The organism is Pseudomonas sp. NPDC086566 (assembly GCF_050280885.1).
Taxonomy (GTDB): Bacteria; Pseudomonadota; Gammaproteobacteria; order Pseudomonadales; family Pseudomonadaceae; genus Aquipseudomonas; species Aquipseudomonas vlassakiae.
The window spans coordinates 338,903-557,769 of record NZ_JBNNWD010000001.1; the positions used below are offsets into that span (position 1 = coordinate 338,903).

Consider the following 218,867-nt stretch of genomic DNA (forward strand, 5'->3'; position numbering starts at 1 on the left):
GCAGGTGCGGCTGGGTGAAGAACGCGGTAGGGCGGTGGTGCGCCAGCAGTTGTTCGAGGTGATTGAGGTCGTAACCGTTGGGCGTGCGTGGCACGCCGATCAAGGTCGCGCCCTGGGTGCGCAGGATACTCATCAGGTTGGGGTAGCCGGGGTCGTCCACCAGCACCACGTCACCGGGGCGCACCAGGGTGCGCACGGCAAGGTCCAGCGCCTGGCTGGCACCGTGGGTCAGCATCAGCTGCGCCGGGTTGCAGACGATAGACAGCTCCTGTTGCAGGTTCTGCGCGGTCAGCGCACGCAGCTCCGGCAAGCCCATCGGGTCGCCGTAGCCGGACAATTCCAGCGGGCTGCCTGCGACCTGGCGCAGGCCGCGGCGCAGGCCTTCTTCGTACATCCAGTCATTGGGCAGCCAGCCGCAGCCGGGTTTGAACGGCAGTTGGCGAATCTCGAAGATCTGCTGCAGGTACCACTCGGAATTGAACGTCGGGCGGCCGGTTTCGGCCTCACTGTTGTGGCTTTCCAGCAGCTCGTTCGCCGCACGATTGACGAAGAACCCCGCATTGCCCTTGCTCACCAGCAGCCCCTGGGCAACCAGGCGGTCGTAGGCCTCGACGACGGTGAAGGTGCTCACCGAATAGCTCGCGGCAAAGGCGCGGATCGACGGGACCTTGGTGCCGGGCTTGAGGGTCTGGTTATCGATCAGCTCGCGCAGGCCGTCGATGATCTGGTTGACCAGCGGCGTGGAAGAGTCTGGGTGTAATTCGAACATTCGGGGCCTTCAGGGGTGCGTAACGCCAGGCGCCAGCGGGTGTATTGCATTGGCGGCCTGTACAGTGCAGTGCGAGATTCATGCCACTGTGCATGGCTCTCTACGTCGGACATTTTTACATTAGGTGTCAGATATCGCCACATAAAGCATGTTCAGTTCGCCTCAGGTGCCAACCCTGGGGCGCGTCAGCAGGCCGCCACGGAAGGCCTGCGTGTGTTAGCGCACACCATCCTGCCCGCATTAGCACTGATGTACAGGTGAAACCGAGAGCCATCGGGGTTTCACAGTTTTCCTTGGATAAAAAGAAGCACGGGGTACACAACTGATGGACGCAACATCCACAACCACCACCGCGAAAAGCGGGCACGAGAGCAAGCTCAGTGCCTCGCTCAAGTCGCGCCACCTGACGATGATGTCGATCGCCGGGGTTATCGGCGGCGCCTTGTTCGTCGGCTCCGGCAGCGTGATCCACAGCGCCGGCCCGGCCGCAGTGCTGGCCTATCTGGCCGGCGGCATCCTGGTGGTACTGATCATGCGCATGCTCGGTGAGATGGCGACTTCCTCGCCGGACACCGGCTCGTTCTCCACCTACGCCGACCGCGCGATCGGCCGCTGGGCCGGTTTCACCATCGGCTGGCTGTACTGGTGGTACTGGGTCATCCTGATGGCCTGGGAAGCCTATGTGGCGGGCAAGATCCTGCACGGTTTCTTCCCCGACGTCAGCGTCAACGTGTTCGTGCTGGCCACGACCCTGCTGCTGATCACCGTCAACTTCTTCAACGTCAAGCACTACGGTGAGTTCGAATTCTGGTTCGCGCTGATCAAGGTGGTGGCGATCGTCTGCTTCCTGGTGGTGTGCACCGCCGCGGTGATGAACATCTGGCAGTTCGGTGAAGTGCGTGGCATGACCCACCTGACCGCCGAAGGCTTCATGCCCAACGGCATCACCACGGTCATTGGTGCCTTGCTCGGGGTGATGTTCGCCTTCCTGGGCGCGGAAATCGTCACCATCGCCGCTTCCGAAGCCAAGGACCCGGCTACCCAGATCGTCAAGGCCACCAACTCGGTGGTATGGCGTGTGTGCCTGTTCTACGTCGGCTCGATCTTCCTGATCGTCTGCCTGGTGCCGTGGAACGACCCGCAACTGGGCGTTTCCGGCTATGGCGCCTACCGCCGGACCCTGGAACTGCTGGGCGTGCCGCACGCCGAACTGCTGATGAACTTCGTGGTGCTGACCTCGGTGAGCAGCTGCCTGATCTCTGGCCACTACACCGCTTCGCGCATGCTGTTCTCCCTGGCCCAGCGTGGCGACGCGCCGTCATTCTTCAAGATCACCCGTGCCGGCACCGGCGTACCGGTGTACGCGATCATCGGCTCCTGCGCCGTGGCCGTGGTCTGCGCGCTGATCAACTTCAGCGAGACCCTGCGCCCGAAAGACGTGCTGGAAACCCTGATGAACACCACCGGCATGATTGCCCTGCTGGTGTACCTGGTGATCGCCTTCTCGCAGCTGCGCATGCGCCGCAAGCTGATCGCCGAAGGCAAGGAAGTGCGCCTGCAGATGTGGCTGTTCCCTTGGCTGACCTACCTGGTGATCGGCTTCATCATCGCCGCACTGGTGACCATGGCCTTCATGCCTGACTACCAGATCCTGGTGATCTCCACCGGCATCGCCGCGGCTGTCGTGGTGGCCATGGGCGTGGTGCACCAGATCCGTACTGGCAAGCAGCACTAAGCGTCACTTGCTGTTGGAAACGGCCGGCTCCCTTGGGGACCCGGCCGTTTCGCGTTGTTGGGCCGGGTGTTTGCCCTCGGGCATGTGAAAGCGCTGGTTCATCCAGGGCGAACCGAGCAGGGCGGCGGCGGCGATCAGCGCCAGAATGGCCAAGGCCAGGGATAGCTTCATGGGCATGCGCATAAAGGGACTGACTTCAAGCATGGGCCGACAGTTCAGGCGCATGCGCTTCGGTACATGGCGTATGCTCAGTGCATCGTCCGCCAAAAGGAGCCGCCCATGGCCTGGTCCGCCACCCAGTATTCCCTCTTCGAAGACGAACGCACCCGCGCCGTGCGTGACCTGCTGGCCGCCGTGCCGCCGCGGCCGGTCCGCCATGCCACCGACCTGGGCTGTGGCCCCGGCAACTCCACCGAGGTGCTGCTGCAGCGTTGCCCGGACGCCCAGGTAACGGCGCTGGACAGCGACAAGGACATGATCGACAAGGCCCGCGAGCGCAAGCGCCTGCACATTCCACGGGTACGCTGCGAAATTGCCGATATCAGCGACTGGTCTGCCCCCGAGCCGCAAGACCTGATCCTGGCCAATGCCTCGCTGCAATGGGTGCCTGACCATGGCTCGCTGTACCCGCACCTGGTGCGCCAGCTGAGCGAGGGTGGCACCCTTGCCGTGCAGACCCCGGACAACCTCGACGAGCCCGCTCACCGGCAACTGCGCAAGATTGCCAGCGAGGGGCCGTGGGCGGAAAAATTCGCTGAGTTCCAGTTGCCACCGCGGCACAACGCGGCGTTCTACTACGACCTGCTCAGCCCTCTGTGCTCGCGGGTGGACGTGTGGCGCACCACCTATCACCACCCGTTGACGGGCGGCGCCGAAGCGGTAGTGGAATGGTTCAAGGGCTCGGCGCTGCGGCCTTATCTGGCCAGGCTGGACGAACAGGAACAGGCGAGCTTCCTGCAGATGTACCTGCAGGCCATGCAGCATGACTACCCGCCCGCCACCGACGGCAAGGTGCTGCTGCCGTTCCCGCGGCTGTTTGTCGTCGCCACCCGTTAAGGCCGCCGCCAGCGCCTGTGTTGCCTGTGCTGGCCCTTTCGCGGCTGTAGCAGCGGCTTTAGCCGCGAAGAGGCCGGCACAAACGCTACAACGCTTCCTGAACCATCTGCAGGAAGGTCGCCACCACGCGGCGGCTTCTTTGCTCGCTCAGGCACACCAGCGTCTCGGTCAAGTGCCGCTGGCAGTCAACAATGGGTAGCGCACACACCCGCGCATCCGCGCCGAACTCGGCCGCCGACACCACCCCTACGCCAATCCCCACCACTACCGCTTCCCGCGCCGCTTCGCGGCCTTCCACCTGGATCGCCGGGCGAATCCGCAAGCCTGCACGCTGCATCTCCTCCTCCAGCGTCTGCCGAGTCACCGACCCTGGCTCGCGCAGCACCAGTGGCGTGTCGTCCAGGTCGGCCAGGTTGATCGAGCCGCGGCTGGCCCACGGGTGGTTGTGCGAGACGAACGCCACCATCGGGTCGCGGCGCAGCGGCACGCAGTAAAGCCGCTCGTCATCGACATCGCGCCCGAGCAACGCCAGGTCGGCCTGGTAGCTGAACAGCCTGGCCAGCGACGCATCGGTGTTGCCGGTCTCGACCTTGACCTGGATGCCCGGGTAGCGCTGGCAAAAACGTGCGATCTGCGGCAGCACATGCACGGGCGCATCCACAGCCAGCACCAGGCTGCCGGTGTGCAAGGCGCGGGAGTCCTGCAGCAGGTCGTGCGCCTCGGCCTCGCAGGCGAACAGGCGCTGGCTGATGCCCAGCAGGCGCTCGCCCAGGTCGGTCAGCTGCACCGAGCGCTTGTTGCGGTGGAACAGCAGCACGCCGAATCGCTCTTCGAGCTTGCGCACCTGGTCGGACACCGCCGGCTGGGTCAGAAAAAGCTTCTGCCCGGCGCGAGTAAAGCTGCCGTGCACGGCCACTGCATGGAAGGCCTTGAGTTGCGCGTGAGATACCGACATGCCGTCTCCAGTAACAAGCTGGGCTTATGTGTGAAATACGATAAATCGATTTTCTTTATCAGTCAGCAACTGTTTCCATACGTTTCAACCCGAGGCCAACGCCACAAGCAGTGGCCGGGCCATGGCCCGCAACCCGGTGCCATCTGACCAGATGACGAGCCCACGTCATGCAGTGCGCAACACAACAACAAGACAGGCGTTTTTTAACAATCTGCCGGCACACTTGAGCAAGAGGTCAGAATCAATGAATCAAGCACTCGCTGCGTTGAAACGCTGGCGCATCCAGATTTTCGCGATCACCTGGCTGGCCTACGCCGCCTTCTACTTCACCCGCAAGGCCTTCTCGGTGGCCAAGCTCGGCATCGCTGAAGACCCGACATTCATGCTCGACAAGGCCGCCATGGCCAACCTCGACGCGATCTACCTGGCCGCGTATGCCGTGGGCCAGTTCACCTGGGGCATGCTCGCCGACCGCTTCGGGCCGCGCGTGGTGGTGCTCGGTGGCCTGCTGATCTCGGCGGCGGCGGCCGTGGTGATGGGCAGCTTCGCGACTTTCCCAATCTTCGCCACGTGCATGCTTATCCAGGGGCTGGCGCAATCCACCGGCTGGGCCGGGCTGTGCAAGAACATCGGCAGTTTCTTCCCGGCTTCGCAGCGCGGCCGGGTGCTAGGGCTGTGGAGTTCGTGCTACGCCTTCGGCGGCCTGGTCGCTTCGCCGTTCGCCGGCTGGTGGGCCTATACCCTGGTCGGCACCTGGCATGCGGCGTTCTTCTCCAGCGCCGCGGTGGTGGCCGGGGTGGCCGTGCTGTTCTTCTTCCTGCAGCGCAACAAGCCGGAGGACGTCGGCCTTGCTCCCGTCGAACCCGAGCCGCAGAGCATGGCCCCGGCCGGTAACCTGTGCAGCGTGTGGGCGCCGCTGCGCGAAATCCTGCGCAACCGCACGGTGCTGACCCTGGGCCTGGCGTACTTCCTGCTCAAGCCAGCGCGCTACGCCATCCTGCTGTGGGGGCCGGTGATCGTCTTCGAGCAGATGCCTTCGGTAGGCAAGGTGGGCGCGGCGATCATCCCCACTGCCTTCGAACTGGCAGGGCTGTTGGGCCCGATCATCATCGGCCTGGCTTCGGACAAGCTGTTCGGCGCCCGGCGCATGCCGGCCTGCGTGATCAGCCTGGTGCTGCTGACGGTGACCCTGGCAGCGTTCATGGCGGCCATGCACAGCGGCAGTATCGTGATGGTGGTGGCCTTGCTGTTCGTCATGGGCCTGACCCTGTACGGCCCGGACTCGATGATCAGCGGCGCGGCGGCCATCGACTTCGGCACGGCCAAGGCCGGCGCCACGGCGGCAGGTTTCGTCAACGGTTGCGGCTCGGTGGGCGCGGTGCTCGGTGGCCTGCTGCCGGGCTACTTCGACAGCGTCACGGTGTTCATCGTGTTTGCCGGCTGCGCGTTGTTCTCGGCCCTGGTGCTGCTGCCACACTGGAACAGCCGCCCGGCCGGCACCGCCGCGGCCAACGACGTGGCACCCAACACCAGCATGGCGATCAAGCCACTGCGTACCTGAAGGGCAGCGAGCAAGGCCGACGAAGCGTGAGATTACTTGTCGATCCACTGCCCGAGGGCGTATAAACTGCACCCACTTTTGGCCGGTCGCTTCCTGAACCGGCCGCTGGAACAAAGAGAGTCGACATGGGCGCACAGTGGAAAGCCAAACATAGAGAAACAGCTGCCAATGCCAAGGGCAAGATCATGGGCAAGCTGGCCAAGGAAATCCAGATCGCGGCCAAGTCCGGCGCCGACCCGGACATGAACCCGCGCCTGCGCCTGGCCATCGCCCAGGCCAAGAAGGCCTCGATGACCCGTGAGACCCTGGAGCGTGCCATCAACAAAGGCGCTGGGCTGGACAGCGATGCCGTGCAGTACCATGCCGTCAGCTATGAAGGCTTCGCCCCGCACCAGGTGCCACTGATCGTCGAGTGCCTGACCGACAACGTCAACCGCACCGTGGCGCAGATCCGCGTGCTGTTCCGCAAGGGCCAGCTCGGCGCCAGCGGCTCGGTGACCTGGGACTTCAACCACGTCGGCCTGATCGAAGCCACCCCGGAAGGCGATGCCGACCCGGAAATGGCCGCCATCGAAGCCGGTGCCCAGGATTTCGAGGACGGTGAAGAAGAAGGTTCGACCTTGTTCATCACTGACACCACTGACCTGGATGCGGTACAGAAAGCCCTGCCTGAGCATGGTTTCACCGTCACTTCGGCGAAGATCGGTTATACCCCGAAGAACCCGGTGAGCGCGGCCAGCCTGAGTGCCGAAGCGCTTGCTGAAGTGGAAGCGTTCCTCGAGGCGATCGATGAGAACGATGACGTGCAGAACGTCTACGTGGGCCTGACCGCCTGATCGCTGGGGCCGCTTTGCGGCCATTCGCGGGTAAACCCGCTCCCACAGGGATATCACAATCCTCGGTTTTGTGAAGTCCCTGTGGGAGCGGGTTTACCCGCGAATGGGCCGGTGATGTTCATAGAGGGGAGCCTGCATGAACCCGACTTTCGCCTCCCTCAGCCTCGCCCACCTGCGCACCCTCGACTGCCTCCTGCAACTGAAGAACCTCAGCCACGCCGCCGACCGCCTGGGCGTCAGCCAACCGGCCCTGAGCCGCCAGCTGGCCCACTTGCGCGAAGCCTTCGACGACCCGCTGCTGGTGCGTCAAGGCCGCGGTTATGTGCTTAGCGAACACGCCGAAGCCCTGGTGGAACCCCTGCGCCAGGTGCTCGAAGAACTCCAGGCCCTGCGCCAACCCGCCGCTTTCGACCCGGCCCGCTGTGAGCGCCGGTTCTGCCTGGCCGCCTCCGATTACGTGGCCGAACACATGCTGCCGTTGCTGGTGGCTGCCCTGGAGCAGGAGGCGCCGGGTGTGTCCATCGACTACCGCACCTGGCAGGCCGGGCAATACGCCTTGCTTGCCAGCGGCGAGATCGACCTGGCCACCACCTTGTTCGACGAGTCGCCGCCCAACCTGCATGGTCGCTTGCTCGGCGAGGATCGCGCGGTATGCCTGATGCGCCAGGACCACCCGCTGGCCGCGCTGGACGTGCTTGGCCAGGACGATTACCTGGCCTGCAAGCACGTGCGCATTTCCGGTGGCGGCGACAAGGACAGCTTCATCGACCGCCACTTGCGTGCCCAGGGTTTGCAGCGGCGCATCAGCCTGGAAGTACCGTTCTTCTCGGCGACCGTGCAGGTGATCGGCAACAGCCAGGCGCTGGCCACCGTGCCCGAGCACATCGCCCGGCAGTTGTGCCGCCTGCATGGGCTGGCGTGGCGGCCGTTAGGGTTTGTCGAGCATACCCAGCGCTATTGGGTGGTGTGGCACCAGCGCTTGCAGGCCTCGGCCGAACACCGCTGGTTGCGCAACCGGGTGTTCGAGCTGTGGCGCCAGTCTCAGTTCGGCGTGCAGGGCGGGGATGCAGGTTTGCCATAGCAGGTATGCGCGAAGCGGGGTTATTCGCGCAGGAATAGGCGCCTAGACTGGGGGCATTGTGTTGCCTGCCCTGGCCTCTTCGCGGGTGAACCCGCTCCCACAGGTGCTTCATTGTCCTTGAGACCTGTGGTGATGCTGTGGGAGCGGGTTTACCCGCGAAGGGGCCGGAACAGGCGGCAGACAACCCACAGGAGAGCGCGTGTGACCCCAGAACAATTCCGCCAGTACGGCCACCAGCTGATCGACCTGATCGCCGACTACCGCCAATCCGTCGGCGAGCGCCCGGTCATGGCCCAGGTCGAGCCCGGCTACCTCAAGGCGCAGCTGCCGCAAGGCGCGCCACAGCGAGGCGAATCGTTCGAGGCGATCCTCGACGACGTCAACCAACTGGTCATGCCTGGCCTGTCGCACTGGCAGCACCCCGACTTCTACGGCTACTTCCCCTCCAACGGCACCCTGTCGTCGGTGCTTGGCGACTTCCTCAGTACCGGCCTTGGTGTGCTCGGCCTGTCGTGGCAATCCAGCCCGGCGTTGAGCGAGCTGGAGGAAACCACCCTCGACTGGCTGCGTCAGTTGCTCGGCCTGTCGGCCCAGTGGAGCGGGGTGATCCAGGACACTGCGTCCACCAGTACCCTGGTGGCGCTGATCAGCGCCCGTGAGCGCGCCACCGACTATGCGCTGGTACGCGGCGGCCTGCAGGCCGAGGCCAACCCGTTGATCGTGTATGTCAGTGCCCATGCTCACAGCTCGGTGGACAAGGCTGCACTGCTGGCCGGCTTTGGCCGCGCCAACATCCGCATGATCGCGACCGACGAGCAGTTCGCCATGCGCCCAGAGGCGTTGCTGGCTGCCATCGAGCAGGACCTGGCCGCTGGCAACCAGCCCTGTGCGGTGGTCGCCACCACCGGCACCACCACCACCACCGCCCTCGACCCGCTGCGCCCGATCGGCGAAATCGCCCAGGCCAACGGGCTGTGGCTGCATGTCGACTCGGCCATGGCCGGATCGGCAATGATCCTCCCGGAATGTCGCTGGATGTGGGATGGCATCGAACTGGCCGACTCGGTGGTGGTCAACGCGCACAAATGGCTGGGTGTGGCATTCGATTGCTCGATCTACTACGTGCGCGATCCACAGCACCTGATCCGGGTGATGAGCACCAACCCGAGCTACCTGCAGTCGGCGGTGGATGGCGAGGTGAAGAACCTGCGTGACTGGGGGATCCCGCTGGGCCGTCGGTTCCGTGCCTTGAAACTGTGGTTCATGTTGCGCAGCGAAGGCGTGGAGGCGTTGCAGCAGCGCTTGCGTCGTGACCTGGAGAATGCCCGCTGGCTGGCGGAGCAGATCGAAGCGGCGGCGGAGTGGGAAGTACTGGCACCGGTGCAACTGCAGACCTTGTGCATTCGCCACCGGCCGGCGGGGCTGGAGGGGGAGGCGCTGGATACCCATACCAGGGCCTGGGCTGAGCGGCTGAACGCGTCCGGGGTGGCGTATGTGACGCCGGCGACGCTGGAAGGGCGGTGGATGGTACGGGTTTCGGTGGGGGCACTGCCGACCGAGCGGGAGCATGTGGCAAAGCTTTGGCACAACCTGCAGGAAGTGGTCAAAGGCTGAGGTGCCGGGGCCGCTGAGCGGCCCCAGCTATCCATCAGTGGCTCACAGCCTGAAAGCTGCCTTTGCGGCTGGCTTCGAAGGCGCCCTTGTCCATCGGCTTGGCATCCGGATTACCCAGGTCTTCCATCGCCAAGCGGTGAGTCTCCGGCGCAATGTAGGCCGCCAGTGCACAGACGCAGGTGATGAAGAAGGCCAGGCCGCCGATCACCAGCGGGATGTTGTCCGAACCCGGTGGCGCCACCAGGGCGAACAGGGCTGGCAGCATGGCGGTGAGCATGGTGCCGATGTTCTGCGCGATGGCCATGGCCGAAACGCGGTAGCGGGTGTGGAACAGCTCCGGGTAGAAGCTTGGGAACACCGCGTTGTAGCCCTGGTAGACCATGCCCCACATCACGATCGAGGTGGCAAAGGCCAGTGGCACGTTCTGGATGCTGATCGCATACAGGTAGACGAAGGCCAGCAGGCCAGAGCCCAGGCAGCCCGCGATCATCGTCGGGCGGCGGCCGATCTTGTCGGACAGGTTGCCCACGAACGGAATCACCAGCACCGCGACGATGTTGCCCACCACCGGGATCCACAGGTACACGCTTTTGTCGAAGCCGATGCCGTAGGCGGGCTGCACCGCATAGGCTGCGCCGAAGATGGTGGCAACCACCGGGATCACATTCATCAGGGCCATGAACATCACTAGTACCATGTGCTTCCAGCTGTGCCGGAAGGCTTCGCTGATCGGCGATTTGGCGACCTTGTCCTGCTTCTCTTCCTTCACGAACGCCGGGGTTTCGTGCACTTCCCGGCGGATGATGAAGCCCGCGATCAGGACCACGGCGCTCAACAGGAACGGAATGCGCCAGCCCCAGTCGTTGAAGGCTTCACTCGGCATGAAGTAGGCCAGCGGCAGGAACACCGCCGCCGCCAAGACCTGGCCGGCCTGCACGCCCTGCAAGGTGAAGCTGGCGTAGTAGCCGCGTCGGCCGAACGGCGCGTGCTCCATGATCATCGAGCTGGCCCCGGAGATTTCACCGGCCACGGCAAAGCCCTGGACCAGGCGCAGCAGCACCAGCAAGGCCGGGGCCAGCAGGCCGATGTCGTGGTAGGTCGGCAGCAGGCCGACAGCCATGGTCGACAGGCCCATCAGGAACATGCACAGCAGCAGTACGTTCTTGCGCCCGCGGGTGTCACCCCAGTGGCCGAGCACGAAGGCACCGACCGGGCGCGCCAGGTAGCCCACACCGTAGGTGGCCAACGAGGCGATGATGGCCATTTTCGGGTCGGTGTTGGGGAAGAAGATCTGCGGGAAGATCAGCGCCGCTGCCTGGGCATAGATGAAGAAATCGTAGTATTCGAGTGCCGAGCCAATCCATCCACTGGCGGTCGCTTTCTTGGCTTGAGAGCTTGAGTGAGCCATCGTTGTCTCCGTTGTTCTTGTAGGTCGCCGCACGGCTGGCGTCGCCCAGGGGCGGCCAGAGGGTGCGATCGCTTTTCGGGAGTAGGGCGGTTATAGCGCGATAGACCGCAGGCGGTGTCTGCAGAGGGATGACGAACGAGCAGGTGCGGATCGCAAGGCGATGGAGGTGTGCATAGGTCGGTACCCGGTTTATTGAACTTATTATGTTGTGACGTTGGGCTTGTCTGCGCAGGTTCTGCGAACGGCCTTCAAGGCAGAAGAGGGCGGTCGGTGTGCCTGCGTCTGGGTCCATGTTTGCTTAGGGTTGGCAGTGAATCAATTCGCCGAAATCGGTTTTGTGCGGTAATCGAACGCAAAACTAACCATTTCGTACAAACAGATTGCCCGCCCGACTTTACCTGCGAATAATCAACAGTGCCAGAAACCCCAACGGGTTCTCGGCGCGTCGTCCGTCCAATAACAAGGAACTTCCCCATGCAGCGTTCGATAGCCACCGTGTCCTTGAGCGGCACTCTGCCGGAAAAGCTCGAAGCCATCGCCGCCGCCGGTTTCGACGGCGTCGAGATCTTCGAGAACGACCTGTTGTACTACGCCGGCAGCCCGCGCGAAGTACGCCAGATATGCGCTGACCTTGGCATTGCCATCACCCTGTTCCAGCCATTTCGCGACTTCGAAGGCTGCCGCCGCGACCGCCTGCAGAAAAACATCGACCGCGCTGAGCGCAAGTTCGACCTGATGCAAGAGCTGGGCACCGACCTGGTGCTGGTGTGCAGCAACGTCCAGGCCGACGCCCTGGGCGATGAACAGATCCTGGTGGACGACCTGCGCCTGCTCGCCGAGCACGCCGGCAAACGCGGCCTGCGTATCGGCTACGAAGCACTGGCCTGGGGCCGCCACGTCAATACCTACCAGCAAGTGTGGAACCTGGTGCGCCAGGCCGACCACCCGGCACTGGGGGTGATCCTGGACAGCTTCCACACCCTGTCGCTCAAAGGTGACCCGGCGGCGATCCGCGACATCCCGGGCGACAAGATCTTCTTCGTGCAGATGGCCGACGCGCCGATCCTGAACATGGACGTGCTGGAGTGGAGCCGCCACTTCCGCAATTTCCCCGGCCAGGGCGAAATGGACCTGGCCGGCTTCCTCGCGCCGATCCTGGCCACCGGCTACCGCGGCCCGCTGTCGCTGGAAATCTTCAACGATGGCTTCCGTGCCGCGCCGACTCGGCAGAACGCCGCCGACGGCCTGCGCTCGCTGCTGTACCTCGAAGAGCAGACCCGCCTGCGCCTGGAGCAGGAAGGCACTGCCATCGAACCGGGTGTGTTGTTCACCCCGCCGGCCGCCAGTGTCTACGACGGCGTGGAGTTCCTCGAATTTGCCGTCGACGAAGCAGTCGGCGCGCGCCTGGGCGGTTGGCTCAAGCGCCTGGGCTTTGCCGAAGCCGGCAAGCACCGCAGCAAGGAGGTGCGCCTGCTGCGGCAGAATGACATCAACATCGTGCTCAATGCCGAGCCATACTCCTTCGGCCACAACTTCTTCGAAGCCCACGGCCCGTCGCTGTGTGCCACAGCCTTGCGGGTGAAGGACGAGCACGCCGCGCTGCAACGCGCCACCGACTTCCGCGGCCAGCCATTCCGCGGCCTAGTCGGCCCCAACGAATGCGAAGTGCCAGCCGTGCGTGCGCCGGACGGTAGCCTGATTTACCTGGTGGAGCAGGGCAAGGAAGGGCCGTCGCTCTACGACACCGACTTCCGCCTGGACCCGGCGGCCAATGCCACCGGCGGTTTGCAGCGCATCGACCACATGGCCCTGGCGCTGCCGGCCGAGTCGCTGGACAGCTGGGTGCTGTTCTACAAGAGCCTGTTCGACTTCGCTGCCGACGACGAAGTGGTGCTGCCCGACCCATATGGCCTGGTCAAGAGCCGCGCCTTGCGCAGCCAGTGCGGCAGCCTGCGTCTGCCGCTGAACATCTCGGAAAACCGCAACACTGCCATTGCCCATGCGCTGTCCAGTTACCGCGGTTCGGGTGTGCACCATATCGCCTTCGATTGTGCGGATATCTTCGCCGAAGTGGCGCGGGCCAAGGAGTCGGGTGTGCCGTTGCTGGAAATCCCGCTGAACTATTACGACGACCTCGCGGCGCGGTTCGATTTCAATGACGAGTTCCTCAGCGAACTGGCGTACTACAACGTGCTGTACGACCGTGATGCCCAAGGCGGCGAACTGTTCCATGTGTACACCGAGCCGTTCGAGGAGCGTTTCTTCTTCGAGATCATCCAGCGCAAGGGGGGCTATGCCGGGTATGGCGCAGCGAACGTTGCGGTGCGCCTGGCGGCGATGGCCAAGCGGCGTAGCGGGGCGGCGCGCAAGCCGGTGTTGTGATCATCGGTACTCAAACCATGTCCATCGTCCAGCGCCGGCATCGACCGGCAAGTACTCCGTGACACGCGGATATGCGAAAGCCGTTGCCGAGCAAGGTCTGCCCCGTCTGTGGCCTGCCGTTCAGCTGGCGCAAGCGTTGGGCGCGATGCTGGGACCAGGTGCGCTACTGTTCCGAACGCTGCCGCCGATCAGCGAAACGGCAACCCGGCAGCGCTTGCCAATGCCCATGAGCCCGAGCCGCCGGACGGTGCTCGGTCTCATGGGCGCTGCAAGCCTCGCTATAACTGATGGGTGAACGCTTTGCGCGGCAAATCAGCGCCGCAGCAGTCGACTGACAACCAGCGCAAGCCCTGCTGCCACAGCCAGCGCTGTCAGCGGCTTCTCCCTTACAAATGTGGAAACGTTATCCAGTGCATCACCATAGCTTTTGGTGAGCTGGCCCGATGCCTGGCGCGCATCTCCCTCCGCTTCCAGGGCCGGATCTTCCAGCCACTTGCCGGCTGCGCTCTGCGCCTTGCCGGCTACCTTTTCCGCAACACCTTCGATCTGTTCACTTTTCATTGATCAAACCTTCCTGTGAATGACATTGGGCTTATCGCACAGGGTTAGGGGGCAGCCACTGTGGCTTAGTTCCAACGTCGCAATCGACAAGGCATTGCATAACCCAGACGCCACACACCCTGCGAGCCTTCGACCAACAGCCCGCTTCCCTGCATCCCCCCACTCACGGATAATCCCTCTCCAATTCCAATAATCACCCCCGTGAGCCCCCATGACCGACCCCGTAGCCCCCCTCAGCCCGCCTGAACCCTCGGCTACGCGCCAACCGCGCAAGAACAACCCCGAGAAAACCCGCGAGGACATCCTCCAGGCTGCCATCAACGAGTTCGTCCAGCAGGGCCTGGCCGGCGCACGGGTGGACGCCATCGCCGAGCGTACGGCAACCTCCAAGCGCATGATCTACTACTACTTCGGCAGCAAGGAGCAGCTGTACGTCGAGTGCCTGGTCAAGCTTTATGGCGATATTCGCCAGACCGAGCAGAGCCTGGACCTTGAGTCGCTGCCGGCCGAACAGGCGATTTGCCGGCTAGCCGAGTTCACCTTCGACCACCATGACCGCAACGTCGATTTCGTGCGCATGGTGTGCACCGAAAACATCCATTACGGCGAGTACATCAAGAAATCGCCGGCCATTCGCGAGATGAGCAGCCTGGTTCTGCAGGCGTTGGGCAGCACGCTGGAACGTGGCGTCAGAGAGGGCGTGTTCCGCCCGGGCATCGAGGTCATCGACCTGCACATGCTGATGAGTTCGTTCTGCTTCTATCGGGTGTCCAACCGCCATACCTTCGGCGACATCTTCCAGATCGACCTGGCCGACGAGCAGGTCAAGCTGCGTCATCGGCAGATGATCTGCGACGTGGTGCTCAGCTACATCCGCGCCTGAACCCGCTTACTCGCCCAGCCGTTGCTCGCGTGACGGCGGGTAGCCGAAGTAGGCGGCGTAGCATTTGCTGAAGTGCGATACCGAGACGAAGCCGCTGGCCACTGCCACCTCCATCACCGACAGGTCGGAGTACTGCAGCAGGCGGCGGCTCTTGGTGATGCGCAGCTCCATGTAATAGCGCCGCGGCGAGGTGCCGAGCTGGGCCTGGAACAGGCGGTCGATCTGACGACGCGAGCGACCGCTGTAGGCTGCCAGCTGGTCCAGGCTCAGGGTCTCCTCGAGGTTGTTCTCCATCAACTCGACGATGGTGCGCAGGTGCAAGCTCATCGACTTCTTCGCCCCTGGGCCGACCTGGCGGTAGCGGGCGCCGGAGAACGAGAGGATTTCTTCCACGCCTTCGGCCAAACCGTCGCCGTACAGGCGGCGCACCAGGCCAAGCATCAGCTCCATGGCGCCGTTGGGGCTGGCGGCGCTGAGGCGGTCGCGGTCGAGGGTGAAACTGGCCGGGGTGATGCGGGTCTGCGGGCTGCGCTCGGACAGGCTGGCGCGTTGTTCGGGGTGGATGCTACAGCCGTAATCGTCGAGCACACCGGCGCGGCCGAGGAACCAGGCGCCGTTCCACAGCCCGCCCAGGGCCATGCCGTGGGCGGCACATTCCCCCAGCAGTCGGTCGAGTTCAGGGTATTTCAGCGGCGTGCGCAGGCCGCCGCAGACGATCAGCAGGTCGAGTGCCTTGAGTTCGTTGGCGGACAGTTCGCTGGCAACCAGTTCCAGGCCCAGGTCGCTGAGCACCCGGTCACCCTTGAGTGACAGCGGGGTGAAGCGAAAGCTGTCGGCACGCAGCAGGTTGGCGGTGACCAGCACGTCCATCGCCACGGTGAAGCTGGCCATCGAGAAGTGCTCGAGCAGGATGAAGTCGACGCGGTAGGGCGCCTCGGGGCTACCGGCGCTGGCCTTGAGCCGCAGCATGTTACTGGTGCTGGTCTTCTTGCTGAACTGACGTGGGGTGGGCACTCTGGACTCCGCTTCCTGGCTGGCCAGCAGAGTGTGGCGGCAGCGTGCGGGAAAGACAATCGCCGGCGCGCGCGTGTCGTGGTGCAGGTCGTGTTGAGGCAAGTGGGCTATGCTGGCGCCTCTGTTCAGGAGAGCCCCGATGAAATACGCCATCGCATTACTGTTCGGTCTGCTGCCGTTGCTGGCCCACGCCCTGGAGCCAGGCGAGCGGTTGGCACCCTGGACGCTGCTTGACCAGTACGATCAGCCTTACAGCCTGAAAACCGACACTCACATACTGCTGGTGGCCCGCGACATGGAGGGTGCCAAGTTGGTCAAGGCCGCCCTGGCCGACGCGCCCAAGGGCTACCTGGAGGCGCGCGATGCGGTGTTCGTCGCCGATATCCACCGCATGCCGGCGCTGATCAGCAAGCTGTTCGCCATTCCGGCGATGCGTGATTACAGCTACCGGGTGCTGCTCGACCGCGAAGGCCGTATTGCCAGTCGCTATCCGGGGCAGGCGGGGCAGGTTTCATGGCTGCGCTTGAAGGATGGGGTGCTGGTGAGCGAGCAGGCCTTTGCCGATGCCGTGGCGCTCAAGGCGGCCCTGGACGGGGTGCCTGCGCACTGATGGCGCACAGACATTCCATCGTGACATTGGCCTGGTGCTCCACGCCAATGTGCTTTTAGCGAGCAGGTGACGCAATGATCGCCATCATCATCCAGGCCGCTCGGCACCGGTGACACAAGCGCTGCTTGTCACCGGGCGTTCGCAGCAAATCCGACTGAACCCTGAGCGCTGGCAGCAACCCAACCCAGTACATGCCAAACGGGAGAGTGCTCATGGAAATCGGAACGATCTGGATCATTGTCGCGGCCTTGGTCATCCTGCTCGAGATCTTTGCCATCTGGCACATCATCGGCAGCGATCGGCGCGCAGAGCGTAAAATGCTGTGGGTTGTGTTCGTGGTTTATGCACCGTTCCCGGGTCTGCTGTTCTGGGCCTGGCGTGGACCGCGGGCAGTGAAGGGCAGGGCCGTGCTGGAGGAGAAATGACGGCGGCGGTATCAGGCGCGTGGCGCCTGATACCGGTGGCTTCAATCGGGCGTGATGCCGATTTTGATGGCCGGGTCCAGGCCGCTGACCATCAGGCTGCCGGCGAAGCTGATCGTGTCCTCTACCTCCAGTGCCTTGAACGCGTCACGGATGCGGGTACGAATCGCCTTGCTGGCTTCCTTGCGCTTTTCGTCAGGTGTACCTGGTGACAGGACAACCTCACCGTGCAGCGTCGTTTCGACTTTGCCGGAGGTCTTCCAGCCCATTTCCTCGCGCAGGTGGGTTCGCGCTATCGCGGCGTCACCTTCATGATCATTGTTCACCGGGCTGATGGTGTAGGCGAGTTGGAACGCATAGGGCTTGCTCATGGCTTTTCCTTCAGTGAAGCGGCGCTATGCCGCAGTGCTGGCCTCCGTGCCGGGAGCTGCAATCTAGCGAACTGTGCGGCGCAATCCTACATACACGTGGTTGAGGTTCTGCACGGCAACAAAGAAAATTCCTACAACAGCTTGACCTCTACCTAACTCGAGCCCACAGACTCGGACGCTCATTCATACGAAGGAGCGTCCCATGACCCGCGCATTCCAATTGTCCAACCCGCAAGGCCTGTACGACCCCAGCGCCAATGCCTATTCCCACGTCGCCGTGGTCGGCAGCGGCAGCCGCCTGCTGTTTATCGCCGGGCAGGGCGGGGAGGATGCCCATGGGGAGCTGTCGCCCGATTTTGCTGGCCAGGCCCGCCAGGCGCTGGCCAACCTGCAGACGGCGCTGGCTTCGCAAGGGGCGGAGCTGGCCCAGGTGTTCAAGCTGACCTTGCTGATTGTTGATCACAGTGAACAACGCCTGGCGCAGTGGGTGGCTGAGGCGGATCGCGCCTGGGGAGGGCACATGAAGCCGACCTGTACGCTGATACCGGTGCCGCGCCTGGCGCTGGACGGGATGCTGGTGGAGATCGAGGCGGTGGCGGCTGTAGCATAAGCCTGTGACGGCCCGCGAACAGGCCATCACAGGTAACACAAAAACCTTAGAATGACCTTTTTCCGAGCCATCCCAGCCATGCTGCCCATCGAACTGCTGCCCACCACAGCCGACCAGGCCGAACTGATCCGTAACCTCTACCAGTTCTATGCCTATGAGTCCTCCGACTGGGAGCAGGAAGATGTCGAGGTGGATGGCCGTTTCTACATCCACGAAGAGCACCTGCAGCGCTACTGGCAGACCCCAGGCTGGAGCGCCAGCCTGGTGCTGGTGGACGGTTTCATCGCCGGCTTCGTGCTGGTCGAACGTAGCGAATTGCCCGGCATCGAGGCACTGGAACTGGCCGACCTGTTCATCCTCAAGCGCTATCGGCGCCAGGGCATCGGCCGCGCCGTGGCCAGTCAGTTCCTCGCCAGCCCGGGTGACTGGCTGCTGCGCTGCTACGCCCTCGACCCGATTGCGGTGGCATTCTGCAAAGCCGTGGTGGCCGACTTGCAACGGCCAGTGCAACAGATTTTCCCCGACGATGAGCCGGACATGCTGACTTATCAGGTGACGTCGGTCTTTCACTGACTGCCGGGTGTGTGCCTTGAGGTCGATGTTGGGGCATAGATCGAGCGCCGCCCGCGCGGCGCATCGCGGATAAATCCGCTCCTACATTTGTTGCAACGTGCCGAACCTGTTACGCCATGCAGCAACATTCTGTGACCCACTTCACAAAATCTACTCGCAAGGCATAATGCCAGCACTAGCCCTGGCTCCTCTGGCCAGGGTTCCTTTCGCACACGTCGCAGGTTCAGGTAATTTTCATGTCGTTAGTCGCAAGCCCCGACATCATGTACCGGCTGTTGATCCAGAGCGTGGTGGACTATGCCATCTGTCTGCTCACGCCCGACGGTATTGTCGCCAACTGGAACCCCGGCGCCCAGCGCGCCAAGGGCTATCGCGCCGAGGAGATCGTCGGCCAGCATTACTCGTTGTTCTACAGCGAAGACGAGCGCGCTGCCGGCCTGCCCGAACAGAACCTGGAACAGGCGCGCAGCACCGGTCGTTTCGAAGAAATCGGTGCGCGCCTGCGCAAGGACGGCAGTGCCTTCCACGCCCATGTGGTGATCGAGGCAGTACGTGACGACCATGGCCAGCTGGTCGGCTTCGCCAAGGTCACCCGCGACATTTCCGAGCGCCGCCAGCAGGAGCTGGAGCTGCTGCAAGCCAAGGAGCTGGCCGAGCAGTACAGCCAGGAAATGGCCAACCTGTCGCAGTTCCTGGATTCGGTCATCGCCAACATCCCCGCCAGCGTCATCGTCCAGGACCTGGAAAGCCAGCGCATCCTGCTCGCCAACCAGCAGGCCGAGCGCCTGTTCGGTGGGGGCGCCAAGCCAATGATCGGCCACACGCCCGGCGAGTGCCTGGCACCGGCCGCGGCGGATTACCTGGAGACCCAGCTCAGCCGTGGGGCGCGCAGCAGCAAGGGCTTTGCCGCCGAAACCCGGGTCGACACCGCCTGTGGCCCGCGCACCCTGCGCAGCCGTGCGCTGCTCAGCCAGAAGTGTGAGGGCCAGGCAGAGTACGTGCTGTTCGTGGCCGAAGATGCCACCGAAGAGCTGGCCGCCCACGCGCAGATCCACCATATGGCGCATCACGACGCCCTCACCGGGCTGCCCAACCGCACCTTGTTCAACGAGCGCCTCAAGCAGGCCCTGGTGCGCGGTCACGACAACGAAAAGCTCACTGCCGCACTGTGCCTGGACCTGGACAACTTCAAGAACATCAATGACTCCCTCGGCCATGCCTTCGGTGACAAGCTGCTGCGCGCACTCGGCAAGCGCCTGCGCCGCGAGCTGCGCGAGCATGACACCCTGGCCCGCTTGGGCGGTGACGAGTTCGCCGTGGTGCTGACCCATCTGGACAGCCGCGAAGCCGCCTGCAACACCGCCAGGCGCCTGATCGAGGCGATCTGCCCGCCATTCCAGATCGAGGGTCATCAGTTCGCGGTGGGGGTCAGCATCGGTATCGCCATTGCCCCTGACGACAACGACGAGGCCGAACAACTGCTCGGCTACGCCGACATGGCGCTGTATGAGGCCAAACGCAACGGCCGTAACCGTTACGAGTGTTTCCACCTCGAACTGGATGTCGCTGCCCGTCAGCGCCGCCTGGTGGAAACCGACCTGCGCACTGCGCTGCACCTTGGGCAGCTGCACCTGCATTACCAGCCGGTGGTGGACCAGCATACCAATAGCGTGACCGGCTACGAGGCGCTGTTGCGCTGGGAGCACCCGACCCGGGGCATGGTCATGCCGATGGACTTCATCCCCATCGCCGAGGAAACCGGGTTGATCCACGAGCTCGGCACCCGGGCGCTGAACCTGGCGTGCCAGGAGGCGGCCAGCTGGGGAACCGAGCAGACCGTGTCGGTGAACCTGTCACCGGTACAGTTCAAGAACGCCAACCTGGTCCACACCGTGGCCCTGGCCCTGGCCGACTCGGGCCTGGCACCGCAGCGCCTGGAGCTGGAAATCACCGAATCGGTGCTGCTGGGCAACAGTGAAGAGAACGTGCGCACACTGCGGGCGCTGAAGGACCTGGGTGTGTCGATTTCGCTGGACGACTTCGGCACCGGCTACTCGTCGCTGGGCTACCTGCGTTCGTTCCCGTTCGACCGGATCAAGATCGACAAGTCGTTCGTCCATGACATGTGCGACAGCCGCGAGGCGATGTCGATCATCCGTGCGATCACCGAACTGTCCAACAGCCTGATGATCAAGACCACGGCCGAAGGGGTGGAGTCGGAGGAGCAGATGCAACGGCTGCGGGCGGAAGGGTGCTCGCATTTCCAGGGCTACCTGTACGGGCGGCCGGCGCCGGCTAGTGAGCGCTTGAAGCAGGTTTGTGTGTAACCGTTTCAGGGCCTCTTCGCGGGTAAGCCCGCGAAGAGGCCCTGACAGGACTCAGCTGTTCCAGTCGGGTGCAAACTCCGGGCTGACCACCCGCTGCCCCTTCGGCAACCCGGCAATCAGCGCCCGGTCGGCATCATCCAGCCGCACCTCCAGCGCTGCCAGGTTGGCCAGCTGGTTGTCCCGGCTGCCGGCCTTGGGAATCACCGCCACGCCATCCTGATCCAGCAACCACTTCAACGCCACCTGGCTCGGCAGTACGCCATGCTTGCGTGCAATCTCGCGGATCACCGCCTGCTCCGCCGCGCGGCCACGGGCCAGCGGGGTGTAGGCGGTCAGCACCAGGTCATGCTGGCGGGCGTAGTCGAGCAGCGGTTGCTGGTCGAGCAATACGTGGTACTCGACCTGGATTGCCGACAGGGGCGCGCCCAGTTCCTCGACCACACGGCGCAGCAGGCCGAGGGGGAAGTTGGCCACGCCGATGCTGCGCGCCTTGCCCTCGTCGCGCAATGCCACCAGGGTTTCGATGCTACGGGCCAGGTCCCAGTCCTTGGCGGGCCAGTGGATGTGGAACAGGTCGACCTGCTCGGTGCCCAGCGCCCGCAGGCTGTCTTCCAGCGATTGGCGCATGGCCTTGGGCCCAAGGCGGTCCCACCAGACCTTGGTGGTCAGGTGAATCTGCTCACGGGGCACGCTGCTGTCACGCAGGGCCTGGCCGACAGCGGCTTCGTTGGCGTAGGCGGTGGCGGTGTCGATGTGCCGGTAGCCCAGCTCCAGGGCCTGGTGCACGGCGCGGGTGCATTCGTCGCCGGTCATCGGCCAGGTGCCCAGGCCGATACAGGGCAGGTCGAGGCCATTGCGGGTGGTGAGCCGTTGCATGAAAACTCCTTGTTCGAAGGCGAAGGTCCGCAAGCGATAGTGCTCGTTTTGCCGGGCACGGGCCATGCAGCGGCGGCGGAAAGTGGTCGATCAGCGAACGGAATGGCAAGCGTCCCAGGGAAAGCGTGGAATTGAACTTCCTTAAGTTGTCGTATCTCTTCTAGAATCCGTGCTGTCGCACCTGCCCCCTGGCGCAGCACTGAGCCGCGCCGCCGACGAGAACGCCATGAGTTCCAGTACACCGTTGTCCGGAGTCAACCAACCCCTGCGTGGCATCGCCCTGGTCGTGGTGGCGACCTTCCTGTTCGCCAGTCACGATGCCTTGTCCAAGTTCCTCGGTGGGCTGTACCCGGTCGTCATGGTGGTGTGGGCACGTTATGTGGTGCATACGCTGTTGATGGCCGGGATCTTCCTGCCCAAGTCCGGGCTCAATGTCTTGCGCACCCGTCGCCCGGTGCTGCAGACCTTGCGTGCACTGAGCCTGTTGAGTACCAGCCTGCTGTTCACCACCGGCCTGCAATACCTGCCCCTGGCGGAGGCCACCTCGGTCAACTTTCTCGCCCCGGTGCTGGTCACTGCACTGTCGGCGCCCTTGCTCAAGGAGCGGGTGACGGCAGGGCAGTGGGTGGCGGTGGTGTTGGGCTTCATCGGTGTGCTGGTGGTAGTGCACCCCGGGGGCGCGATGTTCACCCCGGCGATCCTGTATCCGTTCGGTTCGGCACTGGGCTTCTGCTTCTATCAGTTGCTCACGCGCATCCTGGCGGCTTACGACAGCCCGACCACCAGCAACTTCTACGCCGGGCTGTGCAACACCCTGGTGATGAGTGCGCTGGTGCCGTTCTTCTGGGAGGTGCCGCGTTGGGACCATGCGTTGTTGATGCTGGCCCTGGGCGGTTTCGGCATGAGTGCGCACCTGCTGCTGACCCAGGCCTTCCGCCATGCCGCGCCAGCGCTGCTGGCACCGTTCAGCTACTGCCAGATCGTGTTTGCCGGGTTGCTGGGGCTGCTGATCTATGGCCAGGTGCCTGACAGCGCGAGCCTGCTGGGTATTGCCATCATCTGCCTGAGTGGCCTGGGCGCTGCCTGGATGCAGCGCAAGAAGTGACAAGGCACTCATGCCCTCATTGCTGCGAGGGCATGACCGATACAGTGCTATGGCTTGGCAACAACCACCGTCATTGATCTTGTCACTCGCGAATCGGCAAGCTTCAAGCGGACCTCCAGGCTTTGCTTACCGTCGCGCAGGTAGCTTGTATTGAGGTGATCATTGATGAACCTGCCATCGAGGCCTACCGACTGAATGCCGACCCATTCCTGTGCGCTGTTTAGCGCCTCGACCACTGCGCCCGGCGGCGCCGCCTTGCCCCTGACAATCAGAACGTCATTCTCGGTGAGCTCCCCGGATAGCGCGAGCATCTGCGCGACCTTGGCGCTATAGCGTTCCTTGAAATAGCGATCGGCATAGAACATGCGCACTGTGAACGTCTCTTTGCCATCGACAAGATGGTTGTCGCCCAGGTGGTCGTTTTCAAAGTCACCGTTGGCGCTGACACTGGCAACGCCTGGCCAGGAGCCGTCCTGGTTGCTGGCTTCGATGACGGCTGACGGGGGTACTGCACGCCCCTTGATCCAGATCTTGTTCTCAGGTGTACGTAGCGCCGACAGCTCGGTGACTGCTGGCCGGTCCACGACCTCGAACTTTAGCGTTTCGCTACTGCCTTGTACGCGTGCTTCTAGCTGTTGTTTGCCATCCACCAGATACTGGGCGTCCAGTTGGTCGTTGTCGAAGAACAAGTGTTGATCGATGTCGGCAATGTCGGGCCAGGTGCCGTCCTGGCGGTGAACTTGAATGCGAGCATTTGCAGGTGCGGCGTAGCCATCGACCTGTAATTTCCCGTTGGCTCGCCAAAACCCCCACAAGCGCAGCATCCGATCCTCGTTACTACCCTTGAATACTGGGACTGTAGAGGGGTCGTCCACGGGTTTGTCCAAGCCCAGCGCCTTGATTGCCGCCAGTGTCTGCGCGTCGGGGCGCAGGCCCCATCGGATGAAATAATCAGAGAGGTCGGCGTTTGCTGCCTTGCTTGCCTCAACCTGGAACAACTGCTTGCGTTTGGCGGAAGTGCCCGGGTCATCAAGGCGGCGAACGGCCTGCTCCAGCTTGTGATAGAAAGGATCGCCGAATGCTCGGCGCAGTTGCTCGAACATTACAAAAATGATCGCGTTTTCGACTTTCTCCAGGTTTTCGAAATCGCGGTCCTCGTCTGGTGCCGCCAGGTAGATCATTGCCTTGTCCCAATGCGCTGGGCTTGGTCCTCCCGTGGGAGGGAGGAAGTCGTCACCAAACCAATGGCGCAGAGCCGCAAGGGTATAGATATTGACGGTCACTTCTCCCAAGGAACCGCGGTTCCAGGTCCACAGGGGAGACTGGCGATGATGCCCGAGCTCGTGCCATAGCCCCCAGTTGGCTTTGGCACCGTCGGCGCTCAGGATACCGGTAGCAGGAAACGGCAGCATGGCGCGGTAGTCGCTGGCAGTGGGGTTGACGGATTGCCGGGTCTCGACGATCAACGGTCGCAAGTGGCTCGGTTCATTCTGCTGTGAGCTGGCATCGAGGCCAGCAATGGCGTTTTGCGCATCGATACCTTGTTGATAGACATCGAGCAGTGCCTTGGCATCGGGCTCTGCGGCTTGCTGCATGCTTTGCAGGGTACTGGTCAAAATTGCTTTGTCGCTCACCAGCTGTGCGAGTGGGATAGTCGACTCTTTCAGCATGTGCTGCCACTGTTCGTTGGTCGTTTTGCCCATGCTGAAGAACGGCACTGGTTCAGCTTGCGGACCCAGTTGAAGGTCGATGCTCGAAGGCGGTGATACCTCTTTGACAAAGCGTACCGAAAGCAAGCCACTGCGAGGCGCATAAACCGTGTTCTCCCCTGTTACGAGTGGCACACTGACTGGCAGGGGTTCGCGCTCGTTGAGGTCCCAGGGTACTACCAGGCCGGGTGTGCCGATCAGCATCTCCAGCGTCGCCCCCTCAAGGTCTCCGGCCACGGTGACGGTCAGTGGCGTGTAGGCATTGAGGTAGAATCCTACGGGTTGCCAATCTGCCCACAGCATCGATTGCTTGACACGGTCACGCTCGGCAATGGACGAAGGCAGCGACGTCACTTTCAAGGCTCTTGGCTGAGGAAAGGCGTCGGGATTGGTTTGCTTGTATTCGGGGTCTCGGGGCATGCCATCGGTTGACCACTGCGCAGAGGGCTGCGCTTGCGCTGTACAGGTGACGAGCGTTACGGAGCCTTTGTCGCTATCCAGGCATCGTTGTTCGGTAGAGTAGGCATTCTGCAGGCGACCGTATCCGGGCACCATGTCCCTCAGCAACCAATGCGACTCGGAACGCTCGGTGTCACAGCTGCCCATCCTCGCTTGCCACTGGTAATTGATCAGGCAGCGCTGCGGTTCACCCGCTACCTGGTACTGGTTGACCAGCATGAGCCCAGCGGGACCCTCGCGCACCGTCCACCGGGCGAGGGCATCATCAACCTTGTCGCCAGGGCAGGGACCGAGCGTGAGGATGTCGTTAGCGTCCGACGCGCGCAAACATGCATTGACCTCTCCCTGCTCTGTTGCTGCGTGGTTTCTCATCGGTGTGAACGTTTCGGCGCTGGCTGGGAGGCGGGTTCGGTAGCCAATCGTCAGCAGCAGTGCGGCCAGCAAGGGCAGCGTGATCAGTAAGAGGGTGCGCCACCCCGGCATGCTCGCAATACTTCTCATGAGTCGTTTCCTCGTTGAGCACAAGCTCGTCGAGGTGATTTAGCGACAGTGGAAAAGTGCGGACAACTGGCAGAAGTATCAGGTCCCGGCTCGCCCGCGCCCGGCAGGTGCACGGCGGTAGAGTGGCCGCGGGGTGCTGGGATCAATCTCTGTCACCTTACTGCCGGCCGCGACGAACCCGGCACGTTCGGCCAGGCGCTGGCTGGCATGGTTATCGATATCAGTGGTCAGCCACACCGGGGCATCGACGGCGTCCAGCAGGCAGGTCAGCGCCTCACGCATCAGGCCCTGGCCGCTGCTGGCCTGGCTTGCCCAATAGCCCACTTCGTACTGGCCATCGCCAGGGCACAGGCCGATGCAGCCGATCACTTCACCGCTCTCCGGAGCGAGGATGAAATAGCGCTTTTCCTTGGCCGGGTCGAGGAACTCCTCGGCGCTCAGTTGCAGCGTTTCCTGTACTTCCTTCAAGGTCCAGTCGGGCTTGGCCCAGGCCAGGAACGGTTGGTGCAGGCTGTAGCTGTCGAGCAGCGCCTGCAGCAGTTGCTGGGCGAACGCCGGCGCCGGGCGAACCAGCAGAGTGCGCGGCGTGGACAGGGTACGAGGCAGATCGGGGTAGGGCATTGCAGGCCTTCCTGGCGGGTTGATCGGGAAGTTTAAGCCTATTTTTGTGTAATCTGTGCGAGCGCGTTTACGGATATGCCGTGAATGCCCAAATCGATCATTCAAAGGAAACTGAAGGTCCACCCATGCCCGACTATACGCTGCATTGCTTCGCCGAATCCGGCAACGCCTACAAGGCTGCGCTGATGCTCGAACTCACTGGCCAGGACTGGCAACCGGTGTTCGTCGACTTCTTCAACGGCCAGACCCGCGACCCGCAATGGCGTGACGAGGTCAACGAGCAGGGCGAGGTGCCGGTGCTGGAGCACGCCGGGCAGCGGCTAACCCAGTCGGCGCTGATTCTCGAATACCTCGCCGAGCGCACCGGCCAGTTCGGCCCTCGTGACGACATTGAGAAGCGCGAGATCTGGCGCTGGATGCTGTTCGACAACCACAAGTTCACCAGCTACTACGCGGCGCTGCGTTTCCTGCTGTGCCTGAAGAAGACCGGCGAAACAGAGGTGACAGGCTTCTTGCGTGAGCGGGCCACGGCGGCGTACCGGATTGTCGATGCGCACCTGGCGAAGGCGCCGTTCATGGTTGGCGGGCGGCTGACCATCGCTGACCTGTCGCTGGCGGGGTATGTGTTCATGCCGGAGGACACCGGGATCGTGCTGACCGATTTCAGCCACATCGAGGCGTGGAAGCAGCGGATTCAGGCGGTGCCGGGGTGGAAGCATCCCTACGAGCTGATGCCGCGGACGGCGTAAGCCAGTACGGCCTCTTCGCAGCTAAATCCGCTCCGTGCAGGGGCGGATTTAACCGCGACAGGCCGCCACAGGAAAAATCAGTACCGAACTTCAACCCCTACATAAGCCCCGATCCCATCCCCCGGCCAGAACGACGCGGTATCCAGCCCGCGCGCGTTGTACACCGGCGTCACCGCCGTCACGTACGCCTTGTTCGCCAGGTTCTTCAGGTCCAGCGACACCTTCCAGTTGCCCTTCGGCGCCTCATACCCCAGGTTCGCCCCCCAGATCGTATACGACGGCGCATACAGGCTGTTGGCATAGTCCACCGCCGTGCGCGATGCCGATTGCACGTTCACCCCGGTGTACCAGCCGCTGTGGTCCTGGTACTGCAACTCACCTTGGTAGATATGTTTGGGCACGCCCGGCAGCTGGTTGTCGCCGAAGGTGTCGTCATGCCGGTAGTAGAAATCGTTGTAGGTGTACGACTGGCGCCAGCGCACCAGGTCGCCCTGGGGGTTGTCCCACAGGCGCGTGTTGAGCCCGGCCTCGACGCCCTGGTGGATGGTCGGCGAGGCGTTGAACGCGCCAGTGACCGCCGCGGCCGTAGACGTGGCAGGGATGATCTGCACGTTCAGCAACTCGTCGTGGATCCACGAACGGTACAACGCCAGGCTGCCGTCGAAGATGCCGTGGGAGCCCTTGATACCGACCTCGAAGGTGTTGGCCTTCTGCTCCACCAGCGGGCGAATGTACGGCAGTGTCGGGCCGGAGCCGGAGTATTCCCATGAGGCGGGCGGGTCGATGCTGCGGCTGAAGTTGGTGAACACCTGCAGTTCGGGGTTGATCTCGTAGCGCAGGCCGATGCGCGGGGCGACGCTCCAGTTGTCGTAGTCGACATGCTGCGGGAAGGTGGTGGTGTTGGGGTTCACCGCGTAGTCGATGTTGACCTTTCGCCGCACGTTGATGAACGACACACCGCTGGTAAGCCACAGGTTGTCTACCAGGTTGATGTCGTTGCCCAGGGCAATCACCCGGTCGAACGAGTCCTTGTAGTTGACCTGCTTGAGCGACACCTTGTTGCCGTTGGCCGAATCCACCCCACCGCGCAGGTGCTGGGTCGAAGTAAAGGCGATATTGCTGCGGCTCTCGTGGCCGAACAGGTAGTCGACGCGGTCATAGCCCAGCAGCACGCCGAGGTCGTGCCAGTCCCAGTAGCTGGGGTTGCTCGGGCTGCGCGGGCTGTTGGTGTGGCGGTAGTCGTGGTACGACAGGCCGAAGGTCAGCCGCGCATCGTCGTCGAAGGTGTAGGTGGTCTTGCTGCCGACCCAGATACTGCCCGGGCGGCGTGCACCGGCGCCGCTGCTTTCGGCGGTAGCGCTGGCCCGACGCGGGTGGTGCAGGGCATTGTCGAGGGTGGTGGCGCTGGGGTCGTTGTGGGTCTCGTCGCGGTAGCGCAGCAGCAAGCGGGTTTCCAGCTTCGGGTTGAAGCGGTAGCCGGCGTTGGCGACGATGCCCGAGCTTTTCGACAGGCTGTAGTCGCGGTAGCCGTCGTTGCGGTAGTTGTCGGCCTGCAGGTAGTAGTCCAGGTCGCCTTCGACACCGCCGTAGCTGATGCTCTGCTTCTGGTAGTGGTAGCTGCCGGCTTCGGCACGCACGCGCAGGCCGGGGGCGCTATAGCCGCTGTGGTTGACGAAGTTGACCGCGCCGCCGAGGGTCAGCGCGCCATACTGGAAGGCGTTGGCGCCGCGCAGGATCTCGGTGTAGTTGACGCCGCTGGCATTGAGGAATTCGTAAGGGGTACCGCCAGGGCCAGTCAGTGGCAGGCCGTCGAAGAGGAACTTGATGCCTTCGCGGAAGTAGCCGGGCGAGGTGTTGGCGCCGGAACCACGGATCGAGATCTTCGCCGCGTCGTTGCCGCCGGTGGACTGTACGAATACGCCGGGCTGGTAGGCCAGGGTGTCCTGCAAGGTGGCGGTACGGCCTTTGGCGACTTCTTCGCTGTCGACCACACTGGTGCCACCGGGCACCTCGGCGAGGGCGCTGGCGGCCTGTTGCACTTCAGTCTGCTTGGCGGCCTGCACGGTCACCGTGCCGAGGGTCGGGTCAGCGGCCAGTACCGTGGCCGGGGCCAGCAGGGTGGCCAGGGCGGCGTGGCGGATGGCCAGGCGCAGTGGGTGGGGGTGAATCGCACGCATCGTCGTATTCCTTGAAAGTCATCGTAGGTCCTCGGCGTTCTATGGGAATAGTCAGGCCTGTCGAAAGCGGTAAGAGCAGATTCTGTGCCAGCTGGTAAAAGGCCGGAAGTTGCGGCCTTGACAAGTTGTTGAGCGTGCGGCGATGAACGAAACGGCAAATTTTGTTGTGATTGTGTTGAATCCGAAACAGTGCCGGTTATATACAAATATCCAAATCAAACAGCGAACCCTGTAGTAGCGGGTTTACTCGCGAATGCTCTGGAATGGCCACTGCCGCATTCGCGGGTAAACCCGGTCCCACAGGGCCCCGCATTGCCTGGGTGTCTGCATTCCAACAGTAGGTGAGCAGTTTGTTTGGTTGGCGTGTTCGGAAAGTTGCTGAAGTCCAGTAAACGCACAGAAAGAGGCTGGCACGACAACTGCAATACCCCTTTATGTAGCCGTCTATATAAAGGCCCTGTTGTGCAGCCAAATGACCGTTTATTCAATGTATGCCTGTTGGCCAGTGCGCTGTTAGTTGCCGCCTGTTCACCCGCCACGCCCCCGCAGACCCAGTCCACCCTCAAGGGCGAAGCGGTCAGCGAGGTGAACGGCGTGATGCGCTACCCGGCCAGCGACTTCGTCGAGCAGCAGCGCGGCCAGCGCGGCGGCACCTTGCGCGTATCGGCAGCGACCGACGCCGGCAGCTTCGACATCCACGCGCTGTCCCACGGCAACATGCAATGGATGGGCCGCACCCTGTTCGACTGCCTGGTCTACCAGGCCGAGGATGGCACCCTCACGCCGTGGCTGGCGAAAAGCTGGGAGATCAGCGCCGACGGCCTGACCTACACCTTCCACCTGCGCGACGACGTCACCTTCAGCGACGGCGAGCGCTTCGACGCCGAAGCGGTGCGGGTCAACCTCGAACACATGCGCGACCCGAAGACCAAGTCGCCTCTGGCGGCCGCCTACATCGCGCCTTACCTGAACGGCCGGGTGGTCGATGCGTTCACCTTCGAAGCCACCTTGCGCGCACCTTACGCGCCATTTCTCGATGTCCTGTCGCAAGCCTGGCTGGGGATGATCTCGCCACGGCAGATCCTCGAGGCGCCCGCGACCATCGCCAGCCAGCCGATCGGCACCGGGCCGTTCGTATTGACTGGCTGGGTGCGTGACCAGCGCGCCAGCTTCACGCGCCGCCCGGGCTACCACTGGGCGCCACCTGCGATCCATCACCAGGGCGAGGCCTACCTGGACGGCATCGAACTGAGCTACGTGCCTGAAGCGATGATCCGCTACACCTCGCTGGAAGCTGGCGACAGCGACATGGCCCTGGACGCCCCGGCGCAGAATGCGGCGGCGATCCGCGCCAACCCGCAGTTGACCCTGCGCAACCGCATTCGCAAAGGCAACCCGGCGCGCAGCATTACCTTCAACGTCGAGCGCGTACCGTTCGATGATGTGCGGGTGCGCCAGGCCGTGGCCAAGGCCATCGACCGCGACGGCCTGGCGTGGATCTCCGGTTTCGGCGAGTACCTGGCCAAGGGTGACTTTCTGGCGGTGAACACCCCCGGCTACGACCCGGTGGCACGCGATGCCCTGGCGTTCGACCCCGTCGAAGCGGGCCGCCTGCTGGATGCTGCCGGCTGGACCGGGCGTGATGCCGAGGGCTACCGCACCCGCGACGGCCAGCGCCTCGGGGCGACGCTGCTGACCTACGACAACCCGGCATTCCCGGCCAATGTCTCGGTGGCGGCCCAGGCCGACCTGCGCAAAGTGGGCTTCGACCTGCGCATCGAGCTGCTGCCGATCAGCAAGGTCATGGAACTGCGCTACCGAGGCAACTTCGATGCCCTGGGCGGCGGCTACTGGCACACCAACACGGCCGACGGCCTGTACATCCTCTACCACAGCCAGTCGATCCCCAGCGCCCGAATGATCGGCCAGAACGTCGGCCACTTCCGCGACGCCAGCCTCGACCAGCTGCTCGGTGACGCCCGGCGCAGCACCCAGCCGGCGCAGCGCCGCGCACTGTATCGCCAGGCCCAGCAGCGCCTGGGCGAGACCGTGCCGGCCGTGCCCTCAGTGGAAAGCCAGATGCTGCTGGCCTACCGCAACGTGGTTGGTGGCGTGCTGTTCGACGGCTCGCACAACGTGCCCTTGTTCACCAGCGTGTGGCTGGCGAAGGAGCAACCATGAACGTTTTGGCAACCTTGCTGCGCCGCCTGCGCGACGGTGTGATCGTGCTGTGGGCGGCGGCGAGCCTGACCTTCCTCGGCATGCAGCACAGTGGTGGCGACACCGCCCTGGCGATTCTCGGCGGCCCGGATGCGATGCCGAGCGAAGCCATGCTGGCCCAGGTGCGTGCCGAGTACGGCCTCGATCAACCCCTGTGGGTGCAGTACGGCCATTACCTGCTGCGGCTGGCCAAGGGCGAGCTGGGCGAATCGTACCGTTTGCGCATTCCGGTCGGCCAGGCGATTGCCGAGCAGGCCGGCGCGACCCTGGCCCTGGCGACCAGCGCGGCGGTGCTGGCGGTGCTGCTGGCACTGGCCTCGGCGCTGCTCACCGCCAACCGCGGACGACGCTTGCGGGCGCTGGTATCGGGCATCGAACTGGTGCTGTCCTCGGCGCCCAATTTCGTGATCGGCACCGTGCTGCTGCTGGCCTTCGCCTTTTACTTCCATGTGCTGCCGCCGTCTGGCTCAAGCGGATGGCGCTCGCTGGTGCTGCCGAGTCTGGCCCTGGCATTGCCGATTGCGGCGGTGCTGGCCCAAGTGCTGCGCCAGTCGCTGGAGCAGGTACTGGAACAACCCTTCATCACCCAGGCCCGCGCCCGCGGCATGGGCGATACCGCTGTGCGCCTGCGCCATGCCTTGCGCCACGCCCTGGTGCCGCTGGTGACCCTGGCCGGCTACGTGTTCGCCAGCCTGCTCGGGGGTGCCGTGGTGCTCGAACTGCTGTTCGGCCGCCAGGGCATCGGCCGGCTGATGCTCGACGCCACCGCCACCAAGGACGTGCCGCTGGTGCTCGGCGTGACCCTGCTGGCAGCGGCCCTCTACGTGCTGGTCAACCTGTTGGTGGACCTGGCGACCCAGGCCATCGACCCGCGCACCGCACGCCCCTGAATTCACGAGAAAGGAACTGCCATGAGTCAAACCTCGATTACCGATGCTGATCTGGATGAGCGTTTTGCGCCGATCTACGCACGCATTGCCGAAGGCGCAGTGGCCCGCGAGCAGCAACGCACCCTGGCCCATGAACCGGTGGCCTGGCTGCGCGAAGCTGGCCTCGGCGCCCTGCGCGTGCCCCGCAGCCACGGCGGCCTCGGCGCCACCTTGCCACAGCTGCTGCGCCAGTTGGTGCGCCTGGGCCAGGCCGATTCCAACCTGCCGCAGATCTTCCGCGCTCACTTCGGCTTTGTCGAAGGGCGGCTGTCCTCCAACGACGCCGCTTCCCAGGACTACTGGTTCGCCCGCGTGGTGGCCGGTGAACTGTGGGGCGCGGCCATGGCCGAGCGCACCGACAGCACCGGCAATACTGTGCAGCTCAGCGAAGGCGAGGGCGGTTACCACCTGGACGGTGAAAAGTACTACTGCACCGGCACCCTCTACGCCGACTGGGTCGCGGCGGTGGCCAACCACGGCGACGACTTCGTCAGCCTGGCGGTACCGACCCGTGCGCCTGGCGTGGAGCGGGTCGATGACTGGGATGGCTTCGGCCAGCGCCTGACCGGCAGTGGTACCACGCGGTTCACGCAGGTGAAGGTACAGCCTGAGCATCTGTTGCGCCGCTTCGCCAAAGGGGAGTTGCGCGCTGAGTCGTATCTCACCGCGTTCTACCAAGCCGTGCACCTGGCCACGCTGGCTGGCATCAGCCGAGCGGTGCTGGCCGATGCAGTGACCTTCGTCAAAGGCCGCACCCGCGCCATTGGTGTGCCCGGGCACTCGCAACCGGCCGCCGACCCGCTGGTGCAGGCGGTGATCGGCCGGTTGTCGAGCCTCGCTTTCGCCGCCGAGGCCCAGGTGGCTGCGGTGGGCCAGAGCCTGCAGGCGGTGTTCGAAGCGGTGCAGCGAGGCGAGGTGCCCGAGCAGCTCTACACCGACGCCGAAATCCGCGCCTTCCAGGCCCAGCAGATCGTCCTGCCGCAAGTGCTGCAGGCCAGCACCTTGCTGTTCGAGGTCGGCGGCGCCTCGGCGACCAGCAACACCCGGCGCCTCGACCGCCACTGGCGCAACGCGCGCACCCTGGCCTCGCACAACCCGGCGATCTACCGCGAGCAGGCGCTGGGCGACTACTACCTCAACGGCATCAGCCCGGCCCAGGCCTGGCGTGCCCGCCAGGCTGCCGCCAGTGAAGGGCAGGGCAGCGGCGACGAAGCCAGCGCAGTCTGATCAGGAGAACCGCATGAGCAGCAAACAGATGAGCCTGGGCATGAACATCCTCGGCTTCGGCTCGCATTCCGGCGCCTGGCGCCAGGGCGAGGCGGCACTCGACGCCTATATCGACGTCAATTACTACCGCGACATCGCGCGCATTTCCGAGCGCGGCTGCCTGGACGCGATCTTCCTCGCCGACGGCCCGGCACTGCCGCCGGATGTGTCTGCGCAACCCGGCGGGCGCCTGGAACCGACTGTACTGCTTACCGCCGTGGCCGCCGCCACGGAGCGCATCGGCGTGATCGCCACCTGCTCCAGCACCTACAACGAACCGTTCAACCTGGCCCGGCGTATCGCCTCGCTGGACCATATCAGCGGCGGCCGTGCGGCCTGGAACGTGGTTACCAATGCCGGTGATGCGGCAGCGCAGAACTTTGGCCTGGCTGGCGCGCCGTTGCATGTCGACCGCTACGGGCGAGCCGAAGAGTTCGTCGAGGTGACCCTGAAGCTGTGGGACAGTTGGGAAGAGGACGCCATCATCGGCGACCGCGCTGGTGGCCGCTTCGCTGACCCGCGCAAGGTCCACACGCTGGACTTTCAGGGCAAGCATTTTCAGGTCAAAGGCCCGCTGAACCTGCCGCGCTCGCCCCAGGGCCGACCGGTGCTGGTCCAGGCCGGTTCGTCCGAAGGCGGCAAGGCGCTGGGTTCACGTTATGCCGACGCGATCTTCACCACCCAGACCACCCTGCCCGACGGCCAAGGGTTCTACCAAGAGATGAAAGCCCGCGCCAGGGCCTGGGGGCGTGACCCCCAGCACCTGAAGATCATGCCCGGCCTGTCGACCGTGATCGGCAGTACCGAAGCCGAGGCCCATGCCCGCTTCGACCAGCTCAATGCCTGGCATGGCGAACATGGCCTGCTGCAGCAAGTGGCTGGGCGCATCGGCATCGATGCCAGCGAGCTGGACCCGGATGCGCCGTTACCTTGGGACCGGATTGGCGCAGTGGCGGATTTCGAACGCGGTTCGCACGGGTTTCTGCAAGCCCAACTGAACCTGGCGCGCAGCGAGAACCTGACCATTCGCCAACTGTCGCGGCGGATCCTGGTCGGCCATCGGCTGGCGGTCGGCACACCCGAGCAGGTCGCCGACACCCTGGCCGAATGGTTCCTGGCCGGGGCCGGGGATGGCTTCAACATCATGCCCGACATGTTCCCGTCGGGTGCGCGGGTGTTCGTCGAGGAAGTGGTGCCGCTGCTGCAGAAGCGCGGGCTGTTCCGCACCGAGTACACCGGCACCACCCTGCGCGAGCACCTTGGCTTGCCCAAGGCCGTGAACCAGTTCGCCGCTTAGCCCAGAAGTCGTTTTTCAGGAGATTTCCAATGCGTTACCGCACACTCGGCCACACCAACCTCCAGGTCAGCCTGCTCAGCCTCGGCACCATGACCTGGGGCCATCAGAACAGCGAACAGGACGCTCACCAGCAACTGGACGCCGCCATCGCCGCCGGCATCAATCTCATCGACACCGCCGAGATGTACCCCACGCCCACCCGCGCTGAGACCTGGACCACCACCGAGCGCTACCTCGGCAACTGGATCAAAGCCCGCGGCAACCGCGACAGGCTCATCCTGGCCAGCAAGATCGCCGGTCCGGCGCGTGATCCTGGCGGCCAGGCGCATATCCGCGATGGCCTGTCGCACCACGACCGCAAGAACATCGTCGCCGCCCTGGAAGGCAGCCTGCGCCGGCTCAACACCGACTACCTGGACCTGTACCAGCTGCATTGGCCCGATCGCACCAGCAACTTCTTTGGCATTCGCGAATATCCCTATGTCGATGACCACCCGCAAACCGCCGCCATCGAAGAAACCCTCGCGGTGCTCGACGACCAGGTCAAGGCCGGCAAGGTGCGCCATATCGGCGTGTCCAACGAAACCCCGTGGGGCGTGGCGCAATTCCTGCGGCACAGCGAGGACAAAGGCCTGGCGCGTATCGCCAGCATCCAGAACCCCTACAGCCTGCTCAACCGCCTGTACGAGAACGGGCTGTCGGAGTTCAGCCATCGCGAAGGGGTCAGTCTGCTGGCCTATTCGCCGCTGGCATTCGGGGCGTTGACCGGCAAGTACCTGAACGGCGCCAGGCCGGAGGGTTCACGGTTGTCGTCGGTGTATCGCACGTTCAACCGTTATGGCAGCGAAGAGGCCAACAGTGCCATCGGCAGCTATGTGCAGATTGCGAGGGCGCATGGGCTGACACCTGCGCAACTGGCCCTGGCCTTCGTGATTCGCCAGCCGTTCGTGGCCAGTGCGATTACCGGGCAGACCACCTTGCTGCAGTTGCAGGAGAACCTCAGTGCACTGGATGTGCAACTGACCGACGAGGTGCTGGCCGAGATCCAGGCCGTGCACCGGCGTATTCCCAACCCGGCACCGTAGCCCGCATGGCAAGGGCTGCGCCCTTGTTCGCGGCTAAAGCCGCTCCCACAGGATCATCACCCTCCTGAAGTGATTGGGGGGCCACCCTGTGGGAGCGGCTTTAGCCGCGAAGAGGCCAGCACAGGCGACAACTGAAGGACAGACATGAACGCGATTGCATTGACACCCCCCGCAGCGACCCGCAGTTGGCAGGTGCGCCCAGGCATCACGCTGGCCTGGCTCATCCTGGCCCTGCTCCTGCTGGCCGTAGCCTTCCCCGACTGGCTCTCCCCAACCGACCCCCTGGCCGCCGACGCCCGCCTGGCCTACCTTCCACCCAACACTACCTTCTGGCTCGGCACCGATGAGAACGGCCGCGACGTCCTCAGCCGGCTGATCCACGGCACCCGCCCATCCCTCTACATCGGCCTGGCCGCCACCCTGGTCGGCCTCGGCCTGGGCACGTCGCTCGGCCTGCTCGCAGGCCTGGCTCCCGCCTGGCTGGACAACCTGCTGATGCGCGCCGTCGATGTCCTGCTGGCGTTCCCCGACCTGCTGCTGGCGCTGGTCATCATCACCCTGTTTGGCCAGGGCACCAGCACCCTGATCCTCGCTGTCGGCATCGCCTCGGTGCCGCGCTACGCCCGCCTGGTCCGCGCCCAGACCCTGACCATCCGCCATGCCGGCTTCGTCGAGGCCGCCGTCACGCTGGGCCGCAAACGCTCGGCGGTGGTACTGGCCCACGTGCTGCCCAACGCCGTGCAGCCGGTGCTGATCCTGGCCTGTATCGGCCTCGGCGGCGCCATCACCGCCGCCGCCGCGCTGAGCTTCCTCGGCTTTGGCGCACCCCCGCCCGCGCCGGAGTGGGGCGCGATGATGGCCGTGGCGCGCAACTTCATGGCCAACGCACCCTGGCTGATGGCCTGGCCGGCGTTGGCGATCACCCTGACCGTCATTTCCATCACCGTCATCGGCCGAGATTGGCTGCGCCGTAGCGAGGGCAGAAACCCATGAGTATCTTCGAACAGCACCCGGCACCCTTGGTCGACATCCGCGACCTGCGCGTGAGCTTCAACGGCGTGCCGGTGGTGCACGGCGTCAACCTGCAACTGCACGCCGGGCAGTGCCTGGCACTGGTGGGCGAATCGGGCTCGGGCAAGAGCGTGACCGCTCGTACCCTGGTCGGCCTGACCGGGGCCGGCGCCCAGGTGCAGGCACAGCGCCTGGCGTTTGCCGGGCAGGACCTGCGCCGGCTTGGCGAGACGGACTGGCAGCGCTTGCGCGGTGGGCGCATCGGCTTCGTCATGCAGGATGCGCTGGGTTCGCTCGACCCGCTGCGCAGGGTCGGCGCCGAGATCGAAGAGCCGCTGCTGTTGCACACCGGCCTGGGCGCCGAGCAGCGTCGCTTGCGTGTACTCGAACTGCTGCGCCAGGTCGGCGTACCTGAACCTGAAGTCCGCGCCCGGCAGTACCCCTGGCAGCTGTCCGGCGGCCTGCGACAACGGGCCCTGATCGCCTCGGCCATCGCCTGCCAGCCGCGCCTGCTGATCGCCGACGAGCCCACCACCGCACTGGACGCCACGGTGCAGGCGCAGATCCTCGACCTGCTGGAACACCTGCGCGCCCGCGACAACAGCCTGCTGATGGTCAGCCATGACCTGGCCGTGGTCGCACGCCTGGCCGACTGGGTGGCGGTGATGCGCCATGGCGTGGTGGTCGAGCAGGGCACGGTCGAACAGATCCTGCAGGACCCGCAGGACCCTTACACCCAACGCCTGCTGAGCGCAGCGCGAGCAGTGCATTTTCAGCGTCCGTCGGTCCCGGCGCTTTCGCTGGTGGAGGCCCCCGTGGACGAGCAACCGGTAGTGCTGGAGGCGCGTGGCCTGCACAAGGCTTTCGTCGGGCCGGATGGCCAGACGCGTCAGGTGCTGAACGATGTGTCACTGCAATTGCGTGCCGGTCAGACGCTCGGCGTGGTCGGTGAATCCGGCTCTGGCAAGAGCACACTAGGGCGGATCCTGCTGGGGCTGGAGCGGCCGGAGCAGGGCAGTGTGCACTTGGCCGGGCAGGACTGGCTGGCGTTGTCCGCCGCTGAGCAGCGCCAGGCACGACAGGGCATCCAGGTGGTGTTCCAGGACCCGCTGGCCTCGTTCGACCCGCGCTACACCGTACTGCGGGTGCTGGCCGAAGTGCTGGCCCAGGCGGGCGTGCCGCGCGGGTTGCGGCGTACCGAGGCGGCCGCGTTGCTGGAGCGGGTGCAGTTGCCCGCGGGGCTGCTCGACCGTCGTCCCCTTGAGTTGTCGGGCGGGCAGCGGCAACGCATCGCGATCGCCCGGGCGCTGGCGATGAAGCCCAAGGTGCTGGTGCTGGATGAGCCGGTGTCGGCGCTGGATGTGTCGGTGCAGGCGCGGATTCTGGCGTTGCTGGCGGAGCTCAAGGCGCAGTTGGGCCTGGCTTGTCTGTTCATCTCGCATGACCTTGGGGTGGTGGAGCAGGTCAGTGATCAGGTGCTGGTGATGCAAGGGGGCAGGGTGGTGGAACACGGGGCAGTGGCGCAGGTGCTTGGGCAGCCGCGTCATGCCTATACCCGAGCGCTGCTCGATGCGGTGCCGCACCTGCCGGCAGCGCGGCCTCGCTGGTTTGAACGGATTGCGGTGTAAGCCTGTGCCGATCCTTTCGCGGGGTGGTATCTGCCGGTCTGTCAACCTGTGCACAGCTGCCACCTACCTGTTTGACAGCAGGTTAGTGGCGGCCCCCAAAATGGCTACCAAAGATGCTGAAGATTGTCCCCGATCCACCCCACGATATTCATTCCCTTGAAGACACCCTGATCCAGGCCACGGACTACGCCTTGTGTGCGACGACCGTGGTGCATCAGGCGTTGCTGCTGCAGCCCAAGTCACCGGCGTCAATCCTGATGATGGCCTCGATGCATGCAGGCGCTGCGGGCTTTGCTCGAATCGGCGTTGATCCAGGTGCAGACCCACTGTTCTGCGGCCAAGGCGCTGATGGATGATGCCGAACTCGGCACGAGGCATTGAAGAGCCCGGCCTGATAACGCATCACGGCCACCATGTGTTCGCCGATAGATGTGCAGCGCCTATCAGATCGAGCGCCGCCCGCGCGGCGCATCGCGAGCTGCGCTCGCTCCTACGTTTGTTTCTGGCCAGTAACGCCTGTGACAGGCGCGCGCGATCGCCTTGTTTGTACGACACGATATCGCGGCATGCGCTAAGGCGTCCGCGCGCAAATCCCCCAGGAATAATTGGCCCGAAACAGACGCAGGAGCGAGCGCAGCTCGCGATGCGCCGCGCGGGCGGCGCTCGATCTCACAGGCGCGAAAAACCTCAAGACAGGCACCTGTCCGCCTCAACCCATTACTGTCGCCACACCAACACCCCCCAAACACTTTGCCCCCATCCCAGCACCCAACCCCCGCCAAACCCCAACAAAATCAACGCCTTGAACCCGGCACAACTCCTGCAACAGACCTCCCACAGCCCAGTCCCCCGCAGGAGCGCCCTTGAACACACCGATCCTCCCCCTGATCCCGCTCTGCACCGCACTGGCCTTGCTCGGCTGCGAAAAAGCCGAGCAGCACACCGCGCAAAGCACCACCCCACAACCGGGCGGCACGCTGGTCTACGCCACCGACCGCGAACCCACCTGCCTCGACCCGCATGTGGCCGGCGACATGCCCCAGGTGTTCGTCGCCCAGCAGTACCTCGACTCGCTGGTGTCGATGGACAGCCAAGGCCAGATCGGCCCCTGGCTCGCCACGCGCTGGGAAATCTCCCCGGACGGCCTGCGCTACACCTTCCACCTGCGCCGCGATGTGCACTTCACCGACGGCACCCCGTTCAACGCCGAAGCGGTCAAGGCCAACCTCGACCACATGGCCAACCCCAAGACCCAGTCCAGCACTGCCGGTGGCTATATCCGCCAGTACCGCGGCACCAGGGTGATCGACCCCTACACCGCCGAGGTGACCCTGGCGACGCCTTACGCGGCCTTCCTCGAAGTGCTGGCCCAGGGCTTTCTCGGCATCCAGTCGCCCACCGCGCTGCTGCGCAGCCGCGACCAGAACTGCGAAAGCCCGGTGGGCAGCGGGCCGTTCAAGGTGGTGCGCTGGGACCGGCAGAACCAGGTGGAGCTGGTGCGCAACCCCGACTACAACTGGGCGCCGCCGACCGCGAAGCATCAAGGCCCGGCCTACCTTGACCGCATCGTCTGGAAGTTCATTCAGGAGCCGTCGGTGCGCTTTGCCTCCTTGCAGGCCGGTGAGGTTGACGTGATCGAAGCGCTGCCGCCCGAGTCCCATGAAGCGGCGCGGCGCAACCCGGACGTGGACCTGATCATCGCCCAGCGCCCGGGCAACCCCACCAATGGCACCTTCAACCTGCGGCGTGCTCCCTTCGACGACATCCGCGTGCGCGAGGCCTTCGTGCGCAGCGCCGATGTCGAAGGCGCGCTCAAGAGCGTGTACTTCGGCGAGTTCCCCCGCGCCGGTGGCCCGCTGAGCATCGCCACGCCGTTCTACAGCGGCGACTTCGAACACAGCCAGGACTACGACCCGGCCCGAGCCGCCAAACTGCTCGATGACGCCGGCTGGACCGGCCGCGACAGCGAGGGCTACCGCACGAAGAACGGCCAGCGCCTGCGCGCCGTGGTGCTGATTGGCGCGCGCACGCCACCCTCGGAACTGACCTTGTGGGAACAGGTGCAGGCCACCACCCGTCAAGCCGGCCTGGAGCTGGTGCTCGACCAGATGAGCGACGCCCAGGTCACCGCTCGCCAGGCCGCCTGGGACTACGACATCCGCGTCGGCTACTGGAACACCAACACCCCCGATGTGCTGCGCATCATCTTCACCACCGCGTTCGTGCAGCCCGCCGGAGTCGGCGGCTATCACCAGAACTCCTCGGGTTACGCCGACCCCGGCTACGACGCGCTGCTCGACAGCGCCCTGGCCACCCAGGACGCCGACCAACGCCGCCAGCGTTACTTCAAGGCGCAACAGCAGGCCGCCGCGCAGTACCTGCAACTCACCACCTACCCGCAAAGCACCCGCCTGGGCATCTACAAGACCGCCCACGGCGTGCGCCTGGAGCCTTCCCTGGCGGTGACCTACCTCTATGACGCATGGGTGAACAAATGACTACGACGACTCTGGCGGTGACCGACCCGCACCGCGAGCGCCTGGCCGCCCTCGGCCGGCGCGCCGCCATCCGCCTGGGTGGTGGTGTGCTGGTGCTGTGGGCGGTAGCGACGCTGACTTTCTTCGCCCTGCGCCTGATGCCGGGCGACCCGGTGCTGGCGATTCTCGGCGGCCCGAGCGCCAACCCGACGCCCGAAGCGATCGAAGCTGCCCGCGTGGAGTTCGGCCTCGACCAGCCACTGGCCGTGCAGTACCTCTTTTACCTCGGGCGCCTGCTGCAAGGTGACCTCGGCGTGTCGTACTCACAGCACTTGCCGGTGACCCGCGTGCTGGCCGAGCAGGGTGGGGCGACACTGGAACTGACCATCGCCGCGTTGGCGCTGGCCTGGCTGCTGGTCCTGCTGCTGACCGTGGTCACTGCCGGGCGGGGCAGGCTGGTGGGCGGCATCGCCTCGCTGGCCGAAACCCTCAGCGCCGCCTTGCCGCACTTCTGGCTCGGCGTGGTGCTGCTGGCAGTGTTCGCCTTCGGCTTGCGCTGGTTCCCGCCCGCAGGCAGTGACAGCTTCGCCAGCCTGGTGCTGCCGGCGTTCTCCCTGGCGATTCCGTTGGCCGGCTTCATTGCCCAGGTCACCCGCGAATCCCTTGAGCTGACCCTTGAACAACCCTTCGTGCTCACTGCCCGCACACGGGGCCTCAGCGACCTGGCCGTGCGGTTCCGCCACGCCTTGCGCCATGCCTTGCTGCCGGGCGTTTCGCTGTCAGGCTGGGCCATCGGTGCGCTGATCAGCGGCGCGGTGGTGTGTGAGGTGATCTTCTCGCGCAAGGGCATCGGCCGTCAGCTGTACCAGGCGGTGCAGGCCCAGGACATGCCCCTGGTGATCGGCGTCAGCCTGGTGGTGGCGGCGGGCTATGTACTGGCGAACATTCTGGTCGACCTGCTGTACCAGTGGATCGACCCACGGCAACAGGAGGCCGCAGCATGACAGACCTGACCCTTGACCAAGCGCTTGCGCCGTTGCGTCGGCAACGCCAGCTGCAGCTGCCACCCCTGGGTGCCAGCCTGGCGATCCTGTTCCTCTTCACCCTGGTGTTGGCTGCAATGGTGCCGGGATTGTTCACCGCTATTGACCCGCTCGCCATCGTCCCGCGTGACGCTTTCCAGCCGCCAAGCTGGGCGCACTGGCTGGGCACCGACCAATCGGGCCGCGACATCTTTGCGCGGATCATCCATGGTGCGCGGCAAAGCCTGTTGATCGGCGTGGCGGCCACGGCCATCTCCATGGCCATCGCCATTGCCCTCGGTTTGCTCGGGGGGCTTGGCGGCGCCCGTGTGGACCGAGCGGTGGGCTGGACGCTGGAAGTGCTGTTCGCCTTCCCCAGCCTGGTGCTGGCGCTGCTGTTCGTGGCGGTGTTCGGCAGCGGCGTCGGCCCGCTGATCGTCGCGACCGGTCTGGGCGGTGCGCCGGGCTATGCGCGCATGGTCCGTGGCCAGGTGCTGGCGGTGCGCAATGCCGGTTACATCGAGGCGGCGCAGGCCTTGGGCCATCCGACCTCACGCATCGTGCTGCGCCAGCTGCTGCCCAACGCGATGCGGCCACTGGTGGTGACGCTGACCATGGGCGTCGGCCAGGCCATCGTCTGGGCCTCGGCGCTGAGCTTCCTTGGCTTGGGCGCCCGGCCGCCAGCGCCGGAGTGGGGCACCATGTTGTCCATGGGGCGTGACTTCATCGCCAACGCCTGGTGGCTGACCTTCTTCCCCGGCCTGTTCATCGTTCTCACCACCTTGGCCACGACGGTGACTGGCCGCTACATCCAACAACGTCTGGAGGGCCGCCTGCCATGAGTGACAAGACCTTGGTCGTCGAAGGCCTGAACGTGGCTTTCGAGGGCCGCAGTGTGGTGCGCGACCTGTCCTTTACCTTGGCGCCGGGCCGCTGCGTGGCGCTGGTGGGCGAGTCGGGTTCAGGCAAGAGCGTCAGTGCCCGCAGCCTGGTTGGCCTGGCAGGCGCGAGGGCTCAGGTGAGCGCTAGCCGACTGAGCTTTGCCGGGCATGACCTGCTCGACTTGAGCGAACGCCAGTGGCGTGGGGTACGCGGCAAGGACATCGGCTTCGTGCTGCAGGATGCCTTGGTGTCACTCGACCCCCTGCGGCCGGTGGGCAAGGAAATTCTCGAAGTGTTGCAGACGCATGGGTACGGCGACCGCCAGTCGCGGACAGCACGGGTGCATGAGTTGCTTGAGCGGGTCGGGGTGCCCGACGTCGAATTGCGCGCCCGGCAGCGCCCCGGGCAGTTGTCGGGTGGCCTGCGCCAGCGTGCACTGATTGCCAGTGCCCTGGCCTTGGACCCTGCGCTGGTGATCGCCGATGAGCCGACCACTGCGCTGGACGCCACGGTGCAGGCGCAGATCCTTGAGGTGTTCCAGCAGATCAAGGCGCGCGGCGCCTCGCTGTTGATCATCAGCCATGACCTGGCGGTGGTCGCGCAACTGGCTGACGAGGTGGTGGTGCTGCGCCATGGCGAGGTGGTGGAGCAGGGGCCGATGCAGCAGGTGTTGCGTCAGCCTCGGCATCCGTATACCCAGGCCTTGCTGGCGGCAGTGCCGGCCGAGCATCCCCGTGGCAGCCGGCTGTCACCGGAGCGCGCGGGTGTGCGCCGTGCGCCACGGCCAGGTGCGCACCGCGACGTGTTGCTCGAAGGCCGTGGGCTGGGCAAGCGCTACCTCGGCCCGGACGGCCTGTTGCGCCAAGTGGTGCAGGGCGTCGACTTCACCCTGCGCGCCGGGCGCACCCTGGGCATCGTTGGCGAGTCCGGCTCGGGCAAGACCACCGTGGCACGCATCGCCCTTGGCCTGTTGCAGCCCGACCAGGGCGAGGTGCTGTATCGCGGCCAGCCGTGGAACCGCCCGGGCGATGCCGTCAGCGAAGCGACGCGGCGGCCGTTGCGCCGGGAGATCAGCGTGATCTACCAGGACCCGCTGGGGTCGTTCGACCCGCGCTGGAGCGTGGCGCAGATTCTCGATGACGCCTTGCAGGTGGCCGGTGTCGAAGCGCCGGCCCGGCCGGCACGTATTGCCGTGCTGCTCAACCAGGTACGGTTGCCGGCCGACCTCGCCCGGCGTAGGCCACTGCAGCTGTCCGGTGGCCAGCGCCAGCGTGTGGCAATCGCCCGGGCAATTGCCAGCGAACCCAGAGTGATCATCTGTGACGAACCGGTGTCGGCGCTGGACGTGTCGGTGCAGGCCCAGGTGCTCGACCTGCTGGCCGACCTGCAGGACGAACTGGGCCTGGCCTACCTGTTCATTTCCCACGACCTGGGGGTGATCCGCCATGTCAGCGACGACGTGCTGGTGATGCGCCACGGGCAGGTGGTGGAACAGGCGCCGGTCGAAGTGTTGTTCGAGCGCCCGGCCCACGCATACACCCAACGGTTGCTTGGCGCAGTACCGCGCCTGCCTGGCAGCGGCGCCGATCTGGTGGTGCCGCCGCTGGACCTCGAACACGAGGCCTTCGACCTGTTCGACGAAACCCGCCTCTGGAAAATCGCGATCTGATGCCTTGCTCCATCTAAAGACTGACGCGCCCCCTCTGTGGAAGCGGGTTCACCCGCGAACACCGGCGAAGCCGGTGCCAGGCACCGCGGCGCCTGCTTCGCGAGTAAACCCGCTCCCACAGGGACGGCGTTTCACATTCGAGTGTTGTATTTGAAGGACTGAACCATGACCACTTTCCAACGTTTCCCTACCCAGGCGCCTGCGACCGATGCCGCGCAGCTGAAGGCCCGGATCCTGGCCCTGTTGCCCGCCATCGGCGCGGGCGCCGCACAGCGCGAGCGCGAACGCCAGCTGCCCCACGAAGCCATCGCCCAACTCGCAGCCGCCGGGCTCTACACCGTGCGTATCCCGGCCCAGTATGGCGGCCCCGGTGGCAGTGTCAGCGATGTCATCGAACTGCTGCTGCACATCGCCTCGGTCGACTCCAACGTCGCCCAGGCCCTGCGGCCGGGCTTTGCCTTTGTCGAAGGCCTGCTGGCCGCCCAGGGCGATGCTGCCGAGCAGGAGCGCGAGCGCTGGTTTGCCCGGTACCTGCAAGGCGCCGTGATCGGCAATGCCGGCTGGGAACTGGGCGGCGCCAACGGCTCCATTGCAGCACGCCTGGTCCGCGAGGGCGATCACTGGCGCGCCAACGGCAGCAAGTTCTACAGCACCGGCGCATTGTTCGCCGACTACGTCAGTGCGGTAGCGCTGGATGAGGACGAACAACCGGTGTCGTTCATCCTGCCGCGTGACCGTGAGGGCCTGGAGCTGGTCGACGATTTCGACGCCATGGGCCAGCGCCTGACCGCCAGTGGTACCACACACCTGCGCAATGTGCGGGTCGAGGCCAGCGAGATTCGCACGCGCACCGTCGAGGAGGGCAAGCGCACCGTCGTCACGCCGTTCTTGCAGCTGTTTCTCGGCACCGTGCTGGCCGGCATCGCCCGCAACGCGCTGGATGACGCCACACGCTTCGCCCGCGAGCATGCCCGGCCAATCAAGCACAGCACGGCCAGCCGTTCGGTGGATGACCCCTACGTGGAACTGTCGGTAGGCGACATTGCCGCCCGCGCCTATGGTGCCGAGGCGCTGGTGCTCAAGGCCGCAGGGACGATCGACAGGGCCTGGGCCGCGCAGTTGGACGACGCGGCCGTGGAGCAGGCCGCCATCGAGGTGGCGCAAACCCAGTACCTGGTCGCCGAGCTGGCGCTCAAGGCGGCGGAAACCCTGTTCGACGTCGGGGGGGCTTCCACCACCGGCCGTCAGCACAACCTTGACCGGCATTGGCGCAACGCCCGCACCGTGGCCAACCACAACCCGCGCCAGTGGAAGGCAGCGGTGGTCGGTGCCTGGCAGCTCAAAGGTACCCGCCCACCTGTGTCGGGGCTGTTTTGACCGCCCAGCCGGCCTTGCTGGCCGGCCATCTGCAAAGCCCCAAGGTGCCGGTGATCATTGGCGCTGCGCTGTTCATGGAACTGCTCGACAGCACGGCGGTGATGACTGCCTTGCCGCAGATGGCCGCCGACTTCGGTGAACCCGGGCTGCGCATGAACCTGGTAGTTTCGCTGTACATGCTCGCCCTGGCCCTGTGCGTGCCGGTCAGCGGCTGGGCGGCCGAACGCTTTCACCCACGCCAGGTGATGTTGCTGGCGATGGGCTTGTTCACCGCTGCCTCGCTGGCCTGCGCCCTGGCCGAGACGCTCTGGCAGCTGTGCCTGGGGCGCATGCTGCAGGGGGCGGCGGGGGCGTTGATGACGCCAGTGGGGCAGGTGATCATCCTGCGCTGGTCTAGCCGAGAACAGTTGCTGCAGGCCATGTCCTGGCTGGCTTTGCCGGCCTTGGTGGGGCCGTTGATCGGGCCACTGCTCGGCGGGTTGCTGGTGACGGTGCTGTCGTGGCACTGGATCTTCCTGGTCAACCTGCCGATCTGTCTGGTCGGTTGCTGGCTGGTCCTGCGCCATGTGCCGGACTACCCGCCACGGCAGGTGCCGGCGCTGGATGGGCGCGGCCTGCTGCTCAGTGGTGGCGCCTTGGCCATGCTGGTGTTCGGCCTGGAGTCGCTTGGGCTGGGGCAATTGCCATGGGCCTGGGCATTGGCGCTGGTTGGCGGTGGCGTCGCCTGTGCCTTGGGTTATCTGCTGCACGCCCGGCGGCACCCCAATCCTCTGGTCGATCTGTCGCTGTTGCGCCTGCGCAGTTTTGGCGTGGCCCAGGCCGGTGGCGGGCTGTTTCGCCTCGGTTCGGCGGCGCAGCCATTCCTGATCGTGCTGTTGTTGCAGAACTGCCTGGGCATGAGCCCGCTGGCGGCAGGCTGGCTGGTGGTCAGTGGTGGCGTAGGGGCGCTGCTGATGAAGCTGCTGGCTGTGCCGTTGGTGCGGCGCTACGGCTATCGACGGGTGCTCAGTTGCAACGCCGCGCTCAGCGCTGCGGGCATTGCCCTGTGTGCCAGCTTCGATCGCGATACTGCGGTCTGGTTGATGGCGGTGGTGCTGTTTGCGGCGGGCCTGGTGCGCTCACTGCAATTCTCGACCTTGGGGGCTGCGAGCTATCAGGACGTGCCCGGGGAACGTTCGGCGGCGGCCAGCTCGCTGTCGGCGATGTCTGTGCAATTGACCATGGCCATGTCGGTGAGCCTGGCCGGGGTGATGCTAGGGCTGTTGGCCGGGCTGGACGGGCGCAGTGAAACGTCGGTGGCCGACATTGCTACGGTGATGTTGCTTTGCGCCGGGGTGTGCGGGGCGTCCGGGTTGGTGTTCCGGCGTTTGGCCGGCTGATTGTTGTGTTGCCTGTGTCGGCCCTTTCGCGGGGCAAGGCCGCTCCTACAGGGATTCTCGCCAGGGTCGCTAATTTTTCAGAAGCTTCCTACGTCTACCTGAGAACTTCCCTGCGCCAAGGCGCAGTGGCATCCATCACTCAAGGAGACAAGCAATGACTTCCGTATTCGACCGCGACGATATCCAGTTCCAGGTAGTGGTCAACCACGAAGAGCAATACTCCATCTGGCCCGACTACAAGGCCATCCCCGAAGGCTGGCGCGCCGTCGGCAAGCGCGGCCTGAAGAGGGACTGCCTGGCCTACATCGACGAAGTCTGGACCGACATGCGGCCCTTGAGCCTGCGCCAGCAGATGGCCGCAGCTGCCGCCCAGTGACTCCGCTCAACCTGCTGTGCCTGCCGTATTCCGGGGCCAGTGCCATGGTCTACAGCCGCTGGCGGCGCAAGCTGCCGGCCTGGCTGCAGGTATGCCCGGTAGAACTGCCTGGGCGTGGGGCGCGCATGGGCGAGCCGCTGCAGACCGACATGCAGGCGCTGGCCCGGCAATTGGCCAGTGAGCAACGCCTGGCCGTCAACGCGCCTTATGCGTTGCTCGGCCATAGCCTTGGCGCACTGCTGGCCTTCGAACTGGCCCACGAACTGCGCGCATTGGGCTGCCCGGCACCGCTGGCGCTGTTCGCCTGTGGCACGGCGGCGCCCACCCGGCGTGAGGATTACGATGGCCACAACTGGCGCGACCCCAAGACCGATGAACAGCTCAAGTCCGAACTGCGCGAACTCAATGGCACGCCGGAGGAGGTGCTGGCCAATGCCGAACTTATGAGCCTGACCTTGCCCACCCTGCGCGCCGATTTCCTGCTCTGCGGCCGATATCTCTACCGTCAGCGGCCTGCCTTGCAGTGCCCGCTGCACGTGCTCGGTGGCGAAGCGGACCGGGCCAGCGCAGAACAACTGCAGGCCTGGCGCAGGGAAACCGTCGGCGCCTTTTCGCTGCAGATGTTCCCCGGTGGTCACTTCTTCATTCACGAGCACGAGGACCGGGTACTCGCCGCGCTGACACAAGCCCTTGAGGCCCATCGGCGTTCCGCCTGATTGACGGCGCCGCCTGCCTGGGGGAGGCTAGGCCTTTTCCCAGGCAAGAGGCGGACAATGCTGATCGAACATCACAAGGCCACGTTGCTGGTGGTCGACATCCAGGAAAAGCTCATTGGCGCCATGAGCGACCCACAAGGCACTCGCGCCCGCGCGCGCTGGTTGCTCTCGGCCTGCCATGACCTGGAACTGCCTATCGTGATTTCCGAGCAGTACCCCAAAGGCCTCGGTCACACCTTGCCGGAACTGATCGCGGTCGCCCCGGCAGCAGAGGTGGTGGAAAAGACCCACTTCTCCTGCGTGGCCGCCGAATGCTTGCCGGCCGGCCTGATGGCCCGTGAGCAGGTGATCGTCTGTGGCATGGAAACCCACGTCTGCGTGCTGCAGACCGTGCTTGGCCTGCTGGCCCTGGGCAAGCGGGTGCTGGTGGTCGAGGATGCCTGCGACAGCCGTACCCCGGCCAACAAAGGCGCGGGCCTTGCGCGCATGAGCCAGGCTGGGGCGCAGGTGGTAACCGGGGAAATGGTCCTGTTCGAGCTCATGGGCAGCGCCAGCCACCCGCAGTTCCGCCACATCAGCAAGACCTACCTGGTCGGTGAACACCCCTGAACGGCCGTCTGTTGGCGGCCGGGCTGATGGCCCTGGCGCTGTTGCAGGGGTGCGCCGGGCGGCGCGAGGAAGAGCCGGAGGCCGACCCGGCCAAGGTGCGTGCCCAGCTGATGCGCCTGCTGCCGGTTCAGGCCAAGGACCGCGAAGGCTGGGCCAGGGATATCCAGGTGGCGTTCGAGGCCCAGCGCATTGCGCCGAGCAAGCGCAACCTGTGCGCGGTGCTGGCGGTGACCGAGCAGGAGTCGACCTTCAATGCTGACCCGCAGGTGCCCGGCCTCGGGCGCATCGCCCGTGAGGAAATCGACCGCCGAGCGGCACGCCTGCACGTTCCCAAGCTGCTGGTCGATGCTGCACTGAAGACGCCTTCGGGCAATGGCCAGAGCTATCAGCAGCGCCTGCTGGCAGTGCGCAGCGAGAAGCAGCTGAGCGCGCTGTACGACGAGTTCATCGCTCGCTTGCCGTTGGGCAAGACCTTGCTGGACGGCTTGAACCCCGTGCACACCGGCGGGCCGATGCAGGTCAGCATCGATTTTGCCGAAAAGCACGCCAAGGATTATCCCTACACCTATGACGGCACCATTCGCCAGGAAGTCTTCAGCCGCCGTGGGGGCATGTACTTCGGTATTGCCCATCTGCTCGGCTATCCGGCGCATTACGAGCGCCAGCTGTACCGCTTCGCCGATTTCAACGCAGGGTGGTACGCCAGCCGCAATGCCGCGTTCCAGGCTGCCTTGAGCAAGGTCACGGGGGCCGCCCTGGCGCTGGATGGCGACCTGGTCGCCCCCGGTTCGATCATGCCCGGCAGCACTGAGCAGGCGGCGCGCAAGCTCGGGGTCAAGCTGGGGCTGCGAAACACACAGATTCGCAACCAGCTGGAGCTCGGCGACAGCCTGGCGTTCGAGGACAGCAAGCTGTACAACGGGGTGTTTGCCCTGGCGGATGCGGCGGCGGGCAAGCCGCTGCCGCGCGCCGTGTTGCCAGGTATCGAGCTGAAGAGCCCGAAGATAACCCGCAAGCTGACGACCGCCTGGTTTGCCGGGCGGGTGGATGAGCGTTATGAGCGGTGCATGAATCGATAGCGCATTGCCAAGGGCCAGCACGCCGCATGTTCAGGCCGACAGCAACGGCCAGCCCTGGTGACGCTCCACCAGAAAATCCACGAACACCCGCACCCGTGCCGGCATCGCCGGCCCGCCGACGAACACCGCATGCAGCGGTTCGCGGTCGCCTGGGTTGTAGTCCTCCAGCAGCGCCACCAGTTGACCGTTTTTCAGCTCATCGGCTACGGTAAAGGTCCCGATCCGGGCAATGCCCGCCCCCAGCCGGGCCAGTTGCGCCAACGCCTCGCCACTGCTGCACTCGATATTCCCCGTCACCTTCAGTGAAAAATCCTCCCCCGCCCGGCGAAACGGCCAATCCGGTGCCGCACGCCGGAAGTTGAAGCGCAGGCAGTTGTGCTGCGCCAGGTCCTCCGGCACCTGCGGCGCGCCGCAGCGTGACAGGTACTCGGGCGAAGCGACCACCACCTGGCCGGTATGACCGATGCAGCGTGCACTGAGCGAGCTGTCTGGCAGTTGGCCAAAGCGCAGCGCCACGTCGGCCTGACCGCCATGGATATCGGCGATTTCATCGCTCAGCGTCAGGTCTACCAGCACCTGCGGATACAACGCGCTGAACGCCGTCAGCAACGGCACCACCGTCTGCCGCCCATGCCCCAGCGCCGCGCTGACCCGCAAGCGCCCACGCGGCACGCCCTGATCGGTGATCGCCTCTTCGACTTCCAGCAGGTCGGCCAGGATGCGCCGCGCCCCGCGCAGGTACGCCTCGCCCTCGGTGGTGAGGGTGATCGCCCGGGTGGTGCGCAGCAGCAGGCGGGTACCCAGGCGGTGCTCGGCGCGGGCGATGATGCGGCTCACCGCCGAGGGTGTCAGGCCCAGCTCGCGGGCCGCGGCAGACAGGCTGCCGGCATCCACCACCTTGGCAAAAACCTCCATTTCCCCGGATCGCCCGTTGAAGTCCATCTGTGCCTCCAGCGCAAAGGTGGTTGCCGGAAAACCGGTCTAGTGCATTCAAAAGTCAGATCGTAGCATTCCCGTCATAGATAAGGAGCCTTGTATGCGTATCAATCCCCCTCTTGTGGCGCTCGCCATCGGCGCCTTCGGCATCGGTGTCACCGAGTTCGCCCCCATGGGCATGCTGCCCGGCATTGCCAGCGACCTCGGCGTGTCGATCCCGGCGGCAGGCCTGTTGGTCAGTGCCTACGCCTTAGGCGTGCTGATCGGTGCCCCGCTGATGACCCTGGCCACCGGCAGAGTGCCGCGGCGCTACCTGCTGATCGGGCTGATGGCCATCTTTACCCTGGGAAACCTGCTGTCGGCCCTGGCCACCGACTACCAGAGCCTGCTCATTGCACGGGTGGTGACCTCGCTCAACCATGGCGCCTTCTTTGGCGTCGGCTCGGTGGTGGCGGCCAGCGTGGTGCCGCCCGAGAAGCGGGCAGGGGCGGTGGCCGCCATGTTCATGGGCCTCACCCTCGCCACCATAGGCGGTGTGCCGCTGGCCACCTGGTTCGGTGAGCTGCTCGGCTGGCGCACCGCGTTCTGGGGCATTGCCGGCCTGGGCCTGGTGGCGATGGCTTCGCTGTGGTTCGCACTGCCCAGTGTGCCGCTGCCCAAGAGTGCGGGTGTGATGGCCGAAATCCGTGTGTTGGGGCGGGGGCCGGTGCTGGCGGCGCTGACCCTGACCGTGGTCGGCTCCAGCGCGATGTTCACCGTGTTCACCTACATTGCGCCGATCCTGCACAGCCAGGCGCAGGCTTCCACGACCTTCATCACCGCCATGCTGGTACTGTTCGGCATTGGCCTGACCTTGGGCAACGTGTGGGGCGGCAAGGCCGCGGATCGCTCGGTCGAGCGCACCTTGATCGTGTCGTTGCTGGTGTTGATTGCCGTGCTGCTGGTGTTCCCGGCGATGCTTGGCTGGTCGCTGCCGACGGCGCTGGCGATCCTGGTCTGGGGCATTGCCAGTTTCGCCCTGGTGCCGCCGCTGCAGATGCGCGTGATGGATGCCGCCAAGGACGCGCCCAACCTCGCCTCGGCAGTGAACATCGGCGCGTTCAACCTTGGCAATGCCATCGGTGCGGCGCTGGGTGGCGCGGTGATCAACGCCGGCTTGGGGTACTCGGCGGTGTCGTTTGCCGGGGCTGGGATGGCGCTGCTGGGGCTGCTGCTGACCATCGCCTGGCGGACGCGGACGCGGCCGGTAGTGCCGGTGCAGCAGGCGGCGTAACGGACGGTGGGCTGCAAAGCAGCCCCGTTTGTGTAGACTTGCCGGGTGCCGATAAGGAAATCACCATGCATCCCACCCAGGCCGATATCGAAGCCTTGCTGTCCTACCAAGCCCAGCTCTACCCCAATGGCGTAGCGATCAAGACCTACACCCTCCAGGCAGGCAGCCATTGGCCCGATTATGAGCCAGTGGTCAGCGCCTTTTACCAGGAGGCCGCCAGGGACTGCTGGATCGATGTCAATTACCGGCCCACCGCCGACCACTTGCTCAGCGCCCCCGACACCATCGCCCAAGCCACCTTGCCCCAACTGCAGAGCCTGCTGACCTACTGCGTGCGCGGTGAACGCTTCTGTGACGGCCATTGGGCGGCCATGATCGAACGGGGCCACGTGCAGCGCATCCTCTCGCGTTTGGCCGCGTTTGCCTGAAGGCACATAAATAGCTTGGCTTGATACGGTGGTGCAAATTAGAATCGGTCGCATTCAAGCCTTGCCAGAGCCGACCCCATGACCGATCTCGCTCCGCCTCCGGAGCCCAGCCTGCCTGCCCTCTACCGCGACCACCGCGGCTGGCTGGAAGCCTGGCTGCGGCGGCGCCTGGGCAACGCCTGGGATGCCGCCGACCTCAGCCAGGACACCTTCCTGCGGGTACTCACCAGCGCCCAGCCGCTGGCGGACATTCGCCAACCGCGTGCTTACCTGCTGACCGTGGGCAAGCGCCTGCTAAGCAACTTTCACCAACGCCGCAGCCTGGAACAGGCCTACCTCGACGCCCTGGCGCAACTGCCCGAGCAGAGCCTGCCGTCGCCGGAGCAGCGCTGGATCCTGCTGGAAACCCTGCATGCACTGGATGAGCTGCTCGACGGCCTCAAGGCCCCGGTGCGCAGGGCCTTCCTCTGGAGCCAGGTGGAAGGCCTGGGCTACTGCGCAATCGCCGAACGCCTCGATGTCTCTGAACGCACGGTAAAACGCTACATGGCGCAGGCCTACGAGCATTGCCTGCTGGCAGAACTGTAAATGGCCGCGCCTGCCGACGCCCGCGAAGTGGTGCGTGCCGCCGCCCGCTGGCTGGCGCTGCTGGAGTCTGGCCAGGCCAGCCAGCGCGACCTCCAGCGCCTGGCTCAATGGCGGGCCAGCGACAGCCTGCACGAGGACGCCTGGCAGAAGGCGCAGCTGCTGCGCCAGCGCTTCTCGCAACTGCCTGGCGAGTTGGCCATGGCGACGCTCGACCGGCCGGACGCTCGCCGTCGTGCCGTGCTCAAGCAGGCCTTGGGCGTTGCCGCGCTGGTACCGACGGCCTGGCTGCTGAGCCGGCAGTTGCCGCTGGATGCCTGGACCGCCGACCTGCATACGGCGATTGGCGAACGCAGGCATCGGGTATTGAGCGACGGTACGGTCTTGCAGCTGAACACCGACAGCGCCGTCGATGTCGACCTCGCGGCCCGGCGCGTGAAGCTGCTGCGGGGCGAGGTGGCGGTCGCGGTCCCCGCTGCGGTCGACCTGGTAGTGCAGGTGCCGTATGGCCAGGTCCAGGTCAGGGGTGGCGAGGTCTGCGTGCGGCTTTTCGATCAGGCTTGCCGGGTGTCGGTGGTAAAAGGCTTGGCGACCCTGCAGCCGCTGCGCGGCAATCCTGTAGTGCTGCAGGCCGGCCAGCAGGCCAGCTTGCGTGCCAGCGGGCCAGGCCCGGTCATGGCCGTGGATGATCTGCTGTTGGGCTGGCGCGACGGCGTGCTGCGCCTGGACGACCGCCCGCTGGGCGACCTGCTGCACGAGCTGCGCAGGTACCGTCCGGGCCTGCTGCGTTGGGCAGCGGAGCTTGAACGCCTGCGGGTCACCGGCACCTTTCGCCTCGACGACACCGACCGAGTGCTGGCGCTGCTCGCCGCCAGCCTGCCGCTGGAGGTGCATGCCCGCACCCGTTACTGGGTGACGCTGGTCCCGCGAGAAAATCGTGCCTGAGGCTGTCCCCTTTTTTTCCCTCGTCGGTCATTACCGATAAGAGAACGCAAAGGGAGCCTGTTTCAATGCCAGCTGTTACGCCATACCGCCTCATCCCGCTGGGGTTCGCCATGAGCCTGTTGCTGAACGTGCCTGCCTGGGCCGACGAGCAAGCCCGCCGCAACTACCAGGTGCCTGCCGGCAGCCTGGGCGCGGCGCTGACCCGCTTCGCCGACCAGGCCGGCGTCAGCCTGTCGTTGGACCCGGCGCTGGTCAGTGGCCGCCAGAGCGGCGGCCTGGCTGGCAGCTACAGCGTCGACGAAGGCTTTGTGCAACTGCTGCGCGGCAGCGGCCTGCAATTGCAGCCGGCAGGCGAGGGCGCCTTCACCCTGGTGCCGGCCGCGCAAGGTGCCGATGCCCTGGAGATCGCCCCGACCACCATTGTCGGCGGCCAGGCCTCGCCCGGCGATGCCCAGCCGTATGCCGGCGGCCAAGTGGCGCGCAAGGGCTCGCAGGGCCTGCTCGGTGCGCGTGACTTCATGGACACGCCGTTCAGCATGACCACCTACACCCACGAACTGGTGAAAAACCAGCAGGCCCGCACCTTGGGCGACCTGGTGGCCAGCGACCCGTCGGTGCGCGCCACCAACCCGGCAGGCGGGCGTTTCGAGCAGTTCACCATTCGTGGCTTCAGCCTGTTCAACAGCGATGTGTCCTACAACGGCCTGTACGGCATCCTGCCGACCTATTCGATCGACATGGAGATGGCCGACCGCGTCGACATCCTCAAGGGCCCAAGCCAGCTGATCAACGGCATCTCGCCACGGGGTAGCGTCGGCGGCGCCATCAACGTGGTGCCCAAGCGCGCCGGCGACAAGCCGATCACCGAATTCACCGGCAGCTACGCATCAAACAGCCAGGTCGGCGGCGCCGTGGACATCGGTCGTCGCTTCGGCGAAGGCGAGCAGTTCGGCCTGCGTTTCAATGGTGTAAAGCAGTCCGGAGATACCGAATGGGACCACCAGAGCGTCGACCGCGAAATGGCCGTGCTGGGCCTCGATTTTCGCGGCGAGCGCCTGCGCCTGTCGGCCGACCTCGGCCACACCGAGCGCGACACCGACGCCCCGCAGGAGCGCGTGCTGGTCGGCGCCAACGCCAAGGTGCCGAGCGCCAGCGACGTGCACCACAACTATGCCCAGGCCTGGAGCAAGGCGCGCACCAACGATACCTTCGGCGCGCTGAATGCCGAGTACGACCTCAGTGATTCGCTCATGGTCTATGGTGCGGTCGGCGCACGCAAGAGCAACCACGACTTCCTCCGCCACAACGTGTCGATCATCAACGATGCCGGTGACTTCACCGTGCAGCCGCGCGATTTCACCCGCGACGAGTCGGTGCGCACGGCCATGGCCGGGCTGCGCAACTGGTTCCACACCGGCCCCGTCAGCCATGAGCTCAACCTGGCTGCCAGCTACTTCTACATGGATTTCACCAACGGCGGCGCACGCTACGCGTCGGCACCGAGCAACCTGTACAACCCGGTCGCAACCCCGACGCCCGGCACGCCGACGCGCATCGACCCCGAGGTGTACACCGAGAACCGTTTCTCCGGTGTCGCGCTGGCCGACACCCTCGGGTTCTTCGACGACCGCTTGCTCCTGACCTTGGGTGCCCGCTGGCAACGGGTGCAAGTGGATGACTGGAGCGCTGGGGTGAAAGGCGACACGGCCTACGACGAGGAGAAGGTCTCGCCCTCGGGCGGCGTGCTGCTCAAGGTCACCGACCAGCTGTCGCTGTACGCCAACTACATGGAAGGCCTGAGCCAGGGCAAGATCGCCCCGTCGACCTCGGTCAACGAAGACCAGATCTTCCCGCCCTTCATCAGCCGCCAGGTCGAGGTCGGCGCCAAGTACGACCTGGGCCGGGTCGCGTTCACGGCCAGTGCCTTCCGCATTCGTCAGCCGGCCTACGAGACCAACGCCACGTCACGGGTGTTCGGCCCCAACGGCAAACGCGATAACCGCGGCATCGAGCTCAGCGTGTTCGGCGAACCGCTCGACGGCGTGCGGGTACTGGGCGGGGTGATGTACATCGACAGCGAACTGACCGATACCGTGAACGGCGCCTTCGACGGCAACCGTGCGCCGGCCACGCCCGAGTACAACGTCAATCTGGGCGCCGAGTGGGACATTCCCGGGGTGAACGGCTTGACCCTGACAGCACGCGGCATCCACTCCAGCTCGCAGTACCTGGACCAGGACAACAGCAAGCAGATCGACGGTTGGGAGCGCTTCGACCTCGGCGCGCGCTATGCCTTCAAGGTCGACGCCACCGAGGTCATCTTGCGCGCCAGTGTCGAGAACGTGATGGATGAGCGTTACTGGGCTTCGGCGGGGGCGTCGGATGACAGTGAGCCGGGGCTGACGCTGTCCACGCCGCGCACCTACCTGCTCTCCGCCACCCTCGGTTTCTGAACGCGTGGGCAGCAGTCACCTGCTCAAGGCAGGCCGTTGCGCCCATGGGCAAGGTAGCCAGGCCGCTGGCTCAGGCGTTCGTAATAGTCACTCACGGCGGGCAGTTGGGGATGATCGATCGGTGTGGCGAACCAGCGCTGCACCGACAGGCCGATGGGGATGTCGGCCAGGGTGAAGTGCTCGCCAGCGACGAACGCGCCGGTCGCAGCCAGTTGCCGATCGAGGATGCCCATGTAGCGCGCCCACTCTGCGCAACCGGCAGCCAGCGCTTGGGTATCCTGATGCGCAGGCGAGTGGCGCACCCGCGACATGAACGGGTAGCTCCACGCCCGGTTCAGGTCCGAGGCCTGCCAGTCGATCCACTGATCGACACGGGCGCGTGCCTGCGCCTCGGCGGGATAAAGGGCCGGGTCGCCGTAGCGGTTGGCCAGGTAACGGATGATGCTGTTGGATTCCCACAGCGTGAAGTCGCCGTCCTGGATCACCGGGACCATGGCGTTGGGGTTGAGCGTGAGGAATTCGGGCGCATCGGTGGGCCGGAAGCCGTTGCCCCAGTCTTCGCGCGTGAAGGGGATGTTGAATTCGGCGCAGGCCCACAGCACCTTGCGCACGTTGATCGATGAGGCCCTGCCCAGTATCCGTAACATAGCTTCGTCCTTGATGAGGGGAGTGCTGATCGTCAACGACCGCATTGTTTGGGTCAAGCTGGATCTGAGGCAGACATTCACGTGCGGCTCTGGCAAGGTGGAACGCCGATCACGTCAGGCTTGAATCGCCCATGGATGCCTTCTACCTCATCGCCCTCGGTGCCATCGTTGCCGGTTTCGTCCAGGGCCTTTCCGGCTTCGCCTTCGGCATGGTCGCGATGTCGTTCTGGGCCTGGGGCCTGGAACCGCGGCTGGCAGCGTCGCTGACCGTGTTCGGCAGCCTCACCGGTCAGCTGATCGCCGTGTTCAGCGTACGGCGCGGCTTCAGTTGGGCGCTGCTGTGGCCGTTCGTGCTCGGCGGCCTGGCCGGCATCCCGCTGGGGGTGTGGGTATTGCCGTACCTGGACATGCTCTGGTTCAAGGCGGTGTTCGGCACCTTGCTGGTGCTGTGGTGCCCGCTGATGCTCCTGGCGCCGCGCCTGCCACGGCTGCCGGGCAATCGCCTGGCCGATGGTGCGGTGGGCCTGGTGGGCGGGGCGCTCGGCGGAATCGGTGGTTTTACCGGCACAGTGCCTACACTGTGGTGTACTTTGCGCGGCTTCGAGCGTGATACCCAGCGTGCGGTGATCCAGAACTTCAACCTGTCGATGCTGCTGGTGACCATGCTCACCTACCTGGGCACCGGCGTGGTGACCCGCGACATGCTGCCCGCGTTCGCTGTGGTGCTGCTGGCCATGGCGCTGCCGGCGCTGCTGGGCACACGGGTGTACCTGGGGATCAGCGAGCTGGCGTTTCGCCGGGTGGTGCTGAGTTTGCTGACGGCCTCGGGGGTGGCCATGCTGATGGCGTCGCTGCCGCAGTTGTTGAGCCGTTGAGCCCTTGCCTGGCAACGTTGAACTTGGCACCCTTTGCGCCGCTTCGATCTTCCGTGCCGTAACAGAAGGAATTGCACCGTTGAGCTGGGACAAAGTCGGCAAACTGCTGGTCGCCATGCTGCTTGGCCTGATGGTCATGCTGGTGGCTTATGTGCTGTTCAAGGCCCAACCACGGCTCGAGGCCAGCTTGACCTACGCCTACCTGACCTATCCCAGCCAGTTCAGCGAGCGTATCAGCAAGGCCAACGAGCAGCTCAAGTACGAGCAGTTGCAGCCTCGCATCAACACCATCAGCGACGGTGCGTTGAACCCGTATCAGGTCGACAAGCTGATCGAACTGGCTCAAGCACCTTATGCGCAGTTGTTCGCCAAACCCTTTGAAGCCGGGTTGGTTGACCACCGTACCGGCTTGCTCATCGTCCTGCACAACCGTGGCGACAGTGATGTGCGTGAGGTAAAGATCCGTCTGCCGGCCAAGGGTTTGGTGCAGGTGCGCGATGGGGCAGGGAACGACACCCTGTACGAGGCCGCGACGGCGCAGGTAGAGATACCGGCTATCGAGAAGGGCAGCGAGTGCCGGGTCTGGGTGTATTTCGACGCCGACTATTCACAGATTCGCCAGGGTGGCATCAGTGTCAGTTTTGCCGGTGGCGAGGCGGATGTGCGGGTCTACCGTGAATACACCGGGTTTCCGGCACTGGTGGCACGCTACAGCCGCGAGTTGGTGGGGTTGCTCGCGGTACTGATGCTCAGCGTGCTGGGGATGGGGTACGCCTGCCTGGCCCGGCGGCGCACCCTGGCCGGTGCAGGATGACTCATGCCGGAACCATGGCAAAGCCCACGCCAAAGCGGTTCCAGGCGTTGATGGTGGCGATGGCCAAGGTCAGGTTGGCCACCTCGGCCGGCTCGAAGTGCTGTTGCAGCGCTTCGTATTCCGCTTGCGGGGCACCTCGCTCGGGCAGACGGGTCAGGCACTCCACCCAGGCCAGCGCGGCACGTTCACGCGCCGTGAAGTACTTCGTCTCTTGCCAGGCGCACAAGGTCTGCAAGCGCGCCTCGGTCTCGCCGGCCTTGCGCGCATCATTGGCATGCATGTTCACGCAATAGGCGCAGCCGTTGATCTGCGAAGCCCGCAGGCGCACCAGTTCCAGCAGTGAGTTTTCCAGGCCACTCTTGGCCAGGGCCTGTTCCAGGCCGACCATGGCCTTGTAGGCTTCCGGCGCGTGTTTGGCCCATTCGATACGGTTGTGCATGGCGTGCTCCAGGGGTGCGTTGTGGACATGGCGCTACCTTAGCGCCGAGCGGTGATTGGCCCGATAGCCAATCGCGCGCTTTGCCGGGAGGCCAATCGGGCCATTAAGGTCGCCACTGACCTGCATCCAATCTCTTCATTTCTTCCCTGAGTGCCTGGACAGGATAATGGCCGGGTCTTGCTTGGGAGTTTCGTGATGAGAGGGGCGTTGAACCTGTTGCTGGTGATCTTGCTGGCATTGAACCTGAGACCGATCCTGACCAGCATCGGCCCGTTGCTCGAGCCGATGCGCGCCAGCACCGGGCTGGGCTACCAGCAGGCGGCCTTGCTGACCGCGTTGCCGGTGCTGTGCATGGGCCTGGTGCCGTTGCTGCAGCCTTGGCTGCGGCGTTGGATCAGCGAGCACGGGGGCATGCTCGGCGGCCTTGGCGCCATTGCCCTGGCCTGCCTGTGGCGGCTGCAACTGGACAGCGCCTGGGCGCTGATCGCCAGCGCGGTACTGGCCGGGTTGGGTGTGGCGGTGGTGCAGGGCATGATGCCGGGGCTGGTCAATCGATGGTTCCCCGGCCGCCTTGCCGGGACCATGGGCCTGTACTCGGCGGCGCTGATGAGTGGCGGCGGCCTGGCTGCGGTGCTCGGCCCGTCTGTCAGCGGGCACTTCGGCCACTGGCAGGCCGGGCTGGGCTTGTGGGCGATCCCGGCGCTGCTGGCGCTGCTGGCCTGGGCCGTGCTGCGGCCCCGGGGGCACACACCGAAGCTGGCCGGCGGCGCTGGCGGGCACTGGTTCGGCACGCGGCGGGCCTGGCTACTGGCGCTGTACTTCGGCCTGATCAATGGCGGCTATACCAGCATGGTCGCCTGGCTGCCGGCCTACCACCTGGAGCACGGTGGCAGGGCGGTGGCGGCCTGGTCGGCCTGATGACCATTTTCCAGGTGTGCGGCGCCCTGGGCCTGCCGCTGTTGCTGCGCGGTGTTGCCGACCGGCGCCCGGGCCTGTGGCTGGCACTGGCGATCCAGCTGGCGGGCTTCCTCGGCTTGCTGCTGGCACCGACGCTGGCCATGGGCCTGTGGGTAGCGTTGATCGGCTTTGGCTTGGGCGCTTGCTTCAGCCTGAGCCTGACCTTGACCCTGGAGCACCTCAAGGCACCCGCTGAAGCCGGCAGCCTGGCGGCCTTCGTGCAGGGCATCGGCTTCATCATCACCGGCATCATCCCGTACATCACCGGTTGGTTGCGTGATGTCAGCGGTGATTTCCAGGCATCGTGGACGCTGCTGACCGTCACCGTGCTGGCGATGCTGCTGGTGACCGCCTGTTTCGCCCCACGCGGCTATGCAGCGGCCATCGCCCGGCCGCGGCAGGCTGGCGAGGCGGCGGCGGTCAACTGAGACGTTGCAGGGTATCGCGGACCCGGTCCAGTGCCGGGTCGATATCCAGCAGCTCGATGGCGCCGAAGCCCAGCAGCAACCCTTGGCGCACGGGCGCTTCGCTGAAGAACGGCGCCAGCGAGTACAGGCCCACCTCCACCTTGCGGGCGAGGTTGACCAGCAACTCGACATCCACCCCGGGCCGCGCCAGCGCGCTCAGGTGGAACCCTGCGGTGGCGGGCACGGCGCTGAACCAGGGCGCCAGGTCGCCGTCCAGCCGCGCCAGGATGCGTTCGCGGCGGCCGCTGTAGATGTCATGGCAGCGGCGGATGTGCCTGTTCAGGTGACCCTCGCCAATGAACCGGGCCAGCGCCCACTGCAGCAAGGGCGGGCTGTGCCAGTCGCTCAGGTGCTTGGCCACGCAGGCGGCGCTGAGCACTGCAGGGGGCAGCACCGCGTAACCCAGGCGCAGCTCCGGCAGCAAGGTCTTGGAAAAGGTCCCGACATACGCCACCAGCCCTTGCCGGTCGAGGCGCTGCAGCGCATCGGCGGCCTGGCCCTGGTAGCGGAATTCGCAGTCGTAATCGTCCTCGATGATCAACGCGCCCAGCTCGGCGGCCCGCGCCAGCAAGGCATGACGGCGAGCCTCGCTCATCGGCATGCCGAGCGGAAACTGGTGCGAAGGCGTCACATAGATCAGCCGGGTGCCCTCGGCGATGTGAGAAACGCACAGTCCCTCATCGTCCACCGGCACGGATTGCAGCTTCGCTCCCAGGGCCAGGAACAGCTGGCGTGCCGGCGGGTAGCCGGGGTCTTCCATGGCGACCTGGCAGCCGGGCTCGACCAGCACCCGGGCGATCAGGTCCAGGGCCTGTTGGGCGCCATTGCACACCAGTACATCGGCCCCACTGCACTGCACGCCACGGGCGTAGGCGATATGGTGGGCGATGGCTTCGCGCAGTTCCGGCAGGCCTTGGGCGGCAAACTGCCGTTCGGGGTGTCGCTGGCTGCGGCGCAGCGCGTAGTTCAGGCAGCTGCGCCACTGGTCGAAGGGGAACTGCGCCTTGTTCGAGGCACCGCCGATGAAGTCATGGCGCGACGGGGCTTCCTGGGTGCGCCTGGCGAGGACCGTGGCGCGTTGCTGCCAGCGCTCCAGGGAGGCAGCTGCGGCCAGGGGCACGGTGGAGGATTCAGGGGGGCGCAGCGGCTGGCGCGGAGTGATGAAGGTGCCGCGGCCAACCACGCCGTTGAGCAGGTTGTCGTAGGTCAATCGCGAATAGGCCTCGGCCACGGTCTTGCGCGACACGTCCAGTTGCTCGGCCAGCAGCCGGGTCGGCGGCAATTGCGTGCCGGCGGCCAGGTGGCCGCTGTCGATGCCGGCGCGCAGTTGCTGGTAGAGCTGGTCGGCCAGGCCTTTGCGGCCGTCCAGGCGGATATGCAGTTCCATGGTCGCTGTTCCAAGCACGAGAGTGCTGAGGATAGCGGATCAGAACCGCGCGGTGCTCACCGTGATGTAGCCCTTGTCGTTGAGGTCGATGTGTATCACCGTCTGATCCGCCGACGCCTTGCGCTTCTGCTTGATGCGCACGCCCTTGACGCCAATGGCGCGCATCCGGTGATGGATGGCTCGCCCGCTGGGATCGAAGAAGATCTCGCTGGCCAGCAGTTCGATGCGCTCGACCAGTTGCCGGCTGTACTCGTCGGTTGCACAAAAGAACAGCACACCTGACAGGTGCGGGTCGTCGTCCGGGTTGTTGACGTCGTGGGCCAGCAGCTCGCGCAGGGCACTGCGCAGTTCGGCCTGGGTGCGGGAATCTGGGTGCATGCGCAGTGTCCTCTGGGGCGAAGACGTCGATGATGTTTTGACCGACCCACGGGCGGCAAGTAAGGCACTTCGGAATGCGCTGTGGGAATTTTCTGTGAATACCCAGCAGGTGAAAATGCCGACCCGCAGTCGCGCAGCCCGCACTGCGCAGCGGGTGGGCATTTCCACAAAGGTTCCTACTGCTGAACCTCCTGCTTGAACTTCAAGCGCCACCCATGCAGCAACGGCTCGGTATACCCGGCAGGTTGCTCACGCCCCTTGAACACCAGTTCCCGCGCCGCCCGGAATGCATGCGAACCAGCGAAATTCCCGGCCATCGGCCGGTACGCCGGATCCCCGGCATTCTGCTGGTCCACCACCTTGGCCATGCGCTGCAAGGTCGCCTCGACCTGGTCACTGCCAACCACCCCATGGTGCAGCCAGTTGGCGATGTGCTGGGCCGAGATGCGCAGGGTGGCACGGTCTTCCATCAGCCCCACGTCGTGGATGTCCGGCACCTTCGAGCAGCCGACGCCTTGCTCCACCCAGCGCACCACATAACCCAGGATGCCCTGGCAGTTGTTGTCCAGCTCGGCCTGGATCTCCTCGGCGTCCCAAGGACGGTCCGGGCTGACCGGGATGCTCAGCAGGTCATGCAGCAGCTGTTCGCACTCGGCGCTCAGGTCGACGCTTTCCAGCCGAGCCTGCACAGCCGGCACGTCCACCTGGTGATAATGCAGCGCATGCAAGGTCGCGGCAGTCGGCGAGGGCACCCAGGCGGTGTTGGCGCCGGCGCGGGGCTGGGCGATCTTTTGCTCGAGCATGGCCGCCATCAGGTCGGGCATGGCCCACATGCCCTTGCCGATCTGGGCCTTGCCGCGCAGGCCGCAGGCCAGGCCCACCAGCACGTTGCTGCGTTCGTAGGCCTGGATCCAGGCGCTGCCTTTCATGTCGCCCTTGCGCAGCATGGCGCCGGCTTCCATGGCACTGTGCATCTCGTCGCCGGTGCGGTCGAGGAACCCGGTGTTGATGAACACCACCCGCGCTGCCGCGCTGGCGATGCAGGCCGCGAGGTTGACGCTGGTACGCCGCTCTTCGTCCATGATGCCCATCTTCAAGGTGTGCCGGGGCAGGCCCAGCAGGTCCTCGACACGGCCGAACAGTTGGTCGGCGAAGGCCACTTCGGCCGGGCCATGCATCTTCGGCTTGACGATGTACAGGCTGCCTTCGCGGGAGTTGCCGCGACGCTTGAGGTCGTGCAGGCCGATCAAGCTGGTGACCACGGCGTCAAGGATGCCCTCGGGGATCTCCCGGCCATCGCCGTCGTGGATCGCCGGGCTGGTCATCAGGTGGCCGACATTGCGGATGAACAGCAGCGAGCGGCCGGGGAGGGTCAGTGGCTGGCCATCCGCACCCTGGTAGTCGCGGTCCTTGGCCAGCGTGCGGGTGAAGGTCTTGCCACCCTTGCTGACTTGCTCGCTGAGGTCGCCCTTCATCAGCCCCAGCCAGTTGCGGTAGACATTCACCTTGTCCTCGGCATCCACCGCCGCCACCGAGTCCTCGCAGTCGATGATGGTGGTCAACGCCGCTTCGATGAGGATGTCCTTGACCCCGGCGTGGTCGACTTTGCCGATGGTGCTGGCTGGGTCGATCTGGATTTCGGCATGCAGGCGATGGTGTTGCAGCAGGATGGCCGTTGGTTGGCCGGGTTCGCCTTGGTAGCCGCGCAGTTGCGCAGGCTCCGCGAGGCCGACCTGGCGGCCATCACGCAAGGTCACCGACAGCTTGCCCTGATCGACCGCGTAGGCCTGGGCGTCCGTGTGGGAAGCGCCTGCCAGCGGTGCCGCGCGGTCGAGAAAATCCCGGCCGAAAGCGATGACCTTGGCGCCGCGCACCGGGTTGTAGCCCTGGCCGCGCCCGGCGCCGTCACTGTCGGGGATGGCGTCCGTACCGTACAGCGCGTCATACAGCGAGCCCCAGCGGGCGTTGGCGGCGTTCAGCGCGTAGCGGGCATTGCTCAGTGGCACTACCAGTTGCGGGCCGGCCTGCTCGGCGATCTCACGGTCAACCTGGGTGGTGCTGATCCGCACTGGTTGTGAGGTTTCGACCAGGTAGCCGATGCGGCGCAGGAACACCTGGTAGGCGGGCATGTCGCTGATCGGGCCCGGGTGCTGGCGGTGCCAGCTGTCCAGTTCGTGCTGCAGGCGCTCGCGTTCGGCGAGCAGCTCGCGGTTGCGCGGGGCGAGGTCGTGGACCAGGGTGCTGAAGCCTTGCCAGAAGCTGGCGGCTTCGATACCGGTGCCAGGCAGCACTTCATCCTCGATGAAGCGCTGCAGGCTCGGGGCGACCTTGAGGGGATGGGTCATTGTCTTCTCGCTCGGTGTTCAGGTTTCAGAAATGTGCCGCTTGTGCCGGCCTCTTCGCGGCTGAAGCCGCTCCCACAGGTACTGTGCAGCCTTTCAAAGGGCTGCCACGCCTGCCTTGGCCACCTCGGCATCCTGCTCGGGCTTGACCCCGGACACGCCGACGGCGCCCACCACCTGGCCATCGACCAGCACCGGCACGCCGCCTTCCAGGCTGGTCAGCAGTGGCGCGGTGACAAAGGCGGTCCGCCCGCCATTGACCATCTGCTCGAAGTCGCGGGTTTCCTTTCGCCCCAGGGCGGCACTGCGCGCCTTTTCCATGGCGATGTAGGCACTCGACGGGGCACAGCCGTCCATACGCTCCAGGGCCAGCGGGTGGCCGCCGTCGTCGACCACGGCGATGGTCACCTTCCACTGTTGCGCCTGGGCCTGCTGGCGGGCGGCAGCGAGCAGGCGGCTCACTTCCGCCTGGCCGATCACGGGTTTGCTATGCATGGCTGTTCTCCTGGCTCAAGGCTGCTTCGACGATTTCGATCCAGTGCCGCACCGGCGTGCGTCCAGCCCCGTCGAGGTGGGTCTGGCAACCGATGTTGGCGGTGGCGATGACTTGTGGTTTGCCGCTTTCCAGCGCGTTCAGGCGGTTGTCGCGCAATTGCCGCGACAGTGCCGGCTGGGTCAGCGAGTAGGTGCCGGCCGAGCCGCAGCACAGGTGGCCGTCCGGCACTGCGGTAAGGATGAAACCCAGGCGCGTCAGCAGACTTTCCACCTGGCCGCCGAGCTTGAGTGCATGTTGCAAGGTGCAAGGGCAATGGAAGGCCAGGCGCTGGTCGGCGCACACGCCGAGTTGTTCGACCGGTTCGTCGCGCAGCACTTCGACCAGGTCCCGCGACAGGGCACTGACCCGTGCAGCCTTGGTGGCGTAGCGCGGGTCGTGTTCCAGCAGGTGACCGTAGTCACGCACGAAGGCACCGCAGCCACTGGCGGTCTGCACGATGGCTTCGGCGCCGGCCTCGATGGCCGGCCACCAGGCATCGATGTTGCGCCGGGCGCGCTCCAGGCCTTGCTCCTGGGCATTGAGGTGATAGTCCACCGCACCGCAGCAGCCGGCTTCAACCGCAGGCTCCACGCTGATCCCCAGGCGGTCCAGCAGGCGGGCGGTGGCGGCGTTGGTGTTGGGCGACAAGGCGGCCTGCACGCAACCTTCGAGCAGCAGGATGCGCCGCGCATGGCGGGGCACGGGCCGTTCGCCGGGTGGCGTCACCTGGGCCGGCAGCTTGCTCTTGAGCTCGGCCGGCAGCAGCGGCCGCAGGGCCTGGCCAGTACGCGTCAGGGCCTTGAACAGCGCCGCGCGTGGCACCACTGCGCGCAGGCCCTGGCGCAGCAGGCGCTGGCCGAGCGGGCGCGGCACCTGCTGCTCGACCACGGCGCGGCCGATGTCCAGCAGGTCGTGGTACTTCACCCCCGACGGGCAGGTGGTTTCGCAGTTGCGGCAGGTCAGGCAACGGTCCAGGTGCAGTTGCGTGCTGGTGGTGACCGGCGCACCTTCGAGCACTTGCTTGATCAGGTAGATGCGCCCCCGTGGCCCGTCCAGTTCGTCGCCGAGCAACTGGTAGGTCGGGCAGGTGGCCGTGCAGAAACCGCAGTGCACGCAGGAACGCAGGATGCTTTCGGCTTCCTCGCCACGGGGCAGGCGCTTGGCGCTTTCGCTCAGGTTGGTTTGCATGGGCGTGGCCTCACAGGTCCGGGTACAGGCGGCCAGGGTTGAATACGCCCTGGGGATCGAGTTGCTGCTTGAGCGCCAGGTGGTAGCGCATCAGCGCTGCCGGCAGCGGCGCGCTGCTGTCGTCGCCGGGGGCATAGAGGGTGGCGTGGCCGCCGACCTTGGCCGCTAGTTCGCGGATCAACTGCGCAGGTGCCGCTGACTTCAGCCAGCGTTGCGCGCCGCCCCAGTCGATGAGCTGCTGACCCGGCATGTCGAGTTCGCCGCTGGCGGTCGGGACCGACAGCCGCCACAGCGGCGCCGGGGCGCTGAAGAAGGCCAGGCGCTGTTCGCGCAGGTCGCTCCAGAAGCGGCTGTCGAGCACCTCGCCGCCCAGGCGCTGGCGGGCCGACTGGACCGAGCCTTCACCCCCTTCCAGGCGCAGGTGCAGTGCTTCACCATCGTGGCAGGCGGCGCTGATCGGCAGCGGCTGCTGGCCCCATTCGGCCAGTTCGGCCAAGGCCTGGTGGCGGTCCATCGGCAGGCGCAGGCTGAGGCATTGGCGTGGGCGTGGCAGTACCTTCAGCGACACTTCGGTCAACACCCCGAGGCAGCCAAAGCTGCCGGCCATCAGCCGCGAGACGTCATAGCCGGCCACGTTCTTCATCACTTCGCCACCAAACCGCAGCAGCTTGCCGTGCCCGGTGATGACCCGCGTGCCGAGCACATAGTCACGTACCGACCCGGCCCATGGCCGGCGCGGCCCGGACAACCCGGCCGCGACCATGCCGCCCAGGGTCGCCCCGGCGCCCAGGTGCGGCGGTTCGCAGGGCAGCATCTGCCCGGCCTCGTGCAGCGCCGCCTCGATCTCCAGCAACGGCGTGCCAGCCCGGGCGGTGAGCACCAGCTCGGTCGGGTCGTAGCTGACGATGCCCCGGTGGTTGCGAGTATCGAGGATTTCGCCGGCCACCGGGCGGCCGAGCATGGCTTTGCTGTTGCCGCCCTGGATGCGCAGCGGCGTGCCATGGTTGAGGGCCTGGTGGACCTGCTCGAGCAGGTCCGGGCTCATGTCGCGGTCCATGCTCATCAGAAGCGCTCCAGTTCGGGGAAGGGCAATTGCCCGTGGTGCACGTGCAGCGCGCCGAACTCGGCGCAGCGGTGCAGGGTGGGGATGTTCTTGCCCGGATTGAGCAGCCCTTGCGGGTCGAATGCCGCCTTGACGGCATGGAACAGGGTGATTTCGTCGCTGTTGAACTGCGCGCACATCTGGTTGATCTTCTCGCGGCCCACGCCGTGCTCGCCGGTGATGCTGCCGCCTACCGCCACGCACAGTTCGAGGATGCGCCCGCCGATGGCCTCGGCGCGTTCCAGCTCGCCAGGCAGGTTGGCATCGAACAGGATCAGCGGGTGCATGTTGCCATCGCCGGCATGGAACACGTTGGCCACGCGCAGGCCATATTCCTCGCTCAGTTCACTGATGCCCTTGAGCACCCGAGGCAGCTCGCGGCGCGGGATGGTGCCGTCCATGCAGTAGTAGTCCGGGGAGATCCGCCCCACCGCCGGGAAGGCATTCTTGCGCCCGGCCCAGAAGCGCACTCGCTCGGCTTCGTCGCAGGCCAGGCGTACTTCACGGGCACCTGCTTGCTTGAGCACCTCGGCCACCCGCTCGCAGTCATCCTGGACATCGGCTTCGACACCATCCAGCTCGCACAAGAGGATGGCGGCCGCGTCCACCGGGTAGCCGGCGTGGATGAAGTCCTCGGCGGCGCGGATCGCCAGGTTGTCCATCATCTCCAGGCCGCCGGGGATGATGCCGGCGGCGATGATCTCGGCCACGGCGCGGCCGGCGTCCTCGACGCTGTCGAAGCTGGCCAGCAGCACCCGCGCCACCTGGGGTTTGGGCAGCAGCTTGACGGTCACTTCGGTAACGATGCCGAGCATGCCCTCGGAACCGGTGAACAGCGCCAGCAGGTCGAAGCCCGGGCTGTCGAGGGCGTCGCTGCCCAAGGTCAGGCGTTCGCCCTCGACGGTGAGGATTTCGACCTTGAGCAGGTTGTGCACGGTCAGGCCGTACTTCAGGCAGTGCACGCCACCGGCATTTTCGGCGACGTTGCCGCCGATCGAACAGGCGATTTGCGAAGAAGGGTCGGGGGCGTAGTACAGGCCATGGGGTGCGGCCGCCTGGGAAATGGCCAGGTTGCGTACACCGGGCTGCACACGGGCGAAGCGCCCTTGCGGGTTGACTTCGAGAATGCGGTTGAAGCGTGCCATCACCAGCAGGATGCCCTTGGCCAGCGGCAGCGCACCGCCCGACAGGCCGGTACCGGCGCCGCGTGCCACCACCGGCACGCCACGCAGGTGGCAGAGCCTGAGCAAGGTCTGCACCTGTTCCAGGCGTTCGGGCAGCACCACCAGCAGCGGCACGGTGCGGTAGGCCGAGAGGCCGTCGCACTCATAGGGCTTGAGATCTTCCGCGCGGTGCAGGATTTCCAGATCGGGGAGGGCATCGCGCAACGCCTGGAGCAGCGCGGGCTGATCCACGGCGGGCAGCGCGCCGTCGACACGTTCGTCGTAGAGGATGTTCATGAGGCTCACTCAGCGGCAATTTTTGTTGTTGTGGGCAAACCGGACGCTTTGCAGCCTGCGCGTTTGGCCGGGAACGGTCGAGGGCACAGGGCACTGGTCCTACCAGTTTTTCTGTTCTGGGCTGGTTATCCATGCCTTCAAACGGCAAGATTGGTGTCGTTGGATGGCAGTGGTCCTACCAGTTGGAGTATGCCCATGGGAATGGAAGGCAAAGCCAAGGTCGCAGACCAGGTGGCCGAGCGGGTGGAGCGGCTGATCGTCGAAGGTGTGCTCAAGGTCGGCCAGGCCTTGCCATCGGAGCGGCGCCTGGTGGAAAAACTCGGTTGCTCGCGGTCGGCATTGCGTGAGGGCCTGCGTATCTTGCGTGGGCGGGGCATCATCGATACCGAGCAGGGGCGCGGTTCGTTCGTTGCCGACCTCGCCGGGCAGGCCGGGGCCACACCGTTGATGCACCTGTTCAGCTCACAGCCGCGCACGCTGTTCGACCTTCTTGAAGTGCGCGCCTTGCTGGAAGCCGAGTCGGCACGCCTGGCGGCCTTGCGCGCTACCGATGTCGACCGCGTGCTGATCCGCAGGCGCTATGAAGACATGCTCGATGCCCATGCGGCTGCCGAAGCGCTCGACCCCCGCGAACATGCCCGGCGTGACCATGCCTTCCACCGGGCGATCAGCGAGGCGTCACACAACCCGGTGCTGGTGCATACCTTGCAATCATTGAGCGACCTGACCTTGAGCACGGTGTTCGCCTCGGTCAACAACCTGTATTGCCGCCCTGCGCAAAAGCGCCAGATCGACCGCCAGCATGCGCGGTTGTATCACGCGGTGATGGAGCAGTTGCCTGAGCAGGCGCAGCGCGCGGCGCGCGAGCATATCAACGGGATTCGCGACAGCTTGCGGGAGATCGAGCAGGAAGAGCAGCGCCTGGTCAGGGCGACGATGCGCATGGACGGCTGGGGCTGAGTTTGCCTGTGCCGGGCTCTTCGCGGGCACGGCTAGCCCATCACTTCGACAGATGCCTGATCATCGCCACGGTGAGGTAAAGGCGCGGCGCAATGCTGCCCAGTTCGATGTATTCATCGTCCCCATGCAACCCGGCCCCGACCACCCCCAGCGTTTCCAGCACCGCCGGCTTTTCGCTGCCGGGCACGTAGGCATACCCGGCATCGGTGCCGAAGCGCATGGCAATCGGCTCGATCTTGTAGCCAGCTTCTTCGTACAGCTTCTGCGCTGTCTCGGCCAATCGGGCCGAAGCCGGGTTACGCGCCAACGGCGGTCGCCCCTTTTCGACCACGACACGGGTCTGGGTATCGGCCACCAGTTGCTTCTGCACGATGCGTTGGGCCTCGGCCTGTACCCGCTCAGTCTCGCCCAGGTCCGAATAGCGCATATCCGCTTCGGCGGTGGCCAGTGCCGGAATGATATTAGCCTTTTCGCCGGCCTTGGCGAGCGTCCAGTTCACCGTAGTGCCTTTGCTCGTATCGCCAAGTTCGTTGAGCTGGAGCAGTTGATGCGCCAGTTCGGTCAAGGCATTGCGGCCTTCCTCGGGCGCGGAACCTGCGTGGGAGGCGCGCCCCTTGACCTCGAGCTTGAGCCGGTTGATGCCGTTGGTGGCGACGGTCACTGCGTCTTTGTCGGGCGGCTCGTAGGAGAACACGTAGTCATGCTTGCGGGCCAGTTCGGCGATGACCTGCTTGGAACCAGCAGAGCCCATTTCCTCATCCGGGTTGAACAGCACGGTGAGTGTGCGGTAACCCTTGAACTGCTGGTCGTTCAGCAGCTTCAGTGCATGCAGGATCATCGCGACGCCACCCTTGGCGTCGGCCACGCCCGGGCCATAAGCGCGGGAGCCGTCGACCCGGTACGGGCGTTTGGCGACAGTGCCGGGGACGAACACGGTGTCGTAGTGCACCATCAGCAGGAAGTCCTTGCTGCCACTACCTTTGAAGGTGCCGACAATGTTGTCGCCGACCGACGGTTTGGCAGGGCGAGTCTGCACCTCGGCGCCCAGGGCATTGAGGCGCTTCACCAGCTCGGCACTGACTTGCGTCAGGCCCGCTTCGGTACCGGTACCGGTGTCTACCGAGACCAGGCTCTTGAGGGTTTGCAGGTACGCCGGTCGTTCGTTTTCGGCCTGCGTGAGCAGCTCCGTGAAGGTGGGTTCTGCGGCAGTTGCCTGGGTACAGGCGATCAGCAGCGCCAAGGCGATGGCGTGGGGAGGGCTGGGCAACGGCATGGGGGCTTCCTTGTTGTAGTGAGTCCTTGAACCTAGCCACTAAGCTCGATGTCGCTCGGGTAAACCAGTGCGCACATCAACTCCACCGCTGTTCGAGCCGGTGGAGTCCGTGCGGCAAAAGTTCAATGATGGGCGACCGGACCATCCTGCGAGAGGATTGCCTTGGCCAGCTCTTCGTCACTGGCCTGCAAGCCAGGATTATCCTTGCGAGCCTGTTCCAGCGCCGACTCCACATAGGCGCCACGAATGGTCCCGCCGCTGGCGACGAAGGCCGACAGCTCGTCCTGTGCGGGGATGATGCGTTTGTCGTCCTTGAAGGTCGAATACAGCGAGGCGGAAACACCGGCCGAGGTGGCGACGTCGCCCGCATCGACGCGGGCCAGGGCAGCACCGGCAGGCAACAGGAGCAGCAGCGCAGGGGCGAGGAATAGGTGGCGCATGTTGTGTTCTCCAGTAACGTGAAGCACAAGGAAATAAACCACTCACTGCTTAAGAGGGCGGGCGAGTGGCAGGAGTTCCCTGTGTTCTGCCGCAGCGTCGTCGCGCCTCACACCTTGCTGCCCAGCAAGTGCTGCAGCGAAACATCGAAGTCGCGCAGGGCAGCGGCCTTGGCGGCCTGCTCGTCCTCGAGCATCCGCGCCACATTGCTGACATCCTTGTGCGCACGCCCTTCGGCGCGGCCAATGTAGGTCAGCTGGCTGTCGAAGAACCGTGCCACCACCCGGCTCTCGACGTCTGCCGTGGCCAGGCGGCTTTCGCTGTCCAGCAGCACGATAACGTCCGGGTGGTCGGCAAGCAGGCTGTCCAGGTCTTCGTAGAAGGTCACTTCGGCGAACTGCTGGGCCAGCGAATGCGCCAGCCAGTCGTAGGCTTGGCTGCCCCCGCGCAGGGTGGCTACCGGAATGCTGCGCGGCTGAGCACTTGCCACCGCATCGTCACGGTGCTGCTGCAGGTAGCTGAGGGTGCTGTCGGCATTACGCCCGAGCAGCACGGCCACATGCTGCCCCGGGGCCAATGCGACACTGGAAATGGCCGTGGCCGAGTAGAAGTGCCCGTAGGGCAGGGCAGCCTGCTGGCCAGCCGGCGCGGCACAACCGCCAAGGGCAGCGAACAGGGCGAGCAGGGCAGCGAGCATGCCGGTTTTCATGGGTAGCGCCTCATCGATCAGTGAATGCCGCCATCTTCCGCCCGTCGCGGCTGCGGCGGAACTTGATGGCATTCATGGTGGCTATCGATGGGGTCGATGGATCAGCTCGGGCGGGCCATGTACTGCAGAATGCGCTCGCGCAGCCAGCGCTCGGCCGGGTCGTTGTCGTGGGCGCCGCTCCACACCATCGACAGCTCGGCCTCGGTGATCTCGAAGGGCGCGGGGTCGGCGCGCAGGCTGCCATCGTCTGCCAGGGCGCAGGCGGCATAGTCCGGCACGGTGGCGATCATTTCGGTATTGCGCAGCAGTGCACGCAGGCTGCCGAACTGCGGCACGGCCAGGACCACCTTGCGGCAGCGGCCGATGCGTGCGAGGTCGAGGTCGATGTTGCCGCTCATGTCACCGGAGAACGACACCATCACATGGGGCCGGGCACAGTACTCGTCGAGGGTCAGCGGGCCGGGGCGGTCGTCGGCGCGCAGCACACGCACGCCGATATCGCGCAGCTTGCGGCGTTTGGCGGTGGCTGGCAGGTCGGTGGTGTAGCTTACCCCCACAGAGATCTCGCCGCTGGCCAGCAGGCCTGGCATCAGCAGGAAGTTGGCCCGGCGCACCACCACGCTGATGTCAGGCGCTTCCTCGCGCAGGGCTTGCAGCAGGGCCGGGAACAGGCCGAACTCGGCATCGTCCGACAGGCCCAGACGGAACTGGTTGCAACTGCTGGCCGGGTCGAAGTCACGGGCGCGGCTGATTGCGGACGAAATCACATCCATGGCCGGACCCAGTTCGGCGAAGATTTGCATGGCCCGCGGTGTAGGCTCCATGGCCCGACCGCTGCGGATCAGCAGCGGGTCGTCGAACAGCTCGCGCAGGCGGGCGAGGGCGGCGCTGACGGTGGACTGGGTGATGAACAGCTTTTCGCCCACGCGGGTCAGGTTGCGTTCGATCATCAGGGCTTCGAAAAGCACCAGCAGGTTCATGTCGACGCGGCGCAGGTCGTTGCGGTTCATGGGGCTTGGCTCACCGGGCTAGAGGGGTTGGCGGTGTATTGAAGCACGACACCGAGCGTTGTGCCTTGTATGGATGTGCCGGGGCTATCAGCCTGGAAGAGCCACTCTATTAGAAGTCTGTCCACGCTCGGCTAGTCTTTCCCCTGGCCCTGCGAAATCCGCCTGCGCGCGGCTTGGCAGCACGTGCGTGCAAGACCGCGCCGCACGTGACGTGGGAGCTTCCCCAGCCCCGTGTCGGCACACCGCCGACCCGACCTGACGAGGGGTAGGCACGAGCCCACGTGCTCGGCTGAAAGAACACCTGGCAGAGACCGGAAATCTGGATAACCGACCCAAAGGTAACAGCAGATGTCGAACGAATCGAAATGCCCGTTCCATCAAACCGCAGGTGGCGGCACCACCAACCGTGACTGGTGGCCTGACCAGCTCAACCTCAGGATCCTCCATCAACACTCGTCGAAATCCAGCCCTGACCCGGATTTCGACTATGCCAAGGCGTTCAAGAGCCTCGATTTCCAGGCCCTGAAAAAAGACCTGACCGCCTTGATGACCGATTCACAGGACTGGTGGCCAGCTGATTTCGGCCACTACGGCCCGCTGTTCATTCGCATGGCCTGGCACAGCGCCGGCACCTACCGCATCGGCGACGGCCGTGGCGGTGCCGGCTCTGGCCAGCAGCGCTTCGCGCCGCTCAACAGCTGGCCGGACAACGTCAGCCTGGACAAGGCCCGGCGCCTGCTGTGGCCGATCAAGCAGAAGTACGGCAACAAGATTTCCTGGGCCGACCTGATCGTGCTCACGGGTAACGTCGCCCTGGAATCCATGGGCTTCAAGACCTTTGGTTTCTCTGGCGGCCGCGCCGATGTGTGGGAGCCGGACGAAGACGTGTACTGGGGTTCGGAAAAGGTCTGGCTTGGTGGTGACACCCGTTATGGCAAGGAGCAGGTCAAGGCCCAACCGCCAGGCCAGGGTGACCTGGTCGCAGAGCCGCAGAAACATCCCGAGGAACAAAGCCGCGACCTCAGCGGCGAGCGCAACCTGGAAAACCCGCTGGCGGCGGTGCAGATGGGCTTGATCTACGTCAACCCGGAAGGCCCGGAAGGCAACCCGGACCCCGTCGCATCAGGCCGGGATATCCGCGAAACGTTCGGCCGGATGGCCATGAACGACGAAGAAACCGTGGCGCTGATCGCCGGCGGCCATGCCTTCGGCAAGACCCACGGTGCCGGCCCGGCCGACAACGTAGGCCCCGAACCGGAAGCGGCGAGCCTCGAACTGCAGGGCCTGGGCTGGGCCAACCGCTTTGGCACTGGCAAAGGCGGGGACACCATTACCAGCGGCCTGGAGGTGACTTGGACGTCGACACCGACACGTTGGAGCAACGAGTACCTCAACAACCTGTTCAACTTCGAGTGGGAGCTGACCAAGAGCCCGGCCGGTGCGCACCAGTGGCGACCAAAGGATGGCAAAGGCGCAGGCACCGTGCCGGATGCCCACGACCCGGGCAAGAAGCATGCACCGTCCATGCTCACCTCTGACCTGGCCCTGCGCTTCGACCCGATCTACGGGCCGATCGCCAAGCGCTTCAAGGATAACCCCGACCAGCTGGCCGATGCCTTCGCCCGTGCCTGGTACAAACTGATCCACCGTGACATGGGCCCGCTGGCGCGCTACCTGGGCCCGGAACTGCCCAACGAAGAGCTGCTGTGGCAAGACCCGCTGCCCAAAGCCGACTACCCGCTGGTGGACGAACAGGACATCGCCGGGCTCAAGGCCAGGATTCTCGCTTCGGGCCTGAGTGTCGCCGAACTGGTGTCCACTGCCTGGGCGGCTGCTTCGACCTTCCGGGGTTCGGACAAACGCGGTGGTGCCAACGGTGGCCGCCTGCGCCTGGCACCGCAGAAGGACTGGGTGGCCAACCAGGGCACCGACAAGGTGCTGGCGACGCTGGAGAAGATCCAGGGCGAATTCAATGCCGGTAACAAGAAGGTCTCCCTGGCCGACCTGATCGTCCTCGCCGGCTCCGCTGCGGTGGAAAAGGCGGCCAAGGACGCTGGGCACAATGTCAGCGTGGGCTTCCGCCCGGGCCGTGTCGATGCCTCGCAGGCGCAGACCGACGTCGAATCGTTTGCCGTGCTTGAGCCGCTGGCCGATGGTTTCCGCAACTTCAGCAAGGCCCGCTACAGCGTCAAGGCCGAGAAGCTGTTACTGGACAAGGCCCAGTTGCTGACCCTCACGGCGCCTGAACTGACCGTGCTGATCGGTGGCCTGCGCGTGCTAGGTGCCAACCATGGCGGCAGCAAGGACGGCGTGTTCACCGACAAGCCCGGCACCCTGAGCAACGACTTCTTCCGCAACCTGCTGGACATGGGCGTGGAATGGAAGCCGACTTCGCCGGACAACGACCGCTTCGAGGGCCGTGATCGCAAGACCGGGCAGGTGAAGTGGACGGGCAGCCGGGTCGACCTGGTGTTCGGCTCGCACGCGCAGTTGCGGGCGCTGAGCGAGGTGTATGGCAGCAGCGATGGCAATGACAAGTTCGTCAAGGACTTCGTGGCGGCCTGGGTAAAAGTGATGGAACTCGATCGCTTCGACCTGAAATAGCGTTCTCGCTGATAGCCAGGGGGCGCCTTGCGCCCCCTTTCAGCCCGTCAGCGCTGCTCGTGCTGGCGTCGATACGCCCCCGGTTGCACACCAACGGTCTTGGCAAATGCCCGGGTAAACGCCGCCACCGACTGATATCCCACCTGTGCCCCCACCTGTTCCACGGTGTTACCCGCCTGCAGCAACCGGCAGGCATGGCGCATGCGCAGCGCCAGCAATACCTGCCCCGGCGACTGCCCGGCCAGTTCGTTGAAACGCTTGAAGAACGCCGAGCGCGACAACCCGGTGCAGGCGGCCATGCTCTCCAGTGTCCAGGCCTGGCCAGGCTGTTCGATCAACTGCTCCAGCAACCCGGCGAACGCCGGCTGACGGGCGAGGGCGACCAGCCCACCCAGCGATTGCCCAGCGTGTACCTGCTGGCGCAGCACATACAGGAACAGCAGCTGGGTCAGGCGCTCCAGCATGGTTTGCGAGGGCGAGCGCCGGCATTCCTCCAGAATCAGCCCGAACAACGCCCGCGCCGCATGCCCGGCCGGTTCATCGGCACGCAGCACGATCCAGTCGGCCAGCCCATCGACGATCAGCGACGACAAGCCGGGGCGGAAGTCGAAGAAGCCGCATACCAGGCCCACCCCATCGCTTGCCGTGGCATCCAGTGTCTGCATTTGCTGGCGTGGCTGCTCGCAGGCGGCAATCGGGTCCTGGTCGCTGGACAGCCGATAGCTCAGGTCGCGCAACAGAAACACCGCATCGCCGGCCACCAGGCGCACAGCCTCGGTCTGGCCATCGAGGTGCAACCAGCAATGCCCCTGCACCACCAGGTGAAAACTGGCGCGGCCCATGCCTTGGGTGCTGGCATGCCAGCCACCGCAATAGCGCCCGACATGAAACAGGCTGGCATCGAGTTCGAGGCCCTCTAATAACCAATCGACAAGATGGCTGGATGAAATCATCTAATGCAAAGACTCAGGAGCAAGGAAAGGCGACTGATGAATATGGAGGGTAATTCTTATAACCAACAGACTGTAGCGACCTTCATCGACAGGAGACCACTCCATGACCTCCCGCATTACTCTACACACTCTGCAGAGCGCTCCGGAAGCGGCCCGCCCATTCCTCGAGAACGCCCAGAAGAACTCCGGCTTCATTCCCAACCTGCTCGGCGTGCTGGCCAATGCCCCGGCAGCGCTGGAAACCTATGTCACCGTCTCGGCCCTGAACGGCAAGTCCGGGTTGTCCCTGGCCGAGCGTGAAGTGGTGCAGCTGATTGCCGCCACCCAGCACGGCTGCGACTTCTGCGTCGCCGGCCATACTGCCGTGGCCCTGAACAAGGCCAAGCTGCCCGCCGAGGTGGTCGACGCCCTGCGCGCCCGTGGCGAACTGCCGGATGCCCGCTACGAGACCCTGGCCGAATTCGCCCGTGAAGTCATTGCTACCCGTGGCAACGTCAGCGACGCCACCTACCAGGCCTTCCGCGCAGCCGGTTTCACCGAGGGCAACGCCCTGGAAGTGATTCTGGGCGTGAGTCTCGCAACCCTGTGCAACTTTGCTAATGTGTTCGCCCGGACGCCGCTCAACGACGAGCTGAGCCAGTACCGCTGGCAGCCAACTGCGTAATCGACGCCTGGCGCGGGTGGCGCCTGTGATTTCAAAAGGAGTAGGGACATGCTTGATGCTGCATTTCGTCAATGGCTGGATGCCAATGCCGAGGCAATCGACCAGGGCCAATGCGACCCCCAGCACGTGCTGGCGCATATTGCCGAATCGCAACTGCTGCGCGTTGGCGTCGCCCCGGCACTGGGCGGCAGCGGCGGCGCAGTGACCGATGCGGTCGAAGCCATCGCCGCCATCGCCAGCCGCTCACTGGCCGCAGCCTTCGTCTGCTGGGGCCAGCGCGCGTTTATCGAATACCTGCTGCAAAGCCCCAACCAGGGCTTGCGTGAGCGCTTGTTGGCCAACCTGCTGACCGGCGAGCTGGCCGGTGCCACCGGGTTGTCCAACGCCATGAAGTTCCTTTCCGGGATCGAGGCCTTGCAGGTGCGTGGCCGCTCCGAAGCGGCGGGCTGGACGCTGGAAGGCCGCCTGCACTGGGTGACCAACCTGCGCAAGAGCGGCTTCGTCGTGGCGGCGGCCATCGAGGACGACGCCGGTGGTTCGCCCTTCGTGATGGCCATTCCCTCCGACAGCCAGGGCCTGGAGCGCTCTGACGACCTGGAACTGATGGGCCTGCAATCGAGCAACACGGCCGCGTTGGCGTTTCATCAGGTGCAGTTGAGCCGCGACTGGCTGTTGCACGAGAACGCCCGCGAATTCCTGCCCAAGGTGCGCCCGGCGTTCCTCGCCCTGCAGTGCGGCATGGCCATCGGCCTGGCGCGGCGCTCGCTGGAGGAAGTTCACGAGCACCTGCACGGGCGCCTGTCGTTCCTCGAAGAACACCGCCAGGTGCTCAAGGAACGCCTGGAAAACACCGTAGCCGAGCTCAAGCAAGGCCTGCTCGAAGGGCGCTACCAAGGCCAGCCGGCTGCGCTGTTCAAGCTGCGCATCACCCTCGCCGAAAGTGCTGCCGACGCCGTGCAGCTGGAGCTGCAGGCCAGCGGCGGCAAGGCGTACCTGGATGAGTTCGGTGCCGGTTTCGCCCGCCGCTGGCGCGAGTCGGCGTTCGTGCCGATCGTTACCCCAAGCCTGGTGCAACTGCGCGCCGAGCTGCATCGCCAGGCCGCCAGCGCATGAGCCAAACGCTACTCCAAGCCTGCGCGATCAGCCTGGGCTACCCGCGCGAGGGCGGGTGGCAGGAGGTGCTGGCGCGCTTTGACCTGCAACTGGCGCCAGGCGAGGTGGTGACCATCCTCGGCCCCAGTGGCGTCGGCAAGTCCAGCCTGCTGCGGGTGCTGGCCGGTTTGCAGCAGCCACGCAGCGGCCGCGTTACCCTGCACGGCGAGCCGCTGCAGGGGCCGCACCCGCGCCTGGCAGTAGCCTTTCAGGACCCGAGCCTGCTGCCTTGGCTGAGCCTGGAAAAGAACGTCGCCTTCGGCCTGGATTTCGCCCGCCAGCCCAAGCTGCCGGCAGCCGAGCGCCGCGCGCGCATCGACCAGGCCATCAGCGCGGTGGGCCTGGCCCATGCGCGCAGCCAGTATCCGGCGCAGTTGTCGGGCGGCATGGCCCAGCGCACCGCACTGGCCCGTTGCCTGGCGCGCCAGCCCGAAGTCCTGCTGCTCGACGAGCCGTTCGGCGCGCTTGACGAAGTGACCCGTGCCGACATGCAGCAATTGCTGCTGCAACTGATCGCCGCTCACAACACGGCGGCGGTGCTGATTACCCACGACATCGACGAAGCCCTGTTGTTGTCCGACCGGGTGCTGCTACTGGGCGACCACCCGGCGCACATCCTTGGCCAATGGCACATCGACCTGCCGCAACCGCGCACGCAGCGGGTCGAGGAGCTGGGCGCGTTGCGAATCGAGATCCTCAAGACCCTTCGGCGGGCGAGCCGCACGGCTGAACCTTCCCCTACCTCGTTGCCTTCGGAGCCTGCCCATGTGCATGGATGATTGCTGTTCCTCCACCTCGCGTCGTGATTTCCTCAAGCTCAGCGCCATGCTCACCGCGGCCGGCGCCGTACCGCTGCTCTCCAGCTTGCAGGCTCGCGCCGCCGCCGAGCCCGACGCGCCGGTGCGCATCGGCTACCTGCCGATCACCGACGCCACGCCGCTGCTGGTGGCGCATAACAATGGCCTGTTCGAGGCCGAAGGCATCAAGGCCGAGCGCCCGGTATTGCTGCGCAGCTGGGCGCAGGTGATCGAGGCGTTCATCTCCGGCCAGGTCAACGTCATCCACCTGCTGTCGCCGATGACCGTGTGGGCACGTTATGGCAGCAAGGTACCGGCCAAGGTGGTGGCCTGGAACCATGTCGGCGGCTCGGGCCTGACCGTGGCGCCGGATATCAGCGACATCAAGCAACTGGGCGGCAAGACGGTGGCCATCCCGTTCTGGTACTCGATCCACAATGTGGTGCTGCAGCAGATGCTCAATGACAACGGCCTGACCCCGGTGTCGAAACCTGCCAATGCCGCGCTGGCGGCCAATGAGGTCAACCTGCTGGTGCTGCCGCCGTCGGACATGCCGCCGGCCCTGGCCAGCAAGCGCATCGCCGGCTACATCGTCGCCGAACCGTTCAATGCCTTGGCCGAGAACCTCAAGGTCGGCCGCGTGCAGCGCTTTACCGGCGACGTCTGGCGCAACCACGCCTGCTGCGTGGTGTTCATGCATGAGCACGACCTGAACAACCGCCCGGAGTGGTCGCAGAAGGTGGTCAACGCCATCGTCAAGGCCCAGCAATGGACCCGCGACCACCGCGCCGAAGCGGCGGCGCTGCTGTCCAAGGCGGGCCCCAACAAGTACACCCCGCATGAACCGGCGGTGCTGACCAAGGTGCTGGCGCCGGCCGCCGAAGACCGCGCGGGCTACGTTGCCAGTGGTGCGATCCGGCATCAGCAGTGGGACGAGAAACGCATCGACTTCCAGCCCTACCCATACCCCAGCTACACCGAAGAACTGGTCAAGCGCCTGAAGCACACCCTGATCGAGGGCGAAAGCGGCTTCCTCGCCGGATTGGACCCGGTGCACACGGCTCGCGACCTGGTCGACGACCGCTTCGTGCGCAACGCCATTGCCGCAGTCGGTGGCCCGTCGGTGTTCGGCATTGCCGAGAACTTCCAGCGTAGCGAGGAGTTCGCGGTCTGATGCGCAAGCACGTCGTGTCTGCCGGCCTGGGGCTGGCCGGCCTGCTGGGGTTGCTGCTGCTGTGGTGGGCGGGCGTTCAGCTGTTCGGCGAGGCTGACGGACTGTCGGCACGCTTCTCGCCCCAGGCGACCCTGGCCAGCCTGGTCGAGTTGCTTGGCCAAGGCGAGGTCTACGGGCATGTCTGGGTCAGCCTCAAGCGCATTCTGGTCGGCTTGTTGCTGGCGCTGCTGATCGGCGTGCCGCTGGGGCTGCTGGTGGGGAGCTACCGGCACCTGGAAGCAGCGACCACGCCGGCGTTCCAGTTCCTGCGGATGATCTCGCCCTTGTCGTGGATGCCGGTGGTGGTGATGCTGATGGGCGTGGGCGACCAGCCGATCTACTTCCTGCTGGCCTTTGCCGCACTCTGGCCGATCCTGCTCAACACCGCCGCAGGCGTGCGCCAGCTCGACCCGCGCTGGCTACAGTTGAGCCGCAGCCTCAGCGCCACGCGCTGGGAAACCTTGTGCAAGGTGATCGTGCCGGGGGTCATCGGCCATGTGCTGACCGGGGTGCGCCTGGCCATCGGCATCCTGTGGATCGTGCTGGTGCCGTGCGAGATGCTCGGGGTGAGTGCGGGGCTTGGGTATTTCATCCTCGATACCCGCGACCGCCTGGCTTACTCGGAGCTGATGGCGATGGTGCTGCTGATTGGCGTGCTGGGGTTCATGCTCGATGCGCTGGCCCGTGGGCTGCATCGGCGTTGGGTGCATGCCTGAGCGGCCCGTTGTGCTTCTTCGCGGGTAAACCCGCTCCACAGGTATCACGCAGGCCTGTGGGAGCGGGTTTACCCGCGAAGGGGCCCTCAGATCAGTGCACTGACTTGCGCTCCCGCACACAGGCCTTCGCCTGGGCGGTCAACTCATCCAGCCACGCATCCCGCTGCTGCTCCGCATCGACCATCGCATCTTCACCCTGCTGATTGAGCAGATACGTGTGAATCTGCAACACCTCGGCGGTCTGATAGATCGGCGCAATGTCCAGCCGCCCGATCAGCGCACCACTGGCCTGGCCGGTGCTGCTCATCAGCACCTGCGGCCCGCTGGCGCTGACCACCTGCATGCCCATGTTCTCGAACCACGGCACCTGGCCGGCAAACGCATTCAGCTCGACGCTGGCATAGCGCGCCTGCGCGTCACCCAGCAGGGCACGGGCAATACCTTGGCGGCGGTGGCTGGGCACCACGGCCAGAAACGCCACAGCGCAGGCCCGCGGATCGTCCTGGGCCGGTAAGGTCAGGGCGAAACCGAGCAGCTGGTCCGGGCCATCGGCATCCAGGGCCAAGGTCAGTTCCACAGCCAGGCCACGGGTGCCGTCCATCGCCTGCAGGTACTGGTGCACCTCCATGCCGACACCGTACTGGTACAGCGGATAAAGCGGGTTTTCGGCGCGAATGGCGACACTGCTCAGATCGCCGACGTTGTGGATCACCAGCTCGCGGATCTGGCTCTGGAAGGATTCGGGCGGCACGCTGTCGAGGCGGCTCAGAATGAACATCGGTGGACGGGCTCCGGCTGCGGTTGGCTCACCCCGCGCCGGGTTGGCGCGGGGTGCACAGTCTAAACCCTTTTTAGCCGCGCATCGCGGCGAGCATCAGGTCGAGGTTCTGCACGGCCGCGCCCGAGGCCCCTTTGCCGAGGTTGTCGAACACCGCCGTCAGCAGCACCTGGCCGTGCTCGGGGTTGGCGTACAGCGCCAGGCGCAAGTCGTTGCTGTCATTCAACGCCTCAGGGTCGAGCGGGGTGGCCGGGCCTTGCTGGTGCAGGGGCATCACCTGCACATGGCGGGCGCCCTGGTAGTGCTGTTCCAGGCAGGCTTGCAACTGTTCGGCGCGCGGCTGGCCTGGCAGCAAGCGCAGCTGCAGGGGAATGCTCAGGACGATGCCCTGGCGATAGGCCGCGTAACCGGGCAGGAACATGGGCCGTGCCGACAGGCCCGCGTGCAGCTGGATTTCCGGCACATGCTTGTGCGCCAGTTCCAGGCCATACACCTGCAAGGTCGGGGCGGGTTCAGCGCCCGGCGTCTCGTGCCGCTCGACGGCGGCACGACCACCGCCGGAATAGCCCGAGAAGGCATGGATGCTCAGCGGGTAGTCGGCCGGCAGCAGGCCGGCCTTGACCAGCGGGCGCAGCAGGGCGATGGCGCCGGTCGGGTAGCAGCCGGGGTTGCTGACCCGCTTGGCCTTGGCGATACGCTCGGCCTGCTGCTCGTCCAGCTCCGGCAGGCCGTAGACCCAACCTGGCGTAGTGCGGTGCGCGGAGCTGGCGTCGATCACCCGTACGGCTGGGTTTTCGATGGCCGCCACGGCCGTGCGGGCAGCCTCGTCCGGCAGGCACAGCAAGGCGATGTCGGCGCTGTTGATGGCGTCGGCGCGGCGCTGTGGGTCCTTGCGCTCGGCTTGCGGCAGGGTCAGCAGGTGCAGGTCGGTGCGGCCTTGCAGGCGGGCATGGATCTGCAGGCCGGTGGTGCCTTGGTCACCGTCGATGAAGACAACAGGGGTGTGCATGGTCGGAGTCCGGTCAGGGGAGGGGATGGCCTATGCTCGCCTGTGGCGCTGCCAAAGAAAATTTGAATATGATGACGCTGACGTTCAGTTTAGATGAATCAAGGATCGCCGCTCATGCGCGAAATCAGCCTCGACCGCCTGCGCACCCTCGTGGTGATTGCCGACCTGGGTTCGTTTGCCGAAGCCGCCCGCCAGCTCAACCTCGCGCCGCCCACCATCAGCCTGCACGTGGCCGAGCTGGAGGCGCGGGTCGGTGCTCCGCTGCTGACGCGTAACCGCAACCAGGTGCGCCCGACGGCCATCGGCGAGACGCTGCTGGGCAGGGCCCGGCGTTTGCTGGCCGATGCCGACCTGGCGTTGGACGAAGTGCGCCGCCAGGTCGAGGGCCTGACCGGGCGGGTGCGCCTGGGGGCATCCACGGGTGCCATTGCCCACCTGTTGCCCAAGGCCCTTGAGCATTTGAAAGAGGCGCACCCCGGTATCGACGTGCAGGTTCAGGTGCTGACCTCCCAGGCTTCCCTGGCGCGCTTGCGAGAAGGCAGCCTGGACATCGGCCTGGTGGCGCTGCCGCAGGTAGCTGGCAAGGGCGTCAGGCTCACGCCCTGGCGGCGCGACCCGATCCTGGCGTATGTGCCGGCCGACTGGCAGCCGCCCGCCAGGGTCACCCCGGCCTGGCTGGCGCAGCGTGCATTGATCCTCAATGACCACAGTACCCAGTTGTCGCGGGTGACCGGTGAGTGGTTCGCGGCGGCGGGCTTGTATCCCGAGCCGCGAATCGAGCTGAATTACAACGACGCGATCAAGAGCCTGGTCGGGGCAGGCTATGGTGCGACCTTGTTGCCGCAGGAGGGCGAGGCCGCCGAGCTGGACCGGCGGATTGCGCGCCGGCCGCTGCGGCCCGGGTTGTGGCGGCAGCTGGGGATTGCCTGCCGGGAAGGGGAACCGGAGCGGGCTACGGGGTATGTGCTGGAAGCGCTGGAACGGTTGCGGCAGTAGGGGCCGCAAAGCGGCCCGAGGTCAGCCCCGCTCGCGCAGGCGCACCGCCGTCACGGTCTCGCCGCCCACCCCCCAGTTATCCGTCGGCACCTCCTCGATCACCACAAAGGTACTGGCCGGTGGCTTGCCCAGCACCTGTTCCAGCAACCGCGTGGTGCCCTCGATGAGCTGGCGTTTGTGTTGCTGGGTAACCCCTTCATCGGTCACCCGGATATGCACGTAAGGCATGGCTGTTCGCTCCTCGGTTCAGTGCCAGGTACCGGCGGTGCTGCCACCGTCCACGGGCAGGATGACGCCGCTGACGAAGCGCGCGTCGGTCAGGTACAGCACGGCGTCTACCACATCCTGCGGCTTGCCCGTGCGACCGCTCGGTGAAAGCCCGCCAAGAGCCTCGACCGTGCCGCCGTGCAGCGGTGTATCGATGATCCCGGGTGCGACCGCATTGACCTGCACGCCGCTGGCTGCCAGCTCCAGCGCCAGGCCTTTGACCGCCTGGTTCAGCCCGCCCTTGACCAGCACAGGTAACAGCGCCGGTACGCGGGTATCCGGCTGCAGTGCGATGGAGGCGGTGATGGCGATGATCTGCCCATGGCCTTGCGCAGCCATGACCCTGGCCGCTGCCTGCGACGGGTAGAAGAAGCCCTTGAGGTTGGTGCCGACCAGCGCGTCGACGTCTGTCTCGCTGTACTCGGTGAAAGGTTTGGGAATGAAGATTCCGGCGTTGTTGATCAGGATGTCGACGCTGCCGAAGGTCGCCTGGGCCGTGGCGAACAGGCGCTGGGCAGTCTCGGCTGCGGCGATGTCGCCAGCCACGCCGACGAAGCGCTGCGGGTGACCGAGGCGGGCCGAGGCCTGGTCCAGGCGTGCCTGGCTGCGGGCGTTGCCGACTACATTGTCGCCGCGTTCGAGGAACGCCTCGGCGAGGGCGAAGCCCAGGCCGCTGGAGGCCCCGGTGATGATGACGGTTCTTGGCGTGCTCATGTTTGCGTACTCCAGAAGTGAGCCGGTGGCTCGTGTGGAAGCCAATGTAGGGCGCAACGCCAACTTGAAAAATGAGCTGTATGGCATTTCAATCGATACATCATGTAATCAATCGAGCTGCCATGACCCGCCACTTCGACGATCTGCAACTGGGCAGCCTGGAGCTGTTCTGCCTGGCAGCCGACACCGGCAGCTTCACCGCTGCGGCCGCCGAGGCCGGTGTCACTCCGGCCGCGGTAAGCCGCAGCGTGGCACGCCTGGAGGAGCGCCTGGGGGTACGCCTGCTGGTGCGGACTACGCGGCAAATGCGCTTGTCCGACGCCGGCCAAGCCTATTATCAGCAATGCCGTCAGGCGCTCGGGCAACTGGTCGAGGCGGAGCGCCAGGCCGCCGGTGGCCAGGCCGTGCCAAGCGGTCGCCTGCGCATCAGTGCACCCACTCCCTATGCGCACTATCGTTTGTTGCCGTTGCTGCCGGCGTTCCGTCAGCGCTATCCGCAGGTGCAGGTGGATGTACATGTCAGCAATCGCAACGTCGACTTCACCGAGGAGCCCTTCGACCTCGCCATCCGTGGCCGTGAGCCCGCCGATTCGCGGCTGGTGGCGCGGCGCCTGGAGAATGCCGAGTTGGTGGTGGTGGCGACGCCGGCCTACCTGGCGCGCATGGGCACGCCGCAGGTGCCGCAGGACCTGGCCGGGCATGAGTGCATCCAGTTCGAGCTGGCCAGCACCGGACGCCGTCTGCCCTGGAGTTTCCGCATCGATGGCCGCGAGGTTGAAATCGAGACCCAAGGGGGTTTCACCTGCCAGGGCGATTTCCTGGCGACCGCGACACTGGTGCGCCATGGCGCCGGCCTGATGCAGGCCTACCGCTTCACCGTGCAGGACGCACTGGCCAGCGGTGAGCTGGTCGAGGTACTGGCTGCATACGGTGGCACCTCTCGCCCCTTCATGTTGATCTACCCGCAGGCCCGGCACATGCCCTTGCGGGTGCGAGCGTTCATCGACTTCCTGTTTGCCGAGGAGCGACGACCGCCGAGCTGAACCGACACAGCCAGCCATCGCCGACTATGCTATCCCCTGCGTCGAGCCAAATGCCTCTCGATGATCATTCTGATTTCCCAGGAGAACGCTCCATGAAATCCATCCTATTGCTGGTAATTGCTTCAGTGCTGAGTGTTGCTGCACACGCTGACCCCAAAACCAACTGCGATGCGAAGATCAAGGAACTGGAAGACGACCACAAAGCCAGTGGCCAGGGCATGCACGGCGGCATGGCCCATGATTTCAAAGTGAAATGGGAAGAAGCCAAAAAGGCCCGGGATGCCGGCGATATGGCCAAGTGTCAGTCTGCTGCCGACCAGGCCAAAAGTATCTATAACAAGGCGCGCAGCCGCTAGCGCCACCTTGCTGCGGGCCTCTGCGCTGTTGAATCGGCGAAGAGGCCCGCCTGGCCATCATCAGAACCAGCGGTCGTTCTTCTTACGCCCGCGGGTCAGCGCCGGCAGGATCAGCCCCGCCAGCAGGCCCGCACCGGCGATGCTGCCGCCATAGACCATGTAACGCATCATCACCTGCTTGTTCTCGTCGCCCAGGCGGGCCTGGGTATCGCGCAGGCTCGACTGGCTCTGGTCGAGCTGTTCGCTGAGCGCCTGGTTGCGTGCTTGCAGTTCATCGATGAGCTTCTTGCGCGAGTCGAGGGTCTCCTGCATGCCCTGTACGCGGTTCTTCCAGCTGTCATCGATGGTCTTGAGCTGCCCGGACAGCTCCGCCACCTGAGCGTCGAGTTGCGGCAGGCGCTCGCTCTGGCCAGGCACCGACTGCAGGTCATTGGTGAGGATCCATACCAGGTCGCCATTCTGCCCACGGACCTGGCTGTAGTTGCCCTGGCTACCGACCAGGGTGAGTTTCTGCCCGGACTTGAGCGTGCCCACGATGCGGTGGCCATCGGTCGGGCCACTGCGCACATAGGTGCTCAAGCTGTCGCTGACCCAGCGCGCATCGCTGGCCGGCTCTTCGGCATGCGCAGGGACGGCAAGGGCCATCAGGGCGGCGAGCAGGCTGCCACGCAGGGCAGGGAGGGCAAGGGAGGCTGGGCGGGATTCAGGCATGTTGGGTCTTCGCTGCAACAGGAAAAATAGGCCCGGTAACTGTGGATCAGCGACGAGGCCGGCGAACCGGTCGGTGAATTGACCGTCAGGGACAGACCGCAATTTTGTAAGCAGGTTCACTGCTGAACGTAGGAATTCCCAACAGAATGTTGCAGGTGCCGGGCGATAGGCAGGCGCCCCGGGCGGGGCGCTGTTTTCATGTCGATATGAGGGTCCTGGCGAGGCAGTCCTTGCAATTGACGATGGTTTCCCGAGGCCCCGCCTTCACATGGACCAGGTTCGATCCGCACATGGCGCAGAACAGCCTGCAGCCTTCATCGTCCGCGTGCCCCGGCAGCGCGGCGATGTAGTCGCTGACCTTGCGTCCCAGGCCATGGTCGGGCTGTTGCAACAGCACGTCGAACAGTGCCCGGCTGAAACCTGAACGCGGGGCGTGGGTGTCGTAGCTCGACAGCGTGAACTGCCAGCCCTCGCGGACGGCGCGTTCGCTCAGCGACAGCAGGCTCCCGGGAATGGTGTTGGCGGCATGCAGTTTGTTGACCTGGGCGCGGGCAACGAATGACAGCGCCCCCCGGACCGCAGTGTTGACCAGCGACCAGATGTGCCGTACGGGATGCATGTCGAGTAGCTGGGCTGCGACTTCGGCGGCTTTGTGCCTGGCCTCGAAGGGCAGGCCGTGTTCCGCGCTGCGGGTGGCGATGTAGGCGCACACTTCTTCGTTGCAGAGCAGCTTGATGGCTGCGGCGAGTTCGTCATGCCATTGCGGCTGCGGGCCAGCGGACAGCGTCGCGTGCAGCACGCGATGCAAGGTGCCGAGGCCGGCCCGCTGTTGGTCATCCAGGCTGACATTGGCGATCCAGCGCACCTTGTTCTGCCAGGCCTTTGGTGTGGGGTCGTCGCTGAAGGCCTCCAGCGGCGAATCCGGGTCGACCAGCAGGATCTGGTCCTCGTGCAGCGCCAGCAGGATGGTTGAATCCATGCCCCTGGATGGGCTGACACGGGCATCGCCAATGGTTTTTTCCGCAGCCAGGATGCAATCCGTTTGCGTATCCATGCGGATTTCGAGCACGGCCAGCAACTGCAACTGGCGGGTGATCGACAGCGTGTGCAGTGGCACTGGCAGGTGCTTTGCCAGCGACCAGTGCTCCTTGATGCGCTTGCGCTGCTCGATGGCCTTTGCCTGCCGGGCCTGTTCGCGCGCCGCCAGGCAGGGCTGGCAGGCGCAAGCGCGTTGCCAGCGGTTGCGCCCCGGGAAGTAATGGCGGTGGGCGCAGTTCGGGCAGTAGGCCAGGTTATCGTTCCAGCTGTTGGCTGAGCGGCTTCTGCGCCGTTCGTACAGGCTGACTTCGCAGTAAGGGCACATGAGTTCGGCGCAAGGCACCGGGGGGAAGGCCTTGATCAGGCTACTGGGGGCGAGGTCGATGGCGTAGCGTTCGAGCAGCCGGGCAATTTTCTCACCGCCGATGTATTCGCTGTACAGCGCTTCGATCTGTTCGGCGCTGAGGTGCTGCAACTTTGATTTGAAATCCGACAAACCTGTATCTCCCTGCGAAAAGTCGCTTGTGAGGTTCGTCCGCAATGATGCAGTGCCCCGCCATGTGTGGGTTGTAGGAAATTTCCCCGTGGTTTGTAAGTAGCTTCTGAGCGTTCTCTTGCCGGTGACCCTCGTCAGCTTGGACTGAGGGGCTAGACTCAAGGCTTCCTGTTCCCCCATGGGGCCTTGCCATGACTGCCAAGAACACGATCTGCCTGTGGTTCGACAAGGATGCCGAAGAAGCGGCCAACTTCTATGCCCGGACCTTTCCCGACAGCCAGGTGGTGGCGGTGCACCCCGCCCCCGGCGACTACCCGTCGGGCAAGGCCGGTGAGGTGATTACCGTCGAATTTACCGTGATGGGCATCCCGTGCGTCGGGCTCAATGGCGGTACCACGTTCAAGCACAGCGAGGCGTTTTCGTTCCAGGTCTGCACCGCAGACCAGGCCGAGACCGACCGGCTCTGGCATGCCATCGTCAGCAACGGCGGCAGCGAGAGCGTCTGTGGCTGGTGCAAGGACAAGTGGGGCATCTCCTGGCAGATCACCCCGCGCCTGCTCATCGAAGCCATCGCCCACCCCGACAAGGCGGCGGCCAAGCGGGCGTTCGAGGCGATGATGAGCATGGGCAAGATCGACGTGGCGAAGATCGAGGCGGCATTGAAGGGCCCGGCTTGAGGACTGTGGCGCCTCTAGCCACCGCACCCCTGCGTCAGGCGAATGATCTGCCGCGCACAGAACGCCCCGGTCAGGATCACCCCGAACAGCCGCAAGGTCTGCATCGCCAGCACCAGGCCGACATCTGCATGGGTTTCCACTGCGATGATCGCCATGGCGTCAAGCCCCCCCGGGCTGGTCGCCAGGTACATCGACAAGAAGTCGGTGCCCATCGCCAGGGCCAGCCCGTAGGCGCACGCGGCGCATAGCGCGATCAGCACCACCGCCCCGGCGATCATGGTTGGCAGGCGCTTCCACACATAGCGCACGGTCTGGCGGTCGAAGCGCAGGCCGATGTAACAGCCGATGGCGCCGTAGGCAACGGCCAGCAAGGGCTCGGGCAAGCGGATGGTCAGCAGCCCGCTCAGTTGCAGGGCACCGCCCAGCAGCAGCGGTGTCAGCAAGGCACCGGCAGGCAGGCGGTTACCGAGGGTGATGCCCAGCACCACCACACCCAGGCTGAGCAGGCTGTCGAGCAGGTGCGGGCCTGCCAGCGCCGCCGGTGCATTGGCCACCGCGCCTGCAGCCGGTGTGGCGCCGAGCAGGTGGCTGACCAGCGAGCCGATCATCACCACGCACACCACCCGCACGTATTGCATGGTCGCCACGACGCGGCCGTCGGCGCCATTGTCCTCGGCCATCGACACCATCGCCGAAGCAGCCCCCGGCGCCGTACCCCAGGCGGCCGTGCTGCCTGGGATGCCGCCGAAGCGCACGGTGCCAAGGCCCACCAGGGCGCTGAGCGCCACCGTGATGAAGGTGGCGACCAGCATCAAGTGCCAGGACTGGGCCATTGCCACCAGCACCGCCCACGTCACCGAGTGGGCGACCAACAGGCCCACGCAACCCTGACCAAAACGGAACACCTGGCGATGCAGGTGCAGTTGTGCACCCGAGACGCCGAAGACGATGGCCACCAGCATGGGGCCGAGGAACAACCCGGCCGGCACGGCCAGGGCATGGAGCAGCTGGCCGAAAGCGCCGGCACAGATCAGCAGGGCGAGCCATTGCAAGAGGGGCCTGAAAGCGGGGGGTAGGGAGGTCTGCAACGTGGATACTCCTTGCGCAGCGATAACGCGGGGCTGGCAGCGCCAGCGGAGAAAATTATCGACGGCGCAATCGATCAAGTCTATTTTCTACTTTCGATGAATCCATAACTGAAATTCATGAATCATGGACCTGCGTGACCTCACCTATTTCGAAACCATTGCCGAACTGGGCCACCTGGGCCGGGCCGCGGAAAAGCTCAACCGCAGCCAGCCGGCGCTGAGCAAGAGCATCCAGCGCCTGGAAGAATCGCTGGGCACCCGCTTGTTCCAGCGCGATGGCCGCCGCATCAAGCTCACCGATGTCGGCAAGCTGCTGCTGGCGCGGGGCAAGCAACTGCAGATGAACATCGCTGAAACCGAGCGCGAGGTGCGCGACTTCGCCAGTGGGCTGGTCGGCAACATCCGCCTGGGCTGCGCCGCGAGCATGGCCGATCACCTGCTGCCGCACCTGACCGCAGCGCTGCTGGAGCGGGCGCCGGAAGTGACCTTGAAGCTGTCGATTGCCCAGGACGATGTGCTCAAGGAGTCCCTGCGCGCCGGGCGGCTGGATGTGATCATTTCACCGCAGATCGCCATGGATCCCGGGTTTACCACCTACCCGATTCTGGAAGACGAAGCGATCGTGGTGGCCAGCGCCGAGCACCCGATCTTCGCTGGCCCGATCACTTTGCAGCGCCTCTGCCGGTACCGCTGGGTGCTGGCGGGGCCGACGGTGACTGCCCGTCGCTGGATCGACAACGTGTTCATTGCCCATCAGTTGCCGGCGCCGCAGGTGCAGATCGAGACTAACGCCATCTCGCTGCTGCCGCGGCTGATTGCGCGTACCCAGTTGCTCAGCTTCGCTGCCAGGGAAACCCTGGAGCATGGCTTGGGCATGTCCTGGCTGCGCGAAGTGCCGCTCCAGCAGACCACGATGCGCCGCACCGTAGCGGTGTCGGTGCGCACGGACGGCTACTTGTCGCCGGCGGCAGGGGCGTTGGTGACGCTGCTCAAGGAGAAGGGCAGCAGCTTCTTCGAGCGTGGCTAGCGCAATGCTTGGTCGATGGCGCCGGCCTTTCAGCTGTGTGGCACGGGTTTGGCCGTCGGCGTGCCGGCAAATTGAGGCTTCAGGTGGCCCTGTTCATCGAGCAGATACGCGTCCATCACTTCGCGCACCACCGGCCCGGCAACGCGGCCGCCGGCCTCGCCGTTCTCGATCATCACGGCTACCACCACGCTCGGGTGGTCGGCCGGGGCGAAACCGACGAACAGGGCGTTGTCGCGGTGGCGTTCGAGGGTCTTGTTGCGGTTGTAGCGCTCACCTTGCTTGATCGCCACCACCTGTGCCGTGCCGCTCTTGCCGGCGATACGGTACTGGGCACCGGCCGCAGCGGCGCGGGCGATGCCGCGCGGGTCGTGCATAACCATCTGCATGCCGACGTTGACCTGGTCCCAGGCGTGCTTGTCGTGTAGCACGATGTCGGGCATCGGGTTGGGGTCGACCGGGGTCTCGCCACCGACGGTCATGGCCAGATGCGGGCGGTGCCACACGCCCTTGCTGGCCAGCAGGCTGGTAGCCTGGGCCAGTTGCAGCGGGGTGACCTGCATGTAGCCCTGGCCGATGCCGAGGATCAGCGTCTCGCCGGGGAACCAGGCCTGGCGGCGGGTGGCACGCTTCCAGGCTTGCGAAGGCATCAGCCCTGGGGCTTCTTCGAACATGTCCAGCGAGACCTTCTGGCCCAGGCCGAATTCGGCCATGTAGTCGTGCAGGCGGTCGATGCCGAGCTTGTGCGCCAGGTCGTAGAAGTAGGTGTCGTTGGAGCGCATGATGGCGGTGTACATATCTACCCAGCCATCGCCGCTGTGGTTCCAGTTGCGGTACTTGTGGTCGTAGTTGGGCAGCTCGTAGTAGCCGGGGTCGAACACGCGGCTGCCGGGGGTGATCACGCCGCTGTCGAGGCCGGCGATGGCCACTTCCGGCTTGACCGTCGAGCCTGGCGCATAGAGGCCGCGCAGCACGCGGTTGAACAGCGGCCGGTCGATCGAGTCGCGCAGCGCGGCGTACTGCTTGAAGCTTATGCCCTTGACGAACAGGTTGGGGTCGAAGCTCGGGTTGCTGACCATCGCCAGCACGTCGCCGTTGGCCGGGTCGAGCACCACCACTGCGCCACGGCGGTCACCCAGGGCCTTTTCGGCGGCCACCTGCAGGTGCGCGTCGAGGCTGAGGATGATGTCCTTGCCGGGGATCGGGTCCTTGTGGTTGAGCACGCGCATGACCCGGCCCTGGGCGTTGGTTTCCACTTCTTCGTAGCCCACATGGCCGTGCAGTTGGGCTTCGTAGAAGTGCTCGATGCCGGTCTTGCCGATGGACTGGGTGCCGCGGTACTCGGTGCTGTCGAGGGTCTTGGCTTCTTTTTCATTGATGCGCCCGACGTAGCCGACCGAATGGGCGAAGTGTTCGGCCAACGGGTATTCGCGGATGAACTGCGGTTCCACGTCCAGGCCGGGCAGGCGGAACTGGTTGACTGCGATCAGGGCGATCTGTTCTTCGGTCAGGCCGACCATCAGGGTGACCGGCTCGAACGGTTTGCGGCCGCGGCGCAGGTCTTTGTCGAACTGTTTGCGGTCGTCCTCGCCCAGGCCGAGGATTTGCGCCAGGGTGTCGAGCACCTTGGCCGAGTCACCGGCGCGCTCGCGGGTCATGGTCAGGTCGAAGCTGGGTTTGTTGTCGGCCAGCACCACACCGTTGCGGTCGTAGATCAGCCCGCGCTCGGGGGCAATGGGCAGGATGTGCACGCGGTTGTTTTCCGAAACCGCGCTCTGCTGGTCGTGCTGCAGGACTTGCAGCACGTAGAGCCTGCCCACCAGGACGGCGCACAGGCTGAACACCAGGGCGGCGCAGGCCAGGAGCCGGCGGTTGACCAGGTGTTTTTCCTTTTCGTGGTCCTTGAGGGGGATCGGTTGCGGCATGGGGGCTCTGTACAGTAGCGAATTCGGCAGGCGGGGCTTCGCCCGCGAATGGGCCGCCCAGCGGCCCCGGGGCCGGCGATGCTACGCAACCCGGCCCCGCGCCTCAAGGCAAGCGCGATCCGCGTACCGCTGCGGATCGCGCATCCACCCCACCATCAGGGCGTTGAGGGCCAAGATGAAGATTTGTTCATGCGCTTTTAGAATCACTCCTGAAACCCCTGAGCTTCGTTTCTTGCTCTTGCTCTTGCTCTTGCTCTTGCTCTGCTTTTGCTTTGGCTTCTAAGCGCGCGATAGTTCAGGCGACGCAGAGTGCGACTTCAGGAGGCCGAACGCAGGCGTCTGGAGGGCCAGGGTGCGCAGCACCCCTTCGGCGCAGCCGAAGGCGCGAGATGTAGACTTGCGCAGCAAGTCGTAGGCCGCGCGGGCCCGGAAGGCGCCGGAGTGAGGGGACCCCGGAGCGAAGCGTAGGGGCCGGATGATGGGAGCGGGGGTTTTTGCCTACTTTTGGCAGTCAAAAAGTAGGTCGCCGTAAAGGCGAAAAGCTGATTCAGCGCCACCATGGCGAATGAATGTTGACTTGATTTGAAAGCTCACTTCCAAAAGCCAAAAGCCAAAAGCCAAAAGCCAAAAGCCAAAAGCTGGACAGCGATGGTTTTGATTGAGTCGAGTGCATTCATTGGCGGTGGCGACGCACAGTCACCTTTCCGCCCTTACGGCGGGTCACTTTTTGTCAAACGCGACAAAAAGTAACCAAAAAACGCTGGCTCCCATCATCCGGCCCCTGCGCTTCGCTCCGGGGTCCCCTCACTCCGGCGCCCTCCGGGCCCGCGCGGCCTACGACTTGCTGCGCAAGTCTACATCTCGCGCCTTCGGCTGCGCCGAAGGGGTGCTGCGCACCCTGGCCCTCCAGACGCCTGCGTTCGGCCTCCTGAAGTCGCATTCGGCGTTTGCTGAACTACCGCGCGCTTAGAAGCAAAAGCACAAGCAAGAGCAAGAGCAAGAGCAAGAGCAGGAGCAAAAGCAGAACAAGAGCTGAACCATGGGCTTCGTTGCACGGATGGCAATAGTTGACCACCCGCCACCCCCCGCGTAGCCTTGCGACTTCGAGGTTCTTCGGCGCTGCCGAAGCTAAGACGGGAACGCGGTACAAGCCGCGGCTGCCCCCGCAACTGTAGGCACCGACAATGGGTCGACACAGCCACTGCGCCACCGCGCGGGAAGGCGTCACTCCGCCAGCTGCTTGATGAGCTGGAACGGTGCAAGCCAGGAGACCTGCCTCGAGACGATTTCGACTTTCAACCGGGCGGGGTGATCCGGTGGCGAACGAGCCCGGCCGGCCTGGCCTGCGGCTTTCGTCCCGTGTGCCCGCGCCAACCTGCCAAGGGCAACGCGACATGAAAACACTGGCCAAGCTCCCCGTCACCATCGTTACCGGCTTTCTCGGCTCGGGCAAGACCACCTTGCTCCGCCACATGCTCGACAACGCCCAAGGCCGCCGCATCGCGGTCATCGTCAACGAATTCGGCGAGCTTGGCATCGACGGCGAAATCCTCAAGCAATGCAGCATCGGCTGCACCGAGGAAGAGGCCAGCGGCCGCGTCTATGAACTCGCCAACGGCTGCCTGTGCTGCACCGTGCAGGAAGAATTCTTCCCGGTGATGCGCGAACTGGTCGCACGCCGCGGCGATCTCGACCACATCCTCATCGAAACCAGCGGCCTGGCACTGCCCAAGCCCCTGGTGCAAGCCTTCCAGTGGCCGGAAATCCGCAACGCCTGCACCGTCGATGCGGTCATCACCGTGGTCGACAGCCCGGCCGTGGCCGCCGGCACCTTCGCCGCCTACCCCGAGCAGGTCGATGCGCAACGCAAGCTTGATCCCAACCTTGATCACGAATCGCCACTGCACGAACTGTTCGCCGACCAGCTGGCCAGTGCCGACCTGGTGGTGCTGAACAAGGCTGACCTGATCGACGCCGAAGGCCTGGCCAAGGTGCGTGCCGAAGTGGCCGAGGAGCTGCCGCCAGCCGTCAAGGTAATCGAAGCCAGCAGCGGCCGGCTGCCGCTGGAAGTGCTGTTGGGCTTAGGTGCCGAGTCCGAGGCGCACATCGATGGCCGTCGCACCCACCACGACGCCCACCATGACGGCGATGACCATGACGATCACGACCATGATGCCTTTGACTCGATCTCCATCGACCTGCCCGAGGCTGACGAAAGCCTGCTGCTCGATGCCCTGACCCAGTTGGTGGTGGAGTTCGGCATCCTGCGAGCCAAAGGCTTCGCGGCCATCCCCGGCAAGCCGATGCGCCTGCTGGTACAGGGCGTGGGTACCCGTTTCGACAAACACTTCGACCGCGCATGGCGCGCTGACGAACCACGCATCACCCGCCTGGTGCTGATCGGTCAGGACCTTGATGCCCCGCAACTGGAAGCGCGCCTGCGCCAGGCCCTGGGCGCCTGACCCATGCACCTGCTGCGGACCCAGCCCGGCGGCTTCGTGCCGGACGACAGCATCGCCGACCTCGGCCAGACGCCCGCCGACCTGGTAATCCTCTGCAGCGGCGATTCGCACCTGGCATTGCTTGCCGAAACCGCCGAGCAACTGCCGGACGATTTCCCCAGCCTGCGCCTGGCCAACCCGATGCAGGTGCAGAACCATGCCTCGGTCGACTTGTATGTCGACGAGGTCCTGCGCCATGCCAAGGTGATCCTGGTGTCGCTGCACGGTGGCGTCGGCTATTGGCGCTACGGTGTCGAGCAGCTGGTCGAACTGGCAACCCGTGGCGTGCAACTGATCCTGGTCCCCGGCGATGATCGCCCGGACCCGGAGCTTACTGGCCTGGGCACGGTCACCGGCGAGCCGGCCGAACGCCTCTGGCACTACTTGCGCCAGGGCGGCAAGCGCAATGCCCTCAACCTGTTCAACTGCCTGGCCAACCAGTGGCTGGGGCGTGACTACCGTTGGGACGAACCGCAGCCTTTGCCGCGCACTTCGGTGTATCACCCGCGCCTGGCCGGCGCGCAGCTCGAAGACTGGTACAGCCACTGGAACAGCGAGTATCCGGTGGCTCCGTTGCTGTTCTATCGTTCTCACCTGCAGGCTGCCAATACCGCATTCATTGACGTGTTCTGCGAGCGCTTGCAGGCCGCCGGCCTTAACCCGCTGCCCATCGCCGTGGCCAGCCTCAAGGAAAGCGCCTGCCTGGAGCAGGTCGAAGCCTGGCTGGACGAAGTGGGGGCCGAGGTGTTGATCAACACCACCGGTTTTGCCCTCTCCAGCCCGGAACGGCCCAACCTGCGCCCGTTCCGTCGTGATATCCCGGTGTTGCAGGCCATTTGTGCGCAGGACAACCAGCCCGGCTGGGAGGCCAGCGAGCAGGGCCTGGGTGCCCGCGACCTGGCCATGCACATCGCCTTGCCGGAACTGGACGGGCGCATCATCACCCGACCGGTCAGTTTCAAGGACATGGCCTGGCGCAGCGAGCGCAGCCAGTCCGATGTGGTCTGTTACCGTGCGCACCCCGAGCGCATGGACTTTGTCGCCGAGCTGGCGCGGCGCTGGGTCGAACTGGCGCGCCTGCCCAATGGGCAAAAGCGCGTGGCCCTGGTGCTGGCCAACTACCCGACCCGCGATGGCCGCATCGGCAATGGCGTCGGCCTGGATACCCCGGCTGCCGCGTTGAATATCCTCAAGGCACTGCAGGCCGAAGGCTATCCGCTCGCGCCGTTGCCAGGCAGCGGCACGCAACTGATTCACCAGCTGCTGGGCGGGGTGACCAACGACCTTGAACACCTCGACCAACGCCCCTGCGCCCAGAGCCTGAGCCTGGCGGACTACCACGCGGCCTTCGAACGCCTGCCAGAGGCCAATCGCCAGGCCGTGCTGGAGCGCTGGGGGCCGCCCGAACAAGACCCGATGTACCGCGCAGGCCGCCTGATGGTTGCCGGCCTGCGCTTTGGCCTGACCTTCGTCGGTATCCAGCCGGCGCGCGGCTACCAGGTCGACCCAAGCGCGGTGTACCACGACCCGGACCTGGTGCCACCGCACGGTTACCTGGCGTTTCACTTCTGGTTGCGGCATGCCTTTGCTGCCGATGCCGTGATCCACGTCGGCAAGCACGGCAACCTGGAGTGGCTGCCCGGCAAGGGCGTCGGCCTGTCCGCACAGTGCTGGCCGGACGCGCTGCTCGGTCCACTGCCCAATATCTACCCGTTCATCGTCAACGACCCGGGCGAGGGCGCCCAGGCCAAGCGCCGGACCCAGGCGGTGATCATCGATCACCTGATGCCGCCGCTGACCCGCGCCGAAACCTACGGCCCTCTGCGTCATCTTGAGCAACTGGCGGACGAATTCTACGAAGCCCAGCTGCTCGACCCGCGACGTGCACGAGAACTGCAGCGCGACATTCTCGAACTGGTCAAGGCCAACCATATCGACCGGGAGTTGCAGCTGGAGGGCCAGCTGGACGATGCCACGGTGTGGTTGCCGCGCCTGGATACCTACCTGTGCGACCTCAAGGAATCGCAGATCCGCGATGGCTTGCATGTATTCGGTCAGTCGCCGCAGGCGCGCCTGCGCCTCGATACCCTGCTGGCCTTGCTGCGTGTGGAGCGGGGCGACGGTCGCGGTGGCAATGCCAGCTTGCTGCGAACCCTGGCCAAGGCCCTGACGCTGGGCTTCGACCCCCTCGACTGCGACCTTGGCGAGCCCTGGTCAGGGCCACGCCCGGCGATGCTGCTGGCCGTGCAAGCGGGCGCCTGGCGCACCGCTGGCGATACCCGCGAGCGCCTTGAGTTGCTTGCGTTGCGCATCATCGAACAGGCGCTGGAAGGGCCGGCGCAGCTGCCCGAGCAACCGCAATGGCAGCCGGTGCACGACGTGCTGGACGCCCTGCGCGAGCAGGTCGCACCTGACCTGGATGCGTGCGGCGCTGCGGAGATCAATGGGCTGCTGGCCGCGCTGTGCGGGCGTTTCGTGCCGGCCGGTCCAAGCGGTGCACCCAGCCGCGGCCGCCTGGACGTTTTGCCCACCGGGCGTAACTTCTACACCGTCGACGTGCGCAACCTGCCCACCACCACCGCCTGGCGCTTGGGGTTCGCCTCGGCCAACCTGATCCTCGAACGGCACCTGCAGGACCATGGCGACCATCTGCGCCAGCTGGGCTTGTCGGTGTGGGGCACGGCGACCATGCGCACCGGTGGCGACGATATCGCCCAGGCCATGGCGTTGATGGGGGTGCGCCCGGTGTGGGCTACCGGCAGCCAGCGCGTCGACGACTTCGAGATCCTGCCACTGAGCCTGCTCGACCGCCCACGGGTGGACGTGACGCTGCGCGTCTCGGGCTTCTTCCGCGATGCCTTCGGCAACCTGATCCGCCTGTTCGATGCCGCGGTGCAGGCAGTGGCGGCTCTGGACGAGCCGGACGACCTCAACCCCCTGGCCGCACGGGTGCGCAACGAACGCGCCAGCCTGCAGGCGCAGGGCGTGGACGCCGAGCAGGCGGCGCGCCAGGCGGGCTGGCGGGTGTTCGGGGCCAAACCAGGTGCCTACGGTGCCGGCGTGCAGAACGCCATCGACGGCCGCCTGTGGCACAGCCGTGACGACCTCGCCGAGGTGTACCTCAATCATGGTGGCTATGCCTACGGTGCTCGCGATGAAGGCACCCCGGCGCGCGCCCAGTTCGCCCGGCGCCTGGGCCAGGTGCAGGCGGTGTTGCAGAATCAGGACAACCACGAGCACGATCTGCTTGATTCCAACGATTACTATCAGTTCCAGGGCGGCATGCTGGCCGCGTCGGAGACCTTGTCTGGTGGAGCAGTGGCCAGTTATCACGGCGATCACAGCCAGGTCGACCGGCCGCGGATCCGTACCTTGAAAGAAGAGCTGAACCGTGTGATCCGTGCCCGTGCGCTGAACCCGAAGTGGATCGACGGGGCGAAACGCCATGGCTACAAGGGGGCGTTCGAGCTGGCCGCGACCGTCGACAACCTGTTCGCCTTCGACGCCACCACGCACCTGATCGATGACCATCATTACCAGTCGCTGGCCGATGCCTACGTGCTCGACCCGGCGACCCGTGACTTCATGCGCGAGCACAACCCCGAGGCGCTGCGCGACCTCACCGAACGCTTGCTGGAAGCCCAGCAACGCGGGCTTTGGGAAGCCCCCGGTGACTATCGCGAGGCCCTTGAGGAACAGTTGCTCGACGGCGAGGAACAGCCTTGAAATGAGTGAACCCGTGCAATTCCCACTGGCAGCCGTGGTCGGCGCCGAGGACCTCAAACTGGCCCTGTGCCTCACCGCCATCGACCCGAAGATCGGCGGCGTGCTCATCGAAGGCCCGCGCGGCATGGCCAAGAGTACCTTGGCTCGCGGCCTGGCCGACCTGCTGGGCGAGGGCCCGTTCGTGACCTTGCCGCTGGGGGCAAGTGAAGAGCGTTTGATCGGGACACTGGACCTGGATGCTGCACTTGGCCAGGGCAAGGCGCAGTTCAGCCCCGGTGTGCTGGCCCACGCCGATGGTGGCGTGTTGTATGTCGATGAAGTCAACCTGCTGCCCGATACCCTGGTCGACCTGTTGCTGGATGTGGCTGCCAGTGGTACCAACCGCATCGAGCGCGATGGTATTTCCCATCGGCACAGTGCCCGTTTCGTGCTGATCGGCACCATGAACCCCGAGGAAGGCGAGTTGCGCCCGCAACTGCTCGACCGCTTCGGCCTCAATGTGGCGCTCGATGGCCTGCCGGCTCCAGAGGCACGCCAGCAGATCATTCGTCGGCGGCTGGCCTTCGACAGCGACCCGCAGGCATTCTGCGAGCAATGGGCCAGTGCCCAGGCGCAACTGCGCGAGCGCTGCCAGGCGGCGCGCCATGGGCTGGCGGCGATTGCCCTGGACGATCAGGCCCTGGCCTGGATCACCGAGCGTTGTTTCGCCGCTGGCGTTGATGGCCTGCGTGCCGACCTGGTCTGGCTGCGCGCTGCCCGTGCGCATTGTGCCTGGCGCGGTGGGCAGGCGATCGAGGAGGGGGATGTCGACGCCGTAGCCGAATTCGCCTTGCGCCATCGCCGGCGCACGCCAGCCGAGCTGCCAGCCTCTGCGCCGCCCGGTGCAGCGGATGGCCGCGACCGGCAGGGCGAGGGTGGCCAGGGCGATTGGGGGGCACTGCCGGCGCAGCCGGTGAGCAGCGGCGCACGGCGAGAGGTGCCGAACTGGGCAAAAAAGCCCTGAGCATCCGCAAACCAGGTTTGAAGGGGGCGGATGCCATGCCCCGTGCCGGAAAACTGCCAGGTGCCAGCCGAGGCCGCAGCCGTGCAGCCTCCTCTGGCCGGGTAGCCTGGCTGCCGACCTTGCTCAAGGGCCGCCCGACGTTGCGTCAGGACCTTTGCTGGCACCAGCGCCAGGCGCAGGCCAACGAACTGTGGCTGGTGATCGTCGATGCATCGGCTTCCACCCGGCGCCACCAGGCACTGGCGCAGTGCAAAGGCCTGCTGGCCGAGTTGTTCGACCAGGCCTATCGGCAACGCGCCCGTCTTGCGTTGCTCACGGCCAGCGGCGGCGCGCCGCAGTGGCAGCGCCATGGCCTGAAGGCGTCGGCAAGCCTGCAGCCTTGGCTGCAGGCCCTCGGGGCTGGCGGCGGCACGCCTTTGATCGCAGCGCTCGATCAGGCCAGGCGCTGGTTGCAGGCCCGGCACAAAGCCCATCCCCACGAGTTGCAACGCTGCCTGGTATTCACCGATGGGCGCCTCCAACGCAGCAATGGTGTGCAGCCCATGCCTTGCGCAACGGTGCTGGTTGACATGGAATTGGCGCCAGTTCGCCTTGGCCGGGCACAACAGTTGGCCACGCAATTACATGCCGTCTATCAGCATCTTGAGCAATTCAAGGTAAAGCAATGAATAAGGCCGAAGGGATGGGCGCGACACTATGTCGCAATTAAAAAGTTGCCTGGCAGGCCATCGCCAAGTTGCTCAAGTGCGTGCAGGGCACGCACTTGCAGAGGCGCAACGCTATTATTCCGGCATCGACCAAGGTTGCAGGTCGTAACCTTTCTGGGACAGTTCGGCGCGCACTTCTTCGATCAGGCTGGCCCACTGTGCAGGGTCCGAATAGATGCGCGACGATACTTGTTTGCTGCCGATACGGGTGCTGGTCCGGTCGATCACCGCAAGGCTCAGCTCGCCTGTACCGTTGGGCGCATCCCAGGCAACACACTGGAAGGGTTCGAATGCGTGGTCGGCAATCAGCAGTGCCTCGTTGACACGGAGCGGTGCATTCATGGTTCGGTCTCTCTGTGGTCCCAAACAGCGAAATAAGGTCCGCGTAACTGCTACGTCGCTTCAGGTGTTAACGCGATCCGCAGCGCGGGGTTACTCGTACTGATGCTCCAAGTTAAGGGTGGAGTCACACAGCGCATGTAAATTTTTTGCCGGTAACCGTTTTTTTGTTTCCCGGCGCCGCTGTGACGCCAATGAATATGAAAAATTCCCGAAGCGGTTTGGCTCGTCAGAATCCGGCAGACAAACGGTCGTGGGCAGTGTCAAGTTCGTTGCTACTGTTAATTCGGCGCCGCAACTTACTGTTTTAACGAAAAAAACCAACAATTGGCGCCAAGGAACGGTCATGCACGAGACTGCCGCCCTGCGTCGCTTGCTCATCGTCGACCCCTGCGACGATTGTCACCGTCTGCTGCCCGGCCTGGAGAGTGCCGGCTGGGAGGTTCACAGTTGTGGCCTGGATCAGGCCCTGGAGCACCGTTGCGATATCGGCGTGTTGCGCCTGCAGGCCTCGCACTTGCGGCATCCGGACGCCGTCAAGGACATGATCAAGCGCAGCAACACTGAGTGGATTGCCGTGCTCAACGCCGAACAGTTGCGTTTGCAGAACGTCGGTGATTTTGTCTGCGAGTGGTTTTTCGATTTTCACACCTTGCCATTCGATTACTCTCGTGTGCTGGTGACACTGGGGCGAGCGTTCGGCATGGCCCGCCTGCGCGGCAAGGGCTCGGTGAGGGTGGACGGGCTGGAGCATGAGCTGCTTGGCGACAGCCGGCCGATTCTGGAGCTGCGCAAATTGCTCGGCAAGTTGGCGCCTACCGAGTCCCCTGTGCTGATCCGTGGCGAGAGCGGCACCGGCAAAGAGCTGGTGGCGCGAACACTGCACCGGCAATCCCAGCGCAGCGAAATGCCGTTCATCGCCATCAACTGCGGGGCGATCCCTGAAAACCTGATCCAGTCAGAGCTGTTCGGGCACGAGAAAGGGGCCTTTACTGGTGCCCATCAACGCAAGGTGGGGCGGATCGAGGCGGCTAATGGCGGCACCTTGTTCCTCGATGAAATCGGCGACCTGCCCCTGGAGTTGCAGGCCAACTTGCTGCGTTTTCTGCAGGAAAAACACATCGAGCGAGTAGGTGGAAGCCAGCCGATACCGGTCGACGTGCGGGTATTGGCAGCCACCCACGTTGACCTGGAAAAGGCCATCGAACAAGGGCGCTTTCGTGAAGACCTCTACTACCGGCTCAATGTTTTGCAAGTGGTGACAGCGCCGCTGCGTGACCGGCATGGCGACCTGTCGATGCTGGCCAATCATTTTTCGCACTTCTACAGCCTGGAAACGGGCCGCAGGCCCCGCTCATTCAGCGACCATGCGCTTGCCGCGATGGGGCGCCACAACTGGCCGGGCAATGTACGAGAACTGGCCAACCGGGTCAGGCGCGGGCTGGTACTCGCCGAAGGGCGGCAGATCGAGGCCCAGGACCTTGGCCTGCAGGGCCTGGAGCAGGAAGAGCAGCCGCTGGGCACGCTGGAAGACTACAAGCACCGGGCCGAGCGCCAGGCGCTGTGCGATGTGCTGGACCGGCACAGCAATAACATGAGCATTGCGGCGAAGGTGCTTGGCGTATCACGGCCGACGTTCTACCGGCTGCTGCACAAACACCAGATTCGCTGATCAGCTGGATTGGGCGATATGCCCGTCAGACAAGTCTTCCAGCGGCTCTTCCTCGCCAGGTAGTGCGGTGATCACGCTGAAATCACTGACCTCCACCTCGCCGCCGCCGTAGCCGAGCAGGTGGAAGGAAAACGCCTTGCGCATCGTCGGGTTATCGAACCCGAATTCGATTTCCAGGGGTTCGTCGGCCGTCACCCGGATCTCTTCGGGCAACCCCAGCGGCACATCTTGTTCCAACTCCTTGGCCTTGAGCTGGATAAAGGCCGCGTGCTGCCGGTCCAGCGAGCGCACCTTGACCCGCACCCGGGTGTGCGAGCCTTCAGGCATTTCCAGGTACTGCGCGCCGATCAGGTTGTCAGCCCAGTCGTCGCGTATGCGCGCCTGCAACTGAATGGCGGACGGGCCGCCGAACTGATAACGCAGGTTGAGCGGCGTCTGCAAAAGGGACTGGTCGAGCACGCCGGCCAGCGCGCCAATCTGTGTACCCAGGGTGCTGTCGCCAGGGCCGATGTAGCGGGCCTTGTCAGCGATGAAGCCTGGGCTTTCATAGCGGCGGCAACGCTGCTGGAAGTCGCATTCGGTGAAGACGCCCTTGCCATCGTGGTAGCGCAGCATGCCGTTGGTGTAGGAAATCATCTCGCGGCCACTGTCGTAATCGCGGTACAGCGAGCGCCCGCCCAGGGCGACCGGGATCGGCAGGGCGAAGTAGTCGAGCAGCGACGTCGCCAGGTCGATGTGGCCGTAGGTGCCGTTCTTGATGCGTGGCAGTTCTGCCTGCTCCGGTGCCAGTGTCAGGTTGAAACCCCAGGACGAGGCCAGGCGCACGCCATCGATACCGTGGGACTCGTCCGAGGTGACCACCACCAGGGTGTCCTCGAGCACGCCCTGGCGTTCGAGGTTTTCGAGGAAGGCGCCGATCGCATCGTCGAGGTAGGCGACCGCCGCTTGCTTGGCGGTGTCGTAGCGCTGCAGGTAGTCATCGGGGGCGGAGTAGGGCTGGTGAGTCCCTACGGTCAGCAGGGTGAGCATCCAGGGGCGGTCTTGCTGGCGCAACTGGCCAACATAGTCCAGGGCGCCTTCAAAGAAGGCACGATCATCCTTGCCCCACGGGAATTCCAGGTAATTGTCGTTGCTGAACCACTCCAGGCCATGCACCGAGTCGAAGCCGATATGCGGCATGATCCGGTCCTTGGCCATGAAGCGCAGGCCCGCGCCTTGCAGGTAGTGAGTGGTGAAGCCGGCCTGGCGCAACTGTGCTGGCAGGCAGGCCTGGTTGCGCTGCTGCTGGGTGAGCAGCTCGACCCCCTTGGGTGTGCCGTTGGCCAGCTTGTCATAATCGCCGCACAGCATCGCATACAAGCCGCGGATGGTCTGGTGCGTGTGCAGGACGTAGTCCGGAGTGTTCATGCCCCGTTGCGCCCAGTGGCTGAGCTTGGGCATCAGGTCTTCATCGAAGCGGCTGTGCAGGGCCTGGCGGTTGGGTCGTACATAAGCGCCGGGGATGCCTTCGAGAGTAATGACCAACAGGTTGCGGGCACGACCTGGCGCTGCCAGCAGCTTTTGCCCGCTCAGGTCATGCTGGGTCAGGCCGGCGCTGGGCAACGGCGTGACGACGGGAGCCCGACCGGCCCAGCGCTGGGCCTGACGTTCCAGGTCGCCGAGAGCAGCAGACAGCAGCTGATGAGCAAGGGTGTACTGGCGCCACTGGTCGGCGTCACTGGGCGCCAGCTGCTGGCTGCCCCAGTGTGCAGCGAACAACAGCGCCGGGATGGCCCAGGCCTTGCGCGTGAACGTCGCAGCCGGCTGCCTGCGGCTGCGCCAGGCGCTCCCCAGCCAGACCAGCAGGCCGCCCGCGAACAACAGGGGCAGCCAGGCGTGGGCCAGACCGCCGCCGGTGGAGTTTTCCATGAATTGCGGGTCGAACAGATAGCTCAGGTCGCCACTGGTCGGCAGCCTGCCCACGGCGCTGACCAGCTCGGCCGAAGCCACCCACAGCGCGGCCCAGGCCAGCAGAACCGGCAGCGCCAGCCACCATGCGCGGCGCTGTAACAGCAGCACCAGCAGACTACCAAGCGCCAGGTCCGACAGGTAGCCATACGGGCTGGACCAGCCCAGCAGGGCGCGCACGACCAGGGGGATCACCAGCACCAGTGTTGCCAGGGCGAGCAGCCGGGTGCGTGGTGGGCCTTGCAGGTTTTTCACGAAACTTTCCTTTTTGCCATGAAATCGTCACACAATTGTGCGCGATGATAACAGGCCGATTCCCGGAAAGCCGTTGGCTACAAAGTTGGTAACCAATTGGGGCGCGATGCGCCCCGGATGTCAGAAGTAATACGGGAACTTCAGACTAAAGGAAAAGTCCGGTGCATCGTCTGTCAGACCAATCGACAAGTTCGGCACGATCGTCAAGTTGTTGGAGGCAGCAAAGGTCAGACCGACGTTGAAGTTGGCTGCGTTATAGTCGCTGTTGGTGATCGATTGCCAATCGCCGCCATCGGGCTTGATCTTGCTCTTGCGGGCGAACTGATCGGTGACCGAGAACGACATACTCATCTTCTCGTTGAGGGCGAAGGCAATACCACCGCCGATCTGCCAGGAATCGCCGAGTTTCACATCGCCCGGCACCTTGGTGTCCACCTGCGGACTGATGTCGCTGAACGAGTCCTGCATGTTGTAGGTGTACGACAGGCTGCCGAACAGCACGGCAGGGTCGAAGGTCTTCACCAGCGACACGCCCGGGGTGATGGCCCACACACCGTTGCCGGTCGGCAGATCCTCTGGCATTGCCAGGTTGTCGTTGCCCGCCACCTGTTGCAGCTTGATGCCGTACGGGTCTTTGCCGGTTGGCGCCTTCACGCGCAGGGTGGCAACGGCATCCGGCCAGGTATCCGACTCGTCAAGGAACTTGTAGGCAATCCCGAAGTTGACGTCGCCGAGGGTCGGGTCACGGGTAACCGATGCGTCGGAGGAGGTGCCGGCGGCGCCGCCTGCCCCCCCGGAGGAATAGGTGGAGTCGCGGTAGACGATGGGCACGTTGATATCGAACTGCCAACGCTGGTCGACGTTGTAGCGCGCCGTCAGATCCAAGGTCCAGTTGTCCGCCTTGATGCGGTCGATGTTGATGTTGCCGAGGAAGATCGAGTCCAGTGCCAGAAAGCCGTTGAGCACCAGGGCGCGGGTATCGTAGTGGGTGTAGGTCAGCCCGGTTTCGACGCTGAACTTGCCGCCACCGAAGAAGCCGCTGGCCTCGTCATACAAGTTGGACACGCTTTGCGCCGGTTCCGAGTTGTCCTGCAGCGACTGCCCATAAGAGGCGCCACTGCTGCCTGGCGTACCCGTGGCCACGGTCTGGCCGCCTTTCACCCCCTCTGCGGGGGACCTGGTCAGGCGCTTTGGTTGCGCCTGGGCGGGGGCTTCCTCGACCTGCTTGAGCCGCTGTTCCAGCACCATCAATGCGTTCTGTTGGGCTTCGTAGCGCTGTTTCAGCGCTATCAGTTCCTGTTTGAGTGCTTCGACCTGAGGGTCGGTTGCCGCCTGTAGCAGAGTGGCCGGGGCCATTGTGGTAAAACAAACGAGAGCTCTGAACGTCGACAAACGGTGCATGGATTAGCCGTCCCTTCTGACTACATACGATGAGACTTGAGCGTAGATCAGTATCCGAGATTGCGAATGCCTTTAAGCTGCTCAAGATTGGCGCCCACGGAACCGGCCATCGGTGCACTGTCGCGCAGCACGACATTGAGTGAAGTCAGGTTGCTGACCCGGTTGCTGGCACCGAGCAGGGTGGTGTTCTGCATCAGCCCACCTTGGCCCAGGCTTTGTACCGAGTTGCCTTGGTTGCCGCTGGCGACGATATTCATCTGCACGCCAGTTCCTGTGGACGACACGCTCAATGTGCCGGCGCCATTGCTGCCGACTAGCGTGGAGCCTGCAGCCAGGGCCTGGCCCTGCGGTTGACTGTCTGGCGCCTGGTTGCCCTTGGTGACGTTGATGTCGACATTGTTGTTGGCTGCGTTGAAGTCACCGGCAGCGCGTACCACCTGGGTCACGCCCTGGGTCGTGCTAAGGCCGCTGCCACCGCTGACGGTGCCGGTGCCGGTGCCGGTGTGCGCGCTGCCAGTGCCTTTTTCATCGATCATCGAGACGTAGAACTGTGGCTTGATGGTCGACTGCTGCACCTGCATCGCAGAGGTGGCGCCAATCACTTCGCCATTGGCGTTCTGCCAGGTGCTGGTCATGACGATGCCAAAGCTCACGATCCGCCCTGGCATTACATAGCGGCCACGCAGGTTGGCCAACTCCTGGTCCTTCAATTCGATCGGTTTGAACGTTTCTGCATGGGTTGGCAGGCTGGCAGCCAGGCAAACCACTGCCAGCCAGAGGGAAGTCTTCATGGGTTCTCCCTGAGCGTCTTGCCCTACGTCGTTGAACAGGTCGTTAGAAGAAGTCGCTTTGAATGAAACCAAAGTCCATCAGCTCTGCATCTGGCACCGGGGTGAAATTGCTGATGCGGTTCTTGGCGCTCAGCGGCAGCGGTGGGTCGAGCAGGATGTTGTTCTTGTCATAGCCCTTGCCGATCACGGCGAAGATGATGCCGTTCCAGCCTTTGACGAAATCGTCGAGCTTGAAGCGCTTGTGGCCCAGCACCGGGTCACCGATGTACACCCAGCCTCTGTCGACCTTCTGCATCACCACGAAGTGCTTGTAGCCGCGGATATCCATCAGCACCACCACCGGGATGCGGATGCTGTTCAGGGTGTCGGGGGCTACCTTGTAGCCGCGTGCCCGCATGCCCAGGCTTTCCACGTAGTGCTTCATGTCGAGCATTGAGAAGCCTTGGGTTCGGACCAGATCTTCATTGGCATGGGCCAACATGCCCTCGATCACCTGGTTTTCGTCCACGTCCAGCCAGTAGGCCTGGCGCAGGATGGTCGCCAGGGACGCCGCGCCACAGCTGAAGTCGGTTTTTTGCTGGACCAGGTCGGCGAATTTGCGCTCGCGGATGCTCTGGACCGGTTTGTAGATCACCGCACCACCCGGCAGCACGGATAACGGCATCTGCGAAGCTTCGCCGACACTGGCGATGCACAGCAGAAATGCCAAGGCGATAATGCGCATGTTCGACGCCCCCTGCCTTTTTCTTGTTAGAAAGAGGCTCCCCGCAGGGAGCCTCCAGACCGCAGTGGTTACATCGAGGTGTTGGAGATGGCCAGCGAGTTGCTCTGCTGGTTGCCTACACCCGCTGCCACGTTCACGCCCAGGTTGCCGCTGCCACCGTTGACCGAACCACTCAGGGTGGCGGTGTTGGTCACAGGGTTGGCCCAGCCGGTCGGGGTCAGCACTTGGAACGACACGGTGTTGCTCAGCGCGTACTCGCTAGACTCGCTGAAGCTCTTCGAGATGCTGTCCGACGATTGCGACGCTTTTTCGCCAGCTTTCTCGTAGGCCGAGGCACTGGCTTTTTCCCATGCCGATGCGTTGGCCTTCTCGTAGGAGGTATCGCGAGACTTGTCGTAGGACGAGTCATGGCTGCGGTCATACGAAGAATCGTAGGCTCTGTCGAAAGAGGAGCTCAGCGACTTGTCGAACGACGAGTTGCTGGACGACTCATGCGACTTGTCGACCGATGCATCCAGTGAAGCACTGAGCGATGCGTCGAAGTCCGAGCTGCGCGAGCGCGTGAAGTTGCCGAAGGTTTGCGACGACGAAGCGCTGCCATTGGCGCTGGCATCGAGCGATGCGCTGATCGTGGTGTTGGAGGACGAGCTGTGGTCGCGGCTGGAAGAGCCGTTTGCAGCCCAGTTGTTGGAGCCGCTGGCGGTCGAACTGTTGCTGCCGCTGGCGCTGCTGCTGTTGGAGCCGCTGGCGGTCATGCTGGTCGAGCCGCTGGAGCTGCTGCTCTTCGACCCGCTGGCGCTGGCGCTTTGGCTACCCGACGCGCTGTAGCTGGAGCTGGAGCTCTTGTCGACGCTGGCATCGAAAGAGCCGCTACGCGAGGCCGAACCACTCGAAGAAGTGGTGAAGGACAGCGTATCAACGGTGTAGGTACGGTCGGCACGGTTGTTCACGGTCAAGCCAGGGCCGTTCTGATCGGCCGAAGCAGTCGCGCTGGAGTTACCGATAGGCGCGGCGTTGTTGGCGATGGCCATGGTATTTTTCTGCTGGTTCAGGTCGCCGCCAGCAATGTTGATACCAATGTTGCCGCTGCTGCCGTCGGCCGAGCCACTCATGACGGCGGAGCTTTGGGTCGACCAGTTATTGACGGTGTTGTTGTTGCTGCGTTGCGTCACTTCAGCGTTTGCAGTAGCGGTGCCGAAGACAAAGCTGTTGTCGATGTCGGCATTGTCGGAGGACGTATTGGCGATGGCCGCGGCGTTGTCTTGCTGGTTGCCGTTACCTGCCGCCACGTTGACACCGACGTTGCCGCTGGCGCCAGCACCCGAACTGCTCATTTCGGCTTCGTTGATGGTGCCTTCGTTGTGGATGGTGTTGCCAGTGCTTCGCTGGGAGTCAGTGGCTTCAGCAGAAGCGCTGGTGAACACAGCCCTGTCCATTTGCCGGTGGTTGTTGTTGTGATCGTGACCGCGACGATTGTTCTGATCCGCTTGTGCAGCAACAGCCATGACCGCAGCAATTGCGAAAACCAGAGGCTTGATTGCCATCGAGGGTTTCATGGTGTTTCTCCGTCTTTAGGTTAAGTGTTGTTCTTACCTGTACCTTCCGGGTCAGTTCGCGACCCTTACGCTCAGGGTGTTTGCCGTCTGGTTGCCCACCCCGGCGCTCTGATTCAGCTGGATGACCCCGCGGCTACCGGTGAATGCCTGGTCACCGGTGGTGACATGGCGATAGCCGGGGGAGGTATCAGCTGGATCGGAGCTGTTGATCAGCGCCACGTTCTGTTGCAGCAGGACGCTGTCATCGATGCTTTGCGGTTGTGTACTGATGCTGATGCGCAGGGCGTTGGCCTGCTGGGTCGCGGCCCCCGCGCTCTGGTTGATGCCCAGTGCGCCGCTGCCATGGCTGAAGGCATTGCCCTGAATGCTGGCGCTGGCGCCCATGTTGGGGTCGACGATGGACGCCTGGCGCTGGCGGATCTGCGTGATCGCAGTGGCCTCGTGGCCGGTGGCTATTGCCCGTGCGTTGGCTTGTTGCTGGCCATCGCCGGCGGCCTGGTTGACGCTGAAGTTGCCTTGGTACTGTGCGCCGGAATTGTCGATGTTGGCGTCGTTGATCACCGGGACTGACGAAGGTATTGGCGCTTGCGCCAGCGCCGAGGCACTGCTCAACAGGGCGAGGATAAACAGCGTCTGCCTCATCTCATTTGCCTCCCGTGAGGATCTGCAGTGGGGCAAGACCGCGCTGGACGCTTGAGTTGACCATGTTGGAAATGCCGTTGCCCGAACCCGTCCCGCGGCCAGCAGCCTGGTTGGTCAGCTGCGTCTGGTTGCCGATATGCCCGCCAAGGTTGCCAGTCTGTTGGGTGATCAATGAAGAAATGCCCGTGCCACTGGTGATGCTGGCGAAGTCGCCGTCGCTCAGCTCGTTGGTCTGTTTGAGCACTTGCGCGGAGGGATTGGCATTGGCGGTGGTGGGGTAGGGGTCGGGCGCCAGGGGGGCTCGAGTGGCCATGCGCGGCTGCACATCGCGGGTGATCACGATAATGCCGTTATCGGCCTGCGCGCAGAGCGCCGAACCCAGTGCACAGCCGACCAGCAACAGGCGAAAAATGCCTTTATCCAGTTTCCCCATGACGGCGACTCCTTCTTCGAGCGCTGGTCTCGTTCAGCGGTGCGAAGGAGGAGAGCGAAAGCCGTGCCGGTTTTGGATTCTCTATCGAAATCAGCGTGTTGAGCGCATTGCCTGAACTAACGGTGAATTTGCTGTATCAGCGCTGAGACAGATTTTCAGTGAAAGGGCGTTTGGCCCAGCATTTGCGCTACCCCAAGGGTCTTTTTCACGAATGTTTCACATCCTTGACACTGCCCCCATCAATGGCAGGGAGCCCGCAGAAACGGGGGCTTGGCCTCAGCTGGGTGTGTCATGGGGTTAACACTCGGTGGGGCAAAGCGGGGTTTTCCCTTGCAGCAGGCGCTGAACGGCAAGCAGGGCCGTTGCGCTGCGTTGCTGCCAGTCGCCTTCAATGATTTGCACTGGTTGCCCGTGGCGCTCCAGCCAGCGACGGCTGTCGTCGAAGAACACCTGGCGGTCGGCAAGGGCTGGCTGGCTGCGCTGGCCATCGTCGACCCAGCCTACGCCTTGCGGGCTGAGCAGCAGGTGCAGGTCGTAGCGTCGGGCAAGCAAAGCCTGCTCCAGCCAGGGCGGGCATGCGGCGAACAGGGCCTGGCTCCATAGCATGTTGCTGAGCAGGTGGGTATCGAGGATCAGCAGTTCAGGTGCCTGCTGGCGGGCCTGGTCTTCCCAGGCCAGCTGGCCGCGGGCGATGGTAGGGATATCGGCATAGCAGGTGTCGCGGCATTCCTGATCGATGAAGTGGCGCACGTATTCGGCCACCACGATGCCGCCGAAATGCGCCTGGATTTCACCGCTGAGCCAGCTTTTGCCGCTGGATTCGGGGCCGCACAGCACGACGACCTTCATGGCTGCGCCACGGCGCAGTCACGGCGCCATTCCAGCCAGCCGCGTACCGCGATCACGGTCAGCACGGCAAAGAAACCGGCGGTGAAATACAGCTGCTGGTGCAGGTACTGGCCCACATAGACCACATCCACCGCGACCCACAGCGGCCAGCACTGCACGCGCTTCTGCGCCATCCACAGTTGCGCGACCAGGCTGAAACCGGTCAACGTCGCATCCAGCCAGGGCAGGGCAGCATCGGTCCAGTTGGCCATCGCCGAACCCAGCGCCACGCTCAGCAGCAGCCCTGCCAGCAAGCCGCCGAACAGCGCCGTGGCGGGCAGGCGCGAGACCTGACGAGCGTCCTCGACCCGGTCCGGGCGCTTCCATTGCCACCAGCCATAAAGCTGCAGCGCGGCGTAGGCCAGCTGCAGCAGCATGCCTGAGTACAGCTTCACCTCGTAGAACAACCCGCCATAGATCAGCACCATGACCAGGCCGATCGGCCAGCACCAGGCATTCTGTTTGACGGTGAGCCACACGGCGGTGACGCCGAGCACGGCGGCGAGCAGTTCGAGGCCGGACATCGGCGATCCCTGGTTGGCAAAGGGCGCCGATTGTAGCGTGTGCAGGGCAGCAGGTGTAGCGCGCAACCCGCAGCGGCCCGCTCGGCGGGCCGAGGGTCACGCCTGGTTCAGACGCGGAACTGGCGCAAGAGTTGTTCAAGTTCCTCGCTCAGCTGCCCAAGGGCCATGCCGGCGTCGCTGGACTGGCGCGCGGCGTCGGCGGTCTGCTGCGACAAGCCGGCGGTGTCCAGCACATTGCGGTTGATTTCCTCGACCACATGCGACTGCTGCAAGGTGGCACTGGCGATCGACGCGTTGAGTGCAGTGAGGTTATGCAGCGCCTGGCTGATGGCAACGAGGCTGGTACCGGCCTCGCGGGCCTGGTGCACGGTCTGGCGCGAGGCCTCGCTGCTGGTATCGATGGCTTTGACCGCGGCATCGGATTGGCCTTGCAAATGCTCGATCATGGTGTGGATCTCGGCCGTCGACTGCGCGGTGCGTTGTGCCAGCAGGCGTACCTCGTCGGCAACCACGGCAAAGCCGCGGCCCTGTTCGCCAGCGCGAGCGGCTTCGATGGCCGCATTGAGGGCCAGCAGGTTGGTCTGTTCGGCGATGGCGCGGATCACTTCCAGCACCCCGCCAATCTTGGTGCTGTGCCCGGCCAGCTCACGGATCACCTGCACGGCCTGATCGATGGTCGTCGAAAGGCGGTCGATCTGTTGCAGGCTGCCGTCAATGGCCTGCTGGCCGTGTTCCACCTGCTGCTGCGCGGCGCGCATCTCAGCGGCGGCCTGTTCGGCGGTCTTGGCCACGTCCTGCACGGCATAGGTGACTTCGTTCACCGCCGTCGCCACCTGGTCCATCTGTAGGGACTGCTGGGCGCTGTGCTGCTGAGCAGCGCCAGCGTTGTCGCCCACGTGCCCGGCCGACTGCGCCAGGGCGTGAGCGGCACCCTGAAGCTGGCCGATCACCCCTTGCAGTTTGCCGTTGAACTGGTTGAAGTGCCGGCCCAGGTGGGTGATCTCGTCGTGGCCGTGGGTGTCCAGGCGGCGGGTCAGGTCGCTTTCGCCGCTGGCGATGTTGCCCATCGCCTGCACCGCTTCCTGCAGGGGGCGGGCAATGCTGCGGGCAATCAGCATGACCACCAGGGCCATCAGCACGGCGATGGCCAGGCCGACCAGTGAGGCATCACGCAACTGGCGGGCGAATTCGGCTTGCACATCGTCGACGTAGACGCCAGAACCGATGATCCAGCCCCAAGGCTCGAACAGCTGGATATAGGAGGTCTTGGCCACCGGCTCGCTGGCACCCGGCTTGGGCCAGCGATAGTCGACCGGGCCGGCACCCTGGCTGCGGGCGAGGGCCACCATCTCGTTGAACACTGCGAAGCCGTCCGGGTCGCGAATGGCGGAGAGGTCCTGGCCGTCAAGCTTGGGGTTGGCCGGATGCATGATCATCTTCGGCCCCAGGTCGTTGATCCAGAAGTAGTCGTTCTGGTCGTAGCGCAGCGCCCGCACCACTTGCAGGGCCTGCTGCTGGGCCGCTGCACGGCTGAGTGTGCCGGTGGCCTCGAGGCCTTGGTAGTAGGCCAGCACGCCAGCGGCGGTCTGCACCACGTGGCGGGTCTTTTCCGCCTTGGCCTGGTACAGGTCGCCATGGATCTGGCGCAGCATCAGCAGGCCGAGCATCACCAGCATGCCCACCGCAACCACCAGAATCAGCCATAACCGACGGCTGATCGACATCGACCGCAATGCCTTCATCGAATCCTCTCCTGCATTGTTCTTCTTATTCAGGTGCATCCAAGCATGCTTTGCAGACGGCAGGCACTCGACTAATGGCTAAGTGCTAGTTGTTGGCTACTCTGCCTCAGGCCGAATGCGTGTTTGCTTTGCCGCTTTGATAGGATCTCGGCCGGGCAAGATGAAACCTTTAGCCAAGGTGAACTTTTCCACTGGCATAGGTCCCAGAAGTCGCTGTAAAAAGGCGCGCCGCGTGCGGCAATCAAAAGCAAATCAAGAATAAGAGGCCTGCAAGCAGCAGTGCTTCATCGGGGGAATGATGGATTTTTGGACTGCCTTCCAGGCAATCATCTTAGGTGTGGTCGAGGGGCTCACGGAGTTCCTGCCGATTTCCAGTACCGGTCACCAGATCATCGTCGCCGACCTGATCGGGTTTGGTGGCGAACGGGCCATGGCGTTCAACATCATTATCCAGTTGGCGGCGATCCTCGCGGTCGTGTGGGAGTTTCGCAGCAAGATCCTCGACGTGGTGTTCGGCCTGGCCAGCCAACCGAAGGCGCGGCGCTTTACCGGTAACCTGCTGCTGGCGTTCCTGCCGGCAGTGGTATTGGGTGTACTGTTCGCCGACCTGATCCATCAATATCTGTTCAACCCGATCACCGTGGCGACGGCGCTGGTGATCGGTGGCGTGATCATGCTGTGGGCTGAGCGCCGCCAGCACAGCGTAGCGGTCGACCATGTCGACGACATGCGCTGGTCCCACGCCTTGAAGATTGGCCTCGTGCAGTGCCTGGCGATGATCCCGGGTACCTCGCGCTCGGGTTCCACCATCATCGGCGGCCTGTTGTTTGGCCTGTCGCGCAAGGCAGCCACCGAATTCTCGTTCTTCCTGGCAATGCCGACCATGGTCGGCGCAGCGGTGTATTCGGGCTACAAGTACCGCCACCTGTTCGAACCCAGTGACCTGCCGGTTTTCGCCATCGGTTTTGTGACCTCGTTCATCTTCGCCATGATTGCTGTGCGGGCGTTGCTGAAGTTCATCGCCAACCACAGCTATGCGGCTTTTGCCTGGTATCGCATCGTCTTTGGCCTGCTGATCCTGGCGACCTGGCAGTTCGGCTGGGTCGACTGGGCGACGGCGCACAGCTGACATGGCGCGGGTTCAGTTCACAACGTCACGTGGCGCCGGACGCACGCAGGGCGTGCGCAATGCCCGCGCCAAGCTGTTGCTGCTGGCCGTGCTGTGTCTGCTGCCAGGGCTTGGCGCAGCGAACATGGCCTGGAACGGGCAGAGTTGGGCGCCACTGGCGGTGTACCCGCTGGTCAGCCTGATCAGCCTGCTGCTGTACTGGCAGGATAAACGCCAAGCCCAGGGCGACGCCTGGCGCACACCTGAAAAGGTACTGCATGCCAGCGAGTTGCTGGGGGGCTGGCCCGGCGCACTGGTGGCGCAGCAGCTGTTTCGGCACAAGACGCGCAAGCTGTCCTACCAGCTGGTGTTCTGGGGCATCGTGCTGCTGCACCAAGTGTTCTGGCTCGATTACCTGTTTCTGGGCAGCCGTTTTCTGCCGTTCAACTAATCAGCTCAGCAGGCCTGCCTGCAGCCGTTTTGGCAGCCGCCGCACCACCAGTTGGTGCGAGCGCTGCAGCAGGTCGCACAATTCTTCACGGGCCATGGGGTAGGGTGGCGCCATGCTGATCCACTTGGCCCGTGCCAGATAGGGCGCGGGCCGCACCCCAGGCCGGTCGCAATAGCCCAGGAACAGCTCATCGGCCACCTTGAACGATAACCCGGCGCCAGCCAGGTCGAGCACCGCGAACATCTTGTTGCCGGCCACGGAGAACACCCGCACGCCGCCCCATTTGTAGTCTTCCCGCGCACCCGGCAGGCTAAGGCAGAACGCCGCCACCTGCTCTTCGCTCATCTTCTGCCTAGACATAACGCTCCCCACACGCCTCGAACGACACCGCCAAGTGGTCTATCCAGGCCCGCACGGCCGGTAACAAGCCACGCCGATGAGGGTAGACCGCCTGCAGGTAGCCGCCAGGCAATGACCAGTCCGGCAGTAGCCTCACCAACTCGCCACGTTCCAGTTCCTCTTCGCAGAACATGCTGGGCAGGGCGGTAAAGCCCAGCCCGGCGCGCACGGCAGCATTACGCACGACAAAATCGTCAATCGCCAGGCGTGGCTCCAGGGCGATTTCCTGTTGCCGGCCATTGGGCCCGAACAAGCGAAAGTGCACCAACCGATCGGCTTCGGCGGCTCCCAGCACGGGCAATGTGGCCAGTTCGGCGGGCTCGCGCAGGTACTCGGCAAAGCCAGGCGCTGCCACCAGTTGCATTTGCGCCTGGCGCAGCCGGCGAGTGACCAGGGCCGGGTCTTCGTCGCCCAGGTCGCGTACGCGCAGGGCTACGTCGATGCCTTCGGAAATCAGGTCGACCCGGCGGTTGAGCAGGACCATGTCCAGCTGCACCTGCGGATACTGCTCAAGAAAACGGCTGATGATGTCCGGGAGAAAGGCATGTGCCAATGCCACCGGGCACGACACACGCAGCCGCCCGCGCGGCTCGCTGCTCATGCTCGCCACCACCTCGTCGGCGGCCTCGGCCTCCAGCAGCATGGCCTGGCAGTGATGCAGGTAGCGTTCACCCACGGCAGTGAGTTTGAGCTGGCGCGTGGTGCGTTGCAGCAAGCGGGTGCCGAGGCGTTCCTCGAGTTCGGCAATACGCCGCGACAGGCGCGATTTGGGGATGCCCAGCTGGCGACCGGCGGCAGCAAAACCGCCGGCTTCGACCACCTGGGCAAAATAGAAGAGGTCATTGAGGTCTTGCATGGTACCGGCTCACTGTTCTACCTGTGGGACAAACTAACGCATTTTTAGCGACTTTTCAGCTATTGGTCGTCCCGGTAGGATTCTTCCCATCGTGATCGCCCTCCGCTGCGGTCTTCACTCACAGGAGAGTCCCATGAAACTGTTGCATATCGATTCGAGCATCCTGGGCGACAATTCCGCCTCTCGCCAACTGAGCCGCGACGTTGTCGAAGCCTGGAAAGCTGCAGATCCAAGCATCGAAGTGGTCTACCGTGACCTGGCCGCCGACGCCATCGCCCACTTCTCATCCGCCACCCTGATGGCCGCCGGTACCCCGGAAGAAGCCCGTGACGCCGCCCAGGCCTTCGAAGCCAAGCTGAGCGCCGAAACCCTGGAAGAATTCCTGGCTGCCGACGCCGTGGTGATTGGCGCGCCGATGTACAACTTCAGTGTGCCGACCCAGCTCAAGGCCTGGATCGACCGTGTGGCCGTGGCGGGCAAGACCTTCCGCTACACCGAAGCCGGCCCGGAAGGCCTGTGCGGCAACAAGAAAGTGGTGCTGGTCTCTACCGCCGGTGGCCTGCACGCTGGCCAGCCGACCGGCGTTGGCCATGAAGATTTCCTCAAGGTGTTCCTCGGCTTCATCGGCATCACCGACCTGGAAGTCGTCCGCGCCCACGGCCTGGCCTATGGCCCGGAGCACCGTACCCAGGCCATCGACGCCGCCCAGGCGCAGATTGCCAACGAGCTGTTCGCCGCAGCCTGATCCTCTGGCGGCAGACGAGCCGGCTGGCGTTTCATGCGCCAGTCGGCTTTTTTTCATCCAGTTTTCATGTGCCGGTGCCCATGCCGGTTCTATGCTGACGCTATCCTGGTGCCTGCTGCGCGATAGCTCACCCATGAACACTCCCCGCTGTTTGCTGGCATTGCTGCTCGGTGGCCTGTTGAGCCAAGCCGAGGCCTCGCCTTGGGTTGCCGGTTTGCATCACATGACCCTGGATGACCCGGTCGATGCCCGGCCAATGCAGGCCTTGGCGTTCTATCCATCCCTGGGTACGCCGCGCAATATCCGCATCGACGGCTACCCCATCGATGTTGCTGAAGAGGCCCCGGTCGCCCTTGGGCAGTTTCCGTTGCTGGTGCTGTCCCACGGCAACACTGGCAGCCCGCTGGCGCTGCATTACCTGGCTACGTCCCTGGCTCGCCAGGGCTTCGTCGTGGTGGCGGTCGTACACCCGGGCGACAACGCCCGCGACCACAGCCGCCTCGGCACGCTGAGCAATCTCTATGGTCGGCCCCTGCAGGTCAGCGAGGCCATCACGTCGGCCCGTGAAGACGCGTTGCTTGGCCCTTACCTGAATGATGGCAAGGTCGGTGTGATCGGCTATTCGGCTGGCGGTGAAACCGCGTTGATCTTGTCCGGCGCCCAGCCCGACCTGGATCGCCTGCGCCGCTATTGCCTGGAGCGCCCCGGTGATGCCGATGCCTGCAAGACCCACGGTGTGCTGATTGCCGACCGCAGCGAGCTGGCGCCCAAGGCTGACCCCCGGGTAGGTGCGGTGATGCTGATGGCACCCCTGAGCCTGCTGTTTGGCCGCCATGCCCTGGCTGCTGTGAAAGTGCCTGCGCTGATCTACAGCGGCGACAGCGACCAGTTGGTGGCGGTGGACCGCAATGCCGAAGAACTGGCGCGCAAGCTACCGATCACCCCGGATTACCGTTTGCTGGAGGGGGCCGGGCATTTCGTGTTCATGGCCCGCTGCGACGAGGAGCAGCGGGCGCGTATGCCGGCGCTGTGCAAGGACGCCGAGGGTGTCGACCGGCGCCACATCCATCATTCGCTGCAGCGCGACACGGCCGCGTTCTTCACCCAGGCCCTGGGCGCACCGGAGCCGGCCGAGCGCTCAGCCGCGGCGGCTGCGCCGCGCCAGTAGCAGTGTCAGGCCGACACCGGCCAAAGCCAGCAGGGCTGCGACGCAGAAGATCGAGGCATACCCCAGGTGCACGGCCACCGCGCCCATCAACGGGCCGGCGATGGCCAGTGCCATGTCGAAGAACACGGCATAGGCCCCCAGCCCGGCGCCCCGGCTGCTGCTCGGCACCTGCTTGATGGCTTCGACGCCCAGTGCCGGATACACCAGCGACAGGCCGAAGCCGGTCAGACCGGCGCCGACCATTGCCCAGGGCGGCGAGGGGGCCAGCCACAGCAGGCTCAGGCCGATCACTTCGGTGGCCATGCAGGCCATGGCCACGTTGAAGCCGCCAAAGCGGTTGACCGCATTGACGAACAACAGCCGAGAAATAATGAAGCACACGCCGAAGGCGCTCAGGCACCAGGCGGCGCCAACCCAGCCGCGTTCCAGGTAATACAGGGTGACGAAGGTGGTCAGTGTGCCGTAGCCGATCGACGCCAGGGTCAGCCCCAGGCCGCAGGGCGCGACACGGCCGAAGGCCGACCAGAAGGGTAGCCGCTCACCGCGCGTCACCACCACGTCGGGGCGTTTGCGCAGCACCAGCAAGGCCAGCAGCGCCAGTATCAGCAGGGCAGGGCCAAGCAGGCTGAAACCCAGGCCCGCGACTGCCAGCACACCCATCGGCGCGCCGATGGCGATTGCCCCGTACGAGGCGATGCCATTCCACGAGATCACCCGCGCCGTGTGTTCCGGGCCGACGTGGCTGATACCCCAGCTCAAGGTAGCGACACCGATCAGCCCTTGGGCCAGCCCTAGCAGCACCCGGCCACCGAGCAGCAGGGCCAGGCTCAGCAGCGGCACCTGCAACGACCAGGCCGAAAGCAGCGTCAGCACCCCGCAACCGGCGATGCCAAGCAAGCCATAGCCAATGGCTTTCTTACCCCCCAGGCTATCGGCGACGCGCCCGGCAAAAGGGCGGCTGAGCAGAGTCGATAGGTACTGCAGGCCGATGGTCACTCCGGCAACCACCGCGCCGAAGCCCAGCTGGTCGTGCACATAGCCGGGCAGCACCGCGATTGGCAGGCCGATGCAGAGGAAGGCAATGAAGGTATAGAAGACGATCGACAGGATCTGCAGGGTAATGCTGAGGGTACTGCTGGCAGGGGCGGGCTGTTGCGCTGTCATGGGCACGTTCGCGGGCGGGCGGTTGGGCGTGCCCTGATGATGAACGGTAGGCGAAAGAAATGAAAGCAGGCTAACGAATTATTCGTCGGGAGTGTCATCTTGTGGGATAGGCGGTGGGTTCTTCGCGGGCGTGCCCGCGAAGAGGCCGGCCCGGCCCCCGCAAGGTGACCAGGCCAGCTCAGCTATTTCAGACCACGACACCCTGGCTGCGCAGGTAGTCGTCATAAGTCCCGCTGAAGTCCACGACACCATCAGGGCTCAGCTCGATGATACGGGTCGCCAGCGACGACACGAACTCGCGGTCATGGCTGACGAACAGCAGGGTGCCCGGGTAGTTTTCCAGCGCCAGGTTCAGCGCTTCGATCGATTCCATGTCCAGGTGGTTGGTCGGTTCGTCCATCACCAGCACGTTCGGCTTCTGCAGGATCAGCTTGCCGAACAGCATGCGGCCTTGCTCACCACCTGAAATCACCTTCACCGACTTGAGGATCTCGTCGTTGGAGAACAGCATGCGCCCCAGGGTGCCGCGGATCACCTGCTCGCCGCTGGTCCACTGGCCCATCCAGTCGAACAGGGTCATGTCCTCTTCGAAATCGTGGGCATGATCCTGGGCGTAATAGCCCACTTCAGCGCTGTCGGTCCACTTAACCGAACCTGCATCCGGGGTCATCTCGCCGACCAGGGTGCGCAGCAGGGTGGTCTTGCCGATACCGTTGGGGCCAATGATCGCCACGCGCTCGCCTGCTTCAACGGTGATGTCGAAGTTCTTGAACAGCACCTTGTCATCGAAGGCTTTGGCCATCTTCTCGACGACCACCGCCTGGCGGTGCAATTTCTTGTTCTGTTCAAAACGAATGAACGGGCTGACACGGCTCGAAGGCTTGACCTCGGCCAGCTGGATCTTGTCGATCTGCTTGGCACGCGAAGTCGCCTGCTTGGCCTTGGAGGCGTTTGCCGAGAAGCGGCTGACGAAGGTCTGCAGTTCGGCGATCTGGGCTTTCTTCTTGGCGTTGTCGGCAAGCAACTGCTCGCGCGACTGGGTCGCGGCGGTCATGTACTCGTCGTAGTTGCCCGGGAACAGGCGCAGCTCACCGTAGTCCAGGTCGGCCATGTGCGTGCACACACTGTTGAGGAAGTGCCGGTCGTGGGAAATGATGATCATGGTGCTGTTACGCGCCGTGAGGATGTTTTCCAGCCAGCGGATGGTGTTGATATCCAGGTGGTTGGTCGGTTCGTCGAGCAGCAGCACGTCCGGGTCCGAGAACAGTGCCTGGGCCAGCAGTACCCGCAGCTTCCAGCCAGGTGCCACTTCGCTCATCGGGCCAAAGTGCTGTTCCAGCGGAATACCCAGGCCGAGCAGCAGTTCACCGGCGCGGGATTCGGCGGTGTAGCCGTCCATTTCGGCGAATTCGGTTTCCAGCTCGGCGACGGCCATGCCGTCCTCTTCGGTCATTTCCGGCAGCGAGTAGATACGGTCGCGCTCGGCCTTGACCTTCCACAGCTGGCCGTGGCCCATGATCACGGTGTCGATCACGGTGAATTCTTCGTAGGCGAACTGGTCCTGGCGCAGTTTACCCAGGCGGGTGTTCGGCTCAAGCATGACCTGGCCAGCGGATGGCTCCAGGTCGCCGCCGAGGATCTTCATGAAGGTCGACTTGCCGCAACCGTTGGCGCCAATCAGGCCATAGCGGTTGCCGTTGTTGAATTTGACCGAAACGTTTTCGAACAGCGGCTTGGAGCCGAACTGCATGGTGATGTTGGCGGTAGAGATCAAGTGCTTGTCCTGCGGGGGTTCCAGAGGTGTATTTAGGCCCTCTCGTCAGTTTTGGGCCAATTTTGGGCCAATTCGACTCGGGGCGGCAGCTTCTCCAGCTCCCTCCAATCCGAGGAGGAGCTGATCCATTTCGCGTAGGTAGAAAGCAACATCTCGACGCTGTGGCCTAGCTGGTTCGCGATGAACGCAGGGTTCATCCCAGACATGAGGCACATGGTTGCGTAGGTGTGGCGGGTGTCGTACTGACGGCGTTCACGGATGTCCAGCGCCTTGAGCGCCGATTTGAAGTGGCGGATTGTAACACTTGGCTCGTTGATCCACAGCCCACCTTTGCTCGGTTGGAACACAAAAGGGCTCACTGGATGGGCCGATTTCGACGCCATGCGTCGAAGAGTCGCCATCCGCTGGGCCTGGGTGATGGCGTTTAGAGCGCGTTCGTTGAGCAGCACCACCCGGTGATGCTTAGTCTTCGTGCGCTCTTCGGGGGCTCGGTTGACGATGATCCGGCGAATCGTTGCCGATCGCTGATCCAGGTCGACATCCTCCCACTTCAGGCCCATGGCTTCGCCAGGCCTGACCCCAGTGAAGAAGCAGAACTCGAAGAACGCCGCGTAGATTTGGGAGTACTTGGGAAGCGTTGCATAGAGGTGCGAGATGATTGTCTCGGCCTCCGTCCTGGTATAGGGGTCGACGACCTTCTTCACCGGCCTCGGCTTGTCGAGCGAGGCGGTTGGATTCTTGGTAATCAATCCGTCGAACACAGCAGTCTTGAATACGCTCGACAGCTTGATGATCGCATTGCGCTTCACCCCGGCGGATGTCCATTGGATCTGGGAAATCACCCCGCGCAGCATGGTTGGGGTGATCATATCTAGCCGGCGCAAGCCGAGGTATGGCATCCAGTAGATGTTGAAGATGCTCTTGTAGTTGTTCCGGGTGCCCTGAACGATGTCCCGGCTGTCCAGCCACATCTGGGTGTAGGCGCCCAGGCTGGGCATAGCGTCTGCGGCTTGCCGCGCTGCCTCCGAGCCCGGGAAGAGCTCGGCGTACTTTTCATCATCGAGTAGGTTGTGCCGGATCAGGTTGACTACTTGATCACGTAAACGGCTGGCAGCTTTGATCCCCTGCGCTGTCGGGGGATGTGCGACGGTTTCCCCGCGACGCTCACCGTTCCAAGTGAAACGGATTCGGAGCGAGTCTCCTCGGATTTCAATTCCAGGGGGCAGACCCATAGGCTTTCGAGCCATTCCTCATATCTCCATCTGCTGTACATGATGTTGCGACCGTTTTTGTTCCAGACGCCCTCGGGGATTTTTCCGCGCTGTCGCCTGGTTTGAAGGGCGCGCAGCGTGATGCCCAACAGGTCGGCCATCTTCTCTTCCGTTACCTTGTCCATTTCCTGGACAACGGCTTGTTCCTGCCCGGCGTGTTCATCGCCTGGCTTTTTCCTTTTTGAATGCATCAGAGTCTCCAGGCCGCCAGTGGCGGCAGGTTGGTGGTCAGGCGGGGATTTTCGTAAGCACCGCATCAGCAACCTTGATAGCGGCTTGGGCATCGTCGACGTAGGCAGGCGTGAAGCCTCCGGCGTAGTGGATTACGCGTTGGCAGGAATCCAGCTCCTTGCGCACCAGGCGCAGCGCCTGCACCAGTTCTTCCTGCAGTGCGCCCTCGGCGCGCCCGATATCCCAGAATTCCAGGCCCCAGTGATCGGCAGGCGGCGGGTTATTGTTCTGTTTGCCCATGGCAAGGGCGCCGATGATGACTTCGCAGAGCGAGCGCTTATAGACGTTTTCACCGTCGAGGCTGAGGCCTCCGCGCCGGCGCAACGTGTTCACGACCTCATCGACGTCGAGGCCGCTGTCCTTCAGAACGATATCCAGCTCTGGCTCGCCTGCCGTGTAGATAACCAGCGCCAATTTGGCGCCTGGCTGCAGGTTCTCACTGATCATCACCAGTGCATCGTTGGCGACCTGGTGGAATCGGTTGGTTGCGGACATAGGTCATCCTCGCCCGCGCATGTCGGCGGGCTTGAGTAGTAGGGGGAAGGGTTAGGCTTCTGGCTCGAAGCAGCGTTTGTAGCGCGCGCGGTAATCGTCGCGCTCCAGGTTGTCGAGCAGCTCTTGCTCGCGGCCGTCGGCCCACATCTGCTGATGGCGCTTGTTGCATGTGAAGCCGGTGTCCGACTCGCTTTCACCGTCAACCCACTCCAGCCATTTGCAGGTGTTGCAGTTCTTGCTCATCGAGGCCCCCTGTAGATCAGGTAGGCCATGTACATCAGGGGCAGGATCATGGCTGGGCCTCCATTGCCAGGTCGATAGCCTGGCGGTTCTGCTCTTGACTTGGTTGAAAGTCGTCAGGGCCTTCGAGGTGAAGGCACGCGTACTTCGCGTCTGGCCAGACACCTTCCTGCACGTAGAGTTCGTAGAAGAAGGTGCCCCGACCGTTGGTACCCATCCCTTCCAAAACGACCTGCCGACCTCGCGCCAAGATGAAGTCCAGGCGCTGTGTGTCGTTGAAGTCAGCCATGGATCAGCTCCTTCGGTACCTGGACGGTATCGCCGAGCTTGGCCTGCGCTATCGCTCGGCATGAGGCTGTCAGCGCGCTGGGTCCGTCGCCGCTCGGAAACACTTCCTGGCCGGTGGCCTTGCAGACGTAGGCGCACCAGTACTCTCCGGTTGGGCTTCGGCTGAAGCCCGCGCCATCGAAACTTGTCTGAACGTGGTGCTTGTCGATCAGCGGACCACCAAGCGCCCAGTCCTCCCAAGGGTTGAAGCGCTTGGTGTATTCGGTGGCGCTGGCCTGGTACCGGGCAAACACACGCCAGGGGTCCCCGTACTGCGGCGGTGCGAGGAACACGTCCAGGCCTTCAGCCCTGCCAACTGCCCAGCCCAGCGCCTCGCCGGCCAGGTCTGCCGTCTTCACTTCGATCAAGTCGGTCATGGCATCTTCTCCCCGCGCTGAGCAGCAACGCTGACGATGGCTGTACGCGCCGCCTTCCGGCGATCACCCTGGCCATACTCGCTGTTCACCCAGATCATGGTGTCATCAGCCCAGACGGCCTCATCCTCACCAGATCCTTCGACGTTGATCTGCATGCCCAGGCCAATTGCCAGCTTGAATGCATCGCCGTCGTTGATGCTTGGGTTCCAATGAGCCCGAGTGCCCGACTGCCCCTTGATGCGCAGCGGCCATTTCGGATCGCTGCATGTGCAGGGCTCAACTTCAAGTCCGGCGGCCTTGGCGGCCAGCAGTAGTTCTTCGATCTCGGTCACAGCTCATACCTCTCATCAATCCAGCGCCCAGGCGCCAGTGCGGGTGTAGGTTCGGGTTGGGTTTCGCGGGGAGAGCTGGCGCTCGTTGCTGTATGGAAATGTTTGAGACATAGCTTTGCCTCGCCGCCATTCGGCGGATTAGTTAATATCGGAGGAAATAAGTGTGACCAGGGGAGGTCCACCGGGCAGAAGTCTTGGAAGGCTCAAATCCTTGCTGTGCAAAATGGATAAAGACCATGCCGGATATAGAAAAAAGATATCGCGCTTACACATTGCTGAGAGAGCTGGACTCGCTCACTTCAAACACTATGAATCAGGTAGCGTACGGCCGCTTGGGAGGGCCAGAATGGCAAGCTGCATGCGATGCGCACCGCGCTGCATTCAGCGCCTGGATTGAATTTGCCGATTCGCTTACAGCCGAAGCGAGAAAAAGGGGGCAATCTTCTTGATCCTATAAAACCTATACAGAATTCCAAGATTGTATAAGTTTAAAGCCAGCTGTCGCTTCGCTAGTTTTTCTGACCTACGTCACTTGAACTTTATTGTTTGTGATTTATTTTGGCCCTGTAATGGATGAAAAAAAGATTGGAGGAGGGTCACATGCGAGTTCGTGGAAATGTGTTCTGGGATTGGGCCGATTCAACGCTTCACCACCGTACCCATGACGAAACACTGGACGACGGAACGCATATTGATGTGCAGGTGAGGCTTTCATCCACAGGGCAAACACAAATGTTTATCGGCGTTTACGCACCTGAAGGCGCGGCCTTACACGAGGAGGCGTTCGATTCACGTCCTGGCGAGTCGATGACTCGTGCGATGGCTTGGGGTGTAGGGCGGGCGCGGAAAATCGCCGTTGAGGGCGTGTCTGCAGCGAGACCGACGGTGGCATCCGGGTGAGTTGTTACAAGGGTCGGCCCGAAGCGACGGGCCAACCCGCCCCGTCACCTGACAGGTCCCTCGTACACTGGGATAGGGCCTCGGTAGAACTTGGGATCGTAATGGCGCCCAGGCTGCGTGGCAAAAAACCTGCCGCCTTGCTTCCCGTCTCGGCGTTGGGCGAGGTACGCCACTGGCTCCTTCGACGGTGTTTCTTCTAGCGCTTTCAGTATTCGTACCGCTGCTGCGCTTCCTTCCGGTAGTTCCTCCAGCGCTGCTTCCAGCACGTCGAGCGGTACGGTGATCAGCTTATCTTTACTACCCATCAGCACTCCGTGGTTACGTCTCCTAGCCTCCAAGGCTAGCTCAGCCTACCGAAATTGAGCGGCCGGAACCCAATATCATTCCGATCTGGGTGCATATCGCGTCATTGAATAGAGGAGAGAGGAGGTTTAATGACTTATGTCGCGCAGGTGGGGTCCACCGGGTAGGTAGGCTCTCCGGCGTGCCTCACAGATTGGTGACGACGATGGATAGAGTGAACAGGGAGAAACAGTTTCGGGCGTATGAGTTGCTGCGTGAGCTAGACATGCAAACTACGGCCACCATGAGTCAGGTTGCATACGGGCATATCTCCGGCGCCGAGTGGGACTATGTGTGCAGTCAGCATCGTAAAGCGTTCGAAGATTGGATGGCTTTCGCCGCAACCATAGACAAGCCTGATTGATCGCGCTCCGCTTGTCCGATTCAGTTCTCAACCTTTCCGAGTCCTGTTGATTGCCGCTTCCCGTTGGCTATGGTGGGTTGAGGCATACAACTAAAGTCGTAGGAGGGCGGCATGAGAATTCGCGGTGATGTTTTTTGGGACTGGGCAGACCCCACGTTGCACCATCGCACTCACGACGAAACGCTCAGTGACGGCACCTTCATTGACGTGCAGGTGCGCCTGTCGCGAACTGGTACGACCCAGATGTTCATCGGTGTGTACGCACTTAGCGGCATGGCCATCCATGAGGAGGCTTTCGATTCTCGGCCTGGTGAGTCGATGACCCGGGCACTCGATTGGGGCGTGGGTCGCGCTCGCCGTATTGCTGTAAAGGGTGTGTCTGCAGCAGATCGTCACGCCGCATCCAGGTAGAGGGAGAGGGGTTACAACGCAGTGGAGTACAAATGTGCTCCGTGCCGATTTACGGAGTAACCGCTTCGATTTGATGTCACAATGAATGCACAGGGACATCGGCACGTATCCTCGAGCCAGCCCTTCAGGACAACAGTCCAATGCTAAGCAACGATGATTTTCGATACGCGGCTCATCGGCACCTCCTCGAATTGGATGCCTCAAATTCCAGGCTTAGGCACCTAATTTCTAACGGCGAGATCAAGGGCGTTTCTTGGGACGACGCGGTGGTCTGGCACCAGAAGTCATATGATGCTTGGGCCATCTTCCTGAGCCAGAAAGCTCAGCCTTCGTTACCGGCCTGACCCGAAATCGCAGAGGGATCTGCGATTCTCAGCCTTGATCCTGCTCAGACTTTCTCAACAGCGCGGCCCTGGCAATCGAGCCGTCCTCGACAAACCAAGCTTCCTGTTCGTGCCATAGGACGTTGGCGGGCTCGCCGCTAACGTTGTCCCAGTCGCTGCCAATGTCCTCAGCGAAGTGGCCCCGGTCGGCGTAGAACTTCAGCGCTTCTCGCAGCCGCTGTGTCTCGCCGGTATCGGTCATTGGGCCCAAGCCAATCACTGGTAGGTTCATCTCTGCCGCATCCCTCTCTGCCTCTTCTTTGGTCCACCAGGGCAGTGCCAACCATCCAGGCTATAGGTTCGGGGTGGGGCACAGCGGCGGCGCGCTTGTTCCACTCTTTCACTGCCTGGTCACGGCCTGGCTGAACCTCGTCTTCGTGCTGCTGGACCCCGACAGGCCCGCGAGCCAGGCAGGCTGAATACTCGTCAATTCGGCCTTGGCAGATGACGACAGAGGCATCGCTGTCGAGCTGCTCCACGAAGGCGTCGTGTTGACCGCAGAACGGGCATGGGCTCAGCTTCGCAGCCATCTCGGTGTTGCTGGATCGGTTTTCTGTGGTCATGGGATACCTCTATTTAGTTTTGTTCCGGGGCCGAAACTGAGGGGACAAGTGGAGCTTTCAACTACGCTAAAACTTCGGTCGTATTTGAGGAGCATTGAAATGCTTGAAGCTTCCACAGGAATGAAGCCTGGGCTGCGGTACTGCCTGGAAAATCCAGCAAACGGGGTGGTCTTTGATGGTTTTTTCCAAGATGGACAGTATTTCGACTGCAAACATCATCGAGTGCCGATTGGCTGGCTCGAAGGAAACAACTTCATCTATAACGAGGTTGATGGAAATGGAACCCCGCGATTTCCGAATCGTCTGGCTGGCGTCTTGAAAAACCTCGTACTCACCATGTACGACGGCACGACCATACAGGCACGAGAAGTACAGAACGGCTAGCGCCCCGAGGGGAGGTTATGCGGCCTTCAGGAGCGCCTCGATTACTCGCTGCCCCGCAAGTGGTGGTACCGCGTTACCGGCCATGTGCATGGTCAGCCGGTGGTTGTCTGGGCGCAGGGTGTCAGCCGGGAACGACATGGCGGCCAGGGCCTCTCTGGCACTGAGCATCCGCATGCGGTCTCCGTCGACCAGGGCCCAGCGGTCCAGGGTGGTGATGGTGCCAATAGGCCGGTTGATGTCGCGGCCGGTGGTGCCGGAGCCCTTGCCGTAATAGGGCATGATGAAACGATCTCCGAAGCGCTGGCGCCCGTTGCGCACTCGGTCGAGCGTGGCCTGGGCCCGTCCTGGCTTCTCGATTGGCGACCATCGCCCGGAGTCGAATTCGAGGAAGCTGGCAGCCGGCACATGTCGTTCCTGCGGCAGCTGAAGCATCAGCGGTGCCTTGCTGCGAGTCAGCACCATGAACAGGCGCACCCTGTGCTGTGGGACGCCGAGGTCGGCGCAGTCCACGATGTGGGGCGCGGCTTGATAACCCAGCGCCTGCACCGCCTGCAGCCAGGCCGGGTAGAGCACCCAGTCGGTGAACTCAGGCACGTTCTCGATCACTGCCGCCTGCGGACGGTGGAACTCAAGGGCCGATACAGGCGCCCAGGCCGTCGAGCGCGAGGCGTCATGCTCGGGGTTGCCCGACTTCTTGCCGCGGGCCTTGGCGTGTCCCTGGCAGCAGGGCGAGGCAAGCAGGACGTCGTGCGCCGGCACCTGCTCCCAGCGCGCCTGGTGCAGGTCCTGGCAGACGTGCTGCGTGTCTGGGTGATTGGCGCTGTGCCATTCAACGGCGACCGGCCAGTGGTTTGCCGCCCAGAGAACCTGGACTCCTGCGGCGCGCGCGCCGGTGCTCCATCCGCCGAGGCCGGCGAACAGGTCGATTGCTGTGGTCATAGTGTTCTCGCGAGAGGTCAGTCGAACAGGTGCTCCCGGCGCCCGGTCTCGTGGTAGTGCAAGTCCTGAATGGCCTGCTGCTGGTCGATGGTGAACATTGGGTTGCAGGAAGTGCAGTGGCCGGCGATTTTGATTGCCTGGAACGACAGCGTGATGGATGAGTGGTCCCGGTAGCAGGACGGGCATTTGATCGAGTCGCTGCCGCAGCACAAGCGAGCCTCGTCCTCACCGTCGTGGATGGTCTTGCATACCGGGCACTCGAACATCTCCTCCACTCCTGGCTGGCAGCACTCCCTGGCTCCATCCTCATCGTCGTGGATGTCGCCACAGGAGCCGCACTTGTAGAGCGTCCTGATCTGAATCTTCATGGTGCCTCCAGGCAGGCGCCGCCCTCGCCGGGGAGGCGTTATCGTTGAATAGGGGAAGGCGCCGCGTGGCGCTCGTGACTCTCGTGGGCTATCACTTCATGGGTTACACGACCTGGTGGAGGTCGCCATGACACTGAAAAGCGATACTGAGGCCCTTGCCTCGATCGAGGAAGAAGCCCAGGCGATGCTGAAAAAGATCGGACTGCCGGACGACCAGATGAAAAAGGAAATGGTCATCTGCCTGCGCCAGATCATCGAGATTGCCCGCTACCGGAAAGGCCTTGGCGCCGACCCTGCCGTTGAATAGGGGAAGGCGCAGGCGGGCAGCGCCGTGTACGGCGATCTGTGCCACACTTAAGCGAGACGTCTAAGTCGTGCTTTGGGAGGCGCGGTGTTCATCAACGAGCTGGAATGGCGACCGCTAAGCCAGGCAGAGCGACAGAAACTCGACTTACTGCTCGAGGAGGCACGCCAGTCAAAAAAGCGGGGTAGCGAGGTGCGGTGGTGGGCTTACCGAGCCCGTATCATTGAGCTCCTGCTCGACAACCCGGCAGAGCGTAGAGAAGACACTGATGTATCCAACCTGGTGGTTTTCCTAGCCAAAAGCCTCTCGACCGCCGATGTTGAAGATTTCGGCCCTGAAGAACGCATTGCAGGTAGACGGAAAATGGACGCATGTCGCGGGCTGCCCGGCGTCGCAGTCGAAGCGTTTGTTTTGTTCCAAAGCAATGTCGCCACCTCGCCTCGATATAGCCCGTTTGATGGCAAGTGTCTTATCCCCGATCGAAGAGGTCCTGTCTGAGGCGCTGGGGGCAGCGCCGGAGGGTCAGGCGGCGATCGGGAATTGCTTGGCCAGGGCCTGCTGCACCGTCTCGATGATTCGGCAGAGGTAGGCCCAGTCCGGGTTCGGCTCCATGGCGTCAGCCGGCAGGTTCCACCAGTCGTCACCGAACACTCGGTGCATGAACTCGCGGTGGACGCCCCCGCACTCATTGAGCGAGCTGGTGTGGCGAACATCCTCAGCCTCGTCGAGCAGGCTCCGGGCGTCTTCTGCATCCAGATCCCTGTCGCGCCTCATCTGCACGATCACCTTCCGAGCTTTGTCGGCCAGGGCCTCAGCACTGAACCGGCGCGAGCTCAGCGCCCGGTCGAAGTAGCCGATGATGTAGGCGTCGTGCAGCTTGCAGAAGAACTGGCCAATGTTCAGGCCATCCCACATGCCGCCCCAGTAGGCGTGCCAGGTCTTGTCGTAGCAGCTGACGGTGATCTTGCCTTTGCAGGGCGCCAGGTCTTCGAGGTACACGCTGATTGGGTCGAGGTTCGGAGCCTCGGTGATCAGCAGCTTGGTGACGGTCGATGTCTCGACGTTCATGGCTTTCTCCATGCATGCGCCGCCCCTCCGTGGCTAGGGGAAGCTGCGCGAGCTATTGTGGTTGGATGGACGGATGGCTAGAAGGAGGCCTTCATGCTGTGGTTTGGAGCCGACAAGACCAGGTTCAAAATTCAGCGGTGGATCGCGAGCGTCGTTCTGCTCATCGCATTCTTTTTTCTGGCCGCACAGGTCGAAGCCTGGCTTTCAGGTGCTGCTGATTTTGGCGAGGTACTGAAGGGCTTCTTTTTGACCTGTTTTGCTGGAGGCATGTTTTACCTGGCAGGCAGATGGTGACCCTCGCCGCCCTCCGTGGCCGGATGCGGCATGGTGGAATAGGTGGGTTCAGGCGCGCTCAGCGAGCAGGATCAGGCCGGTATCGTCTGGGTCTTCGCCGAGCTCCAGGCCCGGCGCTCGCAGCTCGCGGCTCAGCCTGAACTGGTCGAGCTTGCGCACCACAGAACTCGAGAGCTTGATTTCGTGGCGCGGCGCGCTGAGGAAGTGGAGGGCCGCTTCAGGCCCTAATTCATGGATGCGGTGGATCAGCAGGGTCATGGCCTCGCCGTTTTCCTCGACCTCGGCCCATTGCATGATCTCGGTAAGAGCTTGGCGGGTGCCGGCGCGGGTCTTCATTCGCAGCTCTTCAACCCCGGCCTTGGCCTCTTTCTTTTTGCGCTTCTCGTCTCGCTCTTGGGGAGTCATCGCCATACGGCACCTCCTTCAATCCGCTGGGCGGTAGGTTGAACTGCTCACGCCGCCTGTGCAGCTGCAGCGATCGGATGATCTTTCGGTTCAAGGGATAGCTCCATGTCGCAATCGTGCCAGCCGGCCAGCCACCATGCGCTGTCGATAGTCATTTCGGGGTGCGGCTGATAAGCCCGACACCTGCCGGCCGCTCGCGTGGTCCGACCCTGGTAGTAGGGAAGGGGGTGAATCTTTTTAGGATTGACCCGTGGCATGGCTAATCCCTCCGCTTCTTTACCGGGAAATCGATACCGAACTTCTTGATGATGCGGCTCATGGTGGTGTGGCCGATCTCTAGGCTCAGCGTGGCCCTGTGACGCGAAAGGCCTTGGTCTTTAAGTGCTTGGATTCGCTCAGCCAGATTGGCGTCGCGCTCTTCATCATCGGGCTTCGGCGTGTGCTTACCGCGCGCCGCAGAGACGAAGGTGAAGCCGTTGCGCTTTGCCAGGTCCCAGAGCGTTGCCTGGGGCACGCCCAGAGCTTGGGATGCTTCGCGGCAGGTCATCGTGGATGCCAGCTCGGCGACCATTTCGGCTTTGGCCTTGGCCTTTTCCTGGCGCGTTCCGTTCTGCACTGGCGGCAGGCCGCGGCGCTTCTTCGGCGATGGAGCTGGGTGTTTGCGATCCGGCAGCGGCCGATAGGTGAATCCCTCCAGCACAACAAGCTGGCCTCCAGACGCGAAGAAGGCCGCTTTGGCGGCCTCCAGGTCGATGGATTGGTTCATGCTGACCTCATTTGATGCGGATCGAGCTTTCGCCGCGCTCAAGGTGCGCCCAGCCTGGCTCGGGGATGAGTTCGTCTTCGCAGTCCTCGCCGGCGGCCATGCGCTTGCGGACGGCCTCGTTGTGCTCGCGGTCGGCCTTGAGCTTGGCGGCGATGGCGTTCTTGTTCGGCGCGATCTTGGTCACCACCGACGTCAGCTCGTCCGGTACAGCGTCCTCGTTGTCGACGATCACCTTTTCCTTGCCGGTAACCAGGCTGATGGTGAACAGCGGGCGCTTAATCGACTTGATGTTGGCCGCGTCCATGTTCCGGCGCAGGTAGTCGGTGATCGCCGTCACGCTGTTAGCCTTGATGCGCTTGAGTTCGTTGAGGCGGTCGATTTCCGCGTCGATCGCGCTGATGTCGCCTTCGATGTTCCGGCGCAGCATGACGATGTTGTCGGCCTTCACCTCAAATTCGCCCTGGATGCCGGCCATGGTGTCCTGAATGGCTTGTTTCAGGCCTTCGTCGTCGGTGTCACACATGGCTGCCAGTTCGGCCATCTGGCCGGTGAGTGCATAGAGCTGGGTCATGCTGCGGCCTCCTGAGGTTTACCGGCGTCGAGGTTTTTCAGTTCAAGCGAGATCCGCGCCGCGCCTTTCTCATCCTTACGGCCGATGAGCTTGCGCACAGCGTGGTCGTGGATCTTCTTCCGCTCATGCGGCGTCACCGCCTTCTGCATGGTCTCGATCGTGTCCTTGATGAAGTCCAGGCGCTCCTGCTGTTGGCGCTCGATCTCGGCTTGGCGGTCTTCGGCCTGCTCGATGGCCTGCTCGGCCTGCAGCTGCTGGACGTAGTTCTGGTCGTCGAACATCCCAAGGAACACGTCAGCGCTGAAGCCCAGCATGGACAGGGCTTTTTTGATGGCGTCAGTGAGGGATTTCTTCGGCGCCTCGCCATCGGTGGTCATGCCGTACTTGGTCTTGTACTGGTACCGGGTGCACCCGTACTGCTCGACCTCGCCGCGCTGGCCGTCCTGCATGAACCAGAGTTGGATTTTGACGGTATGGCCGATCTCCCGGCCTAAACAGATTCGCTTGTCGCCTTCGCCGGCAAACACCTCGTGGCCGTCATCGAATCGCTCCTCAAGCACCTTCCAGCCCCAGCCGATACCGACCGGGCCGAACATTTCGGTCGCCTTCATGACCATCGCGGTGCCGTTCAGGCTGGTGATCTTCTGGCCGCCGACCTCGGCGTTCTTGGTGTAGCGGGTATCGGTGGTCTGCACCTGCTCCCAGATGCGCATGTTGGTAGTGGACATTGGAAAACCTCGCGCCAGGCCGGCGCCGTCAGTTGAAAGGGGAAATGCCAGGTCACCCAGGCACGGAGGTACGCTCTCGGTTCTGGCTGCGGTGGATGTTGTGCGCTCGCAGCTTGAATTGCCTCAACGAGCTACGAAGTGAGGTGGCGAGTAGTTTTATGGAAATGCGGCTTTACAGCAGCGGCGGAGCGTTCAGTACAAATGAAAACTGGAAGGATCTTGTCGTTATTTTGCTGCCAATTTTCGGTATCCCGTCTAAAAGTGCATGGGTTCTTCGGATGACCTGTATACTGACCTGGTAGCCGTTTTTCTTCGGCTCTTCACTTCAGGTAGCATTTATGCACCAGGCCATTTCCCCCGAGACCCAGCGTGCCCATGAGCAGTTAAATGAGCAGACTGAAATCTTCATCAATCATGGAGGCCAGATTGAAAGCGTGCCCTCTGGAGTCAGCGGATTGCCAGCAGGTAGGCCGAAGGTTGTTTGGATGAACCCTCACACGGCCAAGCCGATCCACAAACGATAACGCGCCCAAATGCACAGCGTGGTCACTCCATAGCGAACGCGAGGGCATAAGCATGTCGGATGCGCCAAGTGATCTAGACATCGCCAGCCGGATCGGCGTCAGCGAGACGGATGTAGCTCTTTACCGAGGTGATACATTCCGAATGAATGATGGTTCTTGGCTTATCCATTTCTCCTTCCTGATGCCCAGAGAGCTGCGCCAGGGCCTTACTGGAAGTTTTACCCTGCTAATAAAAGTTGAAAATCCCGACGACAGGCGCGTGAGTGAATTGAATTGAGCATACGATCTAGCGATGCGTAGAAATCTAAGATCTGTCCCGGTGGTCCGTTTTAATTTTTCTGGAAGATTTTGAAGCGCATACTCAAGTTGCTCAGGACTTCTGAGCATTGAGAGGTGTGTATGTCCAGAGACAGGTATGGCGTAGATAGTGACAGACAGATCAGCCAGCCAGCCGGTAACGAGAGGCCGCTAGAGAGAGCAGTCGATCACGACAGAAGGGTATGCCAAGAGGATCGTGACGACTATTTCGACAGCCCTCCCTTTCGAAGAGAAAAGAAACAGGGGCCACCGGACCCATCGAGGGTATCCCATGCGGAGCGTTATAGTTATCACAAGCGCCCATTGGAATAATTCTCAGTTGTAGATGCACCCAAATGAAAAAGCCTGGCCATGCGCCGGGCTTTTTGCGTATGGGGCCGCGCCAGAACGCCCGGCTCCAGGCCTGCTGGCCACTCACGTGCGTACCTCGTAGGCCAGTGTGCAGATGCCGCAGAGGTAGGCTCGACCAGACCAGGCCGCAGGATTCTCGATGTGAGCCAGCCGCGCCTGATTCATGGCGTCCTCCAGGGTCAGGCCCTTGAAAACCATCAGGATGCGGTCATCTGGCACGGCCTGGGCAACCTCTGCCACCTGCTCGTCAACGATCGACATGAAGATCGGCGTAGTCATGCAGCCTCCTTGCGCCGAACGGCAATACGCCGAATGCGCTCGCAGTAGTGTTTGAACTCGTTGGAGTCGATGGCCAGAAGAGAGAAGTAGGCGACCACCAGCGTTTCCGGCCTTGGCGTCCTCCACCGGGCCAGAGCCCGGCAGAAGCATCGTTTCGATTGCGGCCTTGATGGCGCGAACCGCCACGCTGTGAGGATTCATTCCGCCTCCTCGGCCTGAGCCAGCACTCCTTCTTTGGCGAAGGGGGTGAGCAGCTGGCGGGCGATCTCTTCCAGCGCCGATTCAGGGTTGGCCACGCTTATGATCTCGTCGGCGGCCGCTGCTGCATCGCTGGTCACTTTGCAGCGCGCCGCCAGAACCAGGCGGCCCAATACAGAGTTGCTGATGCCGTTCAGGCCCAATTGGCCCATCACGAACTCATCCACCGCCTGGGCGAAGCGCTCGTAGGTGACGCCCTGCTTGGGGCGCATGCGGCGCTGAAACACGAAGTCGCGGCGCGCCATCAGCTCGGCGATACCGTCGTCGATCCAGCGCTCCTCCGCCGAGCTTTCACTCACCGCCGGCGGCATCCGGTCGTCGTACTCAAACTGTGCTGCTTGAAGTGCGCCCATGGTCGCCTCCTGGTGGCGGGTTACTCAGTGGGTGGGGTGAGGTGTGGCTGCCAGTGCGTCACGCGGTGCTCGAAACGCGAGCCATCCCCGTAGCGCCAGTCAATGCCGTTCCAGTAGAGGAAGCGGGCGCCATTGAAGGCGCTCTGCGCTTTGCGTGCTGGTGTGTAGGCGATTACCCAGGCCTTGCCGCCGCCCTTTGGCAGCTCGGGCAGCCTGTCGCTGCACTTGATCCAGCCGCTCATGCTGCCTCCGGCCAATGGCGGTTGATGCTCTCTTTGGCGTAAGAAGAAAGGCGCTCGAAGCTGTTCACTCCGCCACATCCGGGCATCGTTCCTTCCAGCTCGACGCAGGCCTTGATGTCACAGCGCCGGGAGCAGACCCAGCCGCCGTAGTGGCAGCGGTGAACCTCTCCTTTGGGGTCGGGGTGATGGGCAAGCCCACCTTTCCAAGAAGGCGATCCGCGCAACTTGAGGCCGCAGCCCCGGCACACGGCCTGGGTATCGGTGCAGTAGTGCATTTTGGTGATCCTCTGGACCGCATTGGCCAGGAGCCAGGCGCGGGTGACCAAACCCACCGTGAAAGGTGGCCTGGCGCCTGCCAATGCGGTCGTATGTGAAGGGAAGGGGATGCGGGATGCATCGGGGTGCGCAGTGTGGCCGGGGTCGAACCGGCGACCTGCATGTGTGTGAGCCTCTGCGTTCCGGACCGCTCGGGCTCGCTGCTCTACCGCGCTGAGCTACACACTGCGCACTCCGATGCAGCCTGCGATGGGGAGCAGGGCATCGGGCAGTTTTCGTCAGGCTGACGTGGCGCTGGTTGTCTCTTCTTGCGCATCGGCGGTGCAGGCCCTGCCGCACAGAGGGCAATAGTTCGCGACCACCGAAACCGTTTTGTTCACGCGCTTCATGCCGCCGGTTTTCTTCGGCGCCATGTAGTGGCCTGTGACTTCGACGCAGAATCGGCGCATGGCCTTTCCGGTCTCGACGTTAAGCGAAAGGTTGTGTCCCTCTGCGCGCATGTAGAAAGGCCCGGATCCTGGCTCCTCCTCAGCAAGCTGGTCTGTAACCAGCTTCACGGCATCGCTGATGCAGGTGCAGCTCATCGTCTTGCCCTCCAGGGCGGTTGATTTCCCAGCAGCCACTCGTGGGAATGGCTGCGAGTGAAATCGGTATTGCTGGGCTCCGTTACACGCCACGGTGGCCTGGGCGAGTTCTTAGTTGCTGCAGCCGCCACCGGTTCCCCGGCGTGGCCCGCTGTACCAGTGCATCAGCCCGTTCTGAGGACTACCCGGCAGGGAGCGTTGCAGCTCAACCCTCCATCCGCGCCGTAAGCGCCTGATTTCGAGCTGGCCAGTTCCAGAGCTGGCATGGGGATCGAATTTATTGCTCGCACTGTTCGCCTTTCAGCGATGCCCGCAAGGGGCTGCCCATGTAGGGGATCGATCCGCGAGGTTCCCATCAATGTGAAAGAGCGGCGGCCGGTGAGGGCCTCGGCAGTCCCTGGTTGGTGACTGCTTGAGGTGAAATTTAGAAAACTAAACAGATTTGGTCAAGGGGTATTTTTAGAAAACTTAACTTTCTTGGCGCGAGCGGTTTAGTTGGACGTAAAAAAGCCCGCTCAATGGCGGGCTTCAAAAGGGCGCAAGACGGATCCTGGGCGGGGGGAGCCCGAGGTGGCGGGCTTGTGTGGTGGGGTCAGTCGAGAAGAGGAGGGAACTTCCCGCTCACGGTGTCTCGGTAATCGACAGTGGCGTAGATGCTGTGCTCGCTGGATAGCCGCTTCACAGCTGCTTTGGCCTCGTCCTTGGTTGAGAAAGGGCCAGCTGCGATGTTGAACCCTTCCATCGGCACAACTGGGAGGCCAAGAGCGATAACGGCCTGCTCGGATCGACTGCGATCTTCATCTGGGCGGCAAGGAATGGAGGCTACCCAACCCTGTTTCAGTTTTGGCGCCGGAACGGCTTCTACAACCTCGCCGCAGAATCGGCATTTGGTCGCTGCAGTCTTGATCAGCTCAGCGCAAGCAGGGCACGGACGTGTGTCACTGTCAGCTTCGGCAGGGGGCCGACTCCCGCTCTTGCGAGCCATCAGTATCCCTACGATTAGAAGGATGCCTCCGATGATGGTGTAGTTCTGCCGCTCAGCCATGAGCCCAATATTGTTTACGCGCCCCAAGCCTGCAGGCACTGAAACATCCATTACCAGGGCGCCGATGAGCATCAGGGCGCCGATGGTCACCGCAATAATTCCGAAAGCTCGCATTTAGGTCCTCCATGAGTATTTCCGCCATCCTATCATTGTGGCAATCCGCTATCACGCAGGTATGAAAAAGCCCGCACAGGGGCGGGCTTGCAGACCAGAAGGAAGCTATGCGCTAGAGGTGTCCCAGTCGAACCACTGTGCTGTTGTCCGCTTGAACCAACTCAGATTGCTCACGTGCTTATCGGCCTCCTCCTTGGGGTACATTGCGCGGATAACATCATCTCTTGCTAGAAGCTCCAGAGCCGGAAGGGTCGGCGGCTCATCAGCTTCGATTTTGCGAATTCGACTTCTCATTTGTCGGATGGTGCCGGCATCAGTACCAGGTCCCGCGACGAGAAGCTCAGCTTCAATGTCGAGATACCTTTTTCGCAAATCGTTGTGCAGCCATGCTCGCTGCCCAGTACCAACCACTAAATCCACCGATGAAGCCAAAGTAACTAGGAGCGCCGATGCCCCTACGAGGTAAGGGGAGGAACCAGAAATCAAGGAAGTGACAGTGGCGGATCCGAAAATGACGCCGACAAAAGCCGTGAAACGTCCCCATCGCAAAAAGAACGCTCCCCGGCGCATGTGATAACGGACATTGCGCTGAACATAAAACTCAAGCTCATGAATCTGTGTAGCAATGTCTGCATCGCTCATGCTCACGGGTCTCTTTTTGGCCTCGGCGGAACAGGTCTGCTTTCAGAGATGGTGTTGGGCCCGCCGCCACTGTCTTTACGACCCCATCCGTCTTGGTTGGGCCTGGGGCGGTTTGGAATTGTTACAGGCCTTGGTTGAGGTGGCGTTTTAGGCTTATCACTCACTTTAGCACAGCTCCTTTTCTGTAATCGTGGGCATACCGGCGCAAACATAGCTCACAGCAGCACCGAGTACCAGAACACCTTTCCCAACACGCTGATTCCGCTCTCGACCAGCTGCTGCGCGGTGTACTCTTCGTCCGGGTGCTCGTCCTGGTTGAAGCTGCGGAAGCGCAAGCCGCCGCCGGGCATCCGGTACAGCGTCTTCACGCGCAGTTCGCCGCCGTGGTCGACCGCGTACATCTTTCCGTCCTTCACTGAAGTCGACGACCTGTCGACACCGACCGTGCTGCCGTCCGGTAGAACCGGCTCCATGCTGTTGCCGTGCACAGTCACGCACACGGCCTGGTCGAACTGCACGCCCTGATTGCGAAGGGTCTGTTTACCGAAGCGGAGCTTTCTGCTGCTCGACTTCTCGATCACGGTACGTCCCGATCCTGCGGACAGTTCAACTTCCTTGAGGAACGGCACGTAGACCTCGTCGTCGTCCAGCGGTGTTTCATCGTCCCAGACGGAGATCGGGCCGAGCATGGTGGCATTGGCTTTGGCAGGAGGTTCCAGCTCTGGCGAGCCTTTCCCCTCGGACAGCCATTCAGGGCTGCATCGCAGGGCCTTTGCCAGGGACAGCAAGTTTTTCCCCTTTGCGCCGTTGGTCCCGTTCACCCAGAAGGTGACCGTTGCCTTTGATACGCCAGTGGCTTCGCTGATGTCGGTCGCACGCAGGCCCAGAGCCTCCATGCGGGATTTGAGTCGGTCTTTAAATTCCATATTTAGGATTCTAAACATTTGACTGTTTAGATAACTTGCCTTGTGCGGTTAATTTTTCTAAACTCCGAGCAAAGCAGTGGAGACCCATTCATGACCTACAACGAAGCGCTGAAATTCTTCGGCTCGGGCCGAGCCATAGGCGACGCGCTCCGCGTGAGCGGAAGTCGTGTTTCGCAGTGCCGGTCCGCTGGAGGTTTCTCATACCCAATGCAGTGTGTTCTGGAGAAAGAGTCCGGCGGGAAGCTGCTCGCCTGCCGCCAGGACGACCCTGCGTTCGACCCTAACAAGCACGCCGCTTGACCCATTCAATAGCCGCAAGGAGCCACACGAGCATGTACCAAGACCCCAGCCAGAAGCGCGCCATCCCGGTGAAGGTTCGGTTTGAACCAGTGCTTGACCGGATCCTCCGGAAGGCTGCGAGCAAGACGCGCATGCAGCACGCCACCTATCTGTACGAAATCATCGAGTGGGCCGTTGCCAACGGCGTTATCGAGGAGCTGATGCAGGACAAGCAAGAAGATATCGCGGGCTGAAGGCCCTTTGGAGGCCTAAATGACCGTGCAGCTTGATCAGCTGCCGCCAGATGTGCGGCAGCGAATAGAGGGGCTGATGAGGGCCAATAACTGGGATTTCAGCACTGCGATGAACCAGGTGTTCGAAGCAGCTGTTGCCAGTGGCGCTCTTTCAGTGGTTGGCCGCCGTAAGGCCAAAGTCCTGCAGTTGGTGGCCCCAATGAGGGCCTCACCGAGGGACTCTTCAGGGTAGGGCAGAGGCCCTCTCTGAATTACAGGCACAAAAAAGCCGGGATTGCGGCCCGGCTCTCTGCTTCACATAAAACTCTTGAGGTGAATTATGCATCTGCAGGAATCCAGTATACAAGCCCCATCTTTCCTCGCGCCACAAAACGCGAAGCACGATTCTGTGGCGCGCACGATGAGCAGCTTTGATCTGCTCGCCCTGGTCAATGAAGCCAGGATGCAACACGGCGAGAGCGAGGTTCGGCGCGCCGACTTCACTGCACGCTGCAAGGACGAGCTCGACGGCGAATACTACGAAACTTTCGTAGTTAAGAACTCCCGCGGCCCAGCGTCCGAAGGCCTGATGCTGACCAAGGACCAGTGCATGCTGATCTCGATGCGTGAGTCGAAGGCTGTCCGCCGCAACGTGCTGGACCGACTCAATGCAGTCGAGTCACCGCGCGTTATCGCCACGCTGCCGAACTTCGCCGACCCGGTTGCCGCCGCCCGCGCCTGGGCCGACGAGATGGAGCAGAAGCAGATCGCCCAGCAGGCCCTGGCCATCGCCGCGCCGAAAGCCGAGTTCGTCGACAGGTATGTCGAATCCACTGGGCTCAAGGGCTTCCGCCAAACCGCCAAGTTGCTCAGGGCCAATGAGGCCCGCTTCCGCGAGTTCCTGCTCGACAAGAAGATCATGTACCGCATGGGCGGCGAGTGGCAGGCGTATCAGCAGCACATTGACGCTGGGCGCTTCGAAGTCAAAACCGACACTGCCGAGAACGGCCACGCCTTCAACCAGACCAAATTCACCCCCAAGGGCGTTACCTGGGTGGCTGGCCTGTGGGCGCAGTACAACCTGGAGGTCCAATGATGGCCCGCATCCGCACCATCAAGCCCGAATTCTGGTCGAGCGAGCAGGTAATGTCCTGCCGGCCGTTGGCCAGGCTCCTGTTCATTGGCCTCTGGAACTTCTGCGATGACGGCGGCAATCACCCACTGGCCGCCCGCACGATCAAGGCCCTGGTATTCCCCGGTGATGACATCACCACGGAGGAGGTGAGCTCGCTCCTTGGCGAACTGGAAGGCGCCGAGCTGACCCGTAGCTACTGGGTGGCAGGCAAGAACTACCTGCACATCTGTGGCTGGAAGCACCAGAAGATCGAGAAAAAGAACTTCAAATACCCGGCCCCTCCTGCAGAAATCGACGACGAGTCGGAGAGAGGTCGTCGACAGTTCGCCGAGGAGTCGCCGACTGGTCGTCGACCAGTTGGCCCCGGAAGGGAAGGGAATGGAAAGGAAGAACACAACACACAACGCGCGGGCGAGGAATCCGGCGTTGACCCAAAGCTTCCTACCGAGATGGACCTTGAGTGGAAGCCTGACCAGAAGCTGCTGAAGGCCTACGCGGCCCGCATGGGAATTCCTGTCGACCTGTTCACCGATGAGGCGACCGCCGCATTCGTCTGCCACTACTCGGCATCAGGCCGCTGTGAGACCCAGGCCTCCTGGGTGAGCCTGCTGGTCAAGTGGGTGAAGCGCGACATGGCTACCGCGAGCAATGTTCGCCCGTTCCCAGTGAAGCGCCAGGCCAATGGACCGGACTTCAGCGACACGTCCTGGGCTGACGACTTAGGTGACCTATGACCGAACAACCGAAACTGCGCAGCGTCACGCAGATCATGGCCACGGCCCGCAACCTGCCAGCCGAGGCGCAGGCCCCGGCCAAGCAGCTCGACCCCGGCACCACCGAAGTGGTCAACGCCCTGTTCAAGGAGCTGCAGGCCATCTTCCCGGCGTGGAAGCAGGCGTGGCCGGATGACGAGGCCTTGAAGGCTGCCAAGCGCAGCTGGATCAAATCCTTCGTCGCCGCAGACATCAGCACCCTGGAGCAGATCCGCTTCGGCATCCAGAAGTGCCGGGTGCTGGGTACCGACTTCGCCCCGAGCAGCGGCAAGTTCATCAAGCTGTGCCAGCCGACGCCGGAAGAGATGGGCATTCCGCCGCTTGCGCGGGCCCTGGCAGAGGCGCTGGAGAATTTCCACCCGAGCAGGGCAGGGTCACGCGCTTGGACGCACACAGCGGTGCGCCACGCGGCCCTGCAGTGCGAAGCGCAGAACCTTGGGTCGATGGAGGTGGAGCGGGCTGAGAAGGTATTCGCCCGGGCCTACGACATCACGATACGCATGCTGGTAGCCGGCGAGCCACTGGGCGACATCGCCACCGGCATCGGCCATGACAGCCAGAAGAGCGCCGCCCAGCTGGCCGACGAGTACGCCAACCAGAAGCAGGTCCGCCTGCTGGAGATCCAGCAGATCCCAACAAGCGCCGCGGCATGCCGCGCACACCTGCTGGCCAAGTTGAACATCAAGCGCGCCGGGCAGCCGGCCGGGGAGGGGGTATGAAGGCCGCCATGACCGTAGTCCTGTTGCTGGCCCTTTCCGGCTGCCAGGTCTGCTGTGACGCCCAGGGCGAGAGCTGCGCTGCGCGTTGTGAGGTGCACGAATGACCATCGACAAAGCGAAGCTCCGGGCATCAGCCATCGACTGGGGTCACCACTCCATGGAAATTACTGGCGATGACATGCAGGCCCTGCTCGATGAGATCGAGCGACTGGAAACCTGGCGCACCGCATTCCTCGCCGAGCGCGATGCGCAGATCCGTCAGCGCGACCAGCTCCAGGCCGAGAACGAATTGATGCGCGCATTGATTGGAGATGTCGTGATCGAGCTTCGCAAGGCGAACGATTGGATCTGCCGAGAGGTAGGAGCCGTTACAAAGTCCGCCACTCATTGGGCCGTGCGACTTCGCGAAAGAGCAGAACATATCGATGCGGCCATGGCCAAGGAGGCGACCCATGACTGAGTTCCTGATGCGAAGCATGAGCGATGTCAACGCGCTGCTTGGGCGCCTGCAGGCCCAGGACTTCGCCAAGCCCAAGCTGATCGTCATCCGCGACGAGAAGCGCCCGGACGTCTGCAACCGGAAGATGTGGGCAATGCTCCGCGACGTCTCCCAGCAGGTGGAGTGGTACGGCCGCAAGCTGACCGACGAGGACTGGAAGCACATTTTCAGCGCAGCGGTGCAGAAGCAGGACGCGGTACCGGGTATCGATGGCGGCTTCGTCGTCCTGGGCGTCTCGACCCGGAAACAGTCGCAGAAGTGGTTCAGCGACCTCTTCGAAGTGATGCATGCATTCGGCGCTGAGCATGGCGTGCGTTGGACTGAGCCGGATCGGTGGGGAGGGCAGTACTGATGGATCTCAAGAAATGCGAATGCCATCGCTGCATTCAGGAGCACAAGATCGGCATGGAAGGTCCGTTTGGGTGGGTCCCGCTTTCCTCGACGAAGATGATTCTCTGCCCGGTGTGCGGCTGCAAGCGCTGCCCCCATGCGAGCGATCACGACTTGGCGTGCACCGGAAGTAATGAGCCAGGCCAGCCTGGGAGCGTGTACCAATGACCACCTTGAACACACCGAAACCGAAGAAGTGCAAGGCACCAGGTTGCGGCAAGCCATTCAAGCCGACGATGACCACGCAGAAGGTGTGCAGCATCGCGTGCGCCAAGGCCATAGCCAAAGACCCCAAGCTGCAGAAGATCGCGGCCAAGGCCATCACCAAGCAGGCGCGGGAAGATCTGAAGGAGCGCCGCGAGAAGCTGAAAGATCGGCGAGAGCATATTTCCGAGGCCCAGAAGGTGTTCAACGCCTACATCCGCGAGCGCGATGCCGGCCTGCCGTGCATCAGCTGCGACTCTCTGCCGAGCGACCACGACCTCATCACCGGCAGCCGCTGGGACGCCGGCCATTATCGGTCGGTTGGTGCCTGCCCGGAGCTGCGCTTTGAGCCGCTGAACGTGCACCGCCAATGCGTGAAGTGCAACCGGAATCTGTCGGGTAATGCGGTCGAGTACCGCATCCGGCTGATGAAGCGCATTGGCGCCGACCAGGTTGATTGGCTCGAAGGGCCTCATAAGCCCCAGCGCCTGACCATCGAAGACCTGCAGGCCATCAAGGCCCTGTACAGGCAGAAGCTCAAAGACCTACGGAGGGCAGCAGCATGAACTGGACACCAACCGACAGCGGCCAGCTGCTGATCCTGGCCATGGTTATCTTCGGAGGATATGCGCTCGCACGTGGCGCAGCCGTCAAGGCCAAGCGCAAGCGCGAGGAGGGCGGCCCATGCAACTGAACAGCGCGCGTCAGTCCTGGCACGACTGCCTGTACATCCCGTGGGATAGCCAGGGCGTGTTCATCGAGCAGCTCGGCCTGCTTGGCACCATGGTCCAGACCACGGACAAGCAGCGTAAGGCGAGTCACGCTGTGCACCAGGCCCTGGCTGGCGGTGTGCAAGCGGCGATCTTCAAACTGCCCGGCAGCCTCCGGGCCTTCGGCAACTTCATGTACGCCCCGTGCTGCAGCGATGACGAGCGCGAGGTAGCCGAGGAGGTGATCTTCAGCATGGCCATGGCGAGGTCCGGTCGAATGACGGCGGCAAAGCGCGAGCGCTGTGAGTATGTGTGCAAGGGCGTCATGTTCCGGTACCGCCGTATGCACCAGGGCGGGCAATCATCGGCTCAGGACCCGTTCGCCAGTCCTGAGTGGTTCAAGCGGTGGATCGACGAGACCTACGGGGTGGCGTTGCCTTCCTGCGCCTGGGCCCGAGACTGGGAGCCTTTCGTGCAGATCTGCTTCGAGGTTTGCGAGGACATCGACAAGCGTGCGCTGTCGCCGGTGGCAGCGGCAATCTACGAGATGAATGAGGCCGCTTGAGGGCCTATTGCGTTCCCGCACGCGTGGTGCTATCTTTTCGCCATTGTTAGAGTTTTGCCTACGGCAAACAACCACATGAACCCGGCCACTGAGCCGGGTTTTTTATTGCCCGAAGAGGGCCTCAAGAGGCACAGAACTGCGCCGGTCTTATTAATTGTCCCGGTGGTCTGTTATTTTACCCTATGTCAGACTTAGGGCGCATACTCCCTTTAGCTCAGATTTTCTGAGTTATTGAGAGGTACTTATGTCTAGTGACATTACCAAACCAAATGGATCTCCGGGACTTGAATCGGAAGTTGAAGCAGGTACAGAAAAGCGTCAGGGGTTGGACAAATCCAGTCCAGAGGATAGGGACGATTATATAGATCCCGACGCTACGCCTGAACAAGAGCCTGAGTCCCCTGAACGTCAAAAAGCTTCAAATATGGAAAAGTTCAGTAGTCAGAATACTGGCTGGACTTATCCTGGGCGCCGTTGGTAAAGGCGCCCCACCACGTACGGCTCTTTCGCCACAAACGCTCCTCGAGGCTGAAGATCCACTGGGATACACCCCAGATGATGACGAGCCAGGCCTTGATAAAGGTCCGGAGAATGACTGGAGGCAGATGCGTACATATGATGGATCACTCGCTGAGTAATTCATTTATTTGAGCTTGGGTAACCGGGCTCATCAGAGGTTTATATGACAGACAAAACATCGAGCCAGGGTGAAAAAAGTTCTGGCGAAAATACATCTCCCCAAGGCCCAAGGGCGGAGGGAAGTAAGGGTGCCAACACCGAGCGGGCTTCAAAGGCAGAGCTCTATAGTCGGCACGACAAGGTTGCTGAGAAAGATGTCAAAAATGATCCGCGAAAATCGTGAAGTAGAACATTTGAGCTGATTGAAGCGCCCAATAAATTTGGAAAGCGCTAATAAATCACTAGCTAGCCGCCTTCGGGCGGTTTTTTGTTCAGGTGAATTGTCTTCCCATCAGATCAACGGATGTACGCTTACATTCTAAGCCTCGGAACTTCCGGGGCTTTTTGTTATGTGCTGCTCCGCACGTTTGCCCGGTCCCTGAATAGGGCCTCGCCGGGCCTTTTCTTCTAGGAATCACACATGGCCGAACCAGCAAGCACGACTGCCGGCGTCCTGCTGGTGAAGTACGGCGTGATCATTGGCGGCTTCGCAGGAGCGATCCTCTCGCTGACCTTCCTGCGGGGGCTCACCCGGGGCCAGGCGGTCGCCGCCTTCTTCACCGGCTTTGCTTCGGCAGTCTTCTGCACCCCGCTCGCCATCAGCTACTTCAACCTCGGCACCAGCGGAGAAACCCAATACGGCGTGGCCTTTCTGATAGGCCTCCTGGCAATGAACATCATCCCAGTTCTGAAGTCACTGGTAGGACAGTTCGGTGCCAAAGGAGCTACCTGATGAACACGATCATCATGTCGGCAATGGCCGCTACGGACGCCTTCCTGTGCGTCCTGGTGGTCATCGTTGCCTGTGACTACCTACGGCGCGTTCGCCCCATAGACCAGCCGATGCTATCGGTTGCGTTCTACCTGGTCGCCATTGGCGCGTTCGGGTCGTTCCTTGCGGCGATGCAGGTCCAGATGATCAGCCCCTTCACCGTCATGATTCACGCCGGCATCGTGCTTTATGCGTGGGCAAGGCGAGGGCACTTGTTCGTGACTCGCTGAGGCGCGCCACAAAACAGAGGTGCGCCGTTTCGTGGCGCGGGAGCGAGTATGAGCAGACCGATGCCCCCGGACGACCTGCTCGACGCCCTTTGGCTAACGCTGCGTCCTGCTCCTGAGGTGTGGGAGTGGATACAGCGCGAGATCCTTGCCGACACCGGCAGCATCCACAACCCAGAGCATGGTCACCTTATCGACGCCAACATCGGTGTGCTGTGGGCGTCCTCATCGTTCAACAAGAAGGGGCGCAGCGTGCTTGGCCAGGCCGAGCAGCTGATGATCCGTGCCGGGGGATGGCAGAAGGCACGCCAAGAGCAGCAGATGCGAGCCTGGTTCGGCGAAGAGCCCGAGTTCCTCATCACGCTGGCGGGTGACTACTGTGCCCAGTGCACCGACGCTGAGTTCTGCGCCCTGGTCGAGCACGAGCTCTACCACATCGCCCAGGCAACCGATGAGTTCGGCGCACCCAAGTTCACCCAGGAGGGGCTGCCCAAGCTCTACCTGCGCGGCCACGACGTCGAAGAGTTCGTCGGTGTGGTGAGGCGCTACGGTGCCAGCAACGATGTACAGCAGCTGATCGACGCTGCAAGCCGGCCGCCAGAGGTGGCCAAGATCAACATTTCGAGGGCCTGCGGAACCTGTCTGCTCAAGTCTGCCTGACCTTTGACAGACCTAAGACGGAATTGAACCTATGGCGGCCCTGAGCAACGAGGTGAAAGCCTTCATCGTTCAGGCCTTGGCCTGTTTCGATACCCCAGCGCAAGTGGCGGCCTCCGTCCGAGAAGAATTCGGCCTTGAGGTGAGTCGCCAGCAGTGCGAATCACACGACCCGACAAAGAGCGCAGGCAGGGACCTGGCCAAGCGATGGCGGACGCTGTTTGACGACACTCGGAAGCGGTTCCGTGAAGAGACATCCGAGATCCCCATCGCCAACCGGGCATTCCGCCTTCGAACGCTGGGAAGGATGGCCGAGAAGGCCGAGGCCATGAGGAACATGGCCCTGACTGCCCAACTGCTGGAGCAGGCGGCCAAAGAGGTCGGCGACATGTACGTCAACCGCAAACTCGAACCCGACAAGCCCCTTGGCTCCCAGGCGGATCAGTCACACGCCGTTGCTGAGTACAAGCTGGAGCCAGACGAAGGTGTCCCGACTACCCCGTACCTATGACCCGCCGGTGAAGTTGACGCCGAAGCAGGCGAACATTTACGTCTGGGGCTTTCAGCCTGAGGCACGATTCCGTGATGCGGTGTGCGGGCGGCGATTCGGCAAGACGTTCCTCGGCAAGGCTGAGATGCGCCGCGCGGCCCGGTTGGCTGCGGAGTGGGGAGTGAGTGTTGAGGATGAGATCTGGTATGGCGCGCCGACGTTCAAGCAGGCCAAGCGGGTCTTCTGGCGCCGGCTGAAACAGGCGATACCTGAAGCGTGGCGTGCGACCAGGCCGAACGAGACCGAGTGCTCGATCACCCTAAAGTCCGGCCACATCATGCGCGTAGTCGGCCTGGACAATTACGACAACCTGCGGGGCTCTGGCCTGTTCTTCGTGCTAGTGGACGAATGGGCGGACTGCCCGTGGGCAGCCTGGGAGGAGGTGCTTAGGCCAATGCTCTCGACCTGCCAGTACACGATCCCCCAGACCGGGGAGTCGAGGAAGGGCGGGCATGCGCTGCGGATCGGTACCCCGAAGGGCTTCAACCACTGCTACGACACTTATCGCGATGGGCAGCCAGGCGGTGAGCCAGACCACAAGAGCTGGCAGTACACCTCGCTGCAGGGCGGCAACGTCCCGGCCGATGAGCTGGACGCTGCACGCCGCAAGATGGACCCGCGCACGTTCCGCCAGGAATACGAGGCCGGCTTCGAGAACTATGCCGGGGTGGTCTACTACACATTCGACCGGGCTGAGTGCCGCACCAGTGAGCGCATCAAGCCGGGCGAGGCCGTGCACATCGGCATGGACTTCAACGTCATGAAGATGGCCGCGGTCGTGTACGTGGTCCGGGATGGCCTGCCGCTGGCGCTGGATGAGTTCCACTCGGTGCGGGATACGCCCGAGATGATCGAGAAGATCAAGGTTCGCTTCTCCGGCCACAGCGTCTCCGTGTACCCCGACGCCAGCGGCCAGAACACCAGCAGCAAGAACGCCAGCGAATCGGACCTGTCTTTGCTCAAGAAGGCCGGCTTCACCGTGGTGGTCGACTCGCAGAACCCCGGCGTGAAAGACCGGATCAACGCAGTCAACTCCATGTTCCTCAACACCTACGGGGAGCGGCGCCTGAAGGTCAACATCGACCAATGCCCCCAGCTGACCCAGTGCCTGGAGCGGCAGACCTACACCGACAAGGGTGAGCCGGACAAGGACCCCAAGAAGGGGCACGACCACATGAACGACGCCGCGGGCTACTTCATTGCCAAGCGGTTCCCGATCAAGACTCAGTCCGCCGGCACCCGCCGCATCGGAGGTTTGGCGTAATGCCTGTTCAATCCACCAACCCAGACTACGACGCTCACATCGAAGAGTGGCGAATGATGGACGACGCCTTGGAGGGCGAGGGCGCCATCAAGCGCAGCCCGCGCAACCTGCCCAAGCCCAGCGGCATGACCGAGGCCGAGAAACTGGACGGCGCCGGTAACGCATACCTGTACCAGAACTACACCGCCCGGGCCCAGTACGAGCACTGGGTGCGGGACTCACTGCGCTCGATGATGGGTTTGGTCTCTCGGCTGATTCCCGAGGTGAAGTTGCCCGCGGGCTTGAAGGGCTTGGAGGACAACGCCACGGCTGACGGCTTCGGCCTGGCCCAGCTGTTCCTGCGGATCGTGCGGCAGGCCGTTTCCCATGGCCGGGTGCCGCTGGTGGTCAACATCGATGAAGCTGGCCAGCCATACTTCGCCACCTACGCGGTGCGCAACGCAATCAACTGGGACACCGCCGACCAAGGTGGGCGTCAGGACCTGGTGCTGTCGGTGTTCCGCGAGTTCAGGCGAAAGGAGCAGGACCGCTACAGCCACGAATGTGAGACGGTCTACCGCGAGTTCTACATGGACGGCGCGGTCTGCCGCACAGGTGTGCGCAACGAAGCTGGCGAGCTGATCGAGGACGACCGTCCGCTGGGTACCGTCGACGGCAGCAACAACCTGGTGCGCGGCCTGGACTACATCCCGGTCATCTACTGCGGCTCCACCGACAACTCGCCTGACGTGGATGAAATCCCGCTGCTGACCATGGCCCGGGCCGCGCTGAAGTCGTACCAACTCAGTGCCGACTACTTCACCGCGCTGCACCAGACCAGCCATCCGCAGCCGTGGGTGTCCGGCCTGGACGAAAGCGTCGAGCTCAGCGTCACTGGACCTTCGGCGGCTTGGGACTTGGGCCCCAAAGGATCATGCGGCTACCTAGAGTTCCAGGGCGCTGGCATCCAGGCCGTACGCACGGCGATGGAAGACCAGAAGAACGCAGCCCTTGAGGCTGGCGCCAAGGTCATGGACGTCTCCGGCACGGAGTCGGGTGAGGCCCGTAAGACTCGCCAGAACGACCAGCACGCCACGTTGCACAGCATCGTCATCACCGCGGCTGCCGCCATCGAGCAGGCCCTGCGCTACGCGGCGGAATGGACTGGCTACAACCCGGATGAGGTCGTCTTCACGGTCAAGCCCGAATTCGTGATCCCAGAGGTCAACGCCCAGGTCCTGGCCGAGCTGCAGAAGAGTGTCATGGCCGGCACCATCAGCGCCGAGACCTACTGGCAATACCTCACCACCGGGAAGCTTCCCGAGCGCCCCTACGACGAAGAGGCCGAACTGATCGGCGACGAGCACGGCGCGGGCGGCGTCAACTTGGACAAAGACGATGGCGATGAAACCGGAGCAGACGGTGGACGAGAAGCTGCTGGAGCAGGTAAGCCGCCACTCGGTACTGCTTGAGCGGCTGAAGGCGGGCGAGGTCCAGAAGTTCGAAATCTACCTGCGCCGGGCTGACAGCCATGTCCGTGATCAACTCACCCGCAAGGAACTCACCACATACGGCCGGAGCCGACTGGAAGAGTTCCTGGGGCGAGTAGCGGGCAAGCTGCTGGATATCTACAAGGCCTTCAGCGACCGGATGCAGTCCGACCTGGTGGACATCGCGCAGTACGAGGCAGCGTTCGAGGGCCGCAGCCTGGCCAAGGCGCTGCTGATCGACGCGGTCATGCCGGCAGATTCGCTGCTCAGGGCGGCGATCAACACGCAGCCCCTGCAGGTGGCTGGCGTCGATGGCGGCAAGCTGCTGAAGCCCTTTTTGAGCGGCTGGACTCGCACCGAGTCGGACCGGGTAACCAACGCCATCCGAATGGGTGTCGTGCAGGGCCAGACCAACGCCGAGATCACCCAGGCCATTCGCGGCACCGCGGCGCAGAACTTCACCGACGGCGTGCTGGCGGTCACAAACCGGAGCGCCCGGGCCGTCGTCCAGACTGCAGTACAGCATGTGGCCACCACCGCACGCATGGAAACCCTCAAGGCGAACGCCGAGGTGGTGCCTGGCTATCGGATCGTCGCCACCCTGGACCGGAAGACCAGCGTGCAGTGCCGGAGCCTGGATGGCCGCGAGTACGAAATGGGCAAGGGGCCTGTGCCGCCGTTCCACATCCACTGCCGAACCACCATCACGCCGATCACCAGGTTGTCGGCGCTGTTCGGGCAAGGCGCCACGAGGGCAGCTGTGGGCGCGGATGGGGGCGGGCAGGTATCGGCAAGCCTCAGCTACTACCAGTGGCTGAAAACGCAGCCAGCGGCCTTCCAGGACGCTGCGCTTGGACCGGTGCGCGGCAAGCTGTTTCGCGATGGCGGGCTGACTGCCGAACGCTTCGCCGCAATGCAACTGGACAAAAACTTTAAGCCGCTAACGCTAGACCAGCTCAAGGAGCTGGAACCGTTGGCGTTCCTGCGTGCCGGGGTTTGAGGTGTTAAAGTGCCATCTTTGCTTTGGAGGATGGAACCGTGAAGTGGTTGGCGATTTGCTTAGTTCTGGCTTTGTGCGCATTGTGCGGGCTCTTCGGACTAGTTGCAGGAATCAATCTCAATCCATCATCCACTGTGCGCTTCATCCCTGATCTGGGAAGCTTGGGTGATTGGGTGTCGGGACTGGGCGCCATGGCTGCTTTAGGTTTTGCTATGTGGCAGTTCTACTTTCAGCGTAGCAAGGACCGGATTTTCACATCGCTCATCGAAAAAGTGGCTGAAAAGCTGTGGCGGGTAAGGGTGGTCTCTGAGGGGCTTATACCGGTCACAGTTCTTGGTGCAGAGGTACAGCTTGAGGGGGTGGTGCTTTCACTGCCTGACTTCTTCAAGGGCAAAGCAGGCTTCAGCGTTCCGTCTAAGCTCGAGCGGGGCGATGTTCAACAAGTCATAGACCTAGATGCTGGGAACTTTGAGAAATTCTCGAGTTGGTTCATGGATTCGGTTTTCGAAGCGGTGAATCAGCAGGGACTTCAGCCGAGGGATATGAGTTATGGAGTCAACGAAGCCTACTTCACGGCTGTTGACACGCTGATATCAGATGGCGCCACTTTAGTGGTAAAGCTCGCTCACGATGAAGTTCGTCAGCCTCTTCCAGCGTATATCCTCGAACAGCTGTCTCGCCCTCGGGTCCAGCAAGTCCGAGATCAAGCCGCAGAAGATGGCAAGCGAAAGCTCAAGGATGATCAAGCCCTTTTTAAAAGTCTGTTACCGACCGACAGATAGCGCCCTTTCCATAGAAACCCGCTCCGGCGGGTTTTTTTATGCCCGCAAGGCGGGCCAATCCAATCCCCAGGGGATAGCCACATGCCATTTGACTTCGACCCGGCCGCCCATGGCCTCACCCTCGACGAAACCCAAACCGCCGCGCTCAAGGCAGCGCTGGGCGGCGAGGTGCAGAAATTCCTGGACGGCGAGGTCTCGGGCCTCAAGTCCAAGAATGCCGAGCTGATCGGCTCTAACAAGACCATCAAGACCGAACTGGACAAGCTGAAAGGCCAGTTCGACGGCCTGGACATCGAGGCGGTGAAGGGCCTGCTGGCCAAGGCCGGCCAGGACGAAGAGACCAAGCTGATCGCCGAGGGCAAGCTGGACGAGGTCATCAGCCGCCGCACCGAGCGCCTGCGTACCGACCTGGACAAGCAGGTCAAGGCTGCCAACGAGCGCGCCGACAAGGCCGAGGCCTTCGCTGCAAGGTACAGCGACAAGGTGCTGGCTGACTCTATCCGCGCTGCCGCCATCAAGGCCGGCGCGCTGCCCGAGGCTGCCGAGGACATCATCCTCCGCGCCCGCGGCACCTTCAAATTGAGCGAAGACGGCGAGCCCGTTGCCACTGACCGTGCCGGCGAAGTCGTGTACGGGAAGGACGGCAAGACCCCGCTGTCTCCCCTCGAATGGGCGGAATCGCTGCGCGAAACCGCTACCCACCTGTGGCCAAGGGCTCAGGGTGCCGGGCAGACCGGCGACAACGGTGGCAAGGCCACGAAGAAATGGGGCGAGTACACCGAGACCGAGCGTGCTGCGATGGCTCGTGACAACCCCGACGCATTCAAAAAACTCCAAGCCACCCGAGGAACCTAACCCATGGCATCTACCCAACTGTCGGACATCTTTGTCACCGACTATTACGGCACTTTGGAGCCGGTGAACTCCCCAGAAAAGACCGCCGTTTACGAGTCGGGCATCATCACCCGCTCGGCCACCTTGGACAACATCGCCAAGAACGGCCAAGGCACCTCCGAAATCAGCTACTGGCAGGATCTCGACGCCGATGAGGCGCCGAACATCTCCAACGATGACCCCGACGACCTCGGTGCCGTCGGCAAGGCCGAGCAGGGCAGCATGCGTGCCCGGACCCTGTACCTCAACAAAGGCTATGGCGTCTCCGACCTCACTGCTGAGCTGGCCAACTCCGAGCCGATGCAGCACATCCGCAACCGCTTCGGCACCTACTGGACCCGCCAGTGGCAGCGTTACCTGATGGGCGCCGGCCGCGGCATCATCGCGGCGAACATCGCCCAGAACGGCGGCGACATGGTGAAGGATGCGGGTGCCTCGATTAGTGCCAACGCATTCCAGGATGCCGCGTTCACCGCGGGCGACGCCGCCGACATGTTCGGCGCCATCGGCGTGCACTCGGTCGTCATGAACCAGATGGTCAAGCAGGACATGATCGAGTACCTGCGCGACTCGCAGGGCAAGATCATCCTGGCCACCTACCTGGGCAAGCCGGTGTTCATGGATGACGCCCTGACCTACGCGCCGGGCCAGTTCCTCTCGCTGTTCTTCGGCCAAGGCGCTTTCGGCTACGGCGAAGGCGATCCGACCAAGCCCGTCGAGCTGGAGCGCAAACCAGGCGGCGGCAACGGTGGCGGCGCCGAGGTGCTGTGGGAACGCAAGACCTTCATCCTGCAGCCGGCTGGCTTCAGTTGGCAGGGCAGCGAGAACCGCAACCTCAGCCCGACCGCCGCCCAGTACGCTGCAGCAGCGAACTGGAAGCGCGTCTTCGACCGCAAGCAGGTTCCGTTCGCCGCGGTTATCAGCGGCACCGCCACCCCTTGACCCCATGATGCGGGGCGCCGGCCTGGCGCCCTGCGCAGGAGATCAGTATGAAAGTCATCTACACCAACACCCCGGGCACCGAGCGCGGCACCTGTTATCGCCGCCTGGACCAGTTCTTTGGCGTGATCGACGGCGCTACCTCGGTATCCGTGCAGGGCGACGCCCCGCACATCGGCGAGGCTTACCAGCGCCAGGGCATCAGCGTGAGCGAGATCGAGGAAGGCCTGCGTCTGGACGGCCCGACTGTCGCCCAGTGGGTGGCAGAAGGTTACAAGGCGTCGACCTACCCACCGAACGGCTATGCCCCGGTCAGCAGCCAGGCCGAGATCGGCAAGGCAATCGAGGAGGATGACGGCGACGAGACCGACCCTCACAAGATGAAGGTGCCGGAGCTCAAGGAGTGGCTGACCGCCCAGGGCATCACCTTCGACCCAGCCCTCAACAAGCCCGAGCTGCAGGCCTTGATCCCGTCGAAGGAATAAGCCATGACCGACTTTATCACTGTCGCTGACGTCGACCAGGCACTCGGGCAGGGCTGGGCAGGCGACGGTGATGCGGTCCTTGCCGTCGCCATGGCCAATGCCTGGCTGACGGCCAAGATCAAACGGACGGTGCCAGATCCGGTGCCGGACGCGATCGTGAGTGCCGGCGCGCAGGTGGCCAAGCTGGCTGCAGCTGGTCAGCTCTACAAGGACACCCAGCGCGAGGTGCAGAGCAAGACCGTGTCGGCCCAGGCTGGCACCTCGACCAGCAAGACCTACGTTGCGGGGTCTGTCGATCGCTCGACTGGCGAGAACTTCGCTCTCGATCTCATCGCACCCTGGACCCGTCGTGCCGGCACCGTAATGCTCAAGAGGATCTGACCCATGGGCATGCGCGAAGAACTGCAGGCCGAGCTGGCGGAGGCGTTCGATGACCCGGATGGCCTTGCCGACGCGGTAAAGCCCGTTGCCGGGAGCCGCTCGGTCAAGGGCGGATATGACCCTGCGACCGGCGGCACCGTCCCGGCTTCGACCATCCATTACTCCGGGCGAGGCGTGTTCGGCAGCTACCTAGCCAAGGAAATCGATGGCACACGCATCCAGACCGAGGACGTGAAGCTGCTGGTGCTGCAGAACGAACTGTTCGAGGGCCAGGCAGGCGCTGTAACCGATGTCCCAGCGCTGCCCAAGATCGGCGACCAAGTGAGCGGCTACCGCGTACTTAACGTGTCCCAGGACCCGGCCCAGGCGACTTGGACCGTCCAGCTGAGGAAGTGATATGGCGCGAGGATCGCACATGGCCCAGCGGTACGGCGGGCAGCAGGGCGGCTTCGCCGAGGCTATCCGGGCGTTCGCCGAGCAGGCTGAACAAGCCCTGGACGCTACCTTCCGCGAGATCGTGATCGAGATCGGCAGTAGCGTCATCCGCATGTCGCCGGTAGGCAATCCCGAACTGTGGGCGGCAAACGTTGCACATCGGGCAAAGGCCAACAAGGCCGCCGACGACTACGACTTCAAGGTCGCGGTGCGCAACACCCTGATCAATCTGAACCAGGACAACTTCACCAAGGCTGGCAATCTGCGCAAGGGCGTGAAGTACGCCAAGCCCCTGACAAAAACCGAGCGCGAGCAAAACTTCGCCACCAACGGCCTGGTAGCAGGCCAGGGCTATGTCGGCGGGCGGTTCCGGGGCAACTGGCAGTTCTCCATCGATTCGCCGGCGACCGAAGAGCTCGACCGCATCGACCCGTCGGGCAGCGAGGCCATTACCGCGCTGATCACGCAGGTGCAGGCGCTGACCATCGGCCAGACCGCCTACATCGTGAACAACTTAGCGTATGCGGTGCCGCTGGAATACGGCCACTCAACCCAGGCGCCGGCCGGCATGGTCAGGGTCACCCTGGCGAATTTCCAGCGCGTCGTCGACGAAGCCATTAGGAACAACAGCGTATGAGTCATGCCCGAGCCCGCCAGGCCATCGAGATCAAGCTGATGGCCTGGGCCTCGGCACGCCCGATCCGGGTCGCGAATTTCGAGCAGGCCTTCGAGGCTCAGCCAGACGAAACCTACCTGCAAGCCTTTCAGCTGCCCGGAGCAACCACCTGCCGCTACCTGGGCGGCGAGGCCTACGAATACGCCGGTGTCTACCAGGTGAGCATCGTCTGCCCTGCGGGCCAGCCGCTGGCAACCGCGGAGACCCTAGTCGATGAGCTTTCGAGCCTCTTCCGGGTTGATTCGGCGCTCAGTCGCAACGGCTTCGAGGGCCTGGTCACCGAACCGGTTGATCAGGGCCCAACCATCCCCGAGTCGGCGACCTACATGGTCCCGGCCAGCTTCACCTACCGCGGTGTCGCGGACCAACCGCCCGCTGGGGCATAACCAACCGCCGCCCGGCGGGCAACAACGAGGAAACACTCCATGGCCGCAAAATTCCCGCTGCCGAACGGCGCTGTGCTGGAAATCGCCAGCGTTTTCGGCGCTGCCGTCGCCTTCACTGCCCTGACCAATGCTGCACCACCGGTGGCCACCGCTGCCGATCACGACGTCGCCAACGGCGACGTCCTGCTGATCAGCTCCGGCTGGGCGCTCATCGCCGATCGCGCTGTCAGTGCTGCAAGCGTCGCTGCTGACACGTTCGCCTTGAAAGGCCTCAACACCACTAACGTTGACAAGTATACCCCTGGCGCTGGCGCAGGCTCGGTCCTCCCTGTGACTGCCTGGGCGCAGATCTCCAAGGTGACCGCGTTCACTTCGGCGGGCGGCGAGCAGCAGTACCTCACCGTGGGTTACCTGGAGGACGACGACGACCGCCAGTTCCCGACCAACCGCAACCCGATCACCCTGTCGATCACCGTCGAGGACCAGCCAACTGCCGCCTACGTTGCCCTGGTCGAAAACTACGGTGACAGCAAGGAGCTGGTGGTGGTGCGCCTGAAGCTGCCAGGGGGCGACCAGATCCTCTACCCAGGCTACGTCAGCATCACCACTACCCCGACCATGGACCGGAACAGCCTCATGACGCGCACCGTCAGCATCGCGCTGTCGGGTCGTCCCGTTCGCATCCTGGCCGGCGCGTAAGGAGCACTCATGGCGAAGATCAAAATCGCGCAGAACCCGACGTTCAGCGCCGTGGTGCAGGTTCCGCGCATTGGCAGCGAGCCGGCGCCGGTGGTGTTCCAGTTCCGCTACATGGACCGCTTGGCCCTGTCCGCAATGTTCGATCGCTGGAACAAGGCGCGTGATGCCTGGGCGGAAAAGGCACAGAAGGACGGGGCGACGTGGGAGGAGGTCACCAGCGGTGAAATCGCTCTGCAGGCCGAGCAGCTTGGCGACATCGTCACGGGCTGGGATCTGGAGGACGAGTTCAGCACCGAGGCCATCGTCGACCTTGTGCGCACCTGCACCGGCGCGCCGAAGGCAGTAATTGATGCCTTCCAAGCAGCCTACAGCCCGGCCCGCCTGGGAAACTGAGGGCGGCCGCCAGGGCCTGCTACGAGCGCGGTCCGTCCTCCGAGCAGCTGGCGGCGCTGGGGCTTACTCCTGATGACATTGAGGAGGAAGTGGTGGAGGTCTGGCCAGATGCATGGCCTGCCTTCCGTCTCTTCGATGCCATGGGTACGCAGTGGCGGGTGGCCTCGGGCGGTCCGTCCGGCCTGGACTACACCGCCATCCCCACGACCGCCTCGATGCTCGGCATCAAGCGCCGCGACCTCACCGACATTTTCCCCGATCTCCGCGTCTTGGAGGTTGAGGCTTTGGCCGTCATGGCCGAATCGATGGAGTAGATCATGACCACCATTGCCTCTCTCGGTCTTCAGATCGACTCCGGTGATGCCGTCGAGGCCAAGGACAACCTTGACCAGCTGACTGATGCCGGCAAGCGCAGCGAGGAATCGGCCGGTCGAACCGGGCGTGCCTGGGAGGCCGCCCTGGGCAGCCTGCAGGGTGATACCCGGCAGATTGTGCAGGAGCTGCAGGCGCTCAACGCCAAGCAGACCGAGTTGGCGCAGCAGATGGCCACTGTGGGGCGCGCCGTTACCAGCGCTTCCACGGCGTTCAGCAGCGCCGCCGCCAACATGGGGGCGTTCCGGGCTGAGGCCGCGCAGGCGGGCAAGGTACAGGAGGCACTCACCAGCGCCACGGATGCCGGTGCCCAGGCCGGCCGGCGCGCCGCCGAATCCGCCGACGAGCAGCAGGCCAGGATTCTGGCCGTGGCCAAAGCGTCCCTGGAGGCCAGCCAGTACGTTCAATCGCTCAACCGGGCAACCGAGCAGAGCGCCGAGGTCACCGCCCAGGCGAACGCTGTCCTGTCCGACAGTGCCAGCCGCCAGGCAGCCATCAACAGCCGGGCCCAGGCTCTCATCGCCACGGAGGAGCGTCAGGCTGAGGCGGCGAAGAAGGCTGCCGGCGCGCATCGGGAAGAAGGCCAGGCGCTTGAAGAGCTGCTGGGCAAGATCGACCCGACCGTCGCGGCCATGAGCCGGCTGGACCAGATGGAACAAAAGCTGAAGGGCTTCCGCACGAGCGGCGCGCTCGATGCGGAGACGTTCGGCGAGTACCAGACCAAGATCGACCAGGCGCGCACTGCGCTGGGCGGCGCAGATGCTGCGCTGAACAAAACCGGAATGTCGGCCAAGGCCACGGCTGCGGCATTACGCGGCGTGCCGGCACAGTTCACCGACATCGTGGTGTCCCTGCAGGGCGGCCAGGCCCCGCTCCAGGTGCTGTTGCAGCAGGGCGGGCAGCTCAAGGACATGTTCGGCGGCGTAGGTCCGGCTGCACAGGCAATGGGTGGCTACATTGCCGGCCTGATCAGTCCGCTGACGCTCAGCGCGGCGGCGGTCACGGGGCTGGCTGTGGCAGTAGTTGCTGGGATTGGCGATCTCAATGAGTTCAATAAGGCCCTTGCTTCTACAGGTGGCGCTGCAGGGAAATCTTCATCCCAGCTCGTTGACCTTCAAAACAAGCTGGCCAATGGGAAGTACTTCAGCCAGGCGAATGAGGCATTGCTCGCACTGGTTGGATCGGGAAAGCTTACGGGCGAGACATTCGACGCCGTTGCCGGAGCGGCTACCCAGCTATCCGCTGCCAGCGGTGAGAGCGCCGGTAAGTTCGCGCAAATGTTTGTCGACGCAAAAAGTGACGTTACGGCTTTCGCGCTGGAGTTCAACTCCAAGTACCACGCAGTGACCCTGGCAACCTTCGATCAGATTCAGGCCCTTGAAGACCAGGGTCGCCACATGGATGCCTTGAAGCTGCTTGCGGGCGAAGTCTCGGAGGAAATGACCCGCCGCAATGAGGAAACATCAGAGTCCACTCGGGGTATTGCCAAGCTTTGGGATGACGCGACAAGCGCTGTGCGCAGGTACTGGAATGAGCTAAAGCAAGGGGTTGCGGCTGATCCGGATCAGTTCCGTATGCAGGTGCTCCAGCAGCAGGTTGCTGATATAGACAAGCAGTTCTGGTTCAGCGATAGCTCACGAGACGCCCTGAAAAAGCAGTACACCGACGAGATTGCTTTGATCCAAAAGCGAATCGATGCTGGCGCCAAAGAACGTCAGGATCGTGCGGATGGGGAAGCCGCGATCCAGAAGCAAGCCGACCTCCAGAAGAAGCTGAATGATCAGCTTGACCAAGCAAACCCTGAACGCAAGAGGGCGAAGGCGCTACAGGACCTGAAGCAGCGGTTCATTGATTTGCGTGAGGCTGCAAAGGAGACAGGCAAGCAAAGCCCGTTATTGGCTGGTGTGTCTTTCGATGGTGACAAAGTATCGGGAGGTGCTTACGACACTCTGGCCAAGGGCATTGCGGATCGGAACAAGGATAAGGTCGGAAAGACTTCCCCGGTGGACCTCTCCGAATTCAACGACCAGAAGAACGCACTGAGCGCCATCCTGGCCGAGTACAAGAATCAGCAGAAGGAACTGGATGCGGCGCAGAAGGCTGGTCTGATCTCCCAGGAGTCGTACGCAGCCCAGCGCGCGGCGATCATCGAGCAGCAGAAGGGCGACGTCACCTTCGCCTACGAGGCCGAGATCAAGGCACTGGAGGATGCGAAAGGCAAGAGCACTACCAGCGCCCAGCAGCGCATCCAACTGGACCAGAAGATCGCCGATGCCCGCGCTGCTATGGTCAAGGCCCAGAAGGACGCCGACACCGAACTGGCGGTGCTGGCGACCAACGAGCAGGGCCGGCTGGCCAAACAGGCCAGGGCCGTGCAGACCTACACCGATGCCCTCGACCAGCAGGTCCTGGCGCTTAGGCTGCAGGGGCAGCGTTCCGCTGACGGCCTTGGGCTCGGCGATCGACAGCGCGGCCTGCAGGATCAGCAGAACGGCATCACCGATCGTGTGAACCAGCAGCGGTTGGATCTGGCCAACCAGTACGGTGATGGCTCTCGCGGCATGAGCCTCGATGAGTACAATCAGAAGCTAGCTGCCTTGGGCAAGGCCGAGAAGGACCTGCAGGAAACCACCATCGCCAACTACGACCAGATGACGGCCGCCCAGGGCGACTGGCGCAAAGGGGCGTCGTCGGCCTTCCAGAACTACCTGGAGCAGGCCCGGGATGTTGCCGGGCAGACGAGATCCCTATTCACCAACGCCTTCAGTTCGATGGAAGACGCGGTCGTGAACTTCGCTATAACGGGCAAGTTCTCGTTCGCCGACTTCACCAAGTCGGTTCTGGCCGATATGGCTCGCATCGCGACACAGCAGGCTGCTTCTGGCCTGCTGGGTAGTTTGGTGAGCTGGGGTGCCACTGCGGCCTCTGCCTATTTCGGTGGAGGCACCGGTAACGGTATGGAGGCCGGGTCTGCAGGCGCGGTGTCGTCCAACCTGGGCGCATCCCTAGCCGGGTACGGCAGTGCCTACTTCCCTCAAGCGCTGGGCGGGGCATGGTCGAACGGCGTTCAGTTATTCGCCAATGGAGGCGCCTTCACCAACTCAATCGTGAGCACCCCGACGGCTTTCGGCATGGCTGGCGGCAAGCTGGGGGTGATGGGGGAGGCCGGAGACGAGGCGGTCATGCCTCTGACCAGAACTGCAGGCGGCCAGCTTGGCGTGATGGCGGTTGGTGGTGGTGGCGGCGGGACGGCGATCAGCGTGTCTGCGCCGGTCAGCATGGTGGTGGAGGACAGGAGCAGCGAGGGCATGGAGCTCGACCAAGCGCTCCTTCAGCAGAACATGCTGAAGCAAATGCAGGTCGCTGCCGAGAAGGCCGTCGCTGACTCGTGGCGCCCAGGCGGCGTGAGCCACCGAAACACGAGAGGGGCGCGCTGATGGCTATTGAAACGTTCACTTGGCCGACGCAGCGCGGCGAAACGCCCGATATCACCTACCGGGTCCGTGAGTCGAAGTTTGGCGGCGGGTACCGGCAGGTGGTGGGCGACGGCCCCAACAACAAAGAGGACAGCTACCCGATCACCGTAACCGGCACAAAGGCCCAGGTCCGCAAGATCATGGAGTTCTTCGACCGGCATGGCGGCGCTAAGGCCTTTCTGTGGTCTACCCCGCTCGGCGACCTGGGGCTGTTCACCTGTGCCGACCCGAAGCCCACGCCGGTGGGCGGCGGCCGGTTCAAGGTTTCCGCAACCTTCGCGCGGGCTTTCCACCCGTAAGGATTCCGCATGTCACTGATCAAGGACATCCAGACCCTGGAGCCTGGTAGCGAGGTGCTGCTGTTTGAGCTGGATGGCTCGGACTTTGGCGCCGATATTCTACGGTTCCATGGGCATGCAATACCGCACACCCCCGAGGAGTTGGCCGTCGCCGGCGTCGATGCTGATCAGCTGCCGGCCAAGTCGATCTGGTGGCAGGGCAACGAGTACGGTGCCTGGCCCATGCAGATCGACGGCATCGAGGCGAACTCGGACGGCACAGCAGTGCGGCCCACCCTGAGCGTTGGCAACGTCAATGGGAGGATCACCGCCCTTTGCCTGGCCTTCGACAACCTGCTTGAGTTCAAGCTGACCATGCATCACACCATGGCGCGATACTTGGACGCCGCCAATTTCCCCGACGGCAACCCTGAGGCTGATCCAGCAGAGGAGGCCATTGAGGTCTGGTACGTTGACCAGAAGGTGTCGGAGAACGGCAAGACCGTGGCCTGGGACTTGGCCAGTCCTGGCGATGTTGGTGGGGAGACAATTGGCCGGCAGATGACCCAGCTCTGCCACTGGGCAATGACCGCCGGCTATCGTGGCCCGAACTGCGGATACACCGGCCCCTATTACGATTTGGACGGCAACCCCACGGACGACCCGGCCAAGGATCAGTGCAACGGCTGCCTCGACTCAGGCTGTACCGTTCGCTTTGGCCAGGGCAACCAACTGCCCTTTGGCGGCTTCCCGGCTGTTTCCCTCATCGCACGGAGCTGACCATGCGCAAACACATCTTGGCCGCCGTGCAACAGCATGCTGCGGCGGAATACCCTCGGGAGTGCTGCGGGCTGCTCATCGCCGTGGGGCGAGCGCAGCGGTACATCCCGTGCGACAACACCGCTACCGATGCTACAGACGAGTTCCGCATCTCGCCGGAGCAGTACTCCGCAGCTGAAGACCAGGGCGAGGTGATCGGTATCGTGCACTCGCATCCAGATGCCACCAGCAGGCCGTCCCCCCGTGACCTGGCCATGTGCGAGGCCACCGGGCTGCCTTGGTACATCCTGTCGTGGCCGGAGGGTGACCTGCGCACCGTCACGCCCACCGGTCACGCTCCGCTCCTCGGGCGGCCGTTTGTGCACGGCGCTTGGGACTGCTGGCAGGTCTGCGCGGACTGGTACCAGCGGGAATGGGGCCTCGACTTCCCGGCCTATACCCGGGAGGAAGGATGGTGGGAGCAGGCCGACGGCCCAAGTCTCTACGAGCAGGCCTATGAGGCAGCCGGCTTCTACCAGGTCAGCCAGCCACAACGCGGTGACATGATCGTCATGGCCGTGGGGCGCACCGTCCACCCCAACCACGCAGGCATCTTCCTGGGCGCCGACGCGCAGTTGCCTGGCGAGGATGGCCAAGTCTTCGGGCCTGGCCCATTCATGCTGCACCACCTGCTGGGGCGGCCTTCAGAAATCGTCGTGTTCGGCGGGCCCTGGCTCGAACGGACGCGTCTTGTGTTGCGTCATCGGGACGCGAAGTAAGCGGCTAGGCCGCAGGAGCTGTGCATGAAGAAGCGAAACGATTCTGCGAAGGTGAATCTGGTGGATAACTGGAAGGTGCTGCTAAAGCAGCACCCGGTAAGCGGGCAGTATTACGCTGCAGGGTTTAAGCTCGTCTGGTGATGGCCGTGACGAGTGAGTCGACGTACTGATCGTGCAGCTGCTTGTTGGCGCCGTCGATCTGGACATTCTTGAGAGCCTTCAGGTCCTGAGCAATCGCGTTTGCGATGGCATCATTGCCAAATGCAAGCCGCCGCCCAAGAACTCCAGCTGCATTCATGTTGAAGAGGATGGACGTGCGCAGCGCCTCCTCTACACTGGCAAGGCGTTCTTCGATAGTAACCAGGTCGTTCATTCTGCCTCCTAGGCAATAGTGCCCCAGTCCATGGGCTTTCCGGCAACGGACCGGGGCGGTTCGTTGGAGGCATAACGCTACTACGCAGGCGTATCGGCCGGGTACTGGCTTTCCATCCAGCTCGGATGACCCAGGGGTGTTCGGCTATCCTAGGTCTTTCTCGGAAGCCCAGCCTCGCGCTGGGCTTTTTGCATCTAGCTCAGGCCCTGTGCTTCCCGGCGTGATGCTTCCCCAGAGCGCTGGCATGAAAAGCACGCGAGATGCGCACTTTCTCAAGTTGCTCGACCTGGGCAATAGCCTCGGCCCGCTCCCGGGCGCGCAAATCGTCAAGCATCATGGCCCAGTGCTCCAGAGCCTCGGCAAATCTCCGCTTCCCATCTTCGGACATGCGCTTACCGTCCTTTTGAATAGTCGGGAAGTATGAGGATAGTCGGTATGTGCGGAGTGGTTGCTCCCGTTGGGCAATCGGCGTCCAGCAGCTTGAAAGCGAGCATTGTCTTGCGTCACCACAAGGGCGTGCGATGGTACAGTCCCGTTTTTCAAGGGAGGGATCACATGCGAATTCTGATTGGTGCTCTGGGGCTGGCTTTGCTGGCTGGGTGCGTCACGACCGCAGATTTGGAAGGTAATGAGCCTTCGATTAGTGCGGTAACGAAGAAAGGCCCAAAAGAGTATGCATTGTGCGTTTTCCGTAAGTGGCAGGCTGCCAGGACCGAATCCTCAATGGTGGAGACCGAAAACGGCTACCGCCTCTGGGTTTCGAATGGCAGCATGGCAGACGAGCTTCTTGATATCACTAGAACCTCGACTGGCAGTTCAGTAGCTCTTCGGCAGCGCATGCCTTGGTCGGCCATGCCGGGTCGTTCCGCTGTGGAGCGCGCTGTCCGGTCATGTCTTTGAAGATCAACATAAACCGCCTTAAGGCGGTTTTTTTATGCCTGGAGGAAGCATGGTAGCCACAGCGGCCACTTATCAACCAATGACCATCATTAAGCTATCTGGATCCTTGGCGCAGAAGTTCGGACGCACCCATCATCGACAGCTTGACAGCGGTGAGGTCTGGGAGGTTTTCAAGGCTCTGAAAGCTACGTTAAAGGGGTTCGAGGAGGAAATCAGGCGCCTTGATGGGTTGGGATTACGCTTCGCCATCTTCCGTAACCGAAAGAACATTGGCCTCGATGAAATGAACCTGCGCGGAACTCGGGAGGTTCGGGTTGTGCCTGTTGTCCATGGCAGCAAGCGTGGGGGAATACTACAAACCATCATTGGTATCGCTTTGATGGTATCCGCCATATGGCTGGGCCCGTCCGCATTTTATGCTGGCCTTTCCATGACGCTTGGCGGAGTGGTGCAGATGCTCAGTCCGCAGGCCCAGGGTCTGTCTCAGAGTGCTGCGCCCGAGAACCTGCCGTCCTACGCCTTCGGCAGCGCCAAGAACACCACCGCCAGCGGCAACCCGGTACCGATTTGCATCGGCGAGCGCCGCTGGGGCGGGGCAGTCATATCTGCCTCGATTCGCGCAGAAGACAAGACGTAGCGTTATCACAACTAACAAGCCGCCTTCGGGCGGTTTCTTTTTGCCTGGAGAAAAGCATGGGCGTAGCAGAGCACCTCGAAATCGCTGGCGCGAAAGGCGGCAGTAGCAAGCCGAAGACGCCTGTTGAGGCGCCGGACAGCCTGCAGTCGACCAACATCGCTAGCATTCTGCTGGCCGTAGGCGAGGGAGAGTTTGACGGCACGCCGACCGACCGTGACATCTATCTCGATAACACGCCGATCATGGATGCTGGCGGCAACGTGAACTTCCCTGGTGTGAAGTGGGAGTGGCGCCCAGGCTCTGTGGAGCAGGACTACATCCAAGGTATACCTGCGATCGAGAACGAGACCACGGTCAACGTCGAGCTGCGCAGCGATAACCCGTTCAGCCGGGCGCTCAGCAACACCCAGCTGTCGGCCGTGCGCGTTCGCATGTCCTGGCCGCGCCTGGCGCAGCAGGACAGCAGCGGCAATACCAACGGCTACCGCATCGAGTACGCCATCGATATCGCAACCGACGGCGGCCCATACGTGGAGGCTCACCGCGGTGCTGTCGACGGCAAGACTACCAACGGCTATCAGCGTTCTGTGCGCGTGAATCTGCCGCCGGCGACCTCTGGCTGGATGCTGCGCGTGCGGCGAATCACCCCAAACGCCAACAGTGGCACCGTCGCGGATACGATGACTATCGCTGGCTACACCGAGATCATCGACGAGAAATTGCGCTACCCGAACACCGCGTTGCTGTACATCGAGTTCGACGCTCAGCAGTTCCAGAACATTCCGGCTGTCACCGTGAAGTGCAAGGCCAAGCGCTGGCCAGTGCCGAGCAACTACGATCCGGTGGCCCGCACGTACAGCGGCGTGTGGGATGGCACTTTCAAGCAGGCTTGGACCAACAACCCGGCGTTCGTGACCTACGGCCTGTGCGTCGAGGATCGTTTCGGCCTGGGCAAGCGCATCAAGTCGTGGATGGTCGACAAGTGGGAGATGTACCGCATCGCGCAGTACTGCGACCAGCTGGTGCCGGACGGTGTCGGCGGGCAGGAGCCGCGTTACCTGTGCGACATGAACCTGCAGGGTCGGGCCGAGGCCTGGTCGCTGCTGCGTGACTTGGCAGCCATCTACCGGGGCATGGTGTATTGGGCACACGGCTCGCTGTTCATGCAGGCGGATATGCCGCGTGCGCAGGACATCGACTACGTGTTCACCCGGGCCAACGTCATCGACGGTGACTTCGTCTATGGCGGCGCGGAGCGCAACACGCACTACAGCCGGGCCCTGGTCAGCTACGACAACCCGGCGAACAACTACGACACCGACGTCATTCCGGTGACCGACAACACGCTCCAGCGCCGTTACCGGGACCGCCCGGTGGAGATTTCTGCCATCGGTTGCACCCGTGCTTCCGAGGCTCAGCGCCGCGGCAAGTGGGCGCTGCTGAGCAACAACCAGGACCGTACCGTCACCTTCAAGACCGGTATGGAAGGCCGTATCCCGCTGCCGGGCTACGTGATCCCGGTGGCTGATGAGCTGGTGGCGGGCCGTCCGAACGGTGGCCGGATCACGTCGGCAGCCGGACGCGTCGTGACGCTGGACCGTGACACACCGATCAAGGCCGGGGACCGCCTGATCCTGAACCTGCCGAACGGGACCGCCCAGGCGCGCACCGTGCAGTCTGTCGCTGGGCGTGCGGTGACCGTGACCACCGCGTACAGCGTGCAGCCAGAACCTGAATTGCAGTGGGCGATCGACTACGACGACCTGGCGGTCCAGCTGTTCCGCGTGCTGAAAACTGTGCGCACCCAGGAAGGCGAGTACGAGATCACCGCCCTGGAGTTCAACCCGAGCAAGTTCGCAGCAATCGACACGGGCGCCAAGCTGGACGAGCGCCCGATCAGCGTCATCCCGGTGACGACCGTGCAGCCGCCGGCCAGCGTCACGCTGTCGTCGGCGCACATGATCGACCAAGGCATCGCAGTCAGCACCATGACCATTGCCTGGCCGGCCGTGGAGGGTGCTGTCGCCTACGACGTGGAATGGCGTAAGGACAACGGCAACTGGGTACGCCTGCAGCGCACCGGGGCGGCCTCTGTCGACGTGGTCGGCATCTACGCTGGCGCCTACCTGGCCCGCGTGCGTGCGGTCAGTGCTTTTGACATCACTTCGATCTGGAAGAGCTCGACCCTGACCCAGCTGAACGGCAAGGAAGGCCTGCCGCCGGCGGTGACATTCCTCAACACCGAGAGCCTGCTGTTCGGCATCAAGATCACCTGGGGCTTCCCGGCTGGCGCCGAAGACACGCAGCGCACCGAGCTGTGGTACAGCGAAGGCACCGACCTCGAGGCGGCCACCAAGCTGGCCGACCTGGCATACCCGCAGCAGGACTACGTCATGCAAGGCCTACGCGCGGGGCAGCGGTTCTTCTTCTGGGCGCGCCTTGTGGACCGCACCGGCAATCTCGGGCCTTTCTTCCCGGTGGCGCCGACCGTGGTCTCCGGAATGGCCAGCGCGGATGCAGCGCCGATTCTGGAGCAGATCAAGGACCAGATCACCGAGAGCGAGTTGGGCAAGGAGCTGATCGACCGAATTGACCTGATCGACAAGGATGGGCCAGGATCGGTCAATGAGCGCCTGGGCGAAGTGCGCAGCGAGCTGGACGAGCAGATCAGCGACGTGAGCAACCACGTCAACGAGGTGCAGAACGAGCTTCAGCACCAGATCGACACGATCGCCGACCTGGCCGACTCGATGCCGTACAAGCCTGACCAGACCTACACCGCTGGCCAGGGCGTGCTGGGCGACGACGGTAAGCTGTATCAGGCCAAGGGCAACGTTCCCGCTGGCAACCCACCGCCGAACGCCACCTACTGGATCGACGTCGGCCAGGCAGTGCAGACGGCAAACGGGCTGGCCGCGCGCGTCGGCACGGTGGAGACGAGCGTCACTGAGCTGAACGGCGAAATGGACGCGCAGGCCCAGCAGCTCGACGGTCTGCGAACCAGCATCGCCGGAAAGGCTGATTCGTCAGTGGTTGACAGCCTGTCGAGCCGTGTCACGCAGAACGAGCAGGGCCTTTCGAGCCAAGGCCAGGCCATCACCGGCCTGAACAACAGCCTGACGACCACCAACCAGAACGTCACTGCTGCGCAGCAGGCCGCTCAGGCGGCTGCCACCGCAGCTGGCGCGAAAGGCGAGGTGATCTACGGCTCGACCGCACCTGCGGCCGACAAGCGCTTGGCCCAGAACCTTTGGATCGACACGGCGAGCAACGCCAACACCCCGAAGCGCTGGAATGGCTCGGCTTGGGTCGCCGTGACGGACAAAGTGGCAACCGATGCCGCTTCAGCGGCTGCCAGCGCGCTGACCCAGGTGGCGACCAAGGCCGATGCTTCCACGGTTCAGTCCCTGACCAACACCGTGGACCAGCAGGGCGCGGCGATTACGGCCAATGGACAGGCGATCACCAACATCAACACCTCGCTGACTCAAGTCGGCGGGGAAAACCTGTTGTTCAACCCGTCGTTCGACACTGCTTCGGCCAGCAACCCCGGCCTGGCAGACGGTTGGGGCTGGCGTAAAACGGCAACTGTGGTGGTGACGCCGACGCTACGAGACGCCGACCTGGGTGCGGAGGGCAAGTGCCAGCGGCTGGATATCACCGGGCTTACTGCAGGCTCTGGCTCGACCTACATAGACTTCGTGCCATCAGCAGCTAACCCGGATGTACGGCCACCGGTTTACGAGGGGGTAATCAACACAGCCTCGGTCTACGTTCGCGGAAATACCGGACTGACCGCGCAGATCTACCTGCAGTACAAGGATGCAGCCGGTACCACACTGAGCACGGATGGCCCGGCAAATGCCGCGCTCACCCCGACCTACCAACGTCTGTCTTTGACATCGAATCCAGCGCCGGCGAATGCCGTCAAAATGGATGTGCTATTCAGGCTTCGCTCCTCGCCTGGCTCAAGCCTTACCGGTGGATTCGTCGACCTGGACAAAGCGCAGCTGGAACTCGGAAGCATTGCCACGGGCTGGCGGGACAACGGCAAGACGAACGCTACCGCGGCAGCCGCCAATGCTTCAGCAACTACCGCTCTAACCGGGCGCGTGGCCACGACGGAAGCTGGGCTTTCCTCGGCGTCGAGCCAGCTCACCAGTCTGTATAACAGCATTGGGGACATTGGCGGGGAAAACCTCTTCTATAACCCGGGGTTCACGAAGGCCGCCACTTCGAACGGAGTGCCCGAAGGTTGGGAAACCGAGGGGCCAGTGGCGACTACCGACACCTTGGTCACGTCTTGGCTGAACACCGGCGAGAAAGCGCAGAGGATCGTTGCGCCAGGCCTGACCAACAGTGCGCAGTACAAATCACTTCGACCGTCGGCTACCAAGCGGATCAAGGTGAGCAGCGGCCAGGCCGTGACAGCCTCGGTCTACGCCCGGAAGAATGACAGCGACATCGGGATGCGCATTTTCATCCAATGGGTCAACGCCGCTGGCGCGGTCATCAGCGCCCCAAACTCCGCGATGATCCCGCTTACGATCGCTGGTGCACGCGTGACGTTCTCTGCTGTGGCCCCTTCCGGAGCTGCCGAAGCGTACGTCTACTTCCGGGTCTACGCCATGACTTCGACTGCTACCAACGGTACGGTCGAGTTTGCCAGGCCCCAGGCGGAGTACGGGGCTCGCGCAACTGGCTGGAGGGACAACGGCCAGCTGAATGCGGCGAACAATTCCGCAACATCCGCCGCGGTAGACGGTTTGACCTCTACGGTAAACCAGCAAGGGGCGACACTGAGCAGCGTGGCGGGCCGAACCACCACGCTGGAAAGCGCGGTCAACAGCACAGCAAATGGCCTGGCCACCAAGGCATCCGCCTCGGCAGTTGATGCGCTCACCAACCGTTTAACTGCGGCAGAGGGCGTGAACACCAGCCAGTCGAGCAGCATCACCGAGCTAAACAACAACGTCGGCGCGATCCAGGGTGTGCTGGGTGCCTCTGGTCTGGACCCGGCGCCAAATAGCCTTTGGCAGTTCGACAGCACCGCTGAAGGCTGGGTGGCTGCGGGGGCAACGCTCTCGCAAGGGGCTGGCTTCATCAAGATCACCTCAACCGGATCCGATCCGCAACTCCAGAGCGGTACGGCGGCAACCCTGTCCATCACCGGCAGTCTCTACAGTCGCGTGCGGGCGCGGATCACACGCCGCGCAGGTGCGCTTTCGGACTGGGATGGCCAGCTCTTCTACCAGACAGCAGGGCACGGATTCTCGGGTAGCTATCGAGCGATTGCAGCCAACCCGAACCTGGCTGTGGGGCAGTCGGCGGTGGTTGAGTGGGACATGGCCAACCTGGTTGCCGGTGGCACGGACTGGGTCGATAACACCATTACCCGGCTGCGCCTCGATTTGGGTAATAGCAATGGCGGCGTATTCGACGTGGACTGGGTTGCAGTCGGGCGTCTCGCGCCTTCCGCCTCGAGCCGGGCGGTTGAGTCGTTGACCTCAACCGTCACCCAGCAGGGCCATGACTTGAGCGCCCAGGCGCAGCAGCTCAGCGGCCTGCAGACGTCGGTCGGAAACAACGCCGCCTCGATTCAGCAGGTGTCGCAGGCCCAGACCACGCTTAACGGCAAGGTCAACGCCTCGTACTCGGTGAAACTCCAGGTCACTGCCGGCGGGCAGTACGTCGCAGCAGGCTTCGGTCTGGGCGTGGAGAACAGCGGCGGTGTGCTGCAATCGACATTCGCTGTGATTGCCGACAAGTTCGCCGTGCTCAATGCGGCAGGGAATGGGTTTGTCAGTCCGTTTGCGATCCAAAACGGCCAAGTGTTCATCAACGATGCATTAATTTCCAACTTGGCAGTTCAGAACGCGATGGTTGGTGGCGGCCTCCGTTCAGCTCAAGTTACCACTTGGGACGGCCAGCCGGTTATGTTTCATGACTTCAACGTTGGAGCAATCATTCTCAGAAATCAGACAAGGGCGAACACCTATATGATGCAAGACAGTCGCGGTCTCCACTTGGTTGTAGATAACGTGCTTCGCGTGAAAATAGGGGTTTTCTAATGGCGTACTTCGAGCTGTATAACGCTGACGGTAGTCTCAATTTTAGCTCTGATAACAGATTGCTCCGAGTTCTGGGGCAAGTTCAAGTCGGGATTGATGCAGGGAGTGTGACTCATCCAGGCTTTGTTACTGGCGATCCTTGGTACGCGATGGTGCCTATGTATGATAATCAGGATGTTTACACAGCGGCAAAATATCCTGATATCGCAATCAACTACGGCTCTCCGAAATCGATAAGTTGGTCAGCACGCCCCCAGTCGGGTGAGTTTGTTTTCTACCCGATGATGATGGTGTACGGAGTTTATTGATGTCCACATACCTTGATATACGGAATGCGGCGAATACCGTTCTGATCGATGACGATTACTCGAATTTCGGCCTCGCCCTCTCAGGCGCCGGGACGCTTGGCAGGGTAGATGGCCGAGCGGAGAACGTCTGCGGGGCTATAGATATTTACTACCAGCCCCCATCCACGGCGAGCATGCCGGTGATAGCCATCCGGCCAGTGCAGAATGTGCCCATGGTCGTGGGGCGGATGCAGGTCAGCAATGGGGTATACCATTGGCGCGTGCATTGCTCCACCTACAACGTTCAGGTGGAATACTGGATATTCAATATCCCCTCGCAGATTCCGAACTCTGGTGGAATATTCCAAACATGGAATGCTCAAGGTGTTCTGGTTTTCGATAGCAATTTCAAATATCTGAAAATCGTTGACTTCATCAATAGGTCGCTTAACCCGGAGCCTCCAGCTACGGGCTGGTCACCTGTTTATTATCCTGCAGGTCGAAAGTATGCGTTCATTTGTCTCACTTATTGCAATAGCTTCAGGACGTTCACATATGAACGGCCTCCCGGTAACGTCTGGGTTACAGGTATTGATTGGTATGACTACGGTTTTTGGTTAGATGGGGCTACCTTGAACGGAGCCGCTTACAGATACGTGGGCCAAATATCTGGCCCGCTGGGTCCGCCAGTAGGTTATTACTTGAGCTCTAACGCCGGGCTCATGGTTGTAGATGTGACCGGGTTGTAAGATTTTACAAATCATGAAATGCAGAGAGGAACGAAAATGCCATTTGTCGCTATTAATCTCACCAACGATTACGACGTTGCCAACAAGAACCGCTATGCCACCCAAGAGGAGGCCGACTCGCGTGCTCGCGAAATCTTGAGCCAATTCCCCGCTGCCCAAGTTTGTGTCGCGCAAGTGCTGAAGGACTACAGCGCCAAGGTGACCGTCACCGCGAAAGATCCCGCCGAGCCTGAGCCGACGCCGCAGGATGCTGAAGCCTGATCTGACAGCCTGCTATTCCACAGCCCGCCTCACGCGGGCTTCTTTTTGCCTGGAGAAACCCTATGACCCAACCTACCCCCCGAGGCGTGCGCAACAACAACCCCGGCAACATCGATTTCAACCCTCGCAACGCCTGGCAGGGCCAGCTCGGCCTGGAGGAGGGCGTGGGCAAGCCGCGCTTCGCCCGATTCGACGAGCCAGAGAACGGCATCCGCGCCCTGGGCAAACTGCTGATCAACTACCGGGGCAAGGATGGCATGCCCGGTGTCGGCGGCAAGGGCATCGACACCGTGCTGGAGACCATTAACCGCTGGGCGCCGAGCAACGAGAACGACACCCAGGCCTACGCCTCGGCTGTGGCCAAGCGCCTGGGCGTGTGCACCACCGACCCGATCAACATCAAGGATCCGGCCACGCTGCGCGGCATGGTGGTCGGCATTATCGTGCACGAGAACGGCGGCAACCCGTACAAGGACCAGGTGATCGACGAAGGTGTGCGGAGGGCCTTGGCATGAAGTCATGGGCAATCAGATCGATGATTCTGCTGGTGCTGCTCGCATCCTACTGGGGCGTTTACCAGCACGGCAGAACGGTGGAACGTGCCGAAGCCGCCCGGGCATCAGCGGAACGTGACAGTGGCGACCGTCTGGCCGAGGTGATCGGCGAGCGCGGCGCCCGCCAGGAAGAACAACGACGCGTCCAGGCGCAGGAGGAGGCGAGAGCCCATGCCCACAAAGAACGAACCACTGCTGATGCTGGCGCTGCTGGTGCCGATGCTGCTGGCGAGCGGCTGCAGCGCGAAGGCGCCAAGCTCGCCGCCACCGTCCGTTGCCCCGGCACGGATACCGCCGCTATCGCCAGAGGCCAGGCAGCCACCCGCGCCGCCATGGTGCTCTCCGAACTGCGCGACCGGGCTGATGCACGAGCGGGAGAGCTGGCAGAAGCGTATGACCGAGCCCGAATAGCGGGACAACTATGTGAATCCTCCTATAATGCTCTGATTCCGTAGCTGGATAAGGCAATGAAAAGGACGTTGGAAGGCATGGCCCTTGCGGGCGAGCCCCTGCTTCGTGATGCTCTTGAGGCCATCCGGGCTCACCGGGATGCTGAAGAGGGTGGCGCCCCATTCGCAGAAGTTGAGCGCCTGCGCCTACTTGCCGACTCGCTTTACAACGCAGTGATTGATTACCAGCTGATCGCAGCTGGCCAGCCACCCTCTACCACGCATTGAGGATGACAGTGAGCCACAAACCGGCACCTCTGCTCCCTGATGACCCTATGTACGCTGAAGCCGTGGCGGCGATGAAGCGGTACCATGAGGCTCAAGCGGCTGGTCAACCTGCCGACGATGTCGAGCGCCTGCGTCAAATCGCCGAGTCGCAGTTCCAGGCGGTGAACGACTACCAGCTCAGAGCTCTAGGTCGCCCTGCCGGTCCTGTTCACTGACAGGATCAATCAGTGCGGGGCCTTGGTTTCGAACATTTCCCACCGCTTTGCCCACGGGGAACCACCGGAAATCCTGTGCCGGTCGGCATCCAGCCTCCACTATCGCCTCTAAGCGATCACCTGATGTTGTTGGATCCAGCCATTCTCTGGCAGCTTGAGGCGAGAGCACTAACGGCTTCCTGTCGTGGATGTCGACAAGGCCTTGATCCGCGGCCGCTGTGATGACCACAAAGCCATCACGCTCATCCGGTTCTAAGCCTTGATGCACTTCGGCTAACGCTGCAAAAAATAGCGGGCCTCCATCAGCGCTCGTGATGTAGTAGGGCTGTTTTTTCTTTGGGTCTGCTGGATCAGGTATCCATTCAAACCAGCCATTGGCAGGAGCCAGAGCTCTGCCAGTCGGCCACAGAGCCTTGAAAAACTTTCCCGTCACCACTGTTTCGGCGCGCGCATTGATCGGGTCCGGACGTTTTCCCTTCGCCCAGAAAGGCGACCATCCCCACTTGACCCGATCCACGCTCAACCCATTACCAACCTGGCGAACGATTTCCACGCGAGTGGACGGCGCTACGTTGTATCGGTTGACCGGCTCATGGTCGTAGCCATTTATCACCACCAGGTCCAGCGATAGCTGACGCAGGTAGTGATCCATCGACTCGTAGATCGAGTACCGTCCGCACATATCTCATCTCTCGCTTGTCAGAAAAATCACTGCCCAGGATTGACCGGACACCCGATGCCAGATTTACTGTATATGCATACAGTTTGCATTGGACCTTCCGTCATGACCATCACATTCTTGGGTACGCCAACCGGCGGCACCGAACCGCTACCGCTGTACTCGTTCCATGTCCCGGCCGGTTTTCCTTCGCCTGCGGCAGACCATCTGGAAGGCCATATTTCCCTGGATGAGCTATTCGACCTTCGCGCGCCCCATGTGTATCTGGTTAAAGTGGAGGGCGATAGCATGCAAGGGGCGGGGATCTACTCGGGTGACCTCGTAATCGTAGATCGCGGCCGCGAGGCCGAGCACGGTGATGTGGTCATTGCCGCGATCAACAGTGAGCCAGTATGCAAGCGTTTGCACCGTCGCGACGGCGTGGTCATCCTGAAGTCTGAAAACACGGCGTATCCGCCTCGATACATCATGGAGGGTGATGAGCTGGTGATCTGGGGCGTTGTGCGGTACAGCGTTCGTGACCATGCGCAGTGACCAGGTGTTTGCGCTGATTGACTGCAACTCGTTCTATGCGAGCTGTGAGCGAGTGTTCCGGCCCGACCTGGCCAAAACTCCGATTGTTGTGCTTAGCAACAACGACGGCTGCGTAATCGCCAGGTCATACGATGCGAAGCCATTCGTGAAGATGGGCGAGCCCTATTTCCAGGCGAAGGACAAGCTGCGACGACATGGCATCATGGCCTTCAGCAGCAATTATGCGCTGTACGGCGACATGAGTGAGCGCGTCATGACCCTGATCGAGTCGATGGTGCCGGCCGCCGAGATTTACAGCATCGACGAATGCTTCGCTGACTTGTCCGGCATTCAGGAAAACCTGACCCAGTTCGGGAGGAAAGTGCGGTCCAGGATCTTCCAATGCACCGGCATTCCCGTGGGTGTCGGTATAGCTGGCACCAAGACGCTCGCCAAGTTGGCCAACCATACGGCCAAGCGCCTGCAGGCACAGACTGGCGGTGTGGTCGACATTACGGATCCTTTTAAGCGCGATTGGGTGCTACGTAACACCCAGGTGAAAGAGGTGTGGGGCGTAGGCCGACGTATGACTGCCCACCTTGAGGCGATGGGGATTCACACGGCGATGGACCTGGCCAAAGCTGATGCCTGGACGCTGCGCCAGAAATTCAGTGTGGTGGTTGAGAAAACTGCTCGCGAATTGGCTGGCACACCGTGCTTGGATCTGGATGAGGCGGAACCCCCGAAACAGGAGATCTGCTGCAGCCGGATGTTCGGCAAGCGCCTCACTGAGCTGGCGCCCATCAAGCAGGCGGTGGCTACCTATGTTGGTCGGGCCGCAGAAAAGCTTCGGGCCCAGGGCTCAGTGTGTAAACGCATGCGCGTGAGCATCCGCACCGGCATGTTCAATCCAGACGAAGCGCATCACGCTCAAGGGACTCTGGTTGAGCTTCCATACCCGACTTGCGACACCTTACTGATGACCCGATTGGCCACAGAAGCTGTCGACCGCATCTTCAGGCTCGGTTTTCGGTACAGCAAGGCAGAGGTGCTGCTGATGGATCTCTGCGGCAACCAGGTGAGTTTTCAGAGGACTTGTTTGCGCTCAAGCAATCCGTGGCATGTGACCGACTGATGCAGGTGATGGATGGCATCAACGAGCGCTGGGGGAGGGGGACAATGCGAGCCGCCAGCGTGCCTGCGACACCGGACTGGGGGATGAGACGGGAAATGATGAGCCAATCCTATACAACACGGATCGATCAGCTGTGGACTGTCAAGTGCTGAATCTTCCTGGCGCGTGGCTAGACGAGTTGAATGACCAGACGGCACTTAAGGCAGACCCGGATGGTCGTGCACTTGTCCTGAGTGAAATGGCACACGCGGCGCATCGCCGACGGGATGTCGGTGATGAGGATCTTGTTGAGATGCTCGAATTCGCTGAGGCCGCCAGATTGTGGGCGTTGACCGAGACAGATTTCGCCTAATCCCGGTCGATAACGATGACTGGCGAACGGCTGCTTTCGACCCATAGCGGACAACTACAAACCGAGTTGCCGACGTCATTCAATGACCAGTGGATCTCTGAGGGTGCTCATGATTTGATCATACATGGCATCTACCGCACGAGACCCTTTTGAATCCCTGCTCCGGATGAGCACGACTTCCACCACGGGAAGCTCGGGCAGCCCTTGGCGTCCGTCAAGCATCTTCAGGTTGGGAGGAAGGCTGCATCGAGTCAGTACGGCGACCGCCATGCCGCCCAGTGCAACGGCGATCTGGCCGCCTACGTTCGGGCTGTTGTAAACGACACGATACTCGCGTTGTTGGACGTCAAGCGCCGCCAGGATTTCGGTACGCAAGCGTCCGCCGAGCTCATGAACCGCAATTGGCAACGGATCGCGCTTCCAGACTTCGTGTTGCTCGTCTGCGCCCCACACCAGCGCTTCCCTGAAGAGCAGCGTGCCGCGCGAGGGTGCATCACGGGTGACTACCGCCAAATCGATTTCGCCTCGATCGACTTTGGCCAACAGTGCGGTGGATTCTTCACAGACAAGGGTTACTTCGACTTCGCCAAAGCGAGCGATAAAGCTTTTGAGCACCGGCACAAGATAGGGTTCCGCATAGTCATCCGGAACACCGAAGGTCACCCTTCCGGAGAGTGCTCCCCCATGCATCGCAAGCACCAGGGCGGAATGGGACGCCAATAGTTTTCGCGCGTGCCCCAACAGATCAAAGCCTGCCGGCGTTAATGAAAGCCGCCTCGGCTCCCGATTCAGAAGTGGTCGACCCACGCTGTCTTCGAGTTTCTTCAATTGCATGCTCACGGCTGATTGAGAGCGCGAGATCTGCCGAGCAGCCGCTGTCATGGAGCCAGTATCAACGACCGCAACGAACGTCCGTAACCAGTCGATCTGCAAATCCTTTGATTGCACCGTCGAGCCGCCCATTCGAAAATCGAATGCCTTTTATAACACTTATTCGCTTTTCTGTATCCCGTTCGAGCTCGCAAAATACCGCATGAATTGAGGTGTCGGGGCAGAGGAGGCGAAATTTTGTTGAGTATCAGTAGTGGCTCGGTCGGGCTTGATAGGCATGAGGTATGGAGTGGCTTCAAACAGCTGCTGCCGATTTCCTCGTTCGTAGTGGTTTTCGCAGTGGCCTTCGGCCTTGCCGCCGCACAGACCGGCTTGAGCGAATTCTCAACTGTGCTGATGAGCGCCTTGGTGTTTGCTGGCGCGGCACAGTTCGCGGTTCTTGATCTGTGGGGGCAGCACGTTCCGGTCGTTCCGTTAATTGTCACGGTATTCGCAATCAATGCTCGGCACTTGTTGATGGGGGCAACCTTGTATCCGTGGTTGCGTGAGCTGCCCCGGGCCAAGCGCTACGGTGTGATGCTCGTGGTTTCCGATGCCAACTGGGCGATGTCGATGCAAGCACTCAATGGCGGCAAACCAGGGATTGGCCTCTTGTTTGGTGGTGGTATTGCCCTGTGGTCAGCATGGACATTTGGCAGCTGGCTGGGCCTTTATTTTGGTAGCGCGATCCATGACCCGGTGAGCTTGGGCCTCGACATGGTGATGGGCTGCTTTTTGCTGGCAATGGTGATCGGTGGGAAGAAGAACCTGCGCATGCTGATCATCTGGAGCGTGGCTGCCGGCGCGTCATTGCTGGCGTACAGGTATTTGCCTGAAAACAGTCATGTCGTTGCCGGCGCATTGGCTGGCGGCCTGTTGGGCGCTGTCTGGATGGAGAAGAAAGATGCACATTGAAAGCACTGGCCTGGGCACCTTCTTCATCATTCTCATCATGGCCGTGGTTACCCTGATGACCCGTTGGGGAGGCGTGTTCGTGATGGCCTTCGTTCCCATCAACTACAGGGTGCAGCAGTTCATCGGTGCCATGTCCGGCTCGGTGCTGGTGGCGGTCCTTGCACCATTGGCGGTTACCGGCGACAACGGCGCACGGCTTGCCTTGTTGACGACGGCAATCGTGATGTTGGTGCTGCGCAAGCCCTTGCCTGCAATTGCGGCAGGGGTTGTCATGGCTGCGATGTTCAGGCATCTGCAGGTTGCCCTGTAGGATGTCCTTTCACACTTACCGATGACGTGAAAAATGGATCTGCATTGTATTCTTGCTTTTACCATGGTGGCGGCCATCGCCATCGCGAGCCCCGGGCCTGCTACCCTGATGGCGATCAATAACAGCCTGGCCTACGGGCCGCGTTACGCCTTATGGTCCTCAATCGGCAATGCGTCCGGGCTGTTCTGCTTGTCGGCTGCCGCGATGCTCGGACTAGGCGCTCTGCTCGCAAGCTCTGAGTGGATGTTCAGCGTTGTGAAGATCCTGGGCGCCGGCTATCTGTTCTACCTGGGGGCCAAGCAGTTGTTCAAGAAAGGGCCGATACTTGCTCAGGCAGTACATCCAGACGGACAAACCTATAGACCATCGCGTTTGAAGCTGTATAAATCGGCGTTTCTCACGGCAGCCACTAACCCAAAGGCCACGATGTTCTTCACTGCGCTGTTCCCGCAGTTCATCGACCAAAGCGCTGCTCTGCTGCCGCAGTTTCTGCTTCTCACGGCGATATTCATGGGGCTGTCGCTGGCTTCATTGAGCCTGTATGCCGCTGCGGCGGCCCAAGCTAAAGGCATGCTGACCCGGCCTGCGTTTTCCGTCTGGATCAGCAGATTGGTCGGCTCGACGTTTATCTGCTTTGGTGTTGCCGTTCTCGCTACGCGTCGGCCGATTTCCTGAGAGGCGCCTGCTCAACTTTTGGCGAACGTCCGGTTTGGGTCGAAAGCGGTCGGTCGAGGATGAGCATTTTTGCCGCTCGTAGCTTCGGTAGGGGCGTGGGCTGGATAGCAATCGATCAGGCTAATAAATCGGCTTGTTCAGTTACGAGTTTTCCAAAAGGCAGCGAAGGTGACGAGCCAGGACGGATCGTGATCGGCAGGACGCCGGAGTGGGGCGCATAGGCTGTCTAAAACCGCGCTGATGCTTCTCGGTTTTACTGGGCGAAAGTCGCCCAAACTCGCCAATGCATATTAGACAGGGCCGACGCATAGGCCGCTGGTGGCGCGGCCTGAGGTCGAATTTCCACACTACTGCTGCATTACTGGCAGTTGCGCACGTCGAAGAGGTAGTAGCCGATGATCTCGGCGCGCCGAGCGTACCGCTCGATGTCGTCTGCCCGAAACAGCTCATGGCCCGGATACCGCTGGACCACCGAATTTCGGATTGCCTCGAAGAACTCCTCAAAACCGATGCTGTAGCCATGCTCTGCAAAGGTCGCCTGCAGGGCATGGTGAAACCGCTGCTCATCCTCCGGATGCTTCGTGTACCAGGTACTCACGCGGAGCCACGGAGACAGAGATTTTTCTAGCGCTTTGAGATCCATTCCGCACTACCTGGAGAGCTTTGTAGCTGCGGAGTGTATCCCCAAACTGCTTGAAAATTACAGCCAAAACCGATTCCAAAACTGAAACGGCGACCCTTGCAGTATGCGGCTTGTAGCCGTGCTGTTTTGTCTTTGTTTTGGAACCGATTTCGCTGCGCAAGCGGCATTTGGTGGGGCTTTATCGTACGGTCTTGAAAACCGCTGAGACGCATCGGTGCACACCTGGATTCCTACCTAGAATCTTGGGCCAATTCTTGGGCCAATGTATGCGTTTAGGTGCGGTGTGGAGAGGCTGGAGCCCGCGAAAACAGGCGCTGTACACCGCTCAAAACCGCGAAAAAAATCGCATGGTGATGTTGGCGGTGGAGATCAAAGGGCTTACCTATCAGTAACTTACGACGCTGGATTTTCAGCTGATACCGGTCTGATACCAATCTTGAGTTTTTCCAGCTCGCTCCAGTCGGAGCTTGAGTTGAGCCAACGGGCATACGTCGGCAGCGGCATCTGGACGCTGTGACCCAGCTGTTGGGCGATAAATGCGGGGTTGAGGCCGGACATTGAGCATATTGTCGCATAGGTGTGACGGCAGTTGTATGGGGGGCGACGCCTGATCCCCAAATCGTTCAGCACTGGCACCCACTGCTTGGGGCCACCGTCAGATCTGATGCCACTGCTAGGGCTCGACCTGCTGCTGCACGGCAACCAACAGGTGGTATGCGATTACCAGCTGCGTGTGGTGGCCAAAGCGCGCGGTAAAAATCTGCCACCGCTTCACTGAATTTGTTCAGCGGATAGTCCGGCAACCAGGCTACCCTGCTGACGCCTAGAGTTTGTACTGGATGGTGTAGGACGCATCAGACCTTGGTTCAATCGTAATTGGAATGCCGAATAGCTTTCCATGGCATTCACTTACGATACAACGATACACGGCTCCCTGCCGGAGCTGGTCCCACAAGCCTTCGTCATGTATCGAGATACGCAAAACGTGGTTGGTCGGATCCTCTCTGACCAGAGCAACGTGATAGTCCAGGTCGCAGCCGAAATCCGCAGAAGTCAGCTCTGAATCGTAGCCGATCAGCACGCCGTGCCTTTTCAGATCGTCCCTGATACGCTCAATTACGTCATCTGCTTCTTGTTTTAGCATGATGGTTATCTCGCGGTGCTTTCACTCATCAAAACTCTAGCTGACCCTGGTGATCTTCGCTGTCTTTCGGCGTGATCTGTATATGCATACAGTTTGCGTTGGACCTTCCATCATGACCATCACTTTCCTGGGTACGCCAACCGGCGGCACCGAACCGCCATATTTCCCTGGATGAGCTATTCGACCTCCGCGCGCCCCTGTGTATCTGCAAGCGTCTGCACCGCCGCGGGCGATGGTACCGGCGACAGTGATCTACTACAGCGACGAGTATGAGGATCTAGTTGAGATGCCCGAATTCGCTGAGGCTGCCAGATTGTGGGCGTTGACCGAGACAGAGTTCGCCTGATATCGGTCGATAACGAACAGTCGCGAACGGCTGCTTTCGACCCATTGCAGACGCTGAACTGCAGCGCGTTTCGTAATTGCGACGCGTACTCTGTGGGAGCGGGCGTGCCCGCGAACACCGGCGCAGCCGGTGCCACAGTCCGCGTTGGATTCTTCGCGGGCGCGCCCGCTCCCACAAAGTTTACTGTTCGGTTCACCGGCAGCTACGGGTCGAAAGCGGACAGTCAAGGCCGCTTCCAGCTGATACCGCCAAAGCGTTCAGGCTCGGGCGCCACTGATAGAGCTGAACGAGCGCTGCATGGAAATGCTGGAGCCATGGCATCGCCTCGCCGCCGTTCGGCGGAACCGTTAGGATTGAGGGAAACAAGGCAGGCCATGAAGGTCTACCAGGCAGAAGCCTCGGAAAGGCTCAAACCTTGCTGTGCATTGTGGGGGGCAGAACCATGCCGGAACGTGAGAGAAGGTACCGCGCATACAAGTTGCTTCGCGAACTCGATTCGCTTGTTTCATCAACGATGAACCAGGTGGCCTATGGCCGTCTTGGTGGGCCGGACTGGCAAGCCATGTGCGAGGCGCACCGGGCTGCATTTAAACAGTGGATTGAATTTGCCGAATCGCTACCGAGCGCAAGCGAAGCTGACGAGCGCCGCGGAGCTGCACAGAAGCCATCAATAAACTATACAAAAATATAGATTTGTATAAGTTTGAGGGCCGTCTGTCGTCCAAGTATCATTTCCGGTAAAGGGCTCTTGAAAGTTATTTGATGCGCCTTACTTTGATCTTCCTATAGGTCCTGAATACAAGATTAAAGGAGGGTCACATGCGAGTTCGTGGAAATGTGTTCTGGGAATGGGCAGACCCGACGCTGCACCACCGGACCCATGACGAAACACTCGACGACGGCACGCATATTGATGTTCAGGTAAGGCTTTCAAGGACCGGTCAAACGCAGATGTTCATAGGCGTTTACGCACCTCAAGGCATGGCGGTTCACGAGGAGGCGTTCGAGGCCCGTCCAGGCGAGTCTATGACGCGTGCGATGGCATGGGGTGTAGGAAGGGCGCGGAAAATCGCAGTCGAGGGCGTAAATGCTGTGATACCGACGGTGGCTGCCGGCTAAATGGCGATAAGGGTTGGTCCTGCAGTTCTGGCTTCGTCCTTGGCCGCCATCCCTGGGCCTGCGCAGTGGCGTTCAGGCCGCGTACTTCAGGACGTCCCAATTAAGTACGCTGGTGAACGGAACGCTTCGGAAAACGCACCAGTCGTATCTCCATCAGAGGCGCATTAGAGGCGCCCAGTTGGAGAGAGTGATGAGCCTTCAGTCCACCAGTCATGACCTTTACGTCCATTCCTACCTGGGTTACCAGGCATCCATATACGTACTGTGGGAGTCCAGTATTGAATGCCCCACCGGAATGTTGGTTGAAGTAGGAAAGCCAGGTGCAACGGCACGAACCCTACGGGTGAGCCGGCCATTTTCTTCTTCGACGGAAGCCATTCTGGAGGGGAAGGTCATGGCTGAACAGTACGTTCAAAGCCAAAACGGCTGAACGCCTCTGGCTCGCCCTCTTGGCAGAAGGAAGTCACAAGCATTGCAACGCAGGGCGTGCCGATTGTGACATCCGCAGTAGCCGCCGGGGAGATCAGGGGTTTATATTTCGAGTCTCGCCGCGCCAAGGCTGGCAAATGAGTGTGTGCTCAATGACTAATAATTCAACAAATATGAGACCCTCCCACCCACCTGTAGAGGACATCCTCGGCGCCACCGGGAAATGGGTGGAGCCCCCCAATATCCGCAGAGGCGGGGAGAGTGGTGTGCTTCGCATCGAGCTGGAGGGCCTGACTTTCTACAAGAAACAGCAAGTCGGGCATGTCTATCGAAGCTTGTTGCACCCGTTGGGATACCCGACGGTTGCGCGTGAAGCGAAGGCCCTGCGTGCGGCTGCATCATTAGGTGTATCAACGCCATCGCTTGTCCACGCCCATGTCTGTAAACAGGGCGGACAGTGGCATGCAGTGATGGTGACGGCAGCGCTGGACGGTTACCTGTCGCTGGAAGACTTCTACGCCAACCAACTCGACCAATCACTCGGCTCCAGGCGCCACCACGAAATCCTGGAAGCGTATGGCCGAGTACTCGCCAGGTTGAACGTTGGCCGTTGGCAGCACGGTTGCCTGTATCTGAAGCATGTCTTTGTCGATTTCAGCGAGCCGAGCATCAAGGTGGCCTTGCTGGATCTCGAGAAGGCCAGGCAACGTCTTACCGCGAAGCGGGCCGCCCGGCATGACTTGAGGCAGGTCAAGCGCAGGTCCGGCTGGTCGGGCGATGAATGGGATGCGTTCTGTAGAGGCTATCGGTATTCGTTTGGCCATAACGTTGAGCGGCTTCTTTAACGGCTGAAAGTTAGCCGTCTCCCATCCGAGCGTTTGCCATGGGCAAGATGTAGCTGTCACCCTTCAGGCGGGGTTATACCGCAGACGAATTCATCCGAACCGAGTCGGTGCGAGCCAAATTCGACGACATAGCCATCGCCACGGCGTTGCGCCTCGGCCCTGGCGGTTTTCTGGTCTGCATAGACGTCGACAAAATGCCAAGGGTGCAAGGCTCGCAGCACGCCCCAGCCAAGCACCCAGCCTTCTTTATCTGGGTCTGCAGGAAGATGTTTGGCAAGGCTGCGAATGCTCATGGTTATCTCCTCGACTCGGGGTAGCAGGACATCGTTGCTACTGACACAAGGTAGCCTGCCTGCCAGTCAAGCTTCATCCAATAACCGCTCCGGGTTGAAGAAGAACGACGCAATGATGACGGCACTGATCACGCCCATCGCGTCCGCTACCAGCAACAGGAAATCGCTGCCGTCCCCCAGCAGCGTTTGCTGGTTGACGGCAAAGCTCGCGCCATGCGGAAAGGCCGCAATGCCCAACAATGCCGCCGCCAGTAGGGCTGACATCAGTTTGCTGTAAGTCCGGCCAAACAGCAGCGTACAGGCCCAGAAAACAAAAATGCTGAACACGGCAAGGCCTGCGGAAGCCAAGAACTGAGCGAGTATTTCCAGCCACCACAGCATGGCTTTCTCCTGAACGATGCGCCGGGTCGATACGCATGAGAATCAGGGCTGTTTGAATCGTTCCGTTTGCCTAAAGAAATAACTCGAAAGTCCAAAACTCTTGGCCATTACCTCTATAGCAAACAAGCATATCGGGTTGTCAGTGTTGCGCAGTACCATTGGGCAATGAAAACCAAAAAGGGCGGTGTGCTTGGCCACTTTGCAAGTTTCAGGAGGGGCAGCAGGAGCGTGTCGCGTGAAGAGTTCAAGATCGGTTACAGGCGCTGTACTGTTATCAATGTTCATGGCCGGGTGTGCCCAGAACCCGGATGTGCGAAGTGGCCATGATTATACGTCTGGCACCACCGAGAGAAGCACGCCAGCCTATCTGGGGTGCGTCAAAGGCGAACTTCCGGTAAATGTCAAAACCTATGAAGTCGACACCGACAACTCGGTCAAGCTGTACGTTGAAAGTACCGACCCCCAAAAAGCCGATGGCCTGGTGGAGCTGCACGGCTCGGGCACCGACCGCCAGTTCACTGCTTACCAGCGCGACGCCTGGTACGATCATGGCAGGCTGCTCGATGCGGCGTTGATGTGCAAAAAAGCGTGAAGTGATGTTCTGCAGGAGCAAAAAGCCCGCACACGAGCGGGCTTTTTGCATTGGGTCGATCCCGGATAGAATGGCACACGTTTCTGCCTGGTTAATTGCAAATGCCAACCTTTCGTATTTTGTTCAGTTTCGCAATCATTGTCAGCCTTGCCGCTTGCGCAAACCCAGGGAAGCCTACCGCCAGTAAGCTGACCTCGAAATCCCCGGAAGATTATGCCGCCTGCGTCCTGCCAAAGTGGCAGGCGCTGTCCCCTCAGACCACGCAAAAGTCGATCAATCACGGTTATCGGCTTACCGCGCCCAGCGCTGTGACTTCAGACGAAGTGCTGGAAGTCGTTGAGTACCGGGAAGGTAGCCGCGCAACGTTCTATAAAGGCAGTTTCCTGTCGAGTGACAAGTTGCGCCTTGCCGCACGCGAATGCCTGGATTGACCGGCTGCCAGCACGCCATTATCGAACAGCATCAATCCAGCCGGTTAGCCATCATACGCTTGTATTGCTTCACCCGGCGCAGGGTGCACAACTGCTCCAGCAGCAGGGCTGCCAAGGGGGAGGCCTTGGCCTTGGGTTTGCTGCCCTTGGCCAGCCGGCGCATCTGCAGCTTGACCAGTGCCATGTAGGCCAGAGCGGCGAATGCCTTGCGCTTCCAGCGGATCGGCGGCAGTTCCGCCAGGGCCTCGGCCTCGCCGGCTTGCCAGCGTCGAGGCAGGTTGGGGTCGACCGCCAGTGCGGTGGCGATACCGGCCATGGCCACGCCACTGGCGAGCACCTGTTCGACCACCGGCAGGCGGCGGATGCCACCGGTGACCATCACCGGCATCCGCGCAATAGCCGCTATTTCGCGGGCAAATTCTAGGAAGTAGGCCTCTCGTGCCAGGGTGCGCCCGTCGCGAGCGTCGCCTTGCATGGCCGGTGCTTCGTAGCTGCCGCCGGACAGCTCCACCAGGTCCACCGGCAGTTCGTTCAGCCACAGCACGACCTGGCGCGCATCGGCAGGCTCGAAGCCGCCGCGCTGGAAGTCGGCCGAGTTGAGTTTGACCGCCACGCTGAAGCCGGGAGACACCACCTCGCGCACCGCCTTGACCACTTCCAGCAGCAGCCGTGCACGGTTTTCCAGGCTGCCGCCCCAGCGATCCTGGCGTCGGTTGGTCAGTGGCGAGAGAAACTGGCTGAGCAGGTAGCCGTGAGCGGCGTGAATCTGCACACCGCTGAAGCCGGCTTGTTCGGCCAGTGCCGCAGTACGGGCGAAGCGCTGAATCAGCGCGGCAATTTCGCCTTCGTCCAGGGCCTTGGGCTGCGGGAACAGCTTCGACAAACCGCCCATGTCCAGCGCCACCGCCGAGGGTGCCACGGTGGGTTGGCCGAGGTTGGCCTGCATCTGCCGCCCGGGGTGGTTGATCTGCATCCAGAACTGCGCGCCCTTGGCGCGACCGGCCTCGGCCCATTGGCGGAAACGTTGCAGCGGTTGGCTGTCATCGAGCATCACGCCGCCCGGGCCGGTCATGGCGCTGGGGTCGACCATGACGTTACCGGTCAGTAGCAAGCCAGCGCCGCCTTCAGCCCAGGCCTGATACAGGCGTAGCAAGCGATCGGAAGGGGTCTGGTCCTGATTGGCGAGGTTTTCTTCCATGGCGGCCTTGGCCAGGCGGTTGGGGATGACACTGCCATTGGGCAACTGCAGGGGCTGGAAAGGGGACATGCGGTGTTCTCCAAAATAGCGCCGGGCGTCGGGCGGGTTGGGTTTTGGAGAAGGCTAAGGTTAAAGTAAACCTTAAGGTCAACAGAGAATTTCACCCTTCATGAAAATTGGCGAACTGGCCCGGCGCACGGGGCTCAGCGCATCACGTATCCGTTTCTATGAGGCCAGCGGCCTGATCGAGGCTCGACGCCTGGGCAACGGGTATCGTGACTATCCGGAGCAGGCGGTGAGGACGCTGGAGATCATCACCTGCGGGCAGCAAGCAGGGTTCAGCCTGGATGAAATGCGCAAACTGACCAGTGCAGCGGGTGACGGCACGGCACGGCATGATCTGCTGCTGGCAAGCCTCAAGCGCAAGGTGGCTGAAATCGAAGCCATGCAGTTACGCCTGGCGCAGAACCGCGCGCAATTGCTGGCCGTGATCGCCGGCATGCAGAGCAAGCCGCAGGGTATGGATTGCGACGAAAATGCCCAGCGCCTGATTGCCGGGTGGCAGGACGGCGAGGCCGGCAAGGCTGATGACGGCGGAGTCCGCTGAGAGCCGGCTTGCCGGCCCTCACGCATGGCGGGCAGGGTAGCTGACTACCTGTTTTGCTTGGCCATGTTCAGGTTTCGGCACTCTACCTCGGCATCCGTCCTGCTCGGGTAACTGGGTTTGAGCCGCTCCTTTTCCTGGTTGTCATAGATATCGAAACCACCGCATTCGGTCGCCGCATAGTAACGGGTGCCGATGCGGAACGACTGCTTTTCGATGGGTACTGCCGGAACGATAACGAATCTTGGTTGCATGTTTCGTGCCTCCCCAGGCAGAGACCTAAGTATTAGTCGGGCCTTTGCTAGCCATCAAGGTGGCTCATGAAGAAAAGATTGCAGCCCCAGTCTCGGCACTCTGTCATCAAATGAAAACCCGCTTTTGCCCGATGCGAAGCACCCCGCGTCCAGATCGATGATTGGAGAGACAAGCATGTCGTAAAACCAGCGTGGGCAAGCTCGACAAGAAGCTGATCCGCCAGTCGCTGCTCACCGGATAACCTGCGCAAGAAAGCGGATGCAGCGGGGGGCGGGCGACGTTAAAGTGCGCTGAAACTGGTTTGCCGCAGGAAACTCAGATGTCCAGCGCCTTTACGTTGATGCCGTCCCCGGTCGGCACCTTGACCCTGGTGGCACGCGGTGAGCGACTCGCCGCCGTGCTGTGGGAGGAGGAGCGCGAGAACCGTGTGCGGCTTGGCGAGCTGCACCGCGATGACCGCGACCCGATGCTGCGCGAAACGGCCCGCCAGCTGGGTGAGTACTTCGCTGGCACCCGACAGCGATTCGAACTGGCGCTGGACTTTGCCGGCACCGAATTCCAGCGCCAGGTGTGGGCGGCCCTGCTGACCATTCCCTTTGGCGAGACCCGCAGCTACAGCGACATCGCCCGGCAGATCGGCAACCCCAGTGCCGTGCGCGCGGTCGGTGCCGCCAACGGGCGCAACCCGATCTCGATCATTGCTCCGTGCCACCGGGTGATCGGCGCGTCAGGGAGCCTGACCGGGTTTGCCGGTGGTTTGCCGGCCAAGCAGTACCTGTTGGGACTGGAAGGGCGGCAGAGTCTGGCCCTGGACCTGTAAGTAACACGGGCAGCGCTTCAGCCAGGTCGACATTCCAGCCATACGACCCCTGCATCATCTTCAGGATCACCCGCGAAGAGGCCGGTGCAGGCTTACTTGAACCCCGTCACCGCATGCGGCACATAGGGCGCTTCCAGCCGGGCGATTTCCTCGGCAGTCAGCTGGAACGCCAGCGCGGCAATCGCATCATCCAGCTGTGCCACTTTCGAGGCCCCGACAATCGGCGCCGACACCCCCCGCTTGCCCAATACCCAGGCCAACGCCACCTGCGCCATCGGCACGCCGCGCTCGCCGGCGATCTGCTCGACCACGTCGATCACCCGGCCATCTTCCACTTCGGTCTTCTCGTAGAACGACTGCCCGGAAATGTCGGTGCGGGTGCGTTCGGTCTGCTGCCCGTGGGGGCGGGTCAGCCGGCCGCGGGCCATCGGGCTCCACGGCATCAGGCCGACACCCTGGTCGAGGCACAGCGGGATCATTTCGCGCTCTTCCTCGCGGTAGATCAGGTTGAGGTAGTTCTGCATCGACACGAAGCGGCTCCAGCCGTTGCTGTCCGCCACGTGCTGGGCCTTGGCGAACTGCCAGGCATACATCGACGACGCGCCGATGTAGCGCGCCTTGCCGGCCTTGACTACGTCGTGCAGGGCTTCCATGGTCTCTTCGATGGGCGTGTGGTAGTCCCAGCGGTGAATCTGGTACAGGTCGACGTAGTCAGTGCCCAGACGGGCCAGGCTGGCGTCGATATTGGCCATGATCGCCTTGCGCGACAGGCCCTGTTCGTTGGGGCGGGTGCTGCCTTCCCACATGTTGGCGGGGAAGAACACCTTGGTGGCGATCACCGTCTCGTCGCGGCGGGTGAATTCCTTGAGCAGCTTGCCAAGGATGATTTCCGAGGTGCCGGCCGAGTAGCTGTTGGCGGTGTCGAAGAAGTTGATGCCATGCTCGACGGCGCGGCGGATGATCGGCCGGCTGTCGGCTTCGCCCAGGGTCCAGGGATGGGTGCCGGCATCGGGTTCGCCGAAAGTCATGCAGCCCAGGCACAGTTTCGAGATGTCCAGGCCAGTGTTGCCCAGTTTGACGTATTGCATCGGCGGCTCCTCAGTGATCGGTTGTGCGCTGCAGGGAAGCTTAGCGGTGATGGCTGGCCGCGGAAATCCCGAATCGGTGCAGGCGCAATCCGCAAAAATTCACAAGCGCAGCAGCGGCTTGACCTGTTGCTGCAGGAAGTCGGTGACGGCCTTGATGCGCGGCGTGCTGCGTACATCCTCGTGCACGGCCAGCCAGATTTCGATGCTCATGGTCTGTTCATCCTTGCCGGCGACCGCCAGGCCATGCTCCTGCGCCATGAATGCCGGCAAGCACGCGATACCGACCCCGCCGGCAGCCGCCTGGGCCTGGATGCGCAGGTCGTTGCTCTGCAGCACGAAGGGCTGGTTGCCGGTCTGGCTGAGCAGCCACTGCTGCTGCGGCGACTTGGCCTGGGATTCGTCGTAGCCGATGTAGCGTGGCGTGCCAGGGTTGCGCAGGTAGGTGGGTGCGGCGTACAGGCGGTAATCCAGATAACCCAGCAGGCTGGCGACCAGCGTCGGCTCGGTGGGCCTGGCCAGGGTGATGCTGATATCGGCTTCACGGCGGGCCAGCGAAGCCCGCGACTTGCTGCCGACCAGCTTCAGGCGCAGTTGCGGGTAGCGCTGCATCAGCGCACCCAGGCGCCGGGCGATGATGCTGCCGAGCAGCGCGGGCGGGGCGGCCAACACCACTTCGCCTTCGACCTGTTGCTGGCCGGCATTGGCAAAGTGCTCTAGGGCGAACGACGATTGGGTCATCTGTTCGGCGTATTCGCCCACCCGGCGGCCTTCGTCGGTCAGCGCGTAGGCCCTGGGGCGGCGGTCGACCAGCTTGAGGTTCAAGGCAGCCTCCAGCGCGGCGATGCGCCGGGCCACGGTGGCGTGGTCGACGCCCAGCTGCCTGGCCGCAGCGGACAGCGAGCCGGTGCTGATGAAGGCGGAGAAATGGCGCAGATCTTCCCAGTCGAACATGGCGGGCCTCTGAAGTGGAGCGGCCATGATACGGCCTTATGCGGCCTGGCAGGTGCTAGGATGGCTGCCATTTCCCGATCAGGTACCGCCATGCAGCCTCTCGATCACCTGTCGTTGCACCTGTTCATCGTGGTCTGCGAAGCCGGCAGCATCGCCCGCGCCAGCGAACGGGCATTCATGGCGCCGTCGGCGGTCAGCAAGCGGATATCGGATATCGAGGCACGCTTTGGTACGGCGTTGCTCAAGCGCAGCAAGCGGGGTGTCGAGCCGACCCCGGCGGGCCTTGCCCTGTTGCGCCATGCGCGTGGCCTGACCCGGGCCATGGAGCGCCTGGACAGCGAGTTGAGCGAGTACGCCGAAGGCGCTCGTGGGCATGTGCGGGTGCTGGCAAATGTGTCGTCGATCATGGAGTTCCTGCCCGAGGAACTGTCGGCGTTCATGCTTGGAAACCCGCTGATCCAGGCCGATATCGAGGAGCGTTTCAGCCCGGACGTGGTGCGCGGGGTGGCGCAGGGCAGTGCCGACCTGGGCATCTGCCGCCAGTCCATGGCCGTCGGCGATCTGGAGTTCGTGCCGTACCGGCAGGACCACCTGGCCGTGGTGGTCGGCGCCGATCACCCGCTGGCCGGGCGTGCCAGCATCGCCTTCGAAGAGACGCTGGATTACGAGCACCTGGGCCTGTCGGCCTTCGCCACGCTCAATACCTTCATGCGTAACAGCGCCGAGGCGGCGGGCAAGGAACTGCGCTTTCGCTCGTACGTATCGTCGTTCGACGCGGCCTATCGTCTGGTGCAGTTCGGCCTGGGCCTGGCCGTGTTCCCGCAGGAGGCCGTGGCGCGTTATGCGCCGCTGTTCGACCTGCGGGTGATCCCGCTGACCGATGACTGGGCGCTGGGCGAGTTCGTCATCTGCATGCGTGACCGGCATGCCTTGAGCTTGTCTGCGCGTCGCCTGCTCGATCATTTGCTGCAGCGCGCGCCGGCCTGGCAAACACGGCATTGATCCATCGCGGCTGACGATGGATCAGCCCGTGAAACACGTCTTTTCTGCCTGCCGTGCTGCTCTTAGTCTGGCCCCACGCTCCAGACAGAGAGACCGCGATGACAACAATAACCATCAATGAAGTCGGCATGCGCGATGGCCTGCAAAGCCTGCACACGGTGATGCCGACTGCCGCCAAGCTGCGCTGGATCGACAGCGCCTATGCCGCCGGCGTGCGCCATATGGAAGTCGCCTCGTTCGTGCCGGCCCGGCTGCTGCCGCAGATGGCCGATGCCAGACAGGTGGTGGCCCACGCCTTGACCTATCCCGATCTGTTGGTGACGGTGCTGGCGCCCAACCTGCGCGGTGCGCAGGATGCGCTGGAGTCCGGCGCCCAGCGGATCGTCGCGCCGGTTTCGGTCAGCACCGCCCACAGCCTGGCCAACGTGCGCCGCACGCCACGGGAGATGGTCGAGGAGCTGGGGCGCATGTGCCAGCTGCGCAATGAACTGGGGCGCCATGAGGTGCAGATGATCGCCGGCATGTCGGTGGCGTTTGGCTGCACCCGCCAGGGTGAGGTGCCCCTGGGCGACCTGTGCGAACTGACCCGCCAGGTGATCGAGGCGGGCTGCGACCTGGTTTCGCTGGGCGACACCACCGGCTATGCCAACCCCGGCCAAGTGGCGACGGTGATCCAGGCCGTGCGCGCCATTGCTGGCGAGCGCCTGCGTGCAGCGCACTTCCACGACACACGTGGCCTGGCCTTGGCCAACAGCCTGGTGGCGGTGCAGCAGGGCATCCGCGAGCTCGATGCCTCACTTGCCGGCCTTGGCGGCTGCCCGTTTGCCCCGGGAGCATCGGGCAACACGGTGACCGAGGACCTGGTGTTCATGCTGCAAAGCATGGGCTTCGACACCGGCATCGACCTGCCAGCGCTGATCGCCTCGCGCCAGCTGCTGCGTGAGGCATTGCCGGATGAACCCCTCTACGGCGCCATCGCCCGCGCCGGCCTGCCGCTCAACTACCCAGGAATCGCCTGATGTCCAGACTCCCTTTGGACGGCATTCGTGTCGTCGAGATTTCGCACATGGTCATGGGCCCCACCTGCGGCATGATCCTCGGTGACCTGGGTGCCGAAGTGATCAAGATCGAGCCCACCCGCGGGGACGGCACTCGCCGCTTGCTCGGGGCAGGGGCGGGGTTCTTCCGCACCTTCAACCGCAACAAGCAGTGCATCGCCGTTGACCTCGACACGCCCGAGGGCCGCGAGGCGGTGCTGACGCTGATCGACAGCGCCGACGTATTCATCGAGAACTTCAAACCCGGGCGCATGCACACACTGGGCTTCGACTGCGCCACGCTGCGCCAGCGTAACCCGCGGTTGATCTATGCCTCGCACAAGGGCTTCCTCAGTGGCCCGTACGACAACCGCCTGGCCTTGGACGAAGTGGTGCAGATGATGGCCGGCCTGGCCTACATGACCGGGCCGGTGGGCCGCCCCTTGCGCGCCGGCAGTTCGGTGAACGACATCATGGGCGGCATGTTCGGCGCCATTGGCGTGCTGGCCGCGCTCAATGAGCGCAACAGCACGGGTGTCGGTCGCGAAGTGCAGAGTGCACTGTACGAAAACTGCGTGTTGCTCGCGGCCCAGCACATGCAGCAATACGTGGTGACCGGCCAGGCTGCGGCGCCGATGCCCAACCGGATCAGTGCCTGGGCGATCTACGATGTGTTCAGCTTCGCGGGTGGCGAGCAAATGTTCGTCGCTGCAACGGGTGAAGGCCAGTGGCAGGCCCTTTGCCAGTTGCTGGGCCAGACCGCCTTGCTCGACGACCCGACTTTGGCGACCAACAATGACCGGGTGTTGCAGCGGCCGCGGCTGCTGGCGCACCTGGCCGAGGTGTTCGCCAACCTCGATGCCCGGCAATTGGCGGCGGAACTGGAGGCGAACAGTATTCCGTTCGCGCCGATCCGCCGCCCGGAAGAGCTGTTCGACGACCCGCACCTGACCCAGAGCGGCGGCATGGCGGACCTGTTGCTGGAGGATGGCAGCAGCACGCCGATGCCCTTGCTGCCACTGTCGCTGGACGGCCAGCGCCTGCAGCCGCGCCGGCCGATCCCGCGGATTGGCGAACACACGCACAAGGTCATGCGCGAGCTGGGCTACAGCGATGAACGCATCGCCGAGCTGAGTGCGGCGGGCGTGCTGAAAACCGACGAGCCGACCCAGGGAGTGCACTGAATGGCGATCTATCGATACGACACACTGACCCCGACGCTTCACCCGGAAACCTTCATCGCCGAGGACGCCACGTTCATCGGCGACGTCACCCTGGAGCAGGGCGTGAGCGTGTGGCCGCAGGCCGTGCTGCGCGGTGACAACGCGCCGATCCGCATCGGCCAGCACAGCAATGTGCAGGAAGGCGCGGTGCTGCATGCCGACCCGGGCTTTGCCTTGACCGTGGGGCGTAACGTCAGCATCGGCCATCAGGCCATGCTGCACGGTTGCAGCATCGGCGATGGCGCGCTGGTCGGGATCCAGGCGGTGGTGCTCAATGGCGCGGTGATCGGCCGCAACTGCCTGGTCGGCGCCGGCGCCATCGTCACCGAAGGCAAGGTGTTCCCCGACAATTCGCTGATCCTCGGCGCGCCGGCCAAGGTGGTACGTGAACTGAGCCCTGAAGCGATCGCCGGCCTGCACGCCAATGCTGCCGAGTACGTGCGCAAGGGCCAGGCGTTCAAGGACAAGCTCGTGCGCATTGGCTGACACGTTGTACGCGGCGCCTACAACGGGCGCCGTCGCTCTCCAATAATTACAAGAATGGAGATCCACCATGGTTGCCTTGACCGGCGAAGTGGCGCGCGAGCGCGCCGACAGCCACATCGATGAACTGCTGCTGTACCGCCGCGTGGCCTGGCGCATCATGCCGCTGGCCATCATCTGCTTTTTGTTTTCCTACTTCGACCGCATCAACATCAGTTTCGCCAAGACCCAGATGCAGGCTGAACTGGGCCTGAGCGACGCCGCCTACGGACTGGCCGCGAGCATGTTCTTCATCGGCTACGTGCTGTTCGAAGTGCCGAGCAGCCTGGGCCTCAAACGCTACGGGGCGCCAGCCTGGATCTGCCGGATCATGGTGTCGTGGGGCCTGGCCACGGCGGCGCTGGTATTTGCCTACACCCAGTACACGCTGTATTTCCTGCGCTTCTTGATCGGCGTGATGGAGGCCGGTTTCGGCCCGGCGATCCTGTTTTACCTGGCCTGCTGGTTCCCGCGCAAACACCTGGCGAAAATGAACGGCCTGTGGTTCCTGGCCGTGCCGCTGGCTGGCGCGGTGGGTGGGCCGGCAGCGGGCTTTCTGCTGGGGACCATGGACGGCGTGCTGGGCCTGGCCGGTTGGCACTGGCTGTTCCTGATGTCGGGGTTGCCGTGTGTCTTGCTGGGCGTGCTGGTTCTGTGGAAGCTGGACCGCGACATTGAGTCGGCCCGCTGGCTGAGCCGCCAGGAAAAAGACCTGCTGGTCGAGAACCTGGCTCAGGACAGGCGGGTGCAGAAGCCGGTGCTGGGGTCGATCTGGCGGGTGTTGCTGACCCGTGAAGTGGCGATCATGGCGTTTATCTACTACGTGGTGAAAACCGCGTCCTATGGCCTGAACTTCTGGATGCCGCACCTGATCAAGTCGTCCGGCGTGCAGGACATGCTTTGGGTCGGGGTGTTGTCGGCACTGCCCTATGCCGTGGCCTGCATCGGCATGGTGCTGCTGACCCGGCGCTCCGACCGCACCGGCGAACGCAAGCGCTACCTGGTGTACTGCCTGCTGGCTTCGGCGCTGGGCTACCTGCTGGCCTGCCTGTATGCGGACTCGTCCTGGGCGATGATGGCGGCGCTGGTGCTGGCCACGGCGGGCACGTTCATCGCCATCCCGATCTTCTGGACCATCCCGCAATCGACCTTCTCGGACCTGGCCATCGCTACCGGCACGGCGGCGATCAACTCGGTCGGCCAGTTGAGCGGCATCGTCGCGCCGGTGATGGTGGGCAAGATCAACGACCTTACCGGCAGCAGCTACATGGGCATGTTGTCGATTGCCCCGCTGATCCTGATCGCCTGCCTGGTGGTGATGCGCTACGTCAGAAACCCCAAAGCCTGAACCGCAACGCTTTCCAACAAGAACAACAACAAGGCGTAACCATGAACATTTCCCTCTCCCGGCGGGCATCGCTGATGCTCGCGGTGCTTGGCTGCACGTGGCAGGTGGCCCAGGCAGGCGTCGTCGATGATGGCAAGGGCAGCCTGGAGCTGCGCAATTTCTACTTTGACCGCGATTCCCATGGCGATAGCGCCAGCCAGTCGCGGCGCGGCGAGTGGGCCCAGGGTTTCATGCTCAAGTGGCAGTCGGGCTATACCGACGGGGTTGTTGGCGTTGGCCTGGATGCGGCCGGCATGCTGGGCATCAAGCTCGACTCGTCGCCCGACCGCAGCGGTACCGGGCTGTTGCCGCGGGGCAGCGACAAGCGTGCAGCGGACGATTACGGCAAGGCGGTCGCCACGCTCAAGGCGAAGCGGTCGCGGACCGAGTTGCAGGTCGGCGGGCTGAGCCCACAGTTGCCGCTGCTGGCATCGAACTACAGTCGTCTGTTCCCGCAGTGGTTCAACGGCGCGCAACTGGTCAGCAAGGACCTGGACGCTTTCACCTTCACCCTGCTGCAGGTGGATGCGACCAAATTGCGCGACTCCACCGATTTCGAGGACCTGACGGCGATGGCGCAACAGGGCGCCTATTCAGCGACGGTGAGCAGTGACCGCTTGTATTACGCCGGGGCGGATTACCAGCCGCTGAAGAACCTGACCGTAAGCCTGCATTCAAGCCAGCTCGAAGACCTGTTCCGCCGAGATTTCGCCTGCTTCAAATATCGCGTCGCTGCGGGGCCGGGCGAGGCGTTCACCGAGTGGCGCTGGTTCAATGCCCGGGAACAGGGCAGGGCGCTGCTGGGCGAGGTGGACAACCGCACGTTGAGCACCAACTTTGGCTACAGCCTGTTCGGTCTTAGCTTCAGCGGCGGCTACCAGAAGGTCAGCGGCAATACCGCCTACGCCTATGTGGGTGGCACCGATACCTATCTCTTCAGTGAGCAGCAGGTCAGCACCTTCGCCCTGGCCAACGAGCGTGCTTGGATGCTGCGCTATGACTACAACTTCGCAGCCCTGGGCATCCCCGGGCTGACGTTTAATGTGCGCTACGTGAAGGGGGATGAGGTCGACCCACAGCGCATAGCCACAGCCAAGGGCAGGGCGCTTGCGGCACGGGGCGGCGAAGGCGAGGAGTGGGAGCGGACCACGGACATCACCTATGTGGTGCAGTCGGGGCCACTCAGGAACGTGTCGCTGCGCTGGCGCAATGCGAGCATGCGCTCGAATTTTGCCGATGCGGCGGACGAGAATCGGGTGGTCGTGGGGTACACCTTCGACTTCTGATGCTCCTGACAGGGGCGTTGTTGAGCGGATTTATCCGCGATGCGTCGCGCGGGCGCTGCTCGATCTCACAGGCGGTGCATGCCTTCCAGCATGTACATAGACTCAAATTAATTCGAGCCAGATCGGTGCAGGGTTCGAAGGCTTTTCTATCTTCGCTGCCGAGACAGTCGGGACCTTCAGGTGGGTACACAAACTGTGAAGTCAGTAGCCTCTTGCGCATCATGATTGCCGCTTAAGTTGATTGATGCGAGCCATATTCACGTATTCAGGGGTAAACCTCTGATGCAGGCGTGCAAGCGACCTAAGACCTATTGCAAATCCTAGTGTTGTTGTAGGATTGTTGAACCTAAAATAAATTTCTTCATCGATACTGAGGTTTGTATTTTTAGCTAGCTCACGTAGTATGGCTTGGCCATCGCTGTCGGTGTCGGCATAGCTAAAGTTTAGTGGGGCGCTACTTCGGGATATGTCTCTAGCTGTGTTAGGGGGCGTAGACGCGTTTGAGACCGTAGAACCGACTGAACCGACTGAACCCACTGAGCTGTTTGAGTCGCGGCGTTGAATAGGCGGGTCTTCTGTTGTCCAATTGTTGTGGTTACTTACACTTTGATGCCTGTTACTTGCTACAGGAGAAGTGGACCTGGATCGAGAGGGTGCACTTGAAACCAGGCTTTCGAGTGAGGAACTTCTGGAAGAATCTGTGGAATTGAGGCGCTGTGATTGTGTTCTCGTGGTTCGCCCCGCGCCAGAAGTAACCCTGCGGCTTGATCGCCACATATGCCCTGAAGGATCATGCCTGCCCAACGGGTTACCACCACAATATGCATAGGCATTCAACCCACCATCACCGAAGGGACTCCAACTGTCACTAGAATAAAACCGGTTTAGGGTAGGTGAATAAGCTCTGTATCCATTGCCTAGCAAATAGAGGCCCGTCAGAGTGTTTCGACTCTGTCCATTAAATCCCAATAATGAACGCGCTTCCCTGGTAAAAGGTGCATGTCCATAAGGTGCATAGGCCAAATCGACGCGAAAGCTGCAGAGCAGGCCTAGTATTGAGCTTTGCTGGTCGACAGGTAATAGCATCGTTTCATTGCTGCTGTCATCGTGAAGTGTTTGTGCCAAGGGAACAGAGCGGTTACGAAATACGCAGAATTTAGTGTTGGGGCTCAGTGCAAGTGTAATTGCCCCGTTTTGATAAAAATAGCGTTGAGCTCGACTTTTAGTAGCCACTATTAAGTTTCTCTGTGCTATGCGTATAAGGATAATGGCAGGAGCGAGGGCGAGTTGGGAACTGGCAAAATTGACAGGTTTCATTTCACCCTATGTTTCACCCCTATCCCATGACCTCACAGGCATGGACACGTTGCAACAAATGGAGCGGCCTTGCGTCGCGAAAGAGCCGCAGAGCGGCCCCGGCAATTTTAGCGGGTGGCGCCAGAAGCTTGGGGCTGCTGCGCAGCCCTTTCGCGAAGCAAGGCCGCTCCTACAAGGAAGTGTGTCAAGGCGCAGGTTGTCGCAGGGAATGAAACCGGTTTCAAAAGATTTCCAAACCAGCTAGATTACGCGGCTTTTCCGGCCCAGCCCGGACACCAGATGGCGCAACCCAAGGCCGCCCCTATGCTGATGAGGACCCGAAATGCCTGAGCATGCCCCCGACAACCCGCGCCGGGACTTCCTGCGCAAGACCCTGACCCTGATCCCGGTGGTCACCGTGGCCAGCACCGGCCTGGGTGCCAGTCAGCTGCTGGCTGAGCCGGTACGCGACCAATCCATACGCGACAAGGTCCCGGCCACCCCTCCTGCGGGCAACTATCAGCCAACCTTCTTCACCGCCGAAGAATGGGCCTTCGTGCAAGCGGCCGTGTCGCGCATCATTCCCGCCGACGAACTCGGCCCCGGCGCACTGGAAGCGGGCGCTGCCGAATTCATCGACCGCCAGATGAACACCCCGTACGCCACCGGCGCCCAGTGGTACATGCAAGGCCCGTTCAAGGCCGATGCCGCCCCGGAGCTCGGCTACCAGTTGCAACTCAGCCCGCAACAGATCTACCGCCTGGGCATCGCGGCCGTGGAGGCCTGGTGCAAAAACGCCAGCGGTAAAACCTTCGCCGAGCAAGATAGCGCTACCCGAGACAAGATACTCGGCAAGATCGAAGCCGGTGAGATCGTTTTCGAGCAGTTGCCGGCCAAGCTGTTCTTCAGCCTGCTGCTGCAGAACACCCGCGAAGGGTTCTTCTGCGACCCGATTCACGGCGGCAACAAGGGCATGGTCGGCTGGACGCAGATCGGCTTCCCCGGCGCCCGGGCAGATTTCATGGACTGGGTCGAGCGCAACGAGCCGTACCCGTTCCCGGCGGTTTCGATTCGTGGCGAGAGGGCGTAAGGCATGGCCAATGCAATGAAAAAGGCCGACGTGGTGATCGTCGGTTTCGGCTGGGCCGGCGCGATCATGGCCAAAGAACTCACCGAAGCCGGGCTGCAGGTGGTGGCGCTGGAGCGCGGGCCGATGCAGGATACCTACCCGGATGGCAGCTACCCCCAGGTGATCGACGAGCTGACCTACAGCGTGCGCAAGAAGCTGTTCGTCGATGTATCGAAAGAGACCGTGACCATCCGCCACAGCGCCAACGATGTCGCGCTGCCCAACCGCCAGCTCGGTGCCTTCCTGCCGGGCAAGGGCGTCGGCGGTGCGGGCCTGCACTGGTCAGGCGTGCACTTTCGGGTCGACCCGATGGAGTTGCGCATGCGCAGCCATTACGAGGAACGCTACGGCAAGCGCTTCATTCCCGACGACATGACCATCCAGGACTTCGGCGTCAGCTACGAAGAACTCGAACCGCACTTCGATTTCGCCGAGAAGGTGTTCGGCACCTCGGGCCAGGCCTGGACCGTCAATGGCAAGCTGGTGGGCGAAGGGAAGGGCGGCAACCCCTACGCGCCTGATCGCTCCAACCCGTTCCCACTGCCGGCGCAGAAGAACGTGGTATCGGCCAAGCTGTTCGAAAAGGCCGCCGCCAGCCTCGGCTACAAGCCCTACAACCTGCCGTCGGCCAACACCTCCGGGCCGTACACCAACCCGTACGGCGCGCAGATGGGGCCGTGCAACTTCTGCGGGTTCTGCAGCGGCTACGTCTGCTACATGTACTCCAAGGCTTCGCCGAACGTGAACATACTGCCGGCGCTGCGCCAGGTGCCGAATTTCGAGCTGCGCGCCAACGCCCATGTGCTGCGGGTGAACCTCGACGACAGCAAGCGCAAGGCCACCGGCGTGACCTACATCGACGCCCAGGGCCGCGAAGTGGAGCAGCCGGCAGACATCGTCATCCTCGCCGCCTTCCAGTTCAACAATGTGCGCCTGATGCTGCTGTCCGGCATCGGCAAGCCTTACGACCCGATCAAGAACGAAGGCGTGGTCGGGCGCAACTTCGCCTACCAGAACATGGGCACGGTCAAGGCGTTCTTCGACAAGGACACCTACACCAACAACTTCATCGGTGCCGGCGGCAACGGCGTGGCCATCGACGACTTCAACGCCGACAACTTCGACCATGGCCCGCATGGCTTCGTCGGCGGCTCGCCGATGTGGGTCAACCAGGCCGGCACCCGGCCGATCGCCGGAGGCGGCACGCCACCGGGCACCCCGGCCTGGGGCAGCGCCTGGAAAAAGGCCACCGCCGACTACTACACCCACCAGGTATCGATGGACGCCCACGGTGCGCACCAGTCTTACCGCGGCAACTACCTCGACCTCGACCCGACCTACCGCGACGCCTACGGCCAGCCGCTGCTGCGCATGACCTTCGACTGGCAGGAAAACGACATCAGGATGAACCAGTTCATGGTCGACAAGCTGAGCAAGATCGCCCAGGCGATGAACCCCAAGTCCATCGCCATTCTCGGCAAAAAGGTCAAGGAGCATTTCAACACCGCCAGCTACCAGACCACCCACCTCAACGGCGGCGCGATCATGGGCAACGACCCGAAGACAAGCGCGCTGAACCGCTACCTGCAGAGCTGGGACGTGCACAACGTGTTCGTCCCCGGTGCTTCGGCATTCCCCCAGGGCCTGGGCTACAACCCCACGGGGCTGGTGGCGGCGCTGACTTACTGGTCGGCCCGGGCGATCCGCGAGCAGTACCTGAAGAACCCCGGCCCGCTGGTCCAGGCTTGAGGAGCGATGAACATGAAGAACCTGTTGATCGCCACCCTGCTGCTGGGCGCTACCACGGCGGCCCAGGCCGACGACGCCCTGGTGAAGAAAGGGGAATACCTGGCCCGCGCCGGTGACTGCGTGGCCTGCCACACCGCCAAGGGCGGCAAATCCTTTGCCGGTGGGCTGCCCATGGAAACCCCTATCGGCACGGTGTACTCCACCAATATCACGCCGCACGCCAGTGGCATCGGCCAGTACAGCTTCGCTGATTTCGACCGGGCCGTGCGCCAAGGCATCGGCAAGGACGGCAGCACCTTGTACCCGGCGATGCCGTACCCGTCCTATGCGCGGGTCAGCGACGATGACATGCAGGCGCTGTATGCGTACTTCATGCAAGGCGTCGAAGCGGTTGCGCAGCCCAACAAACCGACCGATATCCCTTGGCCCCTGAGCATGCGCTGGCCGCTGTCGATCTGGCGCGGGCTGTTCGCCCCCGAGGTGAAGGCCTGGCAGGCGCCGGCGGGTGCCGACCCGGTGGTCAGCCGTGGCGCCTACCTTGTCGAAGGCCTGGGGCACTGTGGCGCCTGCCATACCCCGCGCGCCCTGACGATGCAGGAGAAGGCCCTGAGCCCTGCGGAGGGCGAGCAGTTCCTGGCCGGCAGTGCGCCTCTGGAAGGCTGGATCGCCAAGAACCTGCGTGGCGACCACAAGGACGGCCTGGGCAGCTGGAGCGAGGCGCAGCTGGTGCAGTTTCTCAAGACTGGTCGCAGTGACCGCAGCGCGGTATTCGGTGGCATGAGCGATGTGGTCGAGCACAGCATGCAGCACATGAGCGATGCCGACCTGACGGCCATCGCCCAGTACCTTAAAACCTTGCCGCCGAGCGATCCGAACGACACGCCGCACGTGTATGACAAGCAGGTGGCCGAGGCCTTGTGGCAGGGCGATGACAGCAAGCCGGGGGCGTCCGTGTACATCGACAACTGCGCGGCGTGCCACCGCACCGACGGCCACGGCTATACCCGGGTGTTCCCGGCGTTGGCCGGCAACCCGGTGGTGCAGACGGCCGATGCCACCTCGCTGATCCATGTGGTGCTGGCGGGCGGGACCGTGCCGGCCACGCACACGGCGCCGTCGAACTTCACCATGCCGGCGTTCGGCTGGCGCCTGAGTGACCAGGAAGTGGCGGATGTGGTCAATTTCATTCGTACCAGCTGGGGTAACAAGGGCAGCGCAGTCAGCGCCGCTGAGGTGAAACACCTGCGCTGAAGCCGACGCTTCCCCCTTGTGGGAGCGGGTTCACCCGCGAATGCGATGTTGGGTTCGATGATGCATTCGCGGGTAAACCCGCCCCCACATTTTCCGCGCGGCTTGTTCATCATTCATATCAACAGGTTAGGGCGCATACCTGTTGTCTTGTCTCATACTTATTGGAACACTCCCGACAAAAGGGAGGTTGACGAACGCGCAAGGTTTTGCTGTATTGAAACCGGTTTCATTCGCCGTCACCGACAACAATCACAAGGGACCCGTAATGACCGATTCACCCTCCAATCCCCGCGAGCGGGTGACCATCAGCGAAGTGGCACGTGTGGCCGGGGTTTCCAAGGCCACGGTCTCGCGCTACATCGGCGGCGATCGCCAGCTGCTGGCTGAGGCCACCGCCAAGCGCCTGGAACAGGTCATCGAGCGCCTGGGCTACCGGCCCAACCAGATGGCCCGCGGCCTCAAGCGTGGCCAGACGCGTCTGATCGGCATGCTCGTGGCCGACATCCTCAATCCCTATTCCGTGGCCGTGATGCATGGCGTGGAAACCGCCTGCCGCCAGCACGGTTACAGCCTGGTGGTGTGCAACACCAACCGTGATGACCAGCAGGAGCGCCATCACCTGACGGCCCTGCAGTCCTACAACGTCGAAGGCCTGATCGTGAACACGCTCGGCCGCCACCCCGGCGAACTGCTCAACCTGCAGCGCGACATCCCCATGGTGCTGGTCGACCGGCAACTCCCGGAGCTGCAGGTCGACCTGGTCGGCCTGGACAATGCCGATGCCATCGAACAGGCCCTGGACCACCTGCAGGCGCAAGGCTACCGCGACATTCTCGCGGTTACCGAACCGCTGGATGGCACCAGCTCGCGCCTGGAGCGGGTGCAAGCCTTCACCGCGTCGATCAGCAACCGCAACGGGATGCGCCAGCAACTGCTGGAGGTCGATACCGGCCTGCCGGCCAAGCTCGCTGCCTTCCTGGCCAGCAAGGGCCATGGCCCGCAGGCGATCTTTACCTTCAACGGCGTGGCCACCTTGGCGGTTACCCGGGTCCTGCACGAGTCAGGCTGCAAGCTGTTCAGCGACGTGGGCCTGATCGCCCTCGACGAACTGGACTGGTACCCCCTGGTCGGCAGCGGCATCACCGCCCTGGCCCAGCCTACCGAGCGCATTGGCGTGGCCGCGTTCGAGTGCCTGCTCGAACGCCTGCGCGGCAGTGACGATGCACCGCGACGCATCGATTTCAAGGCGCAGTTGATCACCCGAGGGTCCACTCAGGCACACGGATAACCTGCGGGCAGCCAGGCTGCCCGCATGGCTGCAATCAAAAATGAAACCGGTTTCACAAGGACAACAACAATGCATGAGAACCCCGTTTCCATCAGCCTCTCCAGCTACGGCGCGAGCCTTGTGCGCCAGCGTGGCCAGATGAGTTTCATCGAGCTGCTGGCGAAGGCTGGCGTCAGTCGCATCGAACTGCGCGAAGAGTTGTTCGACGAGGCACCCGACACCGCCGCGCTTGCGGCAGCGATTGCCGCCTCCGGCCTTGAGTGCCTGTATTCTTCGCCGCTGGAGCTGTGGAACGCGCAGGGCGAGCCAGCCCCGCAGCTGCCGGCGAAGCTGGCGCTGGCCAAGGCCCTGGGCGCCGTGGCGCTGAAGGTCTCGCTTGGGCATTACCATGAGCAATGCGATGTCGGTGCCTTGCAGGCGCTGCTAGGCGAGGGTAACCCGGTGTTGCTGGTGGAAAATGACCAGACCCCACAAGGCGGGCGTATCGAACCGCTGCTCCGGTTCTTCCAGCACGCACAAGGTTGGGCGTTGCCGCTGGGCATGACCTTCGACATCGGCAACTGGCAATGGCAGGGCGAGTCCGCGCTGCAGGCCGCTCGCCAGCTCGGCCGCTGGGTGCGCTACGTGCACTGCAAGGCGGTGCTGCAAGGCACCGATGGCCGCTTGCACGCCGTACCGCCAAAGGCGGCCGACCTGTTGGCCTGGGAGGCGCTGTTCGACGAATTCAGCCCCGGGCTGGTGCGTGCGGTCGAATACCCGCTGGCTGGCGATGACCTGTTGGCGTTGACCCGCGCCCAGGCACACAACCTGGCCAGGCTGGGGCTGGGCGAGGAGGTGAGCCATGCTTGAACATGACGTGCTGTGTTTCGGTGAAACCATGGCCATGTTCGTTGCCGAGCAGGCCGGCGACCTGGCCAGTGTCGGCCGCTTTGCCAAGCGCATTGCCGGCGCCGACAGCAACGTGGCCATCGGCCTGGCCCGGCTGGGCTTTCGCGTGCGCTGGCTGAGCCGCGTGGGCGATGACTCGCTGGGGCGCTTCGTGCTGGCCAGCCTGCGCCAGGAAGGCCTGGATTGCAGCCGCGTTGAAGTCGATGGCAGCCGCCCGACGGGCTTTCAGCTGAAAAGCCGCTGCGATGATGGCAGCGACCCGGTGGTGGAGTACTTTCGCAGCGACTCCGCCGCCAGCCGCCTTTCCACTGCGCTGCTCGACCCGGCATTGCTGCAGGCCCGCCACCTGCATGCCACTGGCATTCCGCCCGCGTTGTCGGCCAGCTGCCGGGCGCTGTCCCATGCCCTGGTCGACGGCATGCGCGAGGCCGGGCGCAGTGTGTCCTTCGACCCGAACCTGCGCCCGTCATTGTGGCCTGACCGCACGACCATGGTTCGTGAAATCAACGCCCTGGCCGTGAAAGCCCACTGGGTGCTGCCGGGCCTGGAAGAAGGCCGTTTGCTGACCGGCCAGCACACACCCGCCGACATCGCGGCCTTCTACCTCGACCAAGGGGTGGAGCATGTGGTGATCAAGCTTGGCGAGGCGGGTGCGTATTACCGCACTGGCCATGGCGCAGGGCAGGTTGCCCCGGTGCCGGTGGCCAAGGTGGTGGACACCGTGGGGGCCGGCGATGCCTTCGCCGTCGGCGTGGTCAGCGCGCTGCTCGAAGGCCGCCCGCTGGCCGACGCGGTGGCGCGCGGCAACTGGTGCGGCAGCTGCGCCGTGCAATCGCGTGGCGACATGGAAGGCCTGCCACACCGCCAACAACTGCAAGCGCACGAACTGCGCAGAAGTGCCTGAACCGCTGAACGCCGGCATGCCGGCCCTGTTGCGACAAAAACAACAAGCTCAGGAGAACGTTTCATGCAATCGACTCGCCTCGCACCACGCCGCTGGTGGTACATCATCCCGATCGTCTTCATCACCTACAGCCTGGCCTACCTTGACCGCGCCAACTACGGCTTCGCCGCGGCCTCGGGCATGGCCGACGACCTGAAGATCACCCCCGTGCTGTCCTCGCTGCTGGGTGCGCTGTTCTTCCTGGGGTACTTCTTCTTCCAGGTGCCCGGTGCGATCTACGCCGAAAAGCGCAGCGTGAAGAAACTGATCTTCGTCAGCCTGATCCTCTGGGGCGGCCTGGCGACCCTGACCGGGATGATCAGCAACGTCTACCTGCTGGTTGCCATCCGCTTCCTGCTCGGTGTGGTGGAAGCGGCAGTGATGCCGGCCATGCTGGTGTACCTGTGCCACTGGTTCACCCGCGCCGAGCGGTCGCGGGCCAACACCTTCCTGATGCTCGGCAACCCGGTGACCATCCTGTGGATGTCGGTGGTCTCGGGGTACCTGATCAAGCACTTCGACTGGCGCTGGATGTTCATCATCGAGGGCTTGCCAGCCGTGCTCTGGGCCTTCATCTGGTGGCGCCTGGTGGATGATCGGCCGGCCCAGGTGTCGTGGCTGAGCGAGCGGGAAAAGGCCACCCTGCAGCAGGCCCTGGCGGCCGAACAGCAAGGCATCAAGCCGGTGAAGAACTACCGTGAGGCATTCCGCTCGCCCCAGGTGATCGTGCTGTCGTTGCAGTACTTCTGCTGGAGCATCGGTGTGTATGGCTTCGTGCTCTGGCTGCCATCGATACTCAAGCAGGCAGCCAATGTCGATATCGTCGAGGCCGGCTGGTTGGCCTCGGTGCCGTACATGGCGGCGGTGCTGGCCATGGTCGGGGTATCGTGGGCCTCGGACCGACTGCAGAAGCGCAAGCGTTTCGTCTGGCCACCGCTGTTGATTGCCGCCGTGGCGTTCTATGGCTCCTACGCGCTGGGCACCGAGCATTTCTGGCTGTCCTACGCGCTGCTGGTGCTTGCCGGTGCCTGCATGTACGCACCCTATGGCCCGTTCTTCGCCATTGTGCCGGAGATTCTGCCAAGTAACGTGGCCGGCGGGGCCATGGCGCTGATCAACAGCATGGGCGCGCTGGGTTCGTTTGGTGGCTCTTGGCTGGTGGGCTACCTGAATGGCGCTACTGGCGGCCCGGGTGCCTCCTACTTGTTCATGTCGGGGGCGCTGCTGACGGCAGTGGCGCTGACCGCCGTACTGAAAGCCTCACAGACCTCAGGCCGGGCCAAGCGCGGCGGCCCACGCCTGGCCATGAGCCAATAGGAAGCAACCATGAAGAAACGCATCGTCTTGTACAAACAGCTGTCCGACGCCTTGCTGGCACAACTTGAGGACCAGGTCGACGTCACCTGGGTGGACACCCGCGCTGCGGATGGCCTGGCACGTCTTCGTGATGCGCTGCCGGGGGCGCATGGCCTGTTGGGCGCCAGTTTGCGCCTGGACAGTGAACTGCTCGACCTGGCACCGCAACTGGAGGTGATTGCCAGCGTGTCGGTGGGCGTCGACAACTACGACATTGCGGACCTGACACGGCGCGGGGTGATGCTGACCAACACCCCGGACGTGCTCACCGAAACCACCGCCGATACCGGCTTCGCCCTGCTTCTGGCCACCGCGCGGCGGGTGGTGGAGCTGGCCGGTTGGGTGCGTGCGGGGAAATGGCAGGCCAGCCTGGGGCCGACGCACTTCGGCACCGATGTGCACGGCAAGACCTTGGGGATCGTCGGCATGGGGCGCATTGGTGAAGCATTGGCCCGGCGTGGCGCGGCCGGCTTCGGCATGCGGGTGCTGTACCACAGCTCGCGCGCCAGGCCAGATGTGGAGGCACGCCATGGGGCACGTTATTGCAGCCTGGATGGGTTGCTGGCCGAGGCGGACTATGTGTGCCTGACGGTGCCGCTCAGTGCCACGACCGAGGGCCTGATCGGCGCCCGCGAGCTGGGGTTGATGAAGCCCGGGGCAATACTGGTGAACATTGCCCGCGGGCGGGTGGTGGATGAGGCCGCGTTGATCGAGGCGCTGCAGCACAAGCGGATTGGCGGGGCAGGGCTGGACGTGTTCGTGCAGGAACCGTTGGCTGCCGATTCGCCGCTGTTGCAGCTCGACAATGTGGTGGCGACGCCGCATATCGGTTCAGCGACCCATGAAACGCGGGAGGCCATGGCGCGGTGTGCAGTTGAAAACCTGCTAAGCGCCCTGGCAGGCCAGCGTCCGCCGAACCTGGTCAATCACAGCAGCCCGGCATGAACACACATCTCCTGTGGGAGCGGGTTCATGCCGTGATGTGCCGGCTTACTTGAAATCCCACTGCATCTGGGTGGCGATGCTCACACCACTGGACGATTTCACGCACACATCCAGGTAATCGGTAAACCGCGGTGGCACGGCGATGCCTTCTTCAAGCAAACGGCTGTTGTCGAACAGGTAGTTGAGGTCGGCGAAGCCGCTGTACAGGCGCAGGGCACGCAATACCAGGCGTGGGTTGGCCGGGCCGATGCGCGCTTCGAAGTCCTGCGCCAGGCTCTTCAGGTCATCGACATCGACCTTGCGGTAACGCTCGCCCACCGGCGCCGCGCCATTGGCATGGGCAAAGGCCTGGTCGATCTCGGCAAAGGTGCAGGCGGCCTGGTGGCCGGCAGAGATGTGGTACAGGTTGTGCTCCAGGCGTGGCTTGAGGGTCAGGCCGATCAACGCCTCGGCGCAGTAGTCCACCGGGATCACGTCGATCTGTTCGTCAAGCTCGCAGGTGAAACTCTCCAGGGCAAAGCCCATGCGGAACACCCAGAAGATGCTCGCCGAAGCCTGGCAGCCGAGGGTGCGGTGGCCGACCACGATGGACGGGCGCGCCACCACCAGCGGCAGTTGCGGCAGTTGTTCGCTCATGCGTCGTTCGATTTCGGCCTTCGAGGCGGTGTAGTCGACCAACTGCTGCTCGGCAGCCGGGAACTCCCAGGACTCGCTGATCGGCGATTCGCGTTGCGGCCCGCAGCTCATCGCCGTGCCCACGTGCAGGAAGCGCTTGAGGCGCGTCGAGCGGCTCATCACTTCGGCGAAGGCGTAGGTGCCTTCGACATTGACCGGCCAGATGTTCGGGTTCTTCGAGAACGAGGCCACCGCCGCGCAGTTGATCACCCGATCGATTTGCATCAGCCGGGGTGTGGCGTCGGCCAGCCAGCGGGTATCGAGGAAGTCGCCGCATATGATCTGGTCGGCACGCAGGGCCAGGCAGTCACGCTCGGCAACGCCATGCTGGCGCAGGTTGTCGCGCAGGCGTTCGAGGCCTTGTTCAGCGCTGTCGGCGCGCACCAGGAAACACAGGTTGGCGCTACGGCCATTGGCAATCAACTGGGCCGTTACCGAACCGCCGAGAAACCCCGTGGCACCGGTCAGCAGTATATGTTCGTGAAGGTCGAAGTTAATGTGTGGGGCAGGCGCGTTCATAAACTTCCTCTGCAAAGTTTATTGGCTGTTATCGAGGTTTGAGCTCGTGCCTGGAGCGCGCAGGGACTGGCGTTCAGCTCGGAGCGGAGGCGATTGTCAGGCGGTTTGACGGGGGCTGGCAATTAACGAAATGCGGGTTTCATATGAAACAAAAGTTAATGAAAGTTGGGGCTTGATTAATCAGGGAATGCGCCATGCAAAGATGACACAGGGGGTGTTATCAAACAGTGAGATGAATGTGAAAAATAGCTTCACTGCACAGACGTTAACAGGCCCGAAAAAACCAGCCGCGAGCACAGCACGTGATGCCGCACGCGATTCACTGACCACTGCAAAAATTTATTTTCACAGCGGTGCCACTTTTTCGACATCACGACACTCCCACCCTTATGTGCTATCTCTTTCGGATGACGGGAGTGCCAGACAAAATGCCGCTGACGTTTACGCCACAACAGCAGTTGAGGAGCTGCGCGATACAGTTGATGTGCCCGCGCGCGGGGGAACTGCTAGCACGCATGAATGAGGCTTTGTCGCAAAGCCCGGAGGCTCGTGAGCGTGAGGAGCTCTCGGAGACGCTATTGGCGCGCATCGAGGACATGGTGGCCAACAAACCCCAGGCAACGGCGTTTTTTGCCTATCAGCTGCATGCCTGGAGTAACGAAGGCTACCTGCCGCCGCACAGCGTCACGGCGTTGTACATGGTGGGCAAGGCATTGCACGGCAGTGCGGCGCAGGAAGTCGAACTGGCGCCGTCGACCAGGGTCTCGCTGGAACGCTTGCTGGGCATTACCCAGCGTTGATCCCGGCCCGTCGCGGCAAGCCTGCGAAGAGGCCGGTAAAGGGGCTCAGTGCCCGCCCTTCATACGGCGTGCCACCAGATAGATCAGCAACCCCGCCAAGGCGGTTGCAGCACCGATGTAACCGGTGCTGGTCCAGCCCAGGCCGGCGCTGATGGCCATGCCGCCCAGCCAGGGGCCCAGGGCGTTGGCCAGGTTGAAGGCGGCATGGTTGGAAGCGGCCGCCAGGCTTGGCGCTTCATGGGCGATGTCCATCAGGCGGATCTGCAGTGGCGCGGCCAGGGCGATCATGGTGCCGACCAGGCCGATTCCCAACAGCACCGACCACAGCGCCTGGGCGGCGAAGCTGAAGAACAGCAGCACCGCCGCCGACCACACCAGCACGATGCCCACGGCGCGGAACTGCAGGCGGTCGAACAGCTTGCCGCCGGCAATGTTACCGATGATGCCGCCAGCGCCGAACGCGGCCAGGCCGAAGGGGATCCATTGCGGCGCTACCTGGGTAACCTGCAGCATGGTCGGTGCCAGATAACTGAATACGCAGAACATGCCGGCAAAGCCGATCGCAGCAATGCCCAAGGCCATCCATACCTGCGGCAGGGTAAAGGCTTGCAGTTCCTTGCGCGGGTCGCTGCGGGGCTCATCGTCGGGTTGCGGCACGTATCGCCAGACCAGGGCAATGGTGCACAGGGCGATGGTACCGACCAAAACGAACGCCGAACGCCAGCCGAACAACTGGCCGAGGAAGGTTGCCACCGGGTTGCCCAACAGCATCGCCAGGGTCAGGCCCATCATCACCCGTGCCACGGCGCCGGCGCGCTGGTTGCTCGGCACCATGCTCGACGCCACCACGGCGGCGATGCCGAAGTAGGCGCCATGGGGCAGGCCGCTGATGAAGCGGAAGGCCACCATGCTGGTGAATGACGGGGCAAAGGCGGTGGCCAGGTTGCCGATGGCATAAAGCGCCATCAGCCACAGCAGCATGTGCTTGCGCAGCAGCTTGGCACCGAGGATGGCCAGGGTCGGGGCGCCGACCACCACACCCAGCGCGTAGGCGCTGATGGCATGGCCAACTTGTGGCTCGCTCAGTTGCAAGTGGCTGGCGATATCGGGCATCAGGCCCATGATGGCGAATTCGCCGGTGCCGATGGCGAAGCTGCCTAGCGCCATGGCAGCTTCCATCTTGCCGACGTTGCCCTTGGTCGTGGCGAGCGGCGGTAATTCCTGAACAGACATTGCGGTCCCTTATGAAACATGCTGAAACGTTTAATGAGGGATCATATCATTCAGGAGATTGGTTGAGCGCAATGGGGTAGGTCGATAGCCTTGTTGCGCTTGTAAGATCGAGCGCCGCCCGCGCGGCGCTCGATCTTACAGGCGCTGAAGAACTCCAGGCATGCACCCTGTCATTCAGCCATCTGCAACTCGGGCAACTTCACCCGAAATGCCTTGGTCAGCCCGAGCAGGCACAGGAACCCCACGCCCATCCAGCTCAAGCCAATGGTGAAGGACATGCTCGACAGGCTGGTCCACAGCCAGATCGTGCCAAGGAAGCCGAGTGCCGGAATCGCCCCGTACAGCAGGCAGTTGCGCATCCCTCGCAACTGCTGGTCGACCAGGTAGTGTTTGACCACTGCCAGGTTCACCGCCGAAAAGGCGAACAGGGCGCCGAAGCTGATCATGTTGGCCACGGTATCCAAGGTGATGAACAGCGCCACCAGCGACAGCAGGCTGACCAGCATGATCGCCATCGCCGGCACGCGTTTCTTGGTCACCAGCTGGCCAAACATCCGCGGCAGCGCGCCATCACGGCCCATGGCGAACAGCACCCGTGACACGCTGGCCTGGGACACCATCGCCGAGGCGAAGCAGCCGGCCACATAGGTCGCGGTGAAGGCCGTCACCAGGTATTCGCCGCCGACCCGGCGCATCACGTCTACCGACGCCGAATCCGGGTCGGCGAAGCTGGCCCAGTCGGGGAACACCATCTGCGCGCAGTACGACACCACCAGGAACAGCAGGCCACCGATCAGCGACACCGCCATGATCGCCTGCGGGATGCGCCGGGTCGGGTTGCTGGTTTCCTCGGCCATGGTCGACACCGCATCGAAGCCGAGGAACGACAGGCACAGCACCGCCGCGCCGGTCATGATCAGTGGCACGCTGAAACCTTCATGGTGGAACGGCGCCAGCAGCGACACTGGCGCGGCCTGGCTGTCCATGTGGCGAATCGACAGGGCGACGAACACCACGATGAACACCAGCTGGGCCACCACCAGCACCCAGTTGACCCGGGTGATCGACTCGATGCCGATCAGGTTGAGAAAGGTCACCAGCGCGATCGACCCGGCCACCCACACCCAGGCATGGATGGCCGGGAAGTACTCGGACATGTAGATGCCGATCAACAGGTAGCTGAGCAGCGGCAGGAAGATGTAGTCGAGCAGCAAGGTCCAGCCGGCGATAAAGCCGAAGTGGCTGCCGAAGGCCTTGCGTGTGTAGGTGTAGACCGAACCGGAGTAGGGATGGGCCTGGACCATGCGCCCGTAACTGTAGGCCGTCAGCAGCATGGCGGCGAGGGTGAGGATGTAGGCGATGGGCAGGTGGCCCTTGGTCATCTGGGTGACCAGCCCGTAGGTGGTGAAGACGGCAAGCGGGACCATGTAGGCGAGGCCGAACAGGACCAGCGCGGTCATGCCCATGGACGTTCTGAAACGGCCTGAAGGGTTGCTGGCTGACGTAGGCTGATGGTGATGGGGCTGGGCTGTAGTTGTTGTTGTATGCATGGCTGACTCCTGAAATGGGATGCAGGAAGCTGCAGTAGGCGAGCGGGCTCGCTACTGGTGAGGGCGTTGGGGTGGGCCGGGATGGCGCTTGGAATGGCGCGGCTCGAATGCTCCCACACTCGGGGAGGCCTCGAAATCACCCTTTGGGGGGAGCTTTGCGCGCCAGTCGCGCAAACCCTGGCGCCCGTCGCTGGCGAGCATTTTCCTCTGCAAGGGGCAGCAAAAAGCTGGTTTCGCCGGGCCTGTGGCTGGGCCAAGAATGTTGGCCAGACCCATAACAATCGGACCGCAGGGACGGTCGTCAGGAGTGTGTATGTACGATCTCGGATACTGGCAACAGCGCGCGGCAGGCCTGGGCTTGCGAGACAAGGCCTTGATCGGCGCTCGCCAGCTGGATGCAGCCAACGGTGCAACGTTCGACGCCATCAACCCCGCAACCAACCAGCTGCTCGCCCGTGTCGCTGCCTGTGACCAGGCCGACGTCGACCTCGCCGTCAGCACGGCGCGCAAGGCGTTCGAACAAGGGCCTTGGCCGCGCATGGCGCCCGTCGAGCGCAAGAAGGTACTGCTGCGCCTGGCCGAGCTGATCATGGCCCATCGCGAGGAACTGGCGCTGCTGGACTCGCTGAACATGGGCAAGCCGGTCATGGATGCGTACAACATCGACGTCCCCGGTTCGGCCCATGTCTTCGCCTGGTACGGCGAGGCGCTCGACAAGCTCTACGACCAGGTCGCACCGACTGCCGCCAATGCCCTGGCCACGATCACCCGCGAAGCACTGGGTGTGGTAGCCGCAGTGGTGCCGTGGAACTTCCCGCTCGACATGGCCGCCTGGAAACTCGCCCCGGCGCTGGCAGCCGGCAACAGTGTAGTGCTCAAGCCCGCCGAGCAATCGCCATTCTCGGCTTTGCGCCTGGCCGAGCTGGCGCTGGAGGCCGGCCTGCCGGAAGGCGTGCTCAACGTGGTCCCGGGCCTTGGCGAAACGGCAGGGCGTGCGCTGGGCCTGCACCCGGACGTCGATTGCCTGGTGTTCACCGGGTCTACCCAGGTCGGCAAGTACTTCATGCAGTACTCGGCCCAGTCCAACCTCAAGCAGGTGTGGCTGGAGTGTGGCGGCAAGAGCCCGAACCTGGTGTTCGCCGACTGCCAGGACCTGGACCTGGCAGCCGAGAAGGCTGCCTTTGGCATCTTCTTCAACCAGGGCGAGGTGTGCTCGGCCAACTCGCGGCTTTATGTACAGCGCTCGATCCATGACGCGTTCATCGAACGCCTGCAGGCCAAGGCCCGCCAGTGGCAGCCAGGCAACCCGCTGGACCCGGCCAGCCGTGCGGGTGCCATCGTCGACGCCGAGCAGACCATGCGCATCGCACGGGCCATCGGCCAGGCCCATGAGCAAGGTGCACGGCTGGTCTGCGGCGGGCAACGCCTGACCATCGGGACCTCGGACAACTTTATCGAGCCGACCATCTTCGCCGGAGTCGACCACCGCATGAGCCTGGCCCGGGACGAGGTGTTCGGCCCGGTGCTGGCGGTCAGTGCGTTCGATACCGAGGAAGAGGCGATCGGCCTGGCCAATGACAGCCTCTACGGCTTGGCGGCGTCGGTGTGGAGCGATGACCTGAACCGGGCGCACCGGGTTGCCCGTGCGCTCAAGGCCGGTACGGTCTCGGTGAACACCGTCGATGCACTGGACGTGACCGTGCCGTTTGGTGGTGGCAAACAGTCCGGGTTCGGCCGCGACCTGTCGCTGCATTCGTTCGACAAGTACTCGCAGTTGAAGACCACCTGGTATCAGCTGCGCGGGTGATACAAGCAGGTACACGCCAGGTGCACCGTGTACCCGGCCGGGTGGATTGCGGCATCATGGCAGCTCGACCATTCACGTATCCAGGAGACAACGATGATCAAGCCCGGCGAGCAACTGCCAGACATCACCCTGTACGAATACAACAACAGCGAGGGCGCCTGCCCGATCGGACCGAATGCGTTCCCGGTGCGTGAGCGCTGCAAGCAGAAGAAGGTGGTGATCTTCGGTTTGCCCGGCGCCTTCACGCCCACCTGTTCCGAGCGCCACGTACCCGGTTACATCGCCGCGGCGCCGGACCTGTTCGCGGCCGGTGTTGACGAGATTCTCTGCGTTTCGGTGAATGACGCCTTCGTCATGAACGCCTGGGGCAACAGCCTGCAGGTAGGCGACGCGGTGAAGATGATCGGCGACGGCAATGGCGAGTTCAGCGACGCGCTGGGGCTGATCCAGGACCTCTCGGCCCGTGGCCTGGGGCGGCGTTCGCAGCGCTATGCCATGGTGGTTGACGATGGCGTGGTCAAGCACATTGCGGTGGAGGCGCCTGGCAAGTTCGAGGTCAGCGACGCGGCGAGCCTGCTGGCCGTGGTGCGCTGAGTCAGCCCACCAGGCCTTTGGCATTCACGCCGGTGATATTGTCGACGGCTGCAATTGCCACTGCGGGTTCGACAACCGCTCGACGAAAAACTCGGCCAGGGCCTGGACCTTGCGTGGCCGGGTGCGCGCGGACGGGGTTACGAAGTACAGCCCTCCCTGGGTCATTCGCCATTCGGGCAGAAGGTGTACGAGGCGGCCGTCGGCCAGGTACTCGGCGGCCATGAATTCCGGTAGCTCGGCAATCGCCATGCCTGCCAGCAGGGGCGCGATCAGGGCATCCGCATTGGTCACCCGCAGAGGCCCATGGGGCGTCACGTCCTGCTCGCTGCCGTTGCCGTGGTTGAAGCGCCACACCTGGCTGCGGGCGCGATAGGCGTAGCTCATGCAGGCATGGCCAGCCAGTTCGCGCGGGTGCGTGAGCTGACCGTGGCGAGCAAGGTAGGACGGCGCGGCCACCAGGTACTGGCTGACCGGACAGATACGCCGCGCCACCAGCGACGAGTCGGGCAGGGCGGCGATGCGCAAGGCGGCATCGAAGCCATCGGCGACCAGGTCGACGGTTGAATCGGACAGATGCAGGTCGATTTCCAGTTCAGGGTAGTGTGCCAGCAGTTCGGGCAGCAGCGGCGCAACCCAACGCAAGCCGAAGGACATCGGCACTGCCAGGCGCACCAGCCCGCGTGGCTGCAACGACAGCTCCTGGGCCGCACTTTCCATTTCTTCAGCCTGGCGATACAGCGCGCTGGCTTGCTCGACCATGCGCTGGCCGAATTCCGTCAGTGAGAGCTGGCGCGAGGTGCGGTTGAACAGGCGCGCACCCAGCCGTTCTTCGAGGCGCGCTACCGCACGCGATACGGTGGGTACCGAAACGCCCATGGCGCGTGAGGCGGCGGCGTAGGAGCCTTCTTCGGCCACTTTGGCGAACATCGCCAGGCCTTCGAAATCCGGGATTCTTGACATTTCATTTCTGCAATGATGGCTTTCAAATGATTCTATTTTGAAAAGACCTGCAGGTCGATACGCTTCTCCCCACAGCCACTCACCACCTCAACGGGAGAAACACCATGAGCAAGAAACTCGAAGGCAAGATCGCACTGGTCACTGGCGGCACCACCGGCATCGGCCTGGCCACGGCAAAACGCTTTGCCGAGGAGGGCGCCCATGTCTACATCACCGGGCGTCGCCAGGCGGAACTGGACAAGGCTGTGGCGCAGGTGGGCAATGCCACCGGCATTGCGGTCGACTCCACCCGGCTGGAGCAACTGGACGCACTCTACGCCCGCATCGCTCAGGAAAAGGGGCGCCTGGACGTGCTGTTCGCCAACGCTGGCGGGGGTTCCATGCTGCCGTTGGGTGACATCACCGAGGCTCACTACGACGATACCTTCGACCGCAACGTGAAGGGTGTCCTGTTCACCGTGCAAAAGGCCTTGCCGCTGCTGGCGCAGAACGCGTCGATCATCCTGACCGGCTCCACGGCAGGCAGCTCCGGCACGGCGGCATTCAGCGTGTATTCGGCTTCCAAGGCGGCCGTTCGCGCCTTTGCCCGTAGCTGGATTCTTGACCTGAAGGATCGCGCGGTCAGGGTCAACACCCTCAGCCCGGGCGCAACGCGCACGCCAGGGTTGGTCGACCTCGCCGGGCCGGATGCCGCGCAACAGCAGGGCCTGCTCGATTACCTCGCAGCGCAGGTGCCGCTGGGCCGCGTAGGGGAACCGGTCGAAATCGCCAATGCTGCGGTGTTCCTGGCCAGCGATGATGCCAGCTTCGTCAACGGCGCCGAGCTGTTCGTGGACGGTGGCCAGGCGCAGATCTGAGCCTCATCAGGCGAAATACGGGCGGAGTACAGATGTACTCCCGCTTGTAAACCGCCATCAGCCCGACAAGCCGCGGACCGTTGCCCCTTCCAATGAAGGCCTTTTGATATCAATGAAAGTTCCTTAGAATGCAGGCCGCCTTTCGCTCGAAGGGTGCCCTGTAATTTTCAAGGAAGTCGAAATGCAATTTGCAAAAGTCATGGGCCTGGCCCTCGCCCTGAGCCTCGGTGGTTGCGCCAGTTTCACCAAGGACGAGGTGGCACCCGTCGACCTGCCGTCGATGGCAAGCTATGTCAACAAACCCAATGTCTACGTGGACTTCGACTTCTTCCAGGGTGACCCCGAAGGTTCCAAGGCCAGTGAAATGCCGCAAGCCCGGGACATGCTCAAGCCGGAACTCAAGCGCGCTTTCAACGAGTCGGGCTTGTTCGGTCGCGTTACCTTCGATGAATTCGAAAAGCAGCCAGGCGATTACAGCTTGCGCCTGAAGGTCTACAACCATGCGCCGAGTGGCGGACAGATGGCGCTGGCCTTCATCAGTGGCCTGACCTTGACCGTCATTCCCGCCATGGCCACCGACCAGTACACAATGAGCCTGGAGACCCTGGATGAGCAGGGCACACCGCTGACCAAGAACCAGAATCACGACGCGATCAATACCTGGATGGGCATCTGGTTCCTGCCGCTGGCCGGCAATACGCCGAAAGCGGCCGTCACCGACACCTTCAATCGCCAGGTCAATGCATTGCTGAAGCACTGGGTGGAAAACAACCGCCTGAAATATTCGGCTGGCGAAACCCGCCTTCCACGTGCCTGAGCCAAAAAAAGCAAGAGCCGCAATTGCGGCTCTTGTTTTGTTTACTTCAAGGCCTGTACGAATTGCGGGTCGCTGTACAGCGACTTGAGCAAGGCCTGCAGCATCGGGTTGTAGTTGTTGGCCGCTGTCGGGATCGCGATCGGCCCGAAGAAGCTGCTGCCCCAGTCGCGTGTCACGTCCTTGGTCGATTCGTAAAGCACCTGGTCGCCTTGGCGCAGGGTGAAACGCGCTGCCAGTTCGCCATGCCCGTTGGCCACGCCAGAGTTGAGCTGACTTTTCACCA

The 218,867-nt window shown here is 63.2% G+C and carries 232 protein-coding genes, 1 tRNA gene, 7 pseudogenes and 1 riboswitch (2 of these 241 running past the window's edge); of the genes and pseudogenes, 146 read left to right on the forward strand and 94 right to left on the reverse strand.

The genetic code is table 11. From position 1 onward, the window contains the following. On the reverse strand, window positions 1–769 hold the 5' portion of the coding sequence (locus ACQKPS_RS01540; RefSeq protein ID WP_427602282.1) for a PLP-dependent aminotransferase family protein. It extends 677 nt beyond the left edge of the window; the window shows 769 of its 1,446 coding nt (coding positions 1–769); it begins with the start codon at window positions 767–769; the stop codon falls past the left edge of the window. Between the two features lie 325 nt (window positions 770–1,094). Between ACQKPS_RS01540 and ACQKPS_RS01545 the strand changes: the two genes are divergently transcribed. Further along, window positions 1,095–2,504, forward strand: coding sequence for an amino acid permease (locus tag ACQKPS_RS01545; protein ID WP_054883205.1), 1,410 nt, complete (start codon window positions 1,095–1,097; stop codon window positions 2,502–2,504). A 3-nt stretch (window positions 2,505–2,507) separates the two neighbouring features. Here ACQKPS_RS01545 and ACQKPS_RS01550 read toward each other — a convergent pair whose 3' ends face one another. Next, window positions 2,508–2,687 (reverse strand): hypothetical protein, encoded by a 180-nt coding sequence (locus ACQKPS_RS01550; protein WP_254485586.1) that lies wholly within the window; start codon window positions 2,685–2,687, stop codon window positions 2,508–2,510. A 96-nt stretch (window positions 2,688–2,783) separates the two neighbouring features. Here ACQKPS_RS01550 and tam point away from each other — a divergent pair, with 96 nt between their 5' ends. Continuing rightward, on the forward strand, window positions 2,784–3,560 hold the full coding sequence (tam, locus tag ACQKPS_RS01555) for a trans-aconitate 2-methyltransferase (RefSeq protein ID WP_427602284.1): 777 nt from the start codon (window positions 2,784–2,786) through the stop codon (window positions 3,558–3,560). A gap of 85 nt (window positions 3,561–3,645) precedes the next feature. Here the strand turns inward: tam and ACQKPS_RS01560 are convergent, their stop codons facing one another. Then, the gene (locus ACQKPS_RS01560) at window positions 3,646–4,515 is read right to left on the reverse strand and encodes a LysR substrate-binding domain-containing protein (RefSeq protein ID WP_427602286.1); all 870 of its coding nucleotides are present in this window, start codon (window positions 4,513–4,515) and stop codon (window positions 3,646–3,648) included. Between the two features lie 244 nt (window positions 4,516–4,759). On the opposite strand from ACQKPS_RS01560, the gene ACQKPS_RS01565 reads away from it, so the two are divergent. The 4 genes from ACQKPS_RS01565 to ACQKPS_RS01580 all read left to right on the forward strand — a co-directional run bounded on the left by ACQKPS_RS01565 (window position 4,760) and on the right by ACQKPS_RS01580 (window position 9,607). Next, window positions 4,760–6,076 carry an MFS transporter gene (locus tag ACQKPS_RS01565; RefSeq protein ID WP_427602288.1) on the forward strand — a complete coding sequence of 439 codons (1,317 nt, stop codon included), beginning with the start codon at window positions 4,760–4,762 and terminating at the stop codon, window positions 6,074–6,076. 125 nt (window positions 6,077–6,201) lie between these two features. Next, window positions 6,202–6,912, forward strand: coding sequence for a YebC/PmpR family DNA-binding transcriptional regulator (locus tag ACQKPS_RS01570; RefSeq protein ID WP_427602290.1), 711 nt, complete (start codon window positions 6,202–6,204; stop codon window positions 6,910–6,912). A 136-nt stretch (window positions 6,913–7,048) separates the two neighbouring features. After that, on the forward strand, window positions 7,049–7,993 hold the full coding sequence (locus ACQKPS_RS01575; RefSeq protein WP_427602292.1) for a LysR family transcriptional regulator: 945 nt from the start codon (window positions 7,049–7,051) through the stop codon (window positions 7,991–7,993). Between the two features lie 201 nt (window positions 7,994–8,194). Then, window positions 8,195–9,607: a DOPA decarboxylase gene (locus ACQKPS_RS01580; protein WP_427602294.1), complete on the forward strand. Its 1,413-nt coding sequence runs from the start codon at window positions 8,195–8,197 to the stop codon at window positions 9,605–9,607. 34 nt (window positions 9,608–9,641) lie between these two features. Here the strand turns inward: ACQKPS_RS01580 and ACQKPS_RS01585 are convergent, their stop codons facing one another. Continuing rightward, window positions 9,642–11,015: an MFS transporter gene (locus tag ACQKPS_RS01585; RefSeq protein ID WP_176508091.1), complete on the reverse strand. Its 1,374-nt coding sequence runs from the start codon at window positions 11,013–11,015 to the stop codon at window positions 9,642–9,644. Window positions 11,016–11,489: 474 nt separating this feature from the next. Between ACQKPS_RS01585 and quiC the strand changes: the two genes are divergently transcribed. Both quiC and ACQKPS_RS01595 read left to right on the forward strand, forming a co-directional pair. After that, window positions 11,490–13,397, forward strand: coding sequence for a 3-dehydroshikimate dehydratase QuiC (gene quiC, locus ACQKPS_RS01590; RefSeq protein ID WP_254480394.1), 1,908 nt, complete (start codon window positions 11,490–11,492; stop codon window positions 13,395–13,397). A 71-nt stretch (window positions 13,398–13,468) separates the two neighbouring features. Then, complete coding sequence (locus tag ACQKPS_RS01595) at window positions 13,469–13,627, forward strand: DUF2256 domain-containing protein (RefSeq protein WP_254480393.1); 159 nt, start codon at window positions 13,469–13,471, stop codon at window positions 13,625–13,627. An 82-nt stretch (window positions 13,628–13,709) separates the two neighbouring features. On the opposite strand, the gene ACQKPS_RS01600 is transcribed toward ACQKPS_RS01595, so the two are convergent. Then, window positions 13,710–13,958: a CsbD family protein gene (locus tag ACQKPS_RS01600; RefSeq protein WP_283725277.1), complete on the reverse strand. Its 249-nt coding sequence runs from the start codon at window positions 13,956–13,958 to the stop codon at window positions 13,710–13,712. Window positions 13,959–14,169: 211 nt separating this feature from the next. On the opposite strand from ACQKPS_RS01600, the gene ACQKPS_RS01605 reads away from it, so the two are divergent. Next, window positions 14,170–14,841 carry a TetR/AcrR family transcriptional regulator gene (locus tag ACQKPS_RS01605; RefSeq protein WP_254480392.1) on the forward strand — a complete coding sequence of 224 codons (672 nt, stop codon included), beginning with the start codon at window positions 14,170–14,172 and terminating at the stop codon, window positions 14,839–14,841. A gap of 6 nt (window positions 14,842–14,847) precedes the next feature. Here ACQKPS_RS01605 and ACQKPS_RS01610 read toward each other — a convergent pair whose 3' ends face one another. Further along, on the reverse strand, window positions 14,848–15,855 hold the full coding sequence (locus ACQKPS_RS01610) for a GlxA family transcriptional regulator (protein WP_254480391.1): 1,008 nt from the start codon (window positions 15,853–15,855) through the stop codon (window positions 14,848–14,850). Window positions 15,856–15,994: 139 nt separating this feature from the next. Between ACQKPS_RS01610 and ACQKPS_RS01615 the strand changes: the two genes are divergently transcribed. Beyond that, the gene (locus tag ACQKPS_RS01615) at window positions 15,995–16,465 is read left to right on the forward strand and encodes an FAD/FMN-containing dehydrogenase (protein WP_254480390.1); all 471 of its coding nucleotides are present in this window, start codon (window positions 15,995–15,997) and stop codon (window positions 16,463–16,465) included. Between the two features lie 212 nt (window positions 16,466–16,677). After that, window positions 16,678–16,890 (forward strand): PLDc N-terminal domain-containing protein, encoded by a 213-nt coding sequence (locus ACQKPS_RS01620; RefSeq protein WP_054887292.1) that lies wholly within the window; start codon window positions 16,678–16,680, stop codon window positions 16,888–16,890. 41 nt (window positions 16,891–16,931) lie between these two features. Here the strand turns inward: ACQKPS_RS01620 and ACQKPS_RS01625 are convergent, their stop codons facing one another. Next, window positions 16,932–17,258 carry a hypothetical protein gene (locus tag ACQKPS_RS01625; RefSeq protein WP_254480389.1) on the reverse strand — a complete coding sequence of 109 codons (327 nt, stop codon included), beginning with the start codon at window positions 17,256–17,258 and terminating at the stop codon, window positions 16,932–16,934. A 202-nt stretch (window positions 17,259–17,460) separates the two neighbouring features. Between ACQKPS_RS01625 and ACQKPS_RS01630 the strand changes: the two genes are divergently transcribed. The 3 genes from ACQKPS_RS01630 (at window position 17,461) to ACQKPS_RS01640 (ending at window position 20,768) form a co-directional block, all read left to right on the forward strand. Further along, window positions 17,461–17,868, forward strand: a complete 408-nt coding sequence (locus ACQKPS_RS01630; protein ID WP_254480388.1) for a RidA family protein — start codon at window positions 17,461–17,463, stop codon at window positions 17,866–17,868. A gap of 78 nt (window positions 17,869–17,946) precedes the next feature. Further along, window positions 17,947–18,441: a GNAT family N-acetyltransferase gene (locus ACQKPS_RS01635; RefSeq protein WP_254480387.1), complete on the forward strand. Its 495-nt coding sequence runs from the start codon at window positions 17,947–17,949 to the stop codon at window positions 18,439–18,441. Window positions 18,442–18,677: 236 nt separating this feature from the next. Beyond that, window positions 18,678–20,768, forward strand: a complete 2,091-nt coding sequence (locus ACQKPS_RS01640; protein ID WP_254480386.1) for a sensor domain-containing protein — start codon at window positions 18,678–18,680, stop codon at window positions 20,766–20,768. 51 nt (window positions 20,769–20,819) lie between these two features. On the opposite strand, the gene ACQKPS_RS01645 is transcribed toward ACQKPS_RS01640, so the two are convergent. Continuing rightward, the gene (locus ACQKPS_RS01645; RefSeq protein ID WP_254480385.1) at window positions 20,820–21,644 is read right to left on the reverse strand and encodes an aldo/keto reductase; all 825 of its coding nucleotides are present in this window, start codon (window positions 21,642–21,644) and stop codon (window positions 20,820–20,822) included. A gap of 226 nt (window positions 21,645–21,870) precedes the next feature. Between ACQKPS_RS01645 and ACQKPS_RS01650 the strand changes: the two genes are divergently transcribed. Next, the gene (locus ACQKPS_RS01650; protein ID WP_254480384.1) at window positions 21,871–22,749 is read left to right on the forward strand and encodes a DMT family transporter; all 879 of its coding nucleotides are present in this window, start codon (window positions 21,871–21,873) and stop codon (window positions 22,747–22,749) included. A 47-nt stretch (window positions 22,750–22,796) separates the two neighbouring features. On the opposite strand, the gene ACQKPS_RS01655 is transcribed toward ACQKPS_RS01650, so the two are convergent. After that, window positions 22,797–25,418, reverse strand: a complete 2,622-nt coding sequence (locus tag ACQKPS_RS01655) for a M60 family metallopeptidase (protein ID WP_427602301.1) — start codon at window positions 25,416–25,418, stop codon at window positions 22,797–22,799. Between the two features lie 78 nt (window positions 25,419–25,496). Further along, entirely contained in the window at window positions 25,497–26,039 is a 543-nt protein-coding gene (locus ACQKPS_RS01660) for a GNAT family N-acetyltransferase (protein ID WP_427602303.1), read from the reverse strand. Between the two features lie 125 nt (window positions 26,040–26,164). On the opposite strand from ACQKPS_RS01660, the gene ACQKPS_RS01665 reads away from it, so the two are divergent. After that, entirely contained in the window at window positions 26,165–26,788 is a 624-nt protein-coding gene (locus ACQKPS_RS01665) for a glutathione S-transferase family protein (protein WP_427602305.1), read from the forward strand. 77 nt (window positions 26,789–26,865) lie between these two features. Here the strand turns inward: ACQKPS_RS01665 and ACQKPS_RS01670 are convergent, their stop codons facing one another. Next, window positions 26,866–28,965, reverse strand: coding sequence for a TonB-dependent receptor family protein (locus ACQKPS_RS01670; protein WP_283725436.1), 2,100 nt, complete (start codon window positions 28,963–28,965; stop codon window positions 26,866–26,868). A gap of 498 nt (window positions 28,966–29,463) precedes the next feature. Here ACQKPS_RS01670 and ACQKPS_RS01675 point away from each other — a divergent pair, with 498 nt between their 5' ends. The 18 genes and pseudogenes from ACQKPS_RS01675 to ACQKPS_RS01760 all read left to right on the forward strand — a co-directional run bounded on the left by ACQKPS_RS01675 (window position 29,464) and on the right by ACQKPS_RS01760 (window position 49,987). After that, window positions 29,464–31,146 (forward strand): ABC transporter substrate-binding protein, encoded by a 1,683-nt coding sequence (locus tag ACQKPS_RS01675; protein WP_427602308.1) that lies wholly within the window; start codon window positions 29,464–29,466, stop codon window positions 31,144–31,146. After that, entirely contained in the window at window positions 31,143–32,075 is a 933-nt protein-coding gene (locus ACQKPS_RS01680; protein ID WP_427602310.1) for an ABC transporter permease, read from the forward strand. Before ACQKPS_RS01675 ends, ACQKPS_RS01680 begins: the two co-directional genes overlap by 4 nt. A 21-nt stretch (window positions 32,076–32,096) precedes the next feature. Next, entirely contained in the window at window positions 32,097–33,341 is a 1,245-nt protein-coding gene (locus ACQKPS_RS01685) for an acyl-CoA dehydrogenase family protein (RefSeq protein ID WP_427602312.1), read from the forward strand. A 13-nt stretch (window positions 33,342–33,354) separates the two neighbouring features. Continuing rightward, entirely contained in the window at window positions 33,355–34,677 is a 1,323-nt protein-coding gene (locus tag ACQKPS_RS01690; protein ID WP_427602314.1) for an LLM class flavin-dependent oxidoreductase, read from the forward strand. Window positions 34,678–34,706: 29 nt separating this feature from the next. Then, a complete protein-coding gene (locus ACQKPS_RS01695) occupies window positions 34,707–35,762 on the forward strand; it encodes an NADP(H)-dependent aldo-keto reductase (RefSeq protein ID WP_427602315.1) in 1,056 nt (351 codons plus the stop codon). Window positions 35,763–35,906: 144 nt separating this feature from the next. Then, window positions 35,907–36,755: an ABC transporter permease gene (locus tag ACQKPS_RS01700; protein WP_427602317.1), complete on the forward strand. Its 849-nt coding sequence runs from the start codon at window positions 35,907–35,909 to the stop codon at window positions 36,753–36,755. After that, on the forward strand, window positions 36,752–38,401 hold the full coding sequence (locus tag ACQKPS_RS01705; protein ID WP_283725441.1) for an ABC transporter ATP-binding protein: 1,650 nt from the start codon (window positions 36,752–36,754) through the stop codon (window positions 38,399–38,401). The genes ACQKPS_RS01700 and ACQKPS_RS01705 overlap by 4 nt, the downstream gene beginning before the upstream one ends. A 113-nt stretch (window positions 38,402–38,514) precedes the next feature. Continuing rightward, window positions 38,515–38,782 (forward strand): annotated as a pseudogene (locus ACQKPS_RS01710) (hypothetical protein). A 482-nt stretch (window positions 38,783–39,264) separates the two neighbouring features. After that, on the forward strand, window positions 39,265–40,899 hold the full coding sequence (locus ACQKPS_RS01715; protein WP_427602319.1) for an ABC transporter substrate-binding protein: 1,635 nt from the start codon (window positions 39,265–39,267) through the stop codon (window positions 40,897–40,899). Continuing rightward, window positions 40,896–41,882, forward strand: coding sequence for an ABC transporter permease (locus tag ACQKPS_RS01720; RefSeq protein WP_427602321.1), 987 nt, complete (start codon window positions 40,896–40,898; stop codon window positions 41,880–41,882). Before ACQKPS_RS01715 ends, ACQKPS_RS01720 begins: the two co-directional genes overlap by 4 nt. Further along, entirely contained in the window at window positions 41,879–42,742 is an 864-nt protein-coding gene (locus ACQKPS_RS01725; protein WP_427602323.1) for an ABC transporter permease, read from the forward strand. Before ACQKPS_RS01720 ends, ACQKPS_RS01725 begins: the two co-directional genes overlap by 4 nt. Further along, window positions 42,739–44,451 (forward strand): dipeptide ABC transporter ATP-binding protein, encoded by a 1,713-nt coding sequence (locus ACQKPS_RS01730; protein WP_427602325.1) that lies wholly within the window; start codon window positions 42,739–42,741, stop codon window positions 44,449–44,451. The genes ACQKPS_RS01725 and ACQKPS_RS01730 overlap by 4 nt, the downstream gene beginning before the upstream one ends. A gap of 165 nt (window positions 44,452–44,616) precedes the next feature. Beyond that, a complete protein-coding gene (locus ACQKPS_RS01735) occupies window positions 44,617–45,828 on the forward strand; it encodes an acyl-CoA dehydrogenase family protein (RefSeq protein ID WP_427602327.1) in 1,212 nt (403 codons plus the stop codon). Next, on the forward strand, window positions 45,825–47,207 hold the full coding sequence (locus ACQKPS_RS01740; RefSeq protein ID WP_427602329.1) for an MFS transporter: 1,383 nt from the start codon (window positions 45,825–45,827) through the stop codon (window positions 47,205–47,207). The genes ACQKPS_RS01735 and ACQKPS_RS01740 overlap by 4 nt, the downstream gene beginning before the upstream one ends. Window positions 47,208–47,361: 154 nt before the next feature. Further along, a complete protein-coding gene (locus ACQKPS_RS01745; protein ID WP_427602331.1) occupies window positions 47,362–47,583 on the forward strand; it encodes an MbtH family protein in 222 nt (73 codons plus the stop codon). Then, a complete protein-coding gene (locus ACQKPS_RS01750) occupies window positions 47,580–48,299 on the forward strand; it encodes a thioesterase II family protein (RefSeq protein WP_427602333.1) in 720 nt (239 codons plus the stop codon). The genes ACQKPS_RS01745 and ACQKPS_RS01750 overlap by 4 nt, the downstream gene beginning before the upstream one ends. A 57-nt stretch (window positions 48,300–48,356) precedes the next feature. Further along, the gene (locus tag ACQKPS_RS01755; RefSeq protein ID WP_427602335.1) at window positions 48,357–48,908 is read left to right on the forward strand and encodes a hydrolase; all 552 of its coding nucleotides are present in this window, start codon (window positions 48,357–48,359) and stop codon (window positions 48,906–48,908) included. Between the two features lie 26 nt (window positions 48,909–48,934). After that, window positions 48,935–49,987: a DUF1615 domain-containing protein gene (locus tag ACQKPS_RS01760; RefSeq protein ID WP_427602337.1), complete on the forward strand. Its 1,053-nt coding sequence runs from the start codon at window positions 48,935–48,937 to the stop codon at window positions 49,985–49,987. Between the two features lie 30 nt (window positions 49,988–50,017). On the opposite strand, the gene ACQKPS_RS01765 is transcribed toward ACQKPS_RS01760, so the two are convergent. Further along, the gene (locus tag ACQKPS_RS01765; RefSeq protein ID WP_254480364.1) at window positions 50,018–50,929 is read right to left on the reverse strand and encodes a LysR family transcriptional regulator; all 912 of its coding nucleotides are present in this window, start codon (window positions 50,927–50,929) and stop codon (window positions 50,018–50,020) included. 94 nt (window positions 50,930–51,023) lie between these two features. Between ACQKPS_RS01765 and ACQKPS_RS01770 the strand changes: the two genes are divergently transcribed. The 5 genes from ACQKPS_RS01770 to ACQKPS_RS01790 all read left to right on the forward strand — a co-directional run bounded on the left by ACQKPS_RS01770 (window position 51,024) and on the right by ACQKPS_RS01790 (window position 56,607). Then, window positions 51,024–52,196: an MFS transporter gene (locus ACQKPS_RS01770; RefSeq protein WP_427602339.1), complete on the forward strand. Its 1,173-nt coding sequence runs from the start codon at window positions 51,024–51,026 to the stop codon at window positions 52,194–52,196. Window positions 52,197–52,261: 65 nt separating this feature from the next. Beyond that, the gene (locus ACQKPS_RS01775; RefSeq protein ID WP_283723042.1) at window positions 52,262–52,624 is read left to right on the forward strand and encodes a DUF6508 domain-containing protein; all 363 of its coding nucleotides are present in this window, start codon (window positions 52,262–52,264) and stop codon (window positions 52,622–52,624) included. A 78-nt stretch (window positions 52,625–52,702) separates the two neighbouring features. After that, entirely contained in the window at window positions 52,703–53,212 is a 510-nt protein-coding gene (locus ACQKPS_RS01780; RefSeq protein ID WP_254480362.1) for a sigma-70 family RNA polymerase sigma factor, read from the forward strand. Beyond that, window positions 53,213–54,154 carry a FecR domain-containing protein gene (locus ACQKPS_RS01785; protein WP_254480361.1) on the forward strand — a complete coding sequence of 314 codons (942 nt, stop codon included), beginning with the start codon at window positions 53,213–53,215 and terminating at the stop codon, window positions 54,152–54,154. A gap of 65 nt (window positions 54,155–54,219) precedes the next feature. Further along, complete coding sequence (locus ACQKPS_RS01790) at window positions 54,220–56,607, forward strand: TonB-dependent siderophore receptor (protein WP_427602342.1); 2,388 nt, start codon at window positions 54,220–54,222, stop codon at window positions 56,605–56,607. Between the two features lie 23 nt (window positions 56,608–56,630). On the opposite strand, the gene ACQKPS_RS01795 is transcribed toward ACQKPS_RS01790, so the two are convergent. Next, window positions 56,631–57,254, reverse strand: a complete 624-nt coding sequence (locus ACQKPS_RS01795; protein WP_254480359.1) for a glutathione S-transferase family protein — start codon at window positions 57,252–57,254, stop codon at window positions 56,631–56,633. A 131-nt stretch (window positions 57,255–57,385) separates the two neighbouring features. On the opposite strand from ACQKPS_RS01795, the gene ACQKPS_RS01800 reads away from it, so the two are divergent. Both ACQKPS_RS01800 and ACQKPS_RS01805 read left to right on the forward strand, forming a co-directional pair. Continuing rightward, on the forward strand, window positions 57,386–58,129 hold the full coding sequence (locus ACQKPS_RS01800) for a sulfite exporter TauE/SafE family protein (protein ID WP_254480358.1): 744 nt from the start codon (window positions 57,386–57,388) through the stop codon (window positions 58,127–58,129). Between the two features lie 79 nt (window positions 58,130–58,208). Continuing rightward, window positions 58,209–58,943 carry a hypothetical protein gene (locus ACQKPS_RS01805; RefSeq protein WP_283723038.1) on the forward strand — a complete coding sequence of 245 codons (735 nt, stop codon included), beginning with the start codon at window positions 58,209–58,211 and terminating at the stop codon, window positions 58,941–58,943. 1 nt (window position 58,944) lies between these two features. On the opposite strand, the gene ACQKPS_RS01810 is transcribed toward ACQKPS_RS01805, so the two are convergent. After that, entirely contained in the window at window positions 58,945–59,382 is a 438-nt protein-coding gene (locus ACQKPS_RS01810) for a carboxymuconolactone decarboxylase family protein (protein ID WP_254480356.1), read from the reverse strand. 195 nt (window positions 59,383–59,577) lie between these two features. Here ACQKPS_RS01810 and ACQKPS_RS01815 point away from each other — a divergent pair. After that, a pseudogene (locus ACQKPS_RS01815) lies at window positions 59,578–60,767 on the forward strand (cyanate transporter). On the opposite strand, the gene ACQKPS_RS01820 reads toward ACQKPS_RS01815, so the two are convergent. From ACQKPS_RS01820 to glcD, 7 genes are all read right to left on the reverse strand, one after another. Continuing rightward, window positions 60,760–62,193 carry a PLP-dependent aminotransferase family protein gene (locus ACQKPS_RS01820; RefSeq protein WP_427602345.1) on the reverse strand — a complete coding sequence of 478 codons (1,434 nt, stop codon included), beginning with the start codon at window positions 62,191–62,193 and terminating at the stop codon, window positions 60,760–60,762. The pseudogene ACQKPS_RS01815 and the gene ACQKPS_RS01820 sit on opposite strands and share 8 nt — an antisense overlap. 39 nt (window positions 62,194–62,232) lie before the next feature. After that, complete coding sequence (locus ACQKPS_RS01825; protein ID WP_254480353.1) at window positions 62,233–62,571, reverse strand: hypothetical protein; 339 nt, start codon at window positions 62,569–62,571, stop codon at window positions 62,233–62,235. A gap of 176 nt (window positions 62,572–62,747) precedes the next feature. Then, on the reverse strand, window positions 62,748–64,916 hold the full coding sequence (locus tag ACQKPS_RS01830) for a malate synthase G (protein ID WP_427602347.1): 2,169 nt from the start codon (window positions 64,914–64,916) through the stop codon (window positions 62,748–62,750). Between the two features lie 93 nt (window positions 64,917–65,009). After that, window positions 65,010–65,408 (reverse strand): heme-binding protein, encoded by a 399-nt coding sequence (locus tag ACQKPS_RS01835; RefSeq protein ID WP_254480351.1) that lies wholly within the window; start codon window positions 65,406–65,408, stop codon window positions 65,010–65,012. Further along, entirely contained in the window at window positions 65,401–66,636 is a 1,236-nt protein-coding gene (gene glcF, locus ACQKPS_RS01840) for a glycolate oxidase subunit GlcF (RefSeq protein WP_427602349.1), read from the reverse strand. The genes ACQKPS_RS01835 and glcF overlap by 8 nt, the downstream gene beginning before the upstream one ends. 10 nt (window positions 66,637–66,646) lie before the next feature. Continuing rightward, entirely contained in the window at window positions 66,647–67,699 is a 1,053-nt protein-coding gene (glcE, locus tag ACQKPS_RS01845) for a glycolate oxidase subunit GlcE (protein ID WP_427602351.1), read from the reverse strand. Beyond that, on the reverse strand, window positions 67,699–69,198 hold the full coding sequence (gene glcD / locus ACQKPS_RS01850; protein ID WP_254480348.1) for a glycolate oxidase subunit GlcD: 1,500 nt from the start codon (window positions 69,196–69,198) through the stop codon (window positions 67,699–67,701). The genes glcE and glcD overlap by 1 nt, the downstream gene beginning before the upstream one ends. Before the next feature lie 195 nt (window positions 69,199–69,393). Between glcD and glcC the strand changes: the two genes are divergently transcribed. After that, window positions 69,394–70,158 (forward strand): transcriptional regulator GlcC, encoded by a 765-nt coding sequence (gene glcC / locus ACQKPS_RS01855; protein WP_427602353.1) that lies wholly within the window; start codon window positions 69,394–69,396, stop codon window positions 70,156–70,158. Window positions 70,159–70,198: 40 nt separating this feature from the next. Here the strand turns inward: glcC and ACQKPS_RS01860 are convergent, their stop codons facing one another. The 4 genes from ACQKPS_RS01860 to ACQKPS_RS01875 form a co-directional block, all read right to left on the reverse strand. Further along, window positions 70,199–71,431, reverse strand: coding sequence for a M20/M25/M40 family metallo-hydrolase (locus ACQKPS_RS01860; RefSeq protein ID WP_427602355.1), 1,233 nt, complete (start codon window positions 71,429–71,431; stop codon window positions 70,199–70,201). A gap of 122 nt (window positions 71,432–71,553) precedes the next feature. After that, entirely contained in the window at window positions 71,554–71,871 is a 318-nt protein-coding gene (locus ACQKPS_RS01865) for a DUF2388 domain-containing protein (protein ID WP_283723031.1), read from the reverse strand. Window positions 71,872–71,978: 107 nt separating this feature from the next. Continuing rightward, complete coding sequence (locus tag ACQKPS_RS01870; protein ID WP_283723030.1) at window positions 71,979–72,578, reverse strand: hypothetical protein; 600 nt, start codon at window positions 72,576–72,578, stop codon at window positions 71,979–71,981. Window positions 72,579–72,679: 101 nt separating this feature from the next. After that, window positions 72,680–73,588 carry a LysR family transcriptional regulator gene (locus ACQKPS_RS01875; RefSeq protein WP_054887186.1) on the reverse strand — a complete coding sequence of 303 codons (909 nt, stop codon included), beginning with the start codon at window positions 73,586–73,588 and terminating at the stop codon, window positions 72,680–72,682. A 348-nt stretch (window positions 73,589–73,936) separates the two neighbouring features. Between ACQKPS_RS01875 and katG the strand changes: the two genes are divergently transcribed. Continuing rightward, entirely contained in the window at window positions 73,937–76,192 is a 2,256-nt protein-coding gene (gene katG, locus ACQKPS_RS01880) for a catalase/peroxidase HPI (RefSeq protein WP_427602358.1), read from the forward strand. A gap of 47 nt (window positions 76,193–76,239) precedes the next feature. Here katG and ACQKPS_RS01885 read toward each other — a convergent pair whose 3' ends face one another. Continuing rightward, window positions 76,240–77,145: an AraC family transcriptional regulator gene (locus ACQKPS_RS01885; protein ID WP_427602360.1), complete on the reverse strand. Its 906-nt coding sequence runs from the start codon at window positions 77,143–77,145 to the stop codon at window positions 76,240–76,242. Window positions 77,146–77,248: 103 nt separating this feature from the next. On the opposite strand from ACQKPS_RS01885, the gene ACQKPS_RS01890 reads away from it, so the two are divergent. The 5 genes from ACQKPS_RS01890 to ACQKPS_RS01910 are packed head-to-tail and all read left to right on the forward strand — an operon-like array spanning window position 77,249 to window position 81,687. Next, window positions 77,249–77,809 (forward strand): carboxymuconolactone decarboxylase family protein, encoded by a 561-nt coding sequence (locus ACQKPS_RS01890; protein ID WP_283723027.1) that lies wholly within the window; start codon window positions 77,249–77,251, stop codon window positions 77,807–77,809. A 48-nt stretch (window positions 77,810–77,857) separates the two neighbouring features. Continuing rightward, window positions 77,858–78,922, forward strand: a complete 1,065-nt coding sequence (locus tag ACQKPS_RS01895; RefSeq protein ID WP_427602362.1) for an acyl-CoA dehydrogenase — start codon at window positions 77,858–77,860, stop codon at window positions 78,920–78,922. Beyond that, window positions 78,919–79,740, forward strand: a complete 822-nt coding sequence (locus ACQKPS_RS01900) for an ABC transporter ATP-binding protein (protein WP_283723025.1) — start codon at window positions 78,919–78,921, stop codon at window positions 79,738–79,740. The genes ACQKPS_RS01895 and ACQKPS_RS01900 overlap by 4 nt, the downstream gene beginning before the upstream one ends. Continuing rightward, window positions 79,727–80,932: an ABC transporter substrate-binding protein gene (locus ACQKPS_RS01905; RefSeq protein ID WP_313202852.1), complete on the forward strand. Its 1,206-nt coding sequence runs from the start codon at window positions 79,727–79,729 to the stop codon at window positions 80,930–80,932. Before ACQKPS_RS01900 ends, ACQKPS_RS01905 begins: the two co-directional genes overlap by 14 nt. Then, window positions 80,932–81,687, forward strand: coding sequence for an ABC transporter permease (locus ACQKPS_RS01910; protein WP_283723023.1), 756 nt, complete (start codon window positions 80,932–80,934; stop codon window positions 81,685–81,687). The genes ACQKPS_RS01905 and ACQKPS_RS01910 overlap by 1 nt, the downstream gene beginning before the upstream one ends. A 91-nt stretch (window positions 81,688–81,778) precedes the next feature. On the opposite strand, the gene ACQKPS_RS01915 is transcribed toward ACQKPS_RS01910, so the two are convergent. Together ACQKPS_RS01915 and argC are read right to left on the reverse strand one after the other, a co-directional pair. Then, on the reverse strand, window positions 81,779–82,465 hold the full coding sequence (locus ACQKPS_RS01915; protein ID WP_427602365.1) for a GNAT family N-acetyltransferase: 687 nt from the start codon (window positions 82,463–82,465) through the stop codon (window positions 81,779–81,781). Window positions 82,466–82,538: 73 nt separating this feature from the next. Then, window positions 82,539–83,474 carry an N-acetyl-gamma-glutamyl-phosphate reductase gene (gene argC / locus ACQKPS_RS01920; RefSeq protein WP_427602367.1) on the reverse strand — a complete coding sequence of 312 codons (936 nt, stop codon included), beginning with the start codon at window positions 83,472–83,474 and terminating at the stop codon, window positions 82,539–82,541. Window positions 83,475–83,588: 114 nt separating this feature from the next. Between argC and ACQKPS_RS01925 the strand changes: the two genes are divergently transcribed. Beyond that, window positions 83,589–84,470 carry a LysR family transcriptional regulator gene (locus tag ACQKPS_RS01925; protein WP_283723020.1) on the forward strand — a complete coding sequence of 294 codons (882 nt, stop codon included), beginning with the start codon at window positions 83,589–83,591 and terminating at the stop codon, window positions 84,468–84,470. Window positions 84,471–84,491: 21 nt separating this feature from the next. On the opposite strand, the gene ACQKPS_RS01930 is transcribed toward ACQKPS_RS01925, so the two are convergent. Then, window positions 84,492–84,698, reverse strand: coding sequence for a tautomerase family protein (locus ACQKPS_RS01930; protein ID WP_176508882.1), 207 nt, complete (start codon window positions 84,696–84,698; stop codon window positions 84,492–84,494). 18 nt (window positions 84,699–84,716) lie between these two features. Beyond that, entirely contained in the window at window positions 84,717–85,451 is a 735-nt protein-coding gene (locus tag ACQKPS_RS01935) for an SDR family oxidoreductase (protein WP_283723018.1), read from the reverse strand. A 122-nt stretch (window positions 85,452–85,573) separates the two neighbouring features. On the opposite strand from ACQKPS_RS01935, the gene ACQKPS_RS01940 reads away from it, so the two are divergent. Together ACQKPS_RS01940 and ACQKPS_RS01945 are read left to right on the forward strand one after the other, a co-directional pair. Further along, window positions 85,574–86,494: a LysR family transcriptional regulator gene (locus ACQKPS_RS01940; RefSeq protein WP_283723017.1), complete on the forward strand. Its 921-nt coding sequence runs from the start codon at window positions 85,574–85,576 to the stop codon at window positions 86,492–86,494. A 92-nt stretch (window positions 86,495–86,586) separates the two neighbouring features. Then, the gene (locus ACQKPS_RS01945) at window positions 86,587–86,850 is read left to right on the forward strand and encodes a hypothetical protein (protein WP_054883865.1); all 264 of its coding nucleotides are present in this window, start codon (window positions 86,587–86,589) and stop codon (window positions 86,848–86,850) included. Window positions 86,851–86,910: 60 nt separating this feature from the next. On the opposite strand, the gene ACQKPS_RS01950 is transcribed toward ACQKPS_RS01945, so the two are convergent. Next, on the reverse strand, window positions 86,911–87,561 hold the full coding sequence (locus ACQKPS_RS01950; RefSeq protein WP_427602370.1) for a TIGR04211 family SH3 domain-containing protein: 651 nt from the start codon (window positions 87,559–87,561) through the stop codon (window positions 86,911–86,913). Window positions 87,562–87,757: 196 nt separating this feature from the next. Continuing rightward, a complete protein-coding gene (locus ACQKPS_RS01955; RefSeq protein ID WP_283723016.1) occupies window positions 87,758–89,095 on the reverse strand; it encodes a hypothetical protein in 1,338 nt (445 codons plus the stop codon). A gap of 191 nt (window positions 89,096–89,286) precedes the next feature. Between ACQKPS_RS01955 and ACQKPS_RS01960 the strand changes: the two genes are divergently transcribed. Continuing rightward, window positions 89,287–89,772, forward strand: a complete 486-nt coding sequence (locus ACQKPS_RS01960) for a VOC family protein (protein ID WP_254480330.1) — start codon at window positions 89,287–89,289, stop codon at window positions 89,770–89,772. Window positions 89,773–89,786: 14 nt separating this feature from the next. On the opposite strand, the gene ACQKPS_RS01965 is transcribed toward ACQKPS_RS01960, so the two are convergent. Further along, window positions 89,787–90,824 (reverse strand): AbrB family transcriptional regulator, encoded by a 1,038-nt coding sequence (locus ACQKPS_RS01965; RefSeq protein ID WP_427602373.1) that lies wholly within the window; start codon window positions 90,822–90,824, stop codon window positions 89,787–89,789. A 160-nt stretch (window positions 90,825–90,984) separates the two neighbouring features. Here ACQKPS_RS01965 and ACQKPS_RS01970 point away from each other — a divergent pair, with 160 nt between their 5' ends. Further along, on the forward strand, window positions 90,985–91,887 hold the full coding sequence (locus tag ACQKPS_RS01970) for a LysR family transcriptional regulator (protein ID WP_283723013.1): 903 nt from the start codon (window positions 90,985–90,987) through the stop codon (window positions 91,885–91,887). A 29-nt stretch (window positions 91,888–91,916) separates the two neighbouring features. Here the strand turns inward: ACQKPS_RS01970 and mrdA are convergent, their stop codons facing one another. After that, a complete protein-coding gene (mrdA, locus tag ACQKPS_RS01975) occupies window positions 91,917–93,809 on the reverse strand; it encodes a penicillin-binding protein 2 (RefSeq protein WP_254480327.1) in 1,893 nt (630 codons plus the stop codon). 1,089 nt (window positions 93,810–94,898) lie between these two features. Beyond that, window positions 94,899–95,103, forward strand: a riboswitch (cobalamin riboswitch). Window positions 95,104–95,203: 100 nt separating this feature from the next. Here mrdA and cobW point away from each other — a divergent pair. The 4 genes from cobW to ACQKPS_RS01995 are packed head-to-tail and all read left to right on the forward strand — an operon-like array spanning window position 95,204 to window position 101,707. Next, window positions 95,204–96,271 (forward strand): cobalamin biosynthesis protein CobW, encoded by a 1,068-nt coding sequence (cobW, locus tag ACQKPS_RS01980; protein ID WP_254480020.1) that lies wholly within the window; start codon window positions 95,204–95,206, stop codon window positions 96,269–96,271. A gap of 3 nt (window positions 96,272–96,274) precedes the next feature. Beyond that, a complete protein-coding gene (gene cobN / locus ACQKPS_RS01985; protein ID WP_427602376.1) occupies window positions 96,275–100,036 on the forward strand; it encodes a cobaltochelatase subunit CobN in 3,762 nt (1,253 codons plus the stop codon). A 1-nt stretch (window position 100,037) separates the two neighbouring features. Next, a complete protein-coding gene (locus ACQKPS_RS01990; RefSeq protein WP_254480018.1) occupies window positions 100,038–101,039 on the forward strand; it encodes an ATP-binding protein in 1,002 nt (333 codons plus the stop codon). A gap of 35 nt (window positions 101,040–101,074) precedes the next feature. Then, the gene (locus ACQKPS_RS01995) at window positions 101,075–101,707 is read left to right on the forward strand and encodes a vWA domain-containing protein (protein WP_427602378.1); all 633 of its coding nucleotides are present in this window, start codon (window positions 101,075–101,077) and stop codon (window positions 101,705–101,707) included. A 114-nt stretch (window positions 101,708–101,821) separates the two neighbouring features. Here ACQKPS_RS01995 and ACQKPS_RS02000 read toward each other — a convergent pair whose 3' ends face one another. After that, the gene (locus ACQKPS_RS02000; protein ID WP_254480016.1) at window positions 101,822–102,088 is read right to left on the reverse strand and encodes a hypothetical protein; all 267 of its coding nucleotides are present in this window, start codon (window positions 102,086–102,088) and stop codon (window positions 101,822–101,824) included. Window positions 102,089–102,431: 343 nt separating this feature from the next. On the opposite strand from ACQKPS_RS02000, the gene ACQKPS_RS02005 reads away from it, so the two are divergent. Next, complete coding sequence (locus ACQKPS_RS02005; protein WP_254480015.1) at window positions 102,432–103,757, forward strand: sigma-54 dependent transcriptional regulator; 1,326 nt, start codon at window positions 102,432–102,434, stop codon at window positions 103,755–103,757. Here ACQKPS_RS02005 and ACQKPS_RS02010 read toward each other — a convergent pair whose 3' ends face one another. The 11 genes and pseudogenes from ACQKPS_RS02010 to ACQKPS_RS02060 form a co-directional block, all read right to left on the reverse strand. Then, window positions 103,758–105,959, reverse strand: coding sequence for an LTA synthase family protein (locus ACQKPS_RS02010; RefSeq protein WP_254480014.1), 2,202 nt, complete (start codon window positions 105,957–105,959; stop codon window positions 103,758–103,760). Window positions 105,960–106,079: 120 nt separating this feature from the next. Beyond that, window positions 106,080–107,360, reverse strand: coding sequence for a hypothetical protein (locus tag ACQKPS_RS02015; RefSeq protein WP_427602381.1), 1,281 nt, complete (start codon window positions 107,358–107,360; stop codon window positions 106,080–106,082). A 47-nt stretch (window positions 107,361–107,407) separates the two neighbouring features. Then, window positions 107,408–108,151, reverse strand: a complete 744-nt coding sequence (locus ACQKPS_RS02020) for a hypothetical protein (RefSeq protein ID WP_427602383.1) — start codon at window positions 108,149–108,151, stop codon at window positions 107,408–107,410. Between the two features lie 43 nt (window positions 108,152–108,194). Continuing rightward, window positions 108,195–108,875 (reverse strand): C39 family peptidase, encoded by a 681-nt coding sequence (locus ACQKPS_RS02025; protein WP_254480011.1) that lies wholly within the window; start codon window positions 108,873–108,875, stop codon window positions 108,195–108,197. A gap of 68 nt (window positions 108,876–108,943) precedes the next feature. Continuing rightward, complete coding sequence (locus tag ACQKPS_RS02030) at window positions 108,944–110,431, reverse strand: heme utilization protein (protein WP_254480010.1); 1,488 nt, start codon at window positions 110,429–110,431, stop codon at window positions 108,944–108,946. Between the two features lie 51 nt (window positions 110,432–110,482). After that, complete coding sequence (locus tag ACQKPS_RS02035) at window positions 110,483–111,073, reverse strand: adhesin (RefSeq protein ID WP_254480009.1); 591 nt, start codon at window positions 111,071–111,073, stop codon at window positions 110,483–110,485. Window position 111,074: 1 nt separating this feature from the next. Continuing rightward, window positions 111,075–111,506 (reverse strand): hypothetical protein, encoded by a 432-nt coding sequence (locus ACQKPS_RS02040; RefSeq protein WP_254480008.1) that lies wholly within the window; start codon window positions 111,504–111,506, stop codon window positions 111,075–111,077. A gap of 297 nt (window positions 111,507–111,803) precedes the next feature. After that, window positions 111,804–112,355: an AAA family ATPase gene (locus ACQKPS_RS02045; protein ID WP_427602386.1), complete on the reverse strand. Its 552-nt coding sequence runs from the start codon at window positions 112,353–112,355 to the stop codon at window positions 111,804–111,806. Then, on the reverse strand, window positions 112,352–112,918 hold the full coding sequence (gene pnuC, locus ACQKPS_RS02050) for a nicotinamide riboside transporter PnuC (protein WP_427602388.1): 567 nt from the start codon (window positions 112,916–112,918) through the stop codon (window positions 112,352–112,354). Before pnuC ends, ACQKPS_RS02045 begins: the two co-directional genes overlap by 4 nt. Before the next feature lie 107 nt (window positions 112,919–113,025). Further along, entirely contained in the window at window positions 113,026–113,760 is a 735-nt protein-coding gene (locus ACQKPS_RS02055) for a methyl-accepting chemotaxis protein (protein WP_409519851.1), read from the reverse strand. 138 nt (window positions 113,761–113,898) lie between these two features. After that, a pseudogene (locus ACQKPS_RS02060) lies at window positions 113,899–114,699 on the reverse strand (cache domain-containing protein); the annotation flags it as partial. 259 nt (window positions 114,700–114,958) lie between these two features. Between ACQKPS_RS02060 and ACQKPS_RS02065 the strand changes: the two are divergent. Both ACQKPS_RS02065 and ACQKPS_RS02070 read left to right on the forward strand, forming a co-directional pair. Further along, complete coding sequence (locus tag ACQKPS_RS02065) at window positions 114,959–115,789, forward strand: undecaprenyl-diphosphate phosphatase (RefSeq protein ID WP_254480004.1); 831 nt, start codon at window positions 114,959–114,961, stop codon at window positions 115,787–115,789. A 1-nt stretch (window position 115,790) separates the two neighbouring features. Then, the gene (locus ACQKPS_RS02070) at window positions 115,791–116,219 is read left to right on the forward strand and encodes a DUF1294 domain-containing protein (protein WP_427602390.1); all 429 of its coding nucleotides are present in this window, start codon (window positions 115,791–115,793) and stop codon (window positions 116,217–116,219) included. Here the strand turns inward: ACQKPS_RS02070 and ACQKPS_RS02075 are convergent, their stop codons facing one another. Then, window positions 116,220–116,579 carry an MmcQ/YjbR family DNA-binding protein gene (locus tag ACQKPS_RS02075; RefSeq protein WP_313201181.1) on the reverse strand — a complete coding sequence of 120 codons (360 nt, stop codon included), beginning with the start codon at window positions 116,577–116,579 and terminating at the stop codon, window positions 116,220–116,222. It abuts the gene before it with no gap. Then, window positions 116,572–117,474, reverse strand: a complete 903-nt coding sequence (locus ACQKPS_RS02080; RefSeq protein WP_427602392.1) for a LysR substrate-binding domain-containing protein — start codon at window positions 117,472–117,474, stop codon at window positions 116,572–116,574. The genes ACQKPS_RS02075 and ACQKPS_RS02080 overlap by 8 nt, the downstream gene beginning before the upstream one ends. A 133-nt stretch (window positions 117,475–117,607) precedes the next feature. Between ACQKPS_RS02080 and ACQKPS_RS02085 the strand changes: the two genes are divergently transcribed. Then, complete coding sequence (locus ACQKPS_RS02085) at window positions 117,608–118,219, forward strand: FMN-dependent NADH-azoreductase (RefSeq protein ID WP_254480000.1); 612 nt, start codon at window positions 117,608–117,610, stop codon at window positions 118,217–118,219. A gap of 133 nt (window positions 118,220–118,352) precedes the next feature. Next, on the forward strand, window positions 118,353–119,387 hold the full coding sequence (locus ACQKPS_RS02090; protein ID WP_427602394.1) for an alpha/beta hydrolase family protein: 1,035 nt from the start codon (window positions 118,353–118,355) through the stop codon (window positions 119,385–119,387). Here the strand turns inward: ACQKPS_RS02090 and ACQKPS_RS02095 are convergent. From ACQKPS_RS02095 to ACQKPS_RS02135, 9 genes are all read right to left on the reverse strand, one after another. Continuing rightward, complete coding sequence (locus ACQKPS_RS02095) at window positions 119,358–120,551, reverse strand: MFS transporter (RefSeq protein WP_254479998.1); 1,194 nt, start codon at window positions 120,549–120,551, stop codon at window positions 119,358–119,360. The genes ACQKPS_RS02090 and ACQKPS_RS02095 overlap by 30 nt on opposite strands. Window positions 120,552–120,738: 187 nt before the next feature. After that, window positions 120,739–122,325: an ABC-F family ATPase gene (locus ACQKPS_RS02100; RefSeq protein ID WP_254479997.1), complete on the reverse strand. Its 1,587-nt coding sequence runs from the start codon at window positions 122,323–122,325 to the stop codon at window positions 120,739–120,741. A 32-nt stretch (window positions 122,326–122,357) separates the two neighbouring features. After that, window positions 122,358–123,512 (reverse strand): tyrosine-type recombinase/integrase, encoded by a 1,155-nt coding sequence (locus ACQKPS_RS02105; RefSeq protein WP_427602884.1) that lies wholly within the window; start codon window positions 123,510–123,512, stop codon window positions 122,358–122,360. Then, window positions 123,413–123,787: a hypothetical protein gene (locus ACQKPS_RS02110; RefSeq protein ID WP_349306174.1), complete on the reverse strand. Its 375-nt coding sequence runs from the start codon at window positions 123,785–123,787 to the stop codon at window positions 123,413–123,415. Before ACQKPS_RS02110 ends, ACQKPS_RS02105 begins: the two co-directional genes overlap by 100 nt. A gap of 37 nt (window positions 123,788–123,824) precedes the next feature. Continuing rightward, window positions 123,825–124,322: a hypothetical protein gene (locus ACQKPS_RS02115; protein WP_427602396.1), complete on the reverse strand. Its 498-nt coding sequence runs from the start codon at window positions 124,320–124,322 to the stop codon at window positions 123,825–123,827. 51 nt (window positions 124,323–124,373) lie between these two features. Beyond that, window positions 124,374–124,565 carry a hypothetical protein gene (locus tag ACQKPS_RS02120; protein WP_028698342.1) on the reverse strand — a complete coding sequence of 64 codons (192 nt, stop codon included), beginning with the start codon at window positions 124,563–124,565 and terminating at the stop codon, window positions 124,374–124,376. A 46-nt stretch (window positions 124,566–124,611) separates the two neighbouring features. After that, window positions 124,612–124,851, reverse strand: coding sequence for a hypothetical protein (locus tag ACQKPS_RS02125; protein ID WP_427602398.1), 240 nt, complete (start codon window positions 124,849–124,851; stop codon window positions 124,612–124,614). Beyond that, a complete protein-coding gene (locus ACQKPS_RS02130) occupies window positions 124,844–125,266 on the reverse strand; it encodes a DUF2591 domain-containing protein (protein ID WP_427602400.1) in 423 nt (140 codons plus the stop codon). The genes ACQKPS_RS02125 and ACQKPS_RS02130 overlap by 8 nt, the downstream gene beginning before the upstream one ends. Continuing rightward, window positions 125,263–125,598 carry a hypothetical protein gene (locus tag ACQKPS_RS02135; RefSeq protein ID WP_427602402.1) on the reverse strand — a complete coding sequence of 112 codons (336 nt, stop codon included), beginning with the start codon at window positions 125,596–125,598 and terminating at the stop codon, window positions 125,263–125,265. Before ACQKPS_RS02135 ends, ACQKPS_RS02130 begins: the two co-directional genes overlap by 4 nt. A gap of 600 nt (window positions 125,599–126,198) precedes the next feature. On the opposite strand from ACQKPS_RS02135, the gene ACQKPS_RS02140 reads away from it, so the two are divergent. Together ACQKPS_RS02140 and ACQKPS_RS02145 are read left to right on the forward strand one after the other, a co-directional pair. Next, window positions 126,199–126,498 carry a hypothetical protein gene (locus tag ACQKPS_RS02140; protein ID WP_427602403.1) on the forward strand — a complete coding sequence of 100 codons (300 nt, stop codon included), beginning with the start codon at window positions 126,199–126,201 and terminating at the stop codon, window positions 126,496–126,498. A gap of 817 nt (window positions 126,499–127,315) precedes the next feature. Further along, entirely contained in the window at window positions 127,316–127,615 is a 300-nt protein-coding gene (locus tag ACQKPS_RS02145) for a hypothetical protein (protein ID WP_427602405.1), read from the forward strand. A 372-nt stretch (window positions 127,616–127,987) separates the two neighbouring features. Here ACQKPS_RS02145 and ACQKPS_RS02150 read toward each other — a convergent pair whose 3' ends face one another. Next, window positions 127,988–128,200 carry a hypothetical protein gene (locus tag ACQKPS_RS02150; protein WP_427602895.1) on the reverse strand — a complete coding sequence of 71 codons (213 nt, stop codon included), beginning with the start codon at window positions 128,198–128,200 and terminating at the stop codon, window positions 127,988–127,990. Continuing rightward, on the reverse strand, window positions 128,127–128,561 hold the full coding sequence (locus ACQKPS_RS02155) for a Lar family restriction alleviation protein (RefSeq protein WP_427602407.1): 435 nt from the start codon (window positions 128,559–128,561) through the stop codon (window positions 128,127–128,129). Before ACQKPS_RS02155 ends, ACQKPS_RS02150 begins: the two co-directional genes overlap by 74 nt. A 99-nt stretch (window positions 128,562–128,660) precedes the next feature. Between ACQKPS_RS02155 and ACQKPS_RS02160 the strand changes: the two genes are divergently transcribed. After that, complete coding sequence (locus tag ACQKPS_RS02160) at window positions 128,661–128,945, forward strand: hypothetical protein (protein ID WP_427602409.1); 285 nt, start codon at window positions 128,661–128,663, stop codon at window positions 128,943–128,945. 15 nt (window positions 128,946–128,960) lie between these two features. Here ACQKPS_RS02160 and ACQKPS_RS02165 read toward each other — a convergent pair whose 3' ends face one another. Together ACQKPS_RS02165 and ACQKPS_RS02170 are read right to left on the reverse strand one after the other, a co-directional pair. Further along, a complete protein-coding gene (locus ACQKPS_RS02165) occupies window positions 128,961–129,884 on the reverse strand; it encodes a DNA cytosine methyltransferase (RefSeq protein ID WP_427602411.1) in 924 nt (307 codons plus the stop codon). A 17-nt stretch (window positions 129,885–129,901) separates the two neighbouring features. Next, window positions 129,902–130,252, reverse strand: coding sequence for a hypothetical protein (locus ACQKPS_RS02170; protein ID WP_427602412.1), 351 nt, complete (start codon window positions 130,250–130,252; stop codon window positions 129,902–129,904). Window positions 130,253–130,379: 127 nt separating this feature from the next. Between ACQKPS_RS02170 and ACQKPS_RS02175 the strand changes: the two genes are divergently transcribed. Next, window positions 130,380–130,559 (forward strand): hypothetical protein, encoded by a 180-nt coding sequence (locus ACQKPS_RS02175; RefSeq protein WP_427602414.1) that lies wholly within the window; start codon window positions 130,380–130,382, stop codon window positions 130,557–130,559. A gap of 84 nt (window positions 130,560–130,643) precedes the next feature. Then, on the forward strand, window positions 130,644–131,054 hold the full coding sequence (locus ACQKPS_RS02180; protein ID WP_427602416.1) for a hypothetical protein: 411 nt from the start codon (window positions 130,644–130,646) through the stop codon (window positions 131,052–131,054). A 24-nt stretch (window positions 131,055–131,078) separates the two neighbouring features. Here the strand turns inward: ACQKPS_RS02180 and ACQKPS_RS02185 are convergent, their stop codons facing one another. After that, window positions 131,079–131,624: a hypothetical protein gene (locus ACQKPS_RS02185; protein ID WP_427602418.1), complete on the reverse strand. Its 546-nt coding sequence runs from the start codon at window positions 131,622–131,624 to the stop codon at window positions 131,079–131,081. Window positions 131,625–131,717: 93 nt separating this feature from the next. On the opposite strand from ACQKPS_RS02185, the gene ACQKPS_RS02190 reads away from it, so the two are divergent. After that, window positions 131,718–131,918, forward strand: coding sequence for a hypothetical protein (locus ACQKPS_RS02190; RefSeq protein WP_427602419.1), 201 nt, complete (start codon window positions 131,718–131,720; stop codon window positions 131,916–131,918). Between the two features lie 48 nt (window positions 131,919–131,966). On the opposite strand, the gene ACQKPS_RS02195 is transcribed toward ACQKPS_RS02190, so the two are convergent. The 4 genes from ACQKPS_RS02195 to ACQKPS_RS02210 form a co-directional block, all read right to left on the reverse strand. Then, window positions 131,967–132,329, reverse strand: coding sequence for a hypothetical protein (locus ACQKPS_RS02195; protein ID WP_427602421.1), 363 nt, complete (start codon window positions 132,327–132,329; stop codon window positions 131,967–131,969). Between the two features lie 253 nt (window positions 132,330–132,582). Beyond that, window positions 132,583–133,089 (reverse strand): hypothetical protein, encoded by a 507-nt coding sequence (locus ACQKPS_RS02200; protein WP_427602423.1) that lies wholly within the window; start codon window positions 133,087–133,089, stop codon window positions 132,583–132,585. Window positions 133,090–133,096: 7 nt separating this feature from the next. Beyond that, window positions 133,097–133,660, reverse strand: a complete 564-nt coding sequence (locus ACQKPS_RS02205; protein WP_427602425.1) for a siphovirus Gp157 family protein — start codon at window positions 133,658–133,660, stop codon at window positions 133,097–133,099. Continuing rightward, complete coding sequence (locus tag ACQKPS_RS02210) at window positions 133,657–134,388, reverse strand: hypothetical protein (RefSeq protein ID WP_427602427.1); 732 nt, start codon at window positions 134,386–134,388, stop codon at window positions 133,657–133,659. The genes ACQKPS_RS02205 and ACQKPS_RS02210 overlap by 4 nt, the downstream gene beginning before the upstream one ends. A 338-nt stretch (window positions 134,389–134,726) precedes the next feature. Here ACQKPS_RS02210 and ACQKPS_RS02215 point away from each other — a divergent pair, with 338 nt between their 5' ends. Further along, on the forward strand, window positions 134,727–134,912 hold the full coding sequence (locus ACQKPS_RS02215; protein ID WP_427602429.1) for a hypothetical protein: 186 nt from the start codon (window positions 134,727–134,729) through the stop codon (window positions 134,910–134,912). Between the two features lie 52 nt (window positions 134,913–134,964). Then, window positions 134,965–135,189, forward strand: a complete 225-nt coding sequence (locus ACQKPS_RS02220) for a hypothetical protein (RefSeq protein WP_427602430.1) — start codon at window positions 134,965–134,967, stop codon at window positions 135,187–135,189. 455 nt (window positions 135,190–135,644) lie between these two features. Here ACQKPS_RS02220 and ACQKPS_RS02225 read toward each other — a convergent pair whose 3' ends face one another. From ACQKPS_RS02225 to ACQKPS_RS02265, 9 genes are all read right to left on the reverse strand, one after another. Then, the gene (locus tag ACQKPS_RS02225) at window positions 135,645–135,860 is read right to left on the reverse strand and encodes a hypothetical protein (RefSeq protein WP_427602432.1); all 216 of its coding nucleotides are present in this window, start codon (window positions 135,858–135,860) and stop codon (window positions 135,645–135,647) included. A 197-nt stretch (window positions 135,861–136,057) separates the two neighbouring features. Continuing rightward, window positions 136,058–136,471, reverse strand: a complete 414-nt coding sequence (locus tag ACQKPS_RS02230) for a hypothetical protein (RefSeq protein ID WP_427602434.1) — start codon at window positions 136,469–136,471, stop codon at window positions 136,058–136,060. A gap of 20 nt (window positions 136,472–136,491) precedes the next feature. Continuing rightward, a complete protein-coding gene (locus ACQKPS_RS02235) occupies window positions 136,492–136,713 on the reverse strand; it encodes a DUF551 domain-containing protein (RefSeq protein ID WP_070384112.1) in 222 nt (73 codons plus the stop codon). Next, complete coding sequence (locus ACQKPS_RS02240; RefSeq protein WP_427602436.1) at window positions 136,710–136,988, reverse strand: hypothetical protein; 279 nt, start codon at window positions 136,986–136,988, stop codon at window positions 136,710–136,712. The genes ACQKPS_RS02235 and ACQKPS_RS02240 overlap by 4 nt, the downstream gene beginning before the upstream one ends. A gap of 129 nt (window positions 136,989–137,117) precedes the next feature. Further along, window positions 137,118–137,218: transfer RNA gene (locus ACQKPS_RS02245), tRNA-Val, on the reverse strand. A gap of 49 nt (window positions 137,219–137,267) precedes the next feature. Continuing rightward, complete coding sequence (locus ACQKPS_RS02250) at window positions 137,268–137,573, reverse strand: hypothetical protein (RefSeq protein WP_427602437.1); 306 nt, start codon at window positions 137,571–137,573, stop codon at window positions 137,268–137,270. Window positions 137,574–138,165: 592 nt separating this feature from the next. After that, window positions 138,166–138,732: a hypothetical protein gene (locus tag ACQKPS_RS02255; RefSeq protein WP_427602439.1), complete on the reverse strand. Its 567-nt coding sequence runs from the start codon at window positions 138,730–138,732 to the stop codon at window positions 138,166–138,168. 105 nt (window positions 138,733–138,837) lie between these two features. Continuing rightward, the gene (locus tag ACQKPS_RS02260; protein WP_427602441.1) at window positions 138,838–139,374 is read right to left on the reverse strand and encodes a hypothetical protein; all 537 of its coding nucleotides are present in this window, start codon (window positions 139,372–139,374) and stop codon (window positions 138,838–138,840) included. Between the two features lie 215 nt (window positions 139,375–139,589). Then, window positions 139,590–140,300 (reverse strand): S24 family peptidase, encoded by a 711-nt coding sequence (locus ACQKPS_RS02265; protein WP_427602443.1) that lies wholly within the window; start codon window positions 140,298–140,300, stop codon window positions 139,590–139,592. A 90-nt stretch (window positions 140,301–140,390) separates the two neighbouring features. On the opposite strand from ACQKPS_RS02265, the gene ACQKPS_RS02270 reads away from it, so the two are divergent. From ACQKPS_RS02270 to ACQKPS_RS02425, 32 genes are all read left to right on the forward strand, one after another. Beyond that, on the forward strand, window positions 140,391–140,600 hold the full coding sequence (locus ACQKPS_RS02270; RefSeq protein ID WP_427602445.1) for a hypothetical protein: 210 nt from the start codon (window positions 140,391–140,393) through the stop codon (window positions 140,598–140,600). Between the two features lie 32 nt (window positions 140,601–140,632). Next, entirely contained in the window at window positions 140,633–140,833 is a 201-nt protein-coding gene (locus ACQKPS_RS02275; RefSeq protein ID WP_103445378.1) for a hypothetical protein, read from the forward strand. A 319-nt stretch (window positions 140,834–141,152) separates the two neighbouring features. Beyond that, window positions 141,153–141,908 (forward strand): phage antirepressor KilAC domain-containing protein, encoded by a 756-nt coding sequence (locus tag ACQKPS_RS02280; RefSeq protein ID WP_427602447.1) that lies wholly within the window; start codon window positions 141,153–141,155, stop codon window positions 141,906–141,908. After that, window positions 141,905–142,681, forward strand: a complete 777-nt coding sequence (locus ACQKPS_RS02285) for a DnaT-like ssDNA-binding domain-containing protein (RefSeq protein ID WP_427602449.1) — start codon at window positions 141,905–141,907, stop codon at window positions 142,679–142,681. The genes ACQKPS_RS02280 and ACQKPS_RS02285 overlap by 4 nt, the downstream gene beginning before the upstream one ends. Continuing rightward, entirely contained in the window at window positions 142,678–143,439 is a 762-nt protein-coding gene (locus ACQKPS_RS02290) for a replication protein P (RefSeq protein ID WP_427602451.1), read from the forward strand. Before ACQKPS_RS02285 ends, ACQKPS_RS02290 begins: the two co-directional genes overlap by 4 nt. A 100-nt stretch (window positions 143,440–143,539) precedes the next feature. Then, window positions 143,540–143,899 carry a hypothetical protein gene (locus ACQKPS_RS02295; RefSeq protein WP_427602453.1) on the forward strand — a complete coding sequence of 120 codons (360 nt, stop codon included), beginning with the start codon at window positions 143,540–143,542 and terminating at the stop codon, window positions 143,897–143,899. Beyond that, a complete protein-coding gene (locus tag ACQKPS_RS02300; protein ID WP_427602454.1) occupies window positions 143,892–144,290 on the forward strand; it encodes a recombination protein NinB in 399 nt (132 codons plus the stop codon). The genes ACQKPS_RS02295 and ACQKPS_RS02300 overlap by 8 nt, the downstream gene beginning before the upstream one ends. Before the next feature lie 202 nt (window positions 144,291–144,492). Beyond that, on the forward strand, window positions 144,493–145,098 hold the full coding sequence (locus ACQKPS_RS02305) for a recombination protein NinG (RefSeq protein ID WP_427602456.1): 606 nt from the start codon (window positions 144,493–144,495) through the stop codon (window positions 145,096–145,098). After that, window positions 145,095–145,226, forward strand: a complete 132-nt coding sequence (locus ACQKPS_RS02310; RefSeq protein WP_312818470.1) for a hypothetical protein — start codon at window positions 145,095–145,097, stop codon at window positions 145,224–145,226. The genes ACQKPS_RS02305 and ACQKPS_RS02310 overlap by 4 nt, the downstream gene beginning before the upstream one ends. Continuing rightward, window positions 145,217–145,807, forward strand: coding sequence for a hypothetical protein (locus ACQKPS_RS02315; protein WP_427602458.1), 591 nt, complete (start codon window positions 145,217–145,219; stop codon window positions 145,805–145,807). Before ACQKPS_RS02310 ends, ACQKPS_RS02315 begins: the two co-directional genes overlap by 10 nt. Before the next feature lie 1,099 nt (window positions 145,808–146,906). Then, window positions 146,907–147,218 carry a hypothetical protein gene (locus ACQKPS_RS02320; RefSeq protein WP_019751350.1) on the forward strand — a complete coding sequence of 104 codons (312 nt, stop codon included), beginning with the start codon at window positions 146,907–146,909 and terminating at the stop codon, window positions 147,216–147,218. Beyond that, the gene (locus tag ACQKPS_RS02325) at window positions 147,218–147,487 is read left to right on the forward strand and encodes a hypothetical protein (RefSeq protein ID WP_427602460.1); all 270 of its coding nucleotides are present in this window, start codon (window positions 147,218–147,220) and stop codon (window positions 147,485–147,487) included. The genes ACQKPS_RS02320 and ACQKPS_RS02325 overlap by 1 nt, the downstream gene beginning before the upstream one ends. Before the next feature lie 48 nt (window positions 147,488–147,535). After that, window positions 147,536–148,144: a putative metallopeptidase gene (locus ACQKPS_RS02330; protein WP_427602462.1), complete on the forward strand. Its 609-nt coding sequence runs from the start codon at window positions 147,536–147,538 to the stop codon at window positions 148,142–148,144. 31 nt (window positions 148,145–148,175) lie between these two features. Continuing rightward, window positions 148,176–148,652: a DUF2280 domain-containing protein gene (locus ACQKPS_RS02335; protein ID WP_427602464.1), complete on the forward strand. Its 477-nt coding sequence runs from the start codon at window positions 148,176–148,178 to the stop codon at window positions 148,650–148,652. Next, the gene (locus tag ACQKPS_RS02340; RefSeq protein WP_060498309.1) at window positions 148,627–149,955 is read left to right on the forward strand and encodes a terminase; all 1,329 of its coding nucleotides are present in this window, start codon (window positions 148,627–148,629) and stop codon (window positions 149,953–149,955) included. Before ACQKPS_RS02335 ends, ACQKPS_RS02340 begins: the two co-directional genes overlap by 26 nt. Next, entirely contained in the window at window positions 149,955–151,406 is a 1,452-nt protein-coding gene (locus tag ACQKPS_RS02345; protein ID WP_427602466.1) for a DUF4055 domain-containing protein, read from the forward strand. The genes ACQKPS_RS02340 and ACQKPS_RS02345 overlap by 1 nt, the downstream gene beginning before the upstream one ends. Further along, window positions 151,333–152,424, forward strand: coding sequence for a minor capsid protein (locus ACQKPS_RS02350; RefSeq protein ID WP_427602468.1), 1,092 nt, complete (start codon window positions 151,333–151,335; stop codon window positions 152,422–152,424). The genes ACQKPS_RS02345 and ACQKPS_RS02350 overlap by 74 nt, the downstream gene beginning before the upstream one ends. 38 nt (window positions 152,425–152,462) lie before the next feature. Then, window positions 152,463–153,206: a hypothetical protein gene (locus ACQKPS_RS02355; RefSeq protein ID WP_427602470.1), complete on the forward strand. Its 744-nt coding sequence runs from the start codon at window positions 152,463–152,465 to the stop codon at window positions 153,204–153,206. An 81-nt stretch (window positions 153,207–153,287) separates the two neighbouring features. Then, complete coding sequence (locus tag ACQKPS_RS02360) at window positions 153,288–154,061, forward strand: hypothetical protein (protein WP_427602472.1); 774 nt, start codon at window positions 153,288–153,290, stop codon at window positions 154,059–154,061. A 3-nt stretch (window positions 154,062–154,064) separates the two neighbouring features. Continuing rightward, on the forward strand, window positions 154,065–155,042 hold the full coding sequence (locus ACQKPS_RS02365) for a major capsid protein (protein WP_427602474.1): 978 nt from the start codon (window positions 154,065–154,067) through the stop codon (window positions 155,040–155,042). A 47-nt stretch (window positions 155,043–155,089) separates the two neighbouring features. Beyond that, window positions 155,090–155,524, forward strand: coding sequence for a hypothetical protein (locus tag ACQKPS_RS02370; protein ID WP_427602476.1), 435 nt, complete (start codon window positions 155,090–155,092; stop codon window positions 155,522–155,524). 3 nt (window positions 155,525–155,527) lie between these two features. Beyond that, entirely contained in the window at window positions 155,528–155,905 is a 378-nt protein-coding gene (locus tag ACQKPS_RS02375; RefSeq protein ID WP_427602478.1) for a hypothetical protein, read from the forward strand. A gap of 3 nt (window positions 155,906–155,908) precedes the next feature. After that, window positions 155,909–156,301 carry a hypothetical protein gene (locus tag ACQKPS_RS02380; protein WP_427602480.1) on the forward strand — a complete coding sequence of 131 codons (393 nt, stop codon included), beginning with the start codon at window positions 155,909–155,911 and terminating at the stop codon, window positions 156,299–156,301. A gap of 1 nt (window position 156,302) precedes the next feature. After that, window positions 156,303–156,977, forward strand: coding sequence for a hypothetical protein (locus ACQKPS_RS02385; protein WP_427602482.1), 675 nt, complete (start codon window positions 156,303–156,305; stop codon window positions 156,975–156,977). Next, window positions 156,974–157,402: a phage tail terminator-like protein gene (locus ACQKPS_RS02390; protein ID WP_427602484.1), complete on the forward strand. Its 429-nt coding sequence runs from the start codon at window positions 156,974–156,976 to the stop codon at window positions 157,400–157,402. Before ACQKPS_RS02385 ends, ACQKPS_RS02390 begins: the two co-directional genes overlap by 4 nt. Window positions 157,403–157,441: 39 nt before the next feature. Next, a complete protein-coding gene (locus ACQKPS_RS02395) occupies window positions 157,442–158,101 on the forward strand; it encodes a phage tail protein (protein WP_427602486.1) in 660 nt (219 codons plus the stop codon). Window positions 158,102–158,110: 9 nt separating this feature from the next. Continuing rightward, window positions 158,111–158,494, forward strand: coding sequence for a phage tail assembly chaperone (locus tag ACQKPS_RS02400; protein ID WP_427602487.1), 384 nt, complete (start codon window positions 158,111–158,113; stop codon window positions 158,492–158,494). Window positions 158,495–158,550: 56 nt separating this feature from the next. Next, a complete protein-coding gene (locus tag ACQKPS_RS02405) occupies window positions 158,551–158,808 on the forward strand; it encodes a DUF1799 domain-containing protein (protein WP_427602886.1) in 258 nt (85 codons plus the stop codon). A 3-nt stretch (window positions 158,809–158,811) separates the two neighbouring features. After that, entirely contained in the window at window positions 158,812–162,303 is a 3,492-nt protein-coding gene (locus ACQKPS_RS02410; RefSeq protein ID WP_427602489.1) for a phage tail tape measure protein, read from the forward strand. After that, entirely contained in the window at window positions 162,303–162,641 is a 339-nt protein-coding gene (locus tag ACQKPS_RS02415) for a phage tail protein (RefSeq protein ID WP_170030481.1), read from the forward strand. The genes ACQKPS_RS02410 and ACQKPS_RS02415 overlap by 1 nt, the downstream gene beginning before the upstream one ends. 9 nt (window positions 162,642–162,650) lie before the next feature. Continuing rightward, entirely contained in the window at window positions 162,651–163,400 is a 750-nt protein-coding gene (locus ACQKPS_RS02420; RefSeq protein WP_427602491.1) for a phage minor tail protein L, read from the forward strand. A gap of 2 nt (window positions 163,401–163,402) precedes the next feature. Beyond that, window positions 163,403–164,158, forward strand: coding sequence for a C40 family peptidase (locus ACQKPS_RS02425; RefSeq protein ID WP_427602493.1), 756 nt, complete (start codon window positions 163,403–163,405; stop codon window positions 164,156–164,158). A gap of 124 nt (window positions 164,159–164,282) precedes the next feature. Here the strand turns inward: ACQKPS_RS02425 and ACQKPS_RS02430 are convergent, their stop codons facing one another. Both ACQKPS_RS02430 and ACQKPS_RS02435 read right to left on the reverse strand, forming a co-directional pair. Continuing rightward, window positions 164,283–164,531, reverse strand: a complete 249-nt coding sequence (locus ACQKPS_RS02430; RefSeq protein ID WP_427602495.1) for a hypothetical protein — start codon at window positions 164,529–164,531, stop codon at window positions 164,283–164,285. Between the two features lie 199 nt (window positions 164,532–164,730). Next, entirely contained in the window at window positions 164,731–164,919 is a 189-nt protein-coding gene (locus tag ACQKPS_RS02435; RefSeq protein ID WP_427602497.1) for a hypothetical protein, read from the reverse strand. 167 nt (window positions 164,920–165,086) lie between these two features. Here ACQKPS_RS02435 and ACQKPS_RS02440 point away from each other — a divergent pair, with 167 nt between their 5' ends. The 10 genes and pseudogenes from ACQKPS_RS02440 (at window position 165,087) to ACQKPS_RS02485 (ending at window position 174,882) form a co-directional block, all read left to right on the forward strand. Beyond that, on the forward strand, window positions 165,087–165,431 hold the full coding sequence (locus ACQKPS_RS02440; protein ID WP_427602499.1) for a hypothetical protein: 345 nt from the start codon (window positions 165,087–165,089) through the stop codon (window positions 165,429–165,431). Between the two features lie 49 nt (window positions 165,432–165,480). Next, window positions 165,481–166,068 carry a tail assembly protein gene (locus tag ACQKPS_RS02445; RefSeq protein ID WP_427602501.1) on the forward strand — a complete coding sequence of 196 codons (588 nt, stop codon included), beginning with the start codon at window positions 165,481–165,483 and terminating at the stop codon, window positions 166,066–166,068. A gap of 56 nt (window positions 166,069–166,124) precedes the next feature. Continuing rightward, window positions 166,125–171,971, forward strand: a pseudogene (locus tag ACQKPS_RS02450) (phage tail protein); the annotation flags it as partial. 167 nt (window positions 171,972–172,138) lie between these two features. After that, complete coding sequence (locus ACQKPS_RS02455; protein ID WP_427602503.1) at window positions 172,139–172,447, forward strand: hypothetical protein; 309 nt, start codon at window positions 172,139–172,141, stop codon at window positions 172,445–172,447. Beyond that, window positions 172,447–173,175: a hypothetical protein gene (locus ACQKPS_RS02460; protein WP_427602505.1), complete on the forward strand. Its 729-nt coding sequence runs from the start codon at window positions 172,447–172,449 to the stop codon at window positions 173,173–173,175. The genes ACQKPS_RS02455 and ACQKPS_RS02460 overlap by 1 nt, the downstream gene beginning before the upstream one ends. Before the next feature lie 36 nt (window positions 173,176–173,211). After that, on the forward strand, window positions 173,212–173,436 hold the full coding sequence (locus ACQKPS_RS02465; protein WP_427602506.1) for a hypothetical protein: 225 nt from the start codon (window positions 173,212–173,214) through the stop codon (window positions 173,434–173,436). A gap of 62 nt (window positions 173,437–173,498) precedes the next feature. Then, the gene (locus ACQKPS_RS02470) at window positions 173,499–173,951 is read left to right on the forward strand and encodes a structural protein P5 (protein ID WP_427602507.1); all 453 of its coding nucleotides are present in this window, start codon (window positions 173,499–173,501) and stop codon (window positions 173,949–173,951) included. Then, the gene (locus tag ACQKPS_RS02475) at window positions 173,948–174,445 is read left to right on the forward strand and encodes a DUF2514 domain-containing protein (protein WP_427602509.1); all 498 of its coding nucleotides are present in this window, start codon (window positions 173,948–173,950) and stop codon (window positions 174,443–174,445) included. Before ACQKPS_RS02470 ends, ACQKPS_RS02475 begins: the two co-directional genes overlap by 4 nt. 12 nt (window positions 174,446–174,457) lie before the next feature. Then, window positions 174,458–174,667: a hypothetical protein gene (locus ACQKPS_RS02480; RefSeq protein ID WP_427602511.1), complete on the forward strand. Its 210-nt coding sequence runs from the start codon at window positions 174,458–174,460 to the stop codon at window positions 174,665–174,667. A 2-nt stretch (window positions 174,668–174,669) separates the two neighbouring features. Further along, window positions 174,670–174,882, forward strand: coding sequence for a hypothetical protein (locus tag ACQKPS_RS02485; RefSeq protein WP_427602513.1), 213 nt, complete (start codon window positions 174,670–174,672; stop codon window positions 174,880–174,882). Here ACQKPS_RS02485 and ACQKPS_RS02490 read toward each other — a convergent pair. Continuing rightward, window positions 174,845–175,564, reverse strand: coding sequence for an SOS response-associated peptidase family protein (locus ACQKPS_RS02490; RefSeq protein ID WP_427602515.1), 720 nt, complete (start codon window positions 175,562–175,564; stop codon window positions 174,845–174,847). The genes ACQKPS_RS02485 and ACQKPS_RS02490 overlap by 38 nt on opposite strands. A 102-nt stretch (window positions 175,565–175,666) precedes the next feature. Here ACQKPS_RS02490 and ACQKPS_RS02495 point away from each other — a divergent pair, with 102 nt between their 5' ends. Both ACQKPS_RS02495 and umuC read left to right on the forward strand, forming a co-directional pair. Continuing rightward, window positions 175,667–176,095 carry a LexA family protein gene (locus tag ACQKPS_RS02495; RefSeq protein ID WP_427602517.1) on the forward strand — a complete coding sequence of 143 codons (429 nt, stop codon included), beginning with the start codon at window positions 175,667–175,669 and terminating at the stop codon, window positions 176,093–176,095. Continuing rightward, window positions 176,085–177,361, forward strand: a pseudogene (umuC, locus tag ACQKPS_RS02500) (translesion error-prone DNA polymerase V subunit UmuC). The gene ACQKPS_RS02495 and the pseudogene umuC overlap by 11 nt, the downstream one beginning before the upstream one ends. A 275-nt stretch (window positions 177,362–177,636) precedes the next feature. Here the strand turns inward: umuC and ACQKPS_RS02505 are convergent. Further along, a complete protein-coding gene (locus ACQKPS_RS02505) occupies window positions 177,637–178,524 on the reverse strand; it encodes a LysR family transcriptional regulator (RefSeq protein ID WP_427602519.1) in 888 nt (295 codons plus the stop codon). Window positions 178,525–178,629: 105 nt separating this feature from the next. On the opposite strand from ACQKPS_RS02505, the gene ACQKPS_RS02510 reads away from it, so the two are divergent. The 3 genes from ACQKPS_RS02510 to ACQKPS_RS02520 are packed head-to-tail and all read left to right on the forward strand — an operon-like array spanning window position 178,630 to window position 180,331. Beyond that, entirely contained in the window at window positions 178,630–179,346 is a 717-nt protein-coding gene (locus tag ACQKPS_RS02510) for an AzlC family ABC transporter permease (protein WP_296234822.1), read from the forward strand. Next, complete coding sequence (locus ACQKPS_RS02515) at window positions 179,336–179,656, forward strand: AzlD family protein (RefSeq protein WP_296234824.1); 321 nt, start codon at window positions 179,336–179,338, stop codon at window positions 179,654–179,656. Before ACQKPS_RS02510 ends, ACQKPS_RS02515 begins: the two co-directional genes overlap by 11 nt. 33 nt (window positions 179,657–179,689) lie before the next feature. After that, a complete protein-coding gene (locus tag ACQKPS_RS02520) occupies window positions 179,690–180,331 on the forward strand; it encodes a LysE family translocator (RefSeq protein ID WP_427602522.1) in 642 nt (213 codons plus the stop codon). Window positions 180,332–180,689: 358 nt separating this feature from the next. Here the strand turns inward: ACQKPS_RS02520 and ACQKPS_RS02525 are convergent, their stop codons facing one another. The 3 genes and pseudogenes from ACQKPS_RS02525 to ACQKPS_RS02535 form a co-directional block, all read right to left on the reverse strand. Beyond that, the gene (locus ACQKPS_RS02525) at window positions 180,690–180,974 is read right to left on the reverse strand and encodes a hypothetical protein (protein ID WP_427602524.1); all 285 of its coding nucleotides are present in this window, start codon (window positions 180,972–180,974) and stop codon (window positions 180,690–180,692) included. Window positions 180,975–181,367: 393 nt separating this feature from the next. Beyond that, window positions 181,368–181,619 (reverse strand): annotated as a pseudogene (locus ACQKPS_RS02530) (site-specific integrase); the annotation flags it as partial. A 178-nt stretch (window positions 181,620–181,797) separates the two neighbouring features. Next, window positions 181,798–182,118, reverse strand: coding sequence for a hypothetical protein (locus ACQKPS_RS02535; RefSeq protein WP_427602526.1), 321 nt, complete (start codon window positions 182,116–182,118; stop codon window positions 181,798–181,800). Between the two features lie 788 nt (window positions 182,119–182,906). Here ACQKPS_RS02535 and ACQKPS_RS02540 point away from each other — a divergent pair. From ACQKPS_RS02540 to ACQKPS_RS02555, 4 genes are all read left to right on the forward strand, one after another. Beyond that, entirely contained in the window at window positions 182,907–183,155 is a 249-nt protein-coding gene (locus tag ACQKPS_RS02540) for a hypothetical protein (protein WP_254479995.1), read from the forward strand. Between the two features lie 128 nt (window positions 183,156–183,283). Further along, entirely contained in the window at window positions 183,284–183,583 is a 300-nt protein-coding gene (locus ACQKPS_RS02545; RefSeq protein ID WP_254479994.1) for a hypothetical protein, read from the forward strand. A 190-nt stretch (window positions 183,584–183,773) separates the two neighbouring features. Next, the gene (locus ACQKPS_RS02550) at window positions 183,774–184,013 is read left to right on the forward strand and encodes a hypothetical protein (protein WP_313201176.1); all 240 of its coding nucleotides are present in this window, start codon (window positions 183,774–183,776) and stop codon (window positions 184,011–184,013) included. A gap of 172 nt (window positions 184,014–184,185) precedes the next feature. Then, entirely contained in the window at window positions 184,186–184,857 is a 672-nt protein-coding gene (locus ACQKPS_RS02555; protein WP_427602888.1) for a lipopolysaccharide kinase InaA family protein, read from the forward strand. A 56-nt stretch (window positions 184,858–184,913) separates the two neighbouring features. Here ACQKPS_RS02555 and ACQKPS_RS02560 read toward each other — a convergent pair whose 3' ends face one another. Then, on the reverse strand, window positions 184,914–185,150 hold the full coding sequence (locus tag ACQKPS_RS02560; protein WP_254479992.1) for a hypothetical protein: 237 nt from the start codon (window positions 185,148–185,150) through the stop codon (window positions 184,914–184,916). Window positions 185,151–185,216: 66 nt separating this feature from the next. Continuing rightward, the gene (locus ACQKPS_RS02565; RefSeq protein WP_254479991.1) at window positions 185,217–185,531 is read right to left on the reverse strand and encodes a hypothetical protein; all 315 of its coding nucleotides are present in this window, start codon (window positions 185,529–185,531) and stop codon (window positions 185,217–185,219) included. Window positions 185,532–185,766: 235 nt separating this feature from the next. On the opposite strand from ACQKPS_RS02565, the gene ACQKPS_RS02570 reads away from it, so the two are divergent. Then, complete coding sequence (locus ACQKPS_RS02570; protein WP_313201174.1) at window positions 185,767–186,123, forward strand: hypothetical protein; 357 nt, start codon at window positions 185,767–185,769, stop codon at window positions 186,121–186,123. A 101-nt stretch (window positions 186,124–186,224) separates the two neighbouring features. Next, entirely contained in the window at window positions 186,225–186,554 is a 330-nt protein-coding gene (locus tag ACQKPS_RS02575; RefSeq protein ID WP_254479989.1) for a hypothetical protein, read from the forward strand. A 31-nt stretch (window positions 186,555–186,585) separates the two neighbouring features. Here ACQKPS_RS02575 and ACQKPS_RS02580 read toward each other — a convergent pair whose 3' ends face one another. After that, entirely contained in the window at window positions 186,586–187,821 is a 1,236-nt protein-coding gene (locus tag ACQKPS_RS02580) for an NADH:flavin oxidoreductase/NADH oxidase family protein (protein ID WP_283724244.1), read from the reverse strand. 100 nt (window positions 187,822–187,921) lie between these two features. Here ACQKPS_RS02580 and ACQKPS_RS02585 point away from each other — a divergent pair, with 100 nt between their 5' ends. Continuing rightward, window positions 187,922–188,359, forward strand: coding sequence for a MerR family transcriptional regulator (locus ACQKPS_RS02585; RefSeq protein WP_254479987.1), 438 nt, complete (start codon window positions 187,922–187,924; stop codon window positions 188,357–188,359). 44 nt (window positions 188,360–188,403) lie between these two features. On the opposite strand, the gene ACQKPS_RS02590 is transcribed toward ACQKPS_RS02585, so the two are convergent. After that, entirely contained in the window at window positions 188,404–188,610 is a 207-nt protein-coding gene (locus tag ACQKPS_RS02590; RefSeq protein ID WP_254479986.1) for a hypothetical protein, read from the reverse strand. Between the two features lie 320 nt (window positions 188,611–188,930). Here ACQKPS_RS02590 and ACQKPS_RS02595 point away from each other — a divergent pair, with 320 nt between their 5' ends. Continuing rightward, on the forward strand, window positions 188,931–189,431 hold the full coding sequence (locus ACQKPS_RS02595; RefSeq protein ID WP_254479985.1) for a methylated-DNA--[protein]-cysteine S-methyltransferase: 501 nt from the start codon (window positions 188,931–188,933) through the stop codon (window positions 189,429–189,431). 92 nt (window positions 189,432–189,523) lie between these two features. Here the strand turns inward: ACQKPS_RS02595 and ACQKPS_RS02600 are convergent, their stop codons facing one another. Together ACQKPS_RS02600 and ACQKPS_RS02605 are read right to left on the reverse strand one after the other, a co-directional pair. Then, window positions 189,524–190,519 (reverse strand): aldo/keto reductase, encoded by a 996-nt coding sequence (locus ACQKPS_RS02600; RefSeq protein ID WP_427602531.1) that lies wholly within the window; start codon window positions 190,517–190,519, stop codon window positions 189,524–189,526. 99 nt (window positions 190,520–190,618) lie between these two features. After that, window positions 190,619–191,470: a LysR family transcriptional regulator gene (locus tag ACQKPS_RS02605; protein WP_427602533.1), complete on the reverse strand. Its 852-nt coding sequence runs from the start codon at window positions 191,468–191,470 to the stop codon at window positions 190,619–190,621. A gap of 90 nt (window positions 191,471–191,560) precedes the next feature. On the opposite strand from ACQKPS_RS02605, the gene ACQKPS_RS02610 reads away from it, so the two are divergent. The 6 genes from ACQKPS_RS02610 to ACQKPS_RS02635 all read left to right on the forward strand — a co-directional run bounded on the left by ACQKPS_RS02610 (window position 191,561) and on the right by ACQKPS_RS02635 (window position 197,927). Beyond that, window positions 191,561–192,472: a LysR family transcriptional regulator gene (locus ACQKPS_RS02610; protein WP_427602535.1), complete on the forward strand. Its 912-nt coding sequence runs from the start codon at window positions 191,561–191,563 to the stop codon at window positions 192,470–192,472. Window positions 192,473–192,570: 98 nt separating this feature from the next. Further along, window positions 192,571–193,491: a hydroxymethylglutaryl-CoA lyase gene (locus tag ACQKPS_RS02615; RefSeq protein WP_427602537.1), complete on the forward strand. Its 921-nt coding sequence runs from the start codon at window positions 192,571–192,573 to the stop codon at window positions 193,489–193,491. Then, entirely contained in the window at window positions 193,491–194,693 is a 1,203-nt protein-coding gene (locus tag ACQKPS_RS02620) for a CaiB/BaiF CoA transferase family protein (protein ID WP_427602539.1), read from the forward strand. The genes ACQKPS_RS02615 and ACQKPS_RS02620 overlap by 1 nt, the downstream gene beginning before the upstream one ends. Continuing rightward, window positions 194,694–195,218: a gamma carbonic anhydrase family protein gene (locus ACQKPS_RS02625; RefSeq protein ID WP_427602541.1), complete on the forward strand. Its 525-nt coding sequence runs from the start codon at window positions 194,694–194,696 to the stop codon at window positions 195,216–195,218. Window positions 195,219–195,285: 67 nt separating this feature from the next. Continuing rightward, on the forward strand, window positions 195,286–196,602 hold the full coding sequence (locus ACQKPS_RS02630) for an MFS transporter (RefSeq protein ID WP_427602543.1): 1,317 nt from the start codon (window positions 195,286–195,288) through the stop codon (window positions 196,600–196,602). Window positions 196,603–196,643: 41 nt separating this feature from the next. Continuing rightward, window positions 196,644–197,927, forward strand: a complete 1,284-nt coding sequence (locus ACQKPS_RS02635; RefSeq protein WP_427602545.1) for an OprD family porin — start codon at window positions 196,644–196,646, stop codon at window positions 197,925–197,927. Window positions 197,928–198,146: 219 nt separating this feature from the next. Here ACQKPS_RS02635 and ACQKPS_RS02640 read toward each other — a convergent pair whose 3' ends face one another. Further along, complete coding sequence (locus tag ACQKPS_RS02640; RefSeq protein ID WP_427602547.1) at window positions 198,147–199,244, reverse strand: RHS repeat-associated core domain-containing protein; 1,098 nt, start codon at window positions 199,242–199,244, stop codon at window positions 198,147–198,149. A gap of 322 nt (window positions 199,245–199,566) precedes the next feature. Here ACQKPS_RS02640 and ACQKPS_RS02645 point away from each other — a divergent pair, with 322 nt between their 5' ends. The 8 genes and pseudogenes from ACQKPS_RS02645 to ACQKPS_RS02680 all read left to right on the forward strand — a co-directional run bounded on the left by ACQKPS_RS02645 (window position 199,567) and on the right by ACQKPS_RS02680 (window position 208,772). Continuing rightward, a complete protein-coding gene (locus tag ACQKPS_RS02645; RefSeq protein ID WP_283724248.1) occupies window positions 199,567–200,313 on the forward strand; it encodes a gluconate 2-dehydrogenase subunit 3 family protein in 747 nt (248 codons plus the stop codon). Window positions 200,314–200,316: 3 nt separating this feature from the next. Continuing rightward, on the forward strand, window positions 200,317–202,101 hold the full coding sequence (locus tag ACQKPS_RS02650; protein WP_427602550.1) for a GMC family oxidoreductase: 1,785 nt from the start codon (window positions 200,317–200,319) through the stop codon (window positions 202,099–202,101). A gap of 12 nt (window positions 202,102–202,113) precedes the next feature. Next, window positions 202,114–203,352: a cytochrome c gene (locus ACQKPS_RS02655; RefSeq protein WP_427602552.1), complete on the forward strand. Its 1,239-nt coding sequence runs from the start codon at window positions 202,114–202,116 to the stop codon at window positions 203,350–203,352. A gap of 265 nt (window positions 203,353–203,617) precedes the next feature. Next, a complete protein-coding gene (locus ACQKPS_RS02660; RefSeq protein ID WP_427602554.1) occupies window positions 203,618–204,640 on the forward strand; it encodes a LacI family DNA-binding transcriptional regulator in 1,023 nt (340 codons plus the stop codon). Between the two features lie 69 nt (window positions 204,641–204,709). Further along, on the forward strand, window positions 204,710–205,489 hold the full coding sequence (locus ACQKPS_RS02665) for an AP endonuclease (protein WP_427602556.1): 780 nt from the start codon (window positions 204,710–204,712) through the stop codon (window positions 205,487–205,489). Next, window positions 205,482–206,432 (forward strand): sugar kinase, encoded by a 951-nt coding sequence (locus ACQKPS_RS02670; protein ID WP_254479978.1) that lies wholly within the window; start codon window positions 205,482–205,484, stop codon window positions 206,430–206,432. The genes ACQKPS_RS02665 and ACQKPS_RS02670 overlap by 8 nt, the downstream gene beginning before the upstream one ends. Window positions 206,433–206,495: 63 nt before the next feature. After that, window positions 206,496–207,780 (forward strand): annotated as a pseudogene (locus tag ACQKPS_RS02675) (MFS transporter). A 17-nt stretch (window positions 207,781–207,797) separates the two neighbouring features. Then, the gene (locus tag ACQKPS_RS02680; protein ID WP_427602558.1) at window positions 207,798–208,772 is read left to right on the forward strand and encodes a 2-hydroxyacid dehydrogenase; all 975 of its coding nucleotides are present in this window, start codon (window positions 207,798–207,800) and stop codon (window positions 208,770–208,772) included. Window positions 208,773–208,817: 45 nt separating this feature from the next. Here ACQKPS_RS02680 and cprA read toward each other — a convergent pair whose 3' ends face one another. After that, complete coding sequence (cprA, locus tag ACQKPS_RS02685) at window positions 208,818–209,966, reverse strand: cationic peptide resistance protein CprA (protein WP_427602560.1); 1,149 nt, start codon at window positions 209,964–209,966, stop codon at window positions 208,818–208,820. A gap of 130 nt (window positions 209,967–210,096) precedes the next feature. Here cprA and ACQKPS_RS02690 point away from each other — a divergent pair, with 130 nt between their 5' ends. Beyond that, complete coding sequence (locus tag ACQKPS_RS02690; protein WP_313201146.1) at window positions 210,097–210,489, forward strand: hypothetical protein; 393 nt, start codon at window positions 210,097–210,099, stop codon at window positions 210,487–210,489. Beyond that, window positions 210,482–210,766: a hypothetical protein gene (locus tag ACQKPS_RS02695; protein ID WP_283724255.1), complete on the forward strand. Its 285-nt coding sequence runs from the start codon at window positions 210,482–210,484 to the stop codon at window positions 210,764–210,766. Before ACQKPS_RS02690 ends, ACQKPS_RS02695 begins: the two co-directional genes overlap by 8 nt. Before the next feature lie 45 nt (window positions 210,767–210,811). Here ACQKPS_RS02695 and ACQKPS_RS02700 read toward each other — a convergent pair whose 3' ends face one another. Continuing rightward, window positions 210,812–211,999, reverse strand: a complete 1,188-nt coding sequence (locus ACQKPS_RS02700; protein WP_283724256.1) for an MFS transporter — start codon at window positions 211,997–211,999, stop codon at window positions 210,812–210,814. A 170-nt stretch (window positions 212,000–212,169) separates the two neighbouring features. Then, window positions 212,170–213,549: an APC family permease gene (locus ACQKPS_RS02705; RefSeq protein WP_427602563.1), complete on the reverse strand. Its 1,380-nt coding sequence runs from the start codon at window positions 213,547–213,549 to the stop codon at window positions 212,170–212,172. Between the two features lie 313 nt (window positions 213,550–213,862). Between ACQKPS_RS02705 and ACQKPS_RS02710 the strand changes: the two genes are divergently transcribed. Together ACQKPS_RS02710 and ACQKPS_RS02715 are read left to right on the forward strand one after the other, a co-directional pair. After that, window positions 213,863–215,356: an aldehyde dehydrogenase gene (locus ACQKPS_RS02710; protein WP_427602565.1), complete on the forward strand. Its 1,494-nt coding sequence runs from the start codon at window positions 213,863–213,865 to the stop codon at window positions 215,354–215,356. A gap of 93 nt (window positions 215,357–215,449) precedes the next feature. Then, on the forward strand, window positions 215,450–215,950 hold the full coding sequence (locus tag ACQKPS_RS02715) for a peroxiredoxin (RefSeq protein WP_254479972.1): 501 nt from the start codon (window positions 215,450–215,452) through the stop codon (window positions 215,948–215,950). 24 nt (window positions 215,951–215,974) lie between these two features. Here the strand turns inward: ACQKPS_RS02715 and ACQKPS_RS02720 are convergent, their stop codons facing one another. Then, window positions 215,975–216,910 carry a LysR family transcriptional regulator gene (locus ACQKPS_RS02720; protein ID WP_427602567.1) on the reverse strand — a complete coding sequence of 312 codons (936 nt, stop codon included), beginning with the start codon at window positions 216,908–216,910 and terminating at the stop codon, window positions 215,975–215,977. Window positions 216,911–217,014: 104 nt separating this feature from the next. Between ACQKPS_RS02720 and ACQKPS_RS02725 the strand changes: the two genes are divergently transcribed. Both ACQKPS_RS02725 and ACQKPS_RS02730 read left to right on the forward strand, forming a co-directional pair. Beyond that, window positions 217,015–217,767: an SDR family NAD(P)-dependent oxidoreductase gene (locus tag ACQKPS_RS02725; RefSeq protein WP_254479970.1), complete on the forward strand. Its 753-nt coding sequence runs from the start codon at window positions 217,015–217,017 to the stop codon at window positions 217,765–217,767. A gap of 181 nt (window positions 217,768–217,948) precedes the next feature. Continuing rightward, window positions 217,949–218,584: a hypothetical protein gene (locus ACQKPS_RS02730; protein ID WP_427602570.1), complete on the forward strand. Its 636-nt coding sequence runs from the start codon at window positions 217,949–217,951 to the stop codon at window positions 218,582–218,584. A gap of 41 nt (window positions 218,585–218,625) precedes the next feature. On the opposite strand, the gene ACQKPS_RS02735 is transcribed toward ACQKPS_RS02730, so the two are convergent. Continuing rightward, on the reverse strand, window positions 218,626–218,867 hold the final stretch of the coding sequence (locus ACQKPS_RS02735; protein ID WP_254479968.1) for a hypothetical protein. Its footprint extends 301 nt past the window's final position; the window shows 242 of its 543 coding nt (coding positions 302–543); its start codon lies beyond the right edge, outside the window; the stop codon is at window positions 218,626–218,628.

Bases quoted from the DNA above. Each gene is read 5' to 3' on its own strand.
- ACQKPS_RS02620 (WP_427602539.1), top strand. From the start codon at position 193,491: ATGTCCAGACTCCCTTTGGACGGCATTCGTGTCGTCGAGATTTCGCAC.
- ACQKPS_RS01825 (WP_254480353.1), bottom strand. From the start codon at position 62,571: ATGCACCCAGATTCCCGCACCCAGGCCGAACTGCGCAGTGCCCTGCGC.
- ACQKPS_RS02520 (WP_427602522.1), top strand. From the start codon at position 179,690: ATGGATCTGCATTGTATTCTTGCTTTTACCATGGTGGCGGCCATCGCC.
- ACQKPS_RS02535 (WP_427602526.1), bottom strand. From the start codon at position 182,118: ATGCTAAAACAAGAAGCAGATGACGTAATTGAGCGTATCAGGGACGAT.
- ACQKPS_RS02195 (WP_427602421.1), bottom strand. From the start codon at position 132,329: ATGGCGATGACTCCCCAAGAGCGAGACGAGAAGCGCAAAAAGAAAGAG.
- ACQKPS_RS02605 (WP_427602533.1), bottom strand. From the start codon at position 191,470: ATGTTCGACTGGGAAGATCTGCGCCATTTCTCCGCCTTCATCAGCACC.
- ACQKPS_RS02240 (WP_427602436.1), bottom strand. From the start codon at position 136,988: ATGCACTACTGCACCGATACCCAGGCCGTGTGCCGGGGCTGCGGCCTC.
- ACQKPS_RS02385 (WP_427602482.1), top strand. From the start codon at position 156,303: ATGGCGCGAGGATCGCACATGGCCCAGCGGTACGGCGGGCAGCAGGGC.
- ACQKPS_RS01620 (WP_054887292.1), top strand. From the start codon at position 16,678: ATGGAAATCGGAACGATCTGGATCATTGTCGCGGCCTTGGTCATCCTG.
- ACQKPS_RS02705 (WP_427602563.1), bottom strand. From the start codon at position 213,549: ATGCATACAACAACAACTACAGCCCAGCCCCATCACCATCAGCCTACG.
- ACQKPS_RS01745 (WP_427602331.1), top strand. From the start codon at position 47,362: ATGACTTCCGTATTCGACCGCGACGATATCCAGTTCCAGGTAGTGGTC.
- cobW (WP_254480020.1), top strand. From the start codon at position 95,204: ATGAAAACACTGGCCAAGCTCCCCGTCACCATCGTTACCGGCTTTCTC.
- ACQKPS_RS02280 (WP_427602447.1), top strand. From the start codon at position 141,153: ATGCATCTGCAGGAATCCAGTATACAAGCCCCATCTTTCCTCGCGCCA.
- ACQKPS_RS01640 (WP_254480386.1), top strand. From the start codon at position 18,678: ATGTCGTTAGTCGCAAGCCCCGACATCATGTACCGGCTGTTGATCCAG.
- ACQKPS_RS02155 (WP_427602407.1), bottom strand. From the start codon at position 128,561: ATGACCACAGAAAACCGATCCAGCAACACCGAGATGGCTGCGAAGCTG.
- ACQKPS_RS02515 (WP_296234824.1), top strand. From the start codon at position 179,336: ATGCACATTGAAAGCACTGGCCTGGGCACCTTCTTCATCATTCTCATC.
- ACQKPS_RS01655 (WP_427602301.1), bottom strand. From the start codon at position 25,418: ATGAGAAGTATTGCGAGCATGCCGGGGTGGCGCACCCTCTTACTGATC.
- ACQKPS_RS02460 (WP_427602505.1), top strand. From the start codon at position 172,447: ATGTCCACATACCTTGATATACGGAATGCGGCGAATACCGTTCTGATC.
- ACQKPS_RS01770 (WP_427602339.1), top strand. From the start codon at position 51,024: ATGCGTATCAATCCCCCTCTTGTGGCGCTCGCCATCGGCGCCTTCGGC.
- ACQKPS_RS02660 (WP_427602554.1), top strand. From the start codon at position 203,618: ATGACCGATTCACCCTCCAATCCCCGCGAGCGGGTGACCATCAGCGAA.
- ACQKPS_RS02495 (WP_427602517.1), top strand. From the start codon at position 175,667: ATGACCATCACATTCTTGGGTACGCCAACCGGCGGCACCGAACCGCTA.
- ACQKPS_RS02085 (WP_254480000.1), top strand. From the start codon at position 117,608: ATGAAACTGTTGCATATCGATTCGAGCATCCTGGGCGACAATTCCGCC.
- ACQKPS_RS02425 (WP_427602493.1), top strand. From the start codon at position 163,403: ATGCGCAAACACATCTTGGCCGCCGTGCAACAGCATGCTGCGGCGGAA.
- ACQKPS_RS01705 (WP_283725441.1), top strand. From the start codon at position 36,752: ATGAGTATCTTCGAACAGCACCCGGCACCCTTGGTCGACATCCGCGAC.
- ACQKPS_RS01930 (WP_176508882.1), bottom strand. From the start codon at position 84,698: ATGCCTTACGTGCATATCCGGGTGACCGATGAAGGGGTTACCCAGCAA.
- ACQKPS_RS02115 (WP_427602396.1), bottom strand. From the start codon at position 124,322: ATGTCCGCAACCAACCGATTCCACCAGGTCGCCAACGATGCACTGGTG.
- ACQKPS_RS01865 (WP_283723031.1), bottom strand. From the start codon at position 71,871: ATGCGCCACCTATTCCTCGCCCCTGCGCTGCTGCTCCTGTTGCCTGCC.
- ACQKPS_RS02480 (WP_427602511.1), top strand. From the start codon at position 174,458: ATGAAAAGGACGTTGGAAGGCATGGCCCTTGCGGGCGAGCCCCTGCTT.
- ACQKPS_RS02730 (WP_427602570.1), top strand. From the start codon at position 217,949: ATGCAATTTGCAAAAGTCATGGGCCTGGCCCTCGCCCTGAGCCTCGGT.
- ACQKPS_RS02395 (WP_427602486.1), top strand. From the start codon at position 157,442: ATGGCCGCAAAATTCCCGCTGCCGAACGGCGCTGTGCTGGAAATCGCC.
- ACQKPS_RS01630 (WP_254480388.1), top strand. From the start codon at position 17,461: ATGACCCGCGCATTCCAATTGTCCAACCCGCAAGGCCTGTACGACCCC.
- ACQKPS_RS02375 (WP_427602478.1), top strand. From the start codon at position 155,528: ATGACCGACTTTATCACTGTCGCTGACGTCGACCAGGCACTCGGGCAG.
- ACQKPS_RS02625 (WP_427602541.1), top strand. From the start codon at position 194,694: ATGGCGATCTATCGATACGACACACTGACCCCGACGCTTCACCCGGAA.
- ACQKPS_RS01950 (WP_427602370.1), bottom strand. From the start codon at position 87,561: ATGCCTGAATCCCGCCCAGCCTCCCTTGCCCTCCCTGCCCTGCGTGGC.
- ACQKPS_RS01685 (WP_427602312.1), top strand. From the start codon at position 32,097: ATGAGTCAAACCTCGATTACCGATGCTGATCTGGATGAGCGTTTTGCG.
- ACQKPS_RS01765 (WP_254480364.1), bottom strand. From the start codon at position 50,929: ATGGACTTCAACGGGCGATCCGGGGAAATGGAGGTTTTTGCCAAGGTG.
- ACQKPS_RS02490 (WP_427602515.1), bottom strand. From the start codon at position 175,564: ATGTGCGGACGGTACTCGATCTACGAGTCGATGGATCACTACCTGCGT.
- tam (WP_427602284.1), top strand. From the start codon at position 2,784: ATGGCCTGGTCCGCCACCCAGTATTCCCTCTTCGAAGACGAACGCACC.
- ACQKPS_RS01795 (WP_254480359.1), bottom strand. From the start codon at position 57,254: ATGTTACGGATACTGGGCAGGGCCTCATCGATCAACGTGCGCAAGGTG.
- ACQKPS_RS02070 (WP_427602390.1), top strand. From the start codon at position 115,791: ATGGCGCGGGTTCAGTTCACAACGTCACGTGGCGCCGGACGCACGCAG.
- ACQKPS_RS02435 (WP_427602497.1), bottom strand. From the start codon at position 164,919: ATGTCCGAAGATGGGAAGCGGAGATTTGCCGAGGCTCTGGAGCACTGG.
- ACQKPS_RS01945 (WP_054883865.1), top strand. From the start codon at position 86,587: ATGAAATCCATCCTATTGCTGGTAATTGCTTCAGTGCTGAGTGTTGCT.
- ACQKPS_RS02690 (WP_313201146.1), top strand. From the start codon at position 210,097: ATGCGGGTTTCATATGAAACAAAAGTTAATGAAAGTTGGGGCTTGATT.
- ACQKPS_RS02370 (WP_427602476.1), top strand. From the start codon at position 155,090: ATGAAAGTCATCTACACCAACACCCCGGGCACCGAGCGCGGCACCTGT.
- ACQKPS_RS02120 (WP_028698342.1), bottom strand. From the start codon at position 124,565: ATGAGCAAGAACTGCAACACCTGCAAATGGCTGGAGTGGGTTGACGGT.
- ACQKPS_RS02595 (WP_254479985.1), top strand. From the start codon at position 188,931: ATGTCCAGCGCCTTTACGTTGATGCCGTCCCCGGTCGGCACCTTGACC.
- ACQKPS_RS02440 (WP_427602499.1), top strand. From the start codon at position 165,087: ATGCGAATTCTGATTGGTGCTCTGGGGCTGGCTTTGCTGGCTGGGTGC.
- ACQKPS_RS02455 (WP_427602503.1), top strand. From the start codon at position 172,139: ATGGCGTACTTCGAGCTGTATAACGCTGACGGTAGTCTCAATTTTAGC.
- ACQKPS_RS02715 (WP_254479972.1), top strand. From the start codon at position 215,450: ATGATCAAGCCCGGCGAGCAACTGCCAGACATCACCCTGTACGAATAC.
- ACQKPS_RS02645 (WP_283724248.1), top strand. From the start codon at position 199,567: ATGCCTGAGCATGCCCCCGACAACCCGCGCCGGGACTTCCTGCGCAAG.
- ACQKPS_RS02575 (WP_254479989.1), top strand. From the start codon at position 186,225: ATGCCAACCTTTCGTATTTTGTTCAGTTTCGCAATCATTGTCAGCCTT.
- ACQKPS_RS02090 (WP_427602394.1), top strand. From the start codon at position 118,353: ATGAACACTCCCCGCTGTTTGCTGGCATTGCTGCTCGGTGGCCTGTTG.
- ACQKPS_RS02235 (WP_070384112.1), bottom strand. From the start codon at position 136,713: ATGAGCGGCTGGATCAAGTGCAGCGACAGGCTGCCCGAGCTGCCAAAG.
- ACQKPS_RS02365 (WP_427602474.1), top strand. From the start codon at position 154,065: ATGGCATCTACCCAACTGTCGGACATCTTTGTCACCGACTATTACGGC.
- ACQKPS_RS02300 (WP_427602454.1), top strand. From the start codon at position 143,892: ATGACTGAGTTCCTGATGCGAAGCATGAGCGATGTCAACGCGCTGCTT.
- ACQKPS_RS02585 (WP_254479987.1), top strand. From the start codon at position 187,922: ATGAAAATTGGCGAACTGGCCCGGCGCACGGGGCTCAGCGCATCACGT.
- ACQKPS_RS02045 (WP_427602386.1), bottom strand. From the start codon at position 112,355: ATGAAGGTCGTCGTGCTGTGCGGCCCCGAATCCAGCGGCAAAAGCTGG.
- ACQKPS_RS01660 (WP_427602303.1), bottom strand. From the start codon at position 26,039: ATGCCCTACCCCGATCTGCCTCGTACCCTGTCCACGCCGCGCACTCTG.
- ACQKPS_RS02310 (WP_312818470.1), top strand. From the start codon at position 145,095: ATGAACTGGACACCAACCGACAGCGGCCAGCTGCTGATCCTGGCCATG.
- ACQKPS_RS01550 (WP_254485586.1), bottom strand. From the start codon at position 2,687: ATGCGCATGCCCATGAAGCTATCCCTGGCCTTGGCCATTCTGGCGCTG.
- ACQKPS_RS02560 (WP_254479992.1), bottom strand. From the start codon at position 185,150: ATGAGCATTCGCAGCCTTGCCAAACATCTTCCTGCAGACCCAGATAAA.
- ACQKPS_RS02640 (WP_427602547.1), bottom strand. From the start codon at position 199,244: ATGAAACCTGTCAATTTTGCCAGTTCCCAACTCGCCCTCGCTCCTGCC.
- ACQKPS_RS02630 (WP_427602543.1), top strand. From the start codon at position 195,286: ATGGTTGCCTTGACCGGCGAAGTGGCGCGCGAGCGCGCCGACAGCCAC.
- ACQKPS_RS02230 (WP_427602434.1), bottom strand. From the start codon at position 136,471: ATGGGCGCACTTCAAGCAGCACAGTTTGAGTACGACGACCGGATGCCG.
- ACQKPS_RS02210 (WP_427602427.1), bottom strand. From the start codon at position 134,388: ATGTCCACTACCAACATGCGCATCTGGGAGCAGGTGCAGACCACCGAT.
- ACQKPS_RS02420 (WP_427602491.1), top strand. From the start codon at position 162,651: ATGTCACTGATCAAGGACATCCAGACCCTGGAGCCTGGTAGCGAGGTG.
- ACQKPS_RS01570 (WP_427602290.1), top strand. From the start codon at position 6,202: ATGGGCGCACAGTGGAAAGCCAAACATAGAGAAACAGCTGCCAATGCC.
- ACQKPS_RS02150 (WP_427602895.1), bottom strand. From the start codon at position 128,200: ATGACCGATACCGGCGAGACACAGCGGCTGCGAGAAGCGCTGAAGTTC.
- ACQKPS_RS02445 (WP_427602501.1), top strand. From the start codon at position 165,481: ATGGTAGCCACAGCGGCCACTTATCAACCAATGACCATCATTAAGCTA.
- ACQKPS_RS02030 (WP_254480010.1), bottom strand. From the start codon at position 110,431: ATGAAACCCTCGATGGCAATCAAGCCTCTGGTTTTCGCAATTGCTGCG.
- ACQKPS_RS01615 (WP_254480390.1), top strand. From the start codon at position 15,995: ATGAAATACGCCATCGCATTACTGTTCGGTCTGCTGCCGTTGCTGGCC.
- ACQKPS_RS01735 (WP_427602327.1), top strand. From the start codon at position 44,617: ATGACCACTTTCCAACGTTTCCCTACCCAGGCGCCTGCGACCGATGCC.
- ACQKPS_RS02165 (WP_427602411.1), bottom strand. From the start codon at position 129,884: ATGACCACAGCAATCGACCTGTTCGCCGGCCTCGGCGGATGGAGCACC.
- ACQKPS_RS02580 (WP_283724244.1), bottom strand. From the start codon at position 187,821: ATGTCCCCTTTCCAGCCCCTGCAGTTGCCCAATGGCAGTGTCATCCCC.
- ACQKPS_RS02655 (WP_427602552.1), top strand. From the start codon at position 202,114: ATGAAGAACCTGTTGATCGCCACCCTGCTGCTGGGCGCTACCACGGCG.
- ACQKPS_RS02285 (WP_427602449.1), top strand. From the start codon at position 141,905: ATGATGGCCCGCATCCGCACCATCAAGCCCGAATTCTGGTCGAGCGAG.
- ACQKPS_RS01885 (WP_427602360.1), bottom strand. From the start codon at position 77,145: ATGATTTCATCCAGCCATCTTGTCGATTGGTTATTAGAGGGCCTCGAA.
- ACQKPS_RS01925 (WP_283723020.1), top strand. From the start codon at position 83,589: ATGCGCGAAATCAGCCTCGACCGCCTGCGCACCCTCGTGGTGATTGCC.
- ACQKPS_RS02555 (WP_427602888.1), top strand. From the start codon at position 184,186: ATGAGACCCTCCCACCCACCTGTAGAGGACATCCTCGGCGCCACCGGG.
- ACQKPS_RS02725 (WP_254479970.1), top strand. From the start codon at position 217,015: ATGAGCAAGAAACTCGAAGGCAAGATCGCACTGGTCACTGGCGGCACC.
- glcD (WP_254480348.1), bottom strand. From the start codon at position 69,198: ATGAACATCCTCTACGACGAACGTGTCGACGGCGCGCTGCCCGCCGTG.
- pnuC (WP_427602388.1), bottom strand. From the start codon at position 112,918: ATGTCCGGCCTCGAACTGCTCGCCGCCGTGCTCGGCGTCACCGCCGTG.
- ACQKPS_RS02200 (WP_427602423.1), bottom strand. From the start codon at position 133,089: ATGAACCAATCCATCGACCTGGAGGCCGCCAAAGCGGCCTTCTTCGCG.
- ACQKPS_RS02075 (WP_313201181.1), bottom strand. From the start codon at position 116,579: ATGTCTAGGCAGAAGATGAGCGAAGAGCAGGTGGCGGCGTTCTGCCTT.
- ACQKPS_RS02260 (WP_427602441.1), bottom strand. From the start codon at position 139,374: ATGAGCGATGCAGACATTGCTACACAGATTCATGAGCTTGAGTTTTAT.
- ACQKPS_RS02590 (WP_254479986.1), bottom strand. From the start codon at position 188,610: ATGCAACCAAGATTCGTTATCGTTCCGGCAGTACCCATCGAAAAGCAG.
- ACQKPS_RS02315 (WP_427602458.1), top strand. From the start codon at position 145,217: ATGCAACTGAACAGCGCGCGTCAGTCCTGGCACGACTGCCTGTACATC.
- ACQKPS_RS02215 (WP_427602429.1), top strand. From the start codon at position 134,727: ATGCACCAGGCCATTTCCCCCGAGACCCAGCGTGCCCATGAGCAGTTA.
- ACQKPS_RS02550 (WP_313201176.1), top strand. From the start codon at position 183,774: ATGAGCCTTCAGTCCACCAGTCATGACCTTTACGTCCATTCCTACCTG.
- ACQKPS_RS02140 (WP_427602403.1), top strand. From the start codon at position 126,199: ATGCGAGTTCGTGGAAATGTGTTCTGGGATTGGGCCGATTCAACGCTT.
- ACQKPS_RS02265 (WP_427602443.1), bottom strand. From the start codon at position 140,300: ATGGAATTTAAAGACCGACTCAAATCCCGCATGGAGGCTCTGGGCCTG.
- ACQKPS_RS01915 (WP_427602365.1), bottom strand. From the start codon at position 82,465: ATGTTCATTCTGAGCCGCCTCGACAGCGTGCCGCCCGAATCCTTCCAG.
- ACQKPS_RS01800 (WP_254480358.1), top strand. From the start codon at position 57,386: ATGGATGCCTTCTACCTCATCGCCCTCGGTGCCATCGTTGCCGGTTTC.
- katG (WP_427602358.1), top strand. From the start codon at position 73,937: ATGTCGAACGAATCGAAATGCCCGTTCCATCAAACCGCAGGTGGCGGC.
- ACQKPS_RS01575 (WP_427602292.1), top strand. From the start codon at position 7,049: ATGAACCCGACTTTCGCCTCCCTCAGCCTCGCCCACCTGCGCACCCTC.
- ACQKPS_RS02610 (WP_427602535.1), top strand. From the start codon at position 191,561: ATGCAGCCTCTCGATCACCTGTCGTTGCACCTGTTCATCGTGGTCTGC.
- ACQKPS_RS01905 (WP_313202852.1), top strand. From the start codon at position 79,727: ATGTGCATGGATGATTGCTGTTCCTCCACCTCGCGTCGTGATTTCCTC.
- ACQKPS_RS02335 (WP_427602464.1), top strand. From the start codon at position 148,176: ATGGCGGCCCTGAGCAACGAGGTGAAAGCCTTCATCGTTCAGGCCTTG.
- quiC (WP_254480394.1), top strand. From the start codon at position 11,490: ATGCAGCGTTCGATAGCCACCGTGTCCTTGAGCGGCACTCTGCCGGAA.
- ACQKPS_RS02565 (WP_254479991.1), bottom strand. From the start codon at position 185,531: ATGCTGTGGTGGCTGGAAATACTCGCTCAGTTCTTGGCTTCCGCAGGC.
- ACQKPS_RS02540 (WP_254479995.1), top strand. From the start codon at position 182,907: ATGCCGGAACGTGAGAGAAGGTACCGCGCATACAAGTTGCTTCGCGAA.
- ACQKPS_RS01830 (WP_427602347.1), bottom strand. From the start codon at position 64,916: ATGACCCATCCCCTCAAGGTCGCCCCGAGCCTGCAGCGCTTCATCGAG.
- glcC (WP_427602353.1), top strand. From the start codon at position 69,394: ATGGGAATGGAAGGCAAAGCCAAGGTCGCAGACCAGGTGGCCGAGCGG.
- ACQKPS_RS02720 (WP_427602567.1), bottom strand. From the start codon at position 216,910: ATGTCAAGAATCCCGGATTTCGAAGGCCTGGCGATGTTCGCCAAAGTG.
- ACQKPS_RS02270 (WP_427602445.1), top strand. From the start codon at position 140,391: ATGACCTACAACGAAGCGCTGAAATTCTTCGGCTCGGGCCGAGCCATA.
- ACQKPS_RS01810 (WP_254480356.1), bottom strand. From the start codon at position 59,382: ATGCACAACCGTATCGAATGGGCCAAACACGCGCCGGAAGCCTACAAG.
- ACQKPS_RS01935 (WP_283723018.1), bottom strand. From the start codon at position 85,451: ATGAGCACGCCAAGAACCGTCATCATCACCGGGGCCTCCAGCGGCCTG.
- ACQKPS_RS01645 (WP_254480385.1), bottom strand. From the start codon at position 21,644: ATGCAACGGCTCACCACCCGCAATGGCCTCGACCTGCCCTGTATCGGC.
- ACQKPS_RS02185 (WP_427602418.1), bottom strand. From the start codon at position 131,624: ATGAACGTCGAGACATCGACCGTCACCAAGCTGCTGATCACCGAGGCT.
- ACQKPS_RS02380 (WP_427602480.1), top strand. From the start codon at position 155,909: ATGGGCATGCGCGAAGAACTGCAGGCCGAGCTGGCGGAGGCGTTCGAT.
- ACQKPS_RS01595 (WP_254480393.1), top strand. From the start codon at position 13,469: ATGCGAAAGCCGTTGCCGAGCAAGGTCTGCCCCGTCTGTGGCCTGCCG.
- ACQKPS_RS02035 (WP_254480009.1), bottom strand. From the start codon at position 111,073: ATGAGGCAGACGCTGTTTATCCTCGCCCTGTTGAGCAGTGCCTCGGCG.
- ACQKPS_RS02700 (WP_283724256.1), bottom strand. From the start codon at position 211,999: ATGTCTGTTCAGGAATTACCGCCGCTCGCCACGACCAAGGGCAACGTC.
- ACQKPS_RS02525 (WP_427602524.1), bottom strand. From the start codon at position 180,974: ATGGATCTCAAAGCGCTAGAAAAATCTCTGTCTCCGTGGCTCCGCGTG.
- ACQKPS_RS01900 (WP_283723025.1), top strand. From the start codon at position 78,919: ATGAGCCAAACGCTACTCCAAGCCTGCGCGATCAGCCTGGGCTACCCG.
- ACQKPS_RS01940 (WP_283723017.1), top strand. From the start codon at position 85,574: ATGACCCGCCACTTCGACGATCTGCAACTGGGCAGCCTGGAGCTGTTC.
- ACQKPS_RS01625 (WP_254480389.1), bottom strand. From the start codon at position 17,258: ATGAGCAAGCCCTATGCGTTCCAACTCGCCTACACCATCAGCCCGGTG.
- ACQKPS_RS01670 (WP_283725436.1), bottom strand. From the start codon at position 28,965: ATGCGTGCGATTCACCCCCACCCACTGCGCCTGGCCATCCGCCACGCC.
- ACQKPS_RS02295 (WP_427602453.1), top strand. From the start codon at position 143,540: ATGACCATCGACAAAGCGAAGCTCCGGGCATCAGCCATCGACTGGGGT.
- ACQKPS_RS01560 (WP_427602286.1), bottom strand. From the start codon at position 4,515: ATGTCGGTATCTCACGCGCAACTCAAGGCCTTCCATGCAGTGGCCGTG.
- ACQKPS_RS02275 (WP_103445378.1), top strand. From the start codon at position 140,633: ATGTACCAAGACCCCAGCCAGAAGCGCGCCATCCCGGTGAAGGTTCGG.
- ACQKPS_RS01870 (WP_283723030.1), bottom strand. From the start codon at position 72,578: ATGAAAACCGGCATGCTCGCTGCCCTGCTCGCCCTGTTCGCTGCCCTT.
- ACQKPS_RS01690 (WP_427602314.1), top strand. From the start codon at position 33,355: ATGAGCAGCAAACAGATGAGCCTGGGCATGAACATCCTCGGCTTCGGC.
- ACQKPS_RS02670 (WP_254479978.1), top strand. From the start codon at position 205,482: ATGCTTGAACATGACGTGCTGTGTTTCGGTGAAACCATGGCCATGTTC.
- ACQKPS_RS02600 (WP_427602531.1), bottom strand. From the start codon at position 190,519: ATGCAATACGTCAAACTGGGCAACACTGGCCTGGACATCTCGAAACTG.
- ACQKPS_RS02325 (WP_427602460.1), top strand. From the start codon at position 147,218: ATGAACACGATCATCATGTCGGCAATGGCCGCTACGGACGCCTTCCTG.
- ACQKPS_RS02005 (WP_254480015.1), top strand. From the start codon at position 102,432: ATGCACGAGACTGCCGCCCTGCGTCGCTTGCTCATCGTCGACCCCTGC.
- ACQKPS_RS02225 (WP_427602432.1), bottom strand. From the start codon at position 135,860: ATGACTACGCCGATCTTCATGTCGATCGTTGACGAGCAGGTGGCAGAG.
- ACQKPS_RS02055 (WP_409519851.1), bottom strand. From the start codon at position 113,760: ATGGACCAGGTGGCGACGGCGGTGAACGAAGTCACCTATGCCGTGCAG.
- ACQKPS_RS01970 (WP_283723013.1), top strand. From the start codon at position 90,985: ATGGACCTGCGTGACCTCACCTATTTCGAAACCATTGCCGAACTGGGC.
- ACQKPS_RS02635 (WP_427602545.1), top strand. From the start codon at position 196,644: ATGAACATTTCCCTCTCCCGGCGGGCATCGCTGATGCTCGCGGTGCTT.
- ACQKPS_RS01835 (WP_254480351.1), bottom strand. From the start codon at position 65,408: ATGCATAGCAAACCCGTGATCGGCCAGGCGGAAGTGAGCCGCCTGCTC.
- ACQKPS_RS01995 (WP_427602378.1), top strand. From the start codon at position 101,075: ATGCCCCGTGCCGGAAAACTGCCAGGTGCCAGCCGAGGCCGCAGCCGT.
- ACQKPS_RS02330 (WP_427602462.1), top strand. From the start codon at position 147,536: ATGAGCAGACCGATGCCCCCGGACGACCTGCTCGACGCCCTTTGGCTA.
- ACQKPS_RS01760 (WP_427602337.1), top strand. From the start codon at position 48,935: ATGGCCCTGGCGCTGTTGCAGGGGTGCGCCGGGCGGCGCGAGGAAGAG.
- ACQKPS_RS02345 (WP_427602466.1), top strand. From the start codon at position 149,955: ATGCCTGTTCAATCCACCAACCCAGACTACGACGCTCACATCGAAGAG.
- ACQKPS_RS02110 (WP_349306174.1), bottom strand. From the start codon at position 123,787: ATGCATTCAAAAAGGAAAAAGCCAGGCGATGAACACGCCGGGCAGGAA.
- ACQKPS_RS01820 (WP_427602345.1), bottom strand. From the start codon at position 62,193: ATGGAACTGCATATCCGCCTGGACGGCCGCAAAGGCCTGGCCGACCAG.
- ACQKPS_RS02390 (WP_427602484.1), top strand. From the start codon at position 156,974: ATGAGTCATGCCCGAGCCCGCCAGGCCATCGAGATCAAGCTGATGGCC.
- ACQKPS_RS01565 (WP_427602288.1), top strand. From the start codon at position 4,760: ATGAATCAAGCACTCGCTGCGTTGAAACGCTGGCGCATCCAGATTTTC.
- ACQKPS_RS02695 (WP_283724255.1), top strand. From the start codon at position 210,482: ATGAATGAGGCTTTGTCGCAAAGCCCGGAGGCTCGTGAGCGTGAGGAG.
- ACQKPS_RS02170 (WP_427602412.1), bottom strand. From the start codon at position 130,252: ATGAAGATTCAGATCAGGACGCTCTACAAGTGCGGCTCCTGTGGCGAC.
- ACQKPS_RS01650 (WP_254480384.1), top strand. From the start codon at position 21,871: ATGAGTTCCAGTACACCGTTGTCCGGAGTCAACCAACCCCTGCGTGGC.
- ACQKPS_RS02350 (WP_427602468.1), top strand. From the start codon at position 151,333: ATGGCGATGAAACCGGAGCAGACGGTGGACGAGAAGCTGCTGGAGCAG.
- cobN (WP_427602376.1), top strand. From the start codon at position 96,275: ATGCACCTGCTGCGGACCCAGCCCGGCGGCTTCGTGCCGGACGACAGC.
- ACQKPS_RS02505 (WP_427602519.1), bottom strand. From the start codon at position 178,524: ATGGGCGGCTCGACGGTGCAATCAAAGGATTTGCAGATCGACTGGTTA.
- cprA (WP_427602560.1), bottom strand. From the start codon at position 209,966: ATGAACGCGCCTGCCCCACACATTAACTTCGACCTTCACGAACATATA.
- ACQKPS_RS01700 (WP_427602317.1), top strand. From the start codon at position 35,907: ATGAACGCGATTGCATTGACACCCCCCGCAGCGACCCGCAGTTGGCAG.
- ACQKPS_RS01720 (WP_427602321.1), top strand. From the start codon at position 40,896: ATGACTACGACGACTCTGGCGGTGACCGACCCGCACCGCGAGCGCCTG.
- ACQKPS_RS02615 (WP_427602537.1), top strand. From the start codon at position 192,571: ATGACAACAATAACCATCAATGAAGTCGGCATGCGCGATGGCCTGCAA.
- ACQKPS_RS02205 (WP_427602425.1), bottom strand. From the start codon at position 133,660: ATGACCCAGCTCTATGCACTCACCGGCCAGATGGCCGAACTGGCAGCC.
- ACQKPS_RS01695 (WP_427602315.1), top strand. From the start codon at position 34,707: ATGCGTTACCGCACACTCGGCCACACCAACCTCCAGGTCAGCCTGCTC.
- ACQKPS_RS01960 (WP_254480330.1), top strand. From the start codon at position 89,287: ATGACTGCCAAGAACACGATCTGCCTGTGGTTCGACAAGGATGCCGAA.
- ACQKPS_RS02410 (WP_427602489.1), top strand. From the start codon at position 158,812: ATGACCACCATTGCCTCTCTCGGTCTTCAGATCGACTCCGGTGATGCC.
- ACQKPS_RS02190 (WP_427602419.1), top strand. From the start codon at position 131,718: ATGCTGTGGTTTGGAGCCGACAAGACCAGGTTCAAAATTCAGCGGTGG.
- ACQKPS_RS02125 (WP_427602398.1), bottom strand. From the start codon at position 124,851: ATGGCTGACTTCAACGACACACAGCGCCTGGACTTCATCTTGGCGCGA.
- ACQKPS_RS01895 (WP_427602362.1), top strand. From the start codon at position 77,858: ATGCTTGATGCTGCATTTCGTCAATGGCTGGATGCCAATGCCGAGGCA.
- ACQKPS_RS01990 (WP_254480018.1), top strand. From the start codon at position 100,038: ATGAGTGAACCCGTGCAATTCCCACTGGCAGCCGTGGTCGGCGCCGAG.
- ACQKPS_RS02145 (WP_427602405.1), top strand. From the start codon at position 127,316: ATGAGAATTCGCGGTGATGTTTTTTGGGACTGGGCAGACCCCACGTTG.
- ACQKPS_RS02465 (WP_427602506.1), top strand. From the start codon at position 173,212: ATGCCATTTGTCGCTATTAATCTCACCAACGATTACGACGTTGCCAAC.
- glcE (WP_427602351.1), bottom strand. From the start codon at position 67,699: ATGAGCATGGACCGCGACATGAGCCCGGACCTGCTCGAGCAGGTCCAC.
- ACQKPS_RS02015 (WP_427602381.1), bottom strand. From the start codon at position 107,360: ATGCACCGTTTGTCGACGTTCAGAGCTCTCGTTTGTTTTACCACAATG.
- ACQKPS_RS01680 (WP_427602310.1), top strand. From the start codon at position 31,143: ATGAACGTTTTGGCAACCTTGCTGCGCCGCCTGCGCGACGGTGTGATC.
- ACQKPS_RS02305 (WP_427602456.1), top strand. From the start codon at position 144,493: ATGACCACCTTGAACACACCGAAACCGAAGAAGTGCAAGGCACCAGGT.
- ACQKPS_RS02470 (WP_427602507.1), top strand. From the start codon at position 173,499: ATGACCCAACCTACCCCCCGAGGCGTGCGCAACAACAACCCCGGCAAC.
- ACQKPS_RS02665 (WP_427602556.1), top strand. From the start codon at position 204,710: ATGCATGAGAACCCCGTTTCCATCAGCCTCTCCAGCTACGGCGCGAGC.
- ACQKPS_RS02320 (WP_019751350.1), top strand. From the start codon at position 146,907: ATGGCCGAACCAGCAAGCACGACTGCCGGCGTCCTGCTGGTGAAGTAC.
- ACQKPS_RS02130 (WP_427602400.1), bottom strand. From the start codon at position 125,266: ATGACCGACTTGATCGAAGTGAAGACGGCAGACCTGGCCGGCGAGGCG.
- ACQKPS_RS02255 (WP_427602439.1), bottom strand. From the start codon at position 138,732: ATGCGAGCTTTCGGAATTATTGCGGTGACCATCGGCGCCCTGATGCTC.
- ACQKPS_RS01725 (WP_427602323.1), top strand. From the start codon at position 41,879: ATGACAGACCTGACCCTTGACCAAGCGCTTGCGCCGTTGCGTCGGCAA.
- ACQKPS_RS02220 (WP_427602430.1), top strand. From the start codon at position 134,965: ATGTCGGATGCGCCAAGTGATCTAGACATCGCCAGCCGGATCGGCGTC.
- ACQKPS_RS02080 (WP_427602392.1), bottom strand. From the start codon at position 117,474: ATGCAAGACCTCAATGACCTCTTCTATTTTGCCCAGGTGGTCGAAGCC.
- ACQKPS_RS02095 (WP_254479998.1), bottom strand. From the start codon at position 120,551: ATGACAGCGCAACAGCCCGCCCCTGCCAGCAGTACCCTCAGCATTACC.
- ACQKPS_RS01755 (WP_427602335.1), top strand. From the start codon at position 48,357: ATGCTGATCGAACATCACAAGGCCACGTTGCTGGTGGTCGACATCCAG.
- ACQKPS_RS02400 (WP_427602487.1), top strand. From the start codon at position 158,111: ATGGCGAAGATCAAAATCGCGCAGAACCCGACGTTCAGCGCCGTGGTG.
- ACQKPS_RS01910 (WP_283723023.1), top strand. From the start codon at position 80,932: ATGCGCAAGCACGTCGTGTCTGCCGGCCTGGGGCTGGCCGGCCTGCTG.
- ACQKPS_RS01890 (WP_283723027.1), top strand. From the start codon at position 77,249: ATGACCTCCCGCATTACTCTACACACTCTGCAGAGCGCTCCGGAAGCG.
- ACQKPS_RS01775 (WP_283723042.1), top strand. From the start codon at position 52,262: ATGCATCCCACCCAGGCCGATATCGAAGCCTTGCTGTCCTACCAAGCC.
- ACQKPS_RS01600 (WP_283725277.1), bottom strand. From the start codon at position 13,958: ATGAAAAGTGAACAGATCGAAGGTGTTGCGGAAAAGGTAGCCGGCAAG.
- ACQKPS_RS01785 (WP_254480361.1), top strand. From the start codon at position 53,213: ATGGCCGCGCCTGCCGACGCCCGCGAAGTGGTGCGTGCCGCCGCCCGC.
- ACQKPS_RS02000 (WP_254480016.1), bottom strand. From the start codon at position 102,088: ATGAATGCACCGCTCCGTGTCAACGAGGCACTGCTGATTGCCGACCAC.
- ACQKPS_RS02485 (WP_427602513.1), top strand. From the start codon at position 174,670: ATGACAGTGAGCCACAAACCGGCACCTCTGCTCCCTGATGACCCTATG.
- argC (WP_427602367.1), bottom strand. From the start codon at position 83,474: ATGCACACCCCTGTTGTCTTCATCGACGGTGACCAAGGCACCACCGGC.
- ACQKPS_RS01860 (WP_427602355.1), bottom strand. From the start codon at position 71,431: ATGCCGTTGCCCAGCCCTCCCCACGCCATCGCCTTGGCGCTGCTGATC.
- ACQKPS_RS01545 (WP_054883205.1), top strand. From the start codon at position 1,095: ATGGACGCAACATCCACAACCACCACCGCGAAAAGCGGGCACGAGAGC.
- ACQKPS_RS02250 (WP_427602437.1), bottom strand. From the start codon at position 137,573: ATGAGCTGCACCTGCATCAGCGATGCCGTGAAGCTGGTTACAGACCAG.
- ACQKPS_RS02065 (WP_254480004.1), top strand. From the start codon at position 114,959: ATGGATTTTTGGACTGCCTTCCAGGCAATCATCTTAGGTGTGGTCGAG.
- ACQKPS_RS02040 (WP_254480008.1), bottom strand. From the start codon at position 111,506: ATGGGGAAACTGGATAAAGGCATTTTTCGCCTGTTGCTGGTCGGCTGT.
- glcF (WP_427602349.1), bottom strand. From the start codon at position 66,636: ATGCAAACCAACCTGAGCGAAAGCGCCAAGCGCCTGCCCCGTGGCGAG.
- ACQKPS_RS02415 (WP_170030481.1), top strand. From the start codon at position 162,303: ATGGCTATTGAAACGTTCACTTGGCCGACGCAGCGCGGCGAAACGCCC.
- ACQKPS_RS02710 (WP_427602565.1), top strand. From the start codon at position 213,863: ATGTACGATCTCGGATACTGGCAACAGCGCGCGGCAGGCCTGGGCTTG.
- ACQKPS_RS01585 (WP_176508091.1), bottom strand. From the start codon at position 11,015: ATGGCTCACTCAAGCTCTCAAGCCAAGAAAGCGACCGCCAGTGGATGG.
- ACQKPS_RS01790 (WP_427602342.1), top strand. From the start codon at position 54,220: ATGCCAGCTGTTACGCCATACCGCCTCATCCCGCTGGGGTTCGCCATG.
- ACQKPS_RS02430 (WP_427602495.1), bottom strand. From the start codon at position 164,531: ATGAACGACCTGGTTACTATCGAAGAACGCCTTGCCAGTGTAGAGGAG.
- ACQKPS_RS01780 (WP_254480362.1), top strand. From the start codon at position 52,703: ATGACCGATCTCGCTCCGCCTCCGGAGCCCAGCCTGCCTGCCCTCTAC.
- ACQKPS_RS02360 (WP_427602472.1), top strand. From the start codon at position 153,288: ATGCCATTTGACTTCGACCCGGCCGCCCATGGCCTCACCCTCGACGAA.
- ACQKPS_RS01635 (WP_254480387.1), top strand. From the start codon at position 17,947: ATGCTGCCCATCGAACTGCTGCCCACCACAGCCGACCAGGCCGAACTG.
- ACQKPS_RS01730 (WP_427602325.1), top strand. From the start codon at position 42,739: ATGAGTGACAAGACCTTGGTCGTCGAAGGCCTGAACGTGGCTTTCGAG.
- ACQKPS_RS02650 (WP_427602550.1), top strand. From the start codon at position 200,317: ATGGCCAATGCAATGAAAAAGGCCGACGTGGTGATCGTCGGTTTCGGC.
- ACQKPS_RS02290 (WP_427602451.1), top strand. From the start codon at position 142,678: ATGACCGAACAACCGAAACTGCGCAGCGTCACGCAGATCATGGCCACG.
- ACQKPS_RS01605 (WP_254480392.1), top strand. From the start codon at position 14,170: ATGACCGACCCCGTAGCCCCCCTCAGCCCGCCTGAACCCTCGGCTACG.
- ACQKPS_RS02680 (WP_427602558.1), top strand. From the start codon at position 207,798: ATGAAGAAACGCATCGTCTTGTACAAACAGCTGTCCGACGCCTTGCTG.
- ACQKPS_RS02160 (WP_427602409.1), top strand. From the start codon at position 128,661: ATGCTTGAAGCTTCCACAGGAATGAAGCCTGGGCTGCGGTACTGCCTG.
- ACQKPS_RS02475 (WP_427602509.1), top strand. From the start codon at position 173,948: ATGAAGTCATGGGCAATCAGATCGATGATTCTGCTGGTGCTGCTCGCA.
- mrdA (WP_254480327.1), bottom strand. From the start codon at position 93,809: ATGCCGCAACCGATCCCCCTCAAGGACCACGAAAAGGAAAAACACCTG.
- ACQKPS_RS02020 (WP_427602383.1), bottom strand. From the start codon at position 108,151: ATGAAGACTTCCCTCTGGCTGGCAGTGGTTTGCCTGGCTGCCAGCCTG.
- ACQKPS_RS01875 (WP_054887186.1), bottom strand. From the start codon at position 73,588: ATGAACCGCAACGACCTGCGCCGCGTCGACATGAACCTGCTGGTGCTT.
- ACQKPS_RS02175 (WP_427602414.1), top strand. From the start codon at position 130,380: ATGACACTGAAAAGCGATACTGAGGCCCTTGCCTCGATCGAGGAAGAA.
- ACQKPS_RS02545 (WP_254479994.1), top strand. From the start codon at position 183,284: ATGCGAGTTCGTGGAAATGTGTTCTGGGAATGGGCAGACCCGACGCTG.
- ACQKPS_RS02025 (WP_254480011.1), bottom strand. From the start codon at position 108,875: ATGCGCATTATCGCCTTGGCATTTCTGCTGTGCATCGCCAGTGTCGGC.
- ACQKPS_RS01665 (WP_427602305.1), top strand. From the start codon at position 26,165: ATGCCCGACTATACGCTGCATTGCTTCGCCGAATCCGGCAACGCCTAC.